Origin of the sequence: Pseudomonas sp. 9AZ (assembly GCF_902506525.1) — a bacterium.
In the GTDB taxonomy this organism is placed as follows: domain Bacteria; phylum Pseudomonadota; class Gammaproteobacteria; order Pseudomonadales; family Pseudomonadaceae; genus Aquipseudomonas; species Aquipseudomonas peli.
In genome coordinates this window covers 3,274,680-3,505,365 of the sequence record NZ_LR733840.1, presented here as the reverse complement: position 1 = coordinate 3,505,365, position 230,686 = coordinate 3,274,680, and the positions used below count along the sequence as shown (strand labels likewise).

Sequence of the window (230,686 nt, the reverse complement as noted above, 5' to 3'; positions counted from 1 at the left end):
GCGTACTTGTCTGCGCTGCAAACAGGCGTGGGTATCCTCAGCCCACGCCTGCATGGGCCTTGACCTGCAAGGACTCAGTAACTCTGTAGGGTTGTAGGTAAGCATTAGTCGTCATCGAGTATCTTCCATGAGTTTCAGTCCGCTGATCCGCCACCTAATCGATTCCCTGCGCATTCTTCCCGGCGTTGGGCAGAAAACTGCTCAGCGTATGGCTTTGCAGATGCTTGAGCGGGATCGTTCGGGTGCACTGCGCTTGGCTCAGGCGCTTACGCAAGCGATGGAAGGGGTTGGGCATTGCAAGCAATGCCGGAGCCTAAGTGAAGATGACGTATGCCAGCTGTGCCTGGATCCGCGGCGCGATGACAGTCTGCTGTGCGTGGTTGAGGGGCCGATGGATGTTTATGCGGTTGAGCACACCGGGTTTCGCGGGCGCTACTTTGTGCTCAAGGGTCACCTGTCGCCGCTCGACGGTCTTGGTCCGGAGGCGATTGGTATCCCAGAGTTGCTAGCGCGGATCACTGCAGGCAGTTTCACCGAGGTGATTCTGGCAACTAATCCGACAGTGGAAGGCGAGGCCACGGCGCATTACATCGCCCAGCTGTTGGCAGGCAAAGGCCTGATTGCCTCGCGCATTGCCCATGGCATGCCGCTGGGCGGCGAACTGGAGTTAGTGGACGGTGGCACCCTGGCGCATTCGATTGCTGGGCGTAGGCCTATCCAGCTGTAGGTTCCTGGTGGCAGGCGGCTTGATTGCCCTTGCGCATGGCGTAATCCTCTTCTTGTAAACCAAGCAAGCGCTTGGTAATTTCCCTGAAACCTCAGTGGGAATACCTCATGTCTGTCTTCCAGGAATATTTCGATGAATCCCACCAGTTGGTGCGTGATTCTGTCAGGCGCTTTGTCGAGCGCGAAATTCTGCCGCACATCAATGATTGGGAAGAAGCCGAGGAGTTTCCTCGCGAGCTCTACCTCAAGGCGGGGGCTGCGGGGATTCTCGGTATTGGCTACCCGGAAACGTTTGGTGGCAGCCATGAGGGTGATGTCTTTGCCAAGGTCGCGGCCAGCGAGGAGTTGATGCGCTCAGGCTCTGGCGGCTTGGTGGCGGGGCTCGGGTCCCTGGATATTGGTTTGCCGCCTGTGGTGAAGTGGGCCAAGCCGGAGCTGCGCGAGCGCATCGTGCCGCAGGTCCTGGCCGGTGAAAAAATCATGGCGCTGGCGGTGACTGAGCCGTCCGGTGGCTCGGATGTGGCTAATCTGAAAACCCGTGCGGTACGGGATGGCGATTTCTACCGCGTTAGCGGCAGTAAAACCTTTATCACCAGCGGCGTGCGCGCGGATTACTACACGGTTGCCGTGCGCACCGGAGGTGATGGTTTTGGTGGTGTCAGCCTGTTGCTGGTGGAGAAGGGCACGCCTGGCTTCACCGTAGGGCGCAAGCTGAAGAAGATGGGCTGGTGGGCATCGGATACGGCGGAGTTGTTCTTCGATGATTGCAGGGTGCCGGTAGGCAATCTGATCGGCGCCGAGAACATGGGCTTTGCCTGCATCATGGCCAATTTCCAGAGCGAGCGGCTATCGCTGGCGATCATGGCCAATATGACGGCGCAGCTGGCACTTGAAGAGTCGATGAAGTGGGCCAAGGAGCGCGAGGCGTTCGGTAAACCTATTGGCAAGTTCCAGGTGCTCAAGCATCGTCTTGCGGAGATGGCGACCCAGCTTGAAGTGTCGCGCGACTTTACCTATCGGCAAGCGGCGAAGATGGCGGCAAGTAAAAGCGTGATCAAGGAGATATCCATGGCCAAGAATTTTGCCACTGATATTGCCGATCGACTGACCTACGATGCGGTGCAGATCATGGGGGGTATGGGGTATATGCGCGAAAGCCTGGTGGAGCGGCTTTACCGTGATAACCGCATTCTGTCGATTGGTGGTGGCTCGCGTGAAATCATGAACGAGATCATCAGCAAGCAGATGGGCTTATAGATAAGGCAGGTTTTACAACCGCCAGATAAAACAAACCCCGCGAGCGCGGGGTTTGTTTTAAAGCAGGACAGGGGCTTAGGCCACCTGTACCTCTTCAGCTTGCATACCTTTCTGACCGCGAGCGGCCACGTAGGTAACAGTCTGGCCTTCTTTCAGGCTTTTGAAACCGTCGCTTTGGATGGCTTTAAAGTGAACGAAGAGGTCATCGCCGCCATTAGTTGGGGTAATGAAGCCGAAGCCTTTCTCATCGTTGAACCATTTGACGGTGCCAGTTTCGCGATTTGCCATGGTGTGTCTCTTAATTCGATACGAAGTGCGGTGCCAGAGTGCTCATAGCACCTATGCGGTTTTGCTGATAACTACAAGTCAGCTCAGCCATAATAGGCCGTTTTCACAGGAAGTGTTGGGTTTAACGTTAATTATTCATATTTTTCTCAGCTCATACGCTGAAAAGTCGCCTTTAGCTTGGGCTGCAGGGCGTTTTGGCGTCTGCCTGATGTTGTTGCCGATAATGAGTTTTGGCCAGTTCTGCCTGCTTAAGCGCTAACTTGGCCCCGAGTAAAACGCCCCGGTGCTCTTGAAAAGCGTCGGGGCGTTTTTTTCGGGCTGCTGTCAGAGATTTTTTAGCTCTGCTATGCCGAGCTGCGCAAGCGAGCCAGGTCGCGCAATGGTGGCGCGCCGAACAGGCGGCTGTATTCGCGGCTGAACTGCGACGGGCTTTCATAGCCGACGCGGTAACTGGCTGAAGCCGCTTCCAGCCCTTCGCAGAGCATCAGACGCCGCGCTTCCTGCAGGCGTAATTGTTTTTGGTACTGCAGGGGGCTGAGGGCGGTGACGGCTTTGAAACGGTGGTGCAGGGTCGAGGTGCTGAGGTTGACCTCACGGGCCAGGTCCTCGATGCGCAGGGGCTGGTCGAAATGCAGGTTCAGCCATTCGATCGCACGGTTGATGCGCTGGCCCTGGCTGTCGGCGATGGCGATTTCGTGCAGGCGATGGCCCTGGGGGCTGTGCAACAGGCGGTAGAAAATCTCGCGCAGAGCCAGCGGTGCAAGCATGGCGATATCGCGCGGGGTTTCCAGCAGCCGTAGTAGGCGCAATACCGCGTCGAGCAATTGAGTATCCAGGCGATCCAGATACAGCGCCCGACGTGGCCCAGGATTAGGTACGCCGATGGGGCCGATGTCGGCGATCAGGCTGGTGATCAACGCCGGATCAATATCCAGGCGCAAGCTCAGGTAAGGCTGCTCGGGGGTTGCGCCTATCACCTGGCCGGTAACCGGCAGGGTGACGGAGGCCACCAGGTAGTTCAGCGGGTCGTAGGTGTACTGCTCAACGCCGAGGCGCACATCCTTGCGGCCCTGGGCAATGATGCATAGGCATGGCCGGTACAGCGTCGGTATGGGCAGGCTGGGCTGCGTCGCGCAGGCCAGATCGAGGCCGGCAATGGCGCTGCTATGCAAGCCATCAGCCGGGCACTGGCGCTGGATCAGCTCGGCCAGTTCGGCTTGGCGTAGCGCCAGGTTGTCGTCGAGGACTAAGGGGCTGAAGGACGATGTCATGGGCGTGGCTCCTGCTGCTGGCTTGCAGGTTATCCCGGTTTTTCAGGCAAGTCTGCGTTGTACGGAATGCGTTGCAGGATCAGGCAATAATTCACCAGAAATAGGCAATAAGCCCTTTTATACAGGCGAGCAATGCAAATCTGAACTGATCATATGTGCCGCAGGGTAATTTTTGCTGAATTTTGAGCGTTGCAGGTTTAGGCAATAATTCGCCAGAAATCGTCTAACCCTGAGCACGCCATCTGACGGAATCTGTTGCTGTCGCGGCAATCCTTGCCGCTTACCAGCAGAGGATTCGGCCATGTTTAATATCCAAGACAAAGTCATTCTGATCACCGGCGCCAGCAGCGGTATCGGCGAGGCCTGTGCGCGCTTGCTGGCCGAGAAGGGCGCGCGGCTGTTGCTCGGCGCACGGCGTACCGAGCGCCTGGAGCAGTTGGTCAGCGAAATCCGTGAGGCGGGCGGTAATGCGGATTACCGCCGCCTGGACGTAACCAGCCAGGCCGACACCCAGGCATTTGTCGACGCGGCCCTGGCGCAGTACGGCCGTGTTGATGTGCTGATCAACAACGCCGGAGTCATGCCGCTGTCGCGCCTTGATGTGCTGAAGGTCGATGAGTGGAACCGCATGATCGACGTGAATATCCGTGGCGTGCTGCACGGCATCGCCGCTGCGTTGCCGGTGATGCAGCGTCAGCGCAGCGGTCAGTTCGTCAATATCGCCTCCATCGGCGCCTACAGCGTGGTGCCGACCGGTGCGTTGTATTGCGCAACCAAGTATGCGGTGCGCGCCATCTCCGAAGGCTTGCGTCAGGAAGTGGGCGGCGATATTCGCGTGACCCTGGTATCGCCGGGCGTGGTCGAGTCGGAGCTGGCCGAGAGCATTTCCGATGAGTCGAGCCGTGAGGCAATGAAGGCGTTCCGCAAGGTCGCCATCACCCCGGACGCGATTGCCCGCGCTATTGCTTATGCGGTTGAACAGCCAGCGGATGTCGATGTCAGCGAGCTGATCGTGCGGCCGACTGCCAGTCCTTATTGAGCCAGTATCTCTGGAGAGCAAGCCGATGTTAAGTCATAGCGCCGTGCTGCATGCCAGGGCGGGACGAACCGAGCAGTTGGGGGTGTGCCTGCATGGCTTGGGTGAATCCATGCAAATCCTTCCCTGTTGCCTGGGTGTTGAGGTGCAGCAGCTGCCGGATGATGCGGCGCAGTGGCTGCTGCAGAGTCGCTGGCAATCGACAGCGGCGTTGCAGGCATTTTTCGCCGCGCCGCTGTTGCAGCAGGTGCTCGACCAGGCTTTGCAGCAAGGCCTGCTGCAAAGCCTGCAATGTCAGGCCGCTTGAACAGCAGAACGCCCCGGCACGCTAAGCGTGTCGGGGCGTTTTGTTGTAACGCAGGTTACTTGAGGTTGGCTTTCAGCGCTGCTGCGGCTTGCTGCATGGCGCTTTGCGTGCCGGGGATCTGACTGATCACATTGAGTAAGCCGAAGTCATGGATCATGCCGTTGTAACGTACGGAGGTGACGTTGACCCCCGCCGCATCCAGCTTGCGCGCATAGGCTTCACCTTCATCACGCAGTACGTCGAACTCGGCGGTTTGCACCAGGGCTGACGGCAAGCCTTTCAATTGCTCCACCGATGCCTGCAACGGCGCGGCGTAGATCTCGGCGCGCTGTTTCGGATCGGTGGTGTAGCTATCCCAGAACCACTGCATCAGGCTCTTGCTGAGGAAGTGACCGCCGGCGAACTGGTTATAGGAGGCGTTGTTGAAGTTGGCGTCGGTGACCGGCCACATCAGCAGCTGGAATTTGATCGCTGGGGTGCCTTTGTCTTTGGCCATCAGGCTGACGACTGCAGCCATATTGCCACCCACACTGTTGCCGGCCACTGCCAGACGCTTGCCGTCGACACCAATCTGCGCGCCGTTCTGCGCCACCCATTGGGTTGCGGCGTATGCCTGGTTGATCGCGGTCGGGTACTTGGCTTCCGGTGATGGGGTGTAATCGACATACACCGCCGCCGCGCCAGAGCCCACCACCAGGTCATGGATCAGGCGTTCGTGGGTCGGGTAGTCGCCAAGCACCCAGCCGCCACCGTGGAAGAACATAAACACCGGCAGCGTGCCGTTGGCATCGGCCGGACGCACAACTTTGAGCTGGATCAATTGGCCATCAACCTCAATGGTCTTGTCGACCACCTTGATGCCCGATACATCGACCTTGACCCCGGCCTGCGCGCCGACCAATACGGCGCGGGCCTCTTTCGGGCTCAGTTGTTCGAGGGGCTTGCCACCGCCAGCGGCGAGGGCATTGAGGAAACCTTGAGTATTGCGCTCCACCCCGGGGCTACCAGCGGCAAACGCGCTGTTGACGGCAAGGGCGAGTACGGCGATCGACAAACCTTGTTTGATGTTCATGTGCGGCCTCCTGGGGCGGGCCGCTGACTGGCAGCGGCCGGGTAGTGGGTAGTTTGGGCTTAGTCGAGCAGCGTCAGGGTGACGTCGATATTGCCGCGGGTAGCATTGGAGTAAGGGCAGACGATGTGCGCACGCTCGATCAGGGTCTGCGCTTGCTCACGGTCCATGCCCGGCAGGCTGATGCGCAGTTCGACTTCGATGCCGAAACCGTTGGGAATCGCGCCTATACCTACGACACCTTCAATCGAGGCGTCTGCTGGCATTGCCAGCTTGTCGCGGCCCGCGACGAACTTCATCGCGCCAATAAAGCAGGCCGAGTAGCCGGCAGCGAACAGCTGCTCAGGGTTAGTGCCCGCACCGCCGGCACCGCCAAGTTCTTTCGGGGTGGTCAGGGCGACGTCGAGTACGCCGTCGGAGGAGATGGCACGGCCGTCACGGCCGCCGGTGGCTTCTGCGTAGGCACGGTAAGCAATGGTTTGAATCGACATGGTGGTAATCCTCTAAAGTCAGTTTGGGTTGGTACGCGTTACAGGTGTTGCGGTATCTGTGGTTGATCAGCCGTCGTGGTTGATCAGCCATTCTGGGTACAGGCCTTTGCCATCCTGTTGCTGCTTGTGGCTGTGGTCCGCCAGTACGGCAGCGGAGAGCGTGATGGCGATGGTGAATGTGATCAGGGTTTGCATAACAGTTCTCCTCAAGCTGCTGGGTTGTTTGGTTGGTCAGTAATTCGTTTATTAGCACTAAAGTTTTGCGCGCTAAGTAGTCCGATGAAGTGAACTTTAGTGAACATTAATTTGGCGCGCAATATATATTTTTGAGCATTTTGCGATAAGCACTGCTTTGTTCAGGCATAAGCTAGGAGTGGCGGGCGGTTGCGCGATTTTTCGAGAGCTGCGGCAGGACGAAATTGTTGAGTGGAGCAAGGGAGTGACGGGTAAGAGTCCGCGATGTGGACGACGAGACTGGCGGCAAGCCTGTCGCCCAGGTGCTTACACGGCTTGTTGCAGACTGCTACGTAAGGCGACCAGCTCAGCCTTGAGGGCGCCAAGTTCAGCGGCGGATTGCTGGGTGGCGGTGAGGATGCAGCTGGGGATGCTTTTGGCCTGTTCGCGCAGGGCGCGGCCTTTATCGGTGAGGAACAGCTCGACCACACGCTCGTCAACACTGCTGCGGGTGCGCTTGAGCAGACCTTCGGCTTCCAGGCGTTTGAGCAGCGGGGTGACGGAACCTGGGTCGGTGAGCAGACGGCTGCTGATATCGCCCACGGTGATGCCATCGCCTTCCCAGAGCACCATCATCGCCAGGTATTGCGGATAAGTCAGGCCCAGCTCCTGCAGCAGGGGCTTGTAGACCTTGGTCAGCAGTAACGAGGTCGAATACAGGGCGAAGCACAGCTGGTTATCGAGCAGCAGTTCGGCGCAAGGGTCTTGCGTAGTCATGGCGTTCTCCAGCGGCACAGGACAGGTGCCGACAATTTATCGCGCCAACTACTGTTATGCCAATTGAATGCGCACGGTGTTCATCCAGCAAGGCAAACGTTATACGTAAAAAAGCCCCAGACACCTGCGGCGCTGGGGCTTGTGGGCTAGCCGGTTACTCCACGGCAGCCTGGACTTTCTTGCTTGAGCCTTTCGGCGCAAAGCGCGCGGCCAGACGCATGGAGGCTGTTACCATGCGTTGATAGAGTGCTGGCCATAGGCGCTGCATGCCATCCAGGGCGAAGGCGTCCGGGCCTATCAGGATGCGCCGCTTGTTCGCCAGTGCGCCGTTGATAATCACCTGGGCGGCTTTCTCCGGCGTGGTGCGTAGCAACTGGTCGTTGAACTGCTGACGGGCCTTGTCGGCATCCTGGCCGGTAACGCTGCTCAGGCTGGCGTTCATCCGCGCGGTCTTGGCGATGTTGGTCTTGATCCCGCCGGGGTGCACGCAGCTGGCCGATACGCCGCAATCGGCCATGTCCAGCTCCTGGCGCAGCGACTCAGTAAAGCCGCGCACAGCGAACTTGCTGGCGTTGTAGGCGCTCATGCCCGGTTGAGCGAACAGGCCGAACACGCTGGACACGTTGACGATATGGCCGCTGCCTGAGGCCTTGATATGCGGCAGGAAGGCCTTAGTACCGTTGACCACGCCCCAGAAGTTGATGTTCATGATCCACTCGTAGTCGGCGTAGTCGTTGCCTTCCACGGTGCCGCCCTGGGCTACTCCGGCGTTGTTGAAGATCGCGTTGACCCGGCCGAACTCGGCCACCACCTGGTCTGCCCAGGCATGCACGGCTTCACGGTCGGCAACGTTGACCAGGGTTTCGCTGACCTTGACCCCTAGCTTGCGCGCCTGGGCGGCGGTTTCCGCCAGGCCCTCGGCATTCACATCGGAGAGCGCGAGTTGGCAACCCTGGCGGGCCAGGCCGAAGGCCAGGGCGCGACCGATGCCGGAACCGGCGCCGGTGATGGCGGCTACCTTGTTTTCAAACGATTTCATGCGCTGGCCTCCTGGGCAGTCAACTGGATAGCGCTGTTCTGCGCCGGGTGTGCCGCGTGTCTACGGCTGAAATGATAGGCCGCTGGGTCAAAGTTGCGCGTCAGCAAGCGGAAACGCCAGGTAAAGCCCGGCCATACCGTGCAGTTGCGGCCGCTGACCGGGTGCAGGTACCAGCTGGTGCAGCCGCCGGCATTCCATACTGTGTTACCCAGGCTGCCTTGTAGCTTGCCGTTGAATTGGTCCTGCACGGCCTGCTTGACCTCAAGGCTCTGCAACTCTTGCTCACCCACCAGCTTGAGCGCACCGAGCACGTAATGGATCTGCGACTCGATCATATAGACCATCGAGTTGTGGCCCAGGCCGGTGTTCGGCCCCATCAGGAAGAACAGGTTGGGGAAGCCGGCGGTCAGGGTGCCTTTGTAGGCCTGCGGGCCTTCCGGCCAGGTATCGAGCAGATCAACGCCGCCACGGCCAAACACCACGCCGCGCGGTAGCGGATCGCTCGGGGTGAAGCCGGTGCCGAAGATGATCGCGTCGATCTCGCGCTCCTTGCCATCCACGGTGCGGATGCTGCCGCTGCGGATTTCCTCGATGCCATCGGTGATCAGGTCAACGTTGGGCTGGGTCAGCGCCGGGAAGTAATCGTTGGAGATCAGCACGCGCTTACAGCCCATCAGGTAATCCGGGGTGACCTTGGCGCGCAGTATCGGGTCCTTGATCTGCTTGTTGATGTACCACTTGCCGACTTTCTGCGCGAGGGTCATCACCTTGGGCAGCATGGCAAAGCCGATCACCCGGCTTTCCAGCAGGGCATAGATAGCGCCGCGCCAGAGTTTCTGCAGCAGCGGGAAGCGTTTGAAGCGATTGCGTTCCCGCTCGCTGATGGCGCGGTCCGGCTTGGGCATGATCCACGGTGCGGTGCGCTGGTACAGATCGAGCTGGCTGACCTGCTTCTGGATCTGCGGTACGAACTGAATCGACGAGGCGCCGGTGCCGATTACCGCAATGCGTTTGCCGGTAAGGTCATAGCTGTGGTCCCACTGCTGCGAGTGGAAGACCTTGCCGGTGAAGTCGCCCAGGCCCTTGAGCGCCGGAATCGATGGGGTGGACAACGCACCCATGCCCGAGACCACGAACTGCGCGGTATAGCTGTTGCCGGCGCTGTCGCTGATCTGCCACAGCTCCTGCTGCTCATCCCAGGCCAGGCGGGTGATTTCGGTGTTCAGCTGGGTGTGGTTCTGCAGGCGGTACTTGCTCCAGCAGCCTTCCAGGTAACCCTGGATTTCTGGCTGCTTGGCGAACATGCGCGTCCAGTTGGGGTTCTGCTCGAAGGAGAACGAATACAGGTGCGATTGCACGTCACAGCCGCAGCCCGGGTAGTTGTTCACCCGCCATGTGCCGCCGACGCCGGCTTCTTTTTCGAACAGCAGGAAGTCATGTTCGCCGGCCTGCTTCAGGCGGATAGCCATGCCCAGGCCGGAGAAGCCCGTACCGATAATGGCGACCTTGCAGTGGCGGGTGGCAGAAGGGGGTGAGACGGGTGCATTCATGGCCAAGCTCCTGTTATGTTTATTGCTGGCGTATACAGCTGTATACCAAGGTAGACAAATGTATACTCGCCAGCAAGCAGCATTCTCACAAGCCAACTTTTAGGTAGGGTTCGTCATGCAGGCAGACGCCAGCGAGCAGCAGCCAGCCGCAGAAAAAGCCACTGAGGCCCCCGGCAAGACCCTGTTACTGGAGGCCGCGTTACGTCTCACCTCAACCAGTCGCAGCCTCAGCAACCTGGGCTTGCGCGAGTTGGCGCGTGAGGCGGGGCTGAATCCCAATACCTTCTATAGGCACTTCAAGGATGTTGATGACCTGGGCCTGACGGTGATCCGACAAATCTCCACCCAGCTGCGCCAACCGCTGCGCGCCCTGCGTCGCGAAGCGGCCGAGCGAGCGGTGCAGTCGTCCCAGGCCAGCGCGCCGATGCTGTTTGGCATTGACCTGCAGCGCGGCCGGCGGGTGTGCCATGAAACCGTGCAGTTGTTCTTCGATTTCGTTGCGCAGAACCCTGAGGCGTTCATCATCGGGGTACGCGAACTGCATGGCGCCTCGGCCGTGCTGCGCGCGGCCCTGCAGGAAGTGATGGATGAATGCGGTGCGGACATGGCCGAGGACATCATCGCCTTCAAGCTGCTGCCGGACATGGTCAACCCGGCAGTGGTAAGGCAGGTGTCGAACCTGATCAGCCGCAACCTGTTCCAGCTGTCGCTGGACTACATCGGCCAACCCGAGCGGCAAGCGGCGATCTGCACGTTGGCTGAAGAGCAGATCGTTATGCTGTTTACCGGCGCTAGCGTGTTGCAAAGTCTGGGGCAGTTGAAGTTGCCGGTTGAGTAAACACGGCCGCAACTGAGGCGAGTCAATGCGGCGCCATCTATGGGCGCTATGCTAGGCCGGCATAGTGCTAACGCGCTGTTTCGTCGTTTGCCCCATTAAGGACCCTCTATGATTGAAGCCACCTGGATTGCCTTTGCCTTTTTTATGGGGCTGGTGGCGCGGGGGATTGGTCTGCCGCCGCTGGTGGGCTACCTGGGGGCTGGCTTTGCCCTGGCCGGCTTTGGCGAGCATATCGGGGTTGGCCCGCGTGACAGCGCAGCGTTGGATCACATCGCCCACCTGGGCGTGCTGCTGTTGCTGTTTACCGTGGGCCTCAAGCTGAAAATCGGCAACCTGGTGCGGCGTGAGGTGATCGGCGGCGGTCTGCTGCATTTCGCTATTTCCAGTCTGATCTTCCTCCCGGCGATTCTGTTGCTGCTGGAACTACCCTGGCAGCAGGGGTTGCTGCTGGCCATTGCCTTGTCGTTTTCCAGCACGGTGCTGGCGGCCAAGGTGCTAGAGGGCAAGCGCGAGCTGCGCGCCTTCCACGGGCGTGTGGCGATTGGTGTATTGATCATCCAGGACCTGATCGCCCTGGTGGTGATGAGCCTGGCCAGTGGCAAGGTGCCGTCGGCCTGGGCGCTGCTGCTGTTCGGTTTGCCACTGCTGCGGCCGTTGCTGTTTAAGCTGCTCGATGTCAGTGGTCACGAGGAGCTGATGGTGCTGCTCGGCCTGTTGCTGGCGCTGGTGCTGGGCGGTTACGGCTTCGAGCAACTGGGCCTGAGCTCCGAACTGGGTGCATTGGCCTTTGGTGCCATGCTGGCCAAACACAAGCGCGCCACCGAGCTGGCCAACTCGCTGTGGGGCATCAAGGAAATCTTTCTGGTCGGCTTCTTTCTGCAGATTGGCATTGGCGGCCTGCCGGATGCCGCTGCCTTGAAGTTTGCCCTGGTCATGGCCGTGCTGTTGCCGCTCAAGGGCGTGCTGTTCTTCTTTCTCTTTCTGCTGTTCCGCCTGCGCGCGCGCAGTGCCTTTCTCAGCAGCGTCAGCCTGACCAACTACAGCGAGTTCGGCCTGATCATGGCCAGCGTGGTACTGCCGGAGTGGATGATTCCCCTGGCGATTACCGTTGCGCTGTCTTTTGTGATTTCCGCGCCGCTCAACCGAGTTGTTCACCCGCTATACGAACGCCTGGCTAAACGTCTGACTGCCCTGGAGCGCAACATCCGTCACCCGGATGAACAGCCGGTTTCTCTCGGCCTTTCCCAGGTGCTGGTAATGGGCATGGGGCGTACCGGACGTGCAGCCTATGACTACTTGCAGGAGAAGGGTTATCAGGTGGTGGGCCTGGACTCCGACCCGGTGGTGATCGAGCAGAGTAACAAGGTGGGGCGTAGCGTGCTGTTTGCCGACGGTGAGGACCCGATGTTTTGGCAGCACCTGCAGATGCCCAACATCGACGCGGTGATCCTCGCGTTGAATGATGAAGAGGCCAAGGTGATTGCCACGCAGAAGCTGCGCGAGCGCGGCTTTAACGGGTTGGTGGTGTCCCACGCGCTGTATGAGGATATTGCCATGCGCATTCAGCAGGCCGGTGCCGACCGTACCTACCTGACCATGAGCGAGGCGGGTGCCGGTCTGGCCGAACATGTATTGCGCACGCTGAAAAGCCGTGCCGAGGCTGACGCGGATTAGCGGTCAACCTCGGCACGCTGGGCTTAGCTGAAGCCCAGACGCTGGCGCCAGCGTTTTTCCAGCGCTTTGCTGTCGTGGTCCAGCGGATGGAAGCCCGGGCGGTAGTAGTCCAGGTACGGCAGGATCAGTTTGGTCAAAAAGCCGTTGCGTGGGCCGAACAGGGTTTTCAGGCCTTTGCCCCAGCTGCGCCAGTTGAATAGTTGGCCGTCCTTGCGCAGCAGGTGCAGCTGGAACCAACCGATCACGCCGAAGAAGATCACGGTGGAAATCGCCATCATGCCAACGCGCGTGAAGTAGCCGCCGTAGACCTTCTGGTACACGTCGTAGCAGACCGCCTTGTGTTCGTTCTCTTCAATCGCGTGCCACATCCACAGTTGATAGAGCTTGGGGTCATTCATCTGGGTGGTCAGGTCTTCGCGTTGCAGCAGTTGCTCGGCCATGGTTGCGGTGAAGTGCTCCAAGGCACAGGTGGCAGCCAGGCGCTGCTTCTTGGTGGTGATCTTGGTCACCCACTCCAGCAGCACCTTGATGCGCAGTTCCAGCAGTTCCAGGTCGATATTGTGCTCGGCGGCGTAGTCGTTATAGGCCGCGTGCTCTTTCGAATGCATGGCTTCCTGGCCGATAAACGCGCTGATGTCCTTCTTCAGCTGCGGCTCGGTGACCTTCTCGCGCACGGCGCGCACGCTGTCGACAAAGAATTTCTCACCATAGGGAAACAGTGACGACAGATTGTTCATGAAGTGACTCATGAATGGGTCGCCGGCAAACCAGAACTTCTGGCTTTCATCGAAGGTGAAGTCCATGCGGCGTACGGGAAAGCTGGCGGTTGGGGTGCTGGTTTTGGCTGTCATAAGGGCGACTCCTCGGCATATTGATCGCGTTCGCGACCGCTCTTGTTTTAGGGCTTGGGACGACAGGCTGGGCTGTCTTGGGCCGTGATTAATCTTTAGCCGAGGGCGTTTTAGGCGCGAGGTCATTCCTGGCCAGGGCGGCTGGAATTGCGCCAACTTATGGATAGTTGTCGGACAGTTCGTCAGGCTCAGGCGCTTTAAGGGCGAGAGCGCGCAGGGAGAGGGGCGTGACGGGAATACGATTTATGCCAGTACTGCATCGCGCCAGGCCGGCGCGATGCAGTACTGATACTTGCGGTTTTGCAGCCGTGGGCCTCAGCGTTGTTGGCGCAGCTCGGCAACTTCCGTGCGCAGGGCGCGCAGTTCATCGAGTAGCAATTGCTCGGTGGGCGAGGGCGGAGCGAGTTTGGCTTCCTGCTCATGGGTGGTTTGCATGGCATTGACCACCACGGCGATAAACAGGTTGAGCATCATAAAGGTGGCAATCAGGATAAACGGCAGGAAATACATCCACGCCAGCGGGAACTGCTCCATCACCGGGCGCACGATACCCATCGACCAGCTTTCCAGGGTCATCACCTGGAACAAGGTATAGAGGCTGGCACCGAGGCTGCCGAACCACTCGGGGAAGGCCGCGCCGAACAGCTGAGTGGCCATCACCGCCGCCACGTAAAACACCAGGCCGAGCAGCATGGCGATGCTGCTCATGCCCGGCAGTGAGGACAGCAGGGCTTCGACCACCCGGCGCATGTTCGGGTTGATCGAAATCAGCCGCAGCACCCGCAACACGCGCAGCGCACGCAGCACGGCGAATGGACCGCTGGACGGCACCAGGGCTACGCCCACCACCAGGCAGTCAAATACCGCCCACGGATCGCGAAGCAAGCCCAGGCCGCGGGCGACAAAGCGCAGCGCCAGCTCCAGGATAAATACCGCGAGAATCAGCTGATCCAGCGTCAGCAGCAATTCGCCCCACTCGGCCATCAGGCCTGGGTAGGTCTGGATGCCGAGAATTGCGGCGTTGAGAATGATCAGGGCGGTGACCAGGCGGGTGATGGCTGTGCTTTCCATCAGCGCGCCGAGGCGCAGACGCCAATAAGTGGATGGCGGGTTCATGGGTGTTTCGTTCATGGTCTGTGGGGTTCTTGTGTAAGCGGTGAGCGAATCAGTTCGCGAGGGGCAGCCTGGCCTGGACATGCAGCGCTGCCGTCAGGGCCGTGGAGCAGAGTTATTGATCGGTGAGGGCGAAGCAGGTCAGGGCAAAGGTGGGGATACCGCTGTCCTGCAGTTTTTGCGAACCGCCCAGTTCGGGCAGGTCGATGATTGCGGCGGCTTCGATGATGCTTGCGCCCATGCGCCGCACCAGTTGTGCGGCGGCCAGCAGGGTGCCGCCAGTGGCGATCAGGTCATCGAAAATCAGCACCTTGTCGCCTTCGCAGAGGCTGTCGGCATGGACTTCCAGTTTGGCTTCGCCGTACTCGGTCTGGTAGCTCTCGCTTAGTACGTCTGCGGGCAGCTTGCCTTGCTTGCGGAACAGGATCAGTGGTTTGTTCAGCTCATAGGCGATGATCGAACCGATCAGAAAGCCGCGCGCATCCATGGCGCCGATATGGCTGAAATCCGCTTCGACGTAACGCTGGATAAAGCTGTCGGCCACCATGCGCAGGGCACGTGGCGACTGAAACAGCGGGGTGATATCGCGAAAAATCACGCCTGGCTTGGGGAAGTCCAGCACCGGGCGGATCAGGGTTTTGATAGTGAATTCGTCGAAGATCATCGGCTAGGTCCTCAGGGCGGGTCGATCAGCCCTCGAGGTTACCGCCGGCCAGGGCGCATAGCTCGATGGGGTCGAGGATATGCACTTCCTTGCCTTCGGCTTCGAGCAGCTTGTTCTGTTGGAAGCGGGTAAATACCCGCGATACGGTCTCCACCGCAAGGCCCAAATAGTTACCAATTTCGTTGCGCGACATGGCCAGGCGGAACTGATTGGCCGAGAAGCCGCGTGCGCGGAAGCGGGCCGAGAGGTTGACCAGGAACGTGGCGATGCGTTCATCGGCGGTTTTCTTCGAGAGCAACAGCATCATCTGCTGATCGTCGCGGATCTCCCGGCTCATGATGCGCATCAGCTGGCGGCGCAGTTGCGGCAGCTGCACCGACAGCTCGTCGAGGCGCTCGAAGGGGATTTCGCACACTGAGGTGGTTTCCAGAGCCATGGCCGAAACCGGGTACGCGTCACTGTCCATGCCGGACAGACCGACTAACTCGCTGGGCAGGTGGAAGCCGGTGATCTGTTCGTCGCCGCTGTCGCTCAGGCTGAAGGTTTTCAGTGCGCCGGAACGTACCGCGAACACCGAGTTGAAGGCATCACCCTGGCGGAACAGGAATTCGCCCTTTTTCAGCGGGCGGCCGCGTTTGACGATTTCGTCGAGCGCGTCCATGTCTTCCAGGTTCAGGGACAGCGGCAGGCACAGACTCGCCAGGCTGCAATCCTTGCAATGGGCTTGGTGTGGGGTATGCAACTTGATGCTTTCGGACATCGCTGGTGATCCTGAGGGTAAACACACAATAGCCGTAAGGTTACAGCAGGGTGCAGGCTAGGGCCACTAGGGCGCAGTCTGATCGAATGTTCAAGTTTTATCCGGTGCGGCCGATAAACCGGATTGGTTTCAATATCTGCAAGGAGCATTCGTATGCGTCTGGAATCGACTCAGTTGAGTACCCGCATGAACCTTACGCTGGAGCGTAAGAGCGCTGTGGCTGAGGGCGTTACAGAGAGTGGCGAGGCGGATAAGCAGGCGTTTCGCGACAGTCTACGGGTAAGCCTGTCAGAGCAGGGAAAGGCGCGCTCTGCTGCGGCACAGAAGAACCGCGATATTGATGAGAGCAGCCTGCCGGATGTGGTCAAGGATCTGCTCAAGAGAATCCGCGAGCTCAAGGCGCAGATCGAAGCGAAGAGAAACGAGCTGAAAGAGGTCATGCAGGACCAGAGCCTCGATCCCGAGGCCAAACGCATAAAGATCGAGACGCTGCAGGGCGAGCTGGCCTCGCTGCAGGGCGCGTTGAGCAGCGCCAATGCGACGCTGATCAAGACCCTGCGTGAGCAGGACCTCAGTGATCAGCAGATGCAGGAAGTGGCCAGCCTGATCATGAAATAACCCCCCGACTTTTTCGGTCCGCAGGCTGCTATATCACCCGGGAAAAACGCTGCTGGTTTAGCTCGCTAAGGTAGCGATCAAACAGCATGCACAGCGAGCGCACCAGCAGGCGGCCCGCTGGCCGTACCTCGATGCCTTGGGCATTCAGCTCGATCAACCCATCACTGGCCATCTGCTGCAGCTGCGGCCAGACCTCGGCGAAGTAATTGCGAAAATCGATGGCGTAGGCCTGCTCGATATCGGCAAAGCGCAGCTGAAAATGACAGATCAGCTGTTGAATCACCGCCCGGCGCACGCGGTCGTCGGCATCGCAGTGCAGGCCGCGCAGGGTGGCCAGTTCGCTGTGGCCAAGGCTGTCCTGGTATTTGCTCAGGTCGCTGTTGTTCTGGCAGTAAAGTTCGCCAATCTGGCTGATCGATGAAACACCCAGGCCAATCAGGTCGCAATGACCGTGGGTGGTGTAGCCCTGGAAGTTGCGTTGCAGGCTGCCATCTTCCTGGGCGCTGGCCAGTTCGTCGTCGGGCAGGGCGAAGTGATCCATGCCGATATAGCGGTAACCGGCGGCGCTCAGTTGCTCAATGCTGGCCTGCAGCATGGCCAGCTTGTCGCCAGGACTCGGCAGGTCGCTGGTGTTGATCCGCCGCTGCGGCATAAAGCGCTCCGGCAGGTGCGCATAGTTGAACAGCGACAGGCGATCAGGTTGCAGGGCAATCACCTCGGCCACGGTGCGGGCGAAGCGTTCGGGCGTTTGCAGCGGCAGGCCGTAGATCAGGTCGATGTTTACCGAGCGAAACTGCAGGGTGCGCGCGGCTTCGACGATGGCGCGGGTTTCCTCCAGGGTCTGCAAACGATTGACCGCGCGCTGTACAGCCGGATCGAGGTCTTGCACGCCCAGGCTGACGCGGTTGAAGCCCAGCTCACGAAGCAGGCCCATGGTCGACCAATCGGCTTCGCGCGGGTCGATCTCGATGCTGTAGTCGCCGCTATCGTCATCCAGCAGGTTGAAGTGCTGGCGCAGGTGGCTCATCAGGTGGCGCAGTTCATCGTGACTGAGAAAGGTCGGCGTGCCGCCGCCGAAGTGCAGCTGCTCGACTTTCTGCTGTGGGTCGAGGTGACGGCTGATGATCTCGATTTCGCGTTCGAGTTTTTCCAGATAGGGCTGGGCGCGGCCGCGATCCTTAGTGATTACCTTGTTGCAGGCGCAGTAGTAGCAAATGTGCGCGCAGAACGGGATGTGCACATACAGCGACAGCGGTCGCAGCGCTTTGCGGCTGTCACGCAGGGCGTGCAGCAGGTCGAACTGGCTGATGCGCTCATGGAACTGCACAGCCGTCGGATAGGATGTATAGCGCGGGCCTGCTTGGTCGTAGCGGCGGATTAGCGAGCTGTCCCACTGGATGGCGTTGAGCATGCGGGTATTCCCGGTTTGGCTTTCAATACCGGGCAGTCTATGAGCGGTGCGCCTGAGGTGTTTTGACTTGTATCAAGCGCCCGCTGATCGCTTAGTGGCCCATCAACCAGTGCTGGTGCGGTCCAGGCAGGGTCCACAGACCAAAAAGGATTACCAGAATGCCGCCGGCCATACGCACGCCCTGCTTGCGCAGCAGGGCGGTCAGGCGTTCGGCGGCCATGCCGGTGGCCAGCAGCACCGGCAGGGTGCCGAGACCAAAAGCAAACATCAGAGCAGCGCTGTCGACTGCATTACCTTGGCTGGCGGCCCACAGCAGGGTGCTGTAAACCAGGCCGCAGGGCAGCCAGCCCCACAGGCTGCCGAGTATCAAAGCGCGCGGTAGGCTGGTGACCGGCATAAAACGCCGAGTTAGCGGTTGGATATAGCGCCAGAGGCCTCGACCGAGGGCTTCGATACGGGTCAGGCCGCTCCACCAGCCGGCCAGGTACAGGCCCATGGCAATCAGCAGCAGTGCTGCAACCACCCGCAGGCCCATCACTAGCGGACTATTGGTCAGCGCCCAGCCCGCCAGCCCCAGCAGCAGACCGGCCAGGCTGTAACTGAAGATGCGCCCCAGGTTGTAGGCCAGCAGCAGCCGAAAGCGCTGTGCGCGCCGCTCGGGCGGAATGGCCAGGGTCAGCGCGCCCATCAGGCCGCCGCACATGCCTAGGCAGTGTCCGCCGCCGAGCAGGCCGAGGATCAGTGCTGAAACCAGCAGCGGCAGTAGCTCAAGCACCGGGCTTGTCCTGCGGCGAGTCTTTGAGCTGGTCTTGTTGCTGTTGGCTTACGGCTGCGGTGTGCTTGGGGTCTTCATCGTCGAACAGGATGCTGTGGGCCGGACCGTCGAGGTCGTCGTACTGACCGCTGTCCACCGCCCAGAAGAACAGCCAGATGGCAAAGCCCACCAGGGCAATGGCGACCGGGATCAGGATATAGAGGGCGGGCATGGCTTAGTGGCTCCGGCGCAAGAGTTGCCGCAGATCGAAACTGGCAACTGGGAAGAGTCTGTCAGGGCTGCGGCCGGTCAGCGCGACGAAGGCAAACAGAGCATTAAGGAAAAGCATGATCAGGGTGTCCGGCAGACTGTCAGTAAACAGGCTGCTGAGTGTGGTCTGCTGACGGATCAGCGCGGTGGCAAAGTGGTAGGCCATAAACAGCTGCAGGCTTAACAGCATTACGGCTAATAAGCGCACCCACCAGGCAATCTTGCCAGTCACGTTGTTTCGCATAAGACCTCGCCGAGCGTTTTAGTGGGCTGTTTGACAGCTTACTGCCGGGGCAGGCGAGTCAGGCGCAGTGCGTTGACCACCACCACCAGTGAGCTGACTGACATACCCAGCGCGGCCCAGATCGGAGTGATCCAGCCAATGGCGGCGAAGGGCAGTACCAGGCCATTGTACAGGCTGGCCCAGGCGAGGTTCTCGATGATGATGTGGCGGGTTCGTTGCGCCATGTGTAGAGCTTGCACCAGGCTGCTCAGACGGTTGGATAGGAGCACGGCATCAGCGCTGGTTTTGGCCAGGTCGGTGGCGCTGCCCATGGCCACGCTGATGTCGGCGGCGGCTAACACGGGCACATCGTTAACCCCGTCACCCAGCATCAGTACCCGACGGCCTTGGCTGTGCAGCTGCTTCAATACCTCCAGCTTGGCATCTGGCGTGAGGCCACCACGGGCGTCTGTGATACCCAGCTGGCGTGCCACTTCGCCGACCATGGGTGAGCTGTCGCCAGACAGCAGCATGATCTGCCAACCTTTGCTCTTGGCCATGTCGATCAGTTGCGGGGCATCTTCACGTAGGCGGTCATTCAATACAAACCAGGCCAGCGGCCCTTGCTCATCCCCCAGCAGCAGCCATTGGCCATGTTCACTGGCAATCGCTGGCACGGGCTGAGCACTCAACGCACAGACGAAACTGGCTTCGCCAATACGTAGTACTCGGTTGCCAACCCGTCCTTGCAGGCCCAAGCCCGGATGGCTGTCGACCGCTTCGGCGGCTTCTGGTGCCTGGCCGAAGGCGCGGGCGATTGGATGTTCAGAGCGGTTTTCCAGCGCGGCGGCCAATGCGAGGCAGCTGTCGGCATCCAGCTCGCGTAGAGGATGAATGGCACCAAGGGTCAGGCGACCTTCGGTGAGGGTGCCGGTCTTGTCCAGCACCAGGGTGTCAATCTGATTGAGCCCTTCGAGTACATGGCCGCGGGTCAGCAGCATGCCCAGTTTGTGCAAAGAACCCGTGGCGGCGGTTAGTGCTGTTGGTGTGGCCAGGGCGAGCGCGCAAGGGCAGGTGGCGACCAGCAAGGAAAGCACGATCCAGAACGCGCGTGACGGGTCGAGTTGCCACCAAACCAGACCGACGATGGCGGCTACCACCAGAACGATCAGCAGGAACCACTGCGCAACATTGTCGGCCAATACCGCCAGGCGTGGTTTGTCGCTCTGCGCGCGCTCCAGCAGGCGGACGATGGCCGATAGGCGTGTGGCATCACCAAGCGCCTGCACTTCAATCTGCAGCGGACCTTCGACGTTAAGGGTGCCCGCAGTGACGCTGTCGCCCGTGTTACGCGGTTGCGGCAGGTATTCACCGGTCAGCAACGATTCATCCACGCTCGACTGGCCCTGAACAATGCGCCCATCAGCGGGCAGCAGAGCGCCGGGGGGGACCAGCACCTGATCGCCAATGTGCAGTTCACTCAGCAGAATGCGCTGACTTTGGCCGTCAGCCGTCAGGCGCAAGCAAGAGGCTGGCAGCAGGTTGACCAGCTGAGCGGTGGCGGCTGCTGTGCGCTCACGGGCGCGGCGTTCCAGGTAGCGGCCTGCCAGGAGGAATAGGGCAAACATGCCCACTGCGTCGAAATACAGTTCACCCTGGCCCGTCACCGTTGACCAGATACCGGCGATATATGCACCCCCAATCGCCAGGGATACCGACACATCCATGGTCAGGTGGCGGGTGCGTAAGTCACGCAGCGCCCCCCTGAAGAATTGCCCGCAGCAGTAGAAGACTATCGGCGTGGTGAGAAACAGGCTGACCCAGCGCAGGATCTTGTCCAGTTCGGGGCTGAGGTCGATGTTGAACTCCGGCCAGGTGGCCATGGTTGCCATCATCACCTGCATCCACAGCATGCCGGCCACGCCCAGTTCGCGCATGGCGCGGCGGTTCTCGCGCTGCAGCTGTTCAGCGGCGGCATCGGCCTGCCAGGGGTGAGCGGCGTAGCCGATCTTGCGCAGCGTCTTGAGCAGGCTGCTGAGCGGCAGTTGACTGTCGGCCCAGCGCACCTGCAATCGGTGGTTGGATAAGTTGAGGCGCGCCTCGCTGACACCCGGCAGGCTGCGCAGGTGCTTCTCGATCAGCCAGCCACAAGCGGCGCAACTGATCCCTTCGATCAGCAGGCAGGTTTCGCTGAGTTCGCCGTCGTGCTCGACAAAGGGTTGTTGCACGTCGCGGCGGTCGTACAGCGCCAATTCATCCGGTAACGCCTGAGGCAGGCTTTGCGGATTGGCGGCGCTTTCGCTGCGGTGTTTGTAATAGTGCTCCAGGCCGCCACTGACGATGGCGTCAGCCACTGCCTGACAGCCCGGACAACACATTTCACGGGTTGCGCCCAGTACCTGAGCCTGGTAACGGCTGCCGGCGGGAACCGGTAGGCCACAGTGATAGCAGGGGGTTGGGGTGCTCATCAGTGCGCTTATTGAGCATCCCCGAGGAGGATGTTCTGCCCGCTTTTCACGTTTTCTTCTTCAAACAGGCGCCAGTCTTTGCCGCCTTCCTGGCCGACCAGCTCCACAAAACGACGGCCTTGCACGGCATCGATCATCTGGCCGCTGTAACTGCCATCGGCCTGCGGTTGCAGAACCACCCGGCGGTCACGCTCGGGTTGCGTCGGCGAGATCAGGTTAAGCACCAGCTGCTGTGGACGGCTGTTGCCGCTCAGTTGCAAGGTCGCAGTGCCGTTGTCATCGTTGAGCAGCAAGGTGGCATGCAGCTTCAGGCGAATAGCGTGATTTTCCCGCTCCAGTGACTGGTTGATGCCTTTGCCGACGTCGTAATAGTCATCGGAAATCAGCCCCGGCGGGTTCTTCGTGGCGATGGTCAGCAGGGTCAGCCCCTGCACCACTGAATAGGCCAACAGGCCAATCAGGAACCAGGGCCAGAATTGCTTGTACCAAGGCTTGATGATCTCAGCGTTCTTTTCAGCTATGGGCTCAGTCATGGTCTTCTCTAATCAGCGCACGCTGGGGCCGATAAAGCGGCTGGCGGCGTCGGTTTTGATGCTTGGATCATCCACCGAGTGCAGGTGGAAGGTGATTTCATTTGTGCTAGAAGGCAGTTTTTCAGGGTCGATCGACAATTCGACCGGTAGCGACAGTACCTCGCCTGCGATCGCTTTGATTTCGCGCTTGCCTTCATACACCAGGCCGTCGAGGCCGTCGGCTTCGATCAGGTACGTGACCTCGTGCTGGGCTTTGTTCATGATCTTCAGGGTGTAGACGTTCTCGATCCGGCCTTCTTCGTTCTCGCGGTAGAGCACGCGGTCCTTGAGTACATCCAGCTCCACCAGCGAACGATCGGCGATAGCCCAGGCGAACACGCAGAGCATCGCCAGCAGGGCGATGGCATAACCGATCAGGCGTGGCCGCACCAGGTTGGTCTTCTGGCCAGACAGGTTGTGCTCGGTGGTGTAACTGATCAGCCCTTTCGGGTAGTTCATTTTCTCCATGATGCTGTCGCAGGCATCGACGCACGCGGCGCAGCCGATGCATTCGATCTGCAGGCCGTCACGGATGTCGATGCCAGTGGGGCAGACGTGTACGCACATTTTGCAGTCGATGCAGTCACCCAGGCCCTCGGCCTTGTAGTCCGCATCACGCTTGCGTGGGCCACGGTGTTCGCCGCGGCGTGGGTCATAGGACACAATCAGGGTGTCCTGGTCGAACATCACGCTTTGGAAGCGCGCGTAGGGGCACATGTAGATGCACACTTGCTCGCGCAGGTAGCCGGCGTTGCCGTAGGTCGCAAGGGTAAAGAAGCCTACCCAAAACAGTGCCCAGCCACCGGCTTGCAAAGTGAACAGTTCGGGGATCAGCTCGCGAATTGGCGTGAAGTAGCCGACGAAGGTGATGGCAGTGACCAGTGACACGCCAACCCAGATGCTGTGTTTAGCCAGCTTGCGCAGAAATTTTTGCGTGGTCATCGGCGCTTTGTCGAGCTTCATGCGTTGGTTGCGATCACCTTCAGTGACTTTCTCCGCCCACATGAATACCCAGGTGAAGACGCTCTGTGGGCAGGTGTAGCCGCACCACACGCGACCGGCGAATACGGTAATAAAAAACAGGCCGAAGGCGGCGATGATCAGCAGCGCGGAGAGCAGGACGAAATCCTGCGGCCAATACGTCGAGCCAAAGATATAAAACTTGCGCTCCGGCAGGTTCCACCAGACGGCCTGACGGCCGTTCCAGGTCAACCATACAGTGCCGAAGTACAACAGGAAGAGGGCTGCGCCACCGAGCATACGCAAGTTGCGGAAAATGCCGGTGAAGGAGCGGGTGTAGATTTTTTCGCGGTTGGCGTACAGGTCAACAACTTCGACCTTGGCCGGGGCAGGGGTGACGTCTTTAACTGGAATCTGTGCGCTCATCAGTTTGTACCACGGCGGTTGATTGGCTGCCCTGGTCGATACGTGCCGGCCGGGGTCATACGGGCTCTTGCGCTATGGTACGCCTGACGATTGCCCAGCAGGTGCGACCTGCGGTCGCGCCTGCCAGGCAGGAGAATTACTTCTCGATTTTTGCTTGCGACAGGCTGTACACGTAAGCCGCTAGCAGATGCACTTTATCGTTGCCCAAGAAATCAGCTTGGGCGGGCATCTTGCCGTTACGGCCGTAGCGCAGAGTTTGTTGCACCTGAGCAAAACTGGAACCGTAGAGCCAGATTTTGTCGGTCAGGTTAGGTGCGCCCATGGCCTGTTGGCCCTTACCTTCAGCGCCATGACAGACTGCACAATTGGTCGCGAAGATGTTTTGACCTGCGGCAAGGTCAACTTCGATACCTTCCGGGTTTTTCAAACCCGAGAGGGTGCGAATGTAGCCGGCAACGTTACGGATGCCTTCTTCGCCGATGCTGTCCTTCCACGCTGGCATCGCCGCCTGACGGCCGGCCATGATGGTGGTTTTGATGGTTTCCGGCTCGCCGCCATACAACCAATCATTGTCGGTCAGGTTCGGGAAGCCATATGCGCCCTTGGCATCAGAGCCGTGGCAGACCGAGCAGTTGGAGGCAAACAGGCGGCCGCCCATTTTCAACGCTTGCTCGTCCTGGGCCACTTGCTCGATCGGCATGGCAGCATATTTGGCAAAGATCGGGCCGTACTGGCTTTCAGCCTTGGCCATTTCCTTTTCCCACTGATGCACACCGGTCCAGCCTGCATTGCGCTCGGCACCACCAGCAATTTCGATGTTCGTTGCGAAAGGCTTCTTCGCTTCGGTATCGAGGTAGTCATAGCCTGGCAGCAGACCTTTCCAGTTACCCAGGCCCGGGTAGAGCGCCAGGTAGCCGAGGGCGAAGATGATGGTGCCAACAAACAGCATGAACCACCATTTGGGCAGCGGGTTGTCGAACTCTTCGATACCGTCGAAGGAGTGGCCGACAGTTTCTTCGGTGGTTTCTTCGCGCTGGCCCTTGCGGGTGCCGAAGATCAGCCAAGTCAGGGCAAAGATGGTGCCCAGAGACAGAATGGTTACGTACCAACTCCAGAACGTGGTCATTGGTTATTGCTCCTGGAAGATTGCTCGTCACGCTCGTTGGGTTTGGGATCGTCGGCGAAGGGCAGGTTGGCGGCCTCGTCGAAGCTGGATTTACGCTTGCTGCTGTAGGCCCAGAGCACCACGCCAATAAAGGCGATGAACACCACTGCTGTGCCTATGCCACGAATAGTCCCGATGTCCATCGCGCGTTACCGTTTGTTCTTGATGGAAGTGCCGAGAACCTGCAGGTACGCCACCAGTGCGTCCATTTCGGTCTTGCCTTTTACCGCGTCCTTGGCCCCAGCGATGTCTTCATCGGTGTAAGGGATACCAAAGCCACGCATGACTTCCATCTTCTTGGCGGTGTCCTTGCCGTCGAGTTTGTGCTCGACCAGCCAAGGGTAGGCCGGCATCTTCGACTCAGGCACTACGTTGCGCGGGTTGTACAAGTGCGCACGCTGCCATTCATCCGAGTAACGACCGCCGACGCGAGCCAGGTCCGGGCCGGTACGCTTGGAACCCCACAGGAAGGGGTGATCCCAGACGCTTTCACCGGCTACGGAGTAGTGGCCATAACGTTCGGTTTCGGCACGGAACGGACGAATCATCTGCGAGTGGCAGCCGACACAGCCGTTGGCGATGTACACATCGCGGCCTTCCAGTTGCAGCGCGGTGTAAGGCTTGAGGCCTTCCACCGGCTCGTTGGTAACGTCCTGGAAAAACAGCGGAACGATTTGAGTCAGGCCACCGATGCTGACGGCCAGAACCATCAGCAGCGCCATCAGGCCAATATTCTTCTCAATGATTTCGTGTTTCATCAGTGCGCTACTCCGGCAGGAATCTGTGCAGCCGCTTCGTATTCAGAAGCCTTGGCGGCACGCACGGTGCGGTAGGTGTTGTACGCCATCAGCAGCATGCCGGCGACGAAGAACGCACCACCAATCATGCGCACCACATAACCTGGGTGGCTGGCTTCCAGCGCTTCAACGAAGGAGTAGGTGAGGGTGCCGTCTTCGTTGACTGCGCGCCACATCAGGCCCTGGGTGATGCCGTTGACCCACATCGAGGCGATGTACAGCACGGTGCCGATAGTGGCCAGCCAGAAGTGTGCGTTGATCAGGCCAACGCTGTGCATCTGCGGGCGACCAAAAACTTTAGGCAGCAGGTGGTACAGGGCACCGATAGAGATCATCGCAACCCAACCGAGCGCACCGGCATGTACGTGGCCGATTGTCCAGTCGGTGTAGTGCGACAGGGCGTTGACGGTCTTGATCGCCATCATCGGACCTTCGAAGGTCGACATGCCGTAGAACGCCAGGGAAACGACCAGGAAGCGCAGGATTGGGTCGGTACGCAGCTTATGCCAAGCACCCGAGAGGCTCATCATGCCGTTGATCATACCGCCCCAGCTTGGTGCCAGCAGGATGATCGACATGGCCATGCCCAGGGACTGTGCCCAATCAGGCAATGCGGTGTAGTGCAGGTGGTGCGGACCGGCCCAGATGTACAGGGTGATCAGCGCCCAGAAGTGCACGATGGACAGGCGGTACGAGTAGATCGGACGCTCGGCCTGCTTCGGCACGAAGTAGTACATCATCCCCAGGAAGCCGGTGGTCAGGAAGAAGCCTACTGCGTTGTGGCCGTACCACCACTGGATCATCGCGTCAGTCGCACCGGCATAGGCCGAGTAAGACTTGAACAGGCTAACCGGAACGGCCGCGCTGTTGACGATGTGCAGCATCGCGGTAACCAGGATAAAGGCCCCGAAGAACCAGTTGCCCACATAGATATGCTTGGTCTGACGTTTGACGATAGTGCCGAAGAACACCACGGCATAAGCGATCCAGACGATGCCCAGGAGGATATCGATTGGCCACTCTAGCTCGGCGTATTCCTTGGAACCGGTGAAACCCATCGGCAGAGTGATCACTGCAGCGACGATCACGGCTTGCCAGCCCCAGAATACGAAGGCAGCAAGGCCATCAGAGATCAGGCGTGCCTGGCTAGTGCGTTGCACCACGTAGAACGAGGTGGCCATCAGCGCGCAACCACCGAAGGCGAAAATCACCGCGTTGGTGTGCAGCGGACGCAGACGGCCAAAGCTCGTCCATTCCATACCCAGGTTAAGTTCAGGCCACACCAGCTGTGCGGCGATGAAAACACCCAGGCTCATGCCAATGACTCCCCAAATCACCGTCATTACGGCGAACTGGCGAACCACCTTGTAGTTATAAGCAGTCGGACTGATTGCTGTGCTCATTATGGGTTCCACGGTTAATGGATTTTTTAGGGGCAAAAATCGGCGGCAAGTATGGAGAAAGCAGGTGCTCATTGCAACGACACATGCCGGCGCGATAGGGCTTACAGGGCTGTTGGTAAGCCTGCATGGTCGCTAATGCAGAGCATAACCGCGAGCAGTAAACGCCTAAACAGGCGTAGCGCAAAGATGGGAATCGCCTTGGAGTTATGACAGGTGGCGACTGTCGACAAGATTAGCTCAAGTCAAACGTCACGGGTGCACTTGGTCGGAAGGGTGCGACCTTGGGTCGCATGATCCGTACGGTTGTCCGAACTCGGGAGGGAGGGGCTGGCGACTGTCAGTCGCCAGCCAGGTGGTGCGGTTTTAGCGATTACTGCTCAGTGACGGTCTGCTGTTGCCGGCTCAGGCTCAGTACATAAGCCGCCAGTAGATGCACTTTGTCGTTGCCCAGGTATTGCTCCTGCGCCGGCATCTGGCCGTTACGGCCATGGCGGATGGTCTGCTGCAGTTGCACTAGGCTGCTGCCGTAGATCCAGCCAGCCGGCTTGGTCAGGTCGGGAGCGCCCAGCATGGCCATGCCGGTGCCTTGGGCGCCGTGGCAAGCCTGGCAGTTGGCGGCAAAAATGGCGGCACCTTTTTCCAGATCAAAGCGCTTGTCGGCGGGCAGTGGCAGACCTGCCAGGTCCTTACGGACATAAGCTGCGACCTGTTGCACACCGTCTTCACCAATCACCGCCGTCCAGGCCGGCATCGCCCCAATACGGCCATTGAGGATGGTGGTTTTGATTACGCTGGGCTCGCCGCCCCAGCGCCAGTGGTTGTCGGTCAGGTTAGGGAAGCCCACTGCACCCTTGGCGTCAGAGCCGTGGCAAACCGAGCAATAGGTGGCAAACATACGTCCACCCATTTTTAGAGCTTGTTCGTCTTTAGCCACTTCTTCCAGGGGCATCGCTGCATATTTGGCGAATATCGGCCCATACAACTCATCGGCCTTATCGACTTCACGCTGCCATTGCTTGACCTGCGTCCAGCCGCCTTCGTATCCGGGCAGTACGCCTTTCCAGCTGCCCAGGCCTGGATACAGCACCAGATAGCCAATTGAGAAGATCAGCGTGCCGAGAAAAAGCATGAACCACCACTTGGGTAGTGGATTGTCATATTCCTCAATACCATCGAAGGCATGGCCCATGGTTTGATCGGTGGGGCTTTTGTGAACTTCGCTTTTACGGGTGGCAAAAATCAACCAGAACAACGCGAGCAGGGTGCCCACGGTCAGCAGGGTGATGTACCAGCTCCAGAAAGTGCTCATGGGGTCTTGCTCCTTGGGGCAGCCAGTGTGGGTTCATCGGCAAAGGGCAGCAGGGCGGCTTGATCAAAAGCCGTGCGGCGTTTAGCGCTGTAAGCCCACAGGGTCACGCAAACAAACGACAGCAGAACCAGTGCAGTGCCGATGCCGCGCAGGGTGCCTATATCAATAAAGTCGAATGACATGACCTACCTCTTGTTCTTCACGGCTGTGCCGAGCACTTGCAGGTAGGCGACCAGGGCGTCCATTTCACTCTTGCCTTTGACAGCCTCGCTCGCGCCTTCGATGTCGTCGTCGCTGTAGGGCACACCAACCAGGCGCAGTGCTTTCATTTTGGCCGGGGTGTCCTGGCCGCTCAGGGTGCCTTCTACCAGCCAAGGGTAGGCCGGCATCTTCGATTCCGGCACCACATTGCGCGGGTTGTAGAGGTGCGCACGGTGCCATTCATCCGAGTAGCGGCCGCCAACGCGTGCCAGATCTGGCCCGGTACGCTTGGAGCCCCAAAGGAAGGGGTGGTCGTAGACGCTTTCGCCAGCGACCGAGTAGTGGCCGTAGCGCTCGGTTTCTGCGCGGAACGGGCGAATCATCTGCGAATGGCAGCCGACGCAGCCCTCGCGGATGTAGATGTCACGGCCTTCCAGCTGCAGCGCGGTGTAGGGCTTTAGGCCCGCCACCGGCTCATTGGTCACGTCCTGGAAGAACAGCGGGACGATCTGCGTCAGACCGCCGATGCTCACCGCCAGCACCATCATCAGCGCCATCAGGCCGATGTTCTTCTCGAGTATTTCGTGTCTCATCAGTGGGCTCCCTCAAGCGAAAACTGCGCGGCGGCGTCCATCTCGGCTGCCTTGGTATGGCGCACGGTCTGCCAGACGTTCCAGGCCATCACCAGCATGCCGGCGAAGAAGATCGCACCGCCGATCACCCGCACCACAAAGCCGGGGTGGCTGGCTTCCAGCGCTTCGACGAAGGAGTAAGTGAGGGTGCCGTCTTCGTTGACTGCACGCCACATCAGGCCTTGGGCGATGCCGTTGACCCACATCGAGGCGATGTAGAGCACGGTGCCGATGGTGGCGAACCAGAAGTGCACGTTGATTAGGGCGATGCTGTGCATTTCGTCGCGGCCGAAGACTTTGGGCAGCATGTGATAGAGCGAACCGATGGACACCATGGCCACCCAGCCAAGGGCACCAGCGTGAACGTGGCCGATGGTCCAGTCGGTGTAGTGGGACAGGGCGTTGACGGTCTTGATCGCCATCATCGGACCTTCGAAGGTCGACATGCCGTAGAACGCCAGGGAGACCACCAGGAAGCGCAGGATCGGGTCGGTGCGCAGCTTATGCCAGGCACCTGAGAGGGTCATCATGCCGTTGATCATGCCGCCCCAGCTGGGTGCCAGCAGAATCAGCGACATCACCATGCCCAGGCTCTGCGCCCAGTCCGGCAGCGCGGTGTAGTGCAGGTGGTGCGGGCCGGCCCAGATATACACGGCAATCAGCGCCCAGAAGTGCACGATGGACAACCGGTAGGAATACACCGGGCGACCGGCCTGCTTGGGCACGAAGTAGTACATCATCCCCAGAAAGCCTGCCGTGAGGAAGAAGCCCACGGCGTTGTGGCCGTACCACCACTGGATCATTGCATCGGTGGCCCCGGCATAGGCCGAGTAGGACTTGGTCAGGGTGACCGGCACTTCCAGGTTATTGACCAGGTGCAGCAGCGCCACGGTGAGGATAAAACCACCGAAGAACCAGTTACCCACATAAATGTGGCTGACGTTGCGCTTCATGACCGTGCCGAAGAACACGATGGCGTAGCTGACCCAGACAATGGTGATCAGAATGTCGATCGGCCATTCCAGTTCGGCGTATTCCTTGGAGCTGGTCCAGCCCATGGGCAAACTGATGGCCGCCAGAACGATCACCAGTTGCCACCCCCAGAAGGTGAAGGCGGCAAGCTTGGGTGCGAACAAGGTGGCCTGCGAGGTGCGTTGTACGGCGTAATAGCTGGTGGCGAATAGCGCGCAACCGCCAAAGGCGAAGATCACCGCGTTGGTATGCAGCGGGCGCAGGCGGCCGAAGCTGGTCCACGGCAGGTTGAAGTTGAGTTCGGGCCAGGCCAGTTGCGCGGCGATAAATACGCCGAGCCCCATCCCGACAATGCCCCACACCACCGTCATGATGGCGAATTGGCGAACCACCCTGTAGTTGTAGGCGGAACTGGTTGCTGTGTTCATGTCTGGGCTTCCATCCACGGTTTATAGGCAGATCATCGAAAATCAGCGGCTGCGGGCTTGTACGATCTGCGTCGCAGTCCAACGGATTCTTTAAGCGAGGCAAGCATGAGCAAAGGGCAGGTTGCGGGTATTGACGGGGATCAATACGTGCAGGGGCAGGGTGAGGGCGCGTGGCTGTGGGATCGCCCGCTTGGTGAGACGCGCGCTACCTTGATTCTGGCCCATGGCGCTGGTGCGCCGATGGACAGCGCGTTTATGCAAACCATGGCGCAAAGCCTTGCTGCGCGTGGGGTTGCCGTACTGCGCTTCGAGTTCGCCTACATGGCGGCGCGGCGTCTGGACGGCAAAAAACGCCCGCCCAACCCCCAGGTCAAACTGCTTGAGCAATGGCGCGAGGTCTATACCCAGGTTCGGCAGGTGCGCCAACAGGTCGCAGGGCCGTTGGCCATTGGCGGCAAGTCTATGGGTGGACGCATGGCCAGCCTGATGGCCGATGAGTTAGGCGCCGACGCGCTGGTGTGCCTGGGCTATCCCTTTTATGCCGCAGGCAAACCAGAAAAGCCGCGGGTCGCGCACCTGAGTGACCTGCGCACGCCGACGTTGATCATTCAGGGCGAGCGCGATGCCCTGGGGGATCGTCAGACAGTGGCGGACTACACACTCTCTGAAACGATCAAATTGTGCTGGTTAACCGCTGGGGATCATGACCTCAAGCCGCTAAAAAGCTCGGGCTTCACCCATCAGCAACACATGCAGACGGCGGCCGATGCGATTGCGCAGTTCCTCTGCGCATAGGCGGCAGGGCTGGCGTTTAATGAATGACTGTTATTCCTACTAAAACACTAGGACTTTGCCGGCGCGGGTGAGTGGCGTACACTGCGCCCATGTTTGCGAGGAGTTGCCATGAGCACCATTACCATTACCGACGCTGCCCACGATTATCTGGCTGATCTGCTGAGCAAGCAGAACACCCCGGGCATCGGCATCCGCGTATTTATTACCCAGCCAGGCACCCAGTACGCTGAAACCTGCATTGCATACTGCAAGCCGGGCGAGCAGAAGGCCGAAGACACCGCTTTGGGTCTGGCCAGCTTCACCGCCTGGATCGACGCTGTAAGCGAGCCGTTTCTGGAAGACGCCGTGGTTGACTACGCCACCGACCGTATGGGCGGCCAGCTGACCATCAAGGCGCCAAACGCCAAAGTGCCGATGGTCAACGAAGACAGCCCGATCAACGAGCGCATCAGCTACTACCTGCAGACCGAGATCAACCCCGGCCTGGCCAGCCATGGCGGCGAAGTCAGCCTGATCGACGTGGTTGACGACGGCATCGCCGTATTGAAATTCGGCGGCGGCTGCCAGGGCTGCGGCCAGGTTGACCTGACCCTCAAGGAAGGCATCGAGAAAACCCTGCTTGAGCGCATCCCTGAACTCAAAGGCGTGCGTGACGTGACCGACCACAGCATCAAGGAAAATGCCTACTACTGAGTAACTGCCCAAATAAAAATGCCCGCGCTCTGCGGGCATTTTTTATGCTGCTTAGTGCATTGGTGTGGGAGGGCTTTAGCCGCGACGCAACAGTGCGATCATCACTTATGCACGGCTTTTGCGCCGATCAATCACCTCGGTCGCCCGTGCGCGCAGTTGCCCGCAGCCGCCATCAATGTCCTGACCCGCCGAGTTGCGCACCTTGGTCAGCACACCACGGCTGTGCAGGTAACGCACGATCTGCACGATGCGGTCGCCATCGGGGCGCTGAAACTCGTCTGCTTCCAGGCTGTTGTAGGGGATCAGGTTCATGATCGCGTACTTGCCCTTGAGCAGGCGCAGGATGCCGTCCATCTCCTCCTGGCTGTCGTTGATGCCCTTGAGCAGCGTCCACTGGTACTGGATTGGGTAATCGATCTGCCGCGCGTAGGTTTCGCCCAGTTCCACCAGCTCTTCAGGATCAATACGCGGCGCGCGCGGCAGTAGCGTCTGGCGCAGCTCGGCATCGGTTGTATGCAGCGACAGTGCCAGCGCCGGCTTGACCTGCTGCTGCGGCAAACGCTCGAACACCCGTGGGTCGCCGACGGTAGAGAACACCAAGTTGCGCTGGCCGATACCGCCCTCGGTGCCGAGCAGGTTGATCGCTTCGAGCACGTTATCCAGGTTATGCGCCGGCTCGCCCATGCCCATAAACACCACTTTTTTCACCGCGCGAAAGCGCCGCGCCAGGGCCACTTGGGCGACTATCTCCGCGGTGCTCAACTGGCGTAGCAGGCCGCTTTTGCCGGTCATGCAGAACACGCAGCCCACCGCGCAACCTACCTGGCTGGAGACGCACAGACCATCGCGTGGCAGCAGTACGCTTTCCACCATCTGCTTGTCGGCCAACTCCACCAGCAAACGCGCCGAGCCGTCCGTCGCCGGGTGTTCGGAGCTGAGGCGCGCCAGTCCATCAAGTTCGCTGCTTATCTCGGGCAGGGCATTGCGTACCGCCAGCGGCAGGAAGTTCTCGGTCTTCTGGTTGCGCGTACCGGTATCCAGCGGCATACCGCGCAGCCAGGCACGGGTAATTCGCCCGATGTGCATGGGCTTGGCACCGAGGTCGGTGAGGCGTTGGTGAAAGTCGTGAATATGCATGGGGCGCGCATGCTATCACCGGCCAGCTTGCGGTGGTATGTGTGGCGGTGGGCAGGCGTCGGAGTGAGGCAAAACCGCTTAGTCTTTGCTCAAGCCGCCTCAGGCACTCATACTAGCGACCTGATTGGCCTGACCCAGCTGTGCGGAGCGGTAGATGAAATTTATACACCAGCGCGAACACCTCAACGAAGACGACGTCGTCGTGATCGAGTGCTCGCAGACCTGCAATATTCGCCTGATGAGCGATGCCAACTTCCGCAGCTTCAAGAATGGCGGCCGACACACCTACCATGGTGGTGCATTCGATACCTTCCCGGCCAAGATCACTGTACCGAGCAGTGGTTTCTGGAACATCACCATCGATACGGTCTCGCGCAAAGCAATCAGCGTCACACGCAAGCCGACGCTCAAGCATTCAATCAAAATCGTGCGCAAGTCGACCTCGCGGCTGAGCTGATCCCTGGTTTGAACCTGAGCCGCAAAAAAGCCCGCTTAAACAGCGGGCTTTTTTTGTGTTGGGGGAGTCAGGTGGGTTTGACCGTTGCGCTAGGCCGTACCACCAGCCAAAGCGCAATGGCAATCAGCACGCCGCCATACAGGTAGGCCCAGGACAGTGGCTCGTCCAGCAGCAAGGCGCCCCAGAGTACGCCGAATGGTGGGATCAGGAAGGTGGTGGTGCTGGCCTTGATCGGGCCGATATCGCTGAGCAGGCGGAAATACAGCACATAGGCGAAGGCGGTGCAGATAAAGCCAAGCCCAGCCAGGGACAGCCAGACCTCTAGTCCGCCCCAGTTGGCCGGCGGCTGCACAACCAGAGAGCCGGCGAACCAGGGCAGTAGAAACAGGCTGGCACCACAGAGGCTGGCAAAGGCGGTCAGACGGTTATCCAGGCCGCCTTGCTGGCCGATCCAGCGTCGCGTTAGAAAGCCGGCAAAACCGTAACAGGCGGTAGCCACCATGCAGGCTGCGGCGCCCCAGAGCAGCGGTAAATCAAACTCCACCGGACCGGTGCGGGTCAGCACCGCTACCCCGAACAGGCCGATGGCCACCCCGGCGGCTTTGCTCCAGGTCATTGCTTCAGCAAAGAACAGCATGCCGATTAGCACCCCCATCATGGGTGTGGTGGCATTCAGAATCGCGGAGTAGCCCGCGGGCAGTACCAGTGCAGCCATGCAATACATGGCTGAGGGCAAGCCAGCGTTGATTACTCCGAGGATCAGGCAGTGTTTGAGTTTGCCGCTGAAGTCCCACCGCACCCGCATCAGTAACAGAATGGCGAATAAGCCAAGCATGCCCAAGCTGGCGCGGAAAAATGCGGTTGGCATGCTGCCCAGTACGGGCGCGACGATGCGCATAAACAGAAAGCTGGCGCCCCAGATGGCAGCCAGCAACAGCAGACGGATCAGGTCGGCAAGACGCACAACGAACTCCACACATTAAGAAAGGCGAGCAGTGTTGCTGGGCGCGTACGCCAAGGCAATTCGAAATGCGCTTTCAAAGCGGTCGAATGGCAATATTTCGTGGCAGATAAATCTGTATTCAGGCATTGCCGGCTTTTACTTGGTGCGGCCACTGGATAAGCTCGGTGGATTATCCGCATTTGATCTGCAGGGGTTCGTATATGCCACAGCAATGGCCGGCCAGCGCGATTGCCGCACTTATCCTCGACGGCTTCGATGATTACCGTGAGCAGTTCAGGCAGATCACCAATGGCGCGCGGGTGCGATTCGAACAGGCGCAATGGCAGGAAATTCAACAGGCTTCAGCCGCACGTATTGCCCTCTATGAAGAGTGCGTCGGTGCGGTCAGCACGCGCCTGAGTCAGGAGTACGAAGCGCAGGTGCTGCTGGATGTGGCGCAGTGGCCGCTGGTGAAGTCGGCTTACATCGCCCAGATCGACCTGCGCTACGACGATGAGCTGGCGGAAACCTGGTTCAACTCGATCTTTTGCGGGCTATTCAGCCATGACCAGATCAACGATGGCTGCATGTTTATCCACACTACGCGCCCAGCGTTGCGGGTGAATGAGCGGGCGCCGCAAACACGGCTGTACGAACCCAAGGGCAATGTTGAACAGGCACTGCGGCAGATTTTCGAGGATTTCAGTTTCGAAGTCGGCTATGAAAACCTGGAGCGCGATCTGGCGCGGCTGCTCAAGCAACTGCATGCCAATTTGCCGGATTGGGTGTGCAAGGACCCGGACCTGCGCATTGAGCTGTTCGCCTCGCGCCTCTATCGCAACAAAGGCGCGTACCTGGTTGGGCGTATCTACACCCGCGATGAGCAATGGCCGTTGGTGATTCCACTGCTGCACCGCGAAGGGCAGGGCATTCAGATTGATGCGCTGATCACCGATGAAGCGGAGGTGTCGATCATCTTCTCCTTCACCCGTTCCTATTTCATGGTGAGGGTGGGCTATCCGGCGGAGTTTGTCGGCTTCCTTAAACGCATTCTGCCCGGCAAGCATATTGCCGAGCTGTACACCTCAATCGGCTTCTACAAGCACGGCAAGTCGGAGTTCTACCGTGCGCTGATCAATCACCTGGCCACCACCGATGACAAGTTCGTCATGGCCCCCGGGGTTCGCGGCATGGTGATGAGCGTGTTTACCCTGCCGGGTTTCAATACCGTATTCAAAATCATCAAGGACCGTTTTTCGCCGTCAAAAAACGTCGACCGCAATACGGTGATCGAGAAGTACCGGCTGGTAAAAACCGTCGACCGGGTAGGGCGTATGGCCGATACCCAGGAGTTCGCCGATTTCCGCTTTCCGCTGAGTAAGTTCGACCCCGAGTGCCTGGCCGAGCTGCTGGAAGTCGCGCCGTCCACCGTCGAGGTGAAGGGCGATACGGTGCTGGTACGCCACTGCTGGACTGAGCGGCGCATGACTCCACTCAACCTGTATGTGGAAAGCGCCAGTGCAGCTCAGGTGCGCGAAGCGCTGGACGACTATGGCTTAGCCATCAAGCAGCTGGCAGCAGCCAATATCTTCCCTGGCGACATGCTGCTGAAAAACTTCGGCGTTACCCGTCATGGCCGCGTGGTGTTCTATGACTACGACGAGATCTGCTTCCTCACCGAGGCCAACTTCCGGCGCATTCCGCCACCGCGTTACCCCGAGGATGAAATGTCGTCCGAGCCCTGGTACTCCGTGGCGCCGCTGGATGTGTTCCCCGAGGAGTTTCCGCCGTTCCTGTTTGCCGATATGCAGCAGCGCAAGCTGTTCAACGAACTGCATGGCGAGCTGTATGACGCCGATTATTGGAAGAGCCTGCAAGATGCCATTCGTGCCGGCAAGGTCATCGATGTATTCCCGTATCGGCGCAAGGATCAAGCCGACAGGGAGTATTGAGCAGCGTGCGCCTGTCGTGTTGTGCGATTGCCGCCGGTGCCTGGCTACTGGCGGATAGCGCTGTTGTGAGGGCGGCTGAATCAGGCGAGGCTGCCGTCGAACTAGCGCCATTGCTGATCACTTCGCCACGTAGCACTGCGCGCTGGTTGAACACGCCGGCCGCCGTCACAGTTATTGATGCGGGCGTTGCGCCCGGTGAGCAGAACCTCGCGCTGGATGCTGTGCTGGCGCGCGTGCCCGGCGTGTTCAGTCTCAATCGTTACAACCTGGCTCAAGGCCTGCGCCCTGCGATTCGCGGGTTTGGCGCACGGGGCAACTTCGGCGTGCGCGGCATTCGCGTGCTGGTCGATGGCGTGCCCCTGACCATGCCCGATGGCCAAACTGAGCTCGACGGCCTTGATCTGGGCTTGGTTGAACGAATGGAGGTCCTACGTGGCCCGGCTTCGGTGCTGTACGGCAATGCCGCAGGCGGCGTGCTGGCAATTGAAACGCGCGAGCCACCAATAGTGCCCACGATGCAGTTGGACCTCAGTGCGGCTGGGCTGGGTTATCAGCGTACACGTGGCGAAATTGGTGGCAGCGCCGGCAACCTGAGTGGTTTGCTCGCCTTCAATAGCACGGTTTTAGAGGGCTATCGCGAACACAGCCAGGCGCACACCAACAGCCTCACCGGCAAGCTGCGCTGGTATGCGCCCACGGGGCGTCTGCGCCTGAATTTCAATGCCATCGACAACCGTGCTGAAGATCCGGGCGGCCTGACTGCCGCTGAAGTAAAAAGGGATCGTCGTCAGGCAGCGCCAAATAACCTGCGATTTGATGCCGATGAATACATTCGTCAACAGCGCTTGGGGCTGGTCTGGGATGGCTACGCTGCGGGGGCTGATGAGTACCAGCTGCGCAGTTACCTAGGGCACCGCGAGTTTGGCAATCAGTTGGGGTTTGCCACCAGCGGGCAGACGACCTTCAAACGCTATTTCAGCGGCGTTGGTGGGCAGTACAGCCATTACCGTGAGCTGATCGGCCTGCCTCATAAAATCACCACAGGCTTCGAGCTAGAGGCGCAGCGTGATGATCGTCGGCGGTATGACAACCTGCTTGGTGAGCGTGGACAATTGCGTCAACAACAAGATGAATCAGCGCTGAGCCAGGGGCTGTTTATCGAAGATCAGATCGACCTGAACGAGCAGTGGCAGGCCACGCTTGGGCTGCGTTATGACCAGGTAAGTCTAGCAGTGGATGATTTTTATCTGGTCGATAATCGCAATGACTCAGGCTCGCGCAGCCTGGAAGATTGGAATTACATCGCCGGTCTGAGTTATCGCATCACCCCGCAACAATCGCTCTATGCGCGCCTGGCCAGCTCTTTTGAAACACCCACCATCAGTGAGTTGGGTAATCCACAAGGCGGTGGCTTCAACAGCGCCTTGCAGCCGGCTCAGGCGTTTAGTCGTGAGTTGGGCATCAAAGGCGAATGGCCTGCGCTGCGTTATGCCGTATCGCTGTACCGCATTGAGCTTGAAGATGAGTTGGTGGGCTTTAGTCTGCCCGCCCAGCCTGGACGTAACTTTTATCGCAATGCCGGTGAGTCACGCCGTGATGGCCTTGAGTTGAGCCTGGATTGGCAACTGGCCGATCATTGGCGTTGGTCTGCGGCCTATGCGTTTAATCGTTACCGTTTTGAGACGTATCAAACCACGGCGGGCGATTTTTCCGGCAAGCGTATCCCCGGTATTCCACAGCAAACCCTCTTCAGCGAACTGGCTTATGAACAGCAAGGTGCCTATGTGCGGCTCGGCGTGAGCGCTCAGTCGCGGGTATATGTTGACGATGCGAATAGCCGGTCTGCTCCCGGTAATGCCGTGTTCAATGTGCGCCTAGGTAAGCGTTATCAGATGAGCGAGCAAAGCGTGGAACCGTACGTGGGAATCGATAACCTGCTAGGGCGTGAGTATTTCGATAACCTGCGCATCAACGACGCCAATGAACGTTACTTCGAGCCCGGTCCCGAGCGTACCTTTTATGCTGGCCTGCGAGTCCTGTTTTAACCTGTTACGACGGAGTTGAAGCAGTTTCAATCAGCCTGAACTAGGCTGGAATGAGGTGTCCAATCACCTATGTCGATGTCTTGGGTTGGAGGCTATTGTATGAACACCAAGTTGCAGAATGCCTTGCTTGATTTGTTGGTTGCCCTTGGCCTGTGTGAACGGCCAAAACTGCAGCCAATCCCTGTACGCAGTAATTCCCCCGACTCCAAGTCGGTACCTCCACGGCGTTAGGTCTTTGTGCCTGTTTGCATGCGTCAGCGACGGTCAGTTTTTGTCTGGGCGGCTGACGTTTATTGCGCAAATTGTCCCAGATCATAATTGCCTGCTTTAAAACAAGCATTTGCTAGCGCGTTGTCAGCGCTGTGCTAGACCTACACCTGAAGTTGTGCAAATAGCTCAGACAGGGATAGCTCCAATGCGCCAGAACCTCCCAGTGACTCAACGGGAAAGAACGTTTCCCGCCAATGAACGGCTGATTTCCACCACCGACCTGAACAGCAATATCACCTATTGCAACGATGCCTTTGTCGAGATCAGCGGTTTTACTCGCGAAGAGCTGCTCGGTCAGCCGCACAATCTGGTGCGCCATCCCGATATGCCCCCCGGTGTGTTTGCTCACATGTGGGAAACCATTAAACAGGGCAAGCCCTGGATGGGCGTCGTCAAAAATCGTGCAAAAAATGGTGATTACTATTGGGTCAGTGCCTACGTCACGCCGATCTATGAAAATGGCCGGGTGGCTGGCTACGAATCGGTACGTTCTCTACCTGATGAAGCGCAGAAACGCCGAGCTGAAAAACTCTATGCCCGCCTGCGTGAGGGCAAGCCTCCTGTGCCAAAACTGGAGTACTGGACCTACGATATCATTCAGTCATGGCCACTGATTCTGGCGTGCGTGCTGATTCTTGCTGCACACGCTGTGCTCAGTGGTACTTGGCTTTTGGGCTTCATTTTTGCGGTGCTGTTCGGGCTCGGGTCCTATCAACTGCACGCTAAAAGCAGGTTGATCAGGGACACACTTGCCGAGCACCCCAAGGCATTTACCAGTGCTCTAGTCGCCCTGACCTATACCGACAGTCGGGGTGCACAGGCATTATTGGATATGGCGATGATCAGTGAGGACGCACGACTTCAGACCGCGCTGACACGCATTGAAGACGCCGGCAACAATGTCAAAAAGCATGCCGCGCGCTCGGCCGACCTGTCACGTTCCGGGGCGCTGATGCTTGATCAACAGCGTAGCGAAACCGATCAGTCCGCTACTGCAATCAACCAGATGGCAGCAACCATTCAGGAGGTGACGCACAACGTGCAGAGCACCTCGCATGCCGCTGAGGAAGCAGACCGGCTGGCTAAACAGGGCCTGCAACTTGCCAGTGGCAGCCTCGACTCTATGCAGCATATGGCTAAGGCTGTGGTCGACATTGGTCAGGCCGTCAATGACCTGGCCAACTCGACACAATCTATTGGCAGCGTTGCCGATGTGATTACCTCGATTGCTGAGCAAACCAACTTGCTGGCGCTCAACGCTGCCATCGAGGCGGCGCGAGCGGGTGAGCAGGGACGTGGCTTTGCGGTGGTGGCCGATGAGGTGCGTTCATTGGCATCACGTACGCGTGAGTCGACCGAGCAGATTCATCAGATTATTTCGTCGCTGCGCGCAGGGGCTGAACGTGCGGTGGTAACCGCAGGCAAGGGCGAGGCGATTTCCAATCAGAGCGTTGAAAGTGTCGAGTCGGTCCGCACCGCGTTAAGCGGTATCAGTGAAGCCGTCAGCCGTATCACCGGCATGAGCCAGCAAATGGCATCTGCATCCGAAGAGCAAAGCCATGTGGCGGAAGACATTAGCCGACAGATTACGCAGATTGCGCAACTCTCTGACCGCAGTGCCGAGCAGGCGCACCAGGGCGCAGTCATTGGTCAGGAGCTGGAAGATATGGCCGATTATCTGCACAGCCTCGCGGAGCGCTTCAATCGCTGAGTGATGATTTGGCCGGATGCCTGTCGGCTCACCTCTGAGGTGGGCCGATTTTCGATGTGTTATGGCAAACTGCGCGGCTGAGGAGAAACCGATGCCACGCCCGCAATGCCTACGTTGTGCCCGTCCGATTGAGCGCTGTTTATGTGCGCTGATTCCCTGCCTAAATAGCCGTACTCGGGTGCTGATCCTGCAGCATCCGAGTGAGGTCAAGCATGCGCTGAATACCGCACGTCTTGCGGCTCTTGGCCTGAGTAATGCTGAGTTGCTGGTAGGTGAGGTCTTCGAGTCGCTTGCTGCACTGCTTCAGCCGCCTGGCTATCGTGCGTGTTTGTTGTTCCCCGGCGAGCATGCGCAAGCGTTGCGGGCGTTTGCTCAACAGCACAGTGAGCAGCCGCTGCTGCTGGTGGTGCCTGACGGCACATGGCGCAAAGCCCGTAAGCTGTTGCACCTCAATCCATTGTTGGCAACTTTGCCCAGAGTTGTATTACCGGAGGGATTGCAGTCACGTTATCGCTTGCGCAAAGCGCCGATACCCGGTGCTTTATCAACCATCGAAGCGATTGTGACTGCCCTGAATATCGTTGAGGCTCCGGTCTGTTTCGATGGGCTGCTCACACCCTTTGAGGCATTGATTGAGGGGCAGATTGAGGCGATGGGTGAACAGACTTTCCTGCGTAACCACGGCAAGCCGGATGCATCAGGCGTCAGATAAGGCATTTCAGCGCTCACGCATGGCTTCCGAACGTGCCTTCAATACTGGTTTGAGCAGGTAGTCGAGCACACTTTTTTCACCGGTGATGATGTCGACCGTGGCAACCATGCCAGGGATGATCAGCAATGGATGTTCATCGCTGCCTAGGTGGCTCTTATCGGTACGTACCTGGATCAGGTAGAAACTATTGCCCTCCTCATCGGTAATGGTGTCGGCGCTGATCAGTTCGAGGTTGGCCTTGAGTCCACCGTAGATGGTGTAGTCGTATGCGGTAAATTTGACCATGGCTTTCTGCCCAGGGTGCAGGAAGGCGACATCCTGCGGGCGTACCTTGGCTTCAATCAGCAGGCTGTCATCCAGCGGTACGATTTCCAGCATGTCACTGCCGGGTTGAACGACGCCGCCGATGGTGTTGACCTTGAGTTGTTTGATCACTCCGCGTACGGGTGATACCACGGTGGTGCGGCTGACGCGGTCATCAATCGCAACGCTGGTAGCGGTGAGCTTCTGCAGTTCGGTGCGGATTTCGTTGAGCTCCTTGAAAGCGTCTGAGCGAAAGCTCAGTTCCGATTCTTCAATCTTGCTTTTGATCTCATCCATCGCCGACTCGGCTCTTGGGATCGCCAAGTTGGTGGCATCCAATGAGCCGCGTATTTCCACCAAGCTGCGACGCAGGCGGAGGATTTCCACCTGGGAAATGGCGCCTGTTGCGACCAGGGGTTGCGACATATTCAGCTCCTGCTGCAGCAGGCCCATACTGGAGCGGTATTGCTGAGCCTTGGCGCGAAATTCGGCCAGTTCCTGGGTTTTTTGCCGCAGCTGTTCGCCGAGAGTGCGTTGTTCGCTTTGCAGGCGATTCTGTCGAGATTGATAGAGCGCCAGCTCATCCTCAGCCAGTTGTGGGGCTTCGCGCAGAATATCCGCCGGCATGCTGATGGGGCGTCCTTCAGCTTCTGCGGTTAACCGCTCGACCCTTGCTACCAGAGCCAGGCGATCGGCTTCGGCTTCGCCTCGATTGGAGAGAAAGCGCGTGTCATCCAGGCGCAGTAGCACAGCGCCTTTTTCGACAATCTGTCCTTCGCGTACAAAAATCTCGCTGACGATGCCGCCTTCCAGGTTCTGAATAACCTGGATCTTGCTGGATGGGATGGCTTTGCCTTCACCAGTAGTGACTTCTTCCAGCACGGCAAAGTTGGCCCAGATCAACGCCACGATCAGGCACGTGCTCACCACCCAGACGGTGATACGGGTGAACCAGGGCGAGTCTTCGAGAATGGCGCCGTCGACTTCCGGCATAAACTCGGTGTCCTGCTTGCGCTGGCGCATGCTGGCGAAGTAGTCGCGAATCGAGGTGCTTATTTGCATGACCGTTCCTATACCGCAGCAGGGCCAACTCGACCTTTGCGTAGCGCTTCAATCACTGCTTCTTTCGGGCCGTCTGCAACAATATGGCCGTTATCCAGCACCACCAGGCGGTCGACTAGGCTGAGCATTGAAGCGCGGTGAGTGATCAGCAACATGGTTTTACCCTGGGCCCAAGTTTGTAGGCGGTTGCGCAGGATTTCCTCGCTGGTGTTATCCATGGCGCTGGTGGGTTCATCCAGCAGCAGGATGGGTGGATCAAGTAGTAACGCGCGCGCTAGCAGCACGGCTTGACGCTGACCACCAGATAGCAGCTGGCCTCGCTCACCCACAGGGCGGTCGAAGCCTTGCGGATGTTGTCGGGCCAGATCGACCACACCGGTCAGCTCAGCCACTTCTAGCATGCGTGCATCGCTGACATAGCGTGCGCCTAACGTCAGGTTATCGCGCAGACTGCCGGCAAGCAGTGGTAGGTCATGGGCGACGTAACCAATCTGGTGGCGTAAGTCAGCCACGTCGAGCTGACGCAGGTCGAGATTGTCCAGCAGGATTTGCCCTTTGCTAGGGCTGTAGAAAGCCATGACCAGGCGCGCCAAGGTGCTCTTGCCAGAGCCGCTGCGGCCGATGATGCCGATACGTTCACCAGCTGTCAGACGCAGGCTAACGCCTGCAAGCGCTGGGGTACTTTGTCCCGGGTAGCTGAATGTAACGTCGCGTACATCCAGTGCTCCATGCAGTTGGGTGCGGTCTAGTGGTCGTTGTTTGGCCTGACGCTCCTGCGGCAGGGCCATCAGCGCATCGGTGCTGGTCATGGTCAGGCGCGCTTGCTGGTAGCGGGTGATCAGTCCAGCGATCTGCCCCAGCGGCGCCAAAATACGGCTGCCCAGCATGTAACAGGCCACCAGTGCACCCACACTGAGCTGGCCGGCGATGATGATGTATACCCCCGCGATGATGGTGGCCATGCCCGCGAATTGCTGCAGAAACAGTGTGCCGTTGGTGGCGATCGAGGCCAGTGAGCGAGCATGAATATCGAGACGGGTGAGGGCACCATGGGTTTTTTCCCACTGGTGCTGGCGTTCACTTTCTGCGCTGCAAGCCTTCAGGGTTTCCAGGCCACCGAGGGTTTCGATTAGCAGTGCTTGGCGTTGTGAGGCTAGTTGCAGACTTTTTTCCACCGTATCGCGCAGGCGCGCCTGGATGATAAAGGCGAACAGCGCGGTGATCGGAAACGCCAGCAAGGGGATGACCACCAGCCAGCCGCCGATCAGCCAGATCACCGTAATCATCAGAAATGAGAAGGGCAGGTCGATCAGGCTGGTAAGGGTGACGGCCGTGAGAAATTCACGCAAACCCTGAAAATCATGAATGCTCTGGGCAAAGCCGCCTATGGTGGCCGGCCGGGCTGTCATCGACATGCCAGTGATGCGCTCGAACAACGTGGCCGATAGCACCACATCGGTTTTCTTGCCTGCGGTATCGAGCAAGTGCGAGCGCAGGATTTTCAGCAGCAACTCGAAGCCCATGCCAATAAACAAGCCGATGGCCAGAACCCAGAGCGTTGAGGTGGCCTGGTTGGGCACGACGCGGTCATAGGTCTGCATGACGAACAGCGGCACCATCAGGCCGAGCAAGTTGATCAGTAGGCTGGCGAGAATGGCATCGGTATACAGCCAACGCGACAGCTTCAGTGTGTCGCGAAACCAGGCTTCGATACGCGGTACGAGCGGAGAACGTGCTTCTTCCAATTCATGCCGTGGTCGGGCAAAGAATGCTTGGCCGCTGTACTCGTTGGCCAGTTGTTCACGGCTGACCCACTGTTCGCCGCCGTCGGCTTCGCAGGGCAGTATTTGCGCTTGGTTCTTCGGGCCCCATTGACGCAACACCGCGCTACGGCCGTTTTTCAACAGCAGCAGAACGGGCAGGTTGAGGGTTGAGATGCTGGCCAGATCGCGTTGCAGCAATCGCCCTTGCAAACCTGCCCGCGCCGCAGCACGGGGTAGTAACTCAGGGGTCAGGCGCTGCTCTGGCAAAGGCAGGCCTGCACTCAAGCTGCCACGGCTGGCTGAGCAGCCGTGGAGTTTGCAAAGAATCAACAAGCCATCAAGCAGCGGGTCGTCGTGATTAAGACGCGGATCGCTGGATGACCCCGGCCGTTCCATGGTGGTCAAGGTTACTACTCCTTATGCCGGTTCTATTTCATTGCCGGCAGACGGGCCTCGCTCTTCACTTCAGTGAGGGCTACAGCTTCTGCCGGTACTACCACTTGCTGCTGACGCAACAAGTCACCCATCGCTGCGGTTACCCGGTACATCGAGAACTCTTCGCTAAAGCGCACTTCGCTGTAACGCCGATTAGCGGTAAAGAGCTCGTTTTCACTGTCCAATAGGTCGAGCAGGGTGCGTTGGCCAAGGCTGAATTGCTGTTGATAGGCTTCGCGAACTCGTGCGGTGTAGTCTGCGTAATCACGCGCTTTGGGGGTTTGCAGGCGGGCGTTTTCCATGGCGTTCCAGGCCAGGGAGAGGTTTTCGTTGAGTACGCGTAGGGCGTTGTTACGTATGTCCATCGACTCATTAATCTGGTGTGCAGTCGACTGTAGGCGTGCTTTGTCGCGCATGCCGTTGAACAGGTTGTAGTTCATCACCACAGCCGCACGCCAACCATTGTTATGGCCCTCATCGCCCTGGGTGTTGTTGTCGGCATTGGTGGCCAACTCAAGGTCAACACGTGGGTAGAAGGTTGATTTGGCAACTTCGTATTGTTTTTCGGCTGCCTGGACGTCGGCCTGTGCGGACTTCAGGAACGGGTTGTTATCAATCACGGCTTGGCGGGCGCCATCCAAGGTCTCTGGCAATGAGCCCTTGAGTGAGGCGGGCGAGTCCAGCTCGTCCGGCATACGGCCAACGGCACTGAAAAAATTCGCCTCGGCATCGGCAAGGTTTACCTGCTCGGTGTAAAGGTTGTTCTCTGCCAGGGCCAGACGTGCTTCAGATTGGTCCAGGTCCGCCGTGCTGCCAACGCCTTGCTGGCTGCGCAAGCTGATTTGATCATTTATACGTTGGTGGGCTTGTAAGTTGTTACGTGCCAACTCGACCATTTCACGGCGCATCAGTAGATCCAAATAGACCTCAACGGTACGTAGAGCCAGGCTTTCCGATGTGCCCAGGAGCCGATAAGCCCGCGAGTTGACCACTGCTTTGGTGCGCTCGACTTCATTGGGCGTATTGAAACCATCAAAGATCATCTGCCGCAGGCGCAGCTCGGAGGTGCCGTAGGTCAGTGTTTCGGTGTTGTGATTGCCCAGTGCTCGGGTGCTGGGGCTGTCGGTGTTTTCTCGACCATAACCCATCAGCAGGTCGACGGTTGGCAGATAACCACCTTTGGCAATTTTGACTTCTTCATCCGATGAAAGGCGGCTATTGGCCCCGGCATGCACTTCCGGATGGTTGTCCAGAGTGCTCTGGATCGCCTCCGATAAGGTGATGCCTTGTGCCTGGGTACAGACCGCTGCCAGCACGATACTGCTCCATAGAGGGTTGAGTGCGCGCATCTGAAAACTCTCCTTATAAGACTTGCTTAATTCCGTCGCCAAAAAAATGGCTTTTTTGTCTTGTTGATTACTCTCCGCCTGTAACATCACAGCTAAGAACACTTTTCAGCGTAGCTAAGAAAAAATTGTTACAAGCCATATAAGAAAAAAATCTTATGCAGACTGATAAAAGCAGCACATTGTTTTCATCCAGAAGCCGTGCATTTCGTGCTTTTAAGTGGCGTGCGCGGCTAAAACAGATGGTCAGATGCAAATAGGGGCGGGATCTTGCTGGTGTAATGGGCGACGTGAGTCAGGGTGACAGTTTTTTGTCGTTATTGTTTTTGAGTGTGACGTCGTTTCAACAGCCAGTGGTTTTGTTCTCTCCTTGAAAGGTATTTTGACCTTTTTTGGCATACGTGTCGGCGGTGGTCGGCAGTTGTAGTGAGGATGGAATCATGGCTACTTTGATTGGTGTCGTCAGCCAAGTTATCGGCGAAGTCTATGCAGTAGCTGGCGACGGAACGCGTCGGCCGCTCAGTGAAGGCGATCGAGTTTTTGCGGGGGAACAAATCGTTACTGGGGCCGCTGGATCTATTGCGGTTGCCATGAGCAATGGGCAGCAACTGACTCTGGGCCGCGACAGCAGCCTGAACCTCAACGAGCAAATGCTCGCCGACAATTCCAATTCACAAGTACCCACCGCTGAAACGCCTCCAGCAGCGCCGAGTGATGGCGACTTGACCGACGTTGAGCAATTGCAGGCCGCCATCGAGGCCGGCGTCGACCCGACTCTTGAAGGTGAAGCAACCGCTGCGGGCCCAGGTGCGGGTGGCGCCGGCGGTGCTGGTGGTGTGGGCGGCGGTCATTCGTTTGTACTGCTGGGTGAAACTGGCGGTGCGCTTGATCCGATCATTGGCTTCCCGACCGAAGGGCTGAACACTGGGCCGGAGTTTCCCGATCCTGAACCTGAGGTTGCTGATGAAGCACCGGACTCTTCACCCACAATTGAAATTATCTACTTCGATCAAGAAGGCTCTGTTATCACAGGCCCAGGCGTCGTTGAGGAAGCAGCGCTCAACCCCGACGCAGTAAGCAATTTGGATGGCCAGGCAGGTTCGAACCCTGGCAGTAACGCGGAAAATGTCTCCGGCTCATTGATCATCAATTCACCCGACGGCATCTCGGCAATCCAGGTGTTGGACAAGGATGGTGTGTGGATCAACGTGCAAGGCGGTGGGGTGGTTCAGGGCGTTTATGGGCAGTTGGTATTCGATGCTGCCGGCAACTGGACCTACACCCTGGCCGACAACACGCTCAATCATTCCATTCCCGATGCTGTTGGGGCTGATGACCAACTGCTCGACCCGTTCTTTGTTCGTGTGTTTGACAACGATGGTGACGTATCACCTACTGCGCCACTCACAATCGCCGTATATGACGATGGCCCCAGCATCCTACGCTTTGACATCTCTGAGCAGGGAGGGCTGCTGGTCGTCGATGAGTCCGTTGGTACCGGTGGCTCGACCAAAGATGAGTCCGGTTATGCATCAAATAACGATGAAACCAGTTATTCAGGCAGCGAAACCGGCGTTATTGGCTACGCCAGTTTTAACTTGGAAAGTATCTTTTCTCTGGCTGTTGACCCAGGTGCCGATGGCGAAAATCTTGAGGCCAGGACATTTTCCCTGACCTTGTCAGAAGATGGCGCTGACTCGGGCCTTATCGCTACGGCCGGTGGCCCGATCTTGCTGTCGTTTGTCGGCGGTGATGGTGCAGACGCAGGCGATATTCTTGGCATCGCCGACGACGGTCTGGTGGTATTCCGCATCAGCATCAACTCAAGCACGGGTGCGGTCTCTGTCACCCAATATGCGGCTGTTGATCATGGCAATGACGGTAATAACCACGACACCATGGCTGCTATTGGCGAAGGTCTGATCGGCGTGACCGTGAAGATATTCGACAACGATGGCGATTCGGCAACTTCTCCCATCGTCGAGCTGGGTTCGCGTATTGGCTTTGAAGATGACGGCCCACAAGCCTGCATCTTCCTTAAAGGTCCATGGGCACAAGTAACCCATGATGAAAGCGCAGGGCTGCAGAACTTGCTGACCTCTTGGTGGAAACCGGGTGATTGGGACAACGATGTCAGCTTTGTATCAGCATTCAATGGCGTGGCTGACAAGGGTAGTGATATCGATCCTACCGGCTTTGCCCGTAGCCTGACGCCTATCGTGAGTACATTTGGCAGCAGCTATGGTTCAGATTTTGCCGGTGCTACTACGGTCCTCAGCCTTGAACTGACAGGTGCGTCGGGTAGTGATTCTGGGCTGAAAACCACCGATGGCACCCCTATCAATCTTTACCTCGAAGACGGCTTGGTTGTGGGGCGTGTTGCCAGTGGCGATTTCGCAGGGCAGGCAGCCTTTGCTGTAGCCATCGGTGCCGATGGCTCGATCAGTATTGCCCAGTACATGTCACTGGAACACCCTGTTGGTGGCAGCAGCTATGACGAAGCGGTAAGCCTGGCTGGCAAGATCAAGGCGGTGGTCACCGTGACAGACGGTGATGGTGATGTGGCGGTGGATAAAGTCAGCGTTGGCCATGTGATTGGCTTCGAGGACGATGGCCCCGTTGCCAACATCAAATCTGTGCATGGCGTGCGTGTAGTGCATGACGAATCGCATGGTTTGCAGAATGCCACGGCAACCCCAGCACCTGTTGAAGATGCCAACGACAACGACATCAATGGCATCTCCAGTCTGTTTACCAGTGTTGTGAACAGAGGCGGTGACCTTTCTCCAAAAGGCTATGCGCAAAGCAATGGTCCGTTGGTCACGACTGCTGGAAGCAGCTATGGGCAGGACCAGGAAGGGGCGACCTCACAGCTCAGCCTGGCAGTTGTCGGCGGCAATGGGGCTGATTCTGGGCTTGCAACTACGGCTGGTTTTGCCATCAAGCTCTATGTTGAAAACAGCCTGGTGGTTGGGCGCATTGTCGGTGGGCCGGATGCCGGTAAGGCAGCATTTGCCATCGCCATAGGCGCTGACGGCACGGTCAGCGTGGCGCAATACGTATCGCTTGAACATCCAGTTGGCGGCAGTAGCTATGACGAAGCCGTAAGCCTGGCTGGCAAGGTGCAGGCGGTACTGACTGTGACGGATGGCGACGGCGACGTAGCTGTCGACAAGGTCAATATCGGCAGCTCGATTCGCTTTGAGGATGATGGCCCCACTGCGCACATCAATCTCAAAGGTTCATGGGCCGATGTCACCCACGATGAAACGGCAGGTTTGCAGAACTTCTGGCATACCTGGACCCTGGGTGACATTAGTGACAATGATGTGCCTTACCTGTCGGTATTTGATGGTGTTGCCAACAAAGGTACAGACATCAACCCGACTGGCTTTGCCAAGAGTGCTACCCCCGTGGTGACTACCCTGGGTAGCAGCTACGGTGAGGACGAAGAGGGCGCAACTGTCCAGCTCAGCCTGATTGTGAAAAACGGTAATGGCGATGATTCCGGGCTACGTACCACCGATGGTCACAGCATCACTCTGCATCTTGAAGGCGCACTGATCGTAGGTCGTATCGTGGGTGGTGCTGATACCGGCAAGGCCGCATTTGCTATCGCCATCGGTGCCGACGGTTCGCTGAGCCTGGCCCAGTACGTGTCGCTTGAGCATCCGATTGGCGGCAGTAGCTTTGATGAGGCCGTCAGCCTGGCAGGCAAGATTCAGGCGGTTGTGACTGTCACCGATGGCGACGGCGATGTAGCGGTTGATAAGGTCGATATTGGTAGCGTGATTCGCTTCGAGGATGACGGCCCCACCGCGAACATCAGCCTGGTGAGAAATGCCGGGGTTACTCACGATGAGTCTGCCGGGCTGCAAAATGCAGTCGCCACTCCGCTCATTCCGGGAGATGCCAACGACAACGATGTGGCTGATCTGTCAGCACTCTTCGCTGCGGTCGGTACACCGGGTACTGATCTGGATCCGGTCGGTTACGCGCAAAGCAGTGGTGCGGTCGTCAGTGTTGCGGGTAGCAGTGTTGGCCAAGATGAAGAGGGTGCAGCAACAGTTCTTAGCCTGGCCCTGCAAGGCAGCAATGGCATGGACTCAGGGCTGAAAACTACAGACGGCTTCACTATCCGTCTGCATGTCGAAGGTGATCTGGTCGTCGGCCGTGTTGATGGCGGCGCCGATATTGGCAAGGCCGCATTTGCCGTAGCCATTGGCAGTGACGGCACGCTGAGTGTTGCGCATTACATCTCGCTTAAGCATCCGGATGGCAGCAACGCAGACGAATCGCTTAGCCTCAGTGGCAAAATCAAAGCAGTGCTGACCGTTACTGATGGCGACGGCGATGTGGCGGTCGACAAGGTCGATATCGGCCATGTGATTCGTTTCGAAGATGATGCTCCAACTGCCGGCCAGGTAACCGCAGCGGTTGTTCTTGATGACGAAGGCCTTGCCGGTGGCATCAATGGCGGGCCAGGCGATGTTGCCGGCGCTGCTACCAGCACCAGTGGGAATTTGGCATTCAATGCCGGTGCCGATGGCCTCAAATCCATCGCGCTCAGCGGTCCGCTGAACTTGGGTTCGGAGGCCGTGACATCCAGCTGGGATGCCCCCTCCAATACCCTGACGATCAGCTCTTTCCGCGGGGCATTGCTGACAGTGGTGCTCACTGACCCAGCCAGCGGCGCCTACACCATCAACTTGTTGAAGCCGCTGATGCACCCCGTGAGCGGCACCGAAGACGATATCACCCTAAACATCGGTTACACGGTGACTGACGGTGATAACGACTCGGCTACTGGTTCATTGGTTGTGACGATCGATGACGATACCCCAACCATTCAGGCCGGGAATATTGGTGTGACTTCCTTTGTCACCTTCCAGGGCACCGATGCGGGTTTCAGCAATTCCTATGGCTACTACAACAAGGCACCAGATGGTTCACCGCTAGACGGTAAAGTGATCTGGGCCAACGTACATGATCAGTCGGTTGGCGATGTGGCTGATCTCAGTGGCCTGGATCCAGCCAATACCGGCTTCTTTATCATCCCTAATGGCGGAGCCAATGCAGGCCTGGCTAACGGCTCAATTGTGACCTTCGAGTTTGTTGCCGGTCAGTGGCAGGCTCAGCTGGGTGGTGTGCCGCTAGTGGGGGCAGACGGTGCCAATGTGCTGTTCAGTGATGCCAGCCTGAATCCTGGCGGATCGCATTTGCAGGATACCGGCAACGCAGGTAATCAGAACTGGGAGGACAAAACACTCACCTCGGATTACGACTACAACGATGTCGGCACCAATGTCACCTGGGGTTCTGCACTGCAGGTTGATGAGTCGGCCTTCCATATAGACGCCACTGCTAATTTCAGTGGTGTTTTCAACGTGCAGCCTGGGGCTGATGGCCTGCAAAGCCTGACCTATAAGCTGGCCGTGCAGAATGCCAATTCGGGGTTGGTGGATACCGAGACCAACCAGTCGGTAGTGCTCAGCTTGAATGGTACGGTTATCGAAGGGCGTACCTCGGGTAGCAATCAGTTGGTGTTCACCTTGAGTGTTGATGCAGCTGGCACGGTCAAGTTGGATCAACTGCGAGCCATTGTTCACCTAACGGGTGATCCTGACGAGGCCAAGTTCCTTGGCGCGGGGCATGTCAGCTTGAATGCCGTCGTAACCGATGGTGATGGTGACCAGGCCAGCGCCAGCCTTGATATTGGTACGGTCATCAGCTTTAAAGATGACGGCCCAAGTGTGCTACCGAATAGCTTGGTGCAACTCGACGACGACGCCCTTGCCAACGGTATCCCGGGCGGCACGAATGATGACGTTGACGCACTAAACTTCAGCGGTACGCTGGGGCTGAACTTCGGTGCTGACGGTGCCGGTACCGTGAAATGGCTGGATTCCGGAGCACCGGGCGGCTTCACCTATCAGGCAAGCCCGGATGGCTCACAACTGCTGGTGAAGCAAGGCGCTACCACAGTGCTGACGCTGACGCTGAATACCGCTAGCGGTGCTTACACCGTCACTCAGAACGCACCTATCCAGCATGCCAATGCTGATTTGGAGAACAACCAGGCCTTTACTCTGAACTATCAGGTAACCGACAAGGACGGTGACAAGGTTGAGGGTACGTTGTCGATCAATGTCGACGATGACACCCCGTTAGCTCGCAATGACGTCGCCAGTGTGGCGGCCAGCCAAGACCAAGACTTCAACGTTGCCTTTGTGCTCGACTCAAGTGGCAGCATCGACAACAGTGCATTCAACACGATGATGAATGCGGTGAAAGCGGCGGGGCAGGAGCTTTTTAATGGCACCAATGGTGATGTGAAAGTCACCATCGTAGCGTTCTCCTCTAACTCCGTGTCTTACCCGCCAGTGACCACCCTGGCCGCCTTTAATGCACAGGTCGACAGCATCATTGCCAATCGTCCGTTCAGCGGCGGTACTGATTTCACTGACGGCATTCATGAAACCATGGCGACTTACGTGCCTGTTTCGGGCGCAAGCAACCAAGTGTTCTTTATCAGTGACGGCAACCCGAATGAACAAACGGGTACTGGTGGCAATTCCCTGGATGATGGGACTGCCGCTGCCTGGAATAACTTCGTCGACAGCAACAGTATTAACGTCACCACCATTGGGGTGGGCGATGGGATTAATCTGCCGCGGTTGCAGGATGTCGATCTGGATGGTGCTGGCGCACCGATTCTTGTGGGTAACTTCGATGACCTTATCGATACCTTGCTGGGTCAAATTGGCGCATTAGTCAGCGGCAATGTTCTGCTTGGCAGCGACAACGCTGTAGGTGGCGGTGACGATGATAGTTTCGGTGCCGATGGCCCAGGCTACATCCAATCCATCGTGATCAATGGCATTACGTATGTCTGGGATGGGGCTGGCGTTATCGACCCGAGCAGCGGGCCGAATATTGTCGGTAGCCAGCTGACTGATATAGCGACTCCTGAAGGTGGCACGCTCGATTTCAACTTCAGCACTGGCGCTTGGACCTACCAGGCCCCCTCGAATGTGCTGGGTGATAAAACTGAGACCTTCACCTACAGCATCGTGGACAAGGACGGCGATCCATCGATTGCTACCTTGACGGTTTATGTCGAAGACAGCAGCCCCGTTGAAGGCTACGTCGATGAAGATAACCTGCCTACTGGCATCATTGACCCAGATTCAGTGACCGATGTTGCCACTGGTTCGGTGGCGTCGCTGGTGGTGGGGCCGGATGCCGGTGCGCAGTTCACCCTGTCGACTACGCCAGCGGCTCTTGGTGGTATTACGCCTGCCAGTTCAGGCGGTGTGGCGTTGGTCTACAGTGTGCTCGGCGATACCCTGACAGCTAAAGCGGGTGCAACGGGCCCTGTGGTGTTCACCTTGCAGGTGGCCAGTAATGGCGACTACACGTTCAATCTGGACAAGTCCCTAGATCATCCACTTGATGGCAGCAATGACGCGCAATTGTTGACGCTGGACTTCAGCAGCATTCTGTTGGCCAGCAATGGGGTTAACCCACTGGTGTTGTCTGGTGGCTTCCTGATCCATGTCGAAGATGATATCCCGTTGGTTGATGCAAGCTTGAGTGGCCAGCTGCCGGCAGGGCTCAATACTCAAGATGCACAAACCATCGGAACGAATACCGACACTGCGAGCACTAATTTCAGCGGCGCCTTCTCGGCGGCTTCAAATCATGGTGCTGACGGTCCTGGCGTCGTGTCGTGGAGCTACTCGCTCGGCCTGCTGGTTGCTGAAGGTGCTCTATCTGGCATGAGCAGTAACAACCTCACCGTCAAATTGTATGAAAGCGGTGGCGTCATTACTGGTTCGACTGCGGGTAGCGAAGCAGGGGTAAATGCCAGCAACACCGTGTTCACCCTGGTGGTTAATGGCGCTGGGCTGGTGACTCTCAGTCAGTTCGCTGAAATTGATCACAATCCAGGTGGTGCCACCAGTAATTACGATGTACAGGAAGCTATTCTGGCTTCCAATCTGGTTGGGCTTACCGGTACGGCGAGCATCACTGACTATGATGGTGATACGCACGTTGATAGCGCGGTACTGGATCTGGGCGGCAAGGTGGCCTTCGATGATGACGGTCCTAGTATCAGCTTGGGCTTTGGTACCAGCCCTGTACCGGTGCTCAACACCCAGGATTCTCAGACCCTCGGCACGGCGTCAGATACAGACAGCGCAAGCTTCAGCTCGGCGTTTTCTATCACTGCATCAAGTTATGGCGCAGATGGCGCGGGTACGGTTGTAACCGCTTACAGCATGACCCTGATTGCGTCAGAAGGAGCTTCGTCTGGCTTGAGCAGCGATGGGGCAACGATCTACCTCTATGAGAACGCTGGGGTGATTACCGGATCTACCTCCGCGAGCGAGGCAGGCGTGAATGCCAGCAACAGTGTCTTCACCTTGTCGGTGAATGGCACCGGGCAAGTGACCCTGACCCAGCTCAAGGAGATCGACCATAACCCAGGTGGCGCAACCAGCAACTACAGCGCACAAGAAGCCGTACTTGCGAGCAACCTGGTTGGTTTGAAAGCCACCGCCACCATCACTGACGGTGACGGCGATACTGCAACCGCCAGTCAGATACTGGATCTAGGCGGCAAAGTTGCCTTCGATGACGACGGTCCTAGTGTCAGTGCCGCAGCCCCTGCTAATAACAGCCTGCAAGTAGATGAAAGTGACCTGCTGAGTGATGCCACTGCCAATTTTGGTGGCTTGTTCAGCGCTAACTTCGGTGCGGATGGTGCAGGTACTACGGTCTATAGCCTGAGTGTCAGTGCATCTGGTGTCGACAGTGGTTTGGATGACTCTGCCAGCGGCAGCAATATCCTGTTGTACAACGAGGCCGGTGTGATCGTGGGCCGTGTAGGCGGTGTTGCCGGTAGTGTTTCCTTCACCGTGTCGGTAAATGCGAGCGGTCAGGTCACACTGGATCAGCAGCGGTCGATTATGCATACGCCGAACACCACTGCCGATCAGGAATCCAGCCTGGCTTTGGATGGCTTGGTGAAGCTGAGCGCTACCGTTACGGATGGCGACGGGGATGTCGCCGTAACCACTGTAAACCTGGGCGGTGCTATCAGCTTTAGAGATGATGGTCCTACCACCAGCAGCAATCCCACGGTTCAGCTGGACGATGATGCCCTGGCCAATGGCATCCCGAGCGGCACGGGTGATGACAGTCCAAACTCGGTCAATGCCAGCGGCACGCTCAGCCTCAACTTCGGTGCAGATGGCGCAGGAACCGTGCAATGGCAGACCAGCGGTGCTCCCAGCGGCTTCACTTATGCAGCAGGTCCTGGGGGCTCGTTGCTGATCAGTCAGGGTGCGTCCTTGGTGCTGACTGTAACCATGAACAGCGCCACCGGTGCCTACACCGTGACGCAGAACGCAGCGATCCAGCATGCCACGGGCAACGCGGAGAACAACCAGTCCTTTAACTTGACCTATCAAGTCACTGACAAGGATGGTGATACCGCTACTGGCACCTTGGCGATCAACGTCGACGACGATACGCCGTTGGCGCAGAACGATTCCGCCTCGGTGGTCGAAGGTAGCGGTGAGGATTTCAACGTCGCCTTTGTGCTGGACTCCAGCGGCAGTATTAACAACAGCGAATTCAATACCATGATGAATGCGGTTAAGGCGGCTGGTCAGGCGCTCTTTAACGGCACCAGTGGCGATGTGAAAGTCACTGTCGTGGCGTTCTCCTCGGATTCGCTGGCCTACGCCCCGGTAACCACGCTGTCGGCCTTTAATGCGCAGATCGACAGCATCATCGCCAGTCGTCCGTTCAGTGGTAACACGGACTTCACGGATGGTATTCAAGAAACTATGGCGGTTTACAGCCCCATCTCGGGCTGGAGCAACCAAGTATTCTTTATCAGTGATGGCAACCCGAACCAGCAGACCGGCACTGGTGGTAACTCATTGAGCGATGTCACGGCGACTGCCTGGAATAACTTTGTTGATAGCAATGGCATCAACGTCACCACTATTGGCGTCGGCGATGGCATCAACAATGCCCGTTTGCAGGATGTTGATCTTGATGGCAGCGGCGCTCCGATCCTGGTGGCTGATTTTGATGACCTGATCGACACCCTGCTGGATCAGATTGCCGGTGGCGATGTCAGTGGCAATGTGCTGCTGGGTGACAACAATGCGGTGGGCGGTGGTGATGATGATGGGTTCGGTGCCGATGGCGCTGGCCGGATTCAGTCCATCTCAATCAACGGCATTACCTATGTGTGGGACGGCGGCGCCATTATCGACCCCAGCAGTGGACCAAACATTGCGGGCAACTCACTGAGCAACATCACAACCGCTATGGGCGGCAAGCTGAGTTTCAGCTTCGCCACCGGTGCCTGGAGCTATGTAGCCCCTGTATCGGTCACTGCCAACACCAATGAGGTATTCACCTACACCATCTTGGACAAAGATGGTGACCCTTCCAGTGCAAACCTGACGGTGACCATACTCGACGTTAATCAGGCACCGAGTGGCAGCGATGCAACTCTCAGCGTGCTTGAAGACGGCAGTAAGGTGTTCTCCGGTGCTGACTTCGGCTTTAGCGACTCGGATGGCGACAGCTTGATGTCGGTGAAAATTACCGCGTTTAGTGGCGCTGGTTCGCTCAGCTATAACGGTGGCGCGGTGCCTGCAGAGATCGCCGTTGGCAATCTTGGTTTGCTGGTGTTCACGCCGGCCGCAAATGCCAACGGCAATGGCTACGCCAATATCACCTTCCAGGTGCGTGACAACGGCGGGGTTGCGAATGGCGGGACGGACCTTGATCCGACATCGAATCAACTCACCATCAATGTGACCCCTGTCAATGATGCGCCGGCTGCAACCATCACTAACGTCAGCTACAGCGCTACAGAAGGCAGCAGTTTGGTGCTGAGTGGTACTGGCATGTCGGTGGGGGATATCGATGGCGGAGCAGGGCTGAGGACCGTCACTTTGGCCGTTTCTCAGGGAACTTTGAGTGTCTTTGCGGGCAATAGTGGTGTTACTAACCTGAGTGGTAGTGGGACCTCGCAAGTAACCTTCAGAGGAACGCTAACGCAACTGAACAACCTGTTAGGTGGTATCGATACGGGCGGTGGCTCGGCCGGCAGTATCAGTTACAGCGCGGTCAACGCACCTGTACTTGCTGCCACACTATTACTCATGATCAATGATGAAGGCCAAGTGGGTAGCGGTGCACTGAGTGCGCTCGATACGGCGACTATCAACATTAACGCTACTGCTGACTCAACCACCGCTAATGATGATTCAGTGCGGAGCAATGTCGGCAGTAATGTGGCCTTCAACATTCCGGAATGGTCGCTGCTGTGGAACGACAGTGATGCGGATGGTCCCCTGGATGTGAGCTCTATCAGCTCCGTCAGTGGTGGCTCAGCCTCACATGCGGCAGGTAGTGGCTCTTATGGCTCGGTGAGTTTTACTGACACTGGGTCAAGTGGTGGTTCCTTCAATTACACGGCTAATAATGGCTCCTCAGGAGACTCTGCATCCGTATCGGTAGCTCGAGACACCAATGGTGATCTAGATGGTACAAGCAGTGCCGACATTCTGGTGGATGGTTTGAGCGGTGCTCATACCCTTAATGGCGGTAACGGTAATGACATTCTGATCGGCAACGACGGCAACGATGAGCTCAATGGTGGCAACAACAACGACTTGCTTGTCGGTGGTAGCGGTGATGATGCCCTCAATGGTGGGTCGGGCACTGATACTGCGGGGTATTTCGATGCCATTAGCGGCGTGACGGTGGACTTGAGTGTTGCAATCGCCCAGAACACCGGTGGGGCTGGTTCGGATACGTTGAACTCCATAGAGAGCCTTGTCGGCTCGCGTTTCGACGATGTTCTGACCGGCACCAGTGGCAACAACTCGTTAGTAGGTCTTGACGGTGACGACATCCTGATTGGCAGTGGTGGTAGCGATACGCTGACCGGCGGTCAGGGTGCTGACACCTTTAAATGGCTGCTAGGTAATACTGGTACCACTACGGTGACCGACTTTGCTAAAGGCGTTGACTCGCTGGATCTGTCTCAGTTGCTGATCGGTGAGGATGATACTGCCGGCAGTTTGAGCCAGTACCTGACCTTTGCCTTCAGCACCAACACCACGATAACGGTGGATGCTAATGCTGGAGCTGGTGGCGGAACAGGTCAGACCATTGTGCTGGAGGGGATCAACCTGCAGGCTGCCTATGGAGCAATGGATGCTGCTGGCGTGATAACTGCGATGTTGGGAGATGACAGCCTCAAAGTAACTGTCTGATCTGTGCTCCGATAAAAAACCGCTGCCCTATGGGTAGCGGTTTTTTTATGTCATCGGAGGCTGCCTAAACGGATTTAGCTCTGCGCCTGCAGCAGCTGCAGATACCCCACGACATCCGGAGCACCCGCAAGGCGTAGACCTTCACCCAGGGCTGTGGCCTCAGTTGAGTGCTTGGGCAACAGGAGAAACTCGGGCGAGCCAGGGCCGCCCAGCAGGGATAGGCGTGCGTAGGGCAGGCCGTTGTCCAATAACAGCGCCATAAACGCTGGGTCGCTCCAGGCCGCATTGGGCATGCCCAGTACGTGGTAGCGCTGTTGCAGGTTACCGAGCCCTTTCTCGCTCAGTCGGTAATGGCTGAGTTCTGCCGGCAGGTTAACCTCCAGCTCACGCCGGCGTGCGTAAGCGATGGCGCAGGCGAAGGATTCACTGTGGTGTTCACCCGTCCAGAAGACTCGCTCCCCCCGCCAACTGGCTTGGCGCAGGTTGATGGGTTCGCCTGCGAGAAAGCGCGGTAGCGCCAAGCTAATGGTTTTGACGAAGTCTTTGTAACTGATGATGCGCACTTGGCGGCACGGTTCACTGGCAGCGAAGACTTCAAAGCTGGTATGGCAGGCTTGCTGAGGATTGCAGGTCGATAGGCCATCGATCATGCGCAGGTCGAACGAGGTCAGTTGCTGTTCTTGCGCTTCAATCACCCGCACCAGCATGGCGTGAGCTTGCGCTTTGTCTTCCTGGACTGGGCCTGAGAGTGCGCTGCGGGGCAGGTCTATCAGACGGTGTAGCTGTGGGCCGTCTTGCCAGCATATGCTGTCACGCACTTGCGGTAGAGGGCTAAAAGGCAGGCGCAGCTGGCTGGCGCGCTCCAGTATCTGGCGTTGTCCACGGCCGATAAGACCTAGTCGTTGCGCTAAGGCACCGAGGCGTGAGCTGAGGGTGGAAGGCTGCTCAGACAGACTCATAGCCAGGTACGAACTCCGAAATCACCATTGCCAGTTTGGCAGAGCCCACGCAGCCCTGCACAGGCATTATCGGCCATGCCGACAGGTTTTTTATGGCCTGCCATTCCGGGAGGCCACGCTTCGGACCGTCGCTGCGCGAGGTAAAAAATAGCTCCCAGCCATTTTTTACTGGGCCGGCACGCGGCGTATGGCAAGATTGCTGCAGTAAGTTGCAAAGGTGCCTCCATGCCCAGTCTGGTGTTTGATATTGCGTTATCGGCCGAGCGCTTACGTGTGGTCTATCAAGGGCGTGCCAACCGGATATTAGTGCAAAGCCGCGATGGACGGAGTGTCAGTGTGCCGGCTCACCATTTTCGGCCATTTCTGACCCATGACGGTGTCTATGGTTCCTTCGAGCTCGAGTTCAGCGCGGCCGGTGAGTTACTCAGCCTACGCCGCTTGGGCTGACAGCACCGTGTGCCTCGCCTATCAGGGGCGCAGCCGGCTATAATCGCGACCTTTGTAACTTTATCGAGCTAAGCCTGCCCATGTATACCCTGGCCCGCGAGCTGCTGTTCAAACTTTCCCCTGAAGCCTCCCATGAACTGTCCATCGACTTGATCGGTGCCGGCGGTCGTCTGGGGCTTAACGGTTTACTGACCAAGAGCCCGGCCGCGCTACCGGTCAAGGTAATGGGGCTGGAATTCCCCAACCCGGTCGGTTTGGCTGCCGGCTTGGACAAGAACGGCGACGCCATCGATGGTTTCGCTCAGCTGGGCTTCGGTTTTGTTGAGATCGGGACCGTGACGCCACGGCCGCAGCCGGGTAACCCCAAGCCACGGTTGTTCCGTCTGCCTGAGGCCGAGGCGATCATCAATCGCATGGGCTTCAACAATCACGGTGTCGATCATCTGCTGGCCCGTGTGCAGGCAGCGAAATACAAGGGCGTGCTGGGCATCAATATCGGCAAGAATTTCGATACGCCGGTCGAGAACGCCGTGGATGACTACCTGCTGTGCCTGGACAAGGTCTATCAGCACGCCAGCTACGTCACCGTTAACGTCAGTTCGCCAAACACCCCAGGCTTGCGCAGCCTGCAGTTTGGCGACTCGCTCAAGCAATTGCTCGAAGCCCTGCGTAAGCGTCAGGAAGATCTGGCTGCACAGTACGGTAAGCGTGTGCCGCTGGCGATCAAGATCGCGCCGGACATGAGTGATGAAGAAACCATCGAAGTTGCCAATGCGCTGGTTGAAGCCGGCATGGATGCGGTGATCGCCACCAACACCACGCTGGGCCGTGAAGGTGTGCATGGTCTGGAGTGTGCTGACGAGGCAGGTGGATTGTCTGGCTCGCCGGTACGTGAGAAGAGCACGCATATCGTGCAAGTGCTGGCCAGCGAGTTGAAAGGGCGTTTACCGATCATCGCCGTGGGCGGGATTACCGAAGGCAAGCATGCGGCTGAGAAGATCGCCGCCGGTGCTAGCCTGGTGCAGATTTACTCCGGCTTTATCTACAAAGGCCCAGCATTGATTCGCGAAGCGGTCGATGCGATTGCTGCGCTACCGAGCAAGTCGTAAACAATAAAAATGGCCGGGAGCCATTTTAAACGTCGCGTAGCGATGGCCAGAAGGTTTGCCGCTCATGGAGGGCAGGCAATAAAAAGGGCTCCCTAAAGGAGCCCCTGGGCTCGCGCCCGCCGCTCGGATGGAGCGCGCATGGTGAGTCGGTAGGTTCCTGAATCAGCCGACAGCGTGAAGTTCGTTGAGTCGATGGATGCCGGCGGTGCCGGTCATGCCGTCCCAATTGTCACCGCGGCCTTCGCGCCAGCCGTTTAACCAGGCTTGGCGGACAGAGGGGAGGGTGAATGGACAGAGTTCGCGGGATTTACCACTGATGCCGTATTGATAGCCGCGCAAAAAAGCTCTTTCTAACGGATCACGCTTAAGTCTTCTCATAGGGTGTAGCCCTCAATGTTGACTGTTATGTCCCTTAGACCTTGAAGCAAGGTCAGGCAGAAACGTTCTGCCTACGGAGTCCGCTGCCGGCGTCGCGAGCCTCCTTGCCAGCACCGTTGCAGTGCTGGCCTGGGTAGATTTCTAACCAATGCGCGGGTGCCTGTGAATGACCGTTTCGTCATAAGGCCGTAACGTTTTTGAGGGTCGTGCCATAAGGCATTGCGTTGGATGCCCTGTTTTTTCGCTGTAACGCCTATGCTGTGGGCGTATGCGTAAGGTGTGCTGGTGTTGTGCTATCGCGAATGAATTGCGATTGAGACTGTTGTTTATTCCGACGAAGGGTCGCGCTTAGACGCTTCGTCACTTATTTTGGCCGTGCCGATTTGTCGGTGCGCCGTTGATTGCCTTAGGCACTGGAAACTCCCATGTCGGATCGTTACGAACTCTTCCTCACTTGCCCCAAAGGCCTCGAAGGCTTGCTGCTTGAAGAAGCCAGCAGCCTCGGCCTTGAAGAGGCACGTGAGCACACCTCGGCCATTCGTGGCATGGCTGACATGGAAACCGCCTACCGTCTGTGCCTCTGGTCGCGTTTGGCCAACCGTGTGCTGCTGGTGCTCAAGCGCTACAGCGTGCAGGACGCCCAGAGCCTTTACGAAGGCGTGCTGGAGGTAGATTGGTTTGAGCACCTGGAGTCCACCGGCAGCTTGGCTGTGGAATTCAGCGGTAACGGCTCAGGCATCGATAACACCCATTTCGGTGCGTTGAAGGTTAAGGATGCCATCGTCGACAAGCTGCGCCTGAAAGACGGTACGCGGCCTTCGGTGGACAAGATCAACCCCGACCTACGGGTGCACCTGCGTCTGGATCGCGGTGAGGCGATTCTGTCTCTCGATCTCTCTGGCCATAGCCTGCACCAGCGCGGATACCGCCTGCAGCAGGGCGCTGCACCGCTGAAGGAAAACCTCGCCGCTGCCGTATTGATCCGCGCCGGTTGGCCGCGTATCGCGGCAGAAGGCGGCGCACTGGCTGACCCGATGTGCGGTGTTGGCACCTTCTTGGTCGAGGCCGCGATGATCGCCGCCGATATCGCGCCGAATATGACCCGTGAGCAATGGGGCTTCAGCAAGTGGTTGGGCCACGTGCCAGCCTTGTGGAAGAAAGTGCATGCCGAGGCCGAAGAGCGCGCAGCAGCGGGCATGGCCAAACCACCGCTGTGGATTCGCGGTTATGAAGCCGACCCACGGCTGATTCAGCCGGCGCGCAATAACATTGAACGTGCAGGCATGAGCCATTGGATCAAGGTCTATCAGGGCGAAGTGGCGACCTTCGAGCCGCGCCCGGATCAGAGCCAGAAAGGCTTGGTTATCTGTAACCCACCCTACGGCGAGCGCCTGGGTGATGAAGCCAGCTTGCTGTATCTCTACCAGAACCTCGGCGAGCGCCTGCGTCAGGCCTGCATGGGCTGGGAAGCAGCGGTGTTTACCGGCGCGCCGGACCTGGGCAAGCGCATGGGTATTCGCAGCCACAAGCAATACGCCTTCTGGAACGGCGCGTTGCCGTGCAAATTGCTGCTGATCAAGGTGCAGCCCGAGCAGTTCGTCACCGGTGAGCGCCGTACGCCTGAGCAGCGTGAACGCGAGCGTGAACAGGCTGAGGCCGATAAGGCGCCGCTTGAACCGGTGGAGCGCCAGTACAACAAGAACGGCAACCCTATCAAACCGGCGGCTGCACCTGCTCCGGTGGTCGAACAGGCGCGCCTGAGCGAAGGCGGCCAGATGTTTGCCAACCGCCTGCAGAAGAATCTCAAGCAGCTGGGCAAATGGGCGCGTAAGGAAGGCGTTGAATGCTACCGCCTGTACGACGCCGACATGCCGGAATATTCCATGGCGGTGGATTTGTATGGTGATTGGGTGCACGTGCAGGAATATGCCGCGCCCAAGTCCATTGATCCGGAGAAAGCCAAGGCGCGTATGTTTGACGCTATTGCCGCGATTCCGCAGGCGCTGGGTGTCGACAAAAGCAAGGTGGTGATCAAGCGCCGCGAACGCCAGAGTGGCACCAAGCAATACCAGCGCCAAGCCACGCAGGGGCAGTTTCTGGAAGTCAGCGAAGGCGGCGTGAAGTTGCTGGTCAATCTGACCGATTACCTGGACACCGGCCTGTTCCTCGATCACCGCCCGTTACGTTTGCGCATTCAGAAAGAGGCCGCCGGTAAGCGCTTCCTCAACCTGTTCTGCTACACCGCCACCGCGACCGTGCATGCGGCAAAGGGCGGCGCGCGCACCACCACCAGCGTTGACCTGTCGAAGACATACTTGGACTGGGCGCGGCGCAACCTGTCGCTCAATGGCTTCTCCGACAAGAACCGTCTGGAGCAGGGCGACGTGATGGCCTGGTTGGCCGAAGACCGTGGCGAATACGAGCTGATCTTTATTGACCCGCCGACCTTCTCCAACTCCAAACGCATGGAAGGCATCTTCGACGTGCAGCGCGACCATGTGCAGATGCTCGACCTGGCCATGGCCCGCCTGACCAAAGATGGGGTGCTGTATTTCTCCAATAACTTCCGCAAGTTTGAGCTCGATGAGAGCTTGGCCGCGCGGTATCAAGTGGAAGAAATCAGTGCATCGACCCTTGATCCAGATTTCGCCCGTAACCCGAAAATCCACCGCGCCTGGCGTTTCAGTCTGCGCGGTTGACCCGTGCGCGCGCCTGCTGACAGGCGCGCCGGGTTAAACCTTGTTGCGGATCAGCGCCCGCAAGGCGAAGCGGTTGGGGTGGCAGGCCTGCGCCACATCGGCAGGCACGGGCAGCGGTTCGTTATTCAGCCAGGCCGCAATCAACTCGCCGGACAGTGGCGCGGTGATCAGCCCCCGTGAGCCATGCCCGCTGTTGATGTACAGGCCGTCGAGCCAGGGGCAGGGCGTATCCGGTACCTGGCGGGCATCCTTACCCAGCACCGCATAGGCCTCGGCAAAGGCGGTGGTATCGGCCAAAGGGCCGACAATTGGCAGATAATCCGGGCTGGTGCAGCGAAAGGCGGCGCGGCCTTGCAGGTGTTCGGGATCGAGTGCCGCAGCATTTAGTGCGCCGCAAAGCTCGGGCGATATCTCGTCCAATAACTGCAGGTTGCTTGCGTGATCGGCGCTGTTCAGCGTCAGATCATCACTATTGAAATCAAAGCTCGCCCCCAGGGTGTGTTCATCCTGGCGTGCCGGCGCTACGTAGCCCTCGGCGCATACTACGGTGTTCAGTGCGCGACTGGCTGCAGTGGCTGGTAAGCGAGTGATCTGCCCGCGAATGCGTTTAAGCGGTAAGCCTGCGCTTTGGGTAAACCCTTTGATCTCGGCGGCACTGGCCAACACAACCACGCTGGCGCTGGCCAGCAGCTGCTTGTCATTCCAGGCTTGCCAGCTATCACCGTCACGGCGCAGCTCCAGCGCCTCCTGATGCAGTCGCAGTTGGATGTTCGGCTGCTGGCTCAGCAGTGCGCACAGCGCCGGTGGATGCACCCAGCCCGCCTCGGGGTAGAAAAGGCCACCAGCGGGCAGGGTTATGCCGGCTTTGGCTTCGGCGGTGCTTCTGTCCAGGTTTGTCAGTAGGTCGGCGGGGAAGGCAGCAGCAAGCTGCGTCTGGCGTTTTGCTTCCTTGGCATCGAAGGCCAGTTGCAGCACGCCGCAGTTGTCCCAGTCCTGACCTTTATGCAGGCACTCCAGTAGCCGGCGGGTATGGCCGTAGCCGCTGACGATCAGGCGTGACAGTGTGGTGTGATGGGCTGATAGCTTGAGGTAGAGCACGCCCTGCGGGTTGCCCGAGGCTTCCTGGGCGATAGCTGCGTGCCGCTCCAATAGGGTGACCTGCCAGCCGCGCTGGGCCAGGCTGGCGGCTGTGGCGCAGCCGGCAAGGCCTGCGCCGATCACCAGTGCGCTGCGCTCGCCAACCGGCAGCTGTGGGCGGGCAAACCAGGGCTTTTCGGCTGTTTCAGCTGTACCGATGAAGCCGCCTTTAAGCACTTCCCATTTTTTTCCCAGCCCCGGTACGCGCTTCATCTTGAAACCAGCCTCGTTCAGGCGGCGGCGTACATAACCGGTACTGGTAAAAGTGCCGAGGGTGGTGCTGGCATGGGACAGCCGGGCCAGTTCGGCGAACAACTCCGGCGTCCACATATCCGGGTTTTTCGCCGGGGCGAAGCCGTCGAGAAACCAGGCGTCGACCTGGGCGTCCAGTTGACCGAACAGCTCTAGGGCATCGCCAATCAACAGGGTCAGGACGATACGCCCGCCGGCAAATACCAGGCGCTGAAAACCTGGGTGCAGCGCCACGTATTGCGCCAGCAGCTGTTCGGTGTAGGGCGCAAGCTCTGGCCACAGCGCCAGCGCACGTTTCAGATCGGTCTTGTGCAGCGGGTATTTTTCCACGCTGACAAAGTGCAGGCGGGCGCCCGTTACGGCGTGCTGTTCAAACAGCTGCCAGGCACAAAGGAAGTTCAATCCGGTGCCGAAGCCGGTTTCGCCAATGACCAACTGCTGATTGGCCGTCAGCGCGGCGAAGCGTTCCGGCAGCTGGTTGTTGGCGAGAAACACGTAGCGGGTTTCGGCCAGCGCGTTCTCGTTGGAGAAGTACACGTCGGCGAATTGGCTGGACAGCGGCTGGCCCTGCTCATCCCACTCAAGGTGGGCTTGCTGGGATGAGGTCTCTGGGGCGGAGGGCATGCTTGGCTTGGTCACAGGTAGTCGATCGCGACGATGTACCAGGTTTTCTCGCCAGTTGGCGTCTGTACCCGCACTTCGGCGTCCAGGCTTTTGCCGATCAGGGCGCGTGCCAGGGGCGAGTCGATGCTGATCAGGTTGTTTTTCAGGTCCAACTCATCTGGGCCGATGATGCGGTAGCGCGATTCAGCACCGTCCTCATCTTCCAAGGTGACCCAGGCGCCGAAGTAGACCTTATCCGGGTCACTGGGCCGGGCGCTGACCACCTTGAGGTTTTCCAGGCGCTTGGTCAGAAAACGTACGCGGCTGTCTATTTCGCGCAGCATCTTCTTGCCGTAGGTGTACTCGGCATTCTCCGAACGGTCGCCCTGGGCGGCAGCTTCACTGACCGACTGGGTAACCTGGGGGCGGCGCACATGCCAAAGCTCATGTAACTCGGCGCGCATGCGGGCCTCTCCCTCGGGGGTGATCAGGGCAGTGCCGGCGGAGCGGGGTGGGCGGTAGCGACTCATAAGAACCTATTTAACGTCTGCTGCGCGTCGGCCCTGCTGCGTTAAAAACAGGCCGGGACGCGGCGTCTCGAAATGCTCATGTACAAAAGTACACTCCGCTTCCTTGCCGCTTTGACCAGCCTGAGGCTGTTACTAACGTAGCGCCTTGCAGGACTCTAGCTCGCAGTCTCTCAGACGGCTGAGAAAAGTGGTGCGCGAGTCTATCAGCCCTCGCGCAGCACCGTCAGCGGGCTGATGTTTAGCGCCCTGCGCGTGCCGAGAACGCCTGCCGTACCGACCAGCAGCGCACCAATCAACGGCAGCAAGAGCAACCAGGGGTGCGGTTGCCAGGTGAGGTCGAAGGCAAAGCGATAGAGCAGAAAGCTGATTAGCTCACAGCCAAAAGCCGCCAGCAGCCCGCTTGAGGCACCAAGCAGGCCGAACTCCGCACGACGAGCCTTGATCAGCAGCTTGCGCTCGGCACCCAGGGCGCGTAGCAGAGCGCCCTGGCGAATGCGTTCATCCAGGGTTGCTTGCAGCCCGGCGAACAGCACTGCAAGGCCGGCCGCCAGCACGAACAGCAGGACAAACTCGATGGCCAGGGTGACTTGGGCGAGAATGCTGCGCAGTTGTTCCAGCAGCGCCTCGACCTGCAGCAAGGTCACGGCCGGGAAGGCACGCGACAGCTCAACCAGCTGCTTTTCGTACTGCGGCGGCAGATAGAAACTGGTCAAGTAGGTGACCGGTAGATCCTGCAGGGTGCCGGGCTGGAAGATCATATAGAAGTTGGGCTGGAAGTTATTCCAGTCCACTTCACGCAGGCTGCTGACCACCGCATCTCGGTTAAGGCCGCCGACGCTGAAGCTCAAGCGGTCGCCGAGTTTCAGTTGCAGGCTTTCGGCAAGTTCGGACTCCACCGATACGCCCGGCAATTCGCTGGTGTTGGCATCCGTCCACCAGTTACCGGCGATCAAGTTGTTATCCGCTGGCAAATCCTCGGCCCATGTCAGGCTTAGGTCGCGGCGAATCGCGCGCTCGCCCTGGGATTCCTTGCTGACGATCTGTCGTACCGGCTCGCCATTGATCATCACCAGTCGACCGGGCACCACGGGGAACAATGGTGCGGGGTGCGGTGATAGTTCATTAAGGCGAGCGGCAAAAGCGTCCTTGTCTGCCGGCAGGATATTCAGGGCGAAGTGGTTAGGCGCATTTTCGGGCAGCTGATCCTGCCAGGTGTCGAGCAGCTCGCCACGCAACAAGGCGATCAGCGCCATGGCCAGAATGATCAGGCCGAAAGCCAGCGACTGTCCGGCTGCAGCCAGTGGGTGACGCAACAATTGGCCCAGGCCCAGCCGCCAGGGCAGTGAAGCGCCGGCCAGCATGCGGCGCAGGCTCTGTAGACCGAGCAGCAGCAATCCACCCAGCAGCAATGCGGTTACCAGGCCTCCACCGAGCAGCGCGAAAGTCAGCTGCAGGTCGAGGCTCAAGCGCCACATGATCAGGCCCAGAGCCAGCAAGGCGGCGCCATATACCAGCCAGGAGCTGGCCGGCACCGGCAGCAGATCGCGGCGCAGGACTCGCAACGGCGGCACACGGCCGAGTGCGGCCAGTGGCGGCAAGGCGAAGCCGGCGAGGGCGACCAGTCCGGTGGCCATGCCGGCCAGCGCAGGCCACAGGCCGCCAGGCGGAATCTGCGCTGGGAGCAGGCCCTGCAGCATATTGAACAGAGCCAGTTGAGCCAGCCAGCCCAGCAATGCGCCGATCAGGCTGGCGGTAATCCCCAGCAGTGCCAATTGCAGGCTGAACAGACCGAGTGCCTGGTTACGGGACAGCCCCAGGCAGCGCAGCAGTGCGCTGGCATCGAAACGCCTGGCGGCAAACCGCGCTGCCGAAAGGGCCACGGCCACCCCGGCCAGTAGCACGGCGGCCAGGCTGGCGAGGTTCAGATAGCGTTCGGCGCGGCCTAGGGCGCTGCCGACCTGGCGATTGCCATCTTTGGCATCTTCCAGGCGCTGGTTGGGGGCGAGGGTGATGCCCTGACGATACTGCGCCAAGGCATCAGCCTCGCCGCGCCACAGCTCCTGATAGCGTACGCGGCTGCCCGGTTGCACCACGCCCGTGGCGGCGAGGTCATCCAAGTGCATCAGCAGGTGCGGCGTCAGGCTATAGAAGTCACCGGCTTCATCCGGGAGAAAGGTCAGTACGCGGGTCAGACGCAGGGTTTTGGCGCCGACTTCAACGCTGTCGCCGGGTTTCAGATTGAGGGCAACAAACAGCCGTGCTTCGGCCCAGGCTTCACCAGGCTGCGGGCCGGTGCCGATTTGTTCAGTGTCATACAGCGCGGCGGCACTCTTCAGTTCGCCCCGCAGCGGGTAAGCGCTGTCAGCTGCTTTGATGCTTGCCAGCTGGATACCCGCATCGCTGGCCACCACGCTGGAGAATTCCACCAGCTGGGCATGCTCCAGCCCCAATTGTTTACCCGTGCTTATTTGCTCGGGTGCGCTGGGCGAGCTGCCCGTCAGGCGCAGGTCGGCAGCGAGAAATTCAGTCGCGCGCAGCAGCATGCCGTCGTTCAGGCGTGCGCTGAAATAACCAATGGCCGTGCTGGCGGCGACGGCGATCAGCAAGGCGAAAAACAACACACGCAGCTCGCCTGCGCGGGCATCGCGCAGCAACTGACGGCTAGCGAGAGAAAGCAGGCGGGTAAATGGCAGCTGTTTCATCAAGGTTCCACGTGGTCGACCAGGTGACCGCCTTCTAGGCGGATCAGGCGTTGGCAGCGGTGCGCCAGGCGTTCGTCATGGGTGACCAATACCAGGGTCGCGCCTCGCTCCTGGTTCAGTTCGAACAGCAGATCGCTGATGCGCTCGCCGGTGTGGCTGTCGAGGTTACCGGTGGGCTCGTCGGCAAACAGTACCGCGGGCTCGGCAGCAAAGGCGCGGGCGATGGCTACACGTTGCTGCTCACCGCCGGAGAGCTGACGTGGGTAGTGCGTGAGGCGTTGGCCCAGGCCGACACGGTCCAGCAGGGTGCGGGCGCGCTGGCGGGCATCGGCATGGCCCTCAAGCTCCAGCGGTAGCATGACGTTTTCCAGGGCATTCAAACTGTCGAGCAACTGGAAGGACTGAAAGACGAAACCGACGTGCTCTGCGCGAACGCGCGCACGCTGATCTTCATCGAGGCTGGCTAGGTCGTTACCGGCCAGCACCACGCTGCCACTACTGGGTAGATCGAGACCGGCGAGCAGGCCGAGCAGGGTGGATTTACCCGAACCGGAGCTGCCGACAATCGCCAAGCTGCCACCGGAAACCAGCTCCAGCGACAGATCATGGAGTATGGTTAGCTCGCCTTCCGTGCTAGGGACCACTTTGCTAAGGTTTCGCGCGGTGAGAATACTTGAGCTCATGGAGAATCCAATGCGTAAGTGGTTGATCGGTACTGCCCTGAGCCTGCTGCTGTGGGGGCCGGCGGCGTTCGCGGGTACCGTGCTGGTCGTCGGCGATAGTATCAGCGCGGCTTTTGGCCTGGATACCCGCGAGGGATGGGTCGCCTTGTTGGAAAAACGCTTGGCCGAAGAGGGTTTTGCCCACCAAGTAGTCAATGCGTCGATCAGCGGCGACACCAGCGCAGGCGGCGCCGCACGGCTGCCAGCGCTGCTTACAGAGCATCAGCCGGAGCTGGTGATTATCGAGTTGGGAGGCAATGATGGCCTGCGTGGCCAGCCCCCTGCGCAATTGCAACAAAACCTTGCGGCCATGGTGCAGGCATCGCAGCAGAAGGGCGCCAAGGTGCTGATTCTTGGTATGCAGCTACCGCCCAATTACGGTGTGCGCTACACCACGGCGTTCGCTGAGGTGTTCCCCAAGGTGGCGAAGGCGCATGACGCTGCCCTGGTGCCTTTCGTGCTGGAGGGCGTAGGTGGTGTGCCTTCGCTGATGCAAAACGACGGCATTCACCCCACTGCTGAGGCGCAACCCAAGCTGCTGGAAAACGTCTGGCCGACCCTGAAACCTTTGCTCTGACGGGCTTTTCTGTACCGTGCCTTTCGGCTAATGTGGCGGCCCCGCACTGGAGCCCTCAATGCCGCGTCCTGCCTGGTCCTTGCATGCCTACCAACTGATCGAGCCCGACGAGCAGCTTGACCTGTTCGCCTGCCGAGAAGTGCGTGTGCACCTGCTGGCGCGTCAGCTTGAGTTAGGTGAGTTTGCCGACCGCACGTTATGCGGCGGTTTGCTTCCCGCGCAACCCGTATGGCGTGATCTGGATAAAGCGATGCTGCGCGACAAACGCTTGTGCCCGGCATGCCGGGCCACACTTGATGCGCAGAAACGCGGTGATCGTCCAGCATTGCCAGCTAGCTGAGCTATCCAAGCAGCTGATCAATCGGTGTACAATCGGCCCCAACTTTTACCAACCTTTTTCGTCAGGAATTTCCGGATGTTGTCGCGTGCCTTTGCCGTCACTCGTTGCCTGCCGCTTGCCGCTGTATTTGCGGTTGCGTCTGCTAATGCTCTTGAGTTTCCTCTGCCCCCGCCTGGTGAGGATATCGTTGGCGAAGTGCAGGTAATCCAAGCCAAATATGAGGACACCTTTGCCGACTTGGGTGTGGCAAATGATTTGGGTTATTTGGAAATGGTTGTTGCCAATCCGGGTGTTGACCCCTGGCTGCCGGGCGCTGGCAACGAGATTATTTTGCCGACGCGTTACATTCTGCCGCCTGGCCCGCGTGAAGGTATTGTGATCAACCTCGCCGAGTACCGTCTGTACTACTACCCGAAAGGTCGCAACGTGGTTTACACCTATCCACTGGGTATTGGTCGCGAGGGCTGGAGTTCGCCGGTTGCCAATGCGCGCATCACGGCCAAGACGCCAAACCCGGGCTGGACACCGCCTAAATCGATCCGTGAAGAGCATGCTGCCGATGGCGATCCGTTGCCAGCTTACGTGCCGCCAGGCCCTAATAATCCGCTTGGCCCATACAAGTTAGGTTTGTCGGTGCCGGGTTACCTGATCCATGGCTCCAATAAGAAGTTTGGTATTGGTATGCGGGTAAGTCATGGCTGTTTCCGCATGCTCAACCACAACGTACTGAAGCTGGCATCGATGGTTTCCGTGGGTACTTCGGTGCGCATTATCAACGAGCCTTACAAGTTTGGTCGCAGTGGCGGCAAGGTCTACCTGGAAGCCCATGCTCCGCTAGATGATTCGGGCGATGCTTCGGTTGTTGATAAGCACACGGCCGTCATCAATGCGCTGCTGAAAAATGATCAGTTCGCCGACCTGCGTCTGGACTGGGAAATGCTGCGCGAAGTGGTAGCTGCTGAAGATGGCTTGCCGGTTGAAATTGCTCAGCCTGATCAGGCCATGGTGGCGACTGAGCCGGCTATCTGACTTCAGCTTGTTCAAAAGGCCCGTTATGCGTAATCGCTGACGGGTTTTTTATTGCCTATAAAACGGTAGTCATTTTTGCTGGGCAATAAAAAAGCCGACCCAGAAACTGGGTCGGCTTGTCATAGCCTTATGAGCTATTACTTGCGGCTGGCTTTTTCCAGCATACGCAGAGCGCGCTCATTGGCTTCGTCAGCAGTTTGCTGAGCCTTCTGAGCAGCAGCCATAGCGTCATCAGCCTTACGGTAGGCTTCGTCGGCACGGGCTTGAGCGCGAGCGGCTGCATCTTCAGTTGCAGTCAGACGAGCTTCAGTTTCTTTGGACATGCTGCTGCAACCGGTAGCCAGAACTGCGGCCAATGCCAGAGCAGAGAATTTCAGAACGTTGTTCATCGTGTTCCCCTTGAGGTGGAGTTTTTCCATAAAAGCAATTTCCTAATGGTAGGAAATTAGCCGGCGTACATACTACCTGTAACTTGTAGTAAGTAAACGGAGGCAAGGCAAGCCGCCAGAGTTTTTTTCTGCTTTATGCATAGCCGGCCACTTATTTGAGATGTTTTGGTTAAAAAACAATCAGTTCCGAGGCTTCTTGCAGTCATACGGGAAGCACTGAGGTCAGGCTACAGTCGCGTTGATCACTCTAGGGGCTTGGAAATGATGCCGTAAGTTATCTGATGGTGAATCATCCGAAGGATGCCGTGTCTACAAACGTTGCCGACGCCGACATAGACATCGTTCGGATTGCTTGTGTGCCGAAATGACGCGAGGTGCGATCTAAGTTATTGATTCACGTGACCTCGCCGGTTTTTGCCTGATAAGCTCGTGAATATTGCCTACAACTTAATTGGTGCAGATGCTGCACCACATGACTGTAGGGGCGAAAGCGGGTTGCGCGTTTTAACAGAGGAGTTGCAATGAGCGAGGCGTTGTCCATTCACCATGACCTGGCAGGCCATCAATTCGAGACCACAGTGGATGGTGATCGGGCATACCTGGCTTATATGGACCTTGGGAAGCAAACCCTGGATATCTATCGCACCTTTGTGCCCAATTCGTTGCGTGGGCGCGGGATCGCGGCTGCGTTGACCGAGCATGCGCTGCAGTATGCCGAGCTGCTGGGGTATACGGTGATTCCTTCATGTTCCTACGTCGAACGTTACATGGTTCGCCGCCAGCGTCATGCGGATAAAAGCTGATTGACACGTATACGAAAAGGCCAGTCATTGACTGGCCTTTTTTATATCTGCCTTTCGTCTTTGCAATCAGATTTTGGCGATTAGATTGCCAGCGTGCAGGCCACATTCTTTCTGTGTTGCTTCTTCCCACCACCAGCGGCCTTCGCGCTCATGCTGGTTAGGCAGCACCGGGCGCGTGCACGGCTCGCAACCGATGCTGATAAAGCCGCGTTCGTGCAGGCTGTTGTAGGGCAGTTCGAGCATGCGGATATAGGCCCAGATGTCTTCGCTGCTCATCTGCGCCAACGGGTTGAACTTGTATAGGGCGTTGTCTGCTGTAGAAAAGGCGCCGTCAATTTCCACTACAGCAACCTGGCTGCGCGTGCCGGGGCTCTGGTCACGGCGCTGGCCTGTGGCCCAGGCTTTTACCGTGGCAAGCTTGCGGCGTAGCGGGGCAGTTTTGCGGATGCCGCAGCATTCACCATGGCCGTCCTTGTAGAAGCTGAACAGGCCCTTTTCCTTTACGAAGGGCTCCAGCGCGGCTGCCTCCGGCGAGAGTATGTCGATGCTGATGTTGTAGTGCTCGCGCACCTGATCGATAAAACGGTAAGTCTCCGGATGCAGGCGACCGGTGTCGAGGCTGAAGACTTTTACGTTCTTGTTGAGTTTCCATGCCATGTCGACCAGCACCACATCTTCTGCGCCGCTGAAAGACAGCCATAGTTCATCGCCAAAGTGTTCAAAGGCGAGTTTGAGAATGTCTTGAGGCGACTTATTGGCGTAGCTTGCCGCCAGCTCGGCTGCATCGAAGGGTTGGCTCATCGGCTGAATTCCTAGTTATGGTGACGTCGCGCGTCTTTGTGTGGCGATGGTAGCAAAAGCGGGTTATACGACTAAATAACCAAGTGCCGTAGTAGACCTTTGATTTGGGTATAAAGCTCTGCGTTGCAGAGCTTTAGGGGAGCGGCTAGAGTGCCGCCTTCTCAAATAAATCCAAGCTAGGAGTGTCCTGTGGAAATCGCGTGTCTCGACCTGGAAGGCGTGTTGGTCCCGGAAATCTGGATCGCCTTCGCGGAAAAAACTGGCATCGAATCGCTGAAAGCGACCACCCGGGATATTCCGGACTATGACGTGCTGATGAAGCAGCGCCTGCGCATCCTGGATGAGCACGGCCTGAAGCTGTCCGATATTCAGGAAGTCATTGCCACGCTCAAGCCACTGGACGGTGCGGTGGAGTTTGTTGATTGGCTGCGCGAGCGTTTTCAGGTGGTGATTCTCTCGGACACCTTCTACGAGTTTTCCCAGCCCCTGATGCGTCAGCTGGGTTTCCCGACTCTGCTATGCCACAAGCTGATCACCGATGAAACGGATCGCGTAGTGGATTACCAACTGCGCCAAAAGGACCCCAAGCGTCAGTCGGTCATCGCCTTCAAGAGCCTCTACTATCGCGTGATCGCGGCGGGTGACTCGTATAACGACACCACCATGCTTAGCGAAGCCCACGCCGGTATCCTGTTCCATGCCCCGGACAACGTGATTCGCGAATTCCCGCAGTTCCCTGCAGTACACACCTATGAAGACCTCAAGCGCGAGTTCCTCAAGGCATCCAATCGCGAGCTGAGCCTGTAATCAGCGCTCTATTGAAAAGCCCGCATTTGCGGGCTTTTTTGTGGCCTGCCATCCATGGCGGCCACCCTTCGGGCCGTCGCTGGGCGACGTCAAAAACTTCTCCCGGAAGTTTTTTGTGTCTGCCGTCCAGTTCAATCGCAGAACTGCTCTAGTGTCTTCAGCAGCACTTTGACCTTGGTAATCGATTCCTGGTATTCGGCCTGGCCGTTTGAGTCGGCGACGATGCCACCGCCACCCCAGCAGCTGATCTGTCCGTCCTTGGCCAGCAGGCTGCGAATGGCGATTGAGCTGTCCATTTCGCCGCGGACATCCAGATACAGCAGCGAGCCGCAATACAGGGCGCGGCGAGTGGGCTCCAGTTCATCGATGATCTGCATAGCACGGATCTTTGGCGCGCCAGTAATCGAGCCGCCGGGGAAACTGCCGGCAATTAAGTCCAGGGCATCTTTATCCGCTGCCAGCTCGCCGGTCACGGCGCTGACCAAGTGATGCACATTGGGGTAGCTTTCCAGGGCGAAGAGCTCTGGTACCCGCACCGAGCCGACGGTGCAGCTGCGGCCCAAGTCATTACGCAGCAAGTCGACAATCATTAGGTTTTCTGCCCGGTCCTTGCTGCTGCCCAGCAGGGCGTCGGCTTGCGCCTTATCCCGCTCTGCATCGGTATGGCGAGGACGGGTGCCTTTGATCGGTCGCGTTTCCACCTGGCCTTCGCTGATGCGCATAAAGCGCTCAGGCGACAGGCTGATGATGGCGCCGCCGTCTGGCAACGTCTGATAACCCGAGAAGGGTGTTGGGCAGGCGGCGCGCAGGGCTTGGTAGGCGGTCCACGGCGAGCCTTGATAGCCCGCGCGAAAGCGTTGCGCATAATTCACTTGATAACAGTCACCGGCCTGAATGTAGGCCTGAATCCGCGCAAAACATTGCAGGTACTCGGCTTCGCTGGTATCCGACTGAAAATGCTCAAGCAGCTTGAAGGGGTGCAGCACAGGCGCTGCCTGCATGGCAAACAGCGTGCTAAGGCGCTGGCGTTCTGCCGCGTCCAGGCTTGGGTGAAACATCAGCTGGCTGCGTTGTTGCTGGTGATCGGTGATCAGGGCCCAGGCGTAGAGGCCAAAACGGGCATCGGCCAGGTTGAGGTCGTCGAGAGCTTGGGCCGGCAGCTGTTCAAGTCTGCGGCCGAAGTCGTAACTCAGGTAGCCAATCAATCCGCCGACGAACGGAAGCGGATTATCTGCCGGTGTTTGGCATTCGCCGAGACTGGCAAGGCTCTGGCGTAGGCGTTGCAGGAAAGCGTTGGCCGTTTCGTCGGGTGCTGGTGCCAGCTCTGCCAATGGCCAGGCGCTGATAAGGTCATAGCGTCCACGCTGCGCGGTTGGGCGTCCGGCATCCAGTAAGACGGCACCGGGGGCATGCATGACGCTGCTGAAGTAACGCGAAGGGTCTGCGAGGTAGGGCAGAGCCTGTACAAGGCAAGTAGGCATATGACACTTTCAAGGTGCGCGGACGCCGATTGTAGAACGTCGCCAACATTCATCCTAGAGCTTGCGCGTGGGTTTACTCGGGATGCTTGTGCTCATTAGTATGGAACTGTCCCCGGATGTTCGATGTGACTCATAAAACAATAATTACTACGGGATCAAGGCCATGGATGAAGTAATGGATCCTGCCGCTGGGAGCCTCTTGCGTGCCAAGCTGATGCCACCTCAAGCGTCTGCTGATTATCTGGTCAGGCCGCAGCTGGAATCGGCGCTGTCTGGCAATCCCCATGCGCGGGTGCTGCTATTGGCTGCCCCGGCTGGCTTCGGTAAAACCAGCGCATTGGTTGCGTTAGCCCAGGCGCGGGCACACAGCGGTCAGGCTGTTGCCTGGTTGTCGCTTGGCCCTGGTGACGATGAGCCTTCTCGTTTTCTGCTGCAGCTGATTGAAGCGCTTTCGTGTCTGTTACCAGGCTTTGGCGCAGAAGCTTTGGCTTACCTGCAGAACACCATGCGTGTTCCGGTATCTGCGGTGATGGAAAGTCTGCTGGTGGACCTGCCGCAGCTGGAAACCCCGCTGCTGCTGGTGCTCGATGATCTGCACCTGATTCAGGACGCCGAGTTGCTGAACGCACTCAATCGCCTGATCAAATTTGCCCCTGAAAGTTTTACTCTGGCCATCGGTAGCCGCTCGCAGCCGGCACTTAACCTGGCCACCCTGCGCGCCAAGGATTTGCTGGTGGAGATCGGTGAGCAGGAACTGCGCTTGAGCAAGGCGGAAACCCGCGATTACTTGCAGCGCTGCGGTTTGCAGCTGGATGCCGTGGCGTTTTCGGCGCTGTACAGCCAGACCGAAGGTTGGATGGTGGGCGTGCACTTGGCCAGCCTCTGGCTGCGTCATCAACCCCAGGCCGCTGCACAGATTGCCGACATGGGCACGGATCAGGTCGCTGTGGGTGCGTACCTGCTGCGTAGCGTGTTCGAGCAGTTGCCCGCCGACAAACAAGAACTCCTGCTGGCTCTGGGCGTGGCGCAGCAGCTCAGTGGTGACCTGGCTAATGCCCTGACCGGGCGGCATGACGGCCAGCAGTTGCTGGAAGAGCTGGAAGCGATGCAGCTCTTCCTCCTACCGCTGGACCGCGAAAGGCAGTGGTATCGCTTTCATAACCTGTTTGCCGAATTCTTGCGCAGCCGCCTGAAAGAGCGCGACCCGGAGCGTTTCAAGCAGCTGCATTTCAACGCCAGCCTGTGGTTCACCAACCACCATATGCAGAACCTGGCCATTGAGCATGCGTGCCTCGCCGAAGACCCGGAAATGCTCGCGGCATTGGTCGATGGTTGCGGCCTGGAGTTGATCAACCGTGGTCAGCTCAACCTGATCTACAAATGGCGTCAGCACGTACCGGATGAGATTGCCGAGCGCTTTCCCGTACTGGTACTCGCCGATGTCTGGACCCGTGCCGCCGAGCTTGGCTTGGTTGAAGCCAACCGCATGCTCGATGAGCTGCTGGAGCGCTGGACGGAAGCCAAGCAGGGCGCGCCGCTGAGCGACAAGTTGTTGGCAACCCTGGCGATCAAGTCGGTTATCGCCTTGCAGAAGGATGATTTGCAGACCTGTATAGCCCTGGCGCGGCGGGTTGAAGTGCAGCTGGGCCAGCACACCGCCTTTCTTGAAGTGGCGATGCTGATCGTCGGCGCGCTGGCTAATGTGATGATCGGCCAGCCGGACCAGGCCAAACGTTTGCTGGCTCTGGCGCAGCAGCGCAATCACTTCCTCGAAGGGCGCTATCTGGATATGCAGTTGGCCAACGTCGAGGTGCTGCTGAGTCTGGAGCAGGGGCAGATCCGTCAGGCCGAGCTGCTGTTCGCCCAGTTGCGCGCGCGGGTCATACCCTGGTTTTCCGATCGGTCGCGGGCATTGGCATTGCCGACCATCACCGAAGCCCTGATTGCCTATAACCAAGGACGCCTGGAAGGTATTGAGGAGCGGCTGCGCTGGGCGCTGGCCACGGTTGATGTGATCAATCCGATCGATCTATATGCCCAGGGCATGCTGTGCATGGCCCATGTGCAGCGCATGCAGGATAACCCCAAGGATGCCTACGCCAGCCTGGTGCTGATGCAGAACTTGGCCGCGCGCAACCAGTCCTGGCGTTTCTATGCCCAAGCGGTGGCCGATGAGGTGGTGCAGATTCTTCAGGAGCCTGCAGCGGACCGCCTCAAGCGCGCCGAACAACGCCTCAAAACGGTGGACTGGAGCAAGCTTGCAGATCATTACCAGCACATGCGTTTTAACCCCGTGCTGTGGGTGCGCGGCCTGACCCGCATTCGCCTGCAGCAGGCGCGCGGCCATTACAGCGAAGCGCTGCATGAAATCACTCAGCTGCGCGGCATGTTGTTGGATAACTGGCACGGCTTGCATCGCTTGCGACTCGATTTGCTGGCGGCGCTGAGTTATCAGCGTTTGGGTTACCAGGAGCGTGCGCAAAGTTTGCTGGTGCAATGTTTGATTGGTGCAGAGCGCGAAGGGGTGCGCAGCTTGTTTGTAGAGGAGGGCGAAGCTATTCGTCTGCTGCTGCAGCAGCTAGAGGCCGCCGAACGCCAGCCCGCGCTGCAAGGGTTTATCCGTGGCTTGCTGGCTATTTGGCCGGGCAACAGTGCGCGGCAATCGCAGGAAGTACTCGAAGAGGGGCTGACCGAGCGCGAGCGTGAGGTGGTCTGCCTCGCTGCTCAGGGCATGTCGAATGACGAGATCGGCCAGCAACTGTCATTGGCCCTCGGTACTGTCAAATGGCACCTGCACAACATTTACGAAAAGCTCAAGGTGCGTAACCGCACACAAGCCATCCGCCGCGCGCGTGAACTGAGTCTTCTTGATCAATGAATAGCCAATCGAAACCCCGTCCGGGCAAGTTACCGTTACTGCGCACCAAGTTGTTTCCTGCTGAGTCCGCCGGCCGGCCGTTGTTGGCCCGTGATGCCTTGCTCGACCGGTTATTCAAGGCGCGCGAGCAGCGTCTGATTCTACTCAGCGCGCCGGCGGGCTTTGGCAAGAGTACGGTGCTGAGTCAGTTTCGTCTGCGCTTGCTGGAGACTGGTGCGCGGGTCGCCTGGTTGTCCTGCGATGAGGCCGACAGCGAGCCACAACGTTTGCTGCATTACCTGATCGCGTCCATTGAGGCGCAACTGCCGGGCTTTGGAGCAAGCACCGCACGTCTGCTGCGTGACGACCTGAGTGTGCCGAATGAGCTGCTGATGGATTCGTTTATCGGCGACCTGAAAAGGGTTCAAGGCGATCTGTACTTGATCTTTGATGACTTTCATCGCGTGCGGCATGTCGATCTGGGGCCGCTGGTCAATTACTTCGTCAAGCAGGTGCCAGCCAATGTGCGGATGATCGGTAGCACGCGCTACAAACCGCGTTTTCTCGATGAGCAGCCGGTTATTTCGCCCTGGGCGCTGTGGATCAAGGCAGACGAGCTGCGGCTGACTCGAGGCGAGACGGAAGCCTATTTTCATGAGCTTAAGCAGCTGCAGCTGAGCAGTGCCGAGCTGGACTTGCTACACCGGCGTACCGAAGGGTGGATTACGGCCTTGCACTTGGTGGCGCTGGCACTGGCGCGGCAGCCCGAGCGCGCTGCATTTCTCTCAGGGCTGTCAGGCACTGAGCGCAATATCGCTGATTACTTGGCTGAGGACGTGCTTGATCATCTGCCGCAGGATCAGCAGCTGTTTCTCGATCAGACGTCGGTGCTGGATGAGTTCAATGCCGAGTTGTGCAACGCCCTGACCGGTCGCACGGATGGCGCGCAAATGCTCAAGCGCCTGCAAACGGCCCAGCTGTTTATCATCGCGCTGGACGAGCAGGGCGAGTGGTTTCGCTATCACCACTTGTTTGCCGAATTTCTTCAGGGCCGCCTCAGTCGTGCGGGTGATCCAACCCATCTGCTGCATGCCGCCGCTCGTTGGTGTGAAAGCCATGAACTGACCGATAAATCGGTCAAATACGCCCTGCGCGCGCGGGATTACGCATTTGCCGCTGAGTTGCTGGAACGCCAGGGCGCGACGCTGATTGCGGGTAATCAGGTGTACGGCATCCTGGCGATCCTTAAGGATGTACCCTCGGAGGTTATCCGTGAACATCCGGTGTTTCAGATTTTCTACGCCTGGCAGCTGGCCTTCGAGCAGAAGTACGCCGAAGCCGAAGCGCTGATCGAGGAGGTCAGCACGCGCCTGATGCAAGGGCGTGGCAAACCGATGCACTTTGGCCTGGCGGTACTGCTGGCGGTGGCCCAGGTGCTCAAGGCGCTGGTGCTGCTGTATCAGGACAAGCTTGAGGGCGCGCTGAAGGTGGCGCGGCACTGGCTGGCTCTGGTGCCGGATAACCAGCCGATTTTCCGCGCCAGCATGTCCTGTATTCAGGCTGCGGCCTACGCGTTGCTGGGTGAGTTCGGTGAGGCGGCCAAATCGATTGCGGTGGCGCGTGACAACCTGGAGCAGGCCGATAGCGAATACCTGCATGCGGTGGTCAGCCTGATTGAGGCACTGATTTGCAAGGAAATGGGCCAGCCCGAGCGCGGTCGCGTCTTGGCTGAAAGTGCGCGCGCGCGGGTCGAGCAGGTATTTGGTCGGCGCAGTCGGGTCGGCGGGCCGTTGGCTCTGGCTTATGCGGATTTGCTTTATGAGCAGGATCGGCATGCGGCGATTCTCGCTGAGCTGCCGCTGGCAACCACCTGGCGCGACGTAGCCACGCCGGTTGAGCTGATCAGTCGCGGCAAACTGGTGATGGCCAAGGCGCGGTTCTTTGCTGGCGAGGGTGAGTCGGCCCTGGCTGAGTTGGACGAATGGTTGGCCGGTTTGCATGGTCCTGGGTATGAGCGCGTCTATGCCCTGGGCATGAGCTGCAAGGTGCAGTTTCTGCTGTGGCTGCGTAAGCCCAATGAGGCCGAGCGCACCTGCCTGCAGCTGCAACGCCACCTAGCGGTCCTACCGCCTGGGCGGTATGCCGATGCGGAAACCGTGCAGGTGTTGTCGGAGGCGCGGCTGGCCCTCTGCGAGCGACGTGCAGACAAGGCGCAAGCCATACTCGAAGCCTGCCTAGCCAAACAGACGGCCGAGCATCAGCGTGATCGGCGCTTGCGTCTTTCCTTGTTACTTTCTGTGGCGTACTGGCGCAAAGGTAACAGCGACAAGGCCTTTGCCTTGCTCAAAACCACGCTAGAGGATGCCTGGGCCAGCGGTTACCGGCGCATGTTTCTGGATGACGCACTCTGGCTGCTACCGCTCTGGGACGCTTGGTACAGTGCGGAATCCAAGCGAGCCAGCGCCTGGCAAGGACTGGCTGAACAGCTGCGCGAGCAATGCCGTCGATTGTCTATAGACCTAGAAACTTTCGATGAAAATCAAGATGTTAGCCATCGAGAGCGGGAGATTTTGCGCTTTGTCGCGGCCGGTTTGTCGAACCGTGATATCGCCCAGGCGGTGCATTTGTCTGAGGCCACCATCAAATGGCACTTACACAACCTGTTCGCCAAGCTGGGTGTGCGCAGCCGCACGCAAGCGGTTTTGAAGGGCAAGAGCCTGGGGTTGTTGAGTGAAGCATGAGGTTTGGCTGGCTGATTGGCGCCAGATGGGCGCTCCATCCCTTGGATGGGCTGGCAGCCAGGGCCTGCACCAGTAGTTTTAACGTCAGGACGAGAAGCATGGTGCTTCACGATTCCAAGCCTGACGCGAATAGGGAAGCAGTGTCAGACCTGGTGAGCGGCGCACGCCGCTAGCTGAGACGGACAGGAGTCCAGAGCAGCCTGCCGGGGACAACCCATTAGTGAACTGTGGAGACAATAACAATGAAAACCCTCAAGCAACTGGCCCTGGCCACCGCTGTTCTGGCTGTTCCTTTCATGGCTCAGGCTGAGCTCAAGGCCATGGATGACACTGCTCTGGCAACCGTAACCGGTCAGGACGGTATCAGCATCTCCGGTAGCTTCAACGGCACCATTGGCAGCCTGGTTTACACCGACGGCGACGCTGGCGGCGGTTCGCTGCGTATGGAAACCGTTGCCTTCACCGGCTTCAACATCTCCGACACTGCTCCCGTCAAAGTTGACGTGGTGGAAAACGCCAGTGGCACTCAGCAGCTGCAAATCAGCCTGCCGACCATCACTGGTCAGCTGAGCGTGGGTGCTATCAAAATTGGTGACACAAACGCTGCAAGCATCGGCTCCCTGGCTGTTAACGACATGAACATGGCTGGTACCACCGTAAAAGTCTGGGGCCACTAAGTTCGCTTAGTTGTTCCGCGTGATGAAAAGTCTTACCGGCTTCGGCCGGTAGGACTTTTCTCTTGTTGGATAGGAGTGCGGTTGGCTGATGATCGAGATTCTGCTGGGCAGCCTGATCGGTGTGTGGGGCTTTAGCGAGGCGGTGGATACCAAACCGCCTGCGCCGGGTACTGTGCATATCAATCAGCACTTGCTGCCGAATGGGCCTTTGCGTGAGACGGTGACGCTTGAGCCGATGAGCCAGTTGCAGTTTCGCAATGTGATTCGTCAGGCCTATGACTACAGCTGTGGATCGGCTGCGCTGACCTCGCTGCTGGATTATTTCCTTGGCCGTAACCTGCAGGAGCGCCAGGTGATGGAAGGCCTGTTGCAGTTTGGTGAGGCTGACAAAATCGTTGAGCGGCGTGGGTTTTCCCTGCTCGACATGAAGCGCTTTGTCACCGCGTTGGGTTACAAAAGCGGTGGATTTCGGGCGGGCTTTGCCGATCTCGACGCGCTTGAGCATCCAGCCATCGTGCCGATCGAATATGCCGGCTTCAAACACTTTGTGGTGGTGCGCGATGTGTACAACGACCATGTTTTTGTGGCGGATCCGGCACTTGGCAATATCAGTTTTACCCGTACGCGTTTTGAGGAAATCTGGGATCAGAACGTGCTGTTTGTGATTTTCCCCAATGGCAATGAGCCGCCAAATGCCCTTGCCTTGAGCGAGCAGGATTTGCGCATCATCGATGACCGCACCATCAGCTTGCTGGCATTTCGCGAGTTTCCACAGATGACCAAGTTCACCGAGAACCAAGCCACAGAGCTGGGTTCCGAGGGCGATATTCGCTATATCCGACGCAAGTAAAACGCCCGGCATAAGAATAAGTATTTGGGGGCTGCGCCATGAGAGTTTTGCATTATGTATGGCTGGCCATGCTGGCTGGGGCTACCAGTTCAGGGGTACTTGCCGATCCGGCTTCGGTCGATCAGGCACGTGAGGCGCTGAGCAAGCAGGATGACGACGCCGACAGCGCCAAGGCGCTTGAAGAGGTGTTCCAGGCTGCGGAGAAAAGCTACACCCTGCTGAAAAAGGGTGAGCGGACGTTGACCTATGGTTTCGATTATTCGCTGCTGCGCGACACGGTAGTGGAGACTGTGCGCACAGGTAACAACGTGTTCAGCGTGGTCTCTCAGGGCGAAGCGCAGCATACCTTCACCAACTCGTTCACCTTCGACTACGGCGTGTGGGACAACCTGACCTTTAGCGTTCGTTTGCCCATGATTGCCAAATATGACACTGAGCGTGATTTGAATGCCTACAGTCTGGGCGATATCTCCGCCAGCCTGCGTTGGCAGCCGTGGACATCCTTGCGCGGTAAACCGGTGACCACGCTGTATGCAACCCTGGGCTTGCCTACAGGTAACAGCCCCTATGACATAAATAGCCAAAGTGATCTGGCAACGGGCAGCGGTACTTACAGCCTGGGCGTCGGGGCGAATATGTCCTATGTGATCGACCCGGTCGTGTTATTCGGATCTCTCGGATACACCTACAACATGCCCATCACCGGTATCGGTCAAGTGCGTGGGGGGCGACTACTTGAAGAGGTTGATCCCGGATCCTCATTCTCGCTGAGCATGGGTTTTGCCTATGCACTCTCCTATGACGTGTCGCTGGCGACCTCTTACCAGATGTCGCACTCCTTGAAGCCGACCTTCACTTTCGCCGATGGTGAAGCTGAGGGCAGTGGACAGACCAGCGCGGTAATGAACTTTTCGCTGGGTTTACGAACCTCACCTGAGCGCATCGTCAACGTCAGCGCCGGTTTTGGGATGACTGAAGATTCGCCAGATGTGCTGTTGGGCATCTCCATGCCTTTGGATATCAAAGGCCTGAAGGCCCAATAGACGCGAGCGAACCTTCTTATGAATACGCGAATTTCGCTGCTCACGCAGGCGATTTTTTGGGTAGCCTCGCTCTGTTGTGGGTTCGCCCAGGCACAGTTGGCACAGAATCTAACGATTGGTAGCCCTAAGGCCATGGCACTTGGCAACGCAGTTACGGCTGACTTTGTCGGAATCGACTCTGTGCATTACAACCCGGCCGCCTTAAGCAAGTTGAAAGGTCGACAAACGACGGTCAAATTCATCACTGGGATGATGGATATTCGTGCCGATTTTGATGCGCCTGAAGGTTACGGAAGTAACTTTCTTGGTCTCGACAACGACCCGGTTGCCAATTCATCTAGTCGAGCCGGTGCGGCCATGATGTATCTGCCTGGCGTGGGCGGTGCAACGGAGTTGCCGATGCTGTTTGCTCCGTTGGCAGGGTTGTCGATCACGCCCCCAGGCTCCAAATTGACCTTTGCTACCAATATGTACACGCCACAAGCACTGGGTTTTGCCCGTGACGATGACGACCCAGGGCGTTATCAAGGCAAGGAATTGGTTATCCAGCGCCTGACCTACTTTTCACCCTCGCTGGCATATCAGGTCAATGACGAGTTATCACTGGGGTTGTCTATCGGTTTTTCCCATCAGGCGATGGCGCTAAATCAGGATTTTCGTGCGCCTGGCATCCTCACTGGGTTTGTCGGTGTTGCTCAGGATGCGTTGTGTTTGGTTGACAGTAATCCGTTCGAGATTTTCCTGAATATTTGTGGCGGTGAGTTAGGTCCGTTCACTGACATCGCCAATATCGATATCGATATGCAGCAAACCCTTTCACCTACCTGGAACGTCGGCTTTCTGTGGGAGCCAAGCGACTGGTTTGCGTTGGGTGCGGTGTATCAAAGTGAAGCCAGGATGCGCTTGAAAGGGCGCTATGTGGTGGATTATTCGGAGAATTGGCAGGGTTTCTGGCAGGGCTTGGACGGCTCATTTATCGGTGCGGTGTTCAATACCCTGACACCGGATGGCTTGTTCGATAAGGAGCAGGGCAACGTTTCCTTGAATATGACCTATCCGGCCCACTTTGCCAGCGGTATCAAGTTCAAGCCGCATGAGCGTTGGCAGATCAACCTAGATGTGAAGTGGACCGACTATGCAGCCTGGGACAAGTTCGAACTGGAGTTCGACCGTCAGCTGGATATCCTGACCATCGCCAGTCTGTTCTCACCTGAGAACGCCACATCCACCAGCATCATTCTTGACCGTGGTTATGAGTCCGTCTGGAGTTGGGCCGTTGGTGTCGAATACCAGGTTAATGACCGCCTGAGTTTGCGTATGGGGTATGAGCCAAGACCTTCAGCCATTCCCGGCAACAAGGCTGACGTACTGGCACCTCTTGGGGATGCCAAACTCTATGGTCTCGGGGTGGGTTATCAGTGGGATAAGGACACTGTGATCGATCTGGGCTTCAACTATCTTGTCAGTAAACAGGACATCCCGGCGCGTTCCAGTTGCAATATCAACTGCTCATCCATCGACAGCATGGTATACAACCCTTATGCCGATTTGGATGTTAAAACCAGTGTCAAAGCCTATGTATTGGCATTGACCTATCGCACCACTTTCTAGGGTTCAGTCATGCGTATTGTGCTGATGCTAGTGGGTTTTATGGTGGCTACGCAGGCCAGCGCCAGCGGCCGCTATTTAACCTGGGTGGATGATCAGGGGCGGGTGCACAACAGTTTTGTCAACAATCGCTACGTGGCGCATCAACAGACGGCTACCGGCAATATCCAGCGCAGCGATCAGGCGCGCTTGAATGACGGTGAGGCAGCAGTCTGGCCGGGTAGCAAGAGCACTGGTGAAAGCAAGCGACGCTATTTCACCTGGGTGGACGCCAGCGGCAATCTGCAGAACAGCTTCTACGCGGGTCAGCAGGTGCAAGCCGGCGGTAATGAGATTCTTCTGGGTACGGGTGAGCGCTCCAGTGCTTACATCAGCTCTGATGTATTGGAGGGGCGCGATTTTGTCCGTGACGAGCAGGATGGACGCTACTTCACCTGGGTGGATGAACAGGGGCGCATGCGTAACTCCAAGGTCCCGCCCAAGGGAGCCAAAGCGCCGACACCCACCTTGCACAATGTGCCGCTGACCCAGGGTAGGGAAGTGACCTTTGACGCTAAACCACACACTTTGCCGGGGCTGGATGGGCAGCCCACTGCCGCGATGCAGGCCTTGCTGGCGGGTACTGAAGAGAAGGTTGAGGGGCGCTATCAGGAACTAGTCGAGCGTTGCTGTGGGCAATTGAGTGAGGAAGATTTCACCCCTATCAGTGCCGATGAACCACGTTATGAAGAGCTCAATCGCTTTTCTCCCAGCCTGGATTTTCCCATGGGCAAGAGCTACTACGCGGCCCTGAAACTGCCACGCTCGCAGTACGACTTCGGTTTGCGTATTCGCAGCTTTGCCAATAAACAGGTCGCGTATCCCTCCTTGCTGTTCCTTGATCAGGCCAAGCAGCCAACGCGCCTGGTGAGTGATGCGGTGTATCAGCTGCATGCGGAAACCTGGTATCGCTATGCCTTTATCGAAGGTACTGTGCCGGTAAGAGCCGCAGCCGGTGAGCACTATGTGCTGCTATTGACTACGGATGAAGATCGCAGCCTGCAAACCCTGGATAACAAACCCTTCAAGCGGCCCCTGCAGGCGCTGGCAGTCGATGAGGCTGGTATGCAGACCCATGCACACAGCGATGAAGGCGCATTCGAATTGGCGATTGTGCGTTAGCGACCCAATCAAACAGCCATAAAAAAGCCCGGACTTGTCCGGGCTTTTTTGTTTGTGTGATCAATCAGATTTGCGCAATCGAGACATGGCCAAACAGCTCTTGCGAGAAGCGCACGCGCTCTTCGGCGGTTTCGACGATACCTTTTTTCTGCAGTTCGGCGATACGCGCCTCGACTGCGTGGGCGCGGTGGGTGAGGCCGCAGTCGTTGGCGATCTGGATGTTCAGGCCAGGGCGGGCGTTGAGTTCGAGAATCAATGGGCCCTTGTCCTGATCCAGCACCATGTCCACGCCGATATAGCCCAAACCGCAGAGCTCGTAGCAGCCGGCGGCGAGCTTCATAAAGCCGTCCCAGTTGGGCAGTTGCACACCGTCTACCGCATTGGTGGTGTCCGGGTGCTTACTGATCTTGTTGTTCAGCCAGGTGCCGCGCAGGGTCACGCCGGTGGCCAGGTCTACACCGACACCAATGGCGCCCTGGTGCAGGTTGGCCTTGCCGCCGGATTGGCGCGTCGGCAAGCGCAGCATGGCCATCACTGGATAGCCCATCAGCACGATGATGCGAATGTCTGGCACGCCTTCGTAGCTGATGCTCTTGAAAATCTGGTCGGGTGTGACCCGATATTCGATCAGTGCGCGATCACGGTGACCGCCCAAGGAGTAGAGCCCGGTCAGGATGCTGGAGATCTGATGCTCGATCTCCTCGTGGCTGATGATCTTGCCTGAGACCGTTTTGTACTTCTCTTCAAAGCGATCCGCGATCACTAGGATGCCGTCACCGCCAGCGCCTTGCGCTGGCTTGACCACGAAGTCCGGGCGATCACCGATAATTGCACGCAGGTTATCGATGCCTTTTTCGGTATCGATGATGCCGTACATTTCCGGCACATCGATACCCGCTTCGATAGCGCGCATTTTGGTGATGATCTTGTCATCGACGATCGGGTACAGGTGCCGTTTATTGTACTTCAGCACGTAGTCCGCGTTACGCCGATTGATGCCCATGATGCCTTTGGCTTCCAGGGCTTTCCACGTCTTGATCAGACCGAACATGGCATTAGTCCTTGAGGAAGGCTTTGAAGCGGAACAGTTCGGTCAGGCGGTAGCCACGGTAGCGACCCATCGCCAGCATGAAGCCCACCAGAATCATCAACACGGCCGGGAAGGTGAACACGAAGTAGTTCAGTTCCGGCACGCTCATCAGCAGGTGCGCCAGGGTAGCGGCGAACAGGGTGCCGATGGCGACCTTGAAGGCATGGCCGCCGCCGCGCTCTTCCCAGGTGATCGACAGGCGCTCGATGGTCATGGTCAGAATCACCATTGGGAACAGGGCCACGGAAAGGCCGCGTTCCAGGCCCAGCTTATGGCTGAACAAGCTGATCACCGCTATCAGCACCACTACAAAGGTCAGCACCACCGATAGCCTTGGCAGCATCTGCAGCTTCAGGTGCTCAAGGTAGGAGCGTAGCGACAGACCCAGAGCGGTTATCACGGTAAACAAGATAATACCGAAGCCCAACTGGGTTTCACGGAAAGCCAGGGCAATCAGAACTGGGGTGAAGGTACCGAGAGTTTGCAGGCCACCGAGGTTACGCAGGATCAGAATCACCAGCACGCCAATCGGGATCATCACCATGATCATGAAGGTCTGCTGAGTTTGCAGCGGCAGACCGTACAAGCTGTATTCGAGGAAGTCAGCGTCGGTATTTTCGTCGGTCAGCTTGGCCAGGCGAATGGCGTTCATTTCGCTGTTGTTCAGGCTGAAGCTGACTTGCGCCTGCTTACCACCTTCCAGGGTGACCAGGTTGTCATCGCCAATCCACCAGACCAGACGATCAACCGGTAGGCCTTGCTCGCCGCTTTCTGGGTTGAAATACAGCCAGTTCTCGCCGTTGAAGCTGCGCAGCCACAGTTCTGGGTTTTGCTGGATATCCGCAGCCAGGCGAATGGTGTGTACGCGCTCCATTGGCACATGGGCGATGGACAGCAGCAGTTCGATTACTTTGGCTTTGTTCGGGGTAGAGGCATCGCCGCCCAGCAGCAGTTTGACGTTGTCATCATTACTGTTGTTAACGCGCTTGATGGTCTCGCTGATAAAGGTTTCAACGTCCGCTGAGTGCTGGCGAATAGGTGCCAGCAACGCTTCGGCAGCAATCTTCTCGGCGCCTTCAACCGGGATGCTGTCGCGGAAGATCGGACCCTTGGCTTTGGCTTGCTCGCCGCTGTAGCGCTTGGTCAGCACCAGGCGGTAGTAGAGAGTTTGCTTGCCACTGGCGCGACGTGCGGACCAGGTGACTTTGCGGTTACCGTCGGCGCGGTTGATGCTCACGCCGTAGTTATTCGAGATAAAGCTCTCATTCAGGCTGACGTAATCCTGGGCCAACGGCGGCACGAACATCTGCAGCTTTACTGGCTCGCGTGGATTGGCCTGGAACTCGACTTTGGCGTCGATGTTCCACAGGTCATCAGTTTCGTCTTCGGTCATGGGAATGCCGAGGATGAAGATCTGATAAGCCGTGATCAGAACGCCCAGGCTCACGAGGAGTATGACCAGGACTTTCAGATGGAGGGTAAGAGAGCGCATGGGAATTACTCGCCAAGGTTTGCGTCAGGGGCACAAGCAGGTTTACCTGCTGCGTATTTAAGACTCGGATCGACCAGCGCCGAAAAGCGTTTGAGTGCTTCGGAGCCTATCAACAACGGGTATTGGAAAGCACTGCGGTCGGTCAAGTTCACTTCAATTGTGCGTAGGCTACTGCCCATGCACACATCCATTTCGATCACGGGGCGTGCCGTATAGGTTTTTTCTTCCTGTGGATCATAGTCGCCTGCGCGGCGTTTGATCTTGCTGATGCGCGCCAGGGGGCGTTCGATCGGACTGCTATGTGCTTCGTCGATGGCCAGGTAGAAACGTACCCAGGTCTCGCCATCACGCTTGAAGCGTTTGATGTCGCGAGCACTCAGTGATGCGGTCTTGGCGCCGGTGTCGAGCTTGGCGGCAAGCTTCAGGTCGAGGTCGAATAAACGGACGTATTCATTAAGCCCATAGACTGTCTTCTCCGCAGCGAAACTCAGGCTGGGAGTAAGTAGCAGGCATAGCAGAAGAATGGTGGGCTTTAGTGTCATAAGTCCTGAAGTATGGTGTTGATGAAGGGACAAGCACATGCAGGTTGCGCAAGCGACTCTTGACGCACCTGGGCTTGGAGTCTAGCAGGCAGTCAGAAATTCCTCTGCTCGTGTTAAGCGGACGGCATTCTAACATGGGGTTTTTCAGTCGTGACAGGCGCTTATAGGCGTTTATGCAAGTAAGGTCGCGACTGCGGGCGACTAAAGTAGTGCTGCGCACTGTCAACAATCTTCTTGGTTTGTTTGACACTAATGCCTTCTGGGCGTAGTTTTCAGGCACTTAATTTGTGCAGTGTCGACAATATGCTTGATGTAATTGAGTCGCTCGAGTCCAGCCAGGAAGATGCTGAAACGCTTTCTGAGCAGGTTTTCCGGCGTATTCAGGCGGCTATCGTCAAGGGCGAGATTGCCCCCGGCAGCAAAATTTCCGAGCCTGAATTGGCGCGCACCTATGGCATCAGCCGTGGCCCGCTGCGTGAAGCGATTCATCGCCTGGAAGGTCAGCGCCTACTGGTGCGCGTGCCGCACATAGGCGCGCGGGTGGTGTCGCTCAGTCACGCCGAACTGATCGAACTCTATGAGATTCGTGAGTCCCTGGAAGGTATGGCTTGTCGCCTAGCTGCCGAGCGTATGAGTCAGGCAGAAATTGATGAGCTGCGCGCGGTGCTCGATCTGCATGAGCAAGACGCCGCCTTCAAGGCGGGCGTCGGCTACTACCAGCAGGAAGGCGATTTCGACTTCCATTACCGGATCATTCAGGGCAGTGGCAACAAGACCCTAACCCAGATGCTCTGTGGTGAGCTCTATCAACTGGTGCGCATGTACCGCCTGCAGTTCTCCGCGACGCCCAATCGTCCGCGTCAGGCCTTTGCCGAACACCATCGTATTCTCGATGCCATCGCCGATCGAGACGGCGAATTGGCCGAGTTGTTGATGCGCCGTCATATCGGGGCTTCCAAACGCAATATCGAGCGCCATTTCTCCAGCAGCACGGGCGCGCACACCAAGACAGCCAAACCACGAGGTGAGTCATGAGTCAGCTTTCCCCAGGCCAGCGTTTCCGTCAGGCGCTTGCCATCGAGTCGCCCCTGCAGGTGATCGGTGCGATCAATGCCAACCATGCCTTGCTGGCCAAGCGCGCAGGTTTCAAAGCTATTTATCTGTCCGGTGGCGGTGTGGCAGCCGGCTCGCTCGGTTTGCCTGATCTGGGCATCAACACCTTGGATGACGTGCTCACTGATGTGCGTCGTATCACCGATGTCTGCGACCTGCCGCTGCTGGTGGACATCGACACCGGCTTTGGCCCGAGCGCCTTCAATATCGAGCGCACCATCAAGAACCTGATCAAGGCCGGCGCCGCTGCCGCGCATATCGAAGATCAGGTGGGTGCCAAGCGTTGTGGCCACCGTCCGGGCAAGGAGATCGTCTCCTGCGAGGAAATGGTCGATCGCGTACGCGCTGCCGCTGATGCTAAAACCGATCCTGATTTCTTCCTGATTGCCCGCACCGACGCGATTCAGGCCGAGGGTGTGGATGCCGCCATCGAGCGCTGCCTGCGTTACGTGGAGGCCGGTGCCGACGGCATCTTCGCCGAAGCGGCCTATGACCTGCCGACCTACAAGCGCTTCGTCGATGCGCTGAATGTCCCGGTACTGGCCAACATCACCGAGTTCGGCGCCACGCCGTTGTTCACCCGTGACGAACTGGCCTCAGTGGGCGTGGCCATCCAGCTTTACCCGCTGTCGGCCTTCCGCGCCGCCAACAAGGCCGCAGAAAGTGTCTACACCTCGATTCGCCAGAGCGGCCACCAGAAAGACGTGATCGAGCTGATGCAGACCCGCGCCGAACTCTATGACCGCATCGGCTATCACGCCTTCGAGCAGAAGCTCGACGCCCTGTTTGCCGCAAAAAAATAACAACGCACCAACCGGATTTGAGGAGATAAGCATGAGCGCAACCCCGGAAACCACCCCAGGCTTCAAGCCGAAGAAATCCGTGGCTCTCTCTGGCACTGCTGCCGGCAACACCGCCCTGTGCACCGTGGGTCGCACCGGTAACGACCTGCATTACCGTGGTTATGACGTACTCGATTTTGCCAACCGCTGCGAATTTGAGGAAATCGCCCATCTGCTGGTGCACGGTAAGCTGCCCAACGTCGCCGAATTGGCCGGTTACAAGGCCAAACTCAAGGCCCTGCGTGGGTTGCCGGCGGCATTGAAGGTTGCGCTTGAACAATTGCCGCCGTCCGCTCATCCGATGGATGTGATGCGTACCGCTGTGTCGGTACTGGGTTGCGTGTCGCCAGAAAAGGACGACCACAATCACCCTGGCGCTCGTGATATCGCCGATAAGCTGATGGCTTCTCTGGGTTCCGCGCTGCTGTACTGGTACCACTTCAGTCACAACGGCAAGCGCATCGAGGTGGAAACTGACGACGATTCCATTGGCGGGCATTTCCTCCATCTGCTGCATGGCGAGAAGCCGCGTGAATCCTGGGTGCGCGCCATGCACACCTCGCTCAACCTGTATGCCGAGCACGAGTTCAATGCGTCGACTTTCACCTCGCGGGTGATCGCCGGTACTGGCTCGGATATGTACAGCTGCATCGCCGGCGGTATCGGCGCGCTGCGTGGCCCGAAACATGGCGGTGCCAACGAAGTGGCCTTCGAGGTGCAGAAACGCTACGACACCCCGGAGGAGGCCGAGGCCGATATCCGTGCGCGGGTCGAAAAGAAGGAAGTGGTGATCGGCTTTGGCCACCCGGTTTACACCGTGGCGGACCCGCGCAACAAAGTGATCAAGGAAGTGGCCCATGAGCTGTCGGCTGAGCAGGGCAATATGAAGATGTATGACATCGCCGAGCGTCTGGAAACCATCATGTGGGACATCAAGAAGATGTTCCCCAACCTCGATTGGTTCAGCGCCGTCAGTTACCACATGATGGGCGTGCCCACCGCCATGTTCACCCCGTTGTTCGTGATCGCGCGCACCTCCGGCTGGTCCAGCCATGTGATCGAGCAACGCATCGACGGCAAGATCATTCGTCCGAGCGCCAACTACACAGGTCCTGAAGACCTGAAGTTTGTGCCGCTCAAGGACCGCAAATAATGAGCAGCCCAGTGAACACTCAATACCGCAAACCGCTGGCCGGCACGGTGCTGGATTACTTCGACACCCGTGAGGCGGTCGATGCCATCACCCCGGGTGCCTACGCCAAACTGCCCTACACCAGCCGCGTGCTGGCCGAGCAACTGGTGCGCCGCTGCGAACCCGCAGCGCTGACTGATGCGCTCAAGCAGCTAATCGAGCGCAAGCAGGACCTGGATTTTCCCTGGTACCCGGCGCGGGTGGTGTGTCACGACATTCTTGGCCAGACTGCGCTGGTCGACCTGGCCGGCCTGCGTGATGCCATCGCCGAACAAGGTGGCGACCCAGCCAAGGTTAACCCGGTGGTGCCGACCCAACTGATCGTCGACCACTCCCTGGCCGTGGAATTCGCCGGCTTTGATCCGGATGCGTTCGAGAAGAACCGTGCCGTGGAAGAACGCCGCAACGAGGACCGCTTCCACTTTATCGAGTGGACCAAGACGGCGTTCAAGAACGTCGACGTGATCCCGGCCGGCAACGGCATCATGCACCAGATCAACCTGGAGAAAATGAGCCCGGTGATCCAGGCGCGTGGCGGTATTGCGTTCCCGGACACCTGCGTCGGTACCGACTCGCACACCCCGCACGTCGATGCGTTGGGCGTGATCGCCATCGGTGTCGGCGGCCTGGAAGCCGAGACGGTGATGCTCGGCCTGCCGTCTATGATGCGCTTGCCCGATATCGTCGGCGTCAAACTGACTGGCAAGCGCCAGCCTGGGATCACCGCCACCGATATCGTCCTAGCGCTGACCGAGTTTCTGCGCAAGGAACGCGTGGTTGGGGCCTGGGTCGAGTTCTTCGGCGAGGGCGCAGACAGCCTGTCCATCGGTGACCGTGCAACCATCTCCAATATGTGCCCGGAGTACGGCGCAACGGCGGCGATGTTCTACATTGACCAGCAGACCATCGACTACCTCAAGCTCACCGGGCGTGAGCCGGAGCAGGTGACGCTGGTCGAGCACTACGCCAAAACCACCGGCCTGTGGGCCGATGCGCTGGTCAGTGCTGAATACGAGCGCGTGCTGAGCTTCGACCTGTCGACCGTGGTGCGCAACATGGCCGGCCCGAGCAACCCGCACAAGCGCCTGCCGACCTCGGCGCTGCATGAGCGCGGCATTGCCGACGAGGCCAAATTGGCTGCTGGCAAACTGGAAGAGGGTGAGGGCCTGATGCCGGATGGCGCCGTGATCATCGCCGCCATCACCAGCTGCACCAACACCTCCAACCCGCGCAACGTGGTGGCGGCCGGCCTGCTGGCGAAAAAAGCCAACCAGCTGGGATTGTTACGCAAGCCGTGGGTCAAGACGTCCTTCGCGCCCGGTTCGAAAGTCGCCAAGTTGTACCTGGAAGAGGCTGGCCTGCTGAGCGAGCTGGAACAGCTGGGTTTTGGCATCGTCGCCTACGCCTGCACCACCTGTAACGGCATGTCCGGTGCGCTGGACCCGGTTATTCAGCAGGAAATCATCGACCGGGACCTCTACGCTACTGCTGTACTCTCCGGTAACCGCAACTTTGACGGGCGCATCCACCCGTATGCCAAGCAGGCCTTCCTGGCTTCGCCGCCGCTGGTAGTGGCCTACGCCATTGCCGGCACCGTGCGTTTTGACATTGAGCAAGATGTGCTCGGTCATGACCAGAACGGCAACCCGATCACCCTCAAAGACCTGTGGCCGAGCGACGAAGAGATCGACGCCATCGTCGCCTCCTCGGTGAAGCCTGAGCAGTTCCGGCAGATCTATATCCCGATGTTCGACCTGGGCACTGTCACCGAAGCCGAAAGCCCGCTGTACGACTGGCGCCCGATGAGCACCTATATCCGTCGCCCGCCATACTGGGAAGGCGCACTGGCCGGTGAGCGCACGCTCAAAGGCATGCTGCCGCTGGCGATCCTGCCGGACAACATCACCACCGATCACCTGTCGCCTTCCAACGCCATCCTGCTGGATTCGGCCGCCGGTGAGTACCTGCACAAAATGGGCTTGCCAGAGGAGGACTTCAACTCCTATGCCACCCACCGCGGTGACCACCTGACCGCGCAGCGCGCGACCTTTGCCAACCCGCAACTGGTCAACGAAATGGCTGTGGTTGACGGTGTGGTGAAGAAGGGTTCGCTGGCCCGCGTTGAACCGGAAGGCAAGGTGATGCGCATGTGGGAAGCGATCGAAACCTACATGAACCGCAAGCAGAACCTGATCATCGTCGCCGGTGCTGACTATGGTCAGGGCAGCTCGCGTGATTGGGCAGCCAAGGGCGTGCGCTTGGCGGGCGTGGAAGTGATCGCGGCCGAAGGGTTCGAGCGTATTCACCGCACCAACCTGGTGGGCATGGGCGTGCTGCCGGTCGAGTTCAAGCCGGGCACTACCCGCCTGACTCTCGGTTTGGACGGCACCGAGACCTACGACATCCAGGGCGATGTGTCGCCACGCTGCGACCTGACCCTGGTGGTCAATCGCCGCAATGGTGAAGTGGTCAAGGTGCCAGTGACCTGTCGTTTGGACACTGCAGCCGAAGTGCATGTGTACAAGGCCGGTGGTGTTCTGCAGCGTTTCGCTCAGGACTTCCTCGAAGGCGCCGTCGCCTGATTCCGTAGGGTGGATGGCGCTTTTCCATCCACCGCCTTCACGCACCGACGGTGAAGCGTGATCCACCCTACGGCAATTTCACTTTTCAGCCAGGACCAAACCATGGCTCATCTCTCCCAGATTAGAATTCCTGCCACCTATATGCGTGGCGGTACCAGCAAGGGCGTGTTCTTCCGGCTGCAGGACCTGCCGCAAAGCTGCCAGGTGCCGGGCGCCGCGCGCGACAAGCTGTTTATGCGGGTGATCGGCAGTCCTGACCCTTATGCCGCGCAGATCGACGGCATGGGCGGTGCGACGTCCTCGACCTCCAAGTGCGTGATCCTGTCGAAAAGCAGTCAACCGGATCACGATGTTGACTATCTCTATGGTCAGGTTTCGATCGATAAGGCCTTTGTCGACTGGAGCGGCAACTGCGGCAACCTGTCTACCGGTGCTGGGGCTTTTGCCATTCATGCCGGTCTGCTTGACCCTGCGCGCATCCCGGAAAACGGCGTGTGCGTGGTGCGGATCTGGCAGGCGAATATCCAGAAAACCATCATCGCCCATGTCCCGATAACCAATGGCCAGGTACAGGAAACCGGCGACTTCGAACTGGATGGCGTGACCTTTCCAGCGGCCGAGATCGTGCTGGAGTTCCTCGATCCGTCTGACGACGGCGAGGAGGGGGGCTCGATGTTCCCCACCGGCAACCTGGTAGACGACCTGGACGTGCCGGGTGTTGGCACCTTCAAGGCAACCATGATCACTGCGGGCATTCCGACCGTGTTCGTAAACGCCGAAGATATTGGCTATCAGGGCACTGAGTTGCGCGAGCAGATCAACGGTGACCCTGAGCAGCTGGCGCGTTTCGAGAAAATCCGTGTGGCGGGGGCGTTGCGCATGGGGCTGATCAAAACGGCGGATGAGGCACTGACCCGCCAGCACACGCCGAAAATCGCCTTTGTCGCCGAACCCAAGGATTACCTGTCTTCCAGTGGCAAAACGGTGCCTGCGGGCGAAATCGATCTGCTGGTGCGTGCGCTGTCTATGGGCAAGCTGCACCACGCCATGATGGGTACCTGCGCGGTGGCCATCGGCACCGCAGCGGCAATTCCCGGCACCTTGGTCAATCTGGCAGCGGGCGGCAGTGCGCGTGAAGCCGTGCGTTTTGGCCATCCATCCGGCACCTTGCGCGTTGGTGCGCAGGCGGCGCTGGTCGACGGTCAGTGGACGGTAACCAAGGCGATCATGAGTCGCAGCGCGCGAATCTTGATGGAAGGTTGGGTGCGTGTGCCGGGCGATGCTTTGTAGCGTTTATAAATGAGAAAAGGCTCGAAGAGTTCGAGCTTTTTCTATTAGCTTCAATGAGTTGTACGAGTTACTTGAGGCGGCGCTCAACACCTTTTTCCACCAAGATCTTCGCGGATATCTCTTCCACGGAGAAATAGGTGGAGTTGATAAAGTTGATGTTCTCGCGGCGGAACAGGTTTTCCACTTCGCGCACTTCAAACTCGCACTGGGCGAAACTGGCGTAGCGGCTGTTGGGTTTGCGTTCGTGGCGAATGGCGGTGAGGCGGTCCGGGTCGATGGTCAGGCCGAACAGCTTGTCCTTGTGCTTTTTCAGCACGGCTGGCAGCTGCAGGCTCTCCATATCGTCTTCGGTCAGCGGGTAATTAGCGGCACGAATGCCATATTGCATGGCCATATACAGGCAGGTAGGCGTTTTACCACAGCGCGAAACGCCGACCAGGATCAGGTCGGCCTTGTCGTAGTAGTGGGTGCGCGCACCGTCGTCGTTGTCGAGGGCGAAGTTGACTGCCTCAATGCGTTCCATGTAATTCGAGTTATGGCCAATGGAGTGCGATTTGCCGACCGAATACGAGGAGTGAGAAGTCAGTTCTTGTTCGAGCGGCGCAAGGAAGCTTGCGAAAATATCGATCATGAACCCTTCGGACTCTGCCAGGATGTCGCGAATGTCCTGGTTGACGATGGTGTCGAAGATGATCGGGCGAGAGCCGTCTTTCTCGGCGGCGCTATTGATTTGTTGTACCATTGCGCGCGCTTTTTCCACGCTGTCGATGTAGGGGCGCGTGAGCTTGGTGAAGTCGATGGTTTCAAACTGTGCCAGCAGACTTTGGCCCAGGGTTTCGGCGGTGATACCGGTGCCATCGGAGATGAAAAAAGCGGTTCGTTTCATTTGCACCATGGGCCTTAAGCTGAGGACGAATCTTGGCTATCATAGGCCCGCCTTTGCAGGGCCGATCCGGCCTGCATTGTTACTTATTTTCCAGGGCCAGGCCACAATCGTGCCGGCATGTATGCCGCCGAGCTTCCCCAGCCCCTTGAGCTTTTCCAACACCTTAGTGGAGAGATCACCTTGGTAGAGTACGTAGTTTCCCTCGACAAGCTCGGCAATCACGATGTTGAGCACGTAGGGGGCAAGAACGCCTCCCTGGGCGAGATGATCAGCAACCTTGCCGGTGCCGGAGTTTCGGTGCCTGGTGGTTTCGCCACTACAGCCCAGGCCTACCGGGACTTTCTTGAACTGAGCGGTCTGAACGATCAGATTCATGCTGCGCTCGACGCCCTTGATGTTGATGACGTCAACGCGCTGGCCAAAACCGGTGCGCAGATCCGTCAGTGGGTGATGGACGCTGCTTTCCCCGAAGAGTTGAACGCCCAGATTCGTACCGCCTTCGCCGAGATGGCTGGTGGTAACGACAACATGGCCGTTGCCGTGCGCTCCTCGGCCACCGCCGAAGACCTGCCAGATGCCTCGTTTGCTGGTCAGCAGGAAACCTTCCTGAACATTCGCGGTGTGGACAACGTGATCCGCGCAGCCAAAGAAGTATTCGCCTCGCTGTTCAACGACCGCGCTATTGCCTACCGCGTGCACCAGGGCTTTGACCACAAACTGGTCGCGCTGTCTGCTGGCGTGCAGCGCATGGTGCGTTCGGAAACCGGCACCGCCGGCGTGATGTTCACCCTCGATACCGAATCCGGTTTCCGCGACGTGGTGTTTATCACCGGCGCCTACGGCCTCGGCGAAACTGTTGTGCAGGGTGCGGTCAACCCTGACGAGTTCTACGTGCACAAGCAAACGCTGGAAGCTGGCCGCCCAGCGATCCTGCGCCGCAACCTGGGCAGCAAAGCCATCAAGATGATCTACGGCGACGAAGCCAAGGCCGGTAAATCGGTTAAGGTAGTCGATGTGGACCGTGCCGAACGTGCGCGTTTCTGCCTGACAGATGCTGAGGTCAGCGAGCTGGCCAAGCAGGCGATGATCATCGAGAAGCACTACGGTCGTCCGATGGACATCGAGTGGGCCAAAGACGGTGATGACGGCAAGCTGTACATCGTCCAGGCACGCCCTGAAACGGTGAAAAGCCGCACCAACGTCAATGTGATGGAGCGCTACCTGCTCAAGGAAACCGGCACCGTGCTGGTGGAAGGTCGTGCTATCGGTCAGAAGATCGGTGCGGGCCGCGTGCGGGTTATTCATGACGTGTCCGAAATGGACAAGGTCCAGCCCGGCGACGTGCTGGTCTCCGACATGACCGACCCGGATTGGGAACCGGTTATGAAGCGCGCTAGCGCTATCGTCACCAACCGTGGCGGCCGTACCTGCCACGCCGCGATCATCGCCCGTGAGCTGGGTATTCCAGCCGTGGTCGGTTGCGGCAACGCCACCCAGGTGCTGAAAGATGGCATGGGTGTGACGGTTTCCTGCGCCGAAGGCGATACCGGCTTTATCTTCGAAGGCGAGCTGGGCTTCGATATTCGCAAGAATTCGGTCGACGCCATGCCCGAGCTGCCATTCAAGATCATGATGAACGTCGGTAACCCCGACCGCGCATTTGACTTCGCCCAGCTGCCGAATGAAGGCGTTGGCTTGGCGCGTCTGGAATTCATCATTAACCGCATGATTGGCGTGCACCCGAAAGCGCTGCTGAACTTCGCTGGCTTGCCGCCGGAGATCAAAGACAGCGTCGAGAAACGCATCGCCGGTTACGATGATCCGGTCAATTTCTACGTTGAGAAGCTGGTTGAGGGCATCAGTACCCTGGCTGCTGCGTTCTGGCCGAAGAAGGTCATCGTGCGTCTGTCGGACTTCAAGTCCAACGAATACGCAAACCTGATCGGCGGCAAACTTTACGAGCCGGAAGAAGAGAACCCGATGCTCGGTTTCCGTGGCGCCTCGCGTTATATCAGCGAATCGTTCCGTGACTGCTTTGAGCTGGAGTGCCGTGCACTGAAAAAAGTGCGCAACGAGATGGGGCTGACCAACGTCGAGATCATGGTGCCGTTCGTGCGTACCCTGGGTGAAGCCAGTCAGGTGGTCGACCTGCTGGCCGCCAACGGTCTGGCCCGTGGTCAGGATGGCCTGAAGGTCATCATGATGTGCGAGTTGCCGTCCAATGCGATTCTGGCTGAAGAGTTCCTCGAGTTCTTCGACGGTTTCTCCATCGGTTCTAACGACCTGACCCAGCTGACCCTAGGTCTGGACCGTGACTCGGGCATCGTCGCGCACCTGTTCGATGAGCGTAATCCGGCGGTGAAGAAGCTGCTGAGCAATGCCATCCAGGCCTGTAACAAGGTGGGCAAGTACATTGGTATCTGCGGTCAGGGTCCTTCGGATCACCCGGATCTGGCGCGCTGGCTGATGGAGCAGGGCATCGAAAGCGTATCGCTGAACCCGGATTCGGTACTTGATACCTGGTTCTTCCTGGCTGAAGGTCAAGCGCCAGCCTGATAGCGCGTTTAAATCTCTGTTCAAGGGCGGGTTGATCCTGCCCTTTTTTGTGCCAGCACATCCTGTGCTTACCCCCTCCGGGCCGTCGCTTGCGACGTGAAAGAATTGCTCCCGGCAATTGGTTGTACCAGAGCGAAGATAGATGCAAAGCAGCAGTGAGCTTTTCCCCGTCACCTTGATCAGTGCAGAGTTTCGGGGCGATTTGAGCGAGGATGTCTATCGTCTCAAACCCGGTAACAGTCCGGACAGCAGTGTCGAGCTGGCTCTGACTCGTCTTGGTCGTGCTGGTCATGAACAGGTACGTGGCGTGCCGGTGATTCTGATTCCCGGCAGTTTTTCCAACCGGCGCTTCTGGTATTCCCCCAAATGCATTGGTTTGGGGCCTTACTTGGCGCGCGCCGGTTTTGATGTATGGATTGCCGAAATGCGTGGTCATGGCCTGTCGCCGCGCAATCGTGACTATTCGCGCAACACGGTCAGTGACTACGTGCGTTACGATCTGCCGGCAATTGCTGATTTTGTGCATGAGCAGAATCCGCAGAAGGCTCACTGGTTAGGCCATTCCCTCGGTGGGATTATTCTGGCCGGCGCACTCGGTGGGCAGTATCTGAGTGAAGATAAAATCGCCTCCAGCGTCCTGTTTGGCAGCCAGATCAGCCGGGTTTACTGGCCGTTGAAACTGCCGCCGCTGGAGTGGGGTAGCCGCTTGCTACTCAAACGGTTCTCGGTGATTTCCGGGTCGCGGCTCAAGCGTGGTCCGGAGGATGAGCCGATAGGTCTTGCAGTCGAAAGTTTGCGCTGGCACGGCCTGTTCGGCCGCTTCGGTGATGCTGACCGCGATTGGTGGGCGGGGCTGGCCGAGGTGCGTGTTCCGGTAATGGCCGTGGCTGCGCTGGGTGACCATCAAGACCCGGTCTGGGCGTGTGAAAAACTGCTCAAGCAATTTGGATCGCCCTTGAGTGAGTTTCTCTGTCTAGGTAAAAAGCATGGTTTCAGCGGTGATTTCGGCCATGTTGAGATGCTGGTTAGTAAAGAAGCGCAACTTGAGGTCTGGCCGTTGGTCCAACAGTGGCTGCGCAAGAGTCCACAGGTCGCTGCTGAGCTGGCGCAAGCCGAGTTAGCGCGTAACAACGAGGTTTCGCCTGAATAGGCAGGCGCTGGCCGGTGTCCGGCCTTTTACTGAAAGCGTGAATCGATACAGATGGGGCGTGAGGCGTTTGTCCGTTTTGCACCCGTCTGTGGCTCAATGCTGCACAGCAGGGCGTGATTGCTCTGTCAGCTGACCTACAACATCCAAGGAGCTTTGCCATGCATTACATCACTCCCGATCTTTGTGACGCCTACCCGGAGCTGGTCCAGGTGGTTGAGCCGATGTTCAGCAACTTCGGTGGCCGTGATTCCTTCGGTGGCGAGATCGTCACCGTCAAGTGCTTCGAGGACAACTCGCTGGTCAAAGAGCAGGTTGATCTGCCAGGTAAAGGCAAGGTGCTGGTGGTTGACGGTGGTGCTTCCATGCGCCGCGCGCTGCTGGGCGACATGCTCGCCGAAAAAGCCGCGAAGAATGGTTGGGAAGGGATTGTGGTGTACGGCTGCGTACGTGATGTTGATGTGTTGGCGCAGACCGATCTGGGCATTCAGGCCCTGGCCAGTCACCCGATGAAAACCGACAAGCGTGGCATCGGTGACCTCAATGTCGCAGTGACCTTTGGCGGCGTGACCTTCCGCCCGGGTGAGTTTATCTACGCCGACAATAATGGCGTGATCATCTCGCCCTCTGCACTGCAGATGCCGGAGTAGGGCGCTTGCAGGAAACCGTCATGCACGAAGGTGACAACGCGCAATGGGGCCTGGTTCACGCCTTTGTCCTTAATGGTCACGGCGGTGCCCGCAGCATTGCCCGGCAGGAGCTGCATGGCCTGGTCCTAAGCGAGCAGGAAAGCCTCTGGCTGCATTGGGATCGCAGTCATCCGCAGACGCAGACTTGGTTACGTGCAGAAAGTGGTCTGAGCGCTTTTGCCTGCGACCTGCTGCTGGAAGAGAATACTCGCCCGCGTCTGCTGGCGCTGCCTGAGCAGCAACTGTTGCTGTTCCTGCGTGGCCTAAACCTCAATCCAGGGGCTGAGCCTGAGGACATGGTCTCGGTGCGTATTTTTGCCGATGCGCAGCGTGCGATCTCCCTGCGCTTGCGGCCTTTGCACGCAACCGAAGCCTTGATCGAGGATTTGCTGGCGGGTAGGGGGCCAAAAACCTCGGCGGAGCTGATTTTGCGCCTGGCGCATTACCTGACCGACAAGATCGAGCTGCTGGTCGGCGAGTTGTCCGAGCAGGTCGATGATCAGGAAGAGCGCGCCGATGCGCTGGAGAGTCAGGCCCCTGATCATGCCGCGCTGCTGCAAATCCGCCGGCGCGCCGCCAGCTTGCGACGTTTTCTGTCGCCACAGCGGGATATCTACGGGCAGCTCACGGCCAGTGCTCAGGCCTGGCTGGTCGGTGCCGATAGCAGCTACTGGAACGAGCTGAATAACCGCCTGACGCGCTACCTTGAAGAGCTGGAGTTGAGCCGTGAGCGGGTCAACCTGCTGCTTGAGGCGGAAAATCGGCGCATGGATGAGCGGATGAACCACACCATGTACCGCTTCGGCATCATCACCGGGATTTTCCTGCCAATGAGTTTTCTTACCGGCCTTCTCGGTATCAATGTCGGCGGTATTCCGGGTTCCGAAAGCCCCCATGGCTTTCTGCTGGCGTGTTCGCTGATGGCCGCCGTGGCGCTGGTGCAGTGGCTGCTTTTTCGTCGCCTGCGTTGGATCTGATGTGACTTGCTCTGTACTCGTCTCGTCTAGCCGACACATCCTGTGAGGTGCGCCATGCACGATCCCTTTGAAGAATCACTGCGCGATTTGCTCAAGTCGCCCACCTCGAGTCACGACGATGACGCCTGTCTACATCGCGTGCTGAAAACCGCCAACCGCCAAGTCGGTGCGGGTGATCTGTTTGCCCTGATGGGACACTGGGCCGGCGCATTGATGCTGGCCCTGAACAACGGCTCGGCGCATGTGGCGCCGGTCTCGCGTCGTAAAACCACCGATTCAACTGTTAATAAGGCTGACTGAGCATGGAATTTACTCAAGTTCTGGTTGATGCGATGGCCAGCGTTTGGTCCCCGATTGCCGCCTTTATCCCGCGTCTATTTGGCGCCATGGTGGTGGTACTGCTGGGTTTTGTGGTCGCCAAGTTCCTCGACACGCTGCTGTCGAAATTGCTCGGCAAGATCGGCCTGGATCGCCTGATGGCTGGCACTGGCCTGACCAAGTTGTTGAGCCGTGCCGGCATTCAGGTGCCGGTGTCGACCCTGATCGGCAAGATCGTCTACTGGTTCGTGTTGTTGATCTTCCTCGTGACCGCCGCCGAGTCGCTGGGCCTAGAGCGAGTTTCTGCGACCCTTGATGTACTGGCTTTGTACCTGCCAAAAGTCTTCGGTGCAGCTCTGGTGCTGCTCGCGGGCGTGTTGCTGGCGCAGCTGGTCAGCGGCCTGGTGCGCGGTGCCGCAGAAGGCGTCGGGTTGGACTATGCAAGTGGCCTGGGCCGCGTGGCTCAGGGGCTGGTGATCATCATCAGCATTTCGGTGGCGATTGGTCAGCTGGAAGTGAAAACCGACCTGCTTAACAACGTGATCGCCATCGTGCTGATCTCGGTCGGCCTAGCGGTCGCGCTGGCGCTGGGCCTGGGCAGTCGCGACATTGCCAGCCAGATTCTGGCCGGTATTTATGTGCGTGAGTTGTATGAGGTTGGGCAACAAGTGCAGGTAGGTGAGGTCGAAGGGCAGATCGAGGAAATCGGTACGGTCAAAACCACGTTGCTGACGGAAGCCGGCGAACTGGTTTCTGTGGCTAACCGCACCTTGCTCGAGCAGCAGGTAAGCAGCCGCTAAGGCTAATCCCTGTTATTGTATGCGGCCAACCCGCAGCCTGATTTACAGGCTGCGCTGGCTTTTGTCCTGACTGTCGGCCCGACTCGTTTTGAATAAAGCCCACTCTGCGTCTCTGCGTTATGACCCCCGCGAACTCTCGGACGAAGAGTTGGTGGCGCGTGCCCACGACGAGTTGTTTCACATAACCCGTGCATACGAAGAACTGATGCGTCGTTACCAGCGCACGTTATTCAATGTCTGCGCGCGTTATTTAGGCAATGACCGTGATGCTGACGATGTTTGTCAGGAGGTCATGCTCAAGGTCTTATATGGCCTGAAGAACTTTGAGGGCAAATCGAAGTTCAAAACCTGGTTGTACAGCATTACTTACAACGAATGTATTACTCAATATCGCAAGGAGCGACGTAAACGTCGCCTTATTGACGCCTTAAGTTTGGACCCGCTTGAAGAAGCATCCGAAGAAAAAGCGCCAAAGCCTGAGGATAAAGGCGGTCTTGATCGTTGGCTGGTGCATGTTAATCCCATTGATCGGGAAATCCTGGTGCTACGTTTTGTCGCAGAACTTGAGTTCCAAGAGATTGCCGACATTATGCACATGGGCCTAAGCGCCACGAAAATGCGTTATAAGCGTGCACTTGACCGGCTGCGCGATAAATTTTCGGACAGCGCTGAAACTTATCTTGAATAAAGCCGTCATAGCTAACGGTTAATTCTGGTAGAATTGCCGGCTGAGTTGTCTTGTGTTCGTCAGACAACTTACTGACCACCAAGATAGGGAACATTAGTAATGAAATTGAAAAACACTTTAGGCGTTGTCATTGGCTCGTTGTTGGCCACTTCCTCCCTCAGCGTTCTGGCTCAGGGTCAAGGCGCTGTCGAAGTGGAGGGTTTTGCCAAGAAGGAAATCTTCGACAGCGCCCGTGACTTCAAAAACAACGGCAACCTGTTCGGCGGCAGCATCGGCTACTACCTGACTGACGACGTTGAACTGCGTCTGGCCTATGACGAAGTGCACAACGCACGTGGCGAAGATGGCCGCAACATCAAGGGCTCGAACACCGCTCTGGATGCTCTGTACCACTTCAACAACGCTGGCGACGCACTGCGTCCATACGTTTCTGCAGGTTTCTCGGATCAGAGCATCGGTCAGTCCGGTCGCAATGGTCGTAACGGTTCCACCTTCGCCAACATCGGCGGCGGCGCCAAGTACTACTTCACTGACAACTTCTACGCCCGTGCTGGCGTTGAAGCTCAGTACAACATCGACCAAGGCGACACCGAGTGGGCACCAAGCGTCGGTATCGGCATGAACTTCGGTGGTGGCAGCAAGCCAGCTCCAGTTGCTGTTGCTGCTGTTGAGCCGACTCCAGAGCCGGTTGCTGTTGAAGAGCCGATGGAACTGGTTCGCGTTGAGCTGGACGTTAAGTTCGACTTCGACAAAGCCAGCGTTAAAGAAGAAAGCTACGGCGACATCAAGAACCTGGCTGACTTCATGAAGCAGTACCCACAGACCACCACCGTGGTTGAAGGTCACACTGACTCCAAAGGCAGCGATGCCTACAACCAGAACCTGTCCGAGCGTCGTGCAAGCGCTGTTCGTGACGTGCTGGTTAACCAGTACGGTGTAGACGCTGCTCGCGTTAACGCTGCTGGCTACGGTGAAGCTCGTCCGGTTGCTGACAACGCTACCGACGCTGGCCGCGCTGTTAACCGCCGCGTAGAAGCTGAAGTAGAAGCTCAGATCAAGCAGTAATCGATCTGGCTGTATAGAAAACCCGGCTTCGGCCGGGTTTTTCTTTATGGCCCGCAATCCATGGCGGCCCATAAAGAAAAACCCATGTAAAAAAGCTCGCTGGTGGCAGGCAAGGGGAACTTCGCCAAGCGGTTAGGCGCTGATAGCTGTGAGCTGTATGTTCGGTTGAGCGACCACCTCGCCAATCACCAGAATGGCCGGGCTTTTCAATTTGAAGTCGTGGGCGGCTTGTTGCATGGCCGCGAGGTTGCTGCGGCACTCGCGCTGATGTGGCAGCGAGGCGTTCTCGATCAAGGCCACTGGCATGTCGGCGCGCATGCCGCCTGCCAGCAGGCTCTCGCGGATTTCTGCCAGTTTGGCCACGCCCATATACACCACCAGCGTTGTGCCGCTCTGAGCCAGAGCAGGCCAGTTGAGACTGTTGTCATCCTGGGTGTGCGCGGTAACCAAGGTGACCCCGCGTGCTACGCCGCGCAGTGTCAGAGGGATGCCGCAGTTGGTCGCTCCGGCCAGGCCTGCAGTGATGCCATTGACCATTTCCACCTCGATGCCGTGCTCGCTCAGCCAGTCGGCTTCTTCGCTGCCACGGCCGAAGATGCAGGGGTCGCCGCCTTTCAGGCGCACGACGCATTTACCCTGGCGGGCATAACGCAGCATCAGGCGATGGATAAACGCCTGTGGCGTGGAGCAGCAACCGCCGCGCTTGCCTACCGGCACGATCCGCGCGTTGATGCAGTGCTCCAGTACGGCGGGATTGACCAGGTCATCAATCATCACGATCTCGGCCTGGTTCAGGGCTTTAACCGCCTTTAGGGTCAGCAGCTCCGGGTCACCGGGGCCTGCGCCTACCAGCCAGACTTTTGCGCTCATTTTGATCTCCTCAGCCCGTGTGCATCACCAGCAATGGTTTGATTTGGCTACTCAGCAGCCGTGTAGCAACAGTCATTTAGGTGGCCATCAATCTGCTTAATAAAACTTACGCAAAACAAAAAATTGCCGGGAGCAATTTTGGACGTCGCCCCGCGACGGCCCGTAGGGTGGCTGCCATGGATCGCTGGCCACAAAAAAGGCGTCCCGCTAGTCACCTAGCGAGGACGCCTTTGTCCAAGTCCCGTTCTATCGGGAAGTGCAACCTTCTTCGTTGAGGCCGCGCTTTATTAAATTGTGCAATTACCAATGCAGACCCTGTGCCAACTTGTATGGTGCGTATTTTCAAGGCTTATCAGCAAGTTACAGCTGTTTTTTGAGGGTTTTACGCACCATTTAAAGGCGCTTTGCGCAGTATTGGTGCGCAAGTGGCGGCTTTAATGCAGTAGCCCGATCAGCAGGAGCAGATTCAGCAGCAGGGAAAACAAGGCCACGCCTCGCCAGACCAGCAGCGGTTCGTGTTCCAGCAGTGGCCGTGGCCGGCTGCTAAGGGATTTACGTTCCGCCTGCTCCAGGTTGAGCAGCCATTCTTCGGCGGTTTCATAGCGCTTTTTCGGTTCGGCACTAAGGGCTCGGTTGAGGCTGTCATCGACCCAGCTGGGTATATCCGGACGATAGAGACTGGCTGGAGTCGGCTGGCCGAAGCGTGGATGCTGGAAGGCTTCAATTTCACCATAGGGGTAATGCCCGGTAAGCAGAAAATACAGCGCCACGCCTGCGCTGTAGAGATCCTGCTGCGGGCTGGGGGCGACGCCGGCAAAGGCTTCCGGAGCTATATAACTGGGCGTGCCGGGCAGCTCGCAGGCCTCATCGCGGGTCAGGCCGGGGCAGTAGGCCAGGCCGAAATCCAGCACGCGCAGCTCGCCGTCATCGCCCCACAGCAGGTTTTCCGGCTTGATATCGCGGTGCAGGATATTGCGCCGGTGCAGCATGCCCAATGCTTTGATTAGTCGGGGGGCAATGTCCAGCCATTCTGGCAGCCCCAGCGGGCCACTCAATCGTACGTGTTCGGCCAGGGTTTGCCCGGCGTATTCGCGCTGCACGTAATACAGATGCTGACGCTGCGGCAGCGGGTGCACTTCCGCGAAGAAGCGCCCGGCCACGCGGCGCACAAACCATTCTTCAAGCAGTAGTGCATGACCGGCTTGCGGCTCATCGCTGCGGTTGGGCGGCAGGGTTTTCAGCAGCCAGCGCCGCGCCTGAGCATCACGCACTCGATACACCATCGATTGGCGCGATTCGGCCAGCACTCGCTCAATCTGCCAGCCTTCGAAATTTTGCCCTTCACGCAGTTTGGTCGGTAGTGGCCAGTGCTGAAGTTGCGCCAGGGTGTCGGCCAGATCGCTTTGCGGTAATGCCTCAACGCGCAGCAGCAGGGCGCTCGCGTTGTCCTGGCTGCCGGCCAGGTGCGCGGCATTGACCAACGCACGGCTGGCGGCGGGCAGATCCTGTTCATCATGGAGGATGCGCTGAATGCCAGCGTCGCCCAGGGTCGCCCAGATACCGTCGCTGACCAGTACGAAACATTCGCCTTCGCGCAGCTCGCCATCCAGGTAATCCATCACCAGGTGCTGATCCAGGCCCATAGCGCGCTTGAGTACATGCTGCATGCCGGGTTGTTCCCACACATGGTCTTCGCTGAGGCGCTCAAGCGTGCCGTTCAGCCAGCGGTAGGCACGGCAATCGCCGACGTGCGCCAGGGTAAAACGCCGGCCGCGCAGGATCAGTGCGCTCAGGGTGGTCAGCAGCGGCTGACCGCCGCCATTGGCTTGCAGCCAGCGGTTGTGCGCGACCAGCACACGGTCCAGCGATTGGGTTACCGCCCAGGTTTCTGGGGTGGAGTAGTAATCCAGGGCCAGGGCCTGCAGAGTGGCGCGCGCCGCGAGGCCGCCGTCGGCGCATTGGCTGACGCCATCGGCGAGAGCAAACAGGTAGCCCTTGCTGGCCGCCAGTGCCGGAGCCGGGGTGACCACGCGAATGGCGTCCTGATTTTCGCTACGCGGGCCGGTGGCGCTGGCTTCACCGAAGGTCAGTTGCAAGGCCATGCAGAGGTTCCTGGAGAGGCGACTGAAGAAGCGCTGAGGTAATAATGAATGGCTACAGGGTGGATGAACCGAGCGTCATCCACCCTGCATTTTGTTATTACACCCGAGCGGCGGTCACTGCGGCGCTGCCCCAGGTGGTGCGCCAGCGCAGCTTGACTCCATAGAGGCCGAACCAGGCGAGCACGCCTAGGCTGGCGAACAGCCATAAGCCGAGCTGGTAATCACCGGTCTGCTGCTTGATGGTGCCCAGGCCTGCGGCTAGGAGGAAGCCGCCTATACCGCCAGCCATTCCGATCAACCCAGTCATTACGCCGATTTCCTTGCGAAAGCGCTGCGGTACGAGTTGGAACACTGCGCCGTTACCTGCGCCAAGGCCGAGCATGGCAGTGACGAATAGGGCCAGCGCGGCGGTCGAACTTTGCAGATTGAAACCCACAGCGACAATGCTCAAGGACGCCAGGGTGTACATCATCAGCAATGTGCGGATGCCACCAATACGGTCGGCCAGTGCGCCGCCGAGGGGACGCAACAGGCTGCCGGCACAGACGCAGGCGGCGGTGTAGTAGCCGGCGGTCACCGGGTTCAGGCCGTACTGGTCGTTGAAATAACCGGGCAGGGCGCTGGCCAGGCCAATAAAGCCGCCGAAGGTCACGCTGTAGAAAAACATAAACCACCAGCTGTCGCGGTCACCCAGGGCTTTCAGGTAATCGGCCAGGGCTTTTGGCTTGGGCCGCTCGGGGGCATTCTTGGCAACCAGAGCAAAGATCAGCAGGGTTGCCAGCAGCGGAATCAGCGCCCAGCCGAAGACGTTCTGCCAACCGAATAGCGCGGCCAAACCTGGGGCAAACAGCGCAGCCAGCACGGTGCCGGAATTGCCTGCACCGGCAATGCCCATGGCCTTGCCCTGGTGCTGCGGCGGATACCATTGCGAGGCCAGCGGCAGGGCTACGGCAAAAGCCGCGCCGGCAAAACCGAGGAACAGACCTAATAACAAGGCATGTTCATAGCTGCTGATGCCGATCTGCCAGGCGCAGAACAACGCCACGATTACGATCATCTGACCAACCAGACCGGCGGTTTTGGGTGATAGGCGGTCGGCCAGAAAACCCATCAGCAAGCGCAATATGGCGCCGGCGAGAATCGGCGTGGCGACCATCAGACCGCGCTGTTGCGCGGTCAGGTCGAGAGCGGTGGCGATCTGCACAGCCAGTGGGCCGAGCACGTACCAGACCATAAAGCTCAGGTCGAAATACAGAAACGCGGCGAACAAGGTTGGGGTGTGGCCGGATTTCCAGAAACTTGTATTCATCGAAAACCTCATTCAGCAAAAAAGGGTCCCGGTGGGGTGCGGTAGACCATGGTCGTGGACATGGCGGCCGCACCCCATCGGGGAGGTGGTGTACTTGTGGTACGCCACCCTGAGGAACAGGGTCTGTTGACGTTTCGACGCGGCTCGCGGCGAAACATCAATAGACCCTCCGCCACAGCTGTGTTGAGAGAGTTACTAGCGCAAGTCCTGGATCGCAGGGCAGGTGCCAGCCCCAAACGCTGGGGCGTAAAACGCAAAACGCCGCATAAACCGAGCGCTCTAGGGCGAGGTTTATGCGACGTCTTTGTCGTTTGTTGAGCAGCCGCCATTGGCTACCGGTAACAGGTCTTTAGCAAGAGCTGCGCCAACCGGGCAATCCATCGATTTACGAGGCTTTCAGCTGTTGAATAGCTGCGACTGTGCTGCAAAAGGAGGCGCTGGCGGAAGGCATGCCCTTGAATAGGGCGCAGAATTTTTTCCCGGTTCCGACAAGCCAGGCTTTCTAAGGCAGGCCTCAATTGGCCTTGTGGCGAGTGCGTCAGCTGGTAGGCGTTAGCACGCTGCAACGTGATTCACTAGGTGTGGCGTCGGCGGCTGCATGTGCAGCCTGGGTCGGTAAGGGAAGGGTGAGGAGGGCCAGAGCGAGTAGGTTGCTCAAAACCCCGGCGTGGCGGACATGGCTGCGCGTGGTCGGCATAGCAATTCCCCTGCTTTTGTTGTTATGCCTAAGGCGTAGCAGAGGATGTGCCAGCTGTCACGGCGTCCGCTAGATAGTTGAGTAATTAATGCTGAATTCGGCAGTTTTGCTGCGATCAAGCGTGATCAGGACGGTAATCACCCGATTTATGCCGATAAGCCCAGTTTACTTGCTCAGCCAGTTGACCTTGCTGAATTTGCCGCTGAAGGTCGCCGGCATTTGCACCACTTTGCCCAGTTTGTAGTTGAAGAACACAAACCCGGACTTGGCCATGGCTACCAGCGTGTTGTCGGCGGGGCGGGTGATGCGGAAAGTAATGTCGCCACCATAAGTGTTGAAATCCATTACGCCAACCTCGAACAGCAACTGATCACGGGCGTGAGCCTCGGCGCGGTAGGTGGTAGCGAGGTCCGTGACGATGATGCCTGTGCCGTCTTCCTGGGTTTCCTCGATGCCGAACTCGAACAGAAAACGCGCCCGCGCCTCGGAAATCATCGAGATCATCGAATCATTACCCAGGTGGTTGGCGGCGTTTATGTCGGTCACCCGCACTGTTAGGTGGGTGCTGTAGCAGAACTGGTCTTCGGGGAACTCAAGGGTCAGGCGGGCCATGCCAGCATCCGGTCGTCAGTAAAAGGTGGCGAATGTTAACCCCGTTCGCATCTGTCGGGCAGCCGCTGATGCGCGTTGCAGGTAAAACGGTGATGATCGGCCCATCATCTTCAGGTGCGGAGTTAAGCGCGTATGAACTTCAGGCAATTGAGCATGGGTGGACTGCTGGCGCTGCTGTTACTGGGGGATGTGCAGGCGCAGGGGCTGCGCGATGCCATGAGTGATCGACGCAGTGCCAGAAGTGCCACGCAGCTTGGTGCTGAACTGTTGGCAGATCTGCCATACGGTCAGCATGAGCGCCAGCGCCTGGACGTTTATCGTCCACTCAATGCGCGCTCGGCGCCCATATTGCTGATGGTTCATGGCGGTGCCTGGGATAAAGGCGATAAGCGTATGGACCGGGTCGTAGAGAACAAGATGGCCCGTTGGTTACCCCAGGGATACCTGTTTGTGTCGACCAACTATCGCTTATTACCGGATGCCACCCCCCTGCAGCAGGCCGAGGATATTGCCCAGGCGCTGAGCTACGTCCAGCAACATGCAACAGACTGGGGTGGTGACCCGCAGCGCGTGGTACTGCTGGGGCATTCGGCAGGTGCGCATTTGGTCAGCCTGCTCAGTGCCGCTCCTGAGATTGGCCAGGCTTATGCTGTACAACCCTGGTTGGGCACCGTGGCACTCGACAGTGCTGCGTTTGATGTTGAACGCATTATGCGCAACAGGCACTACCGCCTGTATGACAAGGCGTTTGGCCAGGACCCGGTTTATTGGCGTGCCGCATCGCCCGTGTGGCGTTTGCAGCAAGCAGGCGCGCCAATGCTGGCCGTCTGCTCCAGTAAACGCAGAGAGGCGTGCCGTCAGGCGCAGGGATATGCCGAGCGAGGCCGCGCATTGGACATGCAGGTGACGGTATTGCCACAGGCGTTGTCGCACGGCGAGATCAATGCGCAATTAGGCGTGTCGGGCGCCTACACCGATGCAGTGGAAACCTTCTTCCAGCGCATCGGTGCCACGCCTGCGCCCTAGGCTGCCGGGCGTTGCTGGCGCTGGTAGAGAAACTCCAGCACGGCGGTGCGGTAAGCGTGATAGTGCGGGTCATTGGCCAGTGCCAGACGATCTCGTGGGCGCGCCAGCTCGACCTTGACGATATCGCCCACGGTCGCCGCCGGGCCGTTGGTCATCATCACGATGCGGTCCGAGAGCAGTACGGCCTCGTCGACATCGTGGGTGACCATCACCACGGTGCTGTGGGTCTCGCCGACGATGCGCAGCAGTTCGTCCTGCAGGTGTGCGCGGGTCAGGGCATCCAGCGCGCCGAAGGGTTCGTCCATCAGCAGCACCTTGGGCTGCATGGCCAGAGCGCGGGCGATGCCAACGCGCTGTTTCATGCCGCCGGATATTTCATTGGGATGCTTGTAGGTGGCGTGGCTGAGGCCAACCATGGCCAGCGCCGCTTCAGTGCGTTCCTTGAGCTGGGCCTTGCTTTCCTTGCCGGCGAAGACCTTTTCCACCGCCAGATAGACGTTGCCGTAGCAGGTCATCCAGGGCAGCAGGCTGTGGTTCTGGAACACCACGCCGCGCTCCGGGCCGGGGCCGTCGATCTCGCGGCCGTTGCAGATCAGGCCGCCTTCACTGGCCTCGAGCAGGCCGGCGATCAGGTTGAGCACGGTGGATTTACCGCAACCCGAGTGACCGATCAGGGTGACGAATTCACCCTTGGCAATGCTCAGGTTGACGTCGGTAAGGGCCTGGAAGCGGCCTTTCTTAGTGTCAAAATGCTTGCCGACCTGGGTCAGCTCCACGAATTTATCCATGTTGCGGCTCCTTAGCGGGCTTGGTTTAACTGGCGTAGTCGAAACGTTTGGCCAGCAGCAACAACAGTTGCTCCAAAGCCAGGCCGACCAGGCCGACGATGATGATGGCGATCAGGATGTGTTCGACGTTGAGGTTGTTCCACTCATCCCACACCCAGAAGCCCAGGCCCGTGCCGCCGGTAAGCATCTCGGCCGCGACAATCACCAGCCAGGCCACGCCAATGGCCAGGCGGATTCCGGTCATCAGGTGCGGCAGTACAGCGGGGAAGAGGATGCGGGTGAGTACCTTGAACTCTGACAGCTTGAGCACCCGCGCCACGTTCAGATAATCCTGCGGCACGCTGGCTACGCCAGCGGCGGTGTTGAGAATGATCGGCCAGATTGAGCTGATAAAGATCACCCAGATCGACGCCGGGCCAGCGGCTTCGAACACCAGCAGACCAATCGGCAGCCAGGCCAGCGGCGAAACCGGGCGCAGCAGGCTGATGATCGGCGAGAGCATGCCGGCCAAGAAGGCAAAGCGGCCGATGGCAAAGCCCAGCGGAATGCCCACCAGCGCCGCCAAACCAAAGCCGATACCGACGCGACCCAGCGAATGCAGGATATTCCAGCCGATGCCCATGTCATTCGGGCCGTTGTCATAGAACGGGTTGGCAAACAGCTCCAGCGCCGCCGTCCAGGTACTTACCGGGCCAGGCAGGCCCTCGCTCTTGGTCGCAATCAGCGCCCACACGCCGATAAACAGCACGATACCCAACAGCGGCGGCACAACCGCCTTGAGTAGGTTGGTCAGCGCCGCCACGCCTGGCAGCACCAGGCGTGGCGCTTTGTTGATCGGCGCAGGCAACGGCAATGGGGTTTTCAGTGGTGCGTTCATCACGAACCTCCCAATCAGGCTTTAATCGCAAAGGAGTTGGCGTAGGCGGCCGGGTCGGAGCCATTCCACACGTTGCCGTCGATCAGCGTGCTGCTACGCAGCGAGCTGGCCGGCACAGGGATGTTCAGCGCACTGGCGGCTTCCTTGAACAGCGCCACCTGGTTGACCCCGGCGGCGACGGCGGCGTAGTTCGGGTCTTCCTTGATCAGGCCCCAGCGCTTGAACTGGGTCATAAACCACATGCCGTCGGAGTGATAGGGGAAGTTCACCGTGCCGTTCTTGCAGAAGGTCATGGCGTGGTCGTCCTTCCAGCTGTTGCCCAGGCCATCTTCGTACTGGCTGAGGAAGCGCGGCTCGATCACTTTGACGGGCGCATTGACGTAGGCCTTGCCGGAAATCAGCTTGGCCGTGCTCTTGCGGTTTTCTTCGCTGGCTTCGATAAACTGGCTGGCTTCCAGCACGGCCATGATCAGTGCGCGGGCCGCGTTGGGGTATTGCTCTATAAAAGCGCGGGTGGTGCCGAGGACTTTTTCCGGGTGATCCGGCCAGATCTGCTGGCTGGTCACGGCGGTGAAACCGATCTTGTCAGCAATCGCCCGCGCGCCCCAGGGCTCGCCGACGCAGAAACCGTCCATATTGCCGACGCGCATATTGGCGACCATTTGTGGTGGCGGCACGACGATGGTTTTCACATCGCTCATCGGGTTGATGCCCAGGCTCGCCAGCCAGTAATACAGCCACATGGCGTGGGTGCCGGTGGGGAAGGTCTGGGCGAAGGTCAGCGGGTTGCCGCCTTTTTTCACATGCTCGGCCAGTTGCGCACCGTTGGTGACGCCAGCTTCCTTGAGTTGCTTGGAAAGAGTGATGGCCTGGCCGTTCTGGTTCAGCCCCATCAGCACGGCCATATCCTTCTGCGGCCCAGCGATACCCAGCTGCGCGCCGTACATCATGCCGTACAGCACGTGGGCGGCATCCAGCTCGCCGGTATTGAGTTTGTCGCGCACACCGGCCCAGGAGGCTTCCTTGCTTGGGGTGATGGTCAGGCCGTATTTCTCGCCAAAGCCCTGAGTAGCGGCGACTACTACCGATGCGCAGTCGGTCAACGGAATAAAGCCGACTTTCAGCGCCGCCTTTTCCGGTGCATCGGAACCGGCGGCCCAGGCTACGCTACGTAGTGAGGCGGGCGCGCTAAGGCCAAGGGCGGCGACACCGCCGACAGTGCCGGCGACGGCAATTGAGGTTTTTAGGAAATTACGGCGGCTGTGCAGGCTTGGGTGCTTCGAATCACGATCAGTCATAGGTCTGTCCTTTCTGGCCGATAAAACGGCTGAAACAAAAAACGGCGTACGCCAGGCCACCTCAAGGAGGGGACCTGACGGACGCCGTTGTCCGTGATCCGCGGCTCACCGCCATTGGTGGGCTGCGCAGGAATCTTGTGAGGACAATTGCAAGGGGCTTGCCAGTTTTACTGGGGAGCGGCGGCTAACAAACGCCAATGCGCGCTGAGAATGGCTCGAACGAGCCTTAGGTTGGCAGGCTTAAACGCTATAAATCATAGACTTAAGTGCAATATTGAATGTTGGCTAGAGCAGAGTTTTCTTAGCGTAGTGGCTCCCCATGCCGCAGATCAGCAGCGCTGCCAGCCGGCTTATTGAGCCAATGCTGTGCATGGTCAAGCCGCTGCCAAGCACTTTTGCTTCGCCTTGGTGCTGGGCGAGTGCTGGTGCTTATGGCGTGCCACAGCCTTAGCGGGACAGCGATTTGCCCTGAGCTTCCTCGACAAACTCCTTGAGCCAACGCAGCACCTCCACCGCCTCCCAGCGCGAGGGGTCGAACATGGCATAGGCCAGGCCCTGATAACCGACCACATCCAGCTGACGGTGATAGCCGGCGCGCTGCAGCAAGGCTTCGATCTCGGCAAAGCAGGTGTTGAAGTGCACCCGGGAAAACGGCGTTTTGCCCTCGGTGACAATGCCTTCAAGCTGCAATTCATTGACGGTGGCCCGGATTTTTTCCAGGGGCATGCGGTTTACGCTGTGTTTCAGCTGCAGTACATCGAGCATCTGGGTACTCCTGTTAACGCCTTGTATGGGCCCGATTTTCCGGGCGGCATGGTTGGCTGGATGGCATGACCAAGGGTAATCGAAAAATACTGTACAAATAAACAGTATTCGATAATAGTAAGCCCAAGGCCTTAACCGGCACCTACTCGATCACTCGCGCCATCTGCCCGCAAAGCCAATGGCCACAGGCACTGCAGAGGAGTCACTAACAATGCAACAGATGCTGATGACAATTGTGCTGTTGGGTCTTTTGGCCGGTTGTGCGCAACCGCAGCTTGATCAACCGAGGGCCAATGGCACCTACCTGGTGATCGAGAACGGGCAGGCCTGGGCGGTGCTGGTATCTGATGGCAAACGCGTGGAAGAGCAGGGTACGGTGGTGGATGTGATCAGATTGCCGAGCGAGAACTCTGCCGTAGCGGCCAGTTATGTGATCGAAACGGCCAATTGCGGTCGCGTGCAGTGGCTGAGCGAGCGCTCGGATGCGGCGGATGGTATGACCAACCTGATGTCGCTGCACAGCAACAATCAACTGGGGCAGAGCGGCTGCGTCATTACCAGTGGTCTGAGCAAGGTCTGGACGGTGCTGGATTACTCCGGTTGAAAACTCAAAGTCTGCTGCGCGTCGGCCCTGCGGCGTTAAAAACAGGCTCGGAATGCTCATGTACAAAAGTACACTCCGCTTCCTCGCCTGTTTTTGCCTTGCAGGACTCTAGCTCGCGAGACTTTGAACAAACTCCAAGGGCACTTTTCAGTGCTTTTATCTGTTACTTACTCGTCGGCCTTGGCCTTCTTGCCAGGTAACAGGCCATCGGCGCGGAACATAGCTTTGATCCCGCGAATTGCCTGACGAATGCGGTCCTGGTTTTCGATCAGGGCAAAGCGCACATGGTCATCGCCGTAATCACCAAAGCCGATGCCTGGCGAGACGCAGACCTTGGCCTCCAGCAGCAGTTTCTTGGCGAACTCCAGCGAACCGAGCGCGGCGTACTGCTCAGGAATCTTCGCCCAGACATACATCGAGGCTTTCGGGTTTTCGACCATCCAGCCCAGCTCGTGCAGGCCTTTGACCAGCAGGTTGCGGCGCTGGCGGTATTGCTCGGCGATATCGCGTACGCATTGCTGATCACCTTCCAGTGCGGCAATCGCCGCCACCTGCAGCGGGGTGAAGGTGCCGTAGTCGTGGTAGCTCTTGATTCGCGCCAGTGCGCTGACCAACTCCTTGTTGCCGACCATAAAGCCGATGCGCCAGCCAGCCATGTTGTAGCTCTTGGACAGGGTGAAGAACTCCACGGCAATGTCCTTGGCGCCCGGCACTTGCATGATCGACGGGGCTTTCCAGCCGTCGTAAACGATATCGGCGTAGGCCAGGTCGTGAATCACCAGTACGTCATATTGTTTGGCCAGAGCCACCACGCGCTCGAAGAAGTCCAGCTCCACACACTGCGCGGTGGGGTTGGAGGGGAAACCGAGGATCATCATTTTTGGCTTGGGGATCGACTCGCGAATCGCCCGCTCCAGCTCGGCGAAGAAGTCCACGCCGGGAATCAGCGGCACCGAACGCACCTGGGCGCCAGCGATTACCGCGCCGTAAATATGAATCGGGTAGCTGGGGTTGGGCACCAGTACGGTATCGCCATGATCCAGGGTGGCCAGCATCAGGTGCGCCAGGCCTTCCTTGGAGCCGATGGTGACGATGGCTTCGCTTTCAGGGTCTATCTCGACTTCGTAGCGATCCTTGTACCAGCGCGAAATGGCGCGACGCAGGCGAGGAATACCTCGTGAGGTGGAGTAGCCGTGGGTGTCTTCACGCTGGGCGACCTGCACCAGCTTTTCGACTATGTGCGGCGGCGTGGCGCCATCCGGGTTACCCATGCTGAAGTCGATGATGTCTTCGCCACGGCGACGCGCGGCCATCTTCAGTTCGGCAGTGATGTTGAAAACGTAGGGGGGGAGTCGATCAATGCGCGCAAAGCGGCGCGAAGCTTGGTCAGCCATGCTTTCCTCAGATACGTAAGCGCCCGGAACCGTCCGAGCGACGTTGGCCAGTGCGCTGGCCAGGCGGCGAAGATAAGCGCCGAGTCCCCCGGCTGTCCAGTACAGTCAAGCGGCGCTGCGGCATAACAGTGCGCCGGCTCAGCTGCCGAGCATGTCGTGCATGGCGATAATCTGTTCGGCCACCTGGGCCAGCTTCTGCTGGCGGCTCATCGCCTGACGGCGCATCAGGGTATAGGCCTGTTCTTCGTCACAGCTTTTCATCTTCATCAGCAGGCCCTTGGCCAGCTCGATGCGCTTGCGTTCGGCCAGCTGGGCATCACGTGCCTGCAGCTGCGCACGCAGCGCCTGGTCGCTCTCGAAGCGAGCCATGGCTACGTCGAGAATCGGCTGCAGACGCTGGGCGTGGATGCCTTCGACGATATAGGCGCTGACGCCGCTCTGAATCGCCTGGCGCATCACGCCGGGATCGTGCTCGTCGGTGAACATGACAATCGGCCGCGGTTGATCACGGCTGACCAGTACCACCTGTTCCATCACGTCGCGGCTCGGTGATTCGGTGTCGATCAGGATCACGTCAGGTCGAATTGCCTCGACCCGCTCCGGCAGGTCGATGGTCAATCCGGATTCGTCGATGACCTCGAAACCGGCCTCGGTCAGGGCGTTTTTCAGGCGGCCAACCTTCTTTGCGGTGTCATTGATCAGCAGGATGCGCAGCATGTTAGCGGCTCTCCTGTTGGGCGCTGAGGGGTGCATCGGCCAGGGCGTGCAGGGCAAAGCTGCGCGCGTAAGCGGCCGGGTCGCTGCCGTCCCAGACCTGGCCATCGAGCAACTGGCTGCGGCGCATGTCGCTTGGTATGTCGATGCCGAGCGCTTCGGCAGCCTGGCGGTAGAGGTCGAGTTGCTGCACCTGGCGAGCAATCGCCAGGTAGTCCGGGTCGTCACGCAGCAGGCCCCAGCGGCGGAACTGGGTCATAAACCACATGCCGTCGGACAGGTACGGCTGGTTGACTGCGCCGCCCGCGTGGAAGCGCAGCGGGTGGGCATCCTGCCAGGCATGGCCGAGGCCGTCCTGGTACTGGCCGAGGAAACGCGGCTGAATCGCCGACAGAGGCGCATCGACATACTCGCTACCACTGAGTAGTTGCGCGGTGCTGCGTTGGTTTTCTTCGCTCTCATCGATAAACCGACTGGCTTCCAGCACAGCCATGATCAACGCACGCGCGCTGTTGGGGTACTGTTCAGCAAACTCACGGGTGCAGCCCAGAACTTTCTCTGGGTGGTCCGGCCAGATGGCCTGGCTAGTTATAAGGGTGCAACCCATCTGCTCATTCACGGCCTGAGCGCACCAGGGTTCGCCGACGCAGAAACCATCGATGCGCATGGCTTTAAGGTGGGCGAGCATCTGCGGTGGCGGTACGACAACGCTATCCACGTCGCTCAATGGGTGAATGCCTTGGCTGGCCAGCCAGTAATTCAGCCACATGGCGTGGGTGCCGGTGGGGAAGGTCTGGGCGAAGGTCAGTTTTGCGCCAGGCTGGTGCGCGCGTTGCGCCAATGCGCTGCCAGTGCTCACACCGGCAGCTTGCAAGGCGGGCGACAGGTTGATGCTTTGGCCATTCTGGTTCAGGCCCATCAGCACGGCCATATCGGTGGTTGGTGCACCGCCAAGACCCAGCTGCACGCCATAGATCAGGCCGTAGAGGCTATGCGCTGCATCGAGTTCGCCGCTCAGCAATTTGTCGCGCAGCGTGGCCCAGGAAGCCTGGCGCTGTAGGTTGAGGGTCAGCCCATGCTTCTCGGCGAAGCCCTGAGTGGCGGCGACGATGACCGATGCGGCGTCTGTGAGGGCCATAAAGCCGATGTTCAGCACCGGTTTTTCCGGTGGGTGGCTGCGGCTGATCTCGTGCTCATTCATGGTGCGTTTCCTGTGCCCACACAAAAAGGTGCCGTGCCAAGCACTGACTTCAGTCAGCGATCAGAACGACACCATTGTCTATTTGAGCCGTTTCCGCCGTTGGAAAGGCTTAGTGGCTTAAGCCAAAGCAAGGCGTATGCCAGTGCGCGGTACGGAGCCGCAGACAGAACAAACCCCGCCGTAGCGAGGTTCGGTTTGGGACTGGCAGAGCTGGTTTAGCGTTCCAGCATCTGCTTGACTGAACTCTGTGGGATTTGCTGTTTGCGGCCTTCACTGTCGGTGAACTCGATCATGCCGGTGTCCTCGTCCAGCTGCGGTTTGCCGTCGCTGGTCAGCATCTGCCCGTCGGTGGTACTGATAATGTATTCACTGCTGCAGCCGGCCAGGCTGAATACGCAGAGTGCAGCAATAATCCAGTGTTTCATGAGGCTCTCCTGATGGTCCGTGGTGCGTTGTTGCACCCCCATTTCAGAAGGTAGCTGCTGAGCATTGCCTGGCAAGCCAGGCTGCAATAAAAAAGCCCCGCACTAGGCGGGGCTTTCTTGTTGCGGGTAACGCTTAAACCTGAACAGCAGGGATCTGGGCGTTTGCAGCAGCTTCACGGAACTCGGCGATCTGGTCGAAACTCAGGTAGCGGTAGACGTCCGCTGCCATGGTGTCGATTTTCTTCGCGTAGACCATGTATTCCTCAACAGTTGGCAGTTTGCCGGTGATGGCAGCAACAGCCGCCAACTCAGCCGAAGCCAGGTAGACGTTGGCACCATCGCCTAAACGGTTGGGGAAGTTACGGGTAGAGGTCGAAACCACGGTGGAGTTCGCCTCAACGCGTGCCTGGTTACCCATGCAAAGCGAGCAGCCTGGCATTTCCATGCGCGCGCCTGCTTTGCCGTAGATGCCGTAGTAGCCTTCTTCGGTCAGCTGATGCTGGTCCATCTTGGTTGGCGGCGACAGCCACAGGCGAGTCGGCAGGGTGCCTTCGACTTTTTCCAGCAACTTACCGGCAGCGCGGAAGTGACCGATGTTGGTCATGCACGAACCGATAAACACTTCGTCGATTTTCTCACCCTGAACGGAGGACAGCAGACGAGCATCGTCTGGGTCGTTCGGAGCGCAGAGAACAGGCTCGTTGATCTCGGCCAGGTCGATTTCGATGATTTCGGCGTACTCGGCGTCCTTGTCGGCTTCCATCAGCTTCGGATCGGCCAACCAGGCTTCCATCGCTTGAGCGCGACGTTCCATGGTGCGGGCATCGCCGTAGCCTTCGCTGATCATCCAGCGCAGCAGGGTGATGTTCGAACGCAGGTACTCGGCAATCGCCTTTTCCGGCAGCTTGATGGTGCAACCAGCAGCGGAACGCTCGGCAGAGGCGTCGGACAGCTCGAAAGCCTGTTCAACGGTCAGCTCGTCCAGACCTTCGATCTCAAGGATGCGGCCGGAGAAGATGTTTTTCTTGCCTTTCTTCTCTACTGTCAGCAGGCCTTTTTGGATGGCCACGTAAGGGATGGCATGCACCAGGTCACGCAGGGTGATGCCTGGTTGCAGTTTGCCCTTGAAGCGCACCAATACCGACTCCGGCATGTCCAGCGGCATTACGCCAGTGGCAGCGGCGAAGGCAACCAGACCGGAACCGGCCGGGAAGGAGATGCCGATCGGGAAGCGGGTGTGCGAGTCACCACCGGTGCCGACGGTATCCGGCAGCAGCATGCGGTTCAGCCAGCTGTGGATGATGCCGTCGCCAGGACGCAGGGACACGCCGCCACGGGTGCGGATGAAATCCGGCAGGGTGTGGTGGGTGGTGACGTCGATTGGCTTCGGATAAGCCGCGGTGTGGCAGAACGACTGCATGACCAGGTCAGCGGAGAAGCCCAGGCAAGCCAGGTCTTTCAGCTCGTCGCGGGTCATCGGGCCAGTGGTGTCCTGGGAGCCGACGGTGGTCATCTTCGGTTCACAGTAGGTGCCAGGACGCACGCCTTTGCCTTCCGGCAGGCCGCAGGCCTTGCCGACCATCTTCTGCGCCAGGGTGAAACCCTTGGTGCTAGCAGCTGGAGGCTCAGGCAGCTTGAACAGGTCGGTTGGGCCCAGGCCCAGTTCGGCGCGCGCTTTCTCGGTTAGGCCGCGACCGATGATCAGCGGGATACGGCCGCCAGCGCGGACTTCGTCGAGCAGTACTGGGGTCTTCATTTCGAAGGTGGTCAGTACTTCGTCGGTACCGTGTTTGCAGACTTTGCCAGCATGCGGGTACAGGTCGATTACATCGCCCATGTGCATGTTGGAAACGTCGAATTCGATTGGCAGAGCGCCGGCATCTTCCATGGTGTTGTAGAAGATCGGAGCAATCTTGCTGCCGAAGCAGAAACCACCCGCGCGCTTGTTCGGCACGTTAGGGATGTCGTCGCCGAAGAACCACAGCACCGAGTTGGTGGCGGATTTACGCGAGGAGCCGGTACCGACTACGTCGCCGACGTAGGCAATCGGGAAGCCTTGGCCGCGCATGGCTTCGATCTGCTTCATCGGGCCGGTTACGCCTTGCTCGTCCGGCACGATGCCGTCACGGGCCATTTTCAGCATGGCCAGGGCGTGCAGCGGGATATCCGGACGCGACCAGGCGTCTGGAGCCGGGGACAGGTCGTCGGTGTTGGTTTCGCCGGTGACCTTGAACACGCGCAGGCTGATCTTGTCGGCCAGAGTCGGGCGGTTCTTGAACCACTCGCCGTCAGCCCAAGACTGCAGTACGGCTTTGGCGTGAACGTTACCGTTCTTAGCTTTCTCTGCAACGTCGTGGAAGGCGTCGAACATCAGCAGGGTGTGCTTCAGTTGCTCGGCAGTCACGGCAGCCAGTTCGCTGTCGTCGAGCAGCTCTACCAGAGTGGCGATGTTGTAACCGCCCTGCATGGTACCGAGCAGTTCAACAGCGTGTTGCTTGCTGATCAGAGGGGAAGTGACCTCGCCTTTGGCAAGGGCAGAGAGAAAACCGGCCTTGACGTAAGCGGCTTCGTCGACGCCTGGCGGCACGCGGTTGGTGATCAGGTCGAGAAGAACAGCTTCTTCGCCGGCTGGCGGGTTTTTCAGCAGCTCGATCAGGCCTGCGGTTTGTTCGGCGTTCAGCGGCTGGGGCACGATACCCTGAGCGGCACGCTCTGCTACATGTTTGCGATAGGCTTCAAGCACAGTTATTACCCTCATCAGTGGTCCCAAAGGGTTGTCCGGGACGCGATCCAGAAAACAACAAACCAGGCGCTTCGTGGCGTTATGGGCCGCTCAGCCGAGGTTACGCTGCTTTCTTGCAGAAGCTGTTTTCAAAGTTTTACGCCGGCAGGACGGGCTGGATGAGGGCTGGTGCAGACACTTGAAGGGTGGCTCAAGGGTCGGCACCAACATCGAACCTGCAGGATTGACTGTGCTCGTGACGCTTTGAAAACAGCTTCCAACGGACGTTGCTGCCTCTAAAAGGCCGGCCGATTCTACTGGAAAGCTTTGAATAAGTTAAGCCAAAGGCCCCGCTTATATAGGGGTGATCTGCCTTAGACAAAGGGCTAAGATGCCTGCCTGTCCGCCAGTGTCCATGCCTTTTGCTATGTCCAACCAACGCATCAAAACCCCTTGTGTCGGCCTGTGCTCCACTGTTTACGGTGATTTGGTCTGCCGTGGCTGCAAGCGCTTCCACCATGAGGTGATCAACTGGAACGGCTACAACGACGAGGAAAAACACGCCGTTTGGCTGCGTTTGGAAGTCTTATTGGTGCAGGTGATGGCGGCCAAGCTTGAAGTTTTCGATGCCAATCGCCTGCGTATGCAGCTGGAACAACGCAAGATCCGCTTTGTGCCGCAGCAATCACCGTATTGCTGGGCGTATCAGTTGATTGCCCGGGGGGCGCGGGTAATCAGTCAATTGGAGGCCTATGGGATGGTACTGCTCCCTGAGTTTCGTGGCTGGGGCCTGCCAGAGTTACGTGATGCGATTGATCGAGAGTTCTTTCTGCTGTCTGAAGCGCACTATGAGCGTTACATCGCGCCACGCTTTCTGCTCGAAGGTCTTGAGCTAAGGGTCTGAAGCCTGTGCTGCATGAAAAAGCCGCCTGTTCAGGCGGCTTTTTTGTTGCGCGCAGTTGGTTTAACGCTGGGCGACCAGCTCTTCCAGGTGAGCGATGATGTCATCCGGCTTGAGCACCAAGATATCGCTTTCCAGCGAATCCAGAATAACCTCGGCGGTATTTCCGATCAGTGCGCCGGAAATACCGGTACGCGCCACAGTGCCAATCACCGTCACACCTGCGTTGAGTCGATGCGCGGTCTGCGGGATCAACACATCCGCTGGGCCTTCGGCGATATGCAGACGCTCATCGCTGATCTCGTACTCGGCCTGGAACGCCTTGCACTGCTCGCGGTAGCGCGCCTCGATGGTTTCCTTGAGCTGGAAAGTTGGGTCGGCCGCCGAGAGCATCGGCGCCGGATGAGCGCTGATTACATGCAGTTCTGCCTTGGCCAAGGCGGCAATATCAAAGCCATGGCTGACGATGCTGGTGTGCAGGGTGCGGTGCTCGCTGTCAGCGTTACCCACATCGACTGCCGCCAGAATCGCGGTGCCCGCCCAGGATTTTTCGGTTTTCACCATCAGCACTGGCGCTGGGCAGTAACGCAGCAGCTTCCAGTCATCGGGGGTGAGCAGGGCCTTTTTCAGCGGGTTGTCGGGAAAGTGCTGCTTGATCACCAGGCCGCACCCTTCGGCTTGCTGCACGTTGATGATGGTCTGGTGCTGAGTGTCATCCCAGGCCTGCTGGCTGGAGGTGCTGAACCCTTCGCTGTTAAGCAGGCCGGTAAGGTCGCGCAGGTAGCCGGTGTGATCACTTTTCTTGTCGCATACCAGCAGGTGCAGGTGCGATTGAGTGACGCCGGCAATCAGCTTGGCGCGTTTGAGGGCCAAGTCTTCCGTGTGATTGGGCTCCATCACTACCAGAATGCTGCGAATAGCTTGCATGATCATCTCCATGTGCAGTCAGTTGTACTGCTTATCACTATAGATCGCTGCCACTGGCTTGATGCTTGACCGGTGTCAATCGAGTGGCTGTTCGCGTGCTCATTCGTATAATGGCCGCGCTCTAGCCTTATCACTCCCGCCTGCCTGGTTTTGTGAATTTATGTATCTGTTAGCCGCAACCGATGATCTGCTGCGTTGTTTTGCCCCTTGCCTGTTGGCATGTCGCCGTCTGGTTACGGAGATGCGCCGATGAACCTGCCAGAAATTCATGAGTTTCTCGGCTGCCGTACGCCGGATGCCTGGATCACCGCCGCCTTGGCTGATCAGCAGACCCTGCTGATCGACCACAAGAACTGCGAATTTAAGGCCGCCAGCACAGCGCTGAGTCTGATGGCCAAGTACAGCACCTATGTTGACCTGCTCAACGCCATGTCGCGTCTGGCCCGTGAGGAACTGGTGCATCACGAGCAAGTGCTGCGCATCATGAAGCGCCGCAAGATCGGCCTGCGCCCGGTATCGGCGGCGCGCTACGCTTCAGGCTTGCGTAAGGTTGTGCGCACCCATGAGCCGCACAAACTGGTGGATACCCTGGTGGTCGGCGCCTTTATCGAAGCGCGCAGCTGTGAGCGTTTCGAGGCCCTGGTGCCGCATCTGGATGAAGAGCTAGGCAAGTTCTACTTCGGTTTGTTGAAAAGTGAAGCGCGGCATTTCCAGAATTACCTGAAGCTGGCCTATCAGTACGGCGATGCGCGTGATGTGGACCAGGCTATTGAGCGGGTGAGGGCGGCCGAGCGCGAGCTGATCGAGTCGCCGGACACTGAGTTTCGCTTCCACAGCGGTGTGCCGCCGCTCTAAAGCAAAACGCGCCCAGTAGGGCGCTTTTTTGTAGGTAAGTAGGTGGTGCTTACTGCTGCACTTTCAGATCCAGCGACAAGTCGCGTGCGGCCTTGGTGGCCAGAACACCCATCAGCTGGCTGATTTCATCCTGACGGCTGCTGGCGCCATCGCTACCGCCACCCATCATCACGCTAGGCACTGGCGCCTGGGCTGCGGCTTCGGCCCAGACCTTGTTAATCGCGATCAGCGCATCAAGCTTGGGCTGTAATGCACCGTCCGCTTTGATCACCGCTTCACGGGCATAAGCCTCGGCATCGGCGGTGATTTTCGTCGCGTCGGCGGTGATCGCAGCCTTGTCGCGCAGCAGCTCGGCTGTCTGCTTCTCGATCTCGGCGCGGCCTTTTTCACGCTCGGCGTTGATTCGCGCCAGTTGCTTTTCGGTTTCCGCCTGAGTGGTGCGCTCGATCTGGTCGCGCAGGGTTTCCTGGCGACGCGCTTCCACTTCTTTCTCACCGCGGGCGGTCACCAGCAGCTTCTCTTCTTCTTCCTTCAGGCGGTTCTGCCGCGCTACGGCCAGCTCAGCCAGCGCTTGCTGCACCTTGACCATGCGCTGCTTGTACTGCGGGTTGGGGTCGACGTTGGTGATGCGCGCCTCGACCACTTCCACGCCGTATTTGCGGAACTGCTGCTGCTTGCGTACCGGAATGCCCTTGTTGTCCATGACCTTTTCGGTGACGAACTGGCTGACGTTGTTGTCGCCGAACACACCTTGTTCAGTGCCGGCCTGCAGGATTGCGGTTTGCGTGGGCTGGTGGCCGCGTGGGCCGCGAATTTCCTTGCGCTTGATCAGGTACAGGCCGTCATTCAGCTGGTTTTCGAACTCGGCGGCAAACTCGCTGCGTGCACCGGCATAGAAGTCATCCGCACTCATCAGCGAGGCGGTGGCCTGCAGGGTTTCCTTGATGGCCGGAACCAGCGCAGTTTTGATGAAGTTCTCCGGGTTGCGGTATTCCTGAGCGATTTTCAGGAACTGCTCGCCTGCAGGAAGGCGGAAACGCGCGGAGGACTCGACCTTGGCATCGACGTTGCCGAGAAACACGATGGGGAAGGCTTCGATGGTTGCGCCGAGCGAGTCGTTGTCGCTGCTGTCGTCGATGGCCAGGGCTTCGGTGAGTACTGATTGCACGCTCAGGGCCTTCTTCCAAGCGGTGGCGCGGCCGAACCATTTGGTGGCGTAGCCAACGTCGTCGACCACTTTCTCTTCACCGAAGATGGTGCGCACGTGGGTGGCAAAACCGGCTTCGTTATAGAAGAACACGCTGTTGAAGGTGACAAAGCTCACCGCCACCAGTGCGGCGGGGGCGATGGCGTATTTAAAGAGATGTTCCTTGCTGAGCAGCATGATCGGTCCCTGATGGCGTTTTGAGGTCGCTGATGCTGATGATCGGCGAATCGTCCGTCAAGTAGGGGCGCTCAGCGCTTTGTGCGCGCCGTCAAAGTTTCACGCAGGATCAAGATCGAAGGCACTTTGCTGCAAGCCTTGGCGGTCTGCTTGCAGTGCCCAGCCCTGTTTGTCCCAGTCGCCAAGCACAATGCGCTGCGCCGTCTGGCCGTTGACTTGCAGTTGATGGGTGGCGGGGCGATGGGTGTGGCCGTGGATCAGCGTGCGTACGCCGTGCTCGGCCATGATAAGCGGCACTTCGTCCTGGGTGACGTCGACAATCTCGCTGGCTTTCATCCGCGTCTGGGTGCGGCTTTCATTGCGCAGCTTGCGCGCCAGTTTTTGTCGGGTGCTGAGCGGCAGGTTGCGCAGGATAAACAGCGAAATCGGGTTGCGCAGCCAGCGGCGCAGCTTCATATAGCCGACGTCCTGGGTGCACAGGCTGTCGCCGTGCATCAGCAACACGCGCTCGCCATTCAGTTCGATCACGCAGGGATCGGGCAGCAGTGTGCAGCCGGCTTCACGGCAGAAGGCCTTGCCGAGGAGAAAGTCGCGATTGCCATGCATCAGGTAGATGCGCGTGCCGCGCTCACTGAGTTGGCGCAGGGCTTGGGCAATCGAACGTTGAAAGGGGCTGATGGCGTCGTCGCCGATCCACACTTCAAAGAAGTCGCCGAGGATATAAAGCGCCTCGGCCTGGATCGCGCGGGTTTCGAGAAAATGCAGAAACGCCCGGCTGATGTCCGGGCGCTCCTGTTCAAGATGCAGGTCGGAGATCAGTAAGATCACTCAACGATCTCGGCACGCTCGATGATCACGTCCTCAACCGGTACATCCTGATGGCCGGATTTGCTGGTGGTGGCAACGGCCTTGATGGCGTTGACCACGTCCATGCCTTCGACCACTTCACCAAACACCGCATAACCCCAGCCTTGTACGGTTGGTGCGCTGTGGTTAAGGAAGCTGTTGTCGCCCACGTTGATAAAGAACTGCGCGGAGGCCGAATGCGGCTCCATTGTACGGGCCATGGCCACGGTACCGATCTTGTTGGCGACGCCGTTGTTGGCTTCGTTCTTGATCGGGGCGCGGGTGGTTTTCTGCTTCATGCCCGGCTCAAAACCGCCGCCCTGGATCATGAAGTTGCTGATCACTCGGTGGAAAACGGTGTTGTCGTAATGACCTTCTTTGACGTACTGCTTGAAGTTGGCCACGGTTTCCGGGGCTTTGTCTTCGAACAAGTTGAGGGTGATAACGCCGTGGTTGGTGTGCAGCTTGATCATGTAGGTAATCGCTCTGTCGATAAATCCGTGAGCCGCTGAATTTCCAGCAAAGGGCGTTGCAGCGGTTCTTGGGCCTGTCAGGGGGTTGACAGCTTCGGCTATGATAAGCGCTTTGTATAAGTCGGCCTACCCTGAGAGCCTGTTGACGCGTTGCCTGGTGCACGCGAACCGGTTCTGAGCCGCGCCTCGCACTCGCTAAGGACCCCATGAGCAAGCCAGAAACTGTCGCCGCCGCCAACTTTCTTCGTCCTATCGTCCAGGCTGACCTGGATGCTGGCAAACACGCGAAGATCATTACCCGTTTTCCGCCGGAGCCCAATGGCTACCTGCACATCGGTCACGCCAAGTCGATTTGCCTGAACTTCGGCCTGGCCAAGGAGTTTGGTGGTGAGTGCAACCTGCGCTTTGATGACACCAACCCGGCCAAGGAAGACCAGGAATACATCGACGCGATCAAAAGCGACGTGCAGTGGCTGGGTTTTCAGTGGGCGGGCGAGGAGCGTTATGCCTCCAATTATTTCGACCAGCTGCATGCCTGGGCCATTGAACTGATTAAGGCGGGCAAGGCCTTTGTCTGCGACCTCAATGCCGAAGAAATGCGCGCTTACCGCGGTAACCTCACTGAGCCGGGCAAGAACAGCCCATTTCGTGAGCGCAGCGTCGAGGAAAACCTTGATCTGTTCGCCCGCATGAAAGCTGGTGAATTCGCCGATGGCGCCCGTTCGCTGCGGGCGAAAATCGATATGGCCTCGCCGAACATCAACCTGCGCGACCCGATTCTGTACCGCATTCGCCACGCTCATCACCACCAGACGGGTGACAAGTGGTGCATCTACCCGAGCTATGACTTCACCCACGGTCAGTCGGACGCCATTGAAGGCATCACCCACTCGATCTGCACTCTGGAGTTTGAAGACCATCGCCCGCTGTACGAGTGGTTCCTGGCGCAACTGCCGGTGCCGGCGCAGCCGCGTCAGTATGAATTTGCCCGGCTGAACCTCAACTACACCATCACCAGCAAGCGCAAGCTCAAGCAACTGGTTGACGAGAACCATGTCAATGGTTGGGACGACCCGCGCATGTCGACCCTGTCCGGCTTCCGCCGCCGTGGTTACACCCCGGCTTCGATTCGCACTTTCTGCGACATGATCGGCGTCAACCGCGCCGGCGGCGTGGTCGATGTGGGCATGCTCGAGTTCGCCATCCGTGATGACCTGGACGCCAACGCAGGCCGCGCCATGTGCGTGCTCAAGCCGCTGAAAGTGGTTATCACCAATTATCCGGAAGGCAAGGTCGAGAATCTGGAACTGCCGCGTCATCCCAAGCAGGACATGGGCGTGCGTGTGCTGCCGTTCAGCCGCGAGATCTATATCGACTCTGGCGACTTCGAAGAAACTCCGCCGGACGGCTTCAAGCGCCTGATTCCGGGTGGCGAGGCGCGTCTGCGCGGCAGCTACGTGATTCGTGCTGACGAAGCGATCAAGGATGCTGCTGGCAATATCATCGAGCTGCGCTGCAGCTACGACGAGAACACCCTGGGCAAGAACCCCGAAGGCCGCAAGGTCAAAGGCGTGATTCACTGGGTGCCGGCAGCTGAAAGCGTCGAGTGCGAAGTACGCCTGTACGACCGCCTGTTCCGTTCCGCCAACCCGGAGAAGGACGAAGAAGGCGGCAGCTTCCTCGACAACATCAACCCTGACTCGCTGGTGGTGCTCAAGGGTTGTCGCGCCGAGCCATCCCTGGCTGAGGCTGCGCCGGAAGAGCGCTTCCAGTTCGAGCGCGAAGGCTACTTCTGCGCCGATATCAAGGACAGCAAGCCGGGTGCGCCGGTGTTTAACCGCACTGTGACGCTGCGTGACTCCTGGGCTTAAGACCCAGGCGCTCTGATTAAAACCGGGCCGGTACGCCGGCCCGTGGTTTTCAAGGAACTGCAATGCTCTCGATCTACAACACGCTGACCAAAAGCAAAGACGTCTTCAAACCGCTGGTGGGTAACCAGGTGCGCATGTATGTGTGCGGCATGACGGTTTACGACTTCTGTCATATCGGTCACGCGCGTGTGATGGTGGCGTTTGATGTGGTGACTCGCTGGCTGCGCCATCGCGGCTATGACGTGACCTATGTGCGCAATATCACCGACATCGACGACAAGATCATCAAGCGCGCCAATGACAACGGTGAGCCGTTTGAAGCGCTGGTCGAGCGCATGATTGCGGCCATGCACGAAGACGAAGCACGCCTCAATGTGCTGCGTCCGGATCAGGAACCGCGTGCCACCAGCCATATCGTCGGCATGCACCAGATGATCCAGACCTTGATCGACAAGGGTTTTGCCTACGCGCCCGGCAATGGTGACGTGTATTACCGCGTCGGCAAGTTTGTCGGTTACGGCAAGCTGTCGCGCAAGAAGATCGAAGACTTGAAGATCGGCGCGCGCATCGAAGTCGACGAAGCCAAGCAGGACCCGCTGGATTTCGTGCTGTGGAAGGGCGTTAAACCGGGCGAGCCGAGCTGGGAGTCGCCGTGGGGCGCCGGTCGTCCGGGCTGGCATATCGAGTGTTCGGTGATGTCCACTTGCTGCTTGGGCGAGACGTTTGACATCCATGGCGGCGGCCCTGATCTGGTGTTCCCGCACCACGAAAACGAGATTGCACAGAGTGAGGCGGCCACCGGCAAGCTCTACGCCAACGCCTGGATGCATGCCGGCGCGGTGCGCGTGGACGGCGAGAAGATGTCCAAGTCTCTGGGCAACTTCTTCACCATTCGTGAGGTGCTGGAAAAATATCACCCGGAAGTGGTGCGCTACCTGTTGGTGTCCAGCCATTACCGCAGCCCGATCAACTACTCCGAAGACAGCCTGCGCGAAGCCAAGGGCGCTCTGGAGCGCTTCTATAACGCGCTCAAGGGCCTGCCAGATGCTGCAACAGCTGGCGGTGATGCCTTTGTCGAGCGCTTTGCGGCGGCCATGGACGATGACTTCAACTCGCCTGAAGCCTGCGCCGTGCTGTTCGAAATGGCCCGTGAGATCAATCGTCTGCGTGAAACCGATCTGCAGGCCGCTGCTGGCTTAGCCGCGCGCTTGAAGGAATTGGCTGGGGTGCTGGGTGTGTTGCAGCTGGAGCCTGAAGCATTCCTGCAGGCCGGTGCTGCCGGTAAGGTCGATGCTGCCGAGGTGGAGGCATTGATTGCTGCACGCCTGCAGGCCCGTGCCGAGAAGAATTGGGGCGAGTCAGACCGTATCCGCGACCAGATCACCGCCATGGGCGTGGTACTGGAAGACGGTAAGGGCGGTACTACCTGGCGCCTGGCGGACTAGATTGATTGCTGCATAAAAAGGCCGCTTTCGAGCGGCCTTTTTTATTGCGTACGGTTTGCTAGTTCCACAGCCAGTTCCAAAGGCCCGGCAGCCGAGCGTACTGCTGTGGGTCGCCGAGGGCGCGTCTTAATGCAGCACTTTGCAGGGCATCACGTTGGCCATAGAACGGCTGTTTATCGGTGGCCAGGCCCACATCTTCGGCTACATCCAGAAGAATCTGCAGGTATTCCTGCATATGCCGCGCGGTGTAGGGGTTGAGGTCGTGGAAGGTCACCACGACCGGGATAACCCCATCGACAGCCGGCAAGGCGCCGACGCTGATCTGCTGTGCCGCGCGGGCGAGCTGATCACGCAGATTACTGCGCCGGCGCAGGCTGCCATTGATGCCCCAGGTCTTGCCATCGTTGGCGCTCAAATCGGTGAGCAGTATGCGCAGACCGTGCGTCTGGTAGGCGGCGAATGTGCGCTCGTCGTAGTTCCAGAAGGGTGGTCGCACCAAGCGCGGCGCCGTGCCACTGATGATGGTCAGGTCGGCTACACCGTTTGCCAGCGATTGTTGCAACGCTTCCGGGCTGAGGTAACGGTGGTTGGCATGGCCTGGAGTCGCAGTGTGAAAACCCAGCAGGTGGCCCTCTCGTTGCTGGCGCTGAAGTAGCGTCTGGCCGTGAACGCTGCCGCAAGTTGCTGCGGCGCGGGTCTGGACAAAGAACAGCGCCTTGATCCCAGGTTGGATTGGGTTATCTGCCAGGGTGTCGAGAATCTGTTCGGTTGGATTGTCGCGGGTATTGCCGCTTGGGCCGTCATCGAAACTCAGGAGAAAACGTATCGGTTCAATCTCGGGGTTTGCTTGTGGCGGTGCAATGCTGCCGCAGGCGCTCAACAGCAGCATGCTGATTATGGCGCAGGCCAATGGCGCGCTTCGCGCAAAAGCGTCTGTTGGAGTTGCGGGGTAACGCATTAGGTTTGGGCTCGCGAAGGAGAAGGATGGGCCTGGTGGCGGCGCTGGAAGAGAGAGGGCACGGGTGAGCGCAGTGCGGACCCGTAAAGGCTACCTAATGGTTTCGACCCTATCTGGGCCGTATAAGTCCATGTCAGGTAGAGAGGGCTGGTTCAGGGCCGGTGTTACAAGAGCTACGACGTAATCTAGCGCGCCGTCAGCCCTGTTTCCCGTAAGCGTTTGTACAGTGTGTTGCGGCTGACCCCTAGGCTGCGCGCCAGGTGCGAGATATTGCCGCCGCAGGCCTGGTACTGGCTGGCCAGATCATCCGCGCTGGTGCTGGCCAAAGGTGGCGGTGGCGTTTGGGTGGCGGCTATTTGCGTAGCTGCTGGCTGCAAATCGGCAAAGAAATCATCCGGCAAGTGTTCCGCGCGGATCTGCTGGTCATCGGCCATGGCCAGGGCAATCTGCAGGACGCTGCTCAGTTGGCGCAGGTTGCCGGGCCACGGGTGACGCTCGAACAGGCTCAGCACCTCATGACTCAGTCCTGCCCATTGCTGCGGTTCGCGGTGGTAATCCCAGATGCGCTGGACCATGGCGGCCTTGTCGGTGCGTTCGCGCAGCGGCGGCAGCTCCAGATTGAGGCCGCTGATGCGGTAGTAGAGGTCCTGGCGAAACAGCCCGCTTTCCACATCCTGGCGCAGCGCTCGGTTGGTGGCGGAAATCAGGCGGATATCCACCGGATACAGCTCGCTACTCCCCAGCGGTTGTACGCAGCGCTCCTGCAGTACTCGCAACAGACGGGCCTGCACCCGCAGCGGCATATCGCCGACTTCGTCGAGAAACAGCGTGCCTTTGTGGGCCTTGCGAATCAGGCCGATGCTGCCTTTCTGGTTGGCCCCGGTAAACGCGCCTTTTTCATAGCCGAACAGCTCGGACTCCACCAGCTCGGCCGGGATAGCCGCGCAGTTGACCGCGATAAACGCCTGGCTGGCGCGTGAGCTGGCGTGGTGCAGGGCTTTGACGAAGACTTCCTTACCGACTCCTGTTTCGCCATGTACCAGTATCGGAATGTCTTTTTCCAGCAATCGCTCTGCCTGGCGCACCGCTTTATCGACGCGCGGGTCGCCGAGGTTGAGCGAGGCCAGGGTGAAGTGGTTGCTGGTGGCGCTGGCGGGTGGCAGCTGGGCTTGGCGAAAGTCGCGAGCCTGGATCGGCGAGGGTTGCTGCGGGCGTTTGATTTGCGCGTGAAAGCGAAAGCGCCCGCTGGCGCGCAGGTTGAACGGCAGCGCCTCCGGTTGGTTGAGCAGTTGCTGCAGCGGTACGTCGAACAGGCTTTCGATATTCACCTGGGCCAGGCCGACGCCGAGCAGGCTGTCGGCACGGCGATTGGCGGAAACCACCTGGCCTTGCTCATCAAAAATCAGCAGCCCGGCCCAGGGGCTGCTGAGGTTGTCCAGGCTGGTGTTGAAGCTCAGCTGGAAGTAGCGCTGCTGGAACAGGTTGAGGATTAGACGGTTCTCCACCGACTGGCTCATCATCTTGACCATGCCCAGGGTGTGCGAGGGCGGCAGGTAGCTGTCGCTGGACACATCCAGCACCGCAATCATCTGCCGCTGCTCGTCAAAAATCGGCGAGGCCGAGCCGGTCATAAAGCGGTTGGCCTTGAGGAAATGCTCATCGTGCTGAATGTGGACGGCCTGGGCGCAGCTCAGGGCGGTACCGATGGCATTGGTGCCGGTGTAGCGCTCCAGCCAGGTGGCCCCAGCGACAAAACCGGCGGCGCGGCTGGGCTCGATAAAGCGTTGATCGCCCCAGGACTGCAGCACCTGGCCCTGGTGGTCGGCCAGCATGATCAGGCAATTGGAGTTGGCCAGGATGGTGCCGTAGTAGGGCAGCACTTCCTTGTGGGTGGTGTGCACCAGGGCGTGCTGGCTTTCCAGTAGAGCACTGACTTCGCCGCGCTCGGGCTGGTTGAAGATCGGTGTGCTCTGGTGGGTCAGGCCGTAGTCACGACAGCGTGTCCAGGAGTCCTGGATGATGGTCTCGTGGGGAAGGGCAGTGACAGCGTCAGCCATGACAGGTATCTCGCGCGTTCTTGTTGTTATGGGCCACGGTCTGCGCCGGGTCCCTGCAGTGTCGCCGAAGGCTGTTCAATGTCAACGCTGTGACTGTTCAGTTGTTCACTGTGCACTGTTCAAAAGTGTTCAGTGGTGTTGGGGCTGGTTGCCTACATTCACCTGCAGTTGTTTTAAATCAATGGTTTGCAGGCGCTGAAACGGGTTGGCACGGAACTCGCCTTGTTACTGGGCAGATAACAAGAAAAAGGACTGCCCATGTCACTTACCCTGGAGCACGTCACGCGGATCGTTGATCACCAGCTGTATATCGACGATGCCTGCCTGAGCTTCGAACCCGGCTCCTTCAATGTGCTGTTGGGGCGCACGCTGTCTGGCAAGACCAGCCTGATGCGCCTGATGGCGGGTCTGGATAAGCCCACCAGCGGACGTATCCTGATGAATGGCGCGGACATGACCAATGTCTCGGTGCGCCAGCGTAATGTGTCGATGGTCTATCAGCAGTTCATCAATTACCCGACCCTGACGGTGTTCGAGAACATCGCCTCGCCGCTGCGTCAGGCCGGTGTGAGCAAGGCCGAGATTCTGGAAAAGGTCCATGCCACGGCGAAGATGCTGCGTATCGAGGCTTTGCTCAAGCGCTACCCGCTGGAGCTGTCCGGCGGCCAGCAGCAGCGCACCGCCATGGCCCGCGCCCTGGTCAAGGATGCCTCGCTGATTCTGTTCGATGAGCCGCTGGTCAACCTCGACTACAAGCTGCGCGAAGAGCTGCGCCAGGAAATGCGCGAGCTGTTTCAGGCCCGCCACACCATTGCCATCTATGCCACCACCGAGCCCAACGAGGCCCTGGCCCTGGGCGGTACCACCACCATTCTGCATGAAGGGCGAGTGGTGCAGAGCGGCAAGACCGCCGAGGTTTATCACCGTCCGCAGCAGGTGCTGGCGGCGGAGTTGTTTTCGGAACCGGCGATCAACCTGATGCCGGGGCGCGTCAGCGGCACCGAAGTAAGTTTTGCCGATACTGTGCATTTCCCGCTCAACCCGGACCTGCAAGGCATTGCCGAGGGTGAGTACCGCTTTGGTGTACGCCCCAGCCATATCGGCCTGGTACCGTCCAACGATGATGATCTGGAACTGGCGGTAACGGTTGAACTGGCTGAGATCAGCGGTTCGGAAACCTTTCTGCATGTGCGCAACGAGCAGTTCGTGCTGGTGCTGCATCTGCCTGGGGTGCATGAGTACGACGTGGACACGCCGATCCTCATCTATATCCCTACCCACAAGCTGTTTGTCTTTGCCGCTGATGGGCAGTTGATTCAGGCGCCCAGCCGCCGTCTGGGGAGGGTTGTCTGATGGCCGAGATCCGTTTGCACAACCTGGCCCACAGTTACAGTCGCGCGCCGACTGGCGCGGCCGACTACGCCATCCGTGAGATGAATCATGTGTGGGAGCAGGGCGGCGCCTATGCGTTGCTGGGGCCTTCGGGCTGCGGCAAGTCAACTCTGCTGAATATCATTTCCGGGTTGCTTAGCCCCTCCCATGGCGAGGTGCAGTTCGATGGCAAGGTGGTCAACGCACTGCCGCCGGAGCTGCGCAATATCGCTCAAGTTTTCCAGTTTCCGGTGGTCTACGACACCATGACGGTGTTCGACAACCTGGCTTTTCCGTTGCGTAACCAGGGCATGAACGAGGCGAAGATCCTCACTAAGGTCAACGAAATTGCCGAGGTGCTGGAGCTGCATCCGTTGCTGCACAAGCGCGCCCGTAACCTGACTGCAGATGAGAAGCAGAAGGTTTCCATGGGCCGCGGCCTGGTGCGTGACGACGTCTCGGCGATTCTCTTCGATGAGCCGTTGACGGTGATTGACCCGCACCTGAAATGGAAACTGCGGCGCAAGCTCAAGCAGATTCACGAACAGTTCAATATCACCATGGTCTACGTCACCCACGACCAGCTCGAAGCCTCGACCTTCGCCGACAAGATTGCCGTGATGTACGGCGGGCAGATCGTCCAGTTCGGCACCCCGCGTGAGTTGTTCGAGCGCCCCAGCCACACCTTTGTTGGCTACTTCATCGGCAGCCCGGGAATGAACCTGATTGATGTGCTGCCTTATGCCGGCGGTGTGCGTTTCAACAACACCGTGCTGCCGTTGTCACCGGCGCTCAATCGACGCCTGGCTGAGCTGCCTGGGGCCAAACTGAAAATTGGCATCCGTCCGGAATTCGTTCATGTCTGGGATGGTCCCAACGAGGACGCGCTGTGCGGCGAGGTGGTGCACGTCGAAGACCTTGGCACCTACAAGATTCTCACCCTCAAGCTCGATGGCCAGTCGCTCAAGGTGCGCCTGCAGGAAGACCAGCCCGTACCCCAGCAGCAGGTATACCTGAGCTTTCCGGCGCAGTGGCTGATGCTTTATGCCGATGACTTTCTGGTTGATGCGCAAGCGCAGGAGGTGCAGCCATGAAGGTGCAAAACAACAAGGCCTGGTGGCTGGTGCTGCCGGTGTTTCTGTTGGTGGCGTTCAGTGCCATCGTGCCGATGATGACGGTGGTCAACTACTCGGTGCAGGACATCTTCGACCATTCCACACGCTATTTCGTTGGCGTCGACTGGTACAAGCAGGTGCTGCAGGACACCCGTCTGCATGACTCGCTGCTGCGTCAGTTCATCTTCTCCGCTTGCGTGCTGCTGATCGAAATTCCCTTGGGCATCGCCATCGCCCTGTGCATGCCGACCAAGGGGCGCATGGCTTCGCTGGTGCTGATCGTGCTGGCGATTCCGCTGCTGATTCCGTGGAACGTGGTCGGCACCATCTGGCAGATCTTCGGTCGCGCCGACATCGGCTTGCTCGGCTGGAGCCTGAACAGCCTGGGCATCAGCTACAACTATGCCTCCAACACCAGCGACGCTTGGGTCACGGTGCTGATCATGGACGTCTGGCACTGGACCTCGCTGGTGGCGCTGCTCTGCTATTCGGGGCTGCGCGCGATTCCCGATGTGTATTACCAGGCTGCGCGCATTGACCGCGCATCCGACTGGGCGGTGTTCCGCCATATCCAGCTGCCCAAGCTGAAGAGCGTGCTGCTGATCGCGGTGATGCTGCGCTTTATGGACAGCTTCATGATTTACACCGAGCCCTTTGTACTCACTGGCGGCGGGCCGGGTAACGCCACCACCTTCCTTAGCCAGACCCTGACGCAGATGGCCATCGGCCAGTTCGACCTGGGCCCGGCGGCGGCGTTTTCGCTGGTGTACTTCCTGATCATCCTGTTGGTGTCCTGGCTGTTCTACACCGCCATGACCCACAACGATAAGACTCGCTGAGGCCGACCATGACCCTACGCAAGAAGGTGGTACTGGGGCTGTATGTCCTGTTCCTGCTGGTGCCGATCTACTGGCTGCTAAACATGTCGTTCAAGAGCAACACCGAGATCCTCGGCGGCCTGACGCTGTGGCCGCACGGTTTCACCCTGGATAACTACAAGGTGATCTTCACCGACCCGAGCTGGTACGAGGGCTATCTTAACTCGCTGTACTACGTGTGCCTGAATACGGTGATTTCGCTGACGGTGGCGCTGCCGGCAGCCTATGCGTTTTCGCGCTACCGTTTTCTCGGCGACAAGCACCTGTTCTTCTGGCTGCTGACTAACCGTATGGCGCCACCAGCGGTGTTTCTGCTGCCGTTCTTCCAGTTGTATTCGTCGATCGGCCTGTTCGATACGCATATCGCCGTGGCGCTGGCGCACTGCCTGTTCAACGTGCCGCTGGCGGTGTGGATTCTTGAAGGCTTTATGTCCGGGGTGCCGAAGGAAATTGACGAAACCGCCTATATCGACGGCTACAGCTTCCCGAAATTCTTCGTGAAGATCTTTATCCCGCTGATTGGCTCGGGCATCGGTGTGACCGCGTTCTTCTGCTTCATGTTTTCCTGGGTCGAGCTGCTGCTGGCGCGCACCTTGACCTCGGTGGATGCCAAGCCAATTGCCGCGGTGATGACCCGCACGGTGTCGGCATCGGGGATTGATTGGGGCGTGCTGGCGGCGGCGGGGGTGTTGACCATTTTGCCGGGCATGCTGGTGATCTGGTTTGTCCGTAACCATGTGGCCAAGGGCTTTGCCCTGGGCCGGGTATAGGAGTCGCGACGATGGATTGGATGGCCTGGACGCTGCCTACGGCGTTGTTTTTCGGCTTTATCGTCATGCTGCTGGTCGGCATGACGATCTGGGAGCTGCGTTCGCCCTGTATCGAGCGCAAAGGCTTGTTGCCGATCAGCACCACCCGTGGTGATCGGTTGTTTATCGGTCTGCTTGGAAGTGCTTACCTGCACCTGTTGGTGGTGGGCGCGACCGATTGGAGTGTCTGGATAGCCTCGGTGCTGTCCCTGTTCTGGTTGTTTGCAGTGATGCGTTGGGGCTGAACCGGGCTGCCTTGGGTGCGCCTATTGGTTGGGCGCGGCCATGACCCGCTTGCCTCATTCCAAACCCTGAGATGGAGGTCTCTATGTTCGACAATAACAACAAAACTCGACATAGCATGGCGCTAGCTGCCCTGCTGACGTTGTCCGGCTTGAGCGGCGCAGCCTGGGCTGATACCTACGAAGAAGCGGCAAAAAAGTGGATCGGCGAGGAGTTCAACCCCTCGACCCTGACGCCTGAGCAGCAACTCGAAGAGTTGAAGTGGTTTATCAAAGCTGCCGAGCCGTTCCGCGGCATGAGCATCAGCGTGGCCTCGGAAACCATCGCCACCCACGAGTACGAATCCAAGGTGCTGGCCAAGGCCTTTAGCGAAATCACCGGGATCCAGCTCAAGCACGACCTGATGCAGGAAGGCGATGTCGTCGAAAAGCTGCAAACCCAGATGCAGTCGGACAAGAACATCTACGACGGTTATATCAACGACTCGGACCTGATCGGTACGCACTTCCGTTATGGCAAGGCAGTGGCCATTAGCGACATGATGGAAGGCGAAGGCAAGGCTGTGACCTCGCCGACCCTGGATCTGCAGGACTTTATCGGCATTTCCTTCACCACCGGGCCCGACGGCAAGCTCTATCAACTGCCGGACCAGCAGTTCGCCAACCTGTATTGGTTCCGCGCCGACTGGTTCGAGCGGCCAGAGCTGAAGGCCAAGTTCAAGGAAATCTACGGCTACGAGCTGGGCGTACCGGTCAACTGGTCAGCCTATGAAGACATCGCCGAGTTCTTCTCCGAGAAGGTCAAGGAGATCGATGGCCAGCGCATCTATGGCCATATGGATTACGGCAAAAAGGATCCATCCCTCGGCTGGCGCTTTACCGATGCCTGGTTCTCCATGGCGGGTGGCGGCGACAAGGGCCTGCCTAACGGCTTGCCCGTGGACGAGTGGGGTATTCGCGTCGACGGTTGCCGTCCGGTGGGCTCCAGTGTTGCCCGTGGCGGCGATACCAATGGCCCGGCGGCGGTGTATGCCACCACCAAGTATGTCGACTGGATGCGCAAGTACGCGCCGCCAGAAGCGCAGGGCATGACCTTCTCCGAGTCCGGTCCGGTGCCAGCCCAGGGCAGCATCGCTCAGCAGATCTTCTGGTACACCGCTTTTACCGCGGATATGACCAAACCAGGTTTGCCGGTGGTTAATGAAGACGGCACACCGAAGTGGCGCATGGCGCCTTCACCTAAAGGTCCGTATTGGGAAGAGGGCATGAAGCTGGGCTACCAGGACACCGGCTCCTGGACCTTCCTCAAGTCCACCCCGGAGAAACAGCGCCTGGCCGCCTGGCTGTATGCGCAGTTCGTCACCTCGAAAACCGTATCGCTGAAAAAAACCCTGGTCGGCCTGACGCCGATTCGTGAGTCGGATATCAACTCGCAAGCCATGACCGACGTTGCGCCGAAACTGGGCGGCCTGGTGGAGTTCTATCGCAGCCCGGCTCGGGTGCAGTGGACCCCGACCGGCACCAACGTACCGGACTACCCACGTCTGGCTCAGCTGTGGTGGCAATTCATTGCTGAAGCAGCCAGCGGCGACAAGTCGCCACAAGAGGCGCTGGATGGCTTGGCAGCGGCGCAGGACACCATGTTGGGTCGCCTTGAGCGTTCCGGCGTGCTGGGTGAGTGCGGGCCGAAGCTCAACGAACCGCGTGATCCGCAGTACTGGTTGGACCAGCCGGGCGCACCTAAACCTAAGTTAGCCAATGAAAAACCTCAAGGTGAAACCATCAACTACAACGAGCTGCTGAAATCCTGGGAGCAAGCCCGCGACTGACGCTGTGGGTTGAGCTCAAGCATAAAAAACGGCACCTAAGGTGCCGTTTTTTTTATACCAGCGCTGCAATCAGTCGTGCAGATGCTCGGCGGCGTGCAGGGTGTTTTCCAGCAGGCAGGCGCGGGTCATTGGGCCAACGCCGCCCGGTACTGGAGTAATCCAGCCAGCGCGGGGTAGGGCGGTTTCATACACCACATCGCCAATCAGTTTGCCGTCGGTCTGGCGGTTGATGCCTACGTCGATGACGATGGCGCCGGGCTTGATCCACTCGCCGTGAACCAGGCCAGGCTTGCCGGCAGCTACCACGACGATATCGGCTTGGCCTACATGCATGGGCAGGTCTTTGGTGAAGCGATGGGTCACGGTGACGGTGCAACCGGCCAGCAGCAGCTCCATTGCCATTGGGCGGCCGACGATATTCGAGGCGCCAACCACCACCGCGTGCATGCCGTACAGGTCGACGCCGGTGCTTTGCAGCAGGGTCATGATGCCTTTCGGGGTGCAAGGGCGCAGCAGTGGCATGCGCTGGGCCAGGCGACCGATGTTGTAGGGGTGGAAGCCATCAACGTCTTTATCCGGACGAATGCGCTCCAGTAATAAAGAGGCGTCGAGGTGTTCTGGCAGTGGCAGCTGCACCAGAATGCCGTCGATGCTCGGTTCGTCATTCAGGCGGTCGATCAATGCCATCAGCTCGTCCTGGCCGGTGGTGGCCGGAAGGTCATAAGCCTGTGAGACAAAGCCGACTTCTTCGCAGTCTTTGCGCTTGTGCGAAACGTAGACCTGGGACGCAGGGTCGCTACCGACGAGAATCACTGCCAGCCCGGGTGCGCGCAGGCCTTGCTGGCGGCGTTCGGCGACACGATGGGCGATCTGCTGGCGCAGGCTGGCGGCAATTGCTTTGCCATCGATCAGTTGTGCGGTCATTGCGCTTGGTTAACCATAAAGAAAGGATGGAAAAAGGACGCGCATTCTCGCATGACCGTGCTGTGGGGCAAAGGCGCACGCCACGGTTTTCGCGTAACTCCTTTAAATGGCTGAATTTTTTTAACTTTTCCTGTTGACGGCCTGAAACGGCCTCTATAACATTCGCCCCGCTTGTCGAGCACAGCCAGTCGCTGGGTAAGACGGCAAAGGTCGAAGCTGCAAAGTTTTTTCCGAAGCCGAAAGCTTTAAGTCTGCAACTGCAGATGGATAGGCGCCCGTAGCTCAGCTGGATAGAGCATCCGCCTTCTAAGCGGATGGTCGCAGGTTCGAGTCCTGCCGGGTGCGCCATTTGGCGGTCTTGGCTCAAGCAAAATGCAATATGGTGGGCGTAGCTCAGTTGGTAGAGCACAGGATTGTGACTCCTGTTGTCGTGGGTTCGATCCCCATCGTCCACCCCATATTCCAAAGCGCCAGGTTAATTCCTGGCGTTTTTGTATAAAGCTTTACCACGCGGACGTGGTGGAATTGGTAGACACACTGGATTTAGGTTCCAGCGCCGCAAGGCGTGAGAGTTCGAGTCTCTCCGTCCGCACCATCTTTTAGCTCCCTCCCGTTTGCCGCCTGCATCTAGGGTGACTTCTGCAAATCGACCCTCTAGAATGCATGCCCTTGATTAGGGGCCGGCAAGCGGCCGGCTTATGTCTGTGCAACGAGGATTATCCATGCAAGTTTCTGTTGAAAGTACCTCTGCTCTCGAGCGCCGTATGACCGTTGGCGTCTCTGTTGAGCGCATCGAGACTGAAGTCAACAAGCGTCTGCAGCAGACTGCCCGTCGTGCCAAGGTCCCTGGTTTCCGTCCTGGCAAAGTGCCAATGAGCGTAATTCGTCAGCGTTATGAAGATGCTGCGCGTCAGGAAGCTCTGGGCGACCTGATCCAATCCACTTTCTACGAAGCCGTTGTTGAGCAGAAGCTCAATCCAGCTGGCGCTCCGGCCGTTGAGCCGAAGTCATTCGAGAAAGGCAAGGATCTGGAATACGTTGCAACCTTCGAAGTGTTCCCGGAATTCACCGTTGGCGGCTTTGAATCCATTGCCATCGAGCGCCTGCAGGCTGACGTAGCTGATGCGGACGTCGACAACATGCTGGAAATCCTGCGCAAACAGAACACCCGTTTCGAAGCTGCCGAGCGCGCTGCCGAAAATGGTGACCAGCTGAACATTGATTTCGTTGGCAAGATTGACGGCGAAGCCTTCGCAGGCGGCTCGGCCAAGGGCACTCAGCTGGTTCTCGGTTCCGGTCGCATGATCCCTGGCTTTGAAGATGCACTGGTTGGCGCCAAGGCTGGTGAAGAGCGCGTAATCAATCCGACTTTCCCAGCTGATTATCAGAACCTCGATCTGGCAGGTAAAACTGCTGAGTTCACCGTTACCGTTAACAGCATCGCTGCACCTCAGCTGCCTGAGCTGAATGATGACTTCTTTGCCCTGTTCGGTGTTAAAGAAGGCGGTCTGGAAGGCTTCCGTGCTGAAGTGCGCAAGAACATGGAGCGCGAGCTGCGCCAGGCCATCAAATCCAAGGTTAAAAACCAGGTTATGGATGGTCTGCTGGCTGCCAACCCGATCGAAGTGCCAAAGGCGCTGATCAGCAACGAAGTGAACCGTCTGCGTGTGCAGGCTGTTCAGCAGTTCGGTGGCAACCTCAAGCCTGAGCAGCTGCCAGCTGAGTTGTTTGAAGAGCAAGCCAAGCGTCGCGTTGTGCTGGGCCTGGTTGTGGCTGAAGTGGTCAAGCAGTGTGAGCTGAAGCCGGATGATGCACGCGTTCGCGAAATGATTCAGGAAATGGCTTCGGCTTATCAAGAGCCTGAGCAGGTTGTTGCCTGGTACTACAAAAACGACCAGCAACTGAACGAAGTACGTTCAGTTGTACTGGAAGAGCAAGTTGTAGATACTGTTTTGCAGAAGGCCAACGTGACCGATAAAGCGGTCTCGTACGAAGAAGCTGTCAAGCCGGTAGAAGCACCTCAAACCGCCTGATTTCTTTACCTCGTTCGAACACGCCATAAGCCAGCCTCCGCGCTGGCTTATGCGTATTTGTGACATGACTATTTAGGGAGCGAGTGCAGCATGTCCCGCAATCCTTTTATGCATCAAATGTCTGATATCCAAGCTGCTGGCGGCTTGGTGCCAATGGTTGTTGAGCAGTCTGCTCGCGGTGAGCGTGCGTACGACATCTATTCGCGTCTGCTCAAAGAGCGCGTAATCTTTCTTGTCGGTCCTGTAGAAGACTACATGGCCAATCTGATCTGCGCGCAATTGCTGTTCCTTGAAGCGGAAAACCCGGACAAGGACATCCATCTGTATATCAACTCCCCGGGCGGTTCGGTGACGGCGGGTATGTCGATCTACGACACCATGCAGTTCATCAAGCCCAACGTGTCCACCACCTGTATTGGTCAGGCGTGCAGCATGGGTGCATTCCTGCTGACCGCTGGCGCCGAGGGCAAGCGTTACTGCCTGCCGAACTCGCGAGTGATGATTCACCAGCCACTGGGCGGCTTCCAAGGCCAGGCGTCGGACATTGAAATTCACGCCAAAGAAATCCTCTTTATCCGTGCGCGCCTGAATACGCTGATGGCGAAGCACAGTGGGCGGACCCTTGAGGAAATCGAGCGCGATACCAATCGTGATAACTTCATGAGCGCCGAAGCCGCTCGTGAGTACGGGTTGATCGATGCTGTGATTGAAAAGCGACCTGCTTAAATATAAGCAGCTCAAAATAGGGCGGGCCGGCTTGTCTGGCCTCCGGCGGGCTTGAAAAAGCCCGCATAAGCCTTCATCTTGTGTTGCAAGCCTATCGGATTTGGATCGAACGAATGACTGACACCCGCAACGGCGAGGACAACGGCAAGCTGCTTTATTGCTCCTTCTGCGGCAAAAGCCAGCATGAAGTGCGCAAATTAATTGCCGGCCCCTCGGTCTTCATCTGCGACGAGTGCGTAGACCTGTGTAATGACATCATCCGTGAGGAGGTGCAGGAAGCCCAGGCCGAGAGCAGTGCGCATAAATTGCCTGCCCCCAAGGAAATCAGCGGCATCCTTGATCAGTATGTGATTGGTCAGGAGCGCGCTAAGAAAATTTTGGCTGTAGCGGTTTATAACCATTACAAGCGCCTCAATCAGCGTGATAAGAAAGATGACATTGAGTTGGGCAAGAGCAACATCTTGCTTATCGGCCCGACGGGTTCTGGTAAGACCTTGTTGGCTGAAACCCTAGCGCGGCTTCTCAATGTGCCGTTCACTATTGCAGACGCCACCACACTGACCGAGGCTGGTTATGTGGGCGAGGATGTCGAAAACATCATTCAAAAGCTGTTGCAGAAATGCGACTACGACGTAGAAAAGGCCCAGATGGGTATTGTCTACATCGACGAGATCGACAAAATCTCGCGTAAGTCTGATAACCCTTCGATTACTCGTGATGTATCGGGTGAGGGTGTGCAGCAGGCGCTGCTGAAACTGATTGAAGGCACTGTCGCCTCTGTTCCTCCGCAGGGAGGGCGTAAGCACCCACAGCAAGAGTTTTTGCAGGTTGATACTCGCAATATACTGTTTATTTGTGGTGGTGCTTTTTCTGGCCTGGAAAAGGTCATTCAAGGCCGTTCTACCAAAGGCGGAATCGGTTTCAATGCCGAGGTTCGCAGTAAGGAAGAGGGCAAGAAAGTTGGCGAGTCACTTCGCGCTGTTGAGCCCGATGACTTGGTCAAGTTCGGCTTGATTCCTGAGTTCGTTGGTCGCTTGCCGGTCATTGCAACCTTGGATGAGCTTGATGAGGCGGCCCTGGTACAGATTCTGACCGAGCCGAAGAATGCCTTGACCAAGCAATATGCCAAGCTGTTTGAAATGGAAGGGGTGGATCTTGAGTTCCGTCCTGATGCGCTTAAGTCGGTTGCCCACAAGGCGCTTGAGCGTAAAACCGGTGCTCGCGGTTTGCGTTCGATTCTCGAAGGTGTGCTGCTCGACACCATGTATGAGATTCCTTCGCAGTCGGACGTCAGTAAAGTGGTTATCGATGAAAGCGTTATCGATGGCACCTCCAAGCCGTTGCTCATTTATGAGAACAACGAGCTGCCAGCTAAGGCTGCTCCTGACGCGTAACAGCGTTGTAACATGTTGAAAGCAAGGGGCCTGCGGGCCCCTTTGCTTTTACTGTGTCGACGCTTGTTTTTTGTTGGGGCTGCCCCCATCTTAGGGTTAAGGGTTATCCCATCCGTTCACGGCCATATGGCCGCCGTAGAGCCGAAATCATGAAGACAACCATCGAATTGCCTCTCTTGCCGTTGCGCGATGTTGTGGTCTATCCGCACATGGTCATTCCGTTATTCGTCGGGCGTGAGAAATCCATTGAAGCGCTTGAAGCTGCAATGACGGGCGAGAAGCAGATTCTGCTTCTCGCACAGAGAAATCCTGCCGACGATGATCCAGATGAGGCTGGCCTCTATCGGGTTGGTACAGTGGCCACTGTTTTGCAGTTGCTCAAGCTTCCAGACGGCACCGTCAAGGTACTGGTCGAAGGCGAGCAACGTGGTGAGATTGAGCGTTTTATCGAGGTCGATGGTCACTGCCGTGCTGAAGTGCAGCTGATCGACGAAGTTGATGCCGCAGAGCGTGAGTCTGAGGTTTTCACCCGTAGCTTACTGAGCCAGTTTGAGCAGTATGTTCAACTCGGTAAGAAAGTACCTGCCGAGGTGTTGGCATCGCTGAACGGCATTGATGAGCCGAGCCGTCTAGTCGACACCATGGCGGCACACATGGTGCTGAAGATCGAGCAGAAGCAAGAAATTCTGGAAATTACCGATCTGGCTGCTCGGGTTGAGCATGTTTTGGCACTGCTGGATGCGGAAATTGACCTGCTGCAGGTTGAGAAGCGCATCCGCGGTCGGGTCAAAAAGCAAATGGAGCGTAGCCAGCGCGAGTACTACCTGAATGAGCAGATGAAGGCCATTCAGAAAGAGCTTGGTGACAGCGAAGAAGGCCATAATGAACTTGATGAGCTGAGAAAGCGCATCGACAACGCCGGCCTCACCGCTGAAGCGCTGAACAAAGCCAATGCGGAGCTCAACAAGCTCAAGCAGATGTCGCCGATGTCCGCTGAGGCTACTGTGGTGCGCTCCTACATTGATTGGTTGGTCAATGTGCCATGGAAAGCGCAGAGCAAGGTACGTCTCGATCTGGCACGCGCTGAGAGCATTCTGGACGCGGATCACTATGGCCTGGAAGAGGTCAAAGAACGCATTCTTGAGTACCTCGCCGTGCAGAAGCGCGTTAAGAAACTCAAAGGCCCGGTATTGTGTTTGGTCGGACCACCTGGTGTGGGTAAAACCTCACTGGCCGAGTCCATTGCCAGTGCCACAAACCGTAAGTTCGTGCGTATGGCGCTCGGTGGTGTGCGTGATGAAGCTGAAATCCGTGGTCATCGCCGTACCTATATTGGCTCCATGCCGGGTCGATTGATTCAAAAGATGACCAAAGTCGGCGTGCGTAACCCGCTGTTCTTGCTCGATGAAATCGACAAAATGGGCCAGGACATGCGCGGCGACCCTGCGTCGGCGCTGCTTGAGGTGCTGGATCCGGAGCAGAATCACAACTTCAACGATCACTATCTGGAGGTCGACTACGACCTGTCCGATGTGATGTTCCTCTGCACGGCTAACTCGATGAATATTCCGGGTCCGCTGCTGGACCGCATGGAAGTGATTCGCTTGCCGGGTTACACCGAAGCCGAGAAGATCAACATCGCGATCAAATACCTGGCGCCTAAACAGGTTCAGGCCAATGGCCTGAAAAAAGCCGAGTTGGTATTTGAGGATGCGGCTATTCGCGACATCATTCGCTACTACACCCGCGAAGCAGGTGTGCGTGGCCTGGAGCGCCAGATTGCCAAGGTGTGCCGCAAGGTGGTCAAGGAGCATTCCACCGAGAAACGCTTCCAGGTCACCGTTACGGCAGAGTCGCTGGAGCATTTCCTCGGTGTGCGCAAGCATCGCTACGGTTTGGCTGAGCAGCAGGATCAAATCGGTCAGGTCACCGGTCTTGCCTGGACTCAGGTTGGTGGTGAGTTGCTTACGATTGAAGCGGTTGTAGTACCTGGCAAAGGCCAGCTGATTAAGACCGGTTCGCTTGGCGATGTAATGCTGGAATCCATCACCGCTGCGCAGACCGTTGTTCGCAGTCGGGCCAAGAGCCTGGGCGTGCCTGTGGACTTCTATGAGAAGCAGGACATCCACATCCACATGCCGGAGGGAGCAACGCCCAAAGATGGCCCTAGCGCAGGCGTTGGCATGTGTACGGCGCTGGTTTCAGCCCTGACACAGATTCCTGTGCGTGCAGATGTGGCCATGACAGGGGAAATTACCCTGCGTGGGCAAGTATTAGCCATTGGCGGTTTGAAAGAAAAACTGCTGGCTGCTCACCGCGGTGGAATCAAGACCGTGATCATTCCGGAAGAGAATGTGCGCGATTTGAAAGAGATTCCGGAGAATATTAAGCAAGACCTGCAGATTAAACCGGTTAAATGGATTGACGAGGTCCTGCAAATTGCGCTGCAATACGCCCCGGAGCCCTTGCCTGATGCGGCTCCCATGGTTGCAAAGGATGAAAAACGCGAGACTGATTCCAAGGAGCGAATTAGCACGCATTAGCCGGAGGGGTTTCTTGACACATTTTTAGAGCCCTTGTTATAAAGCGGCTCTTATCGTGTCGGCAGGCTCTCCGCACCAGCTTCGCTTACATTTAAAAGCAAGAAATAAACTCAACAGAAATTAAGGGGACTTAAGAGTGAACAAGTCGGAACTGATCGATGCCATCGCTGCATCTGCTGATATCCCAAAAGCTGTTGCCGGCCGTGCGCTGGACGCAGTAATTGAATCCGTTACTGGCGCTCTGAAGGCCGGTGATTCCGTAGTACTGGTTGGCTTCGGTACTTTCGCTGTGAAAGAGCGTGCTGCTCGCACTGGCCGCAACCCACAGACTGGTAACCCAATCAGCATCGCTGCTGCCAAGATTCCAGGCTTTAAAGCCGGTAAAGCCCTGAAAGACGCTGTCAACTAAGCCTCTTTCGGTTTTGCCCAGCAGATCAGTTGAATGGCTGATCTGATGCGGGGCGGGATGTTCAGCCGAGCATGGCTCGCTGAGCACTACGAATCAGCTGCTTGAGTTCGATCCGCTTCGCCAGTTACGAGAAGGCGCATCCACTGATGCGCCTTTCTTCTATCCGGATTTTACCCACACTGCGCGACTGCTTTATTTTTACAGTCGTTCTGGGGGACGCATGCTGCAAAACATCAGGGACAATTCACAGGGTTGGATTGCCAAAACCATCATTGGCATTATCGTCGCGCTGCTCGCGCTGACAGGTGTGGATGCCATTTTTACCAGCACCAGCAACAGCCAGAATGCGGCTGAAGTGAACGGCGAGAAGATCACTACTACTGAACTCAGCCAGGCGGTTGAGATGCAGCGTCGTCAATTGCTTCAGCAGTTGGGGCGTGATTTCGATGCGTCCTTGCTGGATGAGAAACTGCTGCGCGAAGCCGCGCTGAATGGCTTGGTTGAGCGTACTTTGTTGCTCGATAGCGCCAAAGACGCCAAGTTTGCCTTCTCGCAACAAGCGTTGGACCAACTGATCCTGAAAACCCCTGAGTTCCTGGTTGATGGCCAGTTCAATGCAGAGCGCTTTGATCAGGTTATCCGTCAGTTGGGCTACAGCCGTTTGCAGTTCCGTCAGATGCTTGAGCAGGAAATGCTCATCGGTCAGCTGCGCGCCGGTTTGTCTAACAGCGGTTTTGTCACTGATGCTCAGGTGCAGGCGTTTGCCGCACTGGAAAAGCAGACACGTGATTTCGCGACCCTGACTCTCAAGGCTGATCTGAACGCGGTCACGCTCAGCGATGACGACATCAAGGCCTACTATGACGCTCAGGCCAGTGAGTTCATGACTCCTGAGCAGGTTGTGCTGGAATACGTTGAGCTGAAAAAAGACGCTTTCTTCGATCAGGTTGAAGTCACCGATGAGGCCCTGCAAAGCGCTTATCAAAGTGAAATCGCCAACCTCGCCGAACAGCGCCGTGCTGCGCATATTCTGGTTGAGGTCAACGATAAGCTGAATGACGAACAAGCCCAGGCCAAACTGGTCGCGGTGCAGAAGCGTCTTGAGCAGGGCGAAGACTTCGCCGCGCTGGCCAAAGAAGTCTCCGATGACTCGGGTTCGGCAGGTGAGGGCGGTGATCTGGGCTTTGCCGGCCCAGGCGTGTATGACCCGGCCTTTGAAGAAGCACTGTATGCGCTGGAAGAAAATGCCGTGTCTGCTCCCGTACGCAGCGAGTTCGGCTGGCACCTGATCAAGCTTCTGGGCGTTCAGGCGCCGGAAGTGCCGAGCTTCGCCAGCCTGAAAGAGAAACTGCAGCGCGACCTTAAGGCGCGTCAGGTTGAGCAGCGCTTTGTCGAAGTGTCAAAAGACCTCGAAGATGCCGCGTTTGAGTCATCTGACTTGGCTCAGCCCGCTCAGGAACTCGGCCTGGAAGTCAAGACTACCGAAGCGTTCGGTCGCCAGGGCGGCGCTGAAGGTCTGATGGCCAATCGTCAGGTGATTCAGGCGGCATTCAGTGATGAAGTGCTGGAAGACGGCAGCAACAGCAGTGTGATCGAGCTTGATCCGAACACAGTGGTGGTGGTGCGCGTTAAAGAGCACAACAAACCTGAGCAGCTGCCGCTTGAGCAGGTTGCCGATAGCATCCGCGCCCAGTTGACCAAGGTTCGCGCAAGCGAAGCCGTGAAAGCCAAGGGTGAAGAGCAGCTGGCTGCTTTGCGCGATGGTCAGACGCCGGTTACCCAGGCCGATGCCAAGCAGGGCTGGAATGTGGTCGAAGCGGCCACTCGTAGCCAGGAAGGCGTTGAGCCGGTAGTGCTGCAAGCGCTGTTCCGTATGCCTAAGCCTGAAGCAGCTGACAAGCCGACCTTCACTGGCCTCAGTTTGAGCAACGGTGATTTTATGATCATCCGTCTCAATGGCGTGAGCCAGCCGGAGCAAACGCTGTCGGATGAGGACAAGGCCATGTACAGCCGCTTCCTCGCTTCACGCGTCGGTCAGCAGGACTTCGAAGCGTTCCGCAAGCAGCTGGAAGAGACAGCGGATATCGAGCGTTTCTGATCGATATCACTGAATAATAAAAAAGGCCGCTTAATTAAGCGGCCTTTTTTATTGCTGCGATTTAACTGCTTACTCTTCCATAGCGCCCATGGCGGTGGTGTTGAAACCGCCGTCGACGTACATGATCTCGCCGCTGACGCCCGAAGCCAGGTCCGAGCAGAGGAAGGCGCCGGCGTTGCCGACTTCTTCGATGGTCACGTTGCGACGCAGTGGGGTCTGCTTCTCGTTAGCGGCGAGCATCTTGCGGAAGCTCTTGATGCCAGAGGCGGCCAGGGTGCGGATCGGGCCTGCAGAGATGGCGTTGACGCGGGTGCCTTCTGGGCCGAGGCTGCCGGCCAGGTAGCGTACACCGGCTTCCAGGCTGGCCTTGGCCATACCCATCACGTTGTAGTTAGGCATGGTGCGCTCGGCGCCCAAGTAGGACAGGGTCAGCAGGCTACCATTGCGGCCTTTCATCATCTCGCGGCCGGCTTTGGCCAGGGCGACGAAGCTGTAGGCACTGATGTCGTGAGCGATGCGGAAGCCTTCGCGGGTGGTGACGTCGGTGAAGTCACCGTCCAGTTGGTCGCCAGGGGCGAAGCCAACGGAGTGAACGATGCAATCCAGGCCGTCCCACTTCTTGCTCAGGGCTTCGAAGACCGAGGCGATTTCCTCATCGTTTGCCACATCGCATGGGAAGCACAGGTCAGCGTTCGAGCCCCAATCAGCGGCAAAGCCTTCAACGCGGCCTTTGAGCTTTTCGTTTTGATAGGTGAAGGCCAGTTCGGCGCCTTCACGGTGCATGGCTGCTGCGATACCGGAGGCAATGGACAGTTTGCTGGCGACGCCAACGATCAGTACGCGCTTGCCGCTTAGAAAACCCATGGGTGTGATTCCTCTTCCTGTCTACAAGAATTAGCCAGCTGGGACCATAAAGGCCGCTTCCAGCAACTGTTGTGTATAGATGTCCTGTGGCGCGGCAAAGACACGTTCAGCCGGGCCTTGTTCGACCACTTTGCCTTGTTTCACCACCATCACCTGGTGGCTAAGGGCCCTGACCACGGCCAGGTCATGGCTGATGAACAAGTAGGTCAGGTTGTATTTGGCCTGAAGCGAACGCAGTAATTCGACGACCTGGCGCTGCACGGTGCGGTCGAGGGCCGAAGTTGGCTCATCCAGCAGGATCAGTGCAGGTTTCAGCACCAGTGCGCGGGCGATGGCGATACGTTGGCGCTGGCCGCCGGAGAACTCATGGGGATAACGGTGGCGGGTTTCCGGGTCAAGGCCGACCTCTACAAGTGCGGCGATGATGGCTTGTTCCTGCTCGGCCTCGCTGCCCATACGGTGAATCTGCAAACCCTCGCCAACAATCTGGCCCACTGACATGCGCGGGCTGAGGCTGCCAAAGGGGTCCTGAAACACCACCTGCATCTGACGGCGCAGTGGGCGAACGTCATGTTGCGAGAGCTGGTCGATCGCCTGGCCCTGGAAGCGGATGCCGCCTTGGCTGCCGAGCAAGCGCAGGATCGCCAGACCCAGGGTGGATTTTCCCGAGCCGCTTTCACCGACGATGCCCAAGGTATGACCCTGCGTCAGGCTGAAGTTGATGCCGTCCACGGCTTTGACATGGTCGACCGTGCGGCGCAGCAGGCCCTTCTTGATCGGGAACCAGACACGCAGGTTGTCGATTTCCAGCATAGTTTTGCCAGGCGGCTGATCGACCGGGCCGCCAGTGGGTTCGGCTCCCAGCAGCTCGCGGGTATAGGGGTGTTGTGGGTCTTTAAACAGCGTTTCGCAGGCCGCCTGTTCGACGATATGCCCGCGCTGCATCACGCACACACGGTGGGCAATCCGTCGCACCAGGTTGAGGTCGTGGCTGATCAGCAGAATCGCCATGCCCAGGCGCGCCTGCAGGTCCTTGAGCAGTTCAAGGATCTTCAACTGCACGGTGACGTCCAGCGCGGTGGTGGGCTCGTCAGCAATTAGCAGTTCTGGCTCATTGGCCAGGGCCATGGCGATCACCACGCGCTGGCGTTGGCCACCGGATAACTCATGTGGGTAGGCCTTGAGGCGCTTGTGCGGTTCAGGAATACCGACCAGCTCGAGCAACTCCAGGGTACGTGCTGTGGCGGCCTTACCGCGCAGGCCTTTATGCAGGGCCAGCACTTCGTTGATCTGCTTCTCGATGCTGTGCAGCGGGTTCAGCGAGGTCATGGGTTCTTGGAAGACCATGGCGATGCGGTTGCCACGGATGCCGCGCAGTTTGTTCTCGTTCAGTTTGAGCAGGTCTTGCCCGGCGTAGTGAATGCTGCCGCTGGGGTGTTGAGCCAGCGGGTAGGGCAGCAGGCGCAGGATGGAGTGCGCGGTGACCGATTTGCCCGAGCCGCTTTCGCCCACCAGGGCAAGGGTTTCGCCGCGTTTGATGTCGAAGCTGACGCCTTCAAGCACGCGCTGTTTCAGGCTGCCGGTGACGAATTCGACCGCCAGGTCGCGGACTTCGATGAGGGTGTTGGAGTCGGTCATGTCATTTCCTCGGATCGAAGGCATCGCGTGCCGCTTCGCCGATAAACACCAGCAGGCTGAGCATCAGAGCGAGCACGGCAAAGGCGCTTATACCGAGCCAGGGCGCCTGCAGGTTGGATTTGCCCTGGGCCACCAGCTCACCCAATGACGGCGCGCCCGGCGGCAGGCCGAAGCCGAGGAAATCCAGCGCAGTGAGGGTGCCGATCGCGCCGGTGAGGATGAACGGCATAAAGGTCATGGTGGAAATCATCGCGTTGGGCAGGATGTGACGGAACATGATTGAGCCGTTCTGCATGCCCAGCGCACGGGCTGCGCGCACGTATTCCAGGTTGCGCCCACGCAGGAACTCGGCGCGCACCACGTCCACCAGGCTCATCCAAGAGAACAGCAGCATGATGCCCAGCAGCCACCAGAAGTTTGGCTGCACGAAGCTGGCGAGGATGATCAGCAGATAGAGCACCGGCAGGCCGGACCAGATCTCCAGAAAGCGCTGCCCGGCCAAGTCGACCCAGCCGCCATAGAAGCCCTGCAGGGCGCCGGCAAACACGCCGATCACCGAGCTGGCCAAGGTCAGAATCAGGGCAAACAGCACGGAAATGCGGAAGCCATAAATCACCCGTGCCAGAACATCGCGGCCTTGGTCATCAGTGCCCAGCAGGTTTTCCGCTGAGGGTGGCGCTGGGGCGGGCACTTGCAGGTCGTAATTGATGCTGGAGTAGCTGTAGCGGATCGGCGGCCAGATCATCCAGCCGTCCTTTTCCTTGATCAGCTCTTGGATGTAAGGGCTTTTGTAGTTGGCCTGCAGCGGGAATTCACCGCCGAAGGTGGTTTCCGGGTAGCGCTTGAATACCGGGAAATACAGTTCGCTGTCGTAGCCCACCACCAGCGGTTTGTCGTTGGCGATCAGTTCGGCACCGAGGGTGACGAAGAACAGTGCGAGGAACACCCACAGCGACCACCAGCCGCGTTTGTGCGCCTTGAACAGCTGGAAGCGGCGTTGATTGATTGGGGACAGTTTCATCTCAACCCTCCCGGCTTTCGAAGTCGATACGCGGATCGACCAGTGTGTAGGTAATGTCGCCGATCAATTTCACCACCAGGCCCAGCAACGTGAAGATAAACAGGGTGCCGAACACCACCGGGTAATCGCGGTTGATTGCGGCCTCGAAACTCATCAGGCCCAGGCCGTCGAGGGAGAAGATCACCTCGATCAGCAATGAGCCGGTAAAGAAAATGCCGATAAAGGCCGCCGGGAAGCCGGCGATGATGATCAGCATGGCGTTACGGAACACATGGCCATAGAGCACGCGGTTGTTGCTCAGGCCCTTGGCGCGAGCGGTGACCACGTACTGTTTGTTGATCTCATCGAGAAAGCTGTTTTTGGTCAGCAGCGTCAGGGTGGCGAAGTTGCCGATCACCAGGGCGGTGACGGGCAGCGCCAGGTGCCAGAAATAGTCGAGCAGCTTGCCGGTAAAGCTCAGTTCGTCGAAATTGTTCGAGGTCAGCCCGCGCAGCGGGAACCAGTCCCAGTAGCTGCCGCCAGCAAACAGCACGATCAGCAGAATGGCGAAGAGGAAGGCGGGGATGGCGTAACCGACGATGATCGCCGAGCTGGTCCAGACGTCGAAGGCGCTGCCGTGGCGCGTGGCCTTGGCGATGCCCAGCGGGATCGACACCAGGTACATGATCAGCGTGCTCCACAGCCCAAGGGATATCGACACTGGCATCTTCTCGATGATCAGGTCGATGACCTCAGCATCTCGGAAGAAGCTCGAGCCGAAGTCCAGCTGCGCATAGCTTTTGAGCATCAGCCAGAAGCGTTCCGGGGCGGATTTATCGAAGCCGTACATGCGCTCAATTTCTGCCACCAGCTCGGGGTCCAGGCCCTGGGCGCCGCGGTAGTTGGAACCGGCCACCGAGACTTCGGCACCGCCGCCGGCAATCCGGCTGGTGGCGCCGTCAAAGCCTTCCAGCTTGGCGATCATTTGCTCGACCGGGCCACCGGGGGCGGCCTGGATGATGATGAAGTTGATCAGCAGAATGCCGAACAGCGTGGGGATGATCAGCAACAGCCGACGAAAGATATACGCCAGCATGTTATTGCTCCACGTCTACGGCGGGGTGAGCGGCAGCTTCGTCGGCTACGGCTTCAGGTGACTTCTCGCGGGCCCACCAGGTGTAGAGGCCTATGTCGTATTTCGGGCTGATCTTGGGATGTTCAAAGCGGTTCCAGTAGGCCACGCGCCAGGTTTTGATATGCCAGTTGGGCACCACGTAATGGCCCCACAGCAGCACACGGTCGAGGGCACGGGTGTGTGTGATCAGGCTCTGGCGCGAGTCGGCGTTAATCAGACCCTCAACCAGGCTATCCACGGCCGGGTCTTTCAGGCCGATAAAGTTACGGCTACCAGGGTTGTCGGCGCTGCTGGAGTGCCAGTATTCGCGCTGCTCGTTGCCAGGGGAGTTGGACTGACCAAAGCCTCTTACAATCAGATCATAGTCACGCGAGCGCTCCCGATTGACGTACTGGGATACATCGACGCGGCGGATCACCAGTTCAATGCCCAGATCGGCTAGGTTGCGTTTAAACGGTAGTAGAACTCGCTCGAATTCGGCTTGCGCCAGCAGGAATTCGATGGTCACCGGTTTACCGGTGTTATCCAGCATCCTGTCGCTATCGACACGCCAGCCGGCTTCCTGGAGCAATTGATAGGCGCGGCGCTGCTGCTCACGAATGATGCCGCTGCCATCGGTGACCGAGGGCTGATATTCGTCGGTAAATACCTGAGGTGGAATCTGCGCGCGCAGCGGCTCCAGCAGCTTCAACTCATCTGCGGACGGTAGGCCGACTGAGGCCAGTTCGGAGTTGTCGAAATAACTGCGCGTGCGTGTGTAGGCGCCGTTGAACAGTTGACGATTGGTCCACTCGTAATCGAACAGCAGGCCCAGGGCTTCGCGCACACGTCGGTCACTGAACAACGGACGGCGGGTGTTGAAGATAAAACCCTGCATGCCCGTTGGGTTGCGATTGGCGATCTCTTCCTTGATCAGCTGGCCATTGGCAACTGCGGGGGTGTTGTAGGCGGTGGCCCAGTTCTTTGCGCTGGTTTCCAGCCAATAGTCGAATTGCCCAGCCTTGAGTGCTTCAAGGGCGACGGTGTTGTCGCGGTAGTAGTCGATTTCCAGGTTGTCGAAATTGTAGAACCCGCGATTGACCGGCAAGTCCTTGCCCCACCAGTCCTTGACCCGCTCATAGCGAATTGAACGGCCGGCCTGCACGTCCGCCACCTTGTAAGGCCCACTGCCCAGCGGCACATCGAGGCTGCCTTTACTGAAGTCACGCTCGGCCCACCAGTGCTTTGGCAATACTGGCAATTGGCCGACGATCAGCGGCAGCTCACGGTTCCCAGCCTGCTTGAAGACAAAACGGACACTGTTGGGGTTTTCGACCTCGACCTTTTCGACGTCGGCGTAGTAGCCGCGGTACATCGGTGCGCCTTTGCTCATCAGCGTATCGAAGCTGAACTTGACGTCTTCGGCGGTCACCGGCTGACCGTCATGGAAGCGTGCCTCGGGGCGCAGATAGAAGCGTACCCAGGCGTTGTCCGGCGCTTTTTCGATTTTTTCCGCGAGCAGGCCGTAAACGGTGAAGGGCTCATCCAGGCTGGGGCGCGTCAGGCTGTCGTAGATGATGCCTATATTTTCTTCAGATACGCCCTTGGAAATGAAGGGGTTGAGGCTATCGAAGCCGCCAAAACCGGCCTGGCGCAGGGTGCCACCTTTGGGGGCATCCGGGTTGACGTACTCGAAGTGTTTGAAATTCGCCGGGTATTTCGGCGGCTCGTCATACAGGGTTTGTGCGTGCTTGGGGCCGGCCAGGGCCAGGCTGGCGACACCAAGCAGGGCAATGCTGCTGATGTGGATTAACAGGGCGCGCAATGCATGGGTCATTCAGCGTTCTCCATGGATTTCAGCCACCAGGTACGCAGTCCCAGGGTGTAGGGCGGCGTGGTGACGAAGGCAAATCGGTTGCGGTAAGCCAGGCGGTGGTAATCGATATACCAGTTTGGAATGCTGTAGTGCTGCCACAACAGTACCCGGTCAAGGGCGCGAGTGGCGGCGATCTGCTCGTCGCGGCTCTGCGCCGACAGCAGTTTTTCGATCATGGCGTCGACCACCGGATGGGTAACCCCCGCATAGTTTCTGCCGCCTTTGACCTTGGCCTGAGACGAGTGGAAATACAGCGACTGTTCCAGGCCAGGGCTGAGGGTTTGCGGCAGGGTCAGCAGAATCATGTCGAAGTCGTATTGGTCTAGGCGCTGCTTGTATTGGGCGCGGTCGACGGTGCGCAGGTTGGCCTGGATGCCAATGCTGGCGAGATTTTCGGTAAAGGGCTGGAGAATGCGTTCAAGGTTCGGGTTGACCAGCAATATTTCAAAGCGCAGCGGCTGCCCCTCACTGTTGAGCAGGCGTTGGCCGGAAGGCTTCCAGCCGGCTTCGGCCAATAGACCGAGGGCGCGGCGCAAGGTTTCCCGCGGGATACCCCGGCCATCGGTCTGCGGCATGCTGAATGGTTCGCTGAACAGGCGCGCCTGCAACTGTTTGCGGTAGGGCGAGAGCAACAGCCACTCGGCGCCCTCTGGTTTACCGCTGGCTGAGAACTCGCTGTTGGGGTAATAGCTTTTGGCGCGGGTGTAGGAGCTGTTGAACAGTGCGCGGTTGGCCCACTCGAAGTCGAACATCAGGCCCAGGGCTTCGCGTACCTGGCGGTCAGCAAACACCTCGCGGCGGGTGTTCATAAACAGCGCCTGGGTCTGGGTCGGGATCTGGTGCGGAATCTCGGCGCGGATCACTTCGCCACGGCTTAATGCCGGGAAGCGATAGCCATTGGCCCAGTTCTTCGCCTGCTGTTCGATATAAATGTCGAATTCACCGGCCTTGAACGCCTCGAACGCCACATGGCTGTCGCGGTAGAACTCCACGTCGACCTGGTCAAAATTGTACTTGCCGCGGTTGACCGGCAATTTGGCGCCCCACCAGTCCTTAACCCGCTCAAAGCGCAGGCTGCGCCCGGGGCTAACATGGGTAATGCGGTAAGGGCCGCTGCCCAGCGGCGGCTCATAAGTGGTGGCCTTGAAGTCGCGGCCTTTCCAGTAGTGCTGCGGCAGCACCGGCAATTCACCGAGGCGCAGGATGAGAAGAGAGTTGCCGGCGCGCTTAAGCACAAAACGAATGCTGTGGCGGTTGAGGATATCGACCCGTTTTACTTCCTGCAGGTTGGTGCGGTACTGCGGGTGACCGTCCTTGAGCAGCAGGCGGTAGGAGAAGGCCACGTCATAGGCAGTGATCGGTTTGCCGTCGTGAAAGCGCGCTTCGCGGCGTAGGTTGAACACCACCCAGCTGCGGTCATCACTGTATTCCACTGATTCGGCGATCAGGCCGTAACTGGAGGCCGGCTCATCACCGGACGGGTCATAGGCGCCGGTGCCGACCATCAGCGGCGCGTTCAGCTCGTTGACCCCGTACTGCAGGAAATTGGCCGTGCTGATCGGGCTGCTGCCCTTGAAAGTGTAGGGGTTGAGCGTGTCGAACGTACCGTTGGCCATCATCCGCAGCGTGCCACCTTTGGGGGCTTCCGGGTTGACCCAGGCGAAATGGGTGAAGCTGGCGGGATACTTAAGCTCGCCAAACTGGGCGTAACCGTGGCTTTTATACAGAGTGGCCCAGGCAGATGAACTGATGGCCATGCAGAGAAGTAACGAGAGGAGGGGACGTATCAAGTGAAATATCCGATCCGTGGCGTCTTGTGGGCTGCTGGTCAGGCACATTAACAGCTTGTATCGGCTGGAAAAAGGGTAGGTTCGACAGCCGTTGATAGCGGCACTTTGACTACACTCAAGTGATCCACTGCGAGGGCATCATTTTGCTAACAGCCTGCCATGGTTTGCAGTCATGGATCGATCGCTTCAACCAAGCCGAATTACCCGCCCTGGCTGCGGTGGTGCAGGATCTGCATCGTTTGACCCTGGGTGACAAATCGTCCGTGCAGCAACTGGCAGACGTTCTGCTACGCGACGCGGCCTTGACCACCAAGGTGCTGCGTATCGGCAATAGTGTCTACTACAACCCCTCGCAGGAGCCTATTCGCACGATTTCCCGGGCAATCGTGCTGATTGGCTTCGACAACGTACGGCAGATCGGCCTGTCGGTCAGCCTGATCGACGGCCTGCTGGCACGCAGCTCCCGCGATCAGCTTGCTGAACTGTTGGCACGCTCGTTTCACGCCGCCGTGCAAGCGCGCAATATCGCCGGCTACGTGCTGACTAAAAATGATGAGGAAGTGTTTATCGCCGCCTTGCTACATAACGTCGGTGAGCTGGCGTTCTGGGGCTGCGCCGGTGATGCGGCGGATGATCTGGCCAGTGCTCTGGCGCAACCTGGAATCGATGTGGACGAGCTGGTGATGCAACAACTGGGCACCAGTTTCCGTCAGCTCAGTTTGGCGCTGGTGAAAAGCTGGAACCTGGGCGACACCGTCAGCCTGGCGCATCAGTCCACCAGCCAGAATGACCCGGCCGTCAAAGCCGTGACCCTAGGGGCAAAGATTAGTCAGGCCGCGCTGGATGGCTGGGATACTCCAGTAATGGAGGCGCTGGTAGGGCAGTTGGCGAGTTTCATCGGGGTGACCCCTCAGGAAGCCATGCAGCAGGTGCTGGCCAGCGCTGAGGAAACCGTGAAGATGGCGGCGACCTTTGGCGCCAGTCAGCTGTGCAAGCTGATCCCCAATACCGACCCGGAGCAGATTCGTCTGCAGCAGGAGCAACGCAAGGCACGCCTGTTACAGCCCAATTTGCTGGTTTTGCAGCAAGCGCTGCAGGACCTTGGCTTGATGGTTTCGCGCCGTGGTGATCTGGGTATGGTGCTCGATACCTTGTTCAAGGGGCTTCATCTGGGCGCGGGGCTAGAGCGCATCATGCTGGTGGTGCTGTCAGATGGGCAGAGTTGTTTCCGCTGCAAGCGTGTGATGGGCGAGGGAACGGCCGGTTGGGCCCATGATTTTATTTTGCCGGTTGAACAAACCGAACAGCCGCATATTTTCAGTTATGCCCTGCGCAACAAAGAGGCACTCTGGATGGGGGTGCCGGCCAGCTACAACCTGAATGAGTTGGTCACTCAACCGATTCGGCAACGCCTAGGGCAGGGGATGTTCTTTATTGCCCCCCTGTTGGCCGGTACCCGCGAAATTGGCTTGCTGTATGCCGACAGTCGGGTGTCGGGGCGGGCCTTGAAGCACGAGCAGTTTGTCGCCTTTCAGCGCTTTACCCAGTTGACCGGGCGTTGCCTGGAGGCGATGAGCAAGAAGGCGTAATCAGTTAGGGCTGTACAGGGTCAAGGTCTGCCCAGGCTTGAGCGCCTTGCCAGCTTTGGGATTCCAGCTCTGCAGGCTCTTCATCGGCACCTTGAAGCGCTTGGCGATCAGGTACAGCGAGTCACCCTGGCGCACCTTGTAGTAAGTTGCGTTCTGCCGCCGTGGGGCGCTGCCACTGCTGCCGCTTGCACCACTGAGTTGGCTGCCGGCTTGTAAGGTAAGCACTTGACCGACACGTAGGCTGTTGCCGGAAAGCTTATTCCAGCGCTGCACATCCTTGACGGCGACCTGGTGGTTTTTGGCGATCTGCCAGAGGTTGTCACCGTTTTTCACCCGATAGGTACGGCTGGGGGCACTATGGGCCATGCTGCGTTGGAATACCGGTTCGCGCGCAGGTACACCCGGTTGCGCGGGGATACTCAGCACCTGGCCAATGCGCAGGTTATTGCTTGAAAGCTTGTTGATGTCTTTTAGGGTGTTCACCGTGAGCTGGTGCCGGTTGGCGATGGTGTGCAGGCTGTCACCGGAGCGTACGCGGTATTGCTGCCAGTCCACCTGCTCCTGAGGCTTCATCAAGGACAGGTTGGCGGTCAGCAATTCGGCTTTATCAATGGGTATCAGCAGGTGCTTGGGGCCGTCGAGGGTAATGCCTTTTTTGAACGCGGGATTAAGCAGGTACAGCTCGTCTTCATCCAGATCTGCCATGGCGGCGACACGTGCAAGGTCCATGCGCTGAGTGAAGGCAACCTTTTCGAAGTAGGGTTCATTGGCAATCGGCGCGAGGCTGACGCCATAGGCTTGCGGCGTCATCACCACTTGCGAGAGGGCCAGTAGCTTGGGCACGTAATTCTGGGTTTCCACTGGCAGCGAGAGGTTCCAGTAATCGGTCGGCAGGCCGAGCTTCTGGTTGCGCTCAATCGCCCGGCTTACACGGCCTTCGCCAGCGTTATAGGCTGCCAGGGCTAACAACCAGTCGCCGTTGAACATTTCCTTGAGACGAGTCAGGTAGCTGATTGCCGCATCGGTTGAGGCCATCACGTCGCGGCGGCCGTCGTACCAGTTGGTCTGGCGCAGGTTGAAGTTGCGCCCGGTGGAGGGGATGAACTGCCACAGCCCAACGGCATGTGCATGGGAATAGGCCAGTGGGTTGTAGGAGCTTTCGATCATCGGCAGCAGTGCCAGCTCCATCGGCATATTGCGCTGCTCCAGGCGCTCAACGATGAAGTGGATATAGGGGCTGCTGCGCTCGCCGGCTTTCTCGATAAACGTAGGGTTGCTGACGAACCACAGACGCTGTTGCTCGATACGCGGGTTGAGGGTGATGGTGTCCTGCAGTTGATAGCCGTTGCGCACCCGTTCCCAGATGTCTTTTGGTTCGTCGGGCGTAGAGGCGACGCCGCTGTTGAGCCATTCCGGCTCTTGCTCAAGGCCAACTGCACGGTCAGTGTCGCGACCACTGTCAGGGCGGTATTGGTTACTGGTCTGGCAGCCGGCCAGGGTTACGCACATGATCACCACAAGCGTCTGAGCGCTTTGTGCCAATGCCTTTAAATTCAAGGTCTTGCGTGGTGATAAGGGCATTGGCGGCGGTGTGCTTCCCGGCGAAAAGGTCGAGCGATTCTAGGAACCCGTCTGCCCTTGGTCAAGTTTTAACCAGTCTTTTGTGTGGTTGTCGAGGTTTAGAAATGGTCCTTCCAGGCACGCAATGCCGCGAATACCTGAGCGGGGGTGCGATTTTCGGGCCCATCACGTTCAATGATGCGGGCGACGACCGACGGTTGTGCGCTACGCAGAAAAGGGTTGGTAGCGCGCTCTAGGCCAATCGATGAAGGAAGGCTGATGTGTCCAGCTTCGCGCCATTGGCTGACCTGGGCCAGGCGTTGATTGATGTCTGGATTATCGGGTTCAACAGCCACAGCAAAGCGCAGGTTGCTCAGGGTGTATTCATGGGTACAGAACACCTGAGTCTGTTCGGGGAGGGCGGCCAGGCGGCTGAGCGAGTTGTGCATTTGCTCGGGGCTGCCTTCAAACAAGCGACCACAGCCGCCAGCAAACAGCGTGTCACCACAAAACAGCCAGTGCTGCTCAGGCTGGATATAGGCGATATGCCCAAGTGTGTGTCCCGGCACTTCATATATGTCGAATCGCTGGCCCAGCACTTCAGCCTGGTCGCCGTCGCGCAGCGCCAGGTCGCGACCTGGAATTTTTTCGTTGGCCGGCCCCATTACTCGAGCACCGGTGGCCGCCTTTAGTCGTTCAATGCCGCCGACGTGATCGAAATGATGGTGGGTGATCAGAATATCGCTCAACTGCCAGCCTGGGTTGGCCGCCAGCCAGGCCTCGACCGGCGCGGCGTCACCCGGGTCAACAACCGCGCAGCGGCGCTGCTTCAGGTCTTGCAGCAGCCATATATAGTTGTCGGAGAATGCGGGCAGGGCGTCGATTTTTATCATCAGTCGGTCGCTAAGCAGGGCACAAAAGTGCATCTTAGGGTGCAATAGCGATGCTGGCTATGCAGTACGATCTGCTGCGCGTCGGCCCTGCTGCGTTAAAACAGGCTCGGAATGCTCATGTAAAAAAGTACACTCCGTTTCCTCGCCTGTTCTTGCCTTGCAGGACTCTAGCTCGCGAGGTCGTGAATAGACTCTAAGCTCCAGCTCGGTCGTGAATAATACGGGAGTAGCCCCTTATGTCCGATCACCCTTTTGCCCATGCAGACAGTGAATGGCTTGACCTTATTGCCTCAGCGCGCACTTGGCTGAGTGGCCCACTCGGGCAGTTGCTGCTGGAGCAGGAGCGGCAATTGCTGGAGGAAGAGCTGGCGCGCTTCTTTGGCGGTTACCTGGTGCATTACGGCCCAGCCGCCGAAACGCCGCCGGATGCTCAGCAGATTCAGCGCAGTGTGCGCCTGGGCGCGCCGTTCAAGGGCGTGGAAATTGTTTGTGAGGAGCAATCCTGGCCGCTCACCGAGCATGCTGCCGATGTGGTGGTGGTACAGCACGGCCTGGATTTCAGCCTGTCACCCCACGGTTTGCTCCGTGAGGCGGCGCGCAGCGTACGCCCAGGCGGTCATCTGCTGATCGTGGGTATCAACCCGATGAGCACCTGGGGTATGCGTCATTTCATAACACGCGATGCCTTGCGCCAGGCGCGCTGTATCGCGCCCAGTCGGGTCAGTGACTGGTTGCACCTGCTGGGTTTCGCGCTGGAGAAACGCCGCTTCGGGTGCTATCGTCCGCCGCTTTCTTCGCCGGCCTGGCAGGCGCGGTTGGCGGGGCTGGAACGTTTAGGCGCGGCATGGCAGCCACCCGGTGGCGGTTTTTACGTGCTGGTGGCCCGTAAGCTGGTCGTGGGGCTGCGGCCATTGCGCCAACCCAACCGGCAGCCGGTAGGTAAATTGCTGCCGATGCCCGTGGCCAAAGTCAGCCGCCGCGAAACACCTCAGAAATAGCACCGGCCGGACTAATTGAGCGAGAGATTGCAGATACATGAGTGAACAGGTCGAGATCTACACCGACGGCGCCTGCAAGGGCAACCCAGGCGTGGGTGGCTGGGGAGCGTTACTGATTTGCAAGGGTGTAGAGAAGGAGCTGTGGGGCGGTGAACCCAACACCACCAATAACCGCATGGAACTGATGGCCGCGATCTGCGCCTTGATCGCGCTGACGCGTCCCTGTTCGGTGCGCCTGGTGACTGACTCGCAGTATGTGATGAAAGGCATCCAGGAGTGGATGCCGAACTGGAAGAAACGTGGCTGGAAGACCGCCGCCAAGGAACCAGTGAAAAACGCCGACCTTTGGCAGGCGCTGGACGAACAGGTCAATCGGCATAACGTTACCTGGCAGTGGGTGCGCGGTCATACCGGCCATCCGGGTAACGAGAAGGCCGATCAACTGGCCAACCGCGGTGTGGATGAAGTGAGGGCAAAGAAGCATGCGTAGCGTCGGGCCGTTCCACCTGGTATGCAACGGTGTAAACAAACGATCATTGCTCTAATGGTCGCTTGAGACAGCTCCAAATAGCTGCTAATAGCCGCCGCATGAGCATCGTGGCCAGCATTTTTCGAATCTGACTCAAGCTAAATGTAAATGATGGGCGTTTTTGAAGCCGCATCGTTTACATTCTGAATCTACGAGGCATCGCGTCGGTTTGGAGTGGGCCCCGTCCCCATTTCGCTCAGCGCTGCATCAGGTCAACCATCCCGGGGAGCACCTCTTCCAAAGTGACATTCCCTGCTTGAATGCAGGTCATAGTCAGGGTGAATCGACGAGATGCCCGATCTATCGCTTCGTTCTTACCGGGCACCCGAGTCGGAAGTCGCGTCGAGGCGCGCGAGCACAATATGCCGAGAGAGGCAGCGATATGTCAGGTTTAAACCAGCCGAATATCCAGTGCGATCCAGACCTCATAACCTTTGTCTCGCGCAGCTTTTTCGGCATCGGGTTGGGCTATCAGCGTGCTAATGGAGTTTGACCGATGCTCGAAGCGGAAAAGTTTCACACCATTCTCTCGCACACTCAGTTCAACGATTGTGTAAGTCGAAAATGGATTTAGCTTTTTAGCGGGCTGTTTCTCATGTACCTGATCAAGGTCGAATGCGCCGCGCATTACCGCTGCTACGCGGTCCTGTACGCGCAGGCTGTGTGCCCGACGAACTGGAGTGGGGCATGCAGCGGGATATGAAGTGTCAGTGTTACTCCATGCGCTGGGATAAGGTTACTCGAGTAACAGGCTAAATTTTTATTTAAGGTTTCCGGATTAGCAGATGTTCACGATATCATTCTTCGCTGAATGATAAGCGCTTGTAAATGTTCAGTTCGAATATGGACTCTAGTTTTTGCCCTAGAATCCAAAGTTTTCGGCCTTTAGCGGCCCGCTTTTCTGCAGTTGAGTCGTAATGTGTTAGATAGTTTCTGGTGTCTACGATTTTGCGAACAATGCTATTGATTGTAGCTTTGTCTCCGAAGTGAGATTCGAAGGGTTCGATTAGTTTTTTATTCTATTGGCTTGAGTGGCTTAATTACCATGCTGTAATCGACCAAATAGCCTATCGTGGTTGTCTGATGGGTAAGATATTAATAGTTTTAGGGTGAGCGCGCGAAAGTGCTCCGGATCCATTTGAGTTGCTATATGTGTGCGCGACTGAAAGTCTCTAACCCTTGCATTAGTGATAAAAATTTCGAGTCTAAATGTTTATGGGTTACATTCTGAGTTGAGAAGTAAAAGTTAAAGGCAGGGGGCAATGTTTCATAATCATCTAGCCACTTTTTAAGAATATCAGGGAAACGATCGCGAATTTGAGGGCAGGCAAAGCGTAGGTCGTGCCGTTTGACGTCGGGTTTGGATTCTGAAAAAAGGAGACTGGGGTAGAAAAGCTTTACTTTGATAGACTCGCCGGTATCTGTAGAGCTACCTGGAACCTAGGCGTTCACAGAGTGCATGGGTAGTGAACAGGCTGTGGCGAAGCAAAGCAGGTTCTTTATTTTTATAAGCGATGTTTGTGAAGTAACTAAAGCATTGATGTTCTGAAGTTGAGATCTTGATGTACGCAGATTGGGTGATCTTTGCTTCGCTGTATGTGGGGAGTCCTGGGGTTGTGTAAACAAAGCAAATTGATGTTTCGCAACCGGGTTCACTGTATACAATAATCGGTTGTTGTGGCTCGTGCATTATTGTTGCAGTGTTTTCACTGCGTTCTACCTTGATGCCGCTGGTTCGAAGCCAGTCGTCAATGCCTTCAATGCTAAAGCTGAACTCTTTAAAAACTGTCTCTTCATCTGCTTCATAGACGGCTTCTATGGTAGCGCGATCGACCCGTATACGAGATGTAGCGGGCGCTTCGAATGCTAAATTTCTATTTATATGGAAACAGTCGTCGAGAGTTACGGCGCCATCATTTCAAGATTACCAATAAGTCGATCAATATGATAATCATCTAAGGCCATTGGATCTGTTTCTATTGTAGTCATTTTAAGCTCAATATCGCCGCCGTCACTTATAGTGAGAGTGCTTTGGAGTTATTTCTCAGGGTTGTTTGGTGCGGAGAGAAAGCCAGTTCTTTTAAATTCGCTTTCTAGCCTAATTTGATTCCCTTCGACATAAGATTTTGATTCCCGCAACAACGTATAGGGCAACTATCAGACTCAGCATGCTAAACCCAATGCCAATCTACCCTCGGCTCTACTGATTCGTCCATTCTGGGTCTATAGCCCGCTGCACAGTTTTCTTGCTGCTATAGAGGTGCCGTAGCCGTAAACTCCGCCGCTCTCTAACCACGCATGCTTGATCAGTCCAAGCAGACGTTGATTATCCTTGGCTCGTGCCGACTTCGGTTCAGCCAGTCACGCGTAATAACCGCTGGCATGTACTTTCAGCGTCAAGCACAGGCGGCGAACCGAATAGTCAGCTGATAGCTGATTGATGAAGGCGTACTTCAACCGCACTCCTTGGTAAAGTACGCGGCGGCCTTTTTAGGATGCCTCGCTCTTCGGTCACGCGCTTGAGTTCGGCACGAAGACGACGCAGCTCAGCTTGCTGATCGTCCTCTTACGCGCGTTGCTCTTGGGGCTTGCTATAGCGTTTAGGCTTGGCGACGCTGCAGGTCTTCGGCCAGCCATAGATCTTGTTGCTGAAGCGTCTACCCCTATAGAGTCCGTTTACCTTTTTGGTGATCTCGATGATGCCAGCACTCGAAGAAACGCAACGTCGCTCCCACTTGGCCCATGTCCAGGCCACCAACAACCTTGCGGGCGCTCGCATGAGCTCTTACATGTCCTCGAAAATGGCTGACTATGTGAAGGGCCGCCTTTCCTCGGCTGAACTTGTAGCAGCAGCAAAAGCTCGCTACGAATCCATGACTGAGTAAGTCAATTTCTTCTACGTCATGGCCTTCGCGACCCTCTCCAATGGCCCGCCTATCTAATCAATTTGTCCGCCCCCACCTAAACGTCTCCTTCTAGAAACTTGCGGTCGGTTAGTGGGTGACTAGGAAGTTAGGGGCGATGCAGTTGGTCTGTAATCCGACTCAGCACTTCAAGGGCTATGCTGCCGGGGTCACATAGAAATACGCGCTTCACGCCCAACACCAGCCCCCGCTGGTAGAGACAACTATAGTGGTCTACTAATGCACAAGCTCTACGATCGGCTAGGTTTGCCAAAAGCTCATTACCGTATGCATCAGGCAGTGCTGGCCGGGCTTCCGGTTACGCTAGTTGCGGATCTTGCGCATGAACTGGGGCTGCGTCGCACACAGGTCGCAAGGTGGGTGGGAACCTCGTTTCGAAACTCCGTGATGTCTGCCCGGGCAAGCGAGGTGTTTTGTCGTCTCGTCGAGACCTTGGATGCCCTGTTGGAACTCCATGAGGGAGATCTCGATGGCGCGCTCCGTTGGCTGACCTCACCGGTTCTGGCGCTAGCCTCCGAGCGGCCGATCGATCTGCTCGTTACTGAGCCGGGCCGTAGGGCAGTAGTGCAAGTGATTCACGCGCTTGAGCACGGCTTGCCGGTTTAGGGGTGGGCTGTTTTCTTGAATAGCCCCTTGTTTCGCAGACGGTCGTGAGTGTCCGCTTCAGGTCGATTCAGCTGCATCCAAGTGGCAGCTATTGGCCGATTTTGTTGAAAAAGTAGTGGCCTCCCCATGCCATTGGCAAAATTGCTTTGTCAGCGAGCGTGGGGGGCGAACAGCATGATGGGGCAGTTACCGGGAGTGCAGCAGTGCCTGTTCTATTCGTTCAATCTGGAAGATCACGTCCCGGGCCAACATCTCCTGCGCAGCATCGACCAGTGCCAGGATCTCAGTGATCTGCGAGCCTACCTGGCGGATTTCTATAGCCTCATCGGGCATCCCTCGATTGACCCGGAGTTGATGGTGCGCATGCTGGTCCTGGGCTACTGCTATGGCATTCGTTCCGAGCGGCGATTGTGCGAAGAGGTACACCTGAACCTGGCCTATCCCTGGTTCTGTCAGCTGGGTCTGCAAGACGAAGTCCCCAATCACTCGAGCTTCTCGAAGAATCGTCATGGCCGTTTTCGTGACAGCGATCTATTCCGCTGGTTATTCAATGAGGTGCTGCGGCGCTGCATGGCAGCTGGCAACGTGGGGTGGCGGGAGATGAAGTCGATTGGCGCGATCCAGCACTCAGCAGCCGCGCGGTGCGCGAGTACCTCGAAGCCCTTGATGACGAGGCGCTGGCTGAAAAGAAAATTTCGCTCACCGATCCTCAATCCCGTTGGACAGCAGCGCCAGGCGGCCCGGCCTGCTTTGCCTACTCCACGAACTACCTGATCGACACTGAGCACGGCGTGATCATGGATGTGGAAGCTACCCCGGCGCACCGTACCGCCGAAGTCGATTCGACCAGAACGATGGTCGAGCGTGTCGAAGCGCAGTTCGACCTAAGACCGGAACGCCCTATCGGCGACACCGCCTATGGCACTGCCCCGATGCTGGCCTGGAAGGTCGAAGAGAAGGACATCGAGCCGCATGTGCCGGTGTGGGACAAGACTGAGAGCAAGGACGACAGCCTCTCCAGTAACGACTTCCACTGGAATCCAGAGACCAATGAATACCGCTGCACAGTCGGCAAACCGCTGCGCAGTGAATGGCGTGCCTTCACCCAGAAAATGATAGCGTGTGACCAAGGCCGATACCATCATCTACCGCTCCAGCCAAACCGACTGCGCCAACTGTCCGCTGAAAGCGAAGTGCTGCCCCAATACCGCATTCGGCAAGATCGCTCGGAGCATCCATGAAGCGGCCCGTGACGTAGCGCGACGCATCGCTAAGACACCGGAATACAGCGTCTCTCATTGCGAACGGAAGAAGGTGGAGATGCTGTTCGCCCACCTCAAACGGATCATGAAGCTCGGCCGTTTACGACTGCGTGGACTGACGGGTGTAACTGACGAATTCACCTTGGCCGCTACTGTGCAAAACCTGAGACGCATGGCCAAGCTGCTGCCTCACAGGCCAGCGATCACGGGATAGGTTCGCCTGCGGCGAGCGGAAACCCTCAAAGCTGAGCAAGGACGCTCAGTGAAACGCCGAAAGGCAACTTGAAGTGGCTTGCAGCCACTTTGGCAGCAGGCACACCTGATCTGCTGGCTGCCGCCGAAACCTACTTTTTCAACAGAATCGGCCGTTTTCTGCCAGTCAATCGGTACAGGCTACTGGTCAGGTCGAATGCAATCGCTGGTCAGCTGGGTGCAACTACGCAGTCATCGAGTATCTACCGACGCCGGGCCGATTCACCAGACAAACCGGCCTATTGCCGTAATCGAGACGAAAGACAATAAGCACTCCGCTGGCTTCGGCATGCAGGCAGCAGGCGCTGGGTTATGCCGAATCGCTGGATGTGCCGTTCGTGTAATCCAACAATGGCGATGGTTCCCGTGTTCCACGACCGCAACGGTACTGGCATTTTTGGGTCAGCGGCAACAATCAAAAGCCATACTCGGTACCGCACAAAACTAAAAAGCCAGAGATCACCTCTGGCTTATAACTTTCCGCGAAGCAGTTTACAGTTTCATATTGAGCGACACATAAGCCGAACGACCTGGTGCCGGTGAAAACATTGCCTGGTCATCGCCGCCCCAGAAGAAGTTATCGTACCAAACGTATTCGTACTCACGGTCTGTGAGGTTCTTGACCTGTAAGTCGATGCTGGTGGTTGTGCTCAAACGGTAGCTGACATTGGCGTCGAGCAAGGCGAAGCCGCCGTACTTGCCGGCCTCGTTAGCCGTATCAATATAGTAGTCGCCCTGGGCGCGGGCCTGCATGCCGAAGCGCCAGTCATCATTCAGACGATAGTCCAGGCCAAGGTTGCTGATGTAGCGCGGCGTGGAGAAAACTTCCTTGCCGGCCAGAGATTCACCGTTGGCATCGAACGCCTTGACCACCTTGGCTTCTTGGATCGCATGGGAACCCCAAACAGTCCACTGGTCATCAAGCTGGGCAGTGAACTGCATATCGATGCCTCGACGGCGTGTTTCTCCCAGCCCGACCGTCGTGCCGGTGGCGGGCATGTTTGACACTTCGTCGGTGGCGTCCTGCTGCCACACGGCGATGCGCGCCTCGGCACCGGCGAATGGGCGGAATTTCACACCCACTTCCTTGCCGGTATTGATGGACGGATCGTATTCGGCGGCTCCATTGACCAGATAGCCTGGATTGGCATTGCCGGTAAGGATCTGGAAGGTACGGCCCCAATTGGCATAGACATCAGTGCTCGAGTTGACGCTGTAGACCACGCTGAGTTTGGGCTGCTCGATCCAGCCGTAGTCCTGCAACGAACCTTTAGCGACTGTGGTGCCGTCTAACGCGTTGGTGTGGCCGCTGAACTTGTCCACGCGCATGGCTGGGATGATTTTCAGCGAGTCAGTCGGCTGGATAATGGCCTGAACGTAGCCACCCAGGTTACGCAGGGTGTAGTGGTCGTCATTCTGGATGCGTGCCGGCGGCGCGTCGAAGTCGGTCGGCACACCATAGGCAAAACGCCTGCGCTCGTAGGCGTTGTCCTGCTCTTCATAGCTGATGCCACCATCAAGCGTCAGCAGGTCATTGGCGCGCCAAGTTAAGTTGCTCAGCATTCCGAGTTGTTGTTCGTCCCAGAGGCGGCGCTGGCGTGGCGCGTTACCGGGCTGATAGCTGGTGAAGGTGATCGAACGGTCATCGTTGTAGCTGTTGTAATAAAGCTTGTTGCTCAAGTTCAGGTCGTCGTTCAGCTGCCAGTCCATGTGTAAGCTCAGGTGCTTCATGTCGCGGTCACTGCGATCGTTGTCGTTCTTGGCCGGCGAATCGGTACGGCTGGCGTGCAGTTCATCATGGGTGAGGAAGCCGCCTTCGTCTGCCTGATGATGGTAGAGCCGAGCGATAGCGCCGATGCGGAACGTCTGCTCATCGTTACTGAGGAACCACTTGCCGCCCAGCGCATATTTGTTGGAGTTACTGTGATCGCGGGAGCCGTCCGAGTCCTGTTTGGCCAGCATGTAGTTCTGCGCGAAATTGCCTTCTTCGTGGCCGATGGCCAGCTGCACTTCGCGGGTGTTGAAGCTGCCATAGGTCAGACGGCTATCGACGTAGTTACCGCCCTGGCGGGTGGCATAGTTGATGTTGCCGGCAATGTTGTGCAAACCGTAACGCGGATCGTTGGTGCCCCGTACTACCTCGATGTACTCGATATCGAGGGGGAAGATCATGTCGACGAAACGTTGGTTGCCACTGTTGACGTTACTCGGGATGCCGTCGATCAGCATCTTGATGCCATTGATGTAGCCCTCGCCGTTGAAGGCACGGAAAGTCGCCTTGCCGGACTCGGCACCCTGGCCGGTCTCGGTCAACTGGATGCCGGGCATCTGCCCCAGCAATTGCCAGCTGTTCATCACGTTCTTGTCTTCTATCTGGTCACTGCCCATGACATCGACAGATGTGAGTACGTTCTCGGTGCGCAAGGCTGCACTTTCCCGGTGCGAAACGTGAACGTCACCCAGCGTAATAGTGGAATTTACGGACTGGGCGGCATAAAGGTCGGGCGTAACCAGCGCCGTCAGAACAGCGAGGAAGGCCGTGGTGTTTTTCATGAAAGCTCCTGATTGCCCGCTTAAGGACGCAGTGCGGACAGCGATGTAAGAAGGCGACGGCGCGGCGTGAATCTCTGTTCATTTGCCGGATATCTCGGCTAGTGCTAAGCAGGCCGCCTGGTAGTTTATTGTTGTTATAACGTAACAGTCCAGGGCGGTGCGCAGTTTACCTACTGGCCAGTAGGTCGAAATGGCCTTGAGCGCTGAAATGGATGGCGGTGGGGACACCTGAATTTTCTTGGCAAGGCTCGCTGTACGTCAGGCATAGACGCCAACACAAACAGGTAAGCGGGCATTTAGTCTCGCTCGCGTATCCGCCGGGAAAACTCAATAAGGGTTTTGTTAAAGCCTTCAATGCCCAAAACGAAACCACCACTAGAAATCTAAAGCTGGATACTGAGCCTAAAGGTCGCGTACTCCTTGGTCTTCGCATCCAGTAACCAAATTGCCTGCTCATCCGCGAGCCTTAGTAATACTTCAGCCAGGCGATATCGCGACGGCGCTGTTTAACCTGCGTAAACCAGCGGGGCGGGAAGTGGAGCATCGCCGACAATATTGCCGCCCACATCCAGATACCGGCAAGGTTGTCGAAGCCGTAGTAGTTGCCCTGATTCAGCCCCCATATCTGCACAGCGACCAGGTAAAGCACCTTAACGCTACACGCAGCGTGGATGATTCGCCTCATTCGATAAGTTAAAGCCGCCCCGTATGCAGCCAGGCGCGGTGGCAGTTTGAGGGGCGGGAGTTGCTCAGAAGCTCATTTCGACGACGTCGTCCGGCACGATCAACTTGCCGGCGGTCTTGCTGACAATTTCCTCGATGCTTACGCCCGGCGCACGTTCACGCAGGATAAAGGCACCGCCCTCGATCTCCAGATAGGCCAGGTCGGTCAGCACCTTGCGGATACAGCCGCAGCCGGTGAGCGGCAGGCTGCAGTGGTTGAGCAGCTTGGACTCGCCGTCCTTGGAAGCGTGGGTCATGGTGACGATGATGTTGTCAGCACCGGCCACCAGATCCATCGCGCCGCCCATGCCCTTGATCAGCTTCCCCGGGATCATCCAGGAGGCGATGTTGCCGTGTACGTCCACCTCGAAGGCACCGAGTACGGTTAGGTCGACGTGGCCGCCCCGGATCATGGTGAAGGACTCGGCCGAGGAGAAGATCGATGCGCCGGCGCGGGCGGTGACCGTCTGCTTGCCGGCGTTGATCATATCGGCGTCCACTTCATCTGCCGTGGGGAAGGCCCCCATGCCGAGCAGGCCGTTTTCCGACTGCAGCATCACATCGATGCCGGCAGGCACGTAGTTGGCCACCAGGGTCGGAATGCCTATTCCCAGGTTGACGTAGTAACCATCCTTGAGCTCACGCGCGACGCGCTGAGCCATCTGTTCACGGGTAAGTGCCATGGCGAAATTCTCTTGTCGTTTAGTCGTGGACGATCAGGCGCGCAGGGTGCGCTTCTCGATGCGCTTCTCGAAACTGCCCTGGATGATGCGATCGACATAGATGCCAGGGGTGTGGATCTGGGCCGGATCCAGTTCACCCGGCTCGACTATTTCCTCCACCTCGACCACTGTGATGCGTCCGGCAGTGGCCACCACCGGGTTGAAATTCTGCGCGGTGTGGCGGTAGACCACGTTGCCGAAGTGGTCGGCCTTCCAGCCTTTGACGATGGCGACGTCGCCGGTGATGGCCGGTTCGAGGATGTAGTGGCGGCCGTTGATCTCGCGTGTCTCTTTGCCCTCAGCGACCAGGGTGCCGTAGCCGGTGGCTGTGAAGAACGCCGGAATGCCGGCACCGCCGGCGCGCAGCTTCTCGGCCAGGGTGCCTTGCGGGGTCAGTTCGACCTCCAGTTCGCCGCTGAGCAGCTGCTGCTCGAACAGGGCGTTATCGCCGACATAGGAGGCGACCATCTTGCGGATCTGCCGGTCTTCCAGCAGCACGCCGAGGCCGAAGCCGTCGACACCACAGTTGTTGGAAACCACGGTCAACCCCGTGACGCCGCTGCGGCGGATCTCGGCAATCAGATTCTCCGGAATGCCGCACAGGCCGAAGCCACCGGCCAGGACGGTCATGCCGTCGGTGAGGCCGGCCAAGGCCTCCTCGTAGTTGTATACACGCTTGTCGAGTCCACTCATGCTGCTGCGCCTCTTGTCATTGTTGGGGCGGCGGTCGCGCTGCCGGGAAGCTGAGCAGAGCTTCTCTTGGGTAGACTGATTTGTTAAGTTTGTTTTTCTTTTATATTAATCACTAAAGTAAATAAATGACCGTCAAGCAATTGCGCGCCTTCCTTGCCGTGGCCCAGAACCTGAGTTTCGCTCAGGCCTGCGAGCGTCTGCATTTGTCACAGCCAGCTCTGAGCCTGGCGATCAAGAACCTGGAAGAGTCCCTCGGTGGTCAGTTGCTGACGCGCACCACCCGCAGTGTCAGACTGACCCCGGAGGGCGAAACCCTGCTGCCTATCGCCAGGTGTCTGTTGGCTGACTGGGATAACGCCGAGGAGTTGCTGCTCCAGCACTTCAACCTGCAGGTGGGTAAGGTGGCGGTGGCGGCCATGCCGTCCTTCGCCAGCAACCGGTTACCCGCTGCGCTCAGAGCCTTCCGCGACGCCTACCCGCGGGTCAACGTGGCGGTGCATGACGTGATCAATGAACGGGTCATGGAGATGGTGCGCGATCGCCGCGTCGAGCTGGGGGTGGTCTTCGAGCCGGCGACGCTCGATGGCCTGCAGTTCACCCCGTTGTACAACGACCGCTTCGTCGCCGTGGTGCCGGCTAGTGGCGCGTTGGCCGATAAGGGTGAACTGAGCTGGACGGATCTGTTGACCCAGCCTTTTATCACCTTGCAACGTCCATCTGCCGTGCGCCTGCTGCTGGAGGAGAGCATTGCCGCACGCTATGGCAAGTTGCCGGTGGCCTTCGAGAGCCATCAGTTGGCGACAGTGGGGCGCATGGTCGCCGAGGGCCTGGGCGTAAGCGCGGTACCCAGATTATGCCAACGGCAGATGGAGGAGCTCGGCGCGCGCTGCCTGCCCCTCAGTGAGTCTTATGTGGAGCGCCGCGTCGGTCTGCTGCAGCTGGCCGGCTTCCAGCTGTCCAGCGCGGCGCAGGCCATGGGTGATGTGCTGATTGCGCAGGCGTTGGCTTTTTCCGATGGGTCCGGCTGATGGGGGCGAAATCATCGATTCCCGTGCTTGGTACCCAGATGGGTTCTGAAGAATTCTGCTACCCATTTCGCTACAGGGCTGGGGTCGACCGGGAGTGAGTCGATGGAATCCAGGGCGCGCAGGGATACTGCCTCGGGAAGAAGACCGCCACGGAATTTACGGGCCAGGGCCTGGGTGTATTCAGGGGTGAACTCGGGGTGGTACTGCACGGATATGGCGGGGAATGAGTAGGCTAAAACGCCATTCTTGCAATGTGAGGAGCCGCCGATTCGTCTCGCCTCAGGTGGGCGTTGTTGAACTTGATCCTGATGGAATACGAAGGCGGCAGCGCAGCCAGGGAGTTCTGGGGTTTCGTACTCGTACTGCTGCGCGCCGACGCCCCAGCCTGCTGCCGACTTGGCGTTCAAACCGCCATAGGCGTCGGCCATGATCTGGTGGCCGAAACAGATACCGAAGACCGGGCATCTTTCCTCTCGCAACTGCAGCAGGAATTCGATGAGCGCCAGCATCCAGGGGCTGCGCTCGTAGGTGCTGTACTTCGAGCCGGACAGGATATAACCATCGAATGCCTGGGGTGCAGGCAGTGCCTCGCCCTGCACCAGGGAGAGGTAGGTGAAGGTCGCCTCTGGAAAGAATGGGGCCAGCCAGTTCTCGATCATCATGGGATACGAGCCGAACTGATCAATCAAATCATCCGGAGTTACACCGTTCTCCAGGATGCAAATCCGCAAAGTCTTTTGCGACATTCTTTACCTCACTGTTATCAGCCCCAGGCTTTGTGGGCGGTTTGAGTTACGTTTTGTAGGCTCAGGCGACTGCCGGGCTGTGAATCGAGATACTGGCTTCTGGTAGCGTTCAGGCCTCAGCGGCGAATGTGCCTTGTTCCAGGAGAAACTTCGCGCCTTCCGCGATATCACGGCGGATGGCCATAGCCGCAGCAACACCATCTCCGCGCTCAAGGGCTTCCACCGTCTCCTCGTGAAAATCGATGTCCAGAATTTTGCCCAGATCGCCGTTGAAGTGGCTGCCAAATTGGCGCAGGAATGGACCGATCTGCAGCCATAGCGTCTCGATCAGGAAGATCAGCGATTCCGAATGGCTGGCCCGGTAGATAAGAAACTTGAACTCGTAGTTGCGAATCAGGTAGTCATCAATGTCCTTGTTCTGGGCGGCTGCCGTGAGTGCGGCGGCTCCTTTTTTGATGGCTTTGATCTCGGCTGCGCTGAGCTGTGCCGAGGCCAGTTCAGTGGCCGCGCCTTCACAAACTTCCCGGGTTTTCATCAGATCCTGGAAACGCGCCCTGGTCATGGGCGGCAGTGTCAGTGAGCCGTTGGGCAGCTGGGCCAGAGCACGCAAGGACTGCAGCTTGGTCAGCGCTGCGCGCACCGGCATGTCACTGGTTCCCAGCTCCTGGGCGATCTTGCGCGAGGTCAACTTCTGCCCTGGCCCGATCTGGCCCGCCATCAAGGCTCGCCTCAGTCGTTGATAGACGACTTCATGCATGGGCGTCGCTTCTTCTATGGTGCCGAGTCCTAGCGTATTCAGCTCTTTCACTGCTTGCTCCGGTTGGGATTGCTCGGGGGACGAGTCTAACAGAAGCCCTCCGAACCCAGATTCAATGGCCTGGGGACTCGCGGGTGCGCATCTCGATGGCGATTGCGCAATGCCCCATGGCAAAGCTGATTGATTGCCTCGCCCTATGTCTGGCATGCAGTTTCCCCTCCATTACTTAGCTGTTACTGCCTATGGGGCAGGGCTATCCCGTGCGCTGCGCAGATTTATCTCGGGGTTGCGTTTCGTTCAACCGTCGGCATAGTATGCGATATGTGATCTGCGATCGCAAAATAATAATAAGCCAATAAATATGGCTGTCGAGTCCCGATCAAGAGTTGCCGAAAGGCGTAGGAGGCGTGCAGTGGTTGAATGGAATAAGCCTGTTGCAGTGCTGGGTTGCGGTCTGATCGGCGAGAGCTGGGCTGCGCTTTTTCTGGCCCATGGCTATGACGTCCAAGCCTGGGACCCGTCGCCGCAAGTGCGGCTCGGTTTTACTGCCAGGCTCGAACGTCCCCTGGCGCAGCTAGTGACGCTTGGTTGTGACCCTGCTCGCCGAGGTCGTTTGCAGGTTGCCGAATCGCTGGCTGAGGCCGTAATCGGTGTCGGCTTGGTGCAGGAAAATGCGCCTGAAAATATTCCACTTAAGCAGGGCCTTTATGCCGAGATTGAGGCAGTGGTGTCTGCTGACACAATCATCGCGTCCAGCACATCGGCCTTGACCTGGTCCGAGCTTTCACCCGGCATGCGCAACCCACAGCGTCTGATTACGGCTCACCCCTTCAACCCACCGCACCTGGTGCCTCTGGTGGAGCTGTACGGCATTTCTGCGGCCCATCTCGACAGCGCCGATGGCCTTTACCGCAGCATCGGGCGCAAGCCTGTGTGCTTGAAAAAGGATGCGGTTGGCCATATTGCCAACCGTCTCGCTTCGGCGCTGTGGCGCGAGGCGGTGCATATCGTCGCCGAAGGTATCGCCGATGTGAGTGAGGTGGATGCCGCGCTGGTGCATGGCCCGGGCTTGCGTTGGTCGGTGATGGGCGCACATATGACCTATCACCTGGGCGGTGGCCAGGAGGGGATGGCCCATTATCTGCGTCACCTGGGGCCGAGCCAGGTGCGGCGCTGGGCATCGCTGGGCATGCCGCAACTGACAGAGGCGGTCTGCCAGGCACTTATCAGTGGTGTCGATAAGGAAGCGGCGGGGCGCTCGGTCAGTGAGCTGGAAGTCCAACGTGACGCGCAACTGATCAAAGCGCTGCAGGCGCGGGGAGCGGCTGATGGCATGCTCTGAGCCGGTACGTATCGCCCTGATCCATGCGCTCGAAGAGTCGGTATTGCCGGCGCGCCAGGCGTTTGCCGAAGGCTGGCCTGAGGCCTTCTGCTTTGACCTGCTGGATACCTCGCTGGCCATCGACCTGGCGCACGCTGGGCAACTCGAACCGTCGATGATGACGCGTTTTGAAACCCTGGCTCGCTACTGCCTGGCTCACGATGGCCGGGCGGGCAAGACCCAGGCGATTTTGTTCACCTGTTCGGCCTTCGGCCCGGCCATCGATGCGCTCAAGGCGAGCTTGCCGGTGCCGGTATTGCGCCCGAATGAAGCCGCTTTTGCCGAGGCCCTTGAGCATGGTGACCGCATCGCTCTGCTGGTGACCTACGGCCCTTCCCTGGACGCCCTGCGCAATGAGTTGCTGGCGATGGGGCATGCCCTCGGTCGCACTATCAGTGTGGTGCCGATTCTGGCCGAGGGAGCCCTTGCTGCACTCAAGGCCGGTGACGCTGAGCGTCACGATCAGCTCGCCGCCCAGGCTTGCCTTGAGCTCGCTGGCGTGGATGCCCTGGTGCTCGGGCAGTTTTCCCTGGCTCACGCCGCGACTGCGGTTCAGGCCGTCGTCAGCGTCCCGGTTCTCACTACACCCGGGTGCGCCATCCGCAGCCTGCGCGCGCTTCTTGAACCCTCAGCCGCTGACTCGATTCAGACAGGACTTCGCCATGACCTTCGCTAATACGCACGACCTTGCCGAGATGGATCGCCAGAGCCTGTTTCACCCGCTGACGGCCATCGCCGATCACCTGCGCGATGGCCCTGCCATCTACACCCACGCCGAGGGCGTGTTGATCAGCGACGACCAAGGCCGCGAATTGCTCGATATGGGGGCAGGCCTCTGGTGCGTCAACGTCGGCTATGGCCGCACCGAGCTCGCCGACGCCGCCTACCAGGCCATGAAGCAGCTGAGCTTTCAGCACCTGTTTGGCTCGGCGGCCTCGGAGCCGAGCATCCGCCTGGCCGACCGCCTGCTGAAGCTGTTTCGGAAAACGGCCGATGCCCCGCAAATGGCGCGGGTGTTCTTCGGTACGTCGGGGTCGGATGCCAACGACACGGCGGTGAAGATGGTGCGTTATTACAACAACCTGCTGGGCCGGCCGACCAAGAAGAAGATCATTTCGCGTATCGGTAGCTACCACGGGGTGACGTGCGCCAGTGGCAGCCTTACCGGTATCGAGTCCTATCACAAGGCGTTTGATTTACCCCTTGCAGGCGTGCTGCATACGTCCTGCCCGCACCATTACGCCTTTGCGCAGGTTGGGGAGAACGAAGCGGATTTCTGTAATCGCATGGTCGCTGACCTTGAGGCGCTGATCGCCCGTGAGGGCGGCGACAACATCGCGGCCTTTATCGCCGAACCGGTGATGGGAACCGGCGGCGTGTTGTTGCCGCCGGCCGGCTACTTCGAGCGGGTGCAAGCGCTGCTGGATAAGCACGAGATCCTGCTGATCGTCGATGAGGTGATCACTGGCTTTGGTCGAACCGGTCACTGGTTTGGCACCGGTGCCTACCAGCTGCGCCCGGATATCGTGTCCCTGGCCAAGGGGCTGACCAGCGCGTATTTCCCGCTTTCGGCCTCTATTGTTTCGCAGCGTATGTGGTCCGTGTTCGAGGCCGCATCGCCGGCGGTCGGCACCTTTATGCATGGCTTCACCTATTCCGGCCATCCGGTGGGTTGTGCGGTGGCGCTGGCCAATCTTGATCTGATGGAGCGTGAGGGCCTGGTCGAGAACGCCTCACGCATGGGGCCTTATCTACTGGACGCGCTGCAGACCCGCTTGGGGGATAACCCCTATGTCGGCGATATCCGCGGTATCGGTCTGATGGTGGGAGTGGAGTTCGTCGCCGATCGGGCCACTCGCAAGCCTTTTGCGGCGCATCAGGCCCCCCATCGTATCGTCGCTCGGCATGCCAAGAATGCCGGCGTGCTGACCCGCGCACTGCCGTTCGGCCACGTCAACTCCTTCTCTCCGCCACTCTCGATTACAGCAGCGGAAATTGACCGTGCCGTTGATGCCTATGCACGAGCGCTGAAGACGGCGCGGCCGGAGCTGGATGCGTTGCTCGGGGCTTGAGGCCTTTATTTCAACAGGAGAGTTTCCATGTCGTTTCAGGGTCAGGTGTGCATCGTTACGGGCGCTACATCCGGTATAGGTCATGCGGTTGCCGAGGAGTTGGCGAGCCGTGGGGCCGTGCTGGTGCTGGTCGGGCGTGACCGAAGCAAGGGCGAGGCGCTCGTCACGGCGCTTGCCGGGCAGGGCGCGCGGGCGCTTTTCTTCGCCGCGGATCTCACCGACCGTCAAGCACCTCGGGGCATTGTTCAGGCTACGCTCGATGCCTACGGCCGCATCGATGTGCTGATCAACAATGCCGGCATGTTGATCAATGGCAGCGCTCTGGAGTGCACCGACGAGCAGTGGGATCAGGTGCTCGATCTCAACCTGTCAGCCGCGTTTCGGCTATCGCGCGAGGTGTTGCCGAGCATGCTCAAACAGGCATCCGGTTCTATCGTCAACGTGGCCTCGGATTGGGCGTTGATGGGGGCCAAAGGGGCCACGGCCTACTGCGTGTCCAAGGCGGCCCTGACCCAATTGACCCGCTGCATGGCCCTGGATTACGCGACCCAGGGCGTGCGGGTAAACGCGGTGTGTCCATCCGATACCGACACCCCCATGCTGGATCTGGCCTACGAGGGCGATGACCGTGAATGGAAGGTGCAGGCCCTGGCTGCAACTATCCCCATGGGCCGCGTGGCGCGTGTCGAGGAGGTGGCCAAGGCTGTGGCCTTCCTGGCCTCCAGCGATGCCAGCTTTATGACCGGGGCTCTGGTGCCTGTAGATGGCGGCACCACTGCGCAGTAATTCCGCGCCCTTATATCCGCGAGAAAGGATCCGAAATGTCCAGCATTCAGCGTAACTACATAGCCGGGGCTTGGTGGGAAGGTGTGGGGGTTATGGAGAACCTTAACCCTTCCGATCTCAGCGATCTGATCGGGCTCTATGCGATCGCCAGCCCCGAAGATGTGGCCGATGCCTGTGCCGCTGCTGCGGAGGCTCAGGTTGCCTGGGCCGCTGCCGGGCCACAGCTGCGCGCCAACGTGCTTAGCCGAATTGCCCGGGGCATCGAAAAGCGCGAAACCGAGATCGCCACGATGCTGGCCCGCGAGGAGGGCAAGATCTTTTCCGAGGCAGTCGCCGAAACGCGTCGTGCTGCTCAGGTCTTTCGCTTCTATGCCGGTGAGGCATTAAGGGTAGGGGGCGAGGCGATTGCATCAGTACGTCAGGGTATCGACGTTGAGGTGACACGAGAGCCGCTCGGGGTGGTTGGACTTATCACACCCTGGAATTTCCCCATCGCCATTCCTGCCTGGAAGGTGGCCCCCGCACTGGCCTACGGCAACGCAGTGGTGCTTAAACCCGCCGAGCTGACGCCTGGTACGGCGCGTCTTCTGGCCCGGGTTATTGCTGACGCCGGCTGCCCTGTGGGTGTGTTCAATTTGGTGATGGGCCCCGGTGCCAGTGTCGGTGCTGCTTTGGTAGATGACCCGCATGTCAGGGCGTTGTCCTTTACCGGCTCGGTGCCGACCGGGCAACGCATTGCCCAGAGCGCGGCCGCTGGGATGAAGCGGGTGCAGCTGGAAATGGGCGGCAAGAACCCGATGGTGATCATGGCCGATGCCGACCTTGAGATTGCCGTAGCCGCCTCGCTCAATGGCTCGTTTTTCTCTACCGGTCAGCGCTGCACGGCGTCCTCGCGGCTGATCGTGCAGGCCTCTATTCACGATGCCTTTGTTGATGAGTTATCGCGGCAGTTGGCCGCTCTCAAAGTCGGCCATGCCCTGGCCCCGGACAGCCAGATGGGCCCGGTGGTCTCGGCCGAGCAATTGGCCAGCAACCTCAGCTATGTCGATCTAGCTGCGGCCGAGGGCTGTGAAGTGCGCGGGGGAGAGCGGCTGGAGCTGTCGACCCAGGGCTTTTTCCAACGCCCGGCGTTATTTCTTGGCGCGCGTTCCGAAATGCGGGTTTGTCAGGAAGAGATCTTCGGCCCCTGTGCCAGCGTGATCAAGGTCGCGGATTTTGACGAGGCCTTGCATGTTGCCAACGACACGCCTTTTGGGCTTTCCGCCGGGATCTGCACCAGTAGCCTGCGCTATGCGCGTGAGTTCCGCCGCCGCGTGCAGAGCGGCATGGTGATGGTCAATGTGCCGACCGCCGGTGTTGATTACCACGTGCCATTCGGCGGCGCTAAAGGCAGCAGTTTCGGTCCCCGAGAGCAGGGGCGCTCTGCTGCCGAGTTTTATACATCAAGCAAAACCGCCTACGTGTTTGCCGGCTGATGGACATGGTCGCGGAGCATTTTGCCGGGCCTGCCCCTCCCGATTGATGGCGTTTTAGCGGCGGCAAACCTGCGCTGCCGGCGTACGAAAAATCCGTCAATCAACGGCACCCTATTGAACAGTGAGTCCTTCCATGAACGCTTCTCTGAATAGCCAGAAACTTAAATCGCTGGATGCCCTGCATCACCTGCATCCGTTTACCAATACCCGGGCGTTGAATGAACGCGGTGCGCGGGTTATCGAGTCGGCCCATGGGGTTTACCTGCGCGACAGCGACGGAAACCGCATCCTCGATGGCATGAGCGGGCTGTGGTGTGTCGCGGTTGGGCATGGCCGCACCGATATCGCCGATGCGGTCGCCCAGCAGTTGAAGGATCTGACTTTCTACAACACCTTCTTCAACACCACCCACCCGCCAGTGGTCGAGCTGTCGCAGATGCTCGCCGAGCTGACGCCGCCGCAGTTCAATCGTTTCTTCTATACCGGCTCCGGTTCTGAGTCGAACGACACCATTATTCGCCTGGTGCGCTATTACTGGCAGCTGCTGGGCAAGCCTGAAAAGAAGGTCATCATCGGGCGCAACAACGGTTATCACGGTTCCACCATTGCAGCGGCTTCACTGGGCGGCTTCGGGGCCATGCAGCAGCAGGGCATGCTCCCTGGTGTGGTCCACGCGCCACAACCCTTCTGGTGGGCGAACGGCGGCGATATGGACGCGCAAACCTTCGGCCGCCATGTCGCCAGGCAGACGTTGGAGATGATTGATCAGCTTGGCACGGACAAGGTGGCGGCCATGATTGCCGAGCCGATTCAGGGCGCAGGAGGGGTGATCATCCCGCCAAGCAGCTATTGGCCGGAGCTGTCGGCTGGCCTCAAGCAGCGCGACATTCTGTTGATTTCCGATGAGGTTATTTGTGGTTTCGGCCGTACGGGGCATTGGTTCGGTTGCGAACTGATGGGCACCGAGCCGGACTTTATGACCCTGGCCAAAGGCATTACCTCGGGCTACGTGCCCATGGGCGCGGTGGCGGTCTCGGACCGTGTGGCGGCTGTGCTGTTGGAGCTTGGTGATGAATTCGCCCACGGCTTTACCTATTCCGGCCACCCGGCAGCCTGCGCGGCAGCCATTGCCAACCTGCGCATTCTGCAAAGCGAGAAGCTGGTGGAGCGGGTGCGCGACGATATCGGGCCGTACCTGCAGAGCAAGTGGAAGGCCCTCAGCGATCATCCGCTGGTAGGTGAGGCGGTGATGGAGGGGCTGATCGGTTCGTTCCAGTTCTGCGCTGACAAGGCTGCACGCACCACCTTCCCCGAGGCGGCCAAGATTGGTCTTGTGGCCCGTGACTTTTCCTTTAACAACGGTTTGATCATGCGCGCAGTCGGCGACCGTATGGTGATTGCGCCGCCGTACTCGCTGACGTATGCCGAGGCGGACGAGCTTATGGCTACTGTCTACAAGGTGCTCGATCTGACTTACGCCCATGTGCGTAGCCTGGGGTTGGCGAAGTAAGCCGCTGTTTTAATCCACTCTTAATGGTTAGTTCGAATGAACGTTAAATCGCCCACAGGGGCAGAGCTGCGCGAGGTGCATGAGTTCCTCGCCAAGTATCCGGATGTGCAAGGCATCGATGTGGTGCTCAACGACTGCCATGGCATCGGCCGTGGCAAAACCATTCGCCGGCATGAGCTTGACGCACTGTACCTTAGCGGCCGGCCGATTCCGGCTTCGATGTTCGGCCAGGATGTGGCCGGTGATGATGTTGACGATACCGGCCTGGTGTTGCATGACGGTGGTGGCGATAAACGTTGCTGGCCGATTCCCGGCACACTGGGCGTGCTGCCTCATGCCAAGCGTGGCCAGGTATTGGTCAGTATGTTCGAGGCCGATGGCTCGCCGTTCAGTGCCGACCCACGCCAGGCACTGGTGCGCCAGGTCGAGGCGGCCAAGGCCTTGGGCTTTTCGCCCATGGGGGCTTTCGAGCTGGAGTTCTATCTGGTGGATAACGAGCGTGATGCGCAAGGTCGTTATCAGCCGGCTCGCTATGCCCTGACCGGGCGACGCTCACTGAACCGCAACACCATGTCGGTCGATGAGCTGGACGAAATGGCCCCCTTCTTCGAGATGATTTACGCCGGGGCCGAGCATCTGGGCATACCCTTGGAATCGGTGATTTCCGAATACGCCGTTGGCCAGTACGAGCTCACCATTCGCTACCGTGACCTGCTGCGGGCAGCCGACGATCTGGTGATCGCCAAGCGCCTGGTGCGCTCGGCGGCCAGACGCCTCGGCATGGAGGCCTGCTTTATGGCCAAGCCCTTCAGCCAGGAGGCCGGCTCCGGGATGCACCTGCATTTGTCCCTGGAGGATGCCGAGGGCAACAACCGTTATGCCGACACGGCAGAGGGGCAGTTGAGTGCTCTGATGCTCCAGTCCATCGGCGGCGTGCGTCAGACCATCGGCGATACCCTGCTGGTGCTGGCCCCCTTCCTCAATTCCTGGCGGCGCTTTGCCTCGGTGTTGTACTCGCCAGCCTCCGATACCTGGGGCTTCGAGAATCGCACCGTTGCTATCCGGGTGCCGAATACGTCGGCAAAGGCGCGGCACTTCGAGCACAGGGTGGCGGGGGTGGATGCCAATCCCTATCTGGTGGCGGCCGTTACCCTGGCAGGCGCGCTCAAGGGCATCGAAGAGGGGTGCGATCCGGGGCCGGCGGCAGAGGGCAACAGCTACAACGATGCCCATGTCAGTGACCTGCCCAGAACCTGGCTGGAGGCAATCGACCGCCTGGAGGGTTCGGCCTTTATGCGCGAGGTGTTAGGGCTGCCGCTGCATCAGGCGTTTGTTGCCATCAAGCGTGCGGAGTATCAGCGTCTGGCGCTGCATGTCACCGAGGTGGAATGGGATCTTTACGGCTTCGCCGTTTGATCGGCCGCCCAGTCAGGGCATTTGTGCCCTGGCCGGGTTTCAGCCTTTGTGAGCAACGCCAAAGCGGCTGCGATAGTGGGCGGGGGCTAAGCCGGTGACTTTGCTGAAGAGCCTGCGAAAGGCCCCTGTATCGCGGTAGCCAACCGTCCATGCAATGTTCTCAATGGTACGGCTGGTCAACTCGAGCAACTCACAGGCTTTGCCGATGCGCAGCGCCTGGCAATACTCGGTGGGTGTCAGGCCGGTTGCGTGACGGAAGCGCCGCAGCAGGGTGCGTTCACCCAGATTGGCGTAGGCAGCCAGCTGGCTGATACGTTCAATTTGCCCCGCATGGGTGTGCAGCCAGTGCTGGGCCTTAACAATCACCTCGTCACCATGGCTCAGATTTGGCACAAACCGCTTGAAGCATTGTTGTGAGTGGCGCGCCGGATCCAGCACCAGAAAACGCGCCGTTGCGGCGGCGAGGCTTGGGCCGAGCAGGCGCTCCACCAGGGTCAGGCCCAGGTCCGTCCAGGCCATAAGCCCGCCTGCGGTAATCACATCGCCGTGATCGATGATCATCTTGTCGACATTGACCGCTATGGCTGGATAACGGCTTGCCAGGTCGCTTGCCAGACTCCAGTGCGTGGTCGCCGAACGGCCGTCCAGCAGACCAGCCTCCGCCAGCATGTAGACGCCTGCACATACCGAAGTGATGAGGGTACCGGCGCTGTGCCAGGACTTTAGCGCGGGAATAAACGGCTGTGCCGACTGCGCGTCCAGATGATCGCCCAGGCAGGGCGGCACGATCAGGATGGCTGGACAATGCGCTGCTGCAGATGCGTCAGCGCAGGTCAGTTGTGCCTGAGTGTCGAGTTGCCACTGGCTGACATAAATCTCCGGCGCGCTTGCGGTCGAGTGCTCACGGCGCAACTGGTTGGCCACGGTGAAAATATCGGCGAGGCCATAGATGGCCGCCCGCTGCGCGCCAGGGTAAAGCAAGATGCCGACCTGAATCCTGGGGGCTGTGTTCGTCATTGTCAGTTCTTCCAGGCTGCAGGCAATTCGTGTTTAGCGATACAGCCCGCAACGGGGACGTGGCCGACGAGAAACCTATGCTCGAACAGCCTAGGAACTTTTCTCGCTTCAGGTGTCTGTGTGTTTGTAACGGGCGGCGGCGCTGCTGTGCGAGAGGTTCGGCCCGAGCTTGGCTCGAGCACCGACAAACCCTTGCCAATCGGCGGCATCGGGCAATGATGGGATGGTGATCAGTTCGCCCTGATCGAAGCCGGCCAGTGCCGCATCGACCATTTCACCTACCTCCATGACTATGTTTGGCGGCACTTTAGAACCATCCATGCCGCTGCGCTCCCATATTTCGGTGCGGGTAAGCCCTGGTAATACGGCCTGTACCTGCAGGCCCAAGGGCTTCACTTCTCCGTTCAGGGTCTGGGTGAGGCTCAGAACATAAGCCTTGGTGGCGCTGTATACGGCATTGAACATCTCAGGGGCCAGGGCCACGATCGAGGCGATATTGATGATCGCGCCCCGTCCGGCAGCGCCGAAGTTGGCAGCGGCCGCGCTGGACAAATGAGTCAGCGACACGACGTTGAGCAGGATCATACGATCGACGGTGTCGAGGTCGGTCTCGGCCAGTTGACCATTCATGGCCATCCCTGCGTTATTGATCAGCACGCTGATGGCCTTGTCATTGCGCAGGCGCAGGGTGACGGCCTGCAGGTCGGCCTTGTCGGTTAGGTCGGCTTGCATGACTTCAGCCTTCACGCCGAATTCCGCGCTCAACCGTGCAGAGAGTGTTTGCAGACGGGGCAGATCGCGTGCGACCAGCAGCAGATCGTAGCCGCGTCGCGCCATACGCTCGGCATAGGTGGCACCAATGCCTGATGATGCGCCGGTAATCAGTGCGGTGCCTTTTTCGTTATGCGTGCTCATTTCGTGTCTCCTGGAGGGCGCTCGGGGCAGAAGATATAGTGGCTAAAGGAATATCAGGCTCAATCAATATAGCTATTATTTATTTGGCTTCATAAGAGTGTCGAGACAGGGTGCCCGCCCGCTGCGCGCCGGGAAGAATAGGATGCAGACCTCGGCCCTATGCGCGCCAGTCATTGTCAGTTCTTCCAGCAAGAATGTCGGATTTGCCAATCCATCAAGCCGGTGCTAAGCCCCTAGGCTATGCACTTATCTTCCAATGAGTTGATGGAGTGTGTCATGACCAAGCGGGCCCTGGTGCTGGTGGATATCCAGAACGACTATTTTGCAACCGGTAAGTGGCCGCTCGAAGGCGTCGATGCGGCTGCTGATAATGCCGCGCGGATTCTCGCGCATGCGCGTAGCTGTGGTCATTTGGTGGTGCATATACGCCACGAATTCAACGAAGGCGATGCGCCGTTCTTCGAGCCGGGCAGCGAGGGTGCGATGACCCACAGCAAGGTGGCCAGCCGTGCTGGCGAACCTGTGGTCCTCAAGCATCAGGTCAATGCCTTTGTTGATACCCCGCTCAAGTCGATTCTCGGCGAACAGGGCATCGAGCAACTCACCCTTGTCGGCAATATGAGCCATATGTGTGTGGACGCCATCGCCAGAGCGGCCGCCGATTATGGCTATGCCAATACCGTGATCGCAGACGCATGCGCCAGTCATGAGCTAGAGTTCGGCGGCGTTAAGGTGCCCGCAGCCCAGGTGCATGCTGCGTTTATGGCCGCGCTGGCATTCGCTTACGCCGAAGTCCTATCTACCGACGAATACCTCGCTCATAGGTTCTGATTCTTTCCATTGCTGTGTCACACATAGCCTCATTGCCATCAGTCAGATATGATCGGCATGTACAGTGGGGGCGATTCAAGGCGGCAAAGAACAATGGTGTGATGGCAAGGCTTGTCGAAGGATATGACGGTACCGCTTCATCACTTCACTCGCTACTGAAGAGTCTGAGAGTGGAGTAGCGCCACCATATCTGTAGCCATACTGCTGGGTATCTATGTACCAACAGCAAGGTTATAGGTTAAACACGATTACTTACTTTCAGAGGTTGCGATTGCAGGGGGCGCTTCTTACAAGTGATTTGCTGTCTTCCGCTTTTTGAGAAATCGCAATCAACAAAAGCTTTTACAAGGTGGCTCAACGTTCCGGTAAATGGAGTTCAATGATCTTCATCTACGGCATTCGCAACCGGACAGTTCTTGCAAGACGCGGGGTCGCACAGTCTACAAACTGAATAGGCTTGATCGAGATCATGTACCAAACCTTTGAGTAGCTTTTCGGTTATCCGACCAAGAATTTCGCGCTCACCCGGATCAAGAACTTCCAAAGCACGAGCTATACGTTCATGGCGTACAGCTCGCACCGCAGCACAGTTCGTATTTCCCGTAGCAGTAAGGTGGAGCGCAACGCTGCGGCGATCAGCTTCTGCTTGCCTACGTTCTACTACGCCCTGGGTAACAAGCCTATCAACAAGACGCACAGCTCCAGGATGAGATAATCCCAAGGCTCGCCTCAAGCGCTCTATAGACAGGCCTGGTTCATGACCGAGTAAGGCAATAGCAGCAGCTGCCGGGCCAACCTCCGGCGCCTCTTCTTGAGTGCCTTGATGGATAGAGTCAGAAATCGCCAGCGACAGCGCCCCAACTATGTTTTCGAGTTTCATATCTTTCATGAGCTAAATATGTGTGCATGGTGCATGTATTGCAAGTTGTTTAGATGATGAACGCCCGTCAAGGGGGACACCCAGAGATACACAAATCTTGCAGGGCGTAGGTTGGGCAGTCCACGCTGGCTTATGCCCTAGAGGCACAGCTGCATAAGCTTCAACGGCGCGGCGTTGTGCTAGATGGCTATAGCCTGCGAGGCGGCTTATGCGCGGATCTGGGTTTTACTGCAGATGATCGCCATGAAAACCTACGGCGTGCTGCAGAGGTTGCCAAGTTGTTTGCCGAACCCGGGCTGATTTACATTGCGGCTTTTATCTCAGTCAGCTGGGCTACCGCTCTGCGGCCTGGGGCAGTAGATCGGACGGATCGCAGGACAGCTCACCTGCGATTCGGTAAAGCTTCTCGACGGTGATGTTTACTTCGCCTCGTTCGATTCGTCCCATGTAGCTGCGATCAATGCTGCAGGCCAGGGCGAGTGCATCCTGAGAAATTCGGCAGGTCTTTCTCTGTGCCCGGATGCGTTCCCCTAAAGCTTTCGCCAAATTATCCATGACCGTCTCAATTTCACTTGAGGCGGCACTATCGTGCGTTTGCGGATGCACAGGACACGGACTATAATCCGCATTTTTCCGCTATTATTCTTCTGGTGCCCAATGAAATCGGCCTCGTTCATTTTTGACAGGCGTCTGTATGGACTGCTTCAGGAGGAAGGCCGCACACAGTTCACCACCCGCGAGTTGCGCGATGCTTATGCCACAAGCCTGGAAGGCATGAATTTCCGCATCGCCGATGTGCGTCGTTATGTGTATGAGCAGATCCGTCGATTACTGCGCATGGGCTGGATTGTGCTGGATGAGGATCGCCGTGTTCGGGGGCAGGTCTACCATTTGCAGCCGATTCCGGCCCAACTTCAACTGGAGCTGGTCGACAACGGGTTTGAAAACAGCCTCAAAACTGCCAGTGAGCCTGAAAAGGAACCTGCAGTGCTCGAAGTTGCGACCTTGCCGCTTAAATCTCCAACCAATACGGATCAGCAGTTGGAAGTTCTTCACAAGGAGATCCGCTTGGACTTCCTGGCTTCGATGGGCGAGGCGGAGCGCTACAAGCTACTTCTGGACGAGATGCCTCATCTGCGGGACAGGATTGAAGGCGATTACCTGGAGGCCAAAGATCGTAGTTCGCGCCTACTTGGACATCTTCGCGCCATCGAAAGGACCCTCAACACGCTTGCCGCATCACAATGAGCGGAGCACTGAGAGACTGGCAAAACAGCTGCATCAATAAGGCGTTGGAACACTTTAACGTCACGACGCATTTTTTCTGCCAGGCAACGCCGGGGGCCGGGAAGACGCGCATGGCTGCGGAACTGGCTAGCCGGCTGCTTGAGCAGGACAGGATCGACTTGGTGATGTGCTTTGCGCCCTCCTGCCAGGTCGTTGAAGGCTTCCGTTCGACCTTTACTGAGACGCTAGGCAAGCGTCTCGACGGCCAAATAGGTGCTGTGGGTGCGGCCTACACCTACCAGGCTATGGAATACCGTGATGAGGGATTCTGGCAGCTTCTTGATGACTACCGTGTGCTCGTGGTTTTCGATGAGATCCACCATTGCGCAGGCCACGATCCGCTGCTCAGCAATGCCTGGGGGCAGCAGATACTGCACCGTGTACAAGATCGCGCTGCCTTCACGCTAGCGTTGTCAGGCACACCCTGGCGATCGGACGACAAGGCTATCGCTCTGGCTCGTTACTCCATGCCCGAGGGGCATCTGATCTGTGATTACCGTTACGGCTTGAGAGACGCCATTGCCGATGGCGTGTGCCGGTCCCCTCGTATTGTCCTGCTCGATAATCAGAAGGTGAAGCTCACGGAAGAACTGGGTGCTGATCGCTCTGTGAGGCTCTTTCCAAGCATTGCCAAGCTCTTGGGCGAGTCCCCCGTCACCTACGAGGAACTGCTGCGCCATGACGAGGTGATCGATCAGCTCCTCGACATTGGCTGCAGCAAGCTCAATGAGCTTCGTAAGATGAAACCTGATGCAGCCGGTTTAGTGGTTGCTACCGACATCGAGCACGCCCAGCAAATAGCCCGGGCCCTGGACGCTAGGGGCGAGGTTTGCCGCATTGTGACCAACAAGACCCTAGATGTGCAGCAGGTGATCAATGCATTCCGGGGTAGCACCTGCCGCTGGATTGTCGCCGTCGGGATGATCAGCGAAGGCACCGACATTCCCCGCCTGCAAGTGTGCTGCTATCTCAGTCGTATCCGCACCGAGCTGCATTACCGACAAGTGCTGGGGCGGGTACTGCGGCGCACAGGTATATCGGATGACCAAGCATGGCTATTTATGCTGGCGGAACCGACGCTTCAAGGCTTTGCGGAGCGAATAGCAGATGACTTGCCGGATGATTTGGCGGTGCTGAATGAGGTGCGGACTCCGAGACCTACCCCAGATTCGAAGCCTGAGCCGATTGTTACTGCCAGCAACGTCGATGGGATGGATGGTGCAGCCTTAGTTAGGGCTGCGCAGGCTATTGAGTCGAGGGCAGCGAACATCATTTCGCTAGCTGGTTTTGCAGCTGAATCCGCATATCAGGTCAGCTTTTCTCAACATTACAGGCAGCAGTTGTTGGCTTGTTTTTGATGTGACGCCTAGTTCATTGGAGTAGTGCTCACATGTGAACGGCCAAGGTCGACCGCTTCATTCTCTAGAAAATTACTCAGGTGTGAGCATGGAAATCAAATCGCTGGCGACGGTCGCCATGATTGAGGATGTGATTTGCGACGTTTGCTCCTCTAGTACCCGCATCCCCAGTTATGGCTTGCAATATGGCAGGCTCGAAGCGCAATGGGGTTACGGCGCTCAACATGACGGAGAGCACTACCAGGTCCACCTCTGTGAGCTTTGCTTTTTCAGAGTGTTAAGCAGCTTGCGTAGAGAGCGCATGGTCAACGGCATGTTCGATGACGACAAGTCCTTCTCCGCCGACGGGTTCGGGCTGATAAGCGCAGATAATTTTTTGGGGGCGAATTGATGACTGAGTGGCAGGTGCGTTGCCTTCTAACCCCTATCGTCGTGCCTGCTTGCAGGCTGGAGTTCAGTAAATGGCTCAAATAAGCATTGAAAAAATCAGTGATTTTCTAACAAGCGAAGGCAATGCAATACATAGCGCCTGTGACGACGAGGCTGCTGGCATCGCGCTGGCTCAGGAGCTGTGCCCTGGAAAACCATACTGTTCAGTAAGGCAATGGATTCTCGTCGACCTGGATATTTCAGATGACAAGAAGGCTTTGGTTACAGAGCAAGGTTTTCAGCCAATCCTTCTCTACGCCCACACCGTAGTAACCGATAGTGCTCGTCGATTTTTACCAGGCGATTGGGTCAGAAGCACGCTCCTAGTCGATCTAAAAAGTAATTATCTTTTTGAAACCCAAAATAGCGTTTACATCCTCTTGGGCGCGGGAAGCCGGAAGGCAGCAGAACCAGCTGTCGTGACCAGCATATTTTGATAAGCGGCGGAGAGCTACAAGATGACGAAGCGTCTACCCGTATAAAATCTGCTTACCTTTTTGGTGATCTAGATGATGCCTGCACTCGAAAAAACGCAACGTCGCTCCCACGTGGTCCATGTCCAGGCCACCAACAACCTTGCGGGCGCTCGCATGAGCTCTTACATGTCCTCGAAAATGGCTGACTATGTGAAAGGCCGCATTTTCTCGGCTGAACTTGTAGCAGCCGCAAAAGCTCGCTACGGAATCCATGACTGAGTAAGTCAATTCCTTCAACGCTATGGCCTTTGCGGTCCTCTCTATGGCCCAGCCTGTCTAATCAATTTGCCGGCTCCCATCTAAACGTCTGCTTCTGGCCGATTCCGTTGAAAAAGTCCCGTCGCGATTTTTGCTCATGAAAGAGTATTAGAGACGTTGAAATCTGGTTCACTCAGAAGCCGAAGCTGTCTTGGTTTTCACGTAACAACGTCGAAATCGAGCGATTTTTGTGCTGCCGAAAAGCAGCACTCTCAAAAACCGACTTTTTCAACAGAATCGGCCGATTTCTGCCCTTCATAACCGGAAACTGTCGGCCATAAACAGTCACTCGTCAAAACAGATTCCGACCCAGCGCTGTCTGTCGAAAAAGCTGGTGAAGAAATAAACGTTGTCCACCCTACAGAGTTATCGAAATTGCTTAAGGTGGGAACCGCGTAGCGTTTTCCACCTTGCAGATATCCAGGCTACTTGCTGGCCAATCGGCACTGAAAAGAGAGGAAAGAAAAAAGCCCCGGTCGCAAGGCTGGGGCTTTTCTGGGCACCACTCTCCAATATGACCTTATTGCTCGTCGCACCCGGCATGACCGCAGCTTTCCAGGCACTGCTGGTTGGCGGCGCCCATGCGTTCGACATCGTTGCAGGCATAGACTTGGAACCAATTCTGCTTGGCCACCCGACAGGCTTCGCTCTTGTAGGGTACGGTGACGCGCTGCACCGGATCTCCCGGGGCGCACTGGTAAGTGGCATCGTAGGTTTTCAGACCCATCTCGGCGGATACCTGGACGACGACGTCGTCCAACTGTTTGCTGCGTTCTGCATGGCCCGGAGTGCTGCCGATACCGGCGATATTTTGCAGGGTTGTGTTCGAGTCATCTGTTTCCGTTAGGCTGGCTACCGCAGAGCTGCCCTTGAGTACGCTGTTACTGCCCATGCTGGCGCCACTCAGCGTCGACACGGCAGGTTGCAGGCTCCCCGTGCTTTGCACACCTAAATTCTGCTGTGCCGTGGCGATCCCCCCCGCTTTGCCATCGGTGAGGATATCGGCCGCCATGCCGGTGATCATCTGGTTGCGAATCTCGCTGGAAACTCCGGATACCGAACTGACAGCTCCGGCACCAATACCAATGGCCACCACCTTGCCGAACAGATCGCCACCACCCGAGTCGGCTTCTGTCTCAGTTTGTGCCTGTTGGCGAGCTGCTGCTTGTTGCTGAGCGAGCTGTTGGGCCTTCTGGTTGGCGGCCATCTCGCGGCGCAGGCGGTTGTTTTCCAGACGGGTTTTATACAGCGCGTCGATTCGCTCGCCATGCGTATATTCACAGCGCTCGGGACTGCCCTCGACGGTACAGATTCCATTGCCATTGGGCGCGAAGCCGCTTATCTCGCCCTCATAGACCGGTGTTGCATTGACGCTCACCTGGCCCTTGGTGAAACCCAAGCCCCCGTTGACTGCCGCCATGGTGCCGCGGATCTGCAGACCGGAGTCTAACCTTGACCAGGTAACAGTACCGATGGGAACCCCTTTTTTGAACGGGCCCGCGATGCGCTCCATGCCGGAGGCATCGTAGGCTTCGACAGTGCCGGACCAGTTGTTCTGTTCACAGGTCCCACTGGCGAGGCGCCAGCCGGGGAAACCACAGGATTGTGAGTTGGCCAACTGAGCGCTGCCTACATGGCGCGGCCCCATCTTGCCGTTGCTGGCCATGGCCTGAAACACTTTGCCGTCAGGCGAAGTTACCTGGACCAGGCCATCTTCCAAGTGGCCGAGGTCGAAGTTGCCTTGGACCTGCTCTCCATTGGAGAAACGCATGACACCAGGGCCGTTGGCCAGGGTGAAGTTGACAATGCCTCCCCCCGTGAAGTGGATGAGCGTCGAGGAAGCTTCCAGTTCGGGAAGGCTGTAGGTCGTGCCGTCGAAAGCGATGTTGGCGTACTTGGACCGTGCCGGCAGATTGCAGATACCAGTCCATGTATTGCCCTGCGGGTCACCCAGGATACAGGTACCTCCGGGAAGCATATAAACCCCCATCGCGTAGGAGACGATGCTGAATTTATCGGAGCTGACCGTCCAACCTGCAGGCGAGGTATAAACGCCTTTGCTACCCGGCATGCAGCCTGAGCCGGACAACAGGCTCCCCACGATGTTCCCGCGGAACAGGAGCGAACCATTGGGGCGGTATATTTCCCCATCGCCCTCCAGATAGCCGGGATAGGGCGTTCTGAATGTCCCTTTGCAGGTTGCGGTCAAGCTACCAGTGGCATCGAAGTCACGACCCGAGCCTTGACCATGCGGAACGCTGTTCTTCCACTCGCCGCTGTATTCGTAAGCCGAGGTGGGCGGATTAGTTTGAAAACGATGGGTGTAAACGCCATCGGGGATACCGGTTGGCATGGGTGCGAGCGTGATCTGGGTGCATCCGGCAAACAGCAGGAACATCGCCAGGCTAGTTGTGGTGCGGGAGGCGGCGAGCAGGCGCATGAGGAACATCCTTGATTAGTTTTGGCAAATCCGCAGCAGCGCTCGCCCCTGTTCTAGGAGACATGCGGGCATGGTGATTGCAGATTGCCATATGCAATGAAGGCTGCTCAAGCGTGCTCAGGAACACGCCTCGTCGGTTCGCAAAGAGTTTGATGGGGCACTGAACCTCCAAGGTCTGATCAGCCTGTCCAGCAAAGCTGCTAGCTATCTCTTGATCGGTTGCGGTACGCCGAGCTGTTAAAGGGGTAGGATGGGGCGCTTGAGAATGGCAGCTCCTAGCCGGGAGTCGCCAGTAGCATCGGGCTGGAGTCGGCCAAAAGCGGACAGACAGATCGACTCTAAATACAAGTGCTACTGAGGACGGGGGGACGTCTGGGGTGGCGAGCCTTCCTGTTTTCCTTGCAGACTTAGAGATAGCTGCGGGCCGACTCGTGCGTGCGTTGCCAAAATGGCAATCGCACACAGTGCCCGTGAATCTCTTCTATCGCAGCGGCATGTCGGGTATTGGCCGAGTGCATGCCGTGCTTAACGCCGCGCTCAGGGAAACTCCGGCAATGCTTGGAAAACTCCCTTTAAGCTAAGTCTGCTTTTCAAGCGCACATGCGTCACCTGAAGGGTTATCCNCAAATCACATACCCAATTCGAGGTAGCGTGCCGCGCAAGCAGCACGACATCTCAGCTGAATCGCTTGACGACCATAGAGCATTGGAACCACCTGATCCCATCCCGAACTCAGTAGTGAAACGATGCATCGCCGATGGTAGTGTGGGGTTTCCCCATGTGAGAGTAGGTCATCGTCAAGCACCTATACCAAAACCCCCGATCGTGAAAACGGTCGGGGGTTTTACTTTATGCCGCGAAAAACAAACCATGCCCAGCTCAGCCTTTGATAGGCAACTAAACAGGGCGTGGCTATGATGCCTAAGCGCACTTATCCAAGGGTTCTTCTATGGCCGATCCGGCACTCTCTGAACCACTGTCCGAGCGTGAACTCAAGCAACTGATTGCCTGCCATGAGTGCGATCTGTTGTTGCGCAAACCTGAGGCGGCTACAGGTGAGCGGGTTGAGTGTCCACGCTGTGGCTATGAGTTGTACACCCATCGCACGTATGTCATACGACGGAGTCTGGCATTGGTACTTGCAGCTTTATTGCTTTATGTGCCGGCTAACTTTTTGCCAATTATGCGTCTCAATCTTTTGGGGCAAACCACTGAAGATACGGTATGGACGGGCGTACTCGGTTTGTATAACAGCGGGATGCAAAGCGTCGCCGTGGTGGTATTTCTTTGCAGCATGGCTGTGCCACTGCTGAAGTTGTTATGTCAGCTGGCTGTGTTGCTGAGCATTCAACTGGATATGGGGCGCAGTTATGGCTTATTGCTTTACCGTATTTATCACCATATGCGTGAGTGGGGCATGCTTGAGGTCTACTTGATGGGCATTCTGGTAGCCATCGTCAAGCTGGTGGATCTGGCCGAGTTAAGTATTGGTCTAGGGTTGCTGTGTTTTGTCGCATTGTTACTGGTGCAGGTCTGGCTGGAGGTGACGATGTCGCCGCATCAAATCTGGGAAGCCCTGTCGGGGGAGGATGAGCATGCGAGCGATTGATGCCGGTTTGCTGATTTGTCACGAGTGCCACCAACTCAACCCGCGTCAGCCCGAGAGCCCTAAGCAGTTCTGTACGCGATGTGGCGGCCGCTTGCATGAGCGGAGGCCCAATAGCCTTGTGCGTACCTGGGCGCTGCTGCTGACGGCGGCGGTGCTGTATATCCCCGCCAACCTGCTGCCCATTATGACGGTTAATTCGTTGGGCAAAGGACAGTCCGATACCATCATGTCGGGTGTTATTGAGTTGGTGAACTACGGCATGTTGCCAATTGCTGCGGTGGTCTTTATCGCGAGCATCCTGGTGCCGACATTCAAGTTGGTGGGCATCGCTCTGTTGCTGTACTCGGTGCAACGCCATCAGCCGATGTCAGCGCGGCAGCGGATTCTGATGTACCGTTTTATCGAATGGATTGGCCGCTGGTCGATGCTCGACATCTTTGTCATCGCGATACTGGTCGCGGTGGTCAATTTCGGCAGCTTAGCAAGTATCGAACCAGGCTACGGTGCTACAGCTTTTGCCAGTGTGGTCGTGCTGACCATGCTGGCCGCATTAACTTTTGACCCTCGCTTGATATGGGACAACACGGATTCGGATGACGACCATGAATGATTTGCCGTTGGCCAAAGCACGCCCTGCTTCGAACTGGTCGGCTATTTGGGTGCTGCCGCTGATTGCATTATTGATCGGTGGCTGGCTCGGCTGGCGTGCCTATAACGAGGCGGGTATCGAAATCCAAGTGACCTTCGAGACGGGAGAGGGTTTGCAGGCCGGCAAAACGGAAGTGATCTACAAGGGCATGTCGATTGGTAAGCTGACTGCGATGGAGCTTGACGACAGCGGCGAGCGGCGCGGTGTACGTGCGACGCTGGAGATGGACAAGCGTGTGGAGCATCAGCTGCTCAGCAATACCCGCTTCTGGTTGGTCAAGCCGAGCGTCTCGCTGGCAGGTATTACCGGGCTGGAAACGTTGGTATCGGGTAATTACATCGCCGCCAGCCCCGGCGACGGTGAGCCCACGCGCAAATTCACTGCGCTCAATGAACCGCCGCCCTTGGCCGATACGGCGCCTGGGCTGCACCTGACGCTCAAGGCCGAGCGCTTGGGTTCGTTGAACCGTGACAGCCCGGTGTTCTACAAGCAGATTCAGGTAGGCCGGGTGAAAAGCTATGCCCTGCTTGAAGATCAGAATCAGGTTGAGGTGAAGGTATTCATTCAGCCGGAGTTCGCATCCCTGGTGCGCAAACACACGCGTTTCTGGAACGCCAGTGGTGTGTCTATCGATGCAGGGCTATCAGGTGTGAAAGTACGCACCGAATCGCTGGCCAGCATCGTGGCGGGTGGTATTGCCTTTGCGACGCCGGAGCATCGCAAGGACAGCCCGCCGACCGATCCGTCACTGCCATTCCGCCTGTATGAAGACTTCGATACGGCGCAGGCAGGGATTCGCGTCAACCTGACTCTGCATGAGTTTGATGGGCTGGAGCCAGGGCGTACGCCGGTGATGTACAAGGGCATCCAGGTCGGTCATATGAAGACCTTCAAGATTGACGATGACCTCAGTGGTGCGCGCGTTGAACTGATGTTGGATCCCCGCACTGAAGACTACCTGGTAGAAGGCACGGATTTCTGGGTGGTCAAACCATCGATTTCCCTAGCAGGGATTACCGGGCTCGAAGCATTGGTCAAGGGTAACTACATCGCCATACGCCCGGGCGAGAAAGGCGGTGCGCCGTCGCGTGACTTTGCGGCCAGGCCCAAGGCGCCACCGCTCGATCTGGCGGCGCCCGGTTTGCATCTGGTGTTGTTCAGTGAGGTGCGTGGCTCCTTGGAAATTGGCAGCCCGGTGCTGTTCAAGCAGCTCAAGGTTGGTTCGGTGCAAAGCTATCAGCTCTCACGCGACAACAAGCAGGTGGCATTCGGTGTGCACATTGAGCCGGAATACACGCATCTGGTGAACAACAGTACGCGCTTCTGGAATGCCAGTGGCATTACCCTCAAAGGTGGTTTATCCGGCGTTGAGGTGAAAAGCGAATCGCTGCAAACCCTGCTGGCTGGTGGGATCGCCTTTGAGACCCCGGATCCGAAAGCCGCCAAGAATGACAAGCGCGTGCAGCGCTTCAACCTCTACAGCAGCCAAGAGCAAGCGCTGGAGAAGGGGGTTGCACTGACCATCCGTGTCCCCCGTGGCGATGGGCTTAACCCCGGCACGGCAATTCGTTACAAGGGGCTGGATGTGGGTAAGGTCGAGCGCATTGAGCTGACGGATGATTTGCAGGCCGTGATTCTGCATGCGCGCGTTACTCAGGCAACCCAGCAGATTGCCCGCGTGGGGACGCAGTTCTGGGTGGTCAAGCCCGAGGTGAGTTTGACCCGGGCCGCCAATCTGGAAACCCTGGTCACTGGCCAGTACATCGAAGTGCAGCCGTCTGCACAGAAGGCTGCACTGAAACTGGACTTTACTGCCGCCGAGGCACCACCTAAGGCCAGCGTGCGCGAGCAAGGCCTGCGCCTGGTGTTGAGCGCGGCGCGGCGTGGGTCGATCAAACCGGGTGTGGTGGTCAGTTACCGCGAAGTGCCGGTGGGCAAGGTCACCGACTTCGAGCTGGGGCCAACCTCGGATCGCGTGTTAATCCATATTCTGATTGAACCGCGTTATGCGCCCTTGGTGCGAACCGGCAGCCGCTTCTGGAACGCCAGCGGGATTGGCGTGGATGCTGGGCTGTTCAGTGGCGTGAAGGTGCGTACCGAGTCGCTGGAGGCTTTGCTGGAGGGTGGTATTGCCTTTGCCTCGCCGGATAACCCGCAAATGGGCGGCCCGGCGCAGGTTGGGCAGACCTTTGCCCTGCACGATGAGGTCAAGGAAGAGTGGTTACGCTGGGCGCCGAAGATCGCGCTGGAGAAATAACCGACAAGGGCCGCAATTGCGGCCCTTGTGCTTTATGGCGGGTGAGCCAGCGTTAGGCTGGCTCGATTGCTGCGGTTGTGGTTTCTGCCTTGTTCTTGGCGCTGTCACGGCGCTGGATATATTTCCAATCCGCTTCATCGATATAGATGCCATTCGGCCCGCTGCCGCCTTCCAGGTCGATCGCGACATGGGCCGAAACCTGCGGTTTCACCGAGGCGAGAATCGGCACAAAGCCCAACTGCAGGCTGGTTTCGATCAGCGCTTGCTGGTTCTTCTCATCGATATCCGCCGCTTCATCCAGGTAGTAAGGCAAGCGCACCTTGCCGGCCTGGTCGCGGTCCATCAGGTGCAGCAACAGGTACATGTTGGTCAGCGCCTTGATGGTCATGGTGGTGCCGTTGGAGGCTGCGCCATCGATATCGGTGTGGATCACCGGCTGGCCATGCACCTTGGTGATCTCGAAGGCCAGTTCAAACAGATCCTTCAAGCCCAGCTGGTTATGGTTGGCGGCAACCAGGCGCGATAGGTAGTCCTTGGCTTCCTCGTTCTTGCTGTCCTGTTCGCTGCTCTGCTGCAGGTCGAACACCGAAAGGGTTTCGCCTTCTTCGTACTGCCCGGCGCTGTGGATGATCTGGTCGATGTGCTTGAGCGCATCCTTGTTCGGTGCGAGAACGATGCGGAAGCTTTCCAGGTTGGACACCTGACGCTTGTTGATCTCGCGGTTGAACAGCGCCAGCTGGTGTTCCAGGTTGTCGTAGTCGCTGCGGATATTGCGCAGGGTCCGGGCGATATCGGTAACCGCAGCGCGGCGCGCCTTGGCCAGGGTGATGGCTTCGTCCTGACGGTGAGCGTAAGCGTTGACCAGCAGGTGCAGCCGGCGCTCTACGTCGTCTTCGCTGTCGAACTTGGCCACGCCTTTCAGGCGCACCTGGGCGTACAGCGCCTCAATCTGCCCGTCGATGCGTTGCAGGCCCTGCCAGGCGTCCTGGTAGTCGTTAAGCAGCGGCAGCAGGTTGTCCAGGCTGTCGTCCACCGGGTCGGTAAAGGGTGTGCCGAACGGCAGGTTGGCCGGCAGCAGTTGGCGGCGACGCAGGGCGTCTTCCAGGGTGCGTTCCTTGGCCTCCAGATCGGCGAGCTGACGGCCGACCAATTGCAGCTTGGCGGAGAGCTGTTGCACGCGCTCGGTAAAGGCATCGGATGCGCGTTTGAGTTCGTCCTGAGCGGCCTCCAGCTGCGCCAGCTGCTCCAGTTTCTGCGGCTCTTCCACAGCCAGGGTTTGGCTGCGGCGGAAGTCTTCCAGGGCTTTCTGCGCATCCAGTACGGCCTGGTAGAACTGCTCGGCCTGGGCCTTGCTCGCAGCGCGGTCGGAGGCTACCGCCTGTTGGGTTTTCAGCTGTTTGTATTCGCGATCTAGGCGGTCCTTCTGATCGCGCAGGGCCGCGCGGTCAGCCAGGGCCTGCAGGGCTGGGGGCTCGATATGCGAGAGGTCGATAGTCAGGCCGGGCACTTCGAAGTGTTCGCCCTTGAAACCGTCGAGGATGGCTTCCAGGGATTTGACCCAGGCATCACCCTCGGCGACCTGAATGCCTTTCTCACCCAGCGGCAGGCTGAACAGCTGGCCATTGAACAGGCGCATCAGACGGTCGACATCGGCCTGGCTGAACTCTTCACGTAGGCGTGAGTAGCTGTTGTTGTCGGCGTGTTCGAGCTGTTGCTTGACCGATTTCAGGCGTTTTTCCAGATCGCGCAGGCGCTCATCCAGATCCTCGGCGGAGAACTGCCGCGACTGCGCCAGGGCGCCGGCCAGTTCGTCGTGGGCATCCTTGGCGGCCAGCAATTGCTCTTCCAGCACCTTGGCGTCGTTGACCAGGGCAAAGCGGTTTTTCAGTACTGACAGCTCGCCGAGCCAGCGCTGGATTTCGCTGATCTCGCGCTCCATGCGCATCAATTCCTGGGTGCCGCCACGTTGCTCGTGCTGCAGGCCGTCTTGCTCGCCACGGTAGTGTTCGGCCTGGATCACCAGCTCTTCGCGGCGTGCGCCGGCGTAGTCCTGCCAGGTGCCGAGCAGCGAGTCGAGCAGCGGCGAGAGGCGATGCAGCTTGCCGCGCAGCAGCTCGCGCTGGGCCACACCGGCTGCCAGGGCTTCGATCAAGGGGCCGGCGGTAACCAGCGCCTGGTAGTCCTGCTCCATGCGCCGCACATCGCGGAAGGCTTCTTCGGTGGCGGCGATATAGTCGACGCTGCCCGAACGCAGGCTGTGCTCGAAGGCATCGAGGAACAGCTGCTTAAGCTTTGCCGCGGTGATCTCGCGCATATGCAGCAGGTTGATAAACAGCGCGCGGAAGGTCTTCAGGCTCTGCTCGCTGGTGGAGCGCAGCGGGATCAGGGTGAGGTCCAGCGGAATCGAGGTGTGCCCGCCGACCAGCAGGCGGCGCAGCTCTTCGGGCTTCAGCTCGTAGGCCTTGATGCCTTCGCGTTCCAGGGCGTTGAACAGCTCGCGTTGACGCAGGCAGGTGCCGTTCTTCTGGTAGTGCTCCAGGTCCAGGGTGCCCTGGTAGGCGAAGAACTGGTGGCCGAAGCCGCCCCCCGGGCCGCGCCCGGCCACGCCGATCACATGCGGGCCGTGGGGCAGCACGACTTCGACGAGGATATAGCTGGTGTCGCTGGCGAAGTAGAACTTGCGCGACTGCTCCAGGCTGTACTTGCCAAAGCTCATGTCCGACATGCGCGCGAGAATCGGGAACTGCAGGGCGTTGATCGAGGCGGATTTACCCAAGTTGTTGGCCCCGTAAACCGACAGCGGGTTTTCCAACGGGAACAGGCCGAGGCTGTAGCCGGCGGTATTCAATAGGGCAAAGCGGCGAATGCCGTAGCGTTCCTGGCTCATGCATCCATCTCCTGGGCGTCACGTTCTTCGGCCATGGCGCGGGCCAGGGCGTCTTCTTCGGATTCGTCGGCATCGTCCTCGGCGAGGCTGATGATTTCGTCTTCGGCCTCCTCATCCAGCAGCACAGGCGTTGGCAGCGGCAGGCTGCTGTGCAGGGTGGCGGCCAGGTCGCGATCTTGCTGCACCGAGAGGCACACATCGAGGAAACGGTGCATGGGCGCGAGGAAGCGGTAGATGCCGTTGTCTTCGCTGGCAAAACCGAGCTGGGTCAGGCGGCGCATGACCTTTTCTTCCAACTCTTCCTGGGTGGTGACTTCGGCCTGGAGGAACAGGTCGCGGTACTTTTCCAGCAGCGCTGGCAGTTCGTCACGGCCAAGGCTGCCACCGTCGAGTACGGCCAGCGGGTCGCGGCCCTGATCGGCCAGGTGCTCAACCAGAATAAAGGTGAACAGCGCCAGGCGCTGGGCAGTCTTATTGACCTGAGCGCCCATCTGCTCGGGAACGAAGTAGTAGAAGCCGCGGCTGTCGCAGGTCAGTTCATAGCCCAGGGCCTTGAACAGGCCGCGGTACTGGTCCTGCTGACTGGCCAGCTGGCTGTAGAGTTCTGGGCTGCTGCGGCTGATGTGGTAGCCCTTGAACAGCTCTCGGAAGATCGGGGCGAGCTGGGTCAGTTCTTTCAGGTCGATATTCATACGGTGGTCCCGGCCGGCTTGATCAGGGCAAAGGAGCTCAGGCTGACCTGATGCTCGCGGGTGAGGTAGTCGCGGCGCTCCAGGCGCTCGCGCTGAAAACGGCCATCGCGGGACAGGCGCGAGAACCAGTAGAGCAATTCGTCGGTGGCGCCTTCGGGTTCCTGCTCCAGCAGCCAGACCATCAGATCCGGCAGCGGCAGGGCCTGCTCGCAGCGCTCGATCATTTCCCGTGCGGTGCGTGGCGCGCGCGGCGCTTCGCCTTTGCGGCTGGTATGGGCCTTGGGGAACTGCGCCGGCTTGGGCTCGAACCGGGCCAGGGCGTAAACATAGGCCTCGACCTGCGACGCGGTGCCGAGAAAGGTGCTTTGCGGGCGACTGAACAGCGGCAAGGAGGCCTGCGGCACGGCGTCCAGGCCCTTCTTGCGAATCGTCGCCAGGGCCAGGGCCGCGCCACGGGTCACGGCGTTATGCCGGCGCGCTTCCTCGCGCAGCGGCAACAGCAGCTCGCGGGCACGGCGCAGGGTCAGTTGGGCGGTGGTCTGCATTTCCAAGATGCGCGCATGGGTACGCAGCAGCAGGTCGTCATCGACCAGTTGACCGAGACGCTGTTGTTCGCCGAGCAGGCGCAGCAGCACGTGTTCGACGCGGTACACGCCTTGCTCAAAGGCGCCGTCGGCGGCGACCAGCTGGATCATCGGTTCAACGTATTCGTCCCAGGTGGCCAACACCTCGGCGTAGCGCTGACGCAGGGGAATCTGTCTATCTGAGGTCTTGGCCCGTTCGGCCACGGCGACCAGCGCCTGCTCGTCATTGGCAAGCTTCTTCAGCACATCGCGCACGCGCATGTCGAGCAAGCGCAGCTGGCGCGCCAGATCGGCGGCGTCGCGTACCTCGAAGGCGTCCTTGATATAGCCGGCCAGGCGCTCCAGGTGGCGCAGGTAGGCTTCGATTTCCAGGCACAGGCCCAGGCGGTGTTCGCGGCGCAGGTAGGCGAGGAAGTCGTGAATCTGCGCGTTCAGCTCGAAGCGATTGGGGCTCTTGGCCACCGGCACCAGGATATCCAGGCGAATCCACTGATCTAGCAGGGCGGTGACATCGGTTGGCGTGCCTTCGGGCAACTGCGCGGCGAGCTGATTGCGCAGCTCCACCAGGCTCAAGGTGCCAGCGTCGAAGCGCTCGCACAGCGGCTCCAGCAACGTCCAGTGTTCAGCAAGGGCGCGCAGTACGCGCTTGGGATCAATCATCGGGGCATCCGCTCCGCGGGCTTTTCGCAAAAAACGCCGATTGTACTGCAAGCCGCAGCCAAGGCTTGAGTGTCAGTCATCGTCTGTGCGCGCCGCTCGGGCAGATGTAACCCAGGGTGTGGCGATGGGTAACAGCCTGGCGGCTGTCTGTGACGAGTTTCTCGGGATTTCTCGACTATGGGTCGGCACATTTAAACAGCGGGGTTTTTATAGTGCTAATCAAGGCGTGGAGCCCTCAGGGCTTGTCAGCATAAAAAGAAAAGGAAGCCGCCATGCATCCCACTTTGCGTTTTGCCAAGACTGCTTGTGCTCTCATGTGCAGTGTGCTGCTGAGTGCTACTGCCCATGGGGCAATGGTTGAGTTAGCGGACAACGAATTGTCGGAGGTCACTGGGCAGGCCTTTATCAATCTGACCACCGATAGCCATGCCGGAGTGAATTACACCCGCATCAATTTCGGTATGGACATTGAAACCCAGTTGAACATGAACAAACTCAAGCTGGGTCTGTATGGGCGAACAGGTGAGGCGGCTAATACTGCAGATATCAATATCGACAATTTTGCCCTGGGGTCGGTGAATGCGAACGACACAATTAACCCATTCCGTATTTCTAACCCTTTTCTGGAGCTGGCCTACAAAGACAACAAGGTAGTGGGGGTACGTCTCGGCTTTGGTGAAGCGCAAGGGCACTTGTCGGGCAATATCAATACTTACACCGGTAACCTGGCCATCGATATTTTCGGTAAAGGCAGCTATCTGGGGCCCAAGATTACATGCGGCTGGGACTTCATCGTTTGCTTGCCAGCTAAAGGTTTGGTGAGTGGTGTGTGGGCCAATGAAGACTTCAAAGCTGAGGCTTCGCTGGTGAATGGCTCCGGCAACTCCGACCCCGTACGTGGAACCATGGCGGGGTTGACCAATGGCACCAAGCTTTCCATGCCAGACTCAAGTGCTGCAGCCAACTTCTTGCTGGGATTATTTACCTCGCAGAACTGTGGGCTGTTGGGGGTCAACACCTGCTTCAACCTGTCCGACTATGGCAGCATCCCAATCGGCAAGTTTGATAACCAGACTCAGCAATTTGTCGGCACTGCTAACGGCGTATTCCTCTCCATGCAGACGGAAAACGTACAGTGGCGCGATCAGCAAGATGCCAGCAAGTTCATCACGGCTCTGGCGGGTGCTTTCATGAATCTGCCACGTAATGCAGATGGCACAGCGGCCATTACTCTGAGTTTTCAGCAGGCGCTGGAAGGCATTGCGCGCAAAGATACCTGCCTCGGTTCAGCGACTCACGGGTGCTAATCATGCTTCGATCAATTTGCTTCTGCGTATTGCTTTCGTTTGCCACTTGTAGCTTTGCGGAAATGCAGGAAATGGCTGACGAGGAGCTTTCCAGTGTTCAAGGCGCCGGCTTCGGTTTTGTGTTGGACGGCATCATGCTGGATGCGTCGGCCGCCAATATCACCATCAATGATATTGAACGGGTCAAGGCCGATGGCTCCAAGGAGAGCATGCCGGTCAAGTTATCGGAGTTCTACCTCAGCGGCAGCGGGAGTAACAAAGGTGCCAACAAGACCCCTGTTACATTAGGGCGGCTGAACCACCCCTTTACCGTAACCCTGGGCAAGGGCGAAGAAATGCGTGCGCTCAGTGACACCTGGGAGCTGCGCAGCAAGGTGGTACGCGAGGGAGGCGTCAACAAAACGGTTCAATACTGGGCGCCCAGTGGTGCATCGCAATGGGTGCAGACGACCCCGAGCAATGTGGCCGTACTAACACTGGCCTTTCCTGAGCGCATGACCTCAGGCGGCTCAAGCTGTATCAGCGGTTACGCTGGTGCGGGGTTGAACTGCTCAAGCGATCCAAGCGGTCGTGCTGATCTCGGCATGCGCTTTGACTTCAGTGTTGGCGGCGGACGCAAGGACATTCTTGATTTTGACCTGGCCCAGTTGACCATGGACGGCTCCTATCTGCGCTTGTGGGGTGATAACAGTCGTAAGCAGTTGGTCGGCGAAGCGTTGATCAATATCTTTGCCAAAAACCTTGATATCAGTGCCTGTACGGCCCCGGAGGCGGCTGCCAATTGCAGCGCTGCGGCGGCCTTGAGCGGTACGCTGTATCTGACCAATGCATACGCCAATATTGCGCTGGGCTATGGCAAATCGCAGCCGCTGCAGTTTGATGTGAACAGCAACGGCCAATTTGTTCTGGAGCTCAGTAATCCTGTGAATACCAGCGGTACGGCCGCCCAGCGCAATGCTCAGGCGGCAGACTTCTATGCCAATACCCCGCGTACCAATCTGGTCTTCGACAACATGAATATTGGTTACGGACGCCCACCCGCCAACGGATTCGCCAACATGCCAGGGGCGGCGGTGAACTCAAATGGTCAAGCTGTGGTGGGTGCTGGCGGCTTGAACGGGGGCTTTAACTTCGGTCGCAATGAAATTTCAGGACTTAGCTTCAACTACCTGAAGGTGACCAGCCGTGATCTCTAAAGTCTGGTTAGCCATCAGCGCGCTGCTCGCCATGCCGGCCTTTGCCGAGATGCAGGCATTGGACGATGACACCCTGAGCAGCATGAACGGCCAGGGCGGGGTTTATCTGTCCGGTGAGTTCAGTATCAACAAGGATGGCGGCGTGCTGTGGAGCAAGCCGGTCAGCAATAACCCCAGCACCTGGACGGCCAGTCAGCGTAGCTGCGCCAATGCGGGTGCTACGACGCCGGAAAACTGTGGCATGCGTGTGGCAATTCGCTCCGAGGCGGAGGGCGGCTGGTATGTGCTGGATAACCTCAAGGGCGTGTTCAGCTTTGAAGGCCTGACTCTGCGTACGCGCACCATCAACAGCGGTTTCAATGGTGACGGTGCTGCGTTCAATCAGGATGTGCTGGAGTTCGGCTTGCCCAACGAGGTGAAGTTCAAGGATGGCAGTTTTGCCTTTGGTGTCGCCAACCAGGGCGGCTGGCAGAACAAGTCCCTGAGCGTGGCTAACGGCGGGAATCCGTCCTACCAGCAGACCAATATCTTCTCGGCGAAGATCGACGGCACCATCCGTATGCAGGGCAACGTGCTGATCTTTCCGCAAAATTGAGGAGCAGGGCCATGCACCGTCATTCGCTGTTGTTGCTCGCACTTCTGAGTCCGCTGACGCAGGCCATGCAGGCACTGGATGATCAGGCGCTGTCATCCGTCAGCGGGCGCGACGGCATCAGCCTGCAAACCACTGGCGCTGGCTGGTCGGCAGGCAGTATTGACTACAAACAGGATGGTCAGACCCTTAGCCTCAAAGGCGTCAGTGGCACGCCGCAAACGGCGGGTAGCAGTTCGACCACTACGCTGGATGTGGTGGGTGAGCAATTGCAGGTGCAACACAGCGGCAGTGCTCAGGTACTCAGCGTCGATAACATCGAGCTGGCCGGCAGCAGCAAAAGCTTTGGCGCCTTTCGCGCGTTTTTCACCCTGGGGGCCAGCCTCAAGTTGAGTGGCGGCGGGGCCAGTGGCGTCAGCGGTTTCAGCGTGGATGACAGCCAGCTGTCGCTGAGCGCGGCGACCTTCTATTACCGCGACAATGGCTTTGATCTGATCGTCAAAGGCCTGTCGTTCGATACTTACCTGAACAACGCCTACCTGGACATCGTCAGCGGCGGCAGCGGCCAGGAGATCAAACTGGATCTGGGCACTTCGCGTTTTGTCGGCTCAATTGCCGGCATCGGCCTCGACCTGGCACATGGCGACCCCACTGCCGGCGTGGCGGTGACACCGGGCACCCCCGATCTGCGTGACGTGGATGCACAACGCAGCTTCGGCAAGCTGAACATGGATTTGCGCCTGGGCGGCAGCATCAGCATTGCGGGTGGCGGCGCCAGTGGCGAAGGCTTGCGGATCAAACCGAATATCACCATCGCCAACAGCCTGTTCCAGTATCAGGATGAAGGCGTACTGCGTGCTGAGAACTTTGCTGGCAGCCTGATCAGCAACTCTGGACTGACAGTGGATCTGGAGCAGGACGGCGCGGGTAGCTACGCGAAAATTGCCTTTCAGGACCTCAAGTTCAATGCCACCCTCGGCGGCCTGATCATGGGCAACCCGAGCAATCAGAAACTCGGTGGCCTGGCGGTGGATTTGAATTTTCTTGACCAGGGTGCTCGGCAGAATTGGCTGAAACTGCGTCCGGGCGGCGACCCCAACTCCGGGCAGAAAGGCATCAGCGCCGACCTCAGCTGGAACATGGTCAACAGCTCGTTGGCACTCACCGATAACGGCAACACCATGTGGTTCAGTGGCCTGCGTACCCACGGTACCGGTCAGTTTACCTTTGATCTGACCAAAAGCTGCGCCGCCGGTGTGAGCGCGAGCTGCTACGCCGGCACCAACAGCGATATAAACAGCGGCGGCTACAACGGTCATTTCGATGGCATGCGCCTGGGCTTCAAGAATGTGGTCGGTAGCTACAGCTTCGATGGTCTGCGGGTGGGTACGGCTGATGCGCCACTCCAGGGCGGCACCGAGTTGCTGGTGCTGATGGAAATTTTCCCGGCCTACGATTTCACCCTCAACGGCCAGCTCACTCTGCGCGCTGGCGGTGCTGTGGGTGATGGGCTGCGCTACAACGCCGACTTCTATATCACCGAGGCGAATGCGGCGATTACCGTGGATGAAAACGGTCGTGGCCTGTGGCTCTCAGGCAGCAGCTATGACATGCATTACCGCGAAGGCTCGTTGGACATCAGCACTAACGGTGTGGAGCTGCGTAAGGGTACGTACTGGTCGAAGCTTGACGTGAACGACGTGCGTTGGGGGGATCGGCAAACCGGTAGCAGCATTGGCCGTCTAGTGCTTAAACGCTATGAGCAGGGCTCGACCCTGGCCATCAATTCGGGCGGTGCTGGTGCGTTGTGCGTCGGCGGTAGCGGTGGCACGTCGGCGGCATGTGTGGCCAGCGGCGGGCGCTGGGAGGACCGGGGCGACGAAGGCATCTCGGTCAAGCTGAAGAATGTGTTCGTGCGTGATGGCTCCGGTAACCCGGCCAATAGCGTATCGAACAACGAGAAACGCAATCAGATCATTATTGAAACCGGGCGGGTGAATGGGGTGAACGGCACTGGCAGCCAGTTGGTGGTTGATAACTTCCACACCTCTGATGGCAACCCGAGCAACCCGAACGCCAATGCCTATGGGTTTAACGTCGACCTTAACCTCGATGTGGCGCCGACCAAGGTGTGCAGTAAGACCGCTTCTGGTTGCACGCCCGTCAGTCCTGATCCGCTGGGTTTTGCGGTTAACGGTCGGGTGCACTTCAAAGAAGTGAATATCGACCGGATTCAGCATGTTCACCCCACCGGCGGTGCGGTGACCTCGATGTATGGGGTTAAGCTGCAAAACGCCGATATCCGCGCCAACCTGACGGCCACGCCGATCAACTGAGCCCCCGCATCAGCGCCGCGCAGGCGCTTTATGCCGTCATGCCCCTGTCATCCTTGTTGGTCATTCTGCTGGCGCACGGTGGCAGGTGCTGGGTGCTTCCATCGCGCGCCCAATCGCCGCCAATGGTCGCTCAATCGAGGAAATATCCCCGTTGCCCTTTCGATATGTGCCGGTTGTCGGCACAATTCGCCTCCACTTTTTTGGGGGGAGCCTGTTGGCTTCCCGTCAGCCGACCTTGCAGGGGCAGCGCCATGATCAAAACGCCTTACTACCTGATCGACAAACAGAAGCTGCTGGGCAATCTGGAGAAGATCGCCTATGTACGCGAGCACTCAGGGGCCAAGGCGCTGCTGGCGCTCAAATGCTTCGCCACCTGGTCGGTGTTCGACCTGATGCAGCAATACATGGACGGCACCACGTCCAGTTCGCTGTATGAACTCAAACTCGGCCGACAGAAGTTCGCTGGCGAAACCCACGCCTACAGCGTGGCCTGGGCCGATGATGAAATCGAAGAGATGGTCGCCAACTGCGACAAGATCATCTTCAACTCCATTGGCCAGCTTGAACGCTTCGCCGAGGCCACCGAGGGCACCATACGTGGCCTGCGCGTTAACCCGCAGGTGAGCAGCTCCGATTACCTGCTGGCCGACCCGGCGCGTCCGTTCAGCCGTCTGGGCGAGTGGGATCCGGAAAAGATCGCCGCGGTGATGGATAAGATCAGCGGCTTTATGTTCCACAACAACTGCGAGAACGGCAGCTTCGAGCTGTTCGACCAGATGTTGACGACCATTGAAGAGCGCTTCGGCCATCTGTTGGAGCAGGTCGAGTGGGTCAGCCTCGGCGGCGGCATTCACTTCACCGGTGACGACTACCCGCTGGATCAGTTCTGCGCGCGGCTCAAGGCCTTCTCTGAGCGTTTCGGGGTGCAGGTGTATCTGGAACCGGGCGAAGCGGCGATCACCCTGAGCTCCTCATTGGAAGTCACGGTGCTCGACACCCTTTACAACGGCAAGCACCTGGCCGTGGTCGACAGCTCGATCGAAGCACACATGCTCGACCTGCTGATCTACCGTCTGAACGCCAAGATGGAACCCTGCAGCGGTGAATACACCTACATGGTGTGCGGCAAGTCGTGCCTGGCCGGTGACATCTTCGGCGAGTACCAGTTCGACAAACCCCTGGCCATCGGCGATCGCCTGTCGTTTATCGACGCCGCCGGTTACACCATGGTCAAAAAGAACTGGTTCAACGGCCTGAAAATGCCGTCCATCGCGGTCAAGCAACTCGACGGCAGCGTCGAAGTGGTGCGCGAATTTGGCTTTGACGATTACCTGTCCAGCCTGAGCTGATCCGTAGTGTGGACGGCATTTTTCGTCCATCGCTCTGAAATCACAAAGGTGGATGCAAAAGCGTCATCCACCCGACGTGTTGTAAACCCGCTCCAACTCTCTCAATAACGCAGTACCCAGGAGGTGAAACAATTGAAGAAGAATGTTCTGATCATTGGTGCAGGAGGTGTCGCCAAGGTGGTGGCCCACAAGTGCGCGCAGCACAACGACGAATTGGGTCGCATTGCTATCGCGTCGCGCAACATCTCCAAATGCCAGGCCATCATCGACAGCGTTAACGCCAAGGGCAGTCTGAAACAGCCAGCCGAGATCAAGGCCTTTGCCCTCAATGCGCTGGATATTGAAGCAACCAAAGCACTGATCCGCGAAACCGAATCGCAGATCGTCATCAACGTGGGTTCGGCCTTCCTCAATATGTCGGTGCTGCGCGCCTGCATCGAGACCGGCGCCGCCTACCTCGACACCGCTATCCACGAAGAGCCGGGCAAGATTTGCGAAACGCCGCCTTGGTACGGTAACTACGAGTGGAAGCACCTGGCCGAATGCCAGGAAAAAGGCGTGACTGCCATCCTCGGCGTCGGTTTCGATCCAGGCGTGGTCAATGCCTATGCCGCATTGGCGCAACAGCAGTACTTCGACAGCATCGAGTCGATCGACATCCTCGACGTCAACGCCGGTTCCCACGGCAAGTACTTCGCCACCAATTTCGATCCGGAAATCAATTTCCGCGAATTCACCGGCCAAGTCTGGAGCTGGCAGAACAGCCAGTGGACCAGCAACACAATGTTTGAAGTCAAACGCACCGACGACCTGCCGGTAGTCGGCGAACAGAATCTGTACCTGACCGGGCATGACGAAGTGCATTCCCTGTCTAAACACCTGAACGTGCCCAACGTGCGTTTCTGGATGAGCTTCGGCGAGCACTACATCAATGTGTTTACCGTGCTGAGAAACCTCGGCCTGCTCTCCGAACAACCGGTAAAAACCGCCGAAGGCCTCGAAGTTGTGCCGCTGAAACTGGTCAAGGCCGTACTGCCGGATCCCGCCTCGCTGGCGCCGGGCTACAGCGGCAAGACCTGCATTGGTGATCTGGTTAAAGGCACCAAAGACGGCAAGCCAACCGAGCTGTTTATCTACAACGTCGCCGACCACAAGGACGCCTATGTCGAGACCGACAGCCAGGGTATTTCCTATACCGCAGGCGTACCGCCGGTCGCGGCAGCGCTGCTGGTGGCGCGTGGTGATTGGGATGTGGCACGCATGGCCAACGTTGAAGAGTTGCCGGCTGAGCCGTTCCTCAAGCTGCTGGATGTCATGGGGCTGCCGACCCGGATCAAGGACGCCAACGGCGACCGTCCCTGGGATCAGGCCCTCTGATTGGCTGCGCGTCGGCCCTGCTGCGTTAAAAACAGGCTCAGAATGCTCATGTACAAAAGTACACTCCGCTTCTTCGCCTGTTTTTGCCTTGCAGGACACTAGCTCGCTCAATCAGCCCAACGCCCGCCATTTGGCGGGCGTTTTGTTTCTGGCGTAGACGCCGTCGGCTTACGGGGCGAGCCGATGACTCCACGCTTCCCGCCCGTGGCATTTCACGCGACAATCAAGACTTATCGACACGCGCCCCAACGTCGGGCGCGTGCTACGGCGACTCCGTGAGGACACCAGCATGAGCAGCAACGACCGCGTCATTATTTTCGATACCACCCTGCGTGACGGTGAGCAGAGCCCCGGCGCGTCGATGACCGGTGAGGAAAAGCTGCGCATCGCCAAGGCCCTGGAGCGTTTGCGGGTTGATGTGATCGAAGCCGGCTTCGCTATCGCCAGCCCCGGTGACTTTGCTGCGGTCAAGGCGATTGCCGACAGCATCAAGGACAGCACCGTGTGCAGCCTGTCGCGTGCTCTGGATGCTGATATCGATCGCGCGGCGGAAGCACTCAAAGGCGCCAACTCCGGGCGCATTCACACCTTTATCGCCACCAGCCCGATCCACATGCAACACAAGCTGCGCATGCAGCCGGATCAGGTCGTCGAGCAGGCCGTGCATGCGATCAAACGCGCGCGCAACCTGTGCAGCGACGTGGAGTTCTCCTGCGAGGACGCCGGTCGGTCCGAACTCGATTTCCTCTGCCGCATTATTGAGGCGGCCATCGATGCCGGTGCGCGCACCATCAATATTCCCGATACGGTTGGCTATGCCATTCCGCATCAGTACGCCGAGACCATCCGCCAGCTGCTCAACCGTGTGCCCAATGCCGACAAGGCGGTGTTTTCCGTTCATTGCCACAATGACCTGGGCCTGGCTGTGGCCAACTCGCTGGCCGCTGTGGTCGCTGGTGCGCGCCAAGTGGAGTGCACCATCAACGGATTGGGCGAGCGGGCCGGTAACGCCGCGCTGGAAGAGATCGTCATGGCGATCAAAACCCGTGAAGACCTGCTCGGCGTGCACACCCGCATCGACACCCCGCATATCCTCAGTACCTCGCGGATGGTCTCGGGCATTACCGGTTTCCCGGTGCAGCCAAACAAGGCCATCGTCGGTGCCAATGCCTTTGCCCATGAGTCTGGCATTCACCAGGACGGCGTCCTCAAACACCGCGAAACCTACGAAATCATGTCGGCGCAGTCGGTTGGCTGGCACACCAACAAGTTGTCGTTGGGCAAATTGAGCGGGCGTAACGCCTTCCGTTCGCGCCTGGATGAGCTGGGCATCGTGCTGGCGGGCGAGGCTGAGTTGAACGCTGCGTTCGCCCGTTTCAAAGACCTGGCCGACAAGAAGCAGGAAATCTTTGATGAAGACCTGCAAGCCCTGGTGTCCGACACCCTGGCCGAAGAAGCACCGGAGCATTTCAAACTGATCACCCTGGAGGTGGCGAGCAAAACCGGCGAAGTGCCGCAGGCGCAAGTGGTGGTGAGCGTTGCGGGAGCCGAGCACGGTGGTAATGCCCAGGGTTCCGGTCCGGTGGATGCAACCTTCCGGGCCATCGAGGCGATTGCCAGTTCCGAGGCCACTTTGCAGCTGTATTCGGTCAACGCCATCACCCAGGGCACCGACTCGCAGGGTGAAGTGACTGTGCGGCTGGAAAAGGGCGGGCGCATCGTCAACGGCAACGGCGCGGACACCGACATTCTGGTGGCCTCGGCCAAGGCCTACATCAATGCACTCAACCTGATGCAGGCCGGGCAGAAGGCGCACCCACAGGCGGCTGACGTTTGATCGCAGAACTGCGCCGCCGTGCCTACCTGAGCGCCATGCAGGTGGCCAGTTGGCTGCCGCGCGTGGAGTTGCCCTTTGCTGCGCCGTCGCGCCCGGAACTGCTGCAACCGCTGGTTGAGGTTGAGCCCGAAGCGGAGGTGGCCGCTGCCGTGTCACAGGCGGTGGCTGACGCAGCACCGACCCATGAGTCGCCGCAGGCCGAAACCGCCGTTGCCGCGCCCGTTACGCGGCTCAAGCTCGAAGTGCCGCGCCCCGCGCCTCAGGGGCGCATGGCTAAGGTGGAACCGACTACAGTCGACGCCGAAACGCAGATCACTTCCCAGCCAACGCCCGTCGCACCACCCCGTTTTGCCCTGCAATTGCTGCGCGCCGGTGCCTGCGCGGTATTGGTCGAATTACCGACTGGCGAGCCGCTGCAAGGGCGCGACCCGGCGTATCTGCTGCTCAAGGATCTGCTGCGCGCCGCCGGCCTGCCGGACAGTCCGCAATTGATCGGCGAGCCGGTACGCTGGCCGCTGCTGGTGCGCGGCCAGATCGACCAGGGCCCGCAGGCGGCGCTGGAGTATGTGCAGAGTTTTGTCGGCGCCCGGCTGGAAGAGCAGGAACCGTGCAGTTGCCTATGGCTGGTGGGGCTGCCGGCGATTCGTTTTGCCGGGGAAGCCACTGCCGACGCCTACAACCGCGAGCTGCAGGTCGAGGGGCTGGGCGCTGCCTGGGCGCTGCCGGGCCTGGAACTGCTGATGGATGAGCCAGAACGCAAGCGTGAGCTGTGGCAAGCCATGCGCCGCGTGCGTCAGCGCTGGTTGGCTGCCAATTGAAGACATCTTTCCCGGCCGCTTGGCTGGGTTCTACCGTTTGCCGAGTCAACCTGAATGAGTGATGCAATCAGCTTCCGCCCGATGACAGCGGCGGACATCGATGCGGTGCTGAAAATCGAATATGCCGCCTTCAGCCACCCTTGGACGCGCGGCATCTTTACCGACAGCCTGACCGCTTATAACTGCTGGGTGATGTTTGAAGGCCAGCAGCAGGTCGGCCACGGCGTGATCCAGATCATCATGGACGAGGCACACTTGCTCAATATCACCGTCAAGGCGGAAAGCCAGGGGCGTGGTCTGGGTTTGAAACTGCTCGAACACCTGATGCAGGAGGCCCAGAAGCAGGGGGCCAATGACTGTTTTCTGGAGGTGCGCGCGAGTAATCAGGTGGCTTACCGCCTGTATGAGCGCTACGGCTTTAACGAGGTTGGCCGGCGTCGCGATTACTACCCAGCCGTCGGTGGCCGTGAAGATGCCTTGGTGATGGTCTGCCCGCTGTTTGACTAGATCCCCGCTCGGCCATGCACTGACACGATTGGCTACCGCCGGCGGCGCTATTCGCCGCTGACCTGGCGTTGGGCTTGTCGCATACTCCCGGCAGCCGCGTTTATCGCTCATTGCCCTAAGGATCTGTCATGCGCCTGTCTGCTTCGTTGCTTGCAGTGTTCTGCTTATTCGCCACCGCTCAGGCCACCAGTGCCGAGCGCAGTTTTACCATCCTGCACACCAACGACTGGCAATCACGCCTGCTCGGTTTTGGCCCGAACAACGAATATTCCCCAGCGACCACCGGCGATGACGATACCGTCGGCGGCGTTGCGCGCCTGGCCACCTTACTGGAGCAGCGCCGTGCCGCTGCCGGTGAGCAGCCAGTGCTGCTGCTTGATGGTGGCGACTTCAGCATGGGCACGCTGTTTCACACCGTGACCCGCGAAACCGGCGGCGAGCTGCGCCTGATGACCGAGCTGGGCTATGACGCAGCGACCCTGGGCAACCACGAATTCGATTTTCGTCCGGCCGGGTTGGCCGCGATGATCAGCTCGGCGCACAAGATCAAGGGCGATGCGCTGATGCCGCTGCTGTCGAGTAACCTCGGCTTTGACCCCGCGCGCAAGGAAGACGACAGCCTGCAGGTCCATTACGAGGCCGGGCGCATTACGCCGTACAAGCTGATCGACAAGGGCGGTATTCGTTTTGGCTTGTTCGGCCTGCTCGGTAACAACGCCGTGGCAGTCAGCCCGATGATCAAACCGGCGGTGTTTGCCGATCCGGTCGCGACTGCCCAAGCCATGGTCGCCAAGCTGCGCGAGGAGGGTGCCGAGGTGGTGATTCTGCTTTCGCACATGGGGGTGGTGCAGCAGGAAGACGGCAGCTGGCGCGGTGAAGAGGTCGAGCTGGTCGAGCAGGTGCCGGGCATCGATATCGTCGTTGGCGGTCACTCGCACACGGCTCTGGCGCAGCCTGTGCTGGTCAATGGGCGCACGCCTGTGATGCAGGCCGGCTCCGAGATTCAGCACCTGGGTGAATTGCGTATGCGTTTGCCGGCGGACGGCAAACCGCAGGTGGTCGATTACCAGCTGCACCCGATCAATGACCAGATTGCCGGCAGCGCTGCGGTGACTGCCAAGGTCGAGGACTTCAAACAGGTGGTCAGTGCGCAGATGCTCGCGCCTAAGGGGTACACCTTCGACCAGCCGCTGGCCAAGGTCGATAAAACCCTGACCCGCGCCCATGACGATCCGATTCTCGGCAATCTGGTCACCGACGCGCTGCGCCACGCGACGGGCAGTGATGTGTCGTTTACTGGCAACGGCACCATTCGCGACAATATGATCATGGGCCGGCATGGCGTGCAGGCGGTGTCTGACCTGTTTCGCATCGCTCCGCTGGGTGTTGGCGAGCTGGATGATGCGCCGGGTTATCCGCTGATCAAGGTGTATGTCAGCGGGCAGGAGCTTAAGAACCTGCTCGAAGTGCTGCTGCTGGCCTATCAGGTGCGCGAAAGCAAAAGCTATTACCCGCGCGTGTCCGGCCTGCGCTTCAGCTACAACCCTTGGCGTGTGCCGTTTGATCGGGTCAGCCGGATTGAACTGGGCGACCCGATCAAGGGTTACACGCCGCTGGACCTGGCCGATCAGCGGCTCTACAGCATCGGTGCCACCAGCTATGTCGGCAGCTTTACCTGGCTGGTCAGCGACCTGACCAAGGGCCTGCTCAGCGTGCAGCCCAAAGATGCCGAGGGCCGGCCGTTGGCGGCAATCAAGGACGCGATCATTGATGCCGATCCGCAGCAGCCTGGTGTGCAGGAATATAAAGAGTGGCAGGGCTTGCTCGACCATATTCGCAGCCTGCCCGATCTGGACGGTGACGGGCTCGCCGATATCCCGACCCAGGGTGCGGCCGCCGAGCAACGCATGCTGCGTGTGCCCAGTCTGCAGCCAGCCGAGCTCTACCGTTATGCCGGGCCGCTGCAATGGGGCGTGAGCCTGGTGCTGTTGGCGGGCGTGCTGCTGATTCTCTGGTTGTTGCGTCGCCGTCGCGCTTGATCATGCCCGCTGCCGTCTGTTCAAGGGGACGGCAACCACTCGCGCTTGTCAAAAGCCGGTGGCGCTCCTATGGTGCGCATCGACGAATCCGGGAGTGACGCATGAGCGATTTACAGCACCTCTTCGACAACAACGCGCGTTGGGCCGAAGCGATCAAGGAAGAAGACCCCGAGTTCTTCGCCAAGCTGGCCCAGCAGCAGGTGCCCGAGTACCTGTGGATCGGCTGCTCCGATGCGCGGGTGCCGGCTAACGAGATTGTCGGCCTGCTGCCTGGCGATCTGTTCGTGCACCGCAACGTCGCCAACGTGGTGCTGCACACCGACCTCAACTGCCTGTCGGTGATCCAGTACGCGGTCGATGTGCTCAAGGTCAAACATATCCTGGTTACCGGGCACTACGGTTGTGGCGGCGTACGCGCATCAATGCAGGACACCCAGTTCGGCCTGATCGATGGTTGGCTGCGCAGCATTCGCGACCTCTACTACGAGCATCGCGAACACCTGGCGCAGTTGCCCAGCGAAGAAGAGCAGGTCGATCGCCTGTGTGAGCTCAATGTGATCCAGCAAGTGGCCAACGTCAGCCACACCACCATCGTGCAGAACGCCTGGCATCGTGGGCAGCCGCTGGCGGTGCATGGCTGCATCTACGGCATCAAGGACGGCCGCTGGAAGAACCTCAACGTCACCGTCAGCGGCATGGAACAGCTGCCGCCGCAATACCGCCTGCGCCCGCTCGGTCAGCGCTGAGGTATGTCGTCTTCCGTGCGTATCGCGCTGGCCGGTCTGCTGCTGGCGACGCTGTGTTGGTCCGGCAATGCCCTGGTGGCGCGAGCGTTTGCCGGTGAGATTCCTCCGTTTGCCTTGTCATTCTGGCGCTGGAGCCTGGCGCTGGTGCTGCTGTTGCCCTTCGTGGCCAAGCCGCTGTGGCAACACCGTGCGGCACTGCGTGCGGCCAGCTGGCGCTTGCTGGTGCTCGCCGGTGTCGGCATCGCCGGGTACAACAGCCTGCTCTACGCCGCCGCGCAAACCACTGCTGCGATCAATATCACCCTGGTCAACACCTGCCTGCCACTTATGACCTTTATCGGCGCGGGCCTGCTGCTTGGCGAGTGGCCGCATCAACGCGCCTGGTGGGGCATGGCCGTGGCCGCAAGCGGGTTGCTGGTGCTGATCAGCAAAGGCAGCTGGGCCAGCCTTAGTGATCTGGCCTTCAATAAAGGCGATCTGATCATGCTGCTGGCGGTAGCCGACTGGGCGCTCTATTCATTGCTGCTGCGGCGTTGGGCCAGCTACCTGCTGCCTATCCCCCCGCTGGCCCTGCTTGGCGTACTGATACTGCTGGGCGTGCCGCTGATTCTGCCGTTCTATCTCTACGAGCTGGCACAGGGCGCACACTTCAGCGTGACGCCACACAACCTGGCTGCCATCGGCTACACCGCCATCTTCGCCTCACTGCTTGCTTACCTCGCCTGGAACCACGCTATCCGCATTCTCGGTGCGGCCAAGGCCGCACTCTCCAACTACTTGATGCCAGTGTTTACTGCACTACTGGGCTGGCTGCTGCTAGGGGAGGGGCTGCAAAGCTACCACTGGATCGGTGCTGCGTTGATCTTCGTAGGTCTGTTGATGGGCACGCAGGTGCTCGCAAAAAATCGCTGAGTGATCACGTAGAGGTTCTAGGCAAGCAAATGCGCGCGTTTGCTAGAAGTGTGGTGGTTGCGGGGCAAAGACAGACACTGGACGTTTTAATTGTCGGGATGCCCGAGCACCAGGATATGTGCCGCTAGACGTAAGTCGCTTCTAAACAAGATGAACATCAAGCAAGGACGGGGAGAGTAGTTGGAATGTAGTCTGCCCGGAAAACAAAAAAGGGCTTAGCTTTCGCTAAACCCTTGTTTTGTTTGGTGGCTACGCAGGGACTTGAACCCCGGACCCCAGCATTATGAATGCTATGCTCTAACCAGCTGAGCTACGTAGCCGAGTGGCGCGCATTATTCGCGTCTTGGGGTTGGGTGTCAACCCTGTTCTGCGAAAATTTCTGCGCGCGATCAATCGCTTACACGTTAAAGCGGAAATGCATGACGTCGCCGTCTTTCACGATGTAGTCCTTGCCTTCCAAGCGCCATTTTCCGGCTTCTTTGGTGCCAGCTTCGCCTTTGTATTGGATGAAGTCGTTGTAGGCGATGACTTCGGCGCGGATAAAGCCTTTTTCGAAATCGGTGTGGATCACGCCAGCAGCCTGCGGAGCGGTGGCGCCGACACGGACGGTCCAGGCGCGGACTTCTTCGACGCCGGCGGTGAAGTAGGTCTGCAGGTTGAGCAGTTCGTAGCCCGCGCGGATTACTCGGTTCAGGCCGGGTTCTTCGAGGCCCAGGGCTTCGAGGAACATGTCTTTTTCTTCGCCATCATCCAGCTCGGCGATTTCTGCTTCGATCTTGTTGCATACCGGCACCACGGGAGCGCCTTCGGCATCGGCAATGGCCTGGACGATGTCGAGCAGTGGGTTGTTCTCGAAGCCGTCTTCGGCGACGTTGGCGATGTACATCACCGGCTTGCTGGTGAGCAGGTGGAAGCCACGTACCAGTTGCTTCTCGTCGTCACCCAGGGTCTTCATCAGGGTGCGCGCTGGCTTACCTTCGCTGAAGTGGGGGATGAGCTTTTCCAGTAGAGCTTTCTGTGCCACGGCTTCTTTGTCGCCGCCCTTGGCATTGCGAGTGGTCTTCTGCAGTTGCTTTTCGCAGCTGTCGAGGTCGGCGAAGATCAGTTCGAGGTCGATGATTTCGATGTCGCGCTTGGGGTCGACGCTGTTGGCAACGTGAATCACGTTGTCGTCTTCAAAGCAGCGTACTACGTGGGCGATGGCGTCGGTCTCACGGATGTTGGCGAGGAACTTGTTGCCCAGGCCTTCACCCTTTGATGCTCCCTCTACCAGGCCGGCGATATCGACGAATTCCATGGTGGTGGGCAGGATGCGCTTGGGGTTGACGATGGCTGCCAGCTCTGCGAGGCGTGGGTCAGGCATCGGCACGATGCCGCTGTTAGGCTCGATGGTGCAGAACGGAAAGTTCTCGGCCGCAATACCGGATTTGGTGAGGGCGTTAAACAGGGTGGACTTGCCGACGTTGGGCAGGCCGACGATGCCGCAGTTGAATCCCATGGTGTTGTCCCTCGCGCGAATGGCGGTAAAGAGTTAGGAGGTGGCTTTCTGGCTGTGCAGCTTGTGCATGGCTTTGCTCCAGTCGCCTGCGAGTATTTCCGGCAGGGTGCCCAGGGCAAAGTCGATGCTGGTGTCCAGCAGTTCCTGTTCGCTGCGTGGTGCGCGGCCGAGGACGAAGTTGGAAACCATGCTGCTGTGCCCGGGATGGCCGATACCAAGCCGCAGGCGGTAAAAATTATTCTGATTACCGAGCTGGGCGATGATGTCGCGCAGCCCGTTATGTCCGCCGTGCCCGCCACCCAGTTTGAGTTTGGCGACGCCGGGGGGCATATCGAGTTCGTCGTGGGCCACCAGAATGGCTTCCGGCGGGATGCGGAAGAAATTCGCCAATGCCGCTACGGCCTGGCCGCTGCGATTCATAAAGGTGGTGGGGATCAGCAGGCGAACATCGCGGCCCTGATGGCTGAATTTGCCAACCAGGCCAAAATACTTTTTGTCGAGGCTCAGGTTGATGCGCTGGCTGTCAGCCAGGCGCTCAACGAAAAGGGCCCCTGCATTATGCCGAGTCTGGTCGTATTCAGGGCCGGGGTTACCCAGGCCAACGATCAGTTGTACGGCAGTCATGTCAGGAGCCCTTTTGTGGAAATAGCTCGGCAGAATCGCATACCGAGCTGGTTTCCGACACTGCGAGGATTACTCGGCAGCGCCTTCGTCTTTAGCAACGCGGGAGGCGTGGATGTTAGCCACTGCCAGGTCGTTACCGTGAGCCAGTGCAACCAGCTCAACGCCTTTCGGCAGTTTCAGGTCGGCCAGGTGAACGATCTGACCCACTTCAACGGCAGCCATGTCGACTTCGATGAATTCAGGCAGGTCTTTCGGCAGGCAGGAAACTTCTACTTCAGCCAGGACGTGGGAGACTTCGCCGCCTTGCTGCTTAACGCCAACCGAAGTTTCTTGGTTGATGAAGTGCAGGGGAACGATAGCGGTCAGTTTCTGGCCAGCGACTACGCGAACGAAGTCAGCGTGCAGCACGTAGCCTTTGGCTGGATGGCGCTGCAGGGCTTTGATGATCACGCTTTCGTTGCTGCCGGCTACGTTCAGGCTCAGCACGTGGCTGTAGGCTGCTTCGTTTTCCAGCAGTTTGGCCAGTTCTTTGGCCAGCAGGCTGATCGATTGTGGAGCTTTTTCGCCACCGTAAATTACGGCAGGAACCATGGCTACGTTACGACGCAGGCGGCGGCTCGCACCTTTCCCCAGGTCGGAACGCACTTCGGCATTCAGGGCAAATTCAGTCATTTCACTTCTCCAAAATAACCAAACCGTCCGTTACGCTTGCGACCAGCGACGGGACGGTTGGTTGAAAAGCCTTGCCGTCAGGGCAGGGCGTTTGCGCTCAGGGCGTATACCGAATTAACGGAACATCGCGCTGATCGATTCTTCATTGCTGATGCGGCGAACCGCTTCAGCGACTACCGGGGCGATGTCCAGCTGGCGAATACGCGAGCAGGATTGCGCGGCGGCGGACAGCGGGATGGTGTTCGTCACCACCAGCTCGTCGAGTACGGATTTTTCAATGTTTTCGATTGCGCGGCCAGACAGTACAGCGTGTGTGGCGTAAGCGAAGACTTTCGAGGCGCCGTGTTCTTTCAGCGCTTTGGCGGCGTGGCACAGCGTGCCAGCGGTATCCACCATGTCGTCGACCAGGATGCAGGTACGGCCTTCAACATCACCGATGATGTGCATCACTTCGGAGTGGTTGGCTTTCTCGCGGCGCTTGTCGATGATCGCCAGGTCAACACCCAGGGACTTGGCAACAGCGCGTGCACGCACTACGCCGCCGATGTCCGGGGAGACAATCATCAGGTTTTCAAAGCGCTGGTCTTCGATGTCGTCCACCAGTACTGGGGAGCCGTAGATGTTATCTACTGGGATATCGAAGAAACCCTGGATCTGGTCCGCGTGCAGGTCGACGGTCAAAACCCGGTCGATGCCTACAACGGTGAGCATATCAGCCACAACTTTGGCACTGATTGCCACGCGGGCGGAGCGCGGACGGCGATCCTGGCGGGCATAGCCGAAGTAGGGGATAACTGCAGTAATTCGGGTCGCTGATGAGCGGCGGAAGGCATCGGCCATCACTACCAGTTCCATCAGGTTATCGTTGGTTGGCGCGCACGTCGGTTGAATCAGGAAGACGTCTTTACCGCGGACGTTTTCGTTGATTTCAATCATGATCTCGCCGTCGGAAAACTTACCGACAGAAGCATCACCGAGGGGAATGTGCAGCTGACGTACGATACGTCGCGCCAGATCGGGGTTAGCGTTCCCCGTAAAAACCATCATCTTGGACACGCGCAGTACCTGCCGGCTGGGGGTATACCTGGATGAGTACAGAAATGGCAGGGGCGGCTGGATTCGAACCAACGCATGCCAGGATCAAAACCTGGTGCCTTACCGCTTGGCGACGCCCCTGTATCCTGTGTAACCGAATGCTTTGAGTTGTGTATCCGCTCCAGGGCGGAAATGGCAGGGGCGGCTGGATTCGAACCAACGCATGCCAGGATCAAAACCTGGTGCCTTACCGCTTGGCGACGCCCCTATTACCGTACAACTCTGTGCTCTTAAATTACTAAGAGCGAACATTCACTTCCTGACCAATGTTTCGAGCTTGCGGTGCAACATCGAAATGTTACGGCCTTGGGCAATAAAACTTGGCAATGTGGCTGGAAGTTGGCGGGCGACTTTATCAGCATCGTCCTGGTTTGGGAAGCTCCCAAACACACAAGCTCCAGTGCCGGTTAATCTAGTTGGAACAAATTTGTTCAACAAGATCAGAGCGTTACGAACTTCAGAATAACGCTTCGTGACCACCGGCTGGCAGTCATTACGACCACCCCCCTCAAGAAGGCTGCGAACTTTAATGGGCGGCGTATCCCGTGTCAACTCAGGGTCGGAGAAAATTTCCGCTGTGCTGACAAGTACTTGCGGAATGGCGACAAGATACCAGGGTTCGCTCAGGGTCACCGGTTGCAGCTTTTCACCGACGCCTTCAGCAAATGCCGCGTGACCGCGCACGAATACCGGCACGTCGGCGCCCAGGCTGAGGCCCAGGGAAGCCAGTTGGTCTTCGCTGTAGTTCAGCTGCCACAGATGGTTGAGGCCGAGTAGGGTAGTCGCGGCATCCGAACTGCCGCCGCCAATGCCGCCGCCCATGGGCAGGCGCTTGTCCAGCCAGATGTCGGCACCCAGGGTGCAGCTTGCGTGCTGTTGCAGTAGGCGCGCGGCACGCACGATCAGATTGCTGTCGTGGGGTACGCCGTCGATGGGCGTATGCAGGTGAATTTCACCGTCGGGGCGCAGGGTAAAGCCCAGCTCGTCACCGAAGTCGAGAAACTGAAATAGGGTTTGCAGCTCGTGATAGCCGTCGGCGCGGCGGCCGAGGATATGCAGCATCAGGTTGAGCTTGGCCGGTGCCGGCAGAATCAGTTCGGCAGCGGCGGGTATTGCCGGTGTGGTCATTGGCCGAGCTGGCGCGGTTGCCAGTCCTTTATTACCAGGGTGACTTGCAGGTCAAAGCCGCTGAGCTTGATGCGCTCCGGCAGCCAGAAACCATTCTGCTCGGCATAGCTGAGGTACTCGACATCCCAGCCGTCTTGGCTCAATTGCGCCAGGTGGCTTTGGCTGTCGAGGTTCAGGCGGCTTTTGCTGTCTGGCGAAGGCAGGCCGCGAATCCACCAGAACAGGTGTGAAACGGGCAGGTTCAGGCCCAGTTGGTCGCGCAGCAGTTGTTCGGGTGACTCAGCCTGGTAGCGGCCCTGGTTGGCCACTTCCAGTTGAATGGCGCCTGGGCGGCCGGTCAGGCGAGCTGCGCCGCGACCTAATGGGCCGGAAAGGCGGATGTCGTAATAGTCCTGGCGTTGTAGCCAGAAAAGAGTGCCGCTACCGGAGTCTTTCGGTGCACGGATACCGACTTTGCCATTGATCTGCCAGGCATCCAGGCCGCTGATCTGTTGCTTGTGCGCTTGCCAGCTTTGCGCGTTGCCCTGGCCTTCAAGGGCTTCGCGGGAGGTCAGGCCGGCGCAGCCTGCCAGTAATGTAATCAGGCTGAAAACTATCAGGTGGCGCGCAAGCATCAAAGCGTCTCTGCTCCGGTCAGGCGCAGCAGGGTGCTGCGCAGGATTGGGCTGTCGGGTTGTTGTTTCAGGGCTTCACGCCAGAGTTTGCGCGCTTCTTTCTGTTTCCCTTGTGCCCACAGCACTTCACCCAGGTGGGCTGCGACTTCGTGGTCGGGAAATTCCTGCAGTGCTCTGCGCAGTAGGCGTTCAGCTTCATCCAGATTTCCCAGGCGGTAATTCACCCAGCCGAGGCTGTCGAGTACTGCAGGGTCTTCAGGGTTGAGTTGGTGCGCCTGCTCGATCAACTGCTTGGCTTCGGCGTAGCGCGTGGTGCGGTCGGCCAGGGTGTAGCCCAGTGCATTGAGTGCCATGGCGTTGTCTGGTTCGCGCTCGAGTATAAAGCGCAGGTCACGCTCCAGCAGGGCGAGATCATCGCGCTTTTCCGCGAGCATGGCGCGGGTGTAGAGCAGGTTGAGGTCTTCGGGGAACTGTTCCAATCCTTGTTGGATCAGCTGCCAGGCGCGTTCTGTGTCCTGCTGCTTGGACCAGGCTTCGGCTTCGATCAGGTACAGCTGGATGGCATAGTCAGGCTGGCTTTCGCGAGCTTGACGCAGGCGCTCGGCGGCTTCTTCAGCGCGCTGTGCCTTGAACAGCAGTTCGCTCTGCCGGGCTTGGGCCGGCAGGTAATCGTTGCCGGGGCCGACCAGGGCGTACTCGATCAATGCGCTGGCGGTATCACCGAGTTCTTCATAGGCACGAGCCAGGTTGTAATGCGCGGCTTCACTGTGGCTGCCGCGTTCGACCAGTTCTTCGAGGTAGACGATGGCCTCTTTCCAAGCTTTGGCTTCCAGGCAGACCAGTGCCAGCGAAAAGCGCAGGTCATCATCATCAGGGTTCTGTTGCAGCAGTGAGGCAAACTCGCCCTTGGCTTCGTCCAGGCGGTCTTCGGCCACCAGCAAGCGTGCGTAGGTGAGGCGCAGGCGCTTGTCGTCTGGGTATTGTTCGATGCCTTTTTCCAGCAGCTGCAGGGCTTCATCGTTGCGCTCAAGGCTTTGCAGCAGGCGGGCATGCAACAGGATTGAGGCGATGGGGCGGTCTTTACTGGGTTGCTGCTCCAGTAGCTCCAGGGCCTCCTGCGGCTGGCCATTCTGTTGCAGCAGCAGGGCTTTGCCAAATTGCAGCTGGCTGTTGTCCGGATACTTTGACTGCAGGCGGTCGAAGCTTTGCAGCAGGCCGGCACGGGTGTCCGGGTCAGTTTCAGCTGCGGACAGCGCCAGGAAGTCGAAATGCGTATCGCCCTGACGCTGCAGTACCTGCTCCATAAAGGTCATGGATTCGTCATAGCGGCCGGCACGTGCCAGTTGCACGGCGGCGGCGCGCTGCGCGTCGATATTCTCGGGAGCGGTCTTGGCCCACAGCAGGCTGGTTTCCAGCGCGGGCTGTTCGGCCCCTAGGTACTCGGCAATGCGAAAGCCACGCTCGGCGACGCCAGCATCCTGAGTGGCATTGGCCTGCTCTACATAGTTTCCCAGGGCAATGTCGAAGCGGTTGCGCTGGCCTGCCAGTTCCGCGACCAGCAGCGACAGCAGGGTTTCCTGGCTGAAATTGCGGTAAACCTGCGGCTGGATTTCTGCGGCAACAACAGCGGGCTCTTCCACCGGTGGCGTGCCATCCGGGGCAGAGGGAGTAAAGGTCTGGCAGCCACTTAAAAAGGCAGCGGCAGTCAGCAACGCGAAGGATCTATTCATAGGAAGAGTATGTGGCCAACCTGCGGTTTGGGCATCATGACACAAGCGCTGGGGCAAGCCCATGGGCTGCAATGATGCGGATTAAGAGATAAACCTGGCTATTGGGACAATCGGCCGCAGTGGTTGTTCTCGCTTTGCCGAAGTAGGACAATTGCCGGCTTCCACTCCCTGTCAGCGACGTGCATGGCCTTTATTGCCCTCGGTATCAACCACAAGACCGCCTCGGTGGACGTCCGCGAACGCGTGGCTTTCACTCCTGAGCAGTTGGTTGAGGCATTGCAGCAGCTGTGTCAGCGCACCAGCAGTAGAGAGGCGGCGATTCTCTCGACCTGCAATCGCAGTGAGCTGTATCTCGAGCAGGATGAGCTGAGCGCTGACGAAGTGCTGGCCTGGTTGGCCAACTACCATCGCTTGAGCCTCGAAGAATTGCGCGCCTGCGCCTATATCCATGCCGATGACGAAGCCGTGCGCCATATGATGCGCGTGGCCTCGGGGCTGGACTCGATGGTGTTGGGCGAGCCGCAGATTCTCGGCCAAATGAAATCGGCATTTGCCGTAGCCCGTGAGGCCGGCACCCTCGGCCCGCTGCTTGGGCGCTTGTTTCAGGCCACCTTCAGCACCGCCAAGACAGTGCGCACCGATACCGCGATTGGCGAAAACCCGGTATCCGTGGCTTTTGCCGCCGTCAGCCTGGCCAAGCAGATTTTCGCCGACTTGCATCGCAGTCAGGCCCTGCTGATCGGCGCCGGTGAAACCATCAGCCTGGTCGCCCGCCATCTGCACGACCAGGGCATCAAGCGCATTGTGGTAGCCAATCGCACCCTGGAGCGCGCCAGTAGCCTGGCCGAACAATTTGGCGCGCATGCCGTGCTGCTGTCGGAAATCCCCGATGAGCTGGTCAACAGCGATATCGTGATCAGCTCCACTGCCAGCCAGCTGCCGATTCTCGGCAAGGGCGCGGTCGAGCGCGCGTTGAAGCAGCGTAAGCACAAGCCGATCTTTATGGTCGACATCGCCGTACCGCGCGATATCGAGCCGGAAGTCGGCGAATTGGACGACGTTTACCTCTACACCGTCGATGACCTGCACGAAGTGATCGCGGAGAACCTCAAGAGCCGCCAGGGCGCGGCCCAGGCCGCCGAAGAGCTGGTCAGTGTCGGCGCCCGCGACTTTATGCAGCGCCTGCGCGAGCTGGCCGCAGTGGATGTGCTTAAGGCCTACCGTCAGCAGGCTGAGCGTTTGCGTGATGAGGAGCTGAACAAGGCCCTGCGTCTGCTCAACAATGGCAGTTCGGCCGAGGATGTGCTGGCGCTGCTGGCCCGCGGCCTCACCAACAAGCTGCTGCATGCGCCCAGTGTGCAGCTGAAAAAATTCTCTGCTGACGGCCGCGTCGATGCGCTGGGCGTGGCCCAAGAACTGTTTGCCCTCGACGAGGGCGCGCCGCCTGCTTCTACCCATAGCAGTTCGGCTAATAAATAAAGGTCTGCAATGAAAGCGTCACTGATCAATAAACTCGACCTGTTGCAGGATCGTTTCGAAGAGCTGACCGCGTTGCTCGGCGATGCCGAGGTGATCAGCAACCAGCCGCAGTTTCGCGCCTACTCCAAGGAGTACGCCGAGATTGAGCCGGTATACCAGGCGTTCAGTGCGTTTCGGAAAGTCCAGTCCGACCTCGAAGGCGCCCAGGCGCTGCTCAAAGACAGCGACCCGGACATGCGCGAGATGGCCGAAGAGGAAGTTGCCGAGGCCAAGGAGCAGCTGATCGAGCTGGAAGTCAGCCTGCAGCGCATGCTGCTGCCGAAAGACCCCAACGACGGCCGTAACGTATTTCTCGAAGTGCGCGCCGGCACCGGCGGCGACGAGGCAGCGATCTTCTCCGGCGACCTGTTCCGTATGTACTCGCGTTATGCCGAGAAGCAGGGCTGGCGTGTGGAAGTGCTGTCGGCCAGCGAAGGCGAGCATGGCGGCTACAAAGAGGTCATTGCCCGGGTCGAGGGCGACAACGTTTACGGCAAGCTCAAATTTGAGTCCGGCGCCCACCGCGTGCAGCGCGTGCCGGAAACCGAATCCCAAGGCCGTATCCACACCTCGGCCTGTACCGTCGCCGTGCTGCCCGAGCCGGATGAGCAGATGGCCATCGACATCAACCCAGCCGATCTGCGTGTCGACACCTACCGCAGCTCCGGTGCCGGCGGCCAGCACGTTAACACCACCGACTCGGCGATCCGCATCACTCACATTCCCACCGGCACCGTGGTGGAATGTCAGGAAGAGCGCTCGCAGCACAAGAACCGCGCCAAGGCCATGGCCTGGCTCGCGGCGAAATTGAAAGACCAACAGGAAGCCGCCGCGCACAAGGAAATTTCCGATTCGCGCAAACTGCTGGTGGGCTCCGGTGACCGCTCCGAGCGCATTCGCACCTATA

At 58.5% G+C, this 230,686-nt stretch carries 192 protein-coding genes, 6 tRNA genes, 1 rRNA gene and 5 pseudogenes (1 of these 204 running past the window's edge); 103 read left to right on the top strand and 101 right to left on the bottom strand.

The genetic code is table 11. The annotated features are described in order from the left end of the window. Positions 1–127 precede the first annotated feature (127 nt). Both recR and ALTER154_RS16380 read left to right on the top strand, forming a co-directional pair. Positions 128–727: a recombination mediator RecR gene (recR, locus tag ALTER154_RS16385; RefSeq protein WP_160088588.1), complete on the top strand. Its 600-nt coding sequence runs from the start codon at positions 128–130 to the stop codon at positions 725–727. A 107-nt stretch (positions 728–834) separates the two neighbouring features. Continuing rightward, positions 835–1,983 (top strand): acyl-CoA dehydrogenase family protein, encoded by a 1,149-nt coding sequence (locus tag ALTER154_RS16380; protein WP_160088586.1) that lies wholly within the window; start codon positions 835–837, stop codon positions 1,981–1,983. A 75-nt stretch (positions 1,984–2,058) separates the two neighbouring features. Here ALTER154_RS16380 and ALTER154_RS16375 read toward each other — a convergent pair whose 3' ends face one another. Continuing rightward, positions 2,059–2,271 (bottom strand): cold-shock protein, encoded by a 213-nt coding sequence (locus ALTER154_RS16375; protein ID WP_069516724.1) that lies wholly within the window; start codon positions 2,269–2,271, stop codon positions 2,059–2,061. Between the two features lie 344 nt (positions 2,272–2,615). Beyond that, entirely contained in the window at positions 2,616–3,542 is a 927-nt protein-coding gene (locus tag ALTER154_RS16370; protein WP_160088584.1) for an AraC family transcriptional regulator, read from the bottom strand. 301 nt (positions 3,543–3,843) lie between these two features. Between ALTER154_RS16370 and ALTER154_RS16365 the strand changes: the two genes are divergently transcribed. Further along, positions 3,844–4,581 (top strand): SDR family oxidoreductase, encoded by a 738-nt coding sequence (locus ALTER154_RS16365; protein WP_160088582.1) that lies wholly within the window; start codon positions 3,844–3,846, stop codon positions 4,579–4,581. Between the two features lie 25 nt (positions 4,582–4,606). Beyond that, entirely contained in the window at positions 4,607–4,885 is a 279-nt protein-coding gene (locus tag ALTER154_RS16360; RefSeq protein WP_160088580.1) for a putative quinol monooxygenase, read from the top strand. A 55-nt stretch (positions 4,886–4,940) separates the two neighbouring features. Here the strand turns inward: ALTER154_RS16360 and ALTER154_RS16355 are convergent, their stop codons facing one another. The 6 genes from ALTER154_RS16355 to ALTER154_RS16335 form a co-directional block, all read right to left on the bottom strand. Then, a complete protein-coding gene (locus ALTER154_RS16355) occupies positions 4,941–5,957 on the bottom strand; it encodes an alpha/beta hydrolase (RefSeq protein WP_160088578.1) in 1,017 nt (338 codons plus the stop codon). Between the two features lie 59 nt (positions 5,958–6,016). Further along, a complete protein-coding gene (locus ALTER154_RS16350; RefSeq protein WP_090256124.1) occupies positions 6,017–6,445 on the bottom strand; it encodes an organic hydroperoxide resistance protein in 429 nt (142 codons plus the stop codon). Between the two features lie 66 nt (positions 6,446–6,511). Then, entirely contained in the window at positions 6,512–6,640 is a 129-nt protein-coding gene (locus tag ALTER154_RS21060) for a hypothetical protein (protein WP_256665650.1), read from the bottom strand. Between the two features lie 306 nt (positions 6,641–6,946). Beyond that, positions 6,947–7,396 carry a MarR family winged helix-turn-helix transcriptional regulator gene (locus tag ALTER154_RS16345; RefSeq protein ID WP_160088576.1) on the bottom strand — a complete coding sequence of 150 codons (450 nt, stop codon included), beginning with the start codon at positions 7,394–7,396 and terminating at the stop codon, positions 6,947–6,949. Positions 7,397–7,550: 154 nt separating this feature from the next. Continuing rightward, positions 7,551–8,435 carry an SDR family oxidoreductase gene (locus tag ALTER154_RS16340; protein ID WP_160088574.1) on the bottom strand — a complete coding sequence of 295 codons (885 nt, stop codon included), beginning with the start codon at positions 8,433–8,435 and terminating at the stop codon, positions 7,551–7,553. Continuing rightward, positions 8,432–9,985 carry an NAD(P)/FAD-dependent oxidoreductase gene (locus ALTER154_RS16335; RefSeq protein WP_160088572.1) on the bottom strand — a complete coding sequence of 518 codons (1,554 nt, stop codon included), beginning with the start codon at positions 9,983–9,985 and terminating at the stop codon, positions 8,432–8,434. Before ALTER154_RS16335 ends, ALTER154_RS16340 begins: the two co-directional genes overlap by 4 nt. A gap of 115 nt (positions 9,986–10,100) precedes the next feature. On the opposite strand from ALTER154_RS16335, the gene ALTER154_RS16330 reads away from it, so the two are divergent. Both ALTER154_RS16330 and ALTER154_RS16325 read left to right on the top strand, forming a co-directional pair. Beyond that, positions 10,101–10,823 (top strand): TetR family transcriptional regulator, encoded by a 723-nt coding sequence (locus ALTER154_RS16330; RefSeq protein WP_160088570.1) that lies wholly within the window; start codon positions 10,101–10,103, stop codon positions 10,821–10,823. 108 nt (positions 10,824–10,931) lie between these two features. Continuing rightward, on the top strand, positions 10,932–12,497 hold the full coding sequence (locus ALTER154_RS16325) for a cation:proton antiporter family protein (protein ID WP_160088568.1): 1,566 nt from the start codon (positions 10,932–10,934) through the stop codon (positions 12,495–12,497). A gap of 23 nt (positions 12,498–12,520) precedes the next feature. Here the strand turns inward: ALTER154_RS16325 and ALTER154_RS16320 are convergent, their stop codons facing one another. The 4 genes from ALTER154_RS16320 to fnr form a co-directional block, all read right to left on the bottom strand. Beyond that, the gene (locus tag ALTER154_RS16320) at positions 12,521–13,348 is read right to left on the bottom strand and encodes a metal-dependent hydrolase (protein ID WP_090256130.1); all 828 of its coding nucleotides are present in this window, start codon (positions 13,346–13,348) and stop codon (positions 12,521–12,523) included. A gap of 315 nt (positions 13,349–13,663) precedes the next feature. Then, positions 13,664–14,479 (bottom strand): ion transporter, encoded by an 816-nt coding sequence (locus tag ALTER154_RS16315; protein ID WP_160088566.1) that lies wholly within the window; start codon positions 14,477–14,479, stop codon positions 13,664–13,666. Between the two features lie 97 nt (positions 14,480–14,576). Then, entirely contained in the window at positions 14,577–15,125 is a 549-nt protein-coding gene (locus ALTER154_RS16310; RefSeq protein WP_160088564.1) for an adenine phosphoribosyltransferase, read from the bottom strand. 25 nt (positions 15,126–15,150) lie between these two features. Then, positions 15,151–15,885: a fumarate/nitrate reduction transcriptional regulator Fnr gene (gene fnr, locus ALTER154_RS16305; RefSeq protein ID WP_090256133.1), complete on the bottom strand. Its 735-nt coding sequence runs from the start codon at positions 15,883–15,885 to the stop codon at positions 15,151–15,153. Between the two features lie 153 nt (positions 15,886–16,038). On the opposite strand from fnr, the gene ALTER154_RS16300 reads away from it, so the two are divergent. Further along, positions 16,039–16,503: a hypothetical protein gene (locus tag ALTER154_RS16300; protein ID WP_256665649.1), complete on the top strand. Its 465-nt coding sequence runs from the start codon at positions 16,039–16,041 to the stop codon at positions 16,501–16,503. A 28-nt stretch (positions 16,504–16,531) separates the two neighbouring features. On the opposite strand, the gene hemN is transcribed toward ALTER154_RS16300, so the two are convergent. The 15 genes from hemN to ccoN (ALTER154_RS16225) all read right to left on the bottom strand — a co-directional run bounded on the left by hemN (position 16,532) and on the right by ccoN (ALTER154_RS16225) (position 30,494). Then, the gene (hemN, locus tag ALTER154_RS16295) at positions 16,532–17,914 is read right to left on the bottom strand and encodes an oxygen-independent coproporphyrinogen III oxidase (RefSeq protein ID WP_090256135.1); all 1,383 of its coding nucleotides are present in this window, start codon (positions 17,912–17,914) and stop codon (positions 16,532–16,534) included. Positions 17,915–18,005: 91 nt separating this feature from the next. Further along, positions 18,006–18,689, bottom strand: coding sequence for a sulfite exporter TauE/SafE family protein (locus ALTER154_RS16290; RefSeq protein ID WP_160088562.1), 684 nt, complete (start codon positions 18,687–18,689; stop codon positions 18,006–18,008). Continuing rightward, complete coding sequence (gene ccoS / locus ALTER154_RS16285; protein ID WP_160088560.1) at positions 18,682–18,900, bottom strand: cbb3-type cytochrome oxidase assembly protein CcoS; 219 nt, start codon at positions 18,898–18,900, stop codon at positions 18,682–18,684. Before ccoS ends, ALTER154_RS16290 begins: the two co-directional genes overlap by 8 nt. Positions 18,901–18,903: 3 nt before the next feature. Next, entirely contained in the window at positions 18,904–19,182 is a 279-nt protein-coding gene (locus ALTER154_RS16280; protein ID WP_160088558.1) for a hypothetical protein, read from the bottom strand. 38 nt (positions 19,183–19,220) lie between these two features. After that, positions 19,221–21,629 (bottom strand): heavy metal translocating P-type ATPase, encoded by a 2,409-nt coding sequence (locus tag ALTER154_RS16275; RefSeq protein WP_160088556.1) that lies wholly within the window; start codon positions 21,627–21,629, stop codon positions 19,221–19,223. An 8-nt stretch (positions 21,630–21,637) separates the two neighbouring features. Beyond that, entirely contained in the window at positions 21,638–22,162 is a 525-nt protein-coding gene (locus ALTER154_RS16270; RefSeq protein WP_160088554.1) for a FixH family protein, read from the bottom strand. Positions 22,163–22,174: 12 nt separating this feature from the next. Further along, the gene (gene ccoG, locus ALTER154_RS16265) at positions 22,175–23,587 is read right to left on the bottom strand and encodes a cytochrome c oxidase accessory protein CcoG (protein ID WP_090256141.1); all 1,413 of its coding nucleotides are present in this window, start codon (positions 23,585–23,587) and stop codon (positions 22,175–22,177) included. A 136-nt stretch (positions 23,588–23,723) separates the two neighbouring features. Continuing rightward, positions 23,724–24,713 carry a cytochrome-c oxidase, cbb3-type subunit III gene (gene ccoP, locus ALTER154_RS16260; protein WP_160088552.1) on the bottom strand — a complete coding sequence of 330 codons (990 nt, stop codon included), beginning with the start codon at positions 24,711–24,713 and terminating at the stop codon, positions 23,724–23,726. Then, a complete protein-coding gene (locus tag ALTER154_RS16255) occupies positions 24,710–24,895 on the bottom strand; it encodes a cbb3-type cytochrome c oxidase subunit 3 (RefSeq protein WP_090256143.1) in 186 nt (61 codons plus the stop codon). The genes ccoP (ALTER154_RS16260) and ALTER154_RS16255 overlap by 4 nt, the downstream gene beginning before the upstream one ends. A gap of 6 nt (positions 24,896–24,901) precedes the next feature. Then, positions 24,902–25,510, bottom strand: coding sequence for a cytochrome-c oxidase, cbb3-type subunit II (gene ccoO, locus ALTER154_RS16250; RefSeq protein WP_090256144.1), 609 nt, complete (start codon positions 25,508–25,510; stop codon positions 24,902–24,904). Further along, positions 25,510–26,952 carry a cytochrome-c oxidase, cbb3-type subunit I gene (gene ccoN / locus ALTER154_RS16245; RefSeq protein ID WP_090256145.1) on the bottom strand — a complete coding sequence of 481 codons (1,443 nt, stop codon included), beginning with the start codon at positions 26,950–26,952 and terminating at the stop codon, positions 25,510–25,512. The genes ccoO (ALTER154_RS16250) and ccoN (ALTER154_RS16245) overlap by 1 nt, the downstream gene beginning before the upstream one ends. Positions 26,953–27,322: 370 nt before the next feature. Then, a complete protein-coding gene (gene ccoP, locus ALTER154_RS16240; RefSeq protein WP_160088550.1) occupies positions 27,323–28,261 on the bottom strand; it encodes a cytochrome-c oxidase, cbb3-type subunit III in 939 nt (312 codons plus the stop codon). Continuing rightward, a complete protein-coding gene (locus ALTER154_RS16235) occupies positions 28,258–28,443 on the bottom strand; it encodes a CcoQ/FixQ family Cbb3-type cytochrome c oxidase assembly chaperone (protein ID WP_170050222.1) in 186 nt (61 codons plus the stop codon). The genes ccoP (ALTER154_RS16240) and ALTER154_RS16235 overlap by 4 nt, the downstream gene beginning before the upstream one ends. Before the next feature lie 3 nt (positions 28,444–28,446). Then, positions 28,447–29,055 carry a cytochrome-c oxidase, cbb3-type subunit II gene (ccoO, locus tag ALTER154_RS16230; protein WP_160088548.1) on the bottom strand — a complete coding sequence of 203 codons (609 nt, stop codon included), beginning with the start codon at positions 29,053–29,055 and terminating at the stop codon, positions 28,447–28,449. Further along, complete coding sequence (ccoN, locus tag ALTER154_RS16225) at positions 29,055–30,494, bottom strand: cytochrome-c oxidase, cbb3-type subunit I (RefSeq protein WP_160088546.1); 1,440 nt, start codon at positions 30,492–30,494, stop codon at positions 29,055–29,057. Before ccoN (ALTER154_RS16225) ends, ccoO (ALTER154_RS16230) begins: the two co-directional genes overlap by 1 nt. Positions 30,495–30,599: 105 nt before the next feature. Here ccoN (ALTER154_RS16225) and ALTER154_RS16220 point away from each other — a divergent pair, with 105 nt between their 5' ends. Both ALTER154_RS16220 and nfuA read left to right on the top strand, forming a co-directional pair. Then, a complete protein-coding gene (locus tag ALTER154_RS16220; protein ID WP_160088544.1) occupies positions 30,600–31,289 on the top strand; it encodes an alpha/beta family hydrolase in 690 nt (229 codons plus the stop codon). A gap of 108 nt (positions 31,290–31,397) precedes the next feature. Further along, a complete protein-coding gene (gene nfuA / locus ALTER154_RS16215; protein WP_090386038.1) occupies positions 31,398–31,982 on the top strand; it encodes a Fe-S biogenesis protein NfuA in 585 nt (194 codons plus the stop codon). Between the two features lie 105 nt (positions 31,983–32,087). On the opposite strand, the gene ALTER154_RS16210 is transcribed toward nfuA, so the two are convergent. After that, positions 32,088–33,119 carry an RNA methyltransferase gene (locus ALTER154_RS16210; RefSeq protein ID WP_160088542.1) on the bottom strand — a complete coding sequence of 344 codons (1,032 nt, stop codon included), beginning with the start codon at positions 33,117–33,119 and terminating at the stop codon, positions 32,088–32,090. Between the two features lie 154 nt (positions 33,120–33,273). Here ALTER154_RS16210 and ALTER154_RS16205 point away from each other — a divergent pair, with 154 nt between their 5' ends. Beyond that, positions 33,274–33,576 (top strand): DUF1883 domain-containing protein, encoded by a 303-nt coding sequence (locus tag ALTER154_RS16205; protein WP_090256153.1) that lies wholly within the window; start codon positions 33,274–33,276, stop codon positions 33,574–33,576. Between the two features lie 67 nt (positions 33,577–33,643). Here ALTER154_RS16205 and ALTER154_RS16200 read toward each other — a convergent pair whose 3' ends face one another. Continuing rightward, entirely contained in the window at positions 33,644–34,540 is an 897-nt protein-coding gene (locus ALTER154_RS16200; protein WP_160088540.1) for a DMT family transporter, read from the bottom strand. A 200-nt stretch (positions 34,541–34,740) separates the two neighbouring features. Here ALTER154_RS16200 and aceK point away from each other — a divergent pair, with 200 nt between their 5' ends. From aceK to ALTER154_RS16180, 6 genes and pseudogenes are all read left to right on the top strand, one after another. After that, a complete protein-coding gene (aceK, locus tag ALTER154_RS16195; RefSeq protein WP_160088538.1) occupies positions 34,741–36,471 on the top strand; it encodes a bifunctional isocitrate dehydrogenase kinase/phosphatase in 1,731 nt (576 codons plus the stop codon). 5 nt (positions 36,472–36,476) lie between these two features. Then, positions 36,477–38,516: a TonB-dependent receptor gene (locus ALTER154_RS16190; protein WP_256665648.1), complete on the top strand. Its 2,040-nt coding sequence runs from the start codon at positions 36,477–36,479 to the stop codon at positions 38,514–38,516. A gap of 99 nt (positions 38,517–38,615) precedes the next feature. Beyond that, positions 38,616–38,747, top strand: a complete 132-nt coding sequence (locus ALTER154_RS21135; RefSeq protein ID WP_262498997.1) for a PA1414 family protein — start codon at positions 38,616–38,618, stop codon at positions 38,745–38,747. Positions 38,748–38,931: 184 nt separating this feature from the next. After that, positions 38,932–39,213 (top strand): annotated as a pseudogene (locus ALTER154_RS21350) (PAS domain-containing protein); the annotation flags it as partial. A 252-nt stretch (positions 39,214–39,465) separates the two neighbouring features. Then, entirely contained in the window at positions 39,466–40,497 is a 1,032-nt protein-coding gene (locus ALTER154_RS16185; RefSeq protein WP_372239959.1) for a methyl-accepting chemotaxis protein, read from the top strand. Between the two features lie 91 nt (positions 40,498–40,588). Next, positions 40,589–41,209 carry a tRNA-uridine aminocarboxypropyltransferase gene (locus ALTER154_RS16180; protein WP_160088534.1) on the top strand — a complete coding sequence of 207 codons (621 nt, stop codon included), beginning with the start codon at positions 40,589–40,591 and terminating at the stop codon, positions 41,207–41,209. 6 nt (positions 41,210–41,215) lie between these two features. Here the strand turns inward: ALTER154_RS16180 and ALTER154_RS16175 are convergent, their stop codons facing one another. The 3 genes from ALTER154_RS16175 to ALTER154_RS16165 are packed head-to-tail and all read right to left on the bottom strand — an operon-like array spanning position 41,216 to position 46,121. Next, positions 41,216–42,574: an HlyD family type I secretion periplasmic adaptor subunit gene (locus ALTER154_RS16175; protein ID WP_090256158.1), complete on the bottom strand. Its 1,359-nt coding sequence runs from the start codon at positions 42,572–42,574 to the stop codon at positions 41,216–41,218. An 8-nt stretch (positions 42,575–42,582) separates the two neighbouring features. Then, positions 42,583–44,733 carry a type I secretion system permease/ATPase gene (locus ALTER154_RS16170; RefSeq protein WP_160090187.1) on the bottom strand — a complete coding sequence of 717 codons (2,151 nt, stop codon included), beginning with the start codon at positions 44,731–44,733 and terminating at the stop codon, positions 42,583–42,585. Positions 44,734–44,765: 32 nt separating this feature from the next. Further along, positions 44,766–46,121 carry a TolC family outer membrane protein gene (locus ALTER154_RS16165; protein WP_160088532.1) on the bottom strand — a complete coding sequence of 452 codons (1,356 nt, stop codon included), beginning with the start codon at positions 46,119–46,121 and terminating at the stop codon, positions 44,766–44,768. 437 nt (positions 46,122–46,558) lie between these two features. Here ALTER154_RS16165 and ALTER154_RS16160 point away from each other — a divergent pair, with 437 nt between their 5' ends. Then, a complete protein-coding gene (locus tag ALTER154_RS16160; RefSeq protein ID WP_160088530.1) occupies positions 46,559–58,435 on the top strand; it encodes a retention module-containing protein in 11,877 nt (3,958 codons plus the stop codon). A 74-nt stretch (positions 58,436–58,509) separates the two neighbouring features. Here ALTER154_RS16160 and ALTER154_RS16155 read toward each other — a convergent pair whose 3' ends face one another. Beyond that, positions 58,510–59,394, bottom strand: a complete 885-nt coding sequence (locus ALTER154_RS16155; RefSeq protein WP_160088528.1) for a DUF6685 family protein — start codon at positions 59,392–59,394, stop codon at positions 58,510–58,512. A 225-nt stretch (positions 59,395–59,619) separates the two neighbouring features. Here ALTER154_RS16155 and ALTER154_RS16150 point away from each other — a divergent pair, with 225 nt between their 5' ends. Together ALTER154_RS16150 and ALTER154_RS16145 are read left to right on the top strand one after the other, a co-directional pair. Further along, positions 59,620–59,841 carry a DUF2835 domain-containing protein gene (locus ALTER154_RS16150; RefSeq protein WP_090255930.1) on the top strand — a complete coding sequence of 74 codons (222 nt, stop codon included), beginning with the start codon at positions 59,620–59,622 and terminating at the stop codon, positions 59,839–59,841. 80 nt (positions 59,842–59,921) lie between these two features. After that, positions 59,922–60,950, top strand: coding sequence for a quinone-dependent dihydroorotate dehydrogenase (locus tag ALTER154_RS16145; protein ID WP_160088526.1), 1,029 nt, complete (start codon positions 59,922–59,924; stop codon positions 60,948–60,950). Between the two features lie 162 nt (positions 60,951–61,112). Here the strand turns inward: ALTER154_RS16145 and rmf are convergent, their stop codons facing one another. Beyond that, positions 61,113–61,328, bottom strand: a complete 216-nt coding sequence (gene rmf, locus ALTER154_RS16140; protein ID WP_090255928.1) for a ribosome modulation factor — start codon at positions 61,326–61,328, stop codon at positions 61,113–61,115. A gap of 425 nt (positions 61,329–61,753) precedes the next feature. On the opposite strand from rmf, the gene rlmKL reads away from it, so the two are divergent. After that, positions 61,754–64,027: a bifunctional 23S rRNA (guanine(2069)-N(7))-methyltransferase RlmK/23S rRNA (guanine(2445)-N(2))-methyltransferase RlmL gene (gene rlmKL / locus ALTER154_RS16135; protein ID WP_160088524.1), complete on the top strand. Its 2,274-nt coding sequence runs from the start codon at positions 61,754–61,756 to the stop codon at positions 64,025–64,027. Positions 64,028–64,060: 33 nt separating this feature from the next. Here rlmKL and mnmC read toward each other — a convergent pair whose 3' ends face one another. From mnmC to ALTER154_RS16115, 4 genes are all read right to left on the bottom strand, one after another. Then, complete coding sequence (mnmC, locus tag ALTER154_RS16130; protein ID WP_160088522.1) at positions 64,061–66,040, bottom strand: bifunctional tRNA (5-methylaminomethyl-2-thiouridine)(34)-methyltransferase MnmD/FAD-dependent 5-carboxymethylaminomethyl-2-thiouridine(34) oxidoreductase MnmC; 1,980 nt, start codon at positions 66,038–66,040, stop codon at positions 64,061–64,063. An 11-nt stretch (positions 66,041–66,051) separates the two neighbouring features. Then, a complete protein-coding gene (gene greB / locus ALTER154_RS16125) occupies positions 66,052–66,549 on the bottom strand; it encodes a transcription elongation factor GreB (protein WP_160088520.1) in 498 nt (165 codons plus the stop codon). A 203-nt stretch (positions 66,550–66,752) separates the two neighbouring features. After that, positions 66,753–69,251: an ABC transporter permease gene (locus ALTER154_RS16120; RefSeq protein WP_160088518.1), complete on the bottom strand. Its 2,499-nt coding sequence runs from the start codon at positions 69,249–69,251 to the stop codon at positions 66,753–66,755. Continuing rightward, positions 69,251–69,934 carry an ABC transporter ATP-binding protein gene (locus ALTER154_RS16115; RefSeq protein ID WP_160088516.1) on the bottom strand — a complete coding sequence of 228 codons (684 nt, stop codon included), beginning with the start codon at positions 69,932–69,934 and terminating at the stop codon, positions 69,251–69,253. Before ALTER154_RS16115 ends, ALTER154_RS16120 begins: the two co-directional genes overlap by 1 nt. Before the next feature lie 10 nt (positions 69,935–69,944). On the opposite strand from ALTER154_RS16115, the gene ALTER154_RS16110 reads away from it, so the two are divergent. The 3 genes from ALTER154_RS16110 to ALTER154_RS16100 all read left to right on the top strand — a co-directional run bounded on the left by ALTER154_RS16110 (position 69,945) and on the right by ALTER154_RS16100 (position 71,919). After that, positions 69,945–70,550 carry an arylesterase gene (locus ALTER154_RS16110; RefSeq protein WP_160088514.1) on the top strand — a complete coding sequence of 202 codons (606 nt, stop codon included), beginning with the start codon at positions 69,945–69,947 and terminating at the stop codon, positions 70,548–70,550. 58 nt (positions 70,551–70,608) lie between these two features. Next, positions 70,609–70,890, top strand: coding sequence for a hypothetical protein (locus ALTER154_RS16105; protein ID WP_160088512.1), 282 nt, complete (start codon positions 70,609–70,611; stop codon positions 70,888–70,890). Positions 70,891–70,965: 75 nt separating this feature from the next. Next, a complete protein-coding gene (locus ALTER154_RS16100) occupies positions 70,966–71,919 on the top strand; it encodes a L,D-transpeptidase family protein (RefSeq protein WP_160090185.1) in 954 nt (317 codons plus the stop codon). A gap of 137 nt (positions 71,920–72,056) precedes the next feature. Here the strand turns inward: ALTER154_RS16100 and oprI are convergent, their stop codons facing one another. Continuing rightward, complete coding sequence (gene oprI, locus ALTER154_RS16095; RefSeq protein ID WP_090242095.1) at positions 72,057–72,308, bottom strand: outer membrane lipoprotei OprI; 252 nt, start codon at positions 72,306–72,308, stop codon at positions 72,057–72,059. Positions 72,309–72,829: 521 nt separating this feature from the next. On the opposite strand from oprI, the gene ALTER154_RS16090 reads away from it, so the two are divergent. Further along, positions 72,830–73,111: a GNAT family N-acetyltransferase gene (locus ALTER154_RS16090; RefSeq protein WP_090255919.1), complete on the top strand. Its 282-nt coding sequence runs from the start codon at positions 72,830–72,832 to the stop codon at positions 73,109–73,111. Positions 73,112–73,177: 66 nt separating this feature from the next. Here the strand turns inward: ALTER154_RS16090 and ALTER154_RS16085 are convergent, their stop codons facing one another. After that, a complete protein-coding gene (locus ALTER154_RS16085; RefSeq protein WP_160088510.1) occupies positions 73,178–73,912 on the bottom strand; it encodes a phosphoadenylyl-sulfate reductase in 735 nt (244 codons plus the stop codon). Positions 73,913–74,101: 189 nt separating this feature from the next. Between ALTER154_RS16085 and thrH the strand changes: the two genes are divergently transcribed. Next, on the top strand, positions 74,102–74,719 hold the full coding sequence (gene thrH, locus ALTER154_RS16080) for a bifunctional phosphoserine phosphatase/homoserine phosphotransferase ThrH (protein ID WP_160088508.1): 618 nt from the start codon (positions 74,102–74,104) through the stop codon (positions 74,717–74,719). Between the two features lie 131 nt (positions 74,720–74,850). Here thrH and pabB read toward each other — a convergent pair whose 3' ends face one another. Next, positions 74,851–76,200, bottom strand: coding sequence for an aminodeoxychorismate synthase component I (gene pabB / locus ALTER154_RS16075; RefSeq protein ID WP_160088506.1), 1,350 nt, complete (start codon positions 76,198–76,200; stop codon positions 74,851–74,853). A gap of 163 nt (positions 76,201–76,363) precedes the next feature. Between pabB and ALTER154_RS16070 the strand changes: the two genes are divergently transcribed. The 7 genes from ALTER154_RS16070 to ALTER154_RS16040 all read left to right on the top strand — a co-directional run bounded on the left by ALTER154_RS16070 (position 76,364) and on the right by ALTER154_RS16040 (position 87,137). Continuing rightward, positions 76,364–79,078 carry a LuxR C-terminal-related transcriptional regulator gene (locus ALTER154_RS16070; protein WP_178126346.1) on the top strand — a complete coding sequence of 905 codons (2,715 nt, stop codon included), beginning with the start codon at positions 76,364–76,366 and terminating at the stop codon, positions 79,076–79,078. Beyond that, positions 79,075–81,798 carry a LuxR C-terminal-related transcriptional regulator gene (locus ALTER154_RS16065; RefSeq protein ID WP_160088504.1) on the top strand — a complete coding sequence of 908 codons (2,724 nt, stop codon included), beginning with the start codon at positions 79,075–79,077 and terminating at the stop codon, positions 81,796–81,798. Before ALTER154_RS16070 ends, ALTER154_RS16065 begins: the two co-directional genes overlap by 4 nt. 242 nt (positions 81,799–82,040) lie before the next feature. Continuing rightward, on the top strand, positions 82,041–82,475 hold the full coding sequence (locus tag ALTER154_RS16060) for a DUF6160 family protein (protein ID WP_090255914.1): 435 nt from the start codon (positions 82,041–82,043) through the stop codon (positions 82,473–82,475). 88 nt (positions 82,476–82,563) lie between these two features. Beyond that, positions 82,564–83,325, top strand: a complete 762-nt coding sequence (locus ALTER154_RS16055; RefSeq protein ID WP_090255913.1) for a C39 family peptidase — start codon at positions 82,564–82,566, stop codon at positions 83,323–83,325. A 38-nt stretch (positions 83,326–83,363) separates the two neighbouring features. Beyond that, a complete protein-coding gene (locus tag ALTER154_RS16050; protein ID WP_160088502.1) occupies positions 83,364–84,368 on the top strand; it encodes a transporter in 1,005 nt (334 codons plus the stop codon). Positions 84,369–84,386: 18 nt separating this feature from the next. Then, positions 84,387–85,979, top strand: a complete 1,593-nt coding sequence (locus ALTER154_RS16045) for an outer membrane protein transport protein (RefSeq protein WP_160088500.1) — start codon at positions 84,387–84,389, stop codon at positions 85,977–85,979. 9 nt (positions 85,980–85,988) lie between these two features. Continuing rightward, positions 85,989–87,137: a MalM family protein gene (locus ALTER154_RS16040; protein WP_160088498.1), complete on the top strand. Its 1,149-nt coding sequence runs from the start codon at positions 85,989–85,991 to the stop codon at positions 87,135–87,137. Positions 87,138–87,201: 64 nt separating this feature from the next. On the opposite strand, the gene ALTER154_RS16035 is transcribed toward ALTER154_RS16040, so the two are convergent. Genes ALTER154_RS16035 through ALTER154_RS16025 form a run of 3 tightly spaced genes read right to left on the bottom strand, consistent with a single transcriptional unit; the run spans position 87,202 to position 90,261 of the window. Next, positions 87,202–88,188 carry an alpha-L-glutamate ligase-like protein gene (locus ALTER154_RS16035; protein ID WP_090255909.1) on the bottom strand — a complete coding sequence of 329 codons (987 nt, stop codon included), beginning with the start codon at positions 88,186–88,188 and terminating at the stop codon, positions 87,202–87,204. Positions 88,189–88,192: 4 nt separating this feature from the next. After that, positions 88,193–89,719, bottom strand: coding sequence for an inactive transglutaminase family protein (locus ALTER154_RS16030; RefSeq protein WP_160088496.1), 1,527 nt, complete (start codon positions 89,717–89,719; stop codon positions 88,193–88,195). Positions 89,720–89,724: 5 nt separating this feature from the next. Next, entirely contained in the window at positions 89,725–90,261 is a 537-nt protein-coding gene (locus ALTER154_RS16025; protein WP_160090181.1) for an ATP-dependent zinc protease, read from the bottom strand. Between the two features lie 303 nt (positions 90,262–90,564). Here ALTER154_RS16025 and ALTER154_RS16020 point away from each other — a divergent pair, with 303 nt between their 5' ends. The 5 genes from ALTER154_RS16020 to prpF all read left to right on the top strand — a co-directional run bounded on the left by ALTER154_RS16020 (position 90,565) and on the right by prpF (position 97,280). Next, the gene (locus ALTER154_RS16020; RefSeq protein ID WP_160088494.1) at positions 90,565–91,296 is read left to right on the top strand and encodes a GntR family transcriptional regulator; all 732 of its coding nucleotides are present in this window, start codon (positions 90,565–90,567) and stop codon (positions 91,294–91,296) included. After that, entirely contained in the window at positions 91,293–92,177 is an 885-nt protein-coding gene (gene prpB / locus ALTER154_RS16015; RefSeq protein ID WP_160088492.1) for a methylisocitrate lyase, read from the top strand. Before ALTER154_RS16020 ends, prpB begins: the two co-directional genes overlap by 4 nt. Positions 92,178–92,208: 31 nt before the next feature. Then, positions 92,209–93,369: a 2-methylcitrate synthase gene (gene prpC / locus ALTER154_RS16010; protein WP_160088490.1), complete on the top strand. Its 1,161-nt coding sequence runs from the start codon at positions 92,209–92,211 to the stop codon at positions 93,367–93,369. Between the two features lie 11 nt (positions 93,370–93,380). Further along, the gene (gene acnD / locus ALTER154_RS16005) at positions 93,381–95,990 is read left to right on the top strand and encodes a Fe/S-dependent 2-methylisocitrate dehydratase AcnD (protein ID WP_160090179.1); all 2,610 of its coding nucleotides are present in this window, start codon (positions 93,381–93,383) and stop codon (positions 95,988–95,990) included. Between the two features lie 102 nt (positions 95,991–96,092). Further along, complete coding sequence (gene prpF / locus ALTER154_RS16000) at positions 96,093–97,280, top strand: 2-methylaconitate cis-trans isomerase PrpF (protein WP_160088488.1); 1,188 nt, start codon at positions 96,093–96,095, stop codon at positions 97,278–97,280. A 67-nt stretch (positions 97,281–97,347) separates the two neighbouring features. On the opposite strand, the gene ALTER154_RS15995 is transcribed toward prpF, so the two are convergent. Beyond that, positions 97,348–98,166: a pyruvate, water dikinase regulatory protein gene (locus tag ALTER154_RS15995; RefSeq protein ID WP_090255935.1), complete on the bottom strand. Its 819-nt coding sequence runs from the start codon at positions 98,164–98,166 to the stop codon at positions 97,348–97,350. A 180-nt stretch (positions 98,167–98,346) separates the two neighbouring features. Here ALTER154_RS15995 and ppsA point away from each other — a divergent pair, with 180 nt between their 5' ends. From ppsA to ALTER154_RS15955, 8 genes are all read left to right on the top strand, one after another. Further along, positions 98,347–100,722: a phosphoenolpyruvate synthase gene (gene ppsA, locus ALTER154_RS15990; protein ID WP_160088486.1), complete on the top strand. Its 2,376-nt coding sequence runs from the start codon at positions 98,347–98,349 to the stop codon at positions 100,720–100,722. A gap of 142 nt (positions 100,723–100,864) precedes the next feature. Further along, positions 100,865–101,872: an alpha/beta fold hydrolase gene (locus tag ALTER154_RS15985; protein ID WP_160088484.1), complete on the top strand. Its 1,008-nt coding sequence runs from the start codon at positions 100,865–100,867 to the stop codon at positions 101,870–101,872. A 158-nt stretch (positions 101,873–102,030) separates the two neighbouring features. Continuing rightward, positions 102,031–102,519, top strand: coding sequence for a ribonuclease E activity regulator RraA (gene rraA / locus ALTER154_RS15980; RefSeq protein WP_090255901.1), 489 nt, complete (start codon positions 102,031–102,033; stop codon positions 102,517–102,519). Between the two features lie 20 nt (positions 102,520–102,539). Then, positions 102,540–103,535, top strand: coding sequence for a zinc transporter ZntB (locus tag ALTER154_RS15975; RefSeq protein WP_160088482.1), 996 nt, complete (start codon positions 102,540–102,542; stop codon positions 103,533–103,535). A 54-nt stretch (positions 103,536–103,589) separates the two neighbouring features. Then, positions 103,590–103,835, top strand: a complete 246-nt coding sequence (locus ALTER154_RS15970; protein ID WP_090255899.1) for a CrfX protein — start codon at positions 103,590–103,592, stop codon at positions 103,833–103,835. Positions 103,836–103,837: 2 nt separating this feature from the next. Further along, on the top strand, positions 103,838–104,653 hold the full coding sequence (locus tag ALTER154_RS15965; RefSeq protein WP_090255898.1) for a mechanosensitive ion channel domain-containing protein: 816 nt from the start codon (positions 103,838–103,840) through the stop codon (positions 104,651–104,653). Positions 104,654–104,741: 88 nt separating this feature from the next. Then, the gene (gene sigX, locus ALTER154_RS15960; protein ID WP_090255897.1) at positions 104,742–105,341 is read left to right on the top strand and encodes an RNA polymerase sigma factor SigX; all 600 of its coding nucleotides are present in this window, start codon (positions 104,742–104,744) and stop codon (positions 105,339–105,341) included. A gap of 99 nt (positions 105,342–105,440) precedes the next feature. Next, complete coding sequence (locus ALTER154_RS15955; RefSeq protein WP_090255896.1) at positions 105,441–106,406, top strand: OmpA family protein; 966 nt, start codon at positions 105,441–105,443, stop codon at positions 106,404–106,406. A gap of 132 nt (positions 106,407–106,538) precedes the next feature. Here ALTER154_RS15955 and cobA read toward each other — a convergent pair whose 3' ends face one another. The 4 genes from cobA to ALTER154_RS15935 form a co-directional block, all read right to left on the bottom strand. Further along, entirely contained in the window at positions 106,539–107,276 is a 738-nt protein-coding gene (gene cobA / locus ALTER154_RS15950) for a uroporphyrinogen-III C-methyltransferase (RefSeq protein WP_160088480.1), read from the bottom strand. Positions 107,277–107,710: 434 nt separating this feature from the next. Then, positions 107,711–109,378: a bifunctional protein-serine/threonine kinase/phosphatase gene (locus ALTER154_RS15945; protein ID WP_160088478.1), complete on the bottom strand. Its 1,668-nt coding sequence runs from the start codon at positions 109,376–109,378 to the stop codon at positions 107,711–107,713. Positions 109,379–109,475: 97 nt separating this feature from the next. Beyond that, entirely contained in the window at positions 109,476–110,687 is a 1,212-nt protein-coding gene (locus ALTER154_RS15940) for a NarK/NasA family nitrate transporter (protein ID WP_160088476.1), read from the bottom strand. 862 nt (positions 110,688–111,549) lie between these two features. Next, complete coding sequence (locus ALTER154_RS15935; protein ID WP_090255892.1) at positions 111,550–111,996, bottom strand: thioesterase family protein; 447 nt, start codon at positions 111,994–111,996, stop codon at positions 111,550–111,552. Between the two features lie 132 nt (positions 111,997–112,128). Between ALTER154_RS15935 and ALTER154_RS15930 the strand changes: the two genes are divergently transcribed. Then, positions 112,129–113,022: an alpha/beta hydrolase gene (locus ALTER154_RS15930; protein WP_256665646.1), complete on the top strand. Its 894-nt coding sequence runs from the start codon at positions 112,129–112,131 to the stop codon at positions 113,020–113,022. On the opposite strand, the gene ALTER154_RS15925 is transcribed toward ALTER154_RS15930, so the two are convergent. The 4 genes from ALTER154_RS15925 to ALTER154_RS15910 all read right to left on the bottom strand — a co-directional run bounded on the left by ALTER154_RS15925 (position 113,019) and on the right by ALTER154_RS15910 (position 116,750). Continuing rightward, the gene (locus tag ALTER154_RS15925) at positions 113,019–113,810 is read right to left on the bottom strand and encodes an ABC transporter ATP-binding protein (RefSeq protein ID WP_108488301.1); all 792 of its coding nucleotides are present in this window, start codon (positions 113,808–113,810) and stop codon (positions 113,019–113,021) included. The two genes, ALTER154_RS15930 and ALTER154_RS15925, sit on opposite strands and share 4 nt — an antisense overlap. Before the next feature lie 25 nt (positions 113,811–113,835). Beyond that, entirely contained in the window at positions 113,836–114,687 is an 852-nt protein-coding gene (ntrB, locus tag ALTER154_RS15920) for a nitrate ABC transporter permease (RefSeq protein WP_160088474.1), read from the bottom strand. A gap of 14 nt (positions 114,688–114,701) precedes the next feature. Beyond that, on the bottom strand, positions 114,702–115,985 hold the full coding sequence (locus ALTER154_RS15915) for a CmpA/NrtA family ABC transporter substrate-binding protein (protein ID WP_160088472.1): 1,284 nt from the start codon (positions 115,983–115,985) through the stop codon (positions 114,702–114,704). A 447-nt stretch (positions 115,986–116,432) separates the two neighbouring features. Next, a complete protein-coding gene (locus ALTER154_RS15910) occupies positions 116,433–116,750 on the bottom strand; it encodes a transcriptional regulator (protein ID WP_160088470.1) in 318 nt (105 codons plus the stop codon). Positions 116,751–116,961: 211 nt separating this feature from the next. On the opposite strand from ALTER154_RS15910, the gene ALTER154_RS15905 reads away from it, so the two are divergent. Beyond that, positions 116,962–117,354: a hypothetical protein gene (locus tag ALTER154_RS15905; RefSeq protein ID WP_160088468.1), complete on the top strand. Its 393-nt coding sequence runs from the start codon at positions 116,962–116,964 to the stop codon at positions 117,352–117,354. Positions 117,355–117,521: 167 nt separating this feature from the next. On the opposite strand, the gene alaC is transcribed toward ALTER154_RS15905, so the two are convergent. From alaC to acnB, 5 genes are all read right to left on the bottom strand, one after another. Then, positions 117,522–118,748, bottom strand: a complete 1,227-nt coding sequence (gene alaC / locus ALTER154_RS15900; protein WP_160088466.1) for an alanine transaminase — start codon at positions 118,746–118,748, stop codon at positions 117,522–117,524. A 138-nt stretch (positions 118,749–118,886) separates the two neighbouring features. Continuing rightward, positions 118,887–119,465, bottom strand: coding sequence for an ANTAR domain-containing response regulator (locus ALTER154_RS15895; protein WP_160088464.1), 579 nt, complete (start codon positions 119,463–119,465; stop codon positions 118,887–118,889). 1 nt (position 119,466) lies between these two features. Further along, positions 119,467–120,663, bottom strand: coding sequence for a CmpA/NrtA family ABC transporter substrate-binding protein (locus ALTER154_RS15890; RefSeq protein ID WP_160088462.1), 1,197 nt, complete (start codon positions 120,661–120,663; stop codon positions 119,467–119,469). Positions 120,664–120,878: 215 nt separating this feature from the next. Then, positions 120,879–121,088 carry a YgdI/YgdR family lipoprotein gene (locus tag ALTER154_RS15885; protein ID WP_090255882.1) on the bottom strand — a complete coding sequence of 70 codons (210 nt, stop codon included), beginning with the start codon at positions 121,086–121,088 and terminating at the stop codon, positions 120,879–120,881. Between the two features lie 133 nt (positions 121,089–121,221). Then, positions 121,222–123,831 (bottom strand): bifunctional aconitate hydratase 2/2-methylisocitrate dehydratase, encoded by a 2,610-nt coding sequence (gene acnB / locus ALTER154_RS15880; RefSeq protein WP_090255881.1) that lies wholly within the window; start codon positions 123,829–123,831, stop codon positions 121,222–121,224. A 406-nt stretch (positions 123,832–124,237) separates the two neighbouring features. Here acnB and ALTER154_RS15875 point away from each other — a divergent pair, with 406 nt between their 5' ends. Further along, positions 124,238–124,714 (top strand): DUF1289 domain-containing protein, encoded by a 477-nt coding sequence (locus ALTER154_RS15875; RefSeq protein ID WP_160088460.1) that lies wholly within the window; start codon positions 124,238–124,240, stop codon positions 124,712–124,714. A 60-nt stretch (positions 124,715–124,774) separates the two neighbouring features. Here ALTER154_RS15875 and ALTER154_RS15870 read toward each other — a convergent pair whose 3' ends face one another. Then, a complete protein-coding gene (locus ALTER154_RS15870; protein ID WP_160088458.1) occupies positions 124,775–125,638 on the bottom strand; it encodes a universal stress protein in 864 nt (287 codons plus the stop codon). 249 nt (positions 125,639–125,887) lie between these two features. Between ALTER154_RS15870 and ALTER154_RS15865 the strand changes: the two genes are divergently transcribed. Then, positions 125,888–126,493: a tRNA-(ms[2]io[6]A)-hydroxylase gene (locus ALTER154_RS15865; RefSeq protein WP_160014177.1), complete on the top strand. Its 606-nt coding sequence runs from the start codon at positions 125,888–125,890 to the stop codon at positions 126,491–126,493. Between the two features lie 49 nt (positions 126,494–126,542). Here ALTER154_RS15865 and ALTER154_RS15860 read toward each other — a convergent pair whose 3' ends face one another. From ALTER154_RS15860 to ALTER154_RS15850, 3 genes are all read right to left on the bottom strand, one after another. Then, positions 126,543–127,877 carry an SPFH domain-containing protein gene (locus ALTER154_RS15860; RefSeq protein WP_160088456.1) on the bottom strand — a complete coding sequence of 445 codons (1,335 nt, stop codon included), beginning with the start codon at positions 127,875–127,877 and terminating at the stop codon, positions 126,543–126,545. 99 nt (positions 127,878–127,976) lie between these two features. Continuing rightward, on the bottom strand, positions 127,977–128,705 hold the full coding sequence (gene lpxH, locus ALTER154_RS15855; protein ID WP_160088454.1) for a UDP-2,3-diacylglucosamine diphosphatase: 729 nt from the start codon (positions 128,703–128,705) through the stop codon (positions 127,977–127,979). Further along, positions 128,702–129,196, bottom strand: coding sequence for a peptidylprolyl isomerase (locus tag ALTER154_RS15850; protein ID WP_090255875.1), 495 nt, complete (start codon positions 129,194–129,196; stop codon positions 128,702–128,704). The genes lpxH and ALTER154_RS15850 overlap by 4 nt, the downstream gene beginning before the upstream one ends. 206 nt (positions 129,197–129,402) lie before the next feature. On the opposite strand from ALTER154_RS15850, the gene ALTER154_RS15845 reads away from it, so the two are divergent. Then, positions 129,403–131,067 carry a glutamine--tRNA ligase/YqeY domain fusion protein gene (locus ALTER154_RS15845; RefSeq protein ID WP_160088452.1) on the top strand — a complete coding sequence of 555 codons (1,665 nt, stop codon included), beginning with the start codon at positions 129,403–129,405 and terminating at the stop codon, positions 131,065–131,067. A gap of 62 nt (positions 131,068–131,129) precedes the next feature. Then, entirely contained in the window at positions 131,130–132,512 is a 1,383-nt protein-coding gene (cysS, locus tag ALTER154_RS15840; protein WP_160088450.1) for a cysteine--tRNA ligase, read from the top strand. A gap of 58 nt (positions 132,513–132,570) precedes the next feature. On the opposite strand, the gene ALTER154_RS15835 is transcribed toward cysS, so the two are convergent. Further along, a complete protein-coding gene (locus tag ALTER154_RS15835; RefSeq protein WP_160088448.1) occupies positions 132,571–133,401 on the bottom strand; it encodes a polysaccharide deacetylase family protein in 831 nt (276 codons plus the stop codon). 254 nt (positions 133,402–133,655) lie between these two features. Beyond that, on the bottom strand, positions 133,656–135,527 hold the full coding sequence (locus ALTER154_RS15830) for a sigma-54-dependent Fis family transcriptional regulator (protein ID WP_160088446.1): 1,872 nt from the start codon (positions 135,525–135,527) through the stop codon (positions 133,656–133,658). A gap of 258 nt (positions 135,528–135,785) precedes the next feature. Here ALTER154_RS15830 and ALTER154_RS15825 point away from each other — a divergent pair, with 258 nt between their 5' ends. From ALTER154_RS15825 to ALTER154_RS15800, 6 genes are all read left to right on the top strand, one after another. Beyond that, positions 135,786–136,880 (top strand): ABC transporter ATP-binding protein, encoded by a 1,095-nt coding sequence (locus ALTER154_RS15825; RefSeq protein WP_160088444.1) that lies wholly within the window; start codon positions 135,786–135,788, stop codon positions 136,878–136,880. Beyond that, a complete protein-coding gene (locus ALTER154_RS15820) occupies positions 136,880–137,992 on the top strand; it encodes an ABC transporter ATP-binding protein (RefSeq protein WP_160088442.1) in 1,113 nt (370 codons plus the stop codon). Before ALTER154_RS15825 ends, ALTER154_RS15820 begins: the two co-directional genes overlap by 1 nt. Then, the gene (locus tag ALTER154_RS15815) at positions 137,989–138,852 is read left to right on the top strand and encodes a carbohydrate ABC transporter permease (RefSeq protein WP_160014187.1); all 864 of its coding nucleotides are present in this window, start codon (positions 137,989–137,991) and stop codon (positions 138,850–138,852) included. Before ALTER154_RS15820 ends, ALTER154_RS15815 begins: the two co-directional genes overlap by 4 nt. 8 nt (positions 138,853–138,860) lie before the next feature. Continuing rightward, positions 138,861–139,661: a carbohydrate ABC transporter permease gene (locus ALTER154_RS15810; protein ID WP_090255867.1), complete on the top strand. Its 801-nt coding sequence runs from the start codon at positions 138,861–138,863 to the stop codon at positions 139,659–139,661. 11 nt (positions 139,662–139,672) lie between these two features. After that, complete coding sequence (locus ALTER154_RS15805; protein WP_160088440.1) at positions 139,673–139,945, top strand: DUF2160 domain-containing protein; 273 nt, start codon at positions 139,673–139,675, stop codon at positions 139,943–139,945. An 83-nt stretch (positions 139,946–140,028) separates the two neighbouring features. Next, on the top strand, positions 140,029–141,771 hold the full coding sequence (locus tag ALTER154_RS15800) for an ABC transporter substrate-binding protein (protein WP_160088438.1): 1,743 nt from the start codon (positions 140,029–140,031) through the stop codon (positions 141,769–141,771). A gap of 69 nt (positions 141,772–141,840) precedes the next feature. Here the strand turns inward: ALTER154_RS15800 and folD are convergent, their stop codons facing one another. Further along, positions 141,841–142,695, bottom strand: a complete 855-nt coding sequence (gene folD / locus ALTER154_RS15795) for a bifunctional methylenetetrahydrofolate dehydrogenase/methenyltetrahydrofolate cyclohydrolase FolD (protein WP_090255864.1) — start codon at positions 142,693–142,695, stop codon at positions 141,841–141,843. A 271-nt stretch (positions 142,696–142,966) separates the two neighbouring features. Between folD and ALTER154_RS15790 the strand changes: the two genes are divergently transcribed. The 9 genes from ALTER154_RS15790 (at position 142,967) to ALTER154_RS15750 (ending at position 151,898) form a co-directional block, all read left to right on the top strand. Continuing rightward, a tRNA-Arg gene (locus ALTER154_RS15790) sits at positions 142,967–143,043 on the top strand. A gap of 34 nt (positions 143,044–143,077) precedes the next feature. Beyond that, positions 143,078–143,153 (top strand) — tRNA-His (locus tag ALTER154_RS15785). A gap of 52 nt (positions 143,154–143,205) precedes the next feature. Next, positions 143,206–143,290, top strand: a tRNA-Leu gene (locus ALTER154_RS15780). A gap of 127 nt (positions 143,291–143,417) precedes the next feature. Then, positions 143,418–144,728: a trigger factor gene (gene tig / locus ALTER154_RS15775; protein ID WP_160088436.1), complete on the top strand. Its 1,311-nt coding sequence runs from the start codon at positions 143,418–143,420 to the stop codon at positions 144,726–144,728. 90 nt (positions 144,729–144,818) lie between these two features. Next, positions 144,819–145,454 (top strand): ATP-dependent Clp endopeptidase proteolytic subunit ClpP, encoded by a 636-nt coding sequence (clpP, locus tag ALTER154_RS15770; protein ID WP_090255862.1) that lies wholly within the window; start codon positions 144,819–144,821, stop codon positions 145,452–145,454. A 113-nt stretch (positions 145,455–145,567) separates the two neighbouring features. Next, a complete protein-coding gene (clpX, locus tag ALTER154_RS15765) occupies positions 145,568–146,848 on the top strand; it encodes an ATP-dependent Clp protease ATP-binding subunit ClpX (protein ID WP_090255861.1) in 1,281 nt (426 codons plus the stop codon). 149 nt (positions 146,849–146,997) lie between these two features. Beyond that, a complete protein-coding gene (gene lon, locus ALTER154_RS15760; protein ID WP_160088434.1) occupies positions 146,998–149,391 on the top strand; it encodes an endopeptidase La in 2,394 nt (797 codons plus the stop codon). A gap of 136 nt (positions 149,392–149,527) precedes the next feature. Continuing rightward, positions 149,528–149,800, top strand: a complete 273-nt coding sequence (gene hupB / locus ALTER154_RS15755; RefSeq protein WP_010490206.1) for a nucleoid-associated protein HU-beta — start codon at positions 149,528–149,530, stop codon at positions 149,798–149,800. A gap of 220 nt (positions 149,801–150,020) precedes the next feature. After that, on the top strand, positions 150,021–151,898 hold the full coding sequence (locus ALTER154_RS15750) for a SurA N-terminal domain-containing protein (RefSeq protein ID WP_160088432.1): 1,878 nt from the start codon (positions 150,021–150,023) through the stop codon (positions 151,896–151,898). Between the two features lie 69 nt (positions 151,899–151,967). On the opposite strand, the gene fabI is transcribed toward ALTER154_RS15750, so the two are convergent. Genes fabI through ALTER154_RS15720 form a run of 6 tightly spaced genes read right to left on the bottom strand, consistent with a single transcriptional unit; the run spans position 151,968 to position 160,177 of the window. Then, entirely contained in the window at positions 151,968–152,762 is a 795-nt protein-coding gene (fabI, locus tag ALTER154_RS15745) for an enoyl-ACP reductase FabI (RefSeq protein ID WP_090255858.1), read from the bottom strand. Positions 152,763–152,792: 30 nt separating this feature from the next. Beyond that, the gene (locus ALTER154_RS15740; RefSeq protein ID WP_160088430.1) at positions 152,793–154,400 is read right to left on the bottom strand and encodes an ABC transporter ATP-binding protein; all 1,608 of its coding nucleotides are present in this window, start codon (positions 154,398–154,400) and stop codon (positions 152,793–152,795) included. Between the two features lies 1 nt (position 154,401). After that, entirely contained in the window at positions 154,402–155,421 is a 1,020-nt protein-coding gene (locus tag ALTER154_RS15735) for an ABC transporter permease (RefSeq protein ID WP_160088428.1), read from the bottom strand. Position 155,422: 1 nt separating this feature from the next. Further along, positions 155,423–156,496, bottom strand: coding sequence for a microcin C ABC transporter permease YejB (locus ALTER154_RS15730; RefSeq protein ID WP_160088426.1), 1,074 nt, complete (start codon positions 156,494–156,496; stop codon positions 155,423–155,425). Position 156,497: 1 nt separating this feature from the next. Beyond that, positions 156,498–158,351 (bottom strand): extracellular solute-binding protein, encoded by a 1,854-nt coding sequence (locus ALTER154_RS15725; protein WP_160088424.1) that lies wholly within the window; start codon positions 158,349–158,351, stop codon positions 156,498–156,500. After that, entirely contained in the window at positions 158,348–160,177 is a 1,830-nt protein-coding gene (locus ALTER154_RS15720; RefSeq protein ID WP_160090175.1) for an extracellular solute-binding protein, read from the bottom strand. Before ALTER154_RS15720 ends, ALTER154_RS15725 begins: the two co-directional genes overlap by 4 nt. A 167-nt stretch (positions 160,178–160,344) precedes the next feature. On the opposite strand from ALTER154_RS15720, the gene ALTER154_RS15715 reads away from it, so the two are divergent. Continuing rightward, positions 160,345–161,769 (top strand): HDOD domain-containing protein, encoded by a 1,425-nt coding sequence (locus ALTER154_RS15715; RefSeq protein ID WP_160088422.1) that lies wholly within the window; start codon positions 160,345–160,347, stop codon positions 161,767–161,769. On the opposite strand, the gene ALTER154_RS15710 is transcribed toward ALTER154_RS15715, so the two are convergent. After that, positions 161,770–163,350, bottom strand: coding sequence for a lytic transglycosylase domain-containing protein (locus tag ALTER154_RS15710; protein WP_160088420.1), 1,581 nt, complete (start codon positions 163,348–163,350; stop codon positions 161,770–161,772). Positions 163,351–163,448: 98 nt separating this feature from the next. Continuing rightward, on the bottom strand, positions 163,449–164,222 hold the full coding sequence (gene gloB / locus ALTER154_RS15705; protein WP_160088418.1) for a hydroxyacylglutathione hydrolase: 774 nt from the start codon (positions 164,220–164,222) through the stop codon (positions 163,449–163,451). A 236-nt stretch (positions 164,223–164,458) separates the two neighbouring features. Between gloB and ALTER154_RS15700 the strand changes: the two genes are divergently transcribed. Next, positions 164,459–165,220: a class I SAM-dependent methyltransferase gene (locus ALTER154_RS15700; RefSeq protein ID WP_160088416.1), complete on the top strand. Its 762-nt coding sequence runs from the start codon at positions 164,459–164,461 to the stop codon at positions 165,218–165,220. A 37-nt stretch (positions 165,221–165,257) separates the two neighbouring features. After that, positions 165,258–165,710 carry a ribonuclease HI gene (gene rnhA, locus ALTER154_RS15695; RefSeq protein ID WP_090255849.1) on the top strand — a complete coding sequence of 151 codons (453 nt, stop codon included), beginning with the start codon at positions 165,258–165,260 and terminating at the stop codon, positions 165,708–165,710. Positions 165,711–166,140: 430 nt separating this feature from the next. On the opposite strand, the gene ALTER154_RS15690 is transcribed toward rnhA, so the two are convergent. The 4 genes and pseudogenes from ALTER154_RS15690 to ALTER154_RS15680 form a co-directional block, all read right to left on the bottom strand. Next, the gene (locus ALTER154_RS15690; RefSeq protein ID WP_160088414.1) at positions 166,141–166,377 is read right to left on the bottom strand and encodes a hypothetical protein; all 237 of its coding nucleotides are present in this window, start codon (positions 166,375–166,377) and stop codon (positions 166,141–166,143) included. 169 nt (positions 166,378–166,546) lie between these two features. Further along, the gene (locus ALTER154_RS21345; RefSeq protein WP_372239958.1) at positions 166,547–166,756 is read right to left on the bottom strand and encodes a HEPN domain-containing protein; all 210 of its coding nucleotides are present in this window, start codon (positions 166,754–166,756) and stop codon (positions 166,547–166,549) included. Positions 166,757–167,178: 422 nt separating this feature from the next. Next, a pseudogene (locus ALTER154_RS21340) lies at positions 167,179–167,652 on the bottom strand (hypothetical protein); the annotation flags it as partial. 362 nt (positions 167,653–168,014) lie between these two features. Beyond that, positions 168,015–168,345: pseudogene (locus ALTER154_RS15680) on the bottom strand (IS3 family transposase); the annotation flags it as partial. Between the two features lie 547 nt (positions 168,346–168,892). Between ALTER154_RS15680 and ALTER154_RS21335 the strand changes: the two are divergent. Then, a complete protein-coding gene (locus ALTER154_RS21335; protein WP_160088412.1) occupies positions 168,893–169,279 on the top strand; it encodes an antitoxin Xre/MbcA/ParS toxin-binding domain-containing protein in 387 nt (128 codons plus the stop codon). Positions 169,280–169,453: 174 nt separating this feature from the next. Beyond that, a pseudogene (locus ALTER154_RS15670) lies at positions 169,454–170,755 on the top strand (transposase). 530 nt (positions 170,756–171,285) lie between these two features. On the opposite strand, the gene ALTER154_RS15665 reads toward ALTER154_RS15670, so the two are convergent. The 4 genes from ALTER154_RS15665 to ALTER154_RS15650 form a co-directional block, all read right to left on the bottom strand. After that, a complete protein-coding gene (locus tag ALTER154_RS15665; protein WP_160088410.1) occupies positions 171,286–173,346 on the bottom strand; it encodes a TonB-dependent receptor in 2,061 nt (686 codons plus the stop codon). 466 nt (positions 173,347–173,812) lie between these two features. Beyond that, complete coding sequence (locus ALTER154_RS15660) at positions 173,813–173,995, bottom strand: hypothetical protein (protein WP_160088408.1); 183 nt, start codon at positions 173,993–173,995, stop codon at positions 173,813–173,815. Between the two features lie 100 nt (positions 173,996–174,095). After that, positions 174,096–174,752, bottom strand: a complete 657-nt coding sequence (locus tag ALTER154_RS15655) for a CoA transferase subunit B (protein ID WP_160088406.1) — start codon at positions 174,750–174,752, stop codon at positions 174,096–174,098. A gap of 33 nt (positions 174,753–174,785) precedes the next feature. After that, positions 174,786–175,484 carry a CoA transferase subunit A gene (locus ALTER154_RS15650; protein ID WP_160088404.1) on the bottom strand — a complete coding sequence of 233 codons (699 nt, stop codon included), beginning with the start codon at positions 175,482–175,484 and terminating at the stop codon, positions 174,786–174,788. 125 nt (positions 175,485–175,609) lie between these two features. Between ALTER154_RS15650 and ALTER154_RS15645 the strand changes: the two genes are divergently transcribed. Beyond that, positions 175,610–176,512, top strand: coding sequence for a LysR family transcriptional regulator (locus ALTER154_RS15645; RefSeq protein ID WP_160088402.1), 903 nt, complete (start codon positions 175,610–175,612; stop codon positions 176,510–176,512). 11 nt (positions 176,513–176,523) lie between these two features. Here ALTER154_RS15645 and ALTER154_RS15640 read toward each other — a convergent pair whose 3' ends face one another. Beyond that, positions 176,524–177,258, bottom strand: a complete 735-nt coding sequence (locus ALTER154_RS15640; protein WP_160088400.1) for a type 1 glutamine amidotransferase — start codon at positions 177,256–177,258, stop codon at positions 176,524–176,526. Between the two features lie 109 nt (positions 177,259–177,367). Then, entirely contained in the window at positions 177,368–178,066 is a 699-nt protein-coding gene (locus ALTER154_RS15635) for a GntR family transcriptional regulator (protein ID WP_218585085.1), read from the bottom strand. Between the two features lie 361 nt (positions 178,067–178,427). Here ALTER154_RS15635 and ALTER154_RS15630 point away from each other — a divergent pair, with 361 nt between their 5' ends. The 7 genes from ALTER154_RS15630 to ALTER154_RS15600 all read left to right on the top strand — a co-directional run bounded on the left by ALTER154_RS15630 (position 178,428) and on the right by ALTER154_RS15600 (position 186,655). Continuing rightward, positions 178,428–179,357: a 3-hydroxyacyl-CoA dehydrogenase NAD-binding domain-containing protein gene (locus ALTER154_RS15630; protein WP_218585084.1), complete on the top strand. Its 930-nt coding sequence runs from the start codon at positions 178,428–178,430 to the stop codon at positions 179,355–179,357. After that, the gene (locus ALTER154_RS15625) at positions 179,344–180,072 is read left to right on the top strand and encodes an aspartate/glutamate racemase family protein (protein WP_160088396.1); all 729 of its coding nucleotides are present in this window, start codon (positions 179,344–179,346) and stop codon (positions 180,070–180,072) included. Before ALTER154_RS15630 ends, ALTER154_RS15625 begins: the two co-directional genes overlap by 14 nt. Next, on the top strand, positions 180,059–181,468 hold the full coding sequence (locus ALTER154_RS15620; RefSeq protein WP_160088394.1) for an aspartate aminotransferase family protein: 1,410 nt from the start codon (positions 180,059–180,061) through the stop codon (positions 181,466–181,468). Before ALTER154_RS15625 ends, ALTER154_RS15620 begins: the two co-directional genes overlap by 14 nt. A 27-nt stretch (positions 181,469–181,495) precedes the next feature. Further along, positions 181,496–182,254, top strand: coding sequence for an SDR family NAD(P)-dependent oxidoreductase (locus ALTER154_RS15615; protein ID WP_160088392.1), 759 nt, complete (start codon positions 181,496–181,498; stop codon positions 182,252–182,254). A gap of 35 nt (positions 182,255–182,289) precedes the next feature. Further along, positions 182,290–183,729: an aldehyde dehydrogenase family protein gene (locus ALTER154_RS15610; protein ID WP_160088390.1), complete on the top strand. Its 1,440-nt coding sequence runs from the start codon at positions 182,290–182,292 to the stop codon at positions 183,727–183,729. A 133-nt stretch (positions 183,730–183,862) separates the two neighbouring features. After that, the gene (locus tag ALTER154_RS15605) at positions 183,863–185,239 is read left to right on the top strand and encodes an aspartate aminotransferase family protein (protein WP_160088388.1); all 1,377 of its coding nucleotides are present in this window, start codon (positions 183,863–183,865) and stop codon (positions 185,237–185,239) included. Between the two features lie 36 nt (positions 185,240–185,275). After that, the gene (locus tag ALTER154_RS15600; RefSeq protein WP_160088386.1) at positions 185,276–186,655 is read left to right on the top strand and encodes a glutamine synthetase family protein; all 1,380 of its coding nucleotides are present in this window, start codon (positions 185,276–185,278) and stop codon (positions 186,653–186,655) included. A 39-nt stretch (positions 186,656–186,694) separates the two neighbouring features. On the opposite strand, the gene ALTER154_RS15595 is transcribed toward ALTER154_RS15600, so the two are convergent. Next, positions 186,695–187,672, bottom strand: coding sequence for a GlxA family transcriptional regulator (locus tag ALTER154_RS15595; protein ID WP_160088384.1), 978 nt, complete (start codon positions 187,670–187,672; stop codon positions 186,695–186,697). Between the two features lie 108 nt (positions 187,673–187,780). Next, complete coding sequence (locus tag ALTER154_RS15590; RefSeq protein ID WP_160088382.1) at positions 187,781–188,587, bottom strand: SDR family oxidoreductase; 807 nt, start codon at positions 188,585–188,587, stop codon at positions 187,781–187,783. Between the two features lie 276 nt (positions 188,588–188,863). Between ALTER154_RS15590 and ALTER154_RS15585 the strand changes: the two genes are divergently transcribed. Continuing rightward, positions 188,864–189,418 carry a cysteine hydrolase family protein gene (locus ALTER154_RS15585; protein ID WP_160088380.1) on the top strand — a complete coding sequence of 185 codons (555 nt, stop codon included), beginning with the start codon at positions 188,864–188,866 and terminating at the stop codon, positions 189,416–189,418. 376 nt (positions 189,419–189,794) lie between these two features. On the opposite strand, the gene ALTER154_RS15580 is transcribed toward ALTER154_RS15585, so the two are convergent. After that, complete coding sequence (locus tag ALTER154_RS15580; protein WP_160088378.1) at positions 189,795–190,298, bottom strand: MarR family winged helix-turn-helix transcriptional regulator; 504 nt, start codon at positions 190,296–190,298, stop codon at positions 189,795–189,797. 125 nt (positions 190,299–190,423) lie between these two features. Between ALTER154_RS15580 and ALTER154_RS15575 the strand changes: the two genes are divergently transcribed. Next, positions 190,424–190,714: an adenylyl-sulfate kinase gene (locus tag ALTER154_RS15575; RefSeq protein WP_160090170.1), complete on the top strand. Its 291-nt coding sequence runs from the start codon at positions 190,424–190,426 to the stop codon at positions 190,712–190,714. On the opposite strand, the gene ALTER154_RS15570 is transcribed toward ALTER154_RS15575, so the two are convergent. Beyond that, positions 190,632–190,853: a helix-turn-helix domain-containing protein gene (locus ALTER154_RS15570; protein WP_160088376.1), complete on the bottom strand. Its 222-nt coding sequence runs from the start codon at positions 190,851–190,853 to the stop codon at positions 190,632–190,634. The two genes, ALTER154_RS15575 and ALTER154_RS15570, sit on opposite strands and share 83 nt — an antisense overlap. A gap of 102 nt (positions 190,854–190,955) precedes the next feature. On the opposite strand from ALTER154_RS15570, the gene ALTER154_RS15565 reads away from it, so the two are divergent. The 4 genes from ALTER154_RS15565 (at position 190,956) to ALTER154_RS15550 (ending at position 193,809) form a co-directional block, all read left to right on the top strand. Further along, positions 190,956–191,546, top strand: coding sequence for a hypothetical protein (locus tag ALTER154_RS15565; protein ID WP_160088374.1), 591 nt, complete (start codon positions 190,956–190,958; stop codon positions 191,544–191,546). Further along, on the top strand, positions 191,543–192,943 hold the full coding sequence (locus ALTER154_RS15560) for a DEAD/DEAH box helicase (RefSeq protein ID WP_160088372.1): 1,401 nt from the start codon (positions 191,543–191,545) through the stop codon (positions 192,941–192,943). Before ALTER154_RS15565 ends, ALTER154_RS15560 begins: the two co-directional genes overlap by 4 nt. Positions 192,944–193,031: 88 nt before the next feature. Continuing rightward, complete coding sequence (locus tag ALTER154_RS15555) at positions 193,032–193,334, top strand: hypothetical protein (RefSeq protein ID WP_160088370.1); 303 nt, start codon at positions 193,032–193,034, stop codon at positions 193,332–193,334. Positions 193,335–193,404: 70 nt separating this feature from the next. Beyond that, positions 193,405–193,809: a hypothetical protein gene (locus ALTER154_RS15550; protein WP_160088369.1), complete on the top strand. Its 405-nt coding sequence runs from the start codon at positions 193,405–193,407 to the stop codon at positions 193,807–193,809. Positions 193,810–194,626: 817 nt separating this feature from the next. Here the strand turns inward: ALTER154_RS15550 and ALTER154_RS15545 are convergent. Continuing rightward, positions 194,627–196,546 carry a hypothetical protein gene (locus tag ALTER154_RS15545; RefSeq protein WP_160088367.1) on the bottom strand — a complete coding sequence of 640 codons (1,920 nt, stop codon included), beginning with the start codon at positions 196,544–196,546 and terminating at the stop codon, positions 194,627–194,629. 687 nt (positions 196,547–197,233) lie between these two features. On the opposite strand from ALTER154_RS15545, the gene rrf reads away from it, so the two are divergent. The 4 genes from rrf (at position 197,234) to ALTER154_RS15525 (ending at position 201,061) form a co-directional block, all read left to right on the top strand. Next, positions 197,234–197,349, top strand: a 5S ribosomal RNA gene (gene rrf / locus ALTER154_RS15540). Positions 197,350–197,495: 146 nt separating this feature from the next. Then, a complete protein-coding gene (locus ALTER154_RS15535; RefSeq protein ID WP_160088365.1) occupies positions 197,496–198,155 on the top strand; it encodes a paraquat-inducible protein A in 660 nt (219 codons plus the stop codon). Then, entirely contained in the window at positions 198,142–198,765 is a 624-nt protein-coding gene (locus tag ALTER154_RS15530) for a paraquat-inducible protein A (protein WP_160088363.1), read from the top strand. The genes ALTER154_RS15535 and ALTER154_RS15530 overlap by 14 nt, the downstream gene beginning before the upstream one ends. After that, positions 198,758–201,061, top strand: a complete 2,304-nt coding sequence (locus ALTER154_RS15525; protein ID WP_160088361.1) for a PqiB family protein — start codon at positions 198,758–198,760, stop codon at positions 201,059–201,061. Before ALTER154_RS15530 ends, ALTER154_RS15525 begins: the two co-directional genes overlap by 8 nt. A gap of 36 nt (positions 201,062–201,097) precedes the next feature. Here the strand turns inward: ALTER154_RS15525 and mksF are convergent. The 3 genes and pseudogenes from mksF to mksB all read right to left on the bottom strand — a co-directional run. Then, a pseudogene (gene mksF / locus ALTER154_RS15520) lies at positions 201,098–203,948 on the bottom strand (Mks condensin complex protein MksF); the annotation flags it as partial. After that, positions 203,945–204,640 (bottom strand): Mks condensin complex protein MksE, encoded by a 696-nt coding sequence (gene mksE / locus ALTER154_RS15515; protein WP_160088356.1) that lies wholly within the window; start codon positions 204,638–204,640, stop codon positions 203,945–203,947. The pseudogene mksF and the gene mksE, both read right to left, overlap by 4 nt. Next, the gene (gene mksB / locus ALTER154_RS15510) at positions 204,637–205,884 is read right to left on the bottom strand and encodes an Mks condensin complex protein MksB (RefSeq protein WP_160088354.1); all 1,248 of its coding nucleotides are present in this window, start codon (positions 205,882–205,884) and stop codon (positions 204,637–204,639) included. Before mksB ends, mksE begins: the two co-directional genes overlap by 4 nt. 272 nt (positions 205,885–206,156) lie before the next feature. Here mksB and ALTER154_RS15505 point away from each other — a divergent pair, with 272 nt between their 5' ends. From ALTER154_RS15505 to ALTER154_RS15450, 12 genes are all read left to right on the top strand, one after another. After that, positions 206,157–207,191 carry a hypothetical protein gene (locus ALTER154_RS15505; RefSeq protein ID WP_160088352.1) on the top strand — a complete coding sequence of 345 codons (1,035 nt, stop codon included), beginning with the start codon at positions 206,157–206,159 and terminating at the stop codon, positions 207,189–207,191. A gap of 2 nt (positions 207,192–207,193) precedes the next feature. Further along, entirely contained in the window at positions 207,194–208,387 is a 1,194-nt protein-coding gene (locus ALTER154_RS15500) for a hypothetical protein (RefSeq protein WP_160088350.1), read from the top strand. Beyond that, positions 208,377–208,982, top strand: coding sequence for a DUF6160 family protein (locus ALTER154_RS15495; RefSeq protein ID WP_342636242.1), 606 nt, complete (start codon positions 208,377–208,379; stop codon positions 208,980–208,982). The genes ALTER154_RS15500 and ALTER154_RS15495 overlap by 11 nt, the downstream gene beginning before the upstream one ends. An 11-nt stretch (positions 208,983–208,993) precedes the next feature. Further along, on the top strand, positions 208,994–211,315 hold the full coding sequence (locus ALTER154_RS15490; RefSeq protein WP_160088348.1) for a DUF6160 family protein: 2,322 nt from the start codon (positions 208,994–208,996) through the stop codon (positions 211,313–211,315). Between the two features lie 251 nt (positions 211,316–211,566). Then, complete coding sequence (locus ALTER154_RS15485) at positions 211,567–212,664, top strand: carboxynorspermidine decarboxylase (protein WP_090251405.1); 1,098 nt, start codon at positions 211,567–211,569, stop codon at positions 212,662–212,664. Positions 212,665–212,796: 132 nt separating this feature from the next. Beyond that, a complete protein-coding gene (locus ALTER154_RS15480) occupies positions 212,797–214,041 on the top strand; it encodes a saccharopine dehydrogenase family protein (protein WP_160088346.1) in 1,245 nt (414 codons plus the stop codon). A 289-nt stretch (positions 214,042–214,330) separates the two neighbouring features. After that, the gene (locus tag ALTER154_RS15475; protein WP_160088344.1) at positions 214,331–215,878 is read left to right on the top strand and encodes a 2-isopropylmalate synthase; all 1,548 of its coding nucleotides are present in this window, start codon (positions 214,331–214,333) and stop codon (positions 215,876–215,878) included. Next, the gene (locus ALTER154_RS15470; protein ID WP_160088342.1) at positions 215,875–216,696 is read left to right on the top strand and encodes an energy transducer TonB; all 822 of its coding nucleotides are present in this window, start codon (positions 215,875–215,877) and stop codon (positions 216,694–216,696) included. The genes ALTER154_RS15475 and ALTER154_RS15470 overlap by 4 nt, the downstream gene beginning before the upstream one ends. A 54-nt stretch (positions 216,697–216,750) precedes the next feature. Continuing rightward, positions 216,751–217,203 (top strand): ribosomal protein S18-alanine N-acetyltransferase, encoded by a 453-nt coding sequence (rimI, locus tag ALTER154_RS15465; RefSeq protein WP_090251416.1) that lies wholly within the window; start codon positions 216,751–216,753, stop codon positions 217,201–217,203. 128 nt (positions 217,204–217,331) lie between these two features. Then, positions 217,332–219,242 (top strand): bifunctional UDP-sugar hydrolase/5'-nucleotidase, encoded by a 1,911-nt coding sequence (locus ALTER154_RS15460; RefSeq protein ID WP_160088340.1) that lies wholly within the window; start codon positions 217,332–217,334, stop codon positions 219,240–219,242. A gap of 101 nt (positions 219,243–219,343) precedes the next feature. Continuing rightward, positions 219,344–219,988 carry a carbonate dehydratase gene (can, locus tag ALTER154_RS15455; RefSeq protein ID WP_160088338.1) on the top strand — a complete coding sequence of 215 codons (645 nt, stop codon included), beginning with the start codon at positions 219,344–219,346 and terminating at the stop codon, positions 219,986–219,988. A 3-nt stretch (positions 219,989–219,991) separates the two neighbouring features. Continuing rightward, on the top strand, positions 219,992–220,900 hold the full coding sequence (locus ALTER154_RS15450; protein ID WP_160088335.1) for a DMT family transporter: 909 nt from the start codon (positions 219,992–219,994) through the stop codon (positions 220,898–220,900). A 243-nt stretch (positions 220,901–221,143) separates the two neighbouring features. Here the strand turns inward: ALTER154_RS15450 and ALTER154_RS15445 are convergent. The 10 genes from ALTER154_RS15445 to ALTER154_RS15400 all read right to left on the bottom strand — a co-directional run bounded on the left by ALTER154_RS15445 (position 221,144) and on the right by ALTER154_RS15400 (position 228,261). Then, positions 221,144–221,220 (bottom strand) — tRNA-Met (locus tag ALTER154_RS15445). Positions 221,221–221,297: 77 nt separating this feature from the next. Continuing rightward, complete coding sequence (ychF, locus tag ALTER154_RS15440) at positions 221,298–222,398, bottom strand: redox-regulated ATPase YchF (protein WP_090251429.1); 1,101 nt, start codon at positions 222,396–222,398, stop codon at positions 221,298–221,300. Positions 222,399–222,431: 33 nt separating this feature from the next. Further along, positions 222,432–223,022, bottom strand: a complete 591-nt coding sequence (gene pth / locus ALTER154_RS15435) for an aminoacyl-tRNA hydrolase (protein WP_160088333.1) — start codon at positions 223,020–223,022, stop codon at positions 222,432–222,434. A 69-nt stretch (positions 223,023–223,091) separates the two neighbouring features. Then, entirely contained in the window at positions 223,092–223,694 is a 603-nt protein-coding gene (locus tag ALTER154_RS15430) for a 50S ribosomal protein L25/general stress protein Ctc (protein WP_090251434.1), read from the bottom strand. 114 nt (positions 223,695–223,808) lie between these two features. Continuing rightward, a complete protein-coding gene (locus tag ALTER154_RS15425) occupies positions 223,809–224,750 on the bottom strand; it encodes a ribose-phosphate pyrophosphokinase (RefSeq protein WP_090251437.1) in 942 nt (313 codons plus the stop codon). A 45-nt stretch (positions 224,751–224,795) separates the two neighbouring features. After that, positions 224,796–224,870: transfer RNA gene (locus tag ALTER154_RS15420), tRNA-Gln, on the bottom strand. A 52-nt stretch (positions 224,871–224,922) separates the two neighbouring features. Continuing rightward, a tRNA-Gln gene (locus ALTER154_RS15415) sits at positions 224,923–224,997 on the bottom strand. A gap of 44 nt (positions 224,998–225,041) precedes the next feature. Then, positions 225,042–225,917, bottom strand: a complete 876-nt coding sequence (gene ispE / locus ALTER154_RS15410) for a 4-(cytidine 5'-diphospho)-2-C-methyl-D-erythritol kinase (RefSeq protein ID WP_160088331.1) — start codon at positions 225,915–225,917, stop codon at positions 225,042–225,044. After that, a complete protein-coding gene (lolB, locus tag ALTER154_RS15405) occupies positions 225,914–226,531 on the bottom strand; it encodes a lipoprotein insertase outer membrane protein LolB (protein ID WP_160088329.1) in 618 nt (205 codons plus the stop codon). Before lolB ends, ispE begins: the two co-directional genes overlap by 4 nt. Further along, entirely contained in the window at positions 226,531–228,261 is a 1,731-nt protein-coding gene (locus tag ALTER154_RS15400; RefSeq protein WP_160088328.1) for a tetratricopeptide repeat protein, read from the bottom strand. The genes lolB and ALTER154_RS15400 overlap by 1 nt, the downstream gene beginning before the upstream one ends. A gap of 183 nt (positions 228,262–228,444) precedes the next feature. Between ALTER154_RS15400 and hemA the strand changes: the two genes are divergently transcribed. Then, complete coding sequence (hemA, locus tag ALTER154_RS15395; protein WP_090251448.1) at positions 228,445–229,740, top strand: glutamyl-tRNA reductase; 1,296 nt, start codon at positions 228,445–228,447, stop codon at positions 229,738–229,740. A gap of 9 nt (positions 229,741–229,749) precedes the next feature. Then, positions 229,750–230,686, top strand: the 5' portion of a protein-coding gene (prfA, locus tag ALTER154_RS15390) for a peptide chain release factor 1 (protein WP_160088327.1). Its footprint extends 146 nt past the window's final position; the window shows 937 of its 1,083 coding nt (coding positions 1–937); it begins with the start codon at positions 229,750–229,752; its stop codon lies off the right edge, out of view.

Bases quoted from the DNA above. Each gene is read 5' to 3' on its own strand.
- ALTER154_RS16315 (WP_160088566.1), bottom strand. From the start codon at position 14,479: ATGAACGAAACACCCATGAACCCGCCATCCACTTATTGGCGTCTGCGC.
- mksB (WP_160088354.1), bottom strand. From the start codon at position 205,884: ATGATTGATCCCAAGCGCGTACTGCGCGCCCTTGCTGAACACTGGACG.
- ALTER154_RS15590 (WP_160088382.1), bottom strand. From the start codon at position 188,587: ATGAGCACGCATAACGAAAAAGGCACCGCACTGATTACCGGCGCATCA.
- ALTER154_RS15665 (WP_160088410.1), bottom strand. From the start codon at position 173,346: ATGAAAAACACCACGGCCTTCCTCGCTGTTCTGACGGCGCTGGTTACG.
- tig (WP_160088436.1), top strand. From the start codon at position 143,418: ATGCAAGTTTCTGTTGAAAGTACCTCTGCTCTCGAGCGCCGTATGACC.
- ALTER154_RS15875 (WP_160088460.1), top strand. From the start codon at position 124,238: ATGTCCAACCAACGCATCAAAACCCCTTGTGTCGGCCTGTGCTCCACT.
- ALTER154_RS15735 (WP_160088428.1), bottom strand. From the start codon at position 155,421: ATGAAACTGTCCCCAATCAATCAACGCCGCTTCCAGCTGTTCAAGGCG.
- ALTER154_RS15580 (WP_160088378.1), bottom strand. From the start codon at position 190,298: ATGAAACTCGAAAACATAGTTGGGGCGCTGTCGCTGGCGATTTCTGAC.
- ALTER154_RS16155 (WP_160088528.1), bottom strand. From the start codon at position 59,394: ATGAGTCTGTCTGAGCAGCCTTCCACCCTCAGCTCACGCCTCGGTGCC.
- ALTER154_RS21335 (WP_160088412.1), top strand. From the start codon at position 168,893: ATGCACAAGCTCTACGATCGGCTAGGTTTGCCAAAAGCTCATTACCGT.
- ccoP (WP_160088550.1), bottom strand. From the start codon at position 28,261: ATGAGCACTTTCTGGAGCTGGTACATCACCCTGCTGACCGTGGGCACC.
- ALTER154_RS15915 (WP_160088472.1), bottom strand. From the start codon at position 115,985: ATGACTGATCGTGATTCGAAGCACCCAAGCCTGCACAGCCGCCGTAAT.
- ALTER154_RS15525 (WP_160088361.1), top strand. From the start codon at position 198,758: ATGAATGATTTGCCGTTGGCCAAAGCACGCCCTGCTTCGAACTGGTCG.
- ALTER154_RS21060 (WP_256665650.1), bottom strand. From the start codon at position 6,640: ATGCAAACCCTGATCACATTCACCATCGCCATCACGCTCTCCGCTGCC.
- ALTER154_RS16220 (WP_160088544.1), top strand. From the start codon at position 30,600: ATGAGCAAAGGGCAGGTTGCGGGTATTGACGGGGATCAATACGTGCAG.
- ALTER154_RS16235 (WP_170050222.1), bottom strand. From the start codon at position 28,443: ATGTCATTCGACTTTATTGATATAGGCACCCTGCGCGGCATCGGCACT.
- ALTER154_RS15650 (WP_160088404.1), bottom strand. From the start codon at position 175,484: ATGAGTGGACTCGACAAGCGTGTATACAACTACGAGGAGGCCTTGGCC.
- ALTER154_RS15655 (WP_160088406.1), bottom strand. From the start codon at position 174,752: ATGGCACTTACCCGTGAACAGATGGCTCAGCGCGTCGCGCGTGAGCTC.
- ALTER154_RS16365 (WP_160088582.1), top strand. From the start codon at position 3,844: ATGTTTAATATCCAAGACAAAGTCATTCTGATCACCGGCGCCAGCAGC.
- cysS (WP_160088450.1), top strand. From the start codon at position 131,130: ATGCTCTCGATCTACAACACGCTGACCAAAAGCAAAGACGTCTTCAAA.
- ALTER154_RS15450 (WP_160088335.1), top strand. From the start codon at position 219,992: ATGTCGTCTTCCGTGCGTATCGCGCTGGCCGGTCTGCTGCTGGCGACG.
- lolB (WP_160088329.1), bottom strand. From the start codon at position 226,531: ATGCTTGCGCGCCACCTGATAGTTTTCAGCCTGATTACATTACTGGCA.
- ALTER154_RS15710 (WP_160088420.1), bottom strand. From the start codon at position 163,350: ATGCCCTTATCACCACGCAAGACCTTGAATTTAAAGGCATTGGCACAA.
- ALTER154_RS15605 (WP_160088388.1), top strand. From the start codon at position 183,863: ATGAACGCTTCTCTGAATAGCCAGAAACTTAAATCGCTGGATGCCCTG.
- alaC (WP_160088466.1), bottom strand. From the start codon at position 118,748: ATGGCTGACCAAGCTTCGCGCCGCTTTGCGCGCATTGATCGACTCCCC.
- ALTER154_RS16355 (WP_160088578.1), bottom strand. From the start codon at position 5,957: ATGAACATCAAACAAGGTTTGTCGATCGCCGTACTCGCCCTTGCCGTC.
- ALTER154_RS16110 (WP_160088514.1), top strand. From the start codon at position 69,945: ATGCGTAAGTGGTTGATCGGTACTGCCCTGAGCCTGCTGCTGTGGGGG.
- rimI (WP_090251416.1), top strand. From the start codon at position 216,751: ATGAGTGATGCAATCAGCTTCCGCCCGATGACAGCGGCGGACATCGAT.
- nfuA (WP_090386038.1), top strand. From the start codon at position 31,398: ATGAGCACCATTACCATTACCGACGCTGCCCACGATTATCTGGCTGAT.
- ALTER154_RS15985 (WP_160088484.1), top strand. From the start codon at position 100,865: ATGCAAAGCAGCAGTGAGCTTTTCCCCGTCACCTTGATCAGTGCAGAG.
- ALTER154_RS16310 (WP_160088564.1), bottom strand. From the start codon at position 15,125: ATGATCTTCGACGAATTCACTATCAAAACCCTGATCCGCCCGGTGCTG.
- ALTER154_RS16025 (WP_160090181.1), bottom strand. From the start codon at position 90,261: ATGACACTAAAGCCCACCATTCTTCTGCTATGCCTGCTACTTACTCCC.
- ALTER154_RS15600 (WP_160088386.1), top strand. From the start codon at position 185,276: ATGAACGTTAAATCGCCCACAGGGGCAGAGCTGCGCGAGGTGCATGAG.
- ALTER154_RS16325 (WP_160088568.1), top strand. From the start codon at position 10,932: ATGATTGAAGCCACCTGGATTGCCTTTGCCTTTTTTATGGGGCTGGTG.
- ALTER154_RS16085 (WP_160088510.1), bottom strand. From the start codon at position 73,912: ATGAGCCAACCCTTCGATGCAGCCGAGCTGGCGGCAAGCTACGCCAAT.
- ALTER154_RS16150 (WP_090255930.1), top strand. From the start codon at position 59,620: ATGCCCAGTCTGGTGTTTGATATTGCGTTATCGGCCGAGCGCTTACGT.
- ALTER154_RS15935 (WP_090255892.1), bottom strand. From the start codon at position 111,996: ATGGCCCGCCTGACCCTTGAGTTCCCCGAAGACCAGTTCTGCTACAGC.
- ALTER154_RS15490 (WP_160088348.1), top strand. From the start codon at position 208,994: ATGCACCGTCATTCGCTGTTGTTGCTCGCACTTCTGAGTCCGCTGACG.
- recR (WP_160088588.1), top strand. From the start codon at position 128: ATGAGTTTCAGTCCGCTGATCCGCCACCTAATCGATTCCCTGCGCATT.
- ALTER154_RS16070 (WP_178126346.1), top strand. From the start codon at position 76,364: ATGGATGAAGTAATGGATCCTGCCGCTGGGAGCCTCTTGCGTGCCAAG.
- ALTER154_RS15620 (WP_160088394.1), top strand. From the start codon at position 180,059: ATGACCTTCGCTAATACGCACGACCTTGCCGAGATGGATCGCCAGAGC.
- ALTER154_RS15810 (WP_090255867.1), top strand. From the start codon at position 138,861: ATGACCCTACGCAAGAAGGTGGTACTGGGGCTGTATGTCCTGTTCCTG.
- ALTER154_RS15750 (WP_160088432.1), top strand. From the start codon at position 150,021: ATGCTGCAAAACATCAGGGACAATTCACAGGGTTGGATTGCCAAAACC.
- ALTER154_RS16375 (WP_069516724.1), bottom strand. From the start codon at position 2,271: ATGGCAAATCGCGAAACTGGCACCGTCAAATGGTTCAACGATGAGAAA.
- prpB (WP_160088492.1), top strand. From the start codon at position 91,293: ATGAGTCAGCTTTCCCCAGGCCAGCGTTTCCGTCAGGCGCTTGCCATC.
- ALTER154_RS15535 (WP_160088365.1), top strand. From the start codon at position 197,496: ATGGCCGATCCGGCACTCTCTGAACCACTGTCCGAGCGTGAACTCAAG.
- ALTER154_RS16340 (WP_160088574.1), bottom strand. From the start codon at position 8,435: ATGAAATCGTTTGAAAACAAGGTAGCCGCCATCACCGGCGCCGGTTCC.
- ALTER154_RS15845 (WP_160088452.1), top strand. From the start codon at position 129,403: ATGAGCAAGCCAGAAACTGTCGCCGCCGCCAACTTTCTTCGTCCTATC.
- ALTER154_RS16370 (WP_160088584.1), bottom strand. From the start codon at position 3,542: ATGACATCGTCCTTCAGCCCCTTAGTCCTCGACGACAACCTGGCGCTA.
- ALTER154_RS15625 (WP_160088396.1), top strand. From the start codon at position 179,344: ATGGCATGCTCTGAGCCGGTACGTATCGCCCTGATCCATGCGCTCGAA.
- ALTER154_RS15825 (WP_160088444.1), top strand. From the start codon at position 135,786: ATGTCACTTACCCTGGAGCACGTCACGCGGATCGTTGATCACCAGCTG.
- ALTER154_RS16320 (WP_090256130.1), bottom strand. From the start codon at position 13,348: ATGACAGCCAAAACCAGCACCCCAACCGCCAGCTTTCCCGTACGCCGC.
- fnr (WP_090256133.1), bottom strand. From the start codon at position 15,885: ATGTCCGAAAGCATCAAGTTGCATACCCCACACCAAGCCCATTGCAAG.
- ALTER154_RS15955 (WP_090255896.1), top strand. From the start codon at position 105,441: ATGAAATTGAAAAACACTTTAGGCGTTGTCATTGGCTCGTTGTTGGCC.
- ALTER154_RS15815 (WP_160014187.1), top strand. From the start codon at position 137,989: ATGAAGGTGCAAAACAACAAGGCCTGGTGGCTGGTGCTGCCGGTGTTT.
- ALTER154_RS15500 (WP_160088350.1), top strand. From the start codon at position 207,194: ATGCTTCGATCAATTTGCTTCTGCGTATTGCTTTCGTTTGCCACTTGT.
- ccoS (WP_160088560.1), bottom strand. From the start codon at position 18,900: ATGCCCGCCCTCTATATCCTGATCCCGGTCGCCATTGCCCTGGTGGGC.
- ALTER154_RS16270 (WP_160088554.1), bottom strand. From the start codon at position 22,162: ATGACTGAGCCCATAGCTGAAAAGAACGCTGAGATCATCAAGCCTTGG.
- mnmC (WP_160088522.1), bottom strand. From the start codon at position 66,040: ATGCCCTCCGCCCCAGAGACCTCATCCCAGCAAGCCCACCTTGAGTGG.
- oprI (WP_090242095.1), bottom strand. From the start codon at position 72,308: ATGAACAACGTTCTGAAATTCTCTGCTCTGGCATTGGCCGCAGTTCTG.
- ALTER154_RS16335 (WP_160088572.1), bottom strand. From the start codon at position 9,985: ATGAATGCACCCGTCTCACCCCCTTCTGCCACCCGCCACTGCAAGGTC.
- ALTER154_RS16255 (WP_090256143.1), bottom strand. From the start codon at position 24,895: ATGGACATCGGGACTATTCGTGGCATAGGCACAGCAGTGGTGTTCATC.
- rnhA (WP_090255849.1), top strand. From the start codon at position 165,258: ATGAGTGAACAGGTCGAGATCTACACCGACGGCGCCTGCAAGGGCAAC.
- ALTER154_RS16055 (WP_090255913.1), top strand. From the start codon at position 82,564: ATGATCGAGATTCTGCTGGGCAGCCTGATCGGTGTGTGGGGCTTTAGC.
- ALTER154_RS16300 (WP_256665649.1), top strand. From the start codon at position 16,039: ATGCGTCTGGAATCGACTCAGTTGAGTACCCGCATGAACCTTACGCTG.
- ALTER154_RS15550 (WP_160088369.1), top strand. From the start codon at position 193,405: ATGGCTCAAATAAGCATTGAAAAAATCAGTGATTTTCTAACAAGCGAA.
- ALTER154_RS15870 (WP_160088458.1), bottom strand. From the start codon at position 125,638: ATGCAAGCTATTCGCAGCATTCTGGTAGTGATGGAGCCCAATCACACG.
- ALTER154_RS16115 (WP_160088516.1), bottom strand. From the start codon at position 69,934: ATGAGCTCAAGTATTCTCACCGCGCGAAACCTTAGCAAAGTGGTCCCT.
- ALTER154_RS16345 (WP_160088576.1), bottom strand. From the start codon at position 7,396: ATGACTACGCAAGACCCTTGCGCCGAACTGCTGCTCGATAACCAGCTG.
- ALTER154_RS15610 (WP_160088390.1), top strand. From the start codon at position 182,290: ATGTCCAGCATTCAGCGTAACTACATAGCCGGGGCTTGGTGGGAAGGT.
- ALTER154_RS15890 (WP_160088462.1), bottom strand. From the start codon at position 120,663: ATGAATGAGCACGAGATCAGCCGCAGCCACCCACCGGAAAAACCGGTG.
- ALTER154_RS15905 (WP_160088468.1), top strand. From the start codon at position 116,962: ATGCAACAGATGCTGATGACAATTGTGCTGTTGGGTCTTTTGGCCGGT.
- greB (WP_160088520.1), bottom strand. From the start codon at position 66,549: ATGAGTCGCTACCGCCCACCCCGCTCCGCCGGCACTGCCCTGATCACC.
- clpP (WP_090255862.1), top strand. From the start codon at position 144,819: ATGTCCCGCAATCCTTTTATGCATCAAATGTCTGATATCCAAGCTGCT.
- ALTER154_RS15560 (WP_160088372.1), top strand. From the start codon at position 191,543: ATGAGCGGAGCACTGAGAGACTGGCAAAACAGCTGCATCAATAAGGCG.
- ALTER154_RS15940 (WP_160088476.1), bottom strand. From the start codon at position 110,687: ATGAATACAAGTTTCTGGAAATCCGGCCACACCCCAACCTTGTTCGCC.
- ALTER154_RS16350 (WP_090256124.1), bottom strand. From the start codon at position 6,445: ATGTCGATTCAAACCATTGCTTACCGTGCCTACGCAGAAGCCACCGGC.
- prpF (WP_160088488.1), top strand. From the start codon at position 96,093: ATGGCTCATCTCTCCCAGATTAGAATTCCTGCCACCTATATGCGTGGC.
- ccoG (WP_090256141.1), bottom strand. From the start codon at position 23,587: ATGAGCGCACAGATTCCAGTTAAAGACGTCACCCCTGCCCCGGCCAAG.
- ALTER154_RS16175 (WP_090256158.1), bottom strand. From the start codon at position 42,574: ATGCAAATAAGCACCTCGATTCGCGACTACTTCGCCAGCATGCGCCAG.
- ALTER154_RS16330 (WP_160088570.1), top strand. From the start codon at position 10,101: ATGCAGGCAGACGCCAGCGAGCAGCAGCCAGCCGCAGAAAAAGCCACT.
- ALTER154_RS16060 (WP_090255914.1), top strand. From the start codon at position 82,041: ATGAAAACCCTCAAGCAACTGGCCCTGGCCACCGCTGTTCTGGCTGTT.
- ALTER154_RS16045 (WP_160088500.1), top strand. From the start codon at position 84,387: ATGAATACGCGAATTTCGCTGCTCACGCAGGCGATTTTTTGGGTAGCC.
- ALTER154_RS15485 (WP_090251405.1), top strand. From the start codon at position 211,567: ATGATCAAAACGCCTTACTACCTGATCGACAAACAGAAGCTGCTGGGC.
- ALTER154_RS16275 (WP_160088556.1), bottom strand. From the start codon at position 21,629: ATGAGCACCCCAACCCCCTGCTATCACTGTGGCCTACCGGTTCCCGCC.
- ALTER154_RS16035 (WP_090255909.1), bottom strand. From the start codon at position 88,188: ATGTTCGGTCTGATCAAGACGTGGAAAGCCCTGGAAGCCAAAGGCATC.
- lon (WP_160088434.1), top strand. From the start codon at position 146,998: ATGAAGACAACCATCGAATTGCCTCTCTTGCCGTTGCGCGATGTTGTG.
- ALTER154_RS15595 (WP_160088384.1), bottom strand. From the start codon at position 187,672: ATGACGAACACAGCCCCCAGGATTCAGGTCGGCATCTTGCTTTACCCT.
- ALTER154_RS15895 (WP_160088464.1), bottom strand. From the start codon at position 119,465: ATGCTGCGCATCCTGCTGATCAATGACACCGCAAAGAAGGTTGGCCGC.
- ALTER154_RS15805 (WP_160088440.1), top strand. From the start codon at position 139,673: ATGGATTGGATGGCCTGGACGCTGCCTACGGCGTTGTTTTTCGGCTTT.
- ALTER154_RS15700 (WP_160088416.1), top strand. From the start codon at position 164,459: ATGTCCGATCACCCTTTTGCCCATGCAGACAGTGAATGGCTTGACCTT.
- ALTER154_RS16165 (WP_160088532.1), bottom strand. From the start codon at position 46,121: ATGCGCGCACTCAACCCTCTATGGAGCAGTATCGTGCTGGCAGCGGTC.
- ALTER154_RS15570 (WP_160088376.1), bottom strand. From the start codon at position 190,853: ATGGATAATTTGGCGAAAGCTTTAGGGGAACGCATCCGGGCACAGAGA.
- ccoN (WP_160088546.1), bottom strand. From the start codon at position 30,494: ATGAACACAGCAACCAGTTCCGCCTACAACTACAGGGTGGTTCGCCAA.
- gloB (WP_160088418.1), bottom strand. From the start codon at position 164,222: ATGATAAAAATCGACGCCCTGCCCGCATTCTCCGACAACTATATATGG.
- ALTER154_RS15555 (WP_160088370.1), top strand. From the start codon at position 193,032: ATGGAAATCAAATCGCTGGCGACGGTCGCCATGATTGAGGATGTGATT.
- ALTER154_RS15945 (WP_160088478.1), bottom strand. From the start codon at position 109,378: ATGGCCTTGCAACTGACCTTCGGTGAAGCCAGCGCCACCGGCCCGCGT.
- ALTER154_RS16065 (WP_160088504.1), top strand. From the start codon at position 79,075: ATGAATAGCCAATCGAAACCCCGTCCGGGCAAGTTACCGTTACTGCGC.
- ALTER154_RS16120 (WP_160088518.1), bottom strand. From the start codon at position 69,251: ATGAAACAGCTGCCATTTACCCGCCTGCTTTCTCTCGCTAGCCGTCAG.
- prpC (WP_160088490.1), top strand. From the start codon at position 92,209: ATGAGCGCAACCCCGGAAACCACCCCAGGCTTCAAGCCGAAGAAATCC.
- ALTER154_RS15690 (WP_160088414.1), bottom strand. From the start codon at position 166,377: ATGCGCGGCGCATTCGACCTTGATCAGGTACATGAGAAACAGCCCGCT.
- can (WP_160088338.1), top strand. From the start codon at position 219,344: ATGAGCGATTTACAGCACCTCTTCGACAACAACGCGCGTTGGGCCGAA.
- ALTER154_RS15830 (WP_160088446.1), bottom strand. From the start codon at position 135,527: ATGGCTGACGCTGTCACTGCCCTTCCCCACGAGACCATCATCCAGGAC.
- ispE (WP_160088331.1), bottom strand. From the start codon at position 225,917: ATGACCACACCGGCAATACCCGCCGCTGCCGAACTGATTCTGCCGGCA.
- ALTER154_RS16050 (WP_160088502.1), top strand. From the start codon at position 83,364: ATGAGAGTTTTGCATTATGTATGGCTGGCCATGCTGGCTGGGGCTACC.
- ALTER154_RS16020 (WP_160088494.1), top strand. From the start codon at position 90,565: ATGCTTGATGTAATTGAGTCGCTCGAGTCCAGCCAGGAAGATGCTGAA.
- ALTER154_RS15585 (WP_160088380.1), top strand. From the start codon at position 188,864: ATGACCAAGCGGGCCCTGGTGCTGGTGGATATCCAGAACGACTATTTT.
- ALTER154_RS15885 (WP_090255882.1), bottom strand. From the start codon at position 121,088: ATGAAACACTGGATTATTGCTGCACTCTGCGTATTCAGCCTGGCCGGC.
- ALTER154_RS16205 (WP_090256153.1), top strand. From the start codon at position 33,274: ATGAAATTTATACACCAGCGCGAACACCTCAACGAAGACGACGTCGTC.
- ALTER154_RS16100 (WP_160090185.1), top strand. From the start codon at position 70,966: ATGTTGTCGCGTGCCTTTGCCGTCACTCGTTGCCTGCCGCTTGCCGCT.
- ALTER154_RS15995 (WP_090255935.1), bottom strand. From the start codon at position 98,166: ATGAAACGAACCGCTTTTTTCATCTCCGATGGCACCGGTATCACCGCC.
- ALTER154_RS16145 (WP_160088526.1), top strand. From the start codon at position 59,922: ATGTATACCCTGGCCCGCGAGCTGCTGTTCAAACTTTCCCCTGAAGCC.
- ALTER154_RS15725 (WP_160088424.1), bottom strand. From the start codon at position 158,351: ATGACCCATGCATTGCGCGCCCTGTTAATCCACATCAGCAGCATTGCC.
- ccoP (WP_160088552.1), bottom strand. From the start codon at position 24,713: ATGACCACGTTCTGGAGTTGGTACGTAACCATTCTGTCTCTGGGCACC.
- ALTER154_RS15740 (WP_160088430.1), bottom strand. From the start codon at position 154,400: ATGACCGACTCCAACACCCTCATCGAAGTCCGCGACCTGGCGGTCGAA.
- ALTER154_RS21135 (WP_262498997.1), top strand. From the start codon at position 38,616: ATGAACACCAAGTTGCAGAATGCCTTGCTTGATTTGTTGGTTGCCCTT.
- ALTER154_RS15530 (WP_160088363.1), top strand. From the start codon at position 198,142: ATGCGAGCGATTGATGCCGGTTTGCTGATTTGTCACGAGTGCCACCAA.
- ALTER154_RS16210 (WP_160088542.1), bottom strand. From the start codon at position 33,119: ATGCATATTCACGACTTTCACCAACGCCTCACCGACCTCGGTGCCAAG.
- ALTER154_RS16160 (WP_160088530.1), top strand. From the start codon at position 46,559: ATGGCTACTTTGATTGGTGTCGTCAGCCAAGTTATCGGCGAAGTCTAT.
- ALTER154_RS15645 (WP_160088402.1), top strand. From the start codon at position 175,610: ATGACCGTCAAGCAATTGCGCGCCTTCCTTGCCGTGGCCCAGAACCTG.
- ALTER154_RS16170 (WP_160090187.1), bottom strand. From the start codon at position 44,733: ATGGAACGGCCGGGGTCATCCAGCGATCCGCGTCTTAATCACGACGAC.
- ALTER154_RS16380 (WP_160088586.1), top strand. From the start codon at position 835: ATGTCTGTCTTCCAGGAATATTTCGATGAATCCCACCAGTTGGTGCGT.
- fabI (WP_090255858.1), bottom strand. From the start codon at position 152,762: ATGGGTTTTCTAAGCGGCAAGCGCGTACTGATCGTTGGCGTCGCCAGC.
- ALTER154_RS15475 (WP_160088344.1), top strand. From the start codon at position 214,331: ATGAGCAGCAACGACCGCGTCATTATTTTCGATACCACCCTGCGTGAC.
- ALTER154_RS15965 (WP_090255898.1), top strand. From the start codon at position 103,838: ATGGAATTTACTCAAGTTCTGGTTGATGCGATGGCCAGCGTTTGGTCC.
- ALTER154_RS15640 (WP_160088400.1), bottom strand. From the start codon at position 177,258: ATGTCGCAAAAGACTTTGCGGATTTGCATCCTGGAGAACGGTGTAACT.
- ALTER154_RS15910 (WP_160088470.1), bottom strand. From the start codon at position 116,750: ATGCTCGATGTACTGCAGCTGAAACACAGCGTAAACCGCATGCCCCTG.
- ALTER154_RS16360 (WP_160088580.1), top strand. From the start codon at position 4,607: ATGTTAAGTCATAGCGCCGTGCTGCATGCCAGGGCGGGACGAACCGAG.
- ALTER154_RS15565 (WP_160088374.1), top strand. From the start codon at position 190,956: ATGAAATCGGCCTCGTTCATTTTTGACAGGCGTCTGTATGGACTGCTT.
- ALTER154_RS15925 (WP_108488301.1), bottom strand. From the start codon at position 113,810: ATGGATAAATTCGTGGAGCTGACCCAGGTCGGCAAGCATTTTGACACT.
- ALTER154_RS15835 (WP_160088448.1), bottom strand. From the start codon at position 133,401: ATGCTGCTGTTGAGCGCCTGCGGCAGCATTGCACCGCCACAAGCAAAC.
- ALTER154_RS16040 (WP_160088498.1), top strand. From the start codon at position 85,989: ATGCGTATTGTGCTGATGCTAGTGGGTTTTATGGTGGCTACGCAGGCC.
- ALTER154_RS15400 (WP_160088328.1), bottom strand. From the start codon at position 228,261: ATGAATAGATCCTTCGCGTTGCTGACTGCCGCTGCCTTTTTAAGTGGC.
- ccoO (WP_160088548.1), bottom strand. From the start codon at position 29,055: ATGAGACACGAAATACTCGAGAAGAACATCGGCCTGATGGCGCTGATG.
- pabB (WP_160088506.1), bottom strand. From the start codon at position 76,200: ATGCCTACTTGCCTTGTACAGGCTCTGCCCTACCTCGCAGACCCTTCG.
- ALTER154_RS15975 (WP_160088482.1), top strand. From the start codon at position 102,540: ATGCACGAAGGTGACAACGCGCAATGGGGCCTGGTTCACGCCTTTGTC.
- folD (WP_090255864.1), bottom strand. From the start codon at position 142,695: ATGACCGCACAACTGATCGATGGCAAAGCAATTGCCGCCAGCCTGCGC.
- ALTER154_RS15545 (WP_160088367.1), bottom strand. From the start codon at position 196,546: ATGCGCCTGCTCGCCGCCTCCCGCACCACAACTAGCCTGGCGATGTTC.
- ntrB (WP_160088474.1), bottom strand. From the start codon at position 114,687: ATGAACGCACCACTGAAAACCCCATTGCCGTTGCCTGCGCCGATCAAC.
- ALTER154_RS16180 (WP_160088534.1), top strand. From the start codon at position 40,589: ATGCCACGCCCGCAATGCCTACGTTGTGCCCGTCCGATTGAGCGCTGT.
- ALTER154_RS15820 (WP_160088442.1), top strand. From the start codon at position 136,880: ATGGCCGAGATCCGTTTGCACAACCTGGCCCACAGTTACAGTCGCGCG.
- ccoO (WP_090256144.1), bottom strand. From the start codon at position 25,510: ATGAAACACGAAATCATTGAGAAGAATATTGGCCTGATGGCGCTGCTG.
- hemA (WP_090251448.1), top strand. From the start codon at position 228,445: ATGGCCTTTATTGCCCTCGGTATCAACCACAAGACCGCCTCGGTGGAC.
- cobA (WP_160088480.1), bottom strand. From the start codon at position 107,276: ATGAGCGCAAAAGTCTGGCTGGTAGGCGCAGGCCCCGGTGACCCGGAG.
- ccoN (WP_090256145.1), bottom strand. From the start codon at position 26,952: ATGAGCACAGCAATCAGTCCGACTGCTTATAACTACAAGGTGGTTCGC.
- mksE (WP_160088356.1), bottom strand. From the start codon at position 204,640: ATGAATATCGACCTGAAAGAACTGACCCAGCTCGCCCCGATCTTCCGA.
- ALTER154_RS16030 (WP_160088496.1), bottom strand. From the start codon at position 89,719: ATGCGCTCTCTTACCCTCCATCTGAAAGTCCTGGTCATACTCCTCGTG.
- ALTER154_RS15850 (WP_090255875.1), bottom strand. From the start codon at position 129,196: ATGATCAAGCTGCACACCAACCACGGCGTTATCACCCTCAACTTGTTC.
- ALTER154_RS15860 (WP_160088456.1), bottom strand. From the start codon at position 127,877: ATGCTGCTCAGCAAGGAACATCTCTTTAAATACGCCATCGCCCCCGCC.
- ychF (WP_090251429.1), bottom strand. From the start codon at position 222,398: ATGGGATTCAACTGCGGCATCGTCGGCCTGCCCAACGTCGGCAAGTCC.
- pth (WP_160088333.1), bottom strand. From the start codon at position 223,022: ATGACTGCCGTACAACTGATCGTTGGCCTGGGTAACCCCGGCCCTGAA.
- ALTER154_RS16105 (WP_160088512.1), top strand. From the start codon at position 70,609: ATGCCGCGTCCTGCCTGGTCCTTGCATGCCTACCAACTGATCGAGCCC.
- ALTER154_RS15970 (WP_090255899.1), top strand. From the start codon at position 103,590: ATGCACGATCCCTTTGAAGAATCACTGCGCGATTTGCTCAAGTCGCCC.
- ALTER154_RS15800 (WP_160088438.1), top strand. From the start codon at position 140,029: ATGTTCGACAATAACAACAAAACTCGACATAGCATGGCGCTAGCTGCC.
- ALTER154_RS15460 (WP_160088340.1), top strand. From the start codon at position 217,332: ATGCGCCTGTCTGCTTCGTTGCTTGCAGTGTTCTGCTTATTCGCCACC.
- ALTER154_RS15505 (WP_160088352.1), top strand. From the start codon at position 206,157: ATGCATCCCACTTTGCGTTTTGCCAAGACTGCTTGTGCTCTCATGTGC.
- ALTER154_RS16090 (WP_090255919.1), top strand. From the start codon at position 72,830: ATGAGCGAGGCGTTGTCCATTCACCATGACCTGGCAGGCCATCAATTC.
- rlmKL (WP_160088524.1), top strand. From the start codon at position 61,754: ATGTCGGATCGTTACGAACTCTTCCTCACTTGCCCCAAAGGCCTCGAA.
- ALTER154_RS15615 (WP_160088392.1), top strand. From the start codon at position 181,496: ATGTCGTTTCAGGGTCAGGTGTGCATCGTTACGGGCGCTACATCCGGT.
- aceK (WP_160088538.1), top strand. From the start codon at position 34,741: ATGCCACAGCAATGGCCGGCCAGCGCGATTGCCGCACTTATCCTCGAC.
- rmf (WP_090255928.1), bottom strand. From the start codon at position 61,328: ATGAGAAGACTTAAGCGTGATCCGTTAGAAAGAGCTTTTTTGCGCGGC.
- ALTER154_RS15730 (WP_160088426.1), bottom strand. From the start codon at position 156,496: ATGCTGGCGTATATCTTTCGTCGGCTGTTGCTGATCATCCCCACGCTG.
- clpX (WP_090255861.1), top strand. From the start codon at position 145,568: ATGACTGACACCCGCAACGGCGAGGACAACGGCAAGCTGCTTTATTGC.
- hemN (WP_090256135.1), bottom strand. From the start codon at position 17,914: ATGCTCAACGCCATCCAGTGGGACAGCTCGCTAATCCGCCGCTACGAC.
- ALTER154_RS15430 (WP_090251434.1), bottom strand. From the start codon at position 223,694: ATGACTGAATTTGCCCTGAATGCCGAAGTGCGTTCCGACCTGGGGAAA.
- ALTER154_RS15930 (WP_256665646.1), top strand. From the start codon at position 112,129: ATGAACTTCAGGCAATTGAGCATGGGTGGACTGCTGGCGCTGCTGTTA.
- rraA (WP_090255901.1), top strand. From the start codon at position 102,031: ATGCATTACATCACTCCCGATCTTTGTGACGCCTACCCGGAGCTGGTC.
- ALTER154_RS15865 (WP_160014177.1), top strand. From the start codon at position 125,888: ATGAACCTGCCAGAAATTCATGAGTTTCTCGGCTGCCGTACGCCGGAT.
- ALTER154_RS16280 (WP_160088558.1), bottom strand. From the start codon at position 19,182: ATGCGAAACAACGTGACTGGCAAGATTGCCTGGTGGGTGCGCTTATTA.